The sequence below is a fragment of the Oxalobacter vibrioformis genome (genome assembly GCF_027118995.1).
GTDB lineage: Bacteria > Pseudomonadota > Gammaproteobacteria > Burkholderiales > Burkholderiaceae_D > Oxalobacter > Oxalobacter vibrioformis.
This window is the reverse complement of sequence record NZ_CP098242.1, coordinates 914,394-1,144,138: the sequence shown is the minus strand read 5'-3', so window position 1 is coordinate 1,144,138 and position 229,745 is coordinate 914,394. Positions and strand designations below refer to the sequence as shown.

General features: G+C 51.1%; 221 protein-coding genes, 5 tRNA genes, 2 other RNA genes, 5 pseudogenes and 1 riboswitch (2 of these 234 cut by a window edge). Of the genes and pseudogenes, 120 read left to right on the top strand and 113 right to left on the bottom strand.

Annotation, left to right across the window (positions count from 1 at the left end):
• Both ftsZ and lpxC read left to right on the top strand, forming a co-directional pair.
• On the top strand, nt 1-997 hold the 3' portion of the coding sequence (ftsZ, locus tag NB640_RS05675; RefSeq protein WP_269310231.1) for a cell division protein FtsZ. Its footprint begins 197 nt before the window's first position; 997 of the gene's 1,194 nt are visible here — the last part of the coding sequence; its start codon lies beyond the left edge, outside the window; the stop codon is at nt 995-997.
• Nucleotides 998-1,167: 170 nt separating this feature from the next.
• Nucleotides 1,168-2,103, top strand: coding sequence for a UDP-3-O-acyl-N-acetylglucosamine deacetylase (gene lpxC / locus NB640_RS05670; RefSeq protein WP_269310230.1), 936 nt, complete (start codon nt 1,168-1,170; stop codon nt 2,101-2,103).
• 4 nt (nt 2,104-2,107) lie between these two features.
• On the opposite strand, the gene NB640_RS05665 is transcribed toward lpxC, so the two are convergent.
• On the bottom strand, nt 2,108-2,569 hold the full coding sequence (locus tag NB640_RS05665; protein WP_269310229.1) for a hypothetical protein: 462 nt from the start codon (nt 2,567-2,569) through the stop codon (nt 2,108-2,110).
• Between the two features lie 310 nt (nt 2,570-2,879).
• On the opposite strand from NB640_RS05665, the pseudogene secA reads away from it, so the two are divergent.
• The 4 genes and pseudogenes from secA to NB640_RS05650 form a co-directional block, all read left to right on the top strand.
• Nucleotides 2,880-5,409 (top strand): annotated as a pseudogene (secA, locus tag NB640_RS05660) (preprotein translocase subunit SecA); the annotation flags it as partial.
• Nucleotides 5,410-5,564: 155 nt separating this feature from the next.
• A pseudogene (locus tag NB640_RS13035) lies at nt 5,565-5,645 on the top strand (SEC-C metal-binding domain-containing protein); the annotation flags it as partial.
• Nucleotides 5,646-5,681: 36 nt separating this feature from the next.
• A complete protein-coding gene (gene argJ, locus NB640_RS05655; RefSeq protein WP_269310227.1) occupies nt 5,682-6,920 on the top strand; it encodes a bifunctional glutamate N-acetyltransferase/amino-acid acetyltransferase ArgJ in 1,239 nt (412 codons plus the stop codon).
• A complete protein-coding gene (locus tag NB640_RS05650) occupies nt 6,920-7,786 on the top strand; it encodes an ATP-binding protein (RefSeq protein WP_269310226.1) in 867 nt (288 codons plus the stop codon). The genes argJ and NB640_RS05650 overlap by 1 nt, the downstream gene beginning before the upstream one ends.
• Before the next feature lie 130 nt (nt 7,787-7,916).
• Here NB640_RS05650 and NB640_RS05645 read toward each other — a convergent pair whose 3' ends face one another.
• The 3 genes from NB640_RS05645 to NB640_RS05635 all read right to left on the bottom strand — a co-directional run bounded on the left by NB640_RS05645 (nt 7,917) and on the right by NB640_RS05635 (nt 12,342).
• A complete protein-coding gene (locus NB640_RS05645; protein WP_269310225.1) occupies nt 7,917-8,288 on the bottom strand; it encodes an ASCH domain-containing protein in 372 nt (123 codons plus the stop codon).
• The gene (locus NB640_RS05640) at nt 8,260-9,315 is read right to left on the bottom strand and encodes a GNAT family N-acetyltransferase (RefSeq protein ID WP_269310224.1); all 1,056 of its coding nucleotides are present in this window, start codon (nt 9,313-9,315) and stop codon (nt 8,260-8,262) included. Before NB640_RS05640 ends, NB640_RS05645 begins: the two co-directional genes overlap by 29 nt.
• A 219-nt stretch (nt 9,316-9,534) precedes the next feature.
• Nucleotides 9,535-12,342, bottom strand: coding sequence for a valine--tRNA ligase (locus NB640_RS05635; protein WP_269310223.1), 2,808 nt, complete (start codon nt 12,340-12,342; stop codon nt 9,535-9,537).
• Between the two features lie 91 nt (nt 12,343-12,433).
• Nucleotides 12,434-12,530, top strand: a riboswitch (TPP riboswitch).
• A gap of 70 nt (nt 12,531-12,600) precedes the next feature.
• On the opposite strand from NB640_RS05635, the gene thiC reads away from it, so the two are divergent.
• The 5 genes from thiC to thiE all read left to right on the top strand — a co-directional run bounded on the left by thiC (nt 12,601) and on the right by thiE (nt 17,062).
• Nucleotides 12,601-14,514: a phosphomethylpyrimidine synthase ThiC gene (gene thiC / locus NB640_RS05630; RefSeq protein WP_269310222.1), complete on the top strand. Its 1,914-nt coding sequence runs from the start codon at nt 12,601-12,603 to the stop codon at nt 14,512-14,514.
• A gap of 3 nt (nt 14,515-14,517) precedes the next feature.
• Nucleotides 14,518-14,724, top strand: a complete 207-nt coding sequence (gene thiS, locus NB640_RS05625; RefSeq protein WP_269310221.1) for a sulfur carrier protein ThiS — start codon at nt 14,518-14,520, stop codon at nt 14,722-14,724.
• Nucleotides 14,725-14,801: 77 nt separating this feature from the next.
• Nucleotides 14,802-15,587, top strand: a complete 786-nt coding sequence (locus NB640_RS05620) for a thiazole synthase (RefSeq protein ID WP_269310220.1) — start codon at nt 14,802-14,804, stop codon at nt 15,585-15,587.
• Nucleotides 15,587-16,420, top strand: coding sequence for a bifunctional hydroxymethylpyrimidine kinase/phosphomethylpyrimidine kinase (gene thiD / locus NB640_RS05615; RefSeq protein WP_269310219.1), 834 nt, complete (start codon nt 15,587-15,589; stop codon nt 16,418-16,420). The genes NB640_RS05620 and thiD overlap by 1 nt, the downstream gene beginning before the upstream one ends.
• Nucleotides 16,421-16,441: 21 nt before the next feature.
• On the top strand, nt 16,442-17,062 hold the full coding sequence (thiE, locus tag NB640_RS05610; RefSeq protein WP_269310218.1) for a thiamine phosphate synthase: 621 nt from the start codon (nt 16,442-16,444) through the stop codon (nt 17,060-17,062).
• A 220-nt stretch (nt 17,063-17,282) separates the two neighbouring features.
• Here the strand turns inward: thiE and cls are convergent, their stop codons facing one another.
• Nucleotides 17,283-18,752: a cardiolipin synthase gene (gene cls / locus NB640_RS05605; protein ID WP_269310217.1), complete on the bottom strand. Its 1,470-nt coding sequence runs from the start codon at nt 18,750-18,752 to the stop codon at nt 17,283-17,285.
• Between the two features lie 224 nt (nt 18,753-18,976).
• On the opposite strand from cls, the gene NB640_RS05600 reads away from it, so the two are divergent.
• Entirely contained in the window at nt 18,977-21,247 is a 2,271-nt protein-coding gene (locus NB640_RS05600; protein WP_269310216.1) for a UvrD-helicase domain-containing protein, read from the top strand.
• 10 nt (nt 21,248-21,257) lie between these two features.
• Here the strand turns inward: NB640_RS05600 and rfaE1 are convergent, their stop codons facing one another.
• From rfaE1 to cmk, 6 genes and pseudogenes are all read right to left on the bottom strand, one after another.
• Nucleotides 21,258-22,178 carry a D-glycero-beta-D-manno-heptose-7-phosphate kinase gene (gene rfaE1 / locus NB640_RS05595; protein ID WP_269310215.1) on the bottom strand — a complete coding sequence of 307 codons (921 nt, stop codon included), beginning with the start codon at nt 22,176-22,178 and terminating at the stop codon, nt 21,258-21,260.
• Between the two features lie 7 nt (nt 22,179-22,185).
• Nucleotides 22,186-23,361 (bottom strand): lipopolysaccharide assembly protein LapB, encoded by a 1,176-nt coding sequence (gene lapB / locus NB640_RS05590; protein ID WP_269310214.1) that lies wholly within the window; start codon nt 23,359-23,361, stop codon nt 22,186-22,188.
• Nucleotides 23,362-23,394: 33 nt separating this feature from the next.
• The gene (locus NB640_RS05585; protein WP_269310213.1) at nt 23,395-23,721 is read right to left on the bottom strand and encodes a LapA family protein; all 327 of its coding nucleotides are present in this window, start codon (nt 23,719-23,721) and stop codon (nt 23,395-23,397) included.
• Between the two features lie 219 nt (nt 23,722-23,940).
• A pseudogene (locus NB640_RS05580) lies at nt 23,941-24,213 on the bottom strand (integration host factor subunit beta); the annotation flags it as partial.
• A gap of 18 nt (nt 24,214-24,231) precedes the next feature.
• Nucleotides 24,232-25,938, bottom strand: coding sequence for a 30S ribosomal protein S1 (gene rpsA, locus NB640_RS05575; protein WP_269310212.1), 1,707 nt, complete (start codon nt 25,936-25,938; stop codon nt 24,232-24,234).
• A gap of 116 nt (nt 25,939-26,054) precedes the next feature.
• The gene (gene cmk / locus NB640_RS05570) at nt 26,055-26,738 is read right to left on the bottom strand and encodes a (d)CMP kinase (RefSeq protein ID WP_269310211.1); all 684 of its coding nucleotides are present in this window, start codon (nt 26,736-26,738) and stop codon (nt 26,055-26,057) included.
• Nucleotides 26,739-26,947: 209 nt separating this feature from the next.
• Here cmk and NB640_RS05565 point away from each other — a divergent pair, with 209 nt between their 5' ends.
• The 3 genes from NB640_RS05565 (at nt 26,948) to ssrS (ending at nt 28,039) form a co-directional block, all read left to right on the top strand.
• A complete protein-coding gene (locus NB640_RS05565; protein ID WP_269310210.1) occupies nt 26,948-27,169 on the top strand; it encodes a DUF904 domain-containing protein in 222 nt (73 codons plus the stop codon).
• Nucleotides 27,166-27,477 (top strand): cell division protein ZapA, encoded by a 312-nt coding sequence (locus NB640_RS05560; protein ID WP_269310209.1) that lies wholly within the window; start codon nt 27,166-27,168, stop codon nt 27,475-27,477. Before NB640_RS05565 ends, NB640_RS05560 begins: the two co-directional genes overlap by 4 nt.
• Nucleotides 27,478-27,863: 386 nt before the next feature.
• Nucleotides 27,864-28,039, top strand: a non-coding RNA gene (ssrS, locus tag NB640_RS05555) — 6S RNA.
• A gap of 54 nt (nt 28,040-28,093) precedes the next feature.
• On the opposite strand, the gene NB640_RS05550 is transcribed toward ssrS, so the two are convergent.
• The 10 genes from NB640_RS05550 to NB640_RS05505 form a co-directional block, all read right to left on the bottom strand.
• Nucleotides 28,094-29,023, bottom strand: coding sequence for a 2-hydroxyacid dehydrogenase (locus NB640_RS05550; RefSeq protein ID WP_269310400.1), 930 nt, complete (start codon nt 29,021-29,023; stop codon nt 28,094-28,096).
• Nucleotides 29,004-30,074 carry a biotin synthase BioB gene (bioB, locus tag NB640_RS05545; protein WP_269310208.1) on the bottom strand — a complete coding sequence of 357 codons (1,071 nt, stop codon included), beginning with the start codon at nt 30,072-30,074 and terminating at the stop codon, nt 29,004-29,006. The genes NB640_RS05550 and bioB overlap by 20 nt, the downstream gene beginning before the upstream one ends.
• A gap of 38 nt (nt 30,075-30,112) precedes the next feature.
• Nucleotides 30,113-30,799 carry a dethiobiotin synthase gene (gene bioD, locus NB640_RS05540; protein WP_269310207.1) on the bottom strand — a complete coding sequence of 229 codons (687 nt, stop codon included), beginning with the start codon at nt 30,797-30,799 and terminating at the stop codon, nt 30,113-30,115.
• Nucleotides 30,796-32,145: an adenosylmethionine--8-amino-7-oxononanoate transaminase gene (locus NB640_RS05535; RefSeq protein ID WP_269310206.1), complete on the bottom strand. Its 1,350-nt coding sequence runs from the start codon at nt 32,143-32,145 to the stop codon at nt 30,796-30,798. The genes bioD and NB640_RS05535 overlap by 4 nt, the downstream gene beginning before the upstream one ends.
• Before the next feature lie 7 nt (nt 32,146-32,152).
• Nucleotides 32,153-32,545 carry a YchJ family protein gene (locus NB640_RS05530; RefSeq protein ID WP_269310205.1) on the bottom strand — a complete coding sequence of 131 codons (393 nt, stop codon included), beginning with the start codon at nt 32,543-32,545 and terminating at the stop codon, nt 32,153-32,155.
• 30 nt (nt 32,546-32,575) lie between these two features.
• Nucleotides 32,576-33,844, bottom strand: a complete 1,269-nt coding sequence (locus NB640_RS05525; RefSeq protein WP_269310204.1) for a D-amino acid dehydrogenase — start codon at nt 33,842-33,844, stop codon at nt 32,576-32,578.
• A 61-nt stretch (nt 33,845-33,905) separates the two neighbouring features.
• Nucleotides 33,906-34,388 (bottom strand): hypothetical protein, encoded by a 483-nt coding sequence (locus NB640_RS05520; RefSeq protein WP_269310203.1) that lies wholly within the window; start codon nt 34,386-34,388, stop codon nt 33,906-33,908.
• Nucleotides 34,385-34,810, bottom strand: a complete 426-nt coding sequence (locus tag NB640_RS05515) for a DNA polymerase III subunit chi (protein WP_269310202.1) — start codon at nt 34,808-34,810, stop codon at nt 34,385-34,387. Before NB640_RS05515 ends, NB640_RS05520 begins: the two co-directional genes overlap by 4 nt.
• Before the next feature lie 150 nt (nt 34,811-34,960).
• Nucleotides 34,961-37,027 (bottom strand): M3 family metallopeptidase, encoded by a 2,067-nt coding sequence (locus NB640_RS05510; protein ID WP_269310201.1) that lies wholly within the window; start codon nt 37,025-37,027, stop codon nt 34,961-34,963.
• Nucleotides 37,028-37,115: 88 nt separating this feature from the next.
• On the bottom strand, nt 37,116-37,988 hold the full coding sequence (locus tag NB640_RS05505; protein WP_269310200.1) for a bifunctional methylenetetrahydrofolate dehydrogenase/methenyltetrahydrofolate cyclohydrolase: 873 nt from the start codon (nt 37,986-37,988) through the stop codon (nt 37,116-37,118).
• A 351-nt stretch (nt 37,989-38,339) separates the two neighbouring features.
• Between NB640_RS05505 and aceE the strand changes: the two genes are divergently transcribed.
• The 3 genes from aceE (at nt 38,340) to lpdA (ending at nt 43,899) form a co-directional block, all read left to right on the top strand.
• Nucleotides 38,340-41,036, top strand: a complete 2,697-nt coding sequence (gene aceE, locus NB640_RS05500; protein WP_269310199.1) for a pyruvate dehydrogenase (acetyl-transferring), homodimeric type — start codon at nt 38,340-38,342, stop codon at nt 41,034-41,036.
• 66 nt (nt 41,037-41,102) lie between these two features.
• Entirely contained in the window at nt 41,103-42,395 is a 1,293-nt protein-coding gene (locus NB640_RS05495; RefSeq protein WP_269310198.1) for a dihydrolipoyllysine-residue acetyltransferase, read from the top strand.
• Between the two features lie 58 nt (nt 42,396-42,453).
• Entirely contained in the window at nt 42,454-43,899 is a 1,446-nt protein-coding gene (gene lpdA, locus NB640_RS05490; RefSeq protein WP_269310197.1) for a dihydrolipoyl dehydrogenase, read from the top strand.
• A gap of 16 nt (nt 43,900-43,915) precedes the next feature.
• On the opposite strand, the gene NB640_RS05485 is transcribed toward lpdA, so the two are convergent.
• Nucleotides 43,916-44,626, bottom strand: a complete 711-nt coding sequence (locus NB640_RS05485) for a pseudouridine synthase (RefSeq protein ID WP_269310196.1) — start codon at nt 44,624-44,626, stop codon at nt 43,916-43,918.
• A 120-nt stretch (nt 44,627-44,746) separates the two neighbouring features.
• Nucleotides 44,747-44,950, bottom strand: a complete 204-nt coding sequence (gene cspE, locus NB640_RS05480; protein WP_269310195.1) for a transcription antiterminator/RNA stability regulator CspE — start codon at nt 44,948-44,950, stop codon at nt 44,747-44,749.
• Between the two features lie 346 nt (nt 44,951-45,296).
• Here cspE and clpS point away from each other — a divergent pair, with 346 nt between their 5' ends.
• Together clpS and clpA are read left to right on the top strand one after the other, a co-directional pair.
• On the top strand, nt 45,297-45,605 hold the full coding sequence (gene clpS, locus NB640_RS05475; RefSeq protein ID WP_269310194.1) for an ATP-dependent Clp protease adapter ClpS: 309 nt from the start codon (nt 45,297-45,299) through the stop codon (nt 45,603-45,605).
• Nucleotides 45,602-47,911, top strand: coding sequence for an ATP-dependent Clp protease ATP-binding subunit ClpA (gene clpA / locus NB640_RS05470; RefSeq protein ID WP_269310193.1), 2,310 nt, complete (start codon nt 45,602-45,604; stop codon nt 47,909-47,911). Before clpS ends, clpA begins: the two co-directional genes overlap by 4 nt.
• A 41-nt stretch (nt 47,912-47,952) precedes the next feature.
• Here the strand turns inward: clpA and NB640_RS05465 are convergent, their stop codons facing one another.
• Complete coding sequence (locus NB640_RS05465) at nt 47,953-49,158, bottom strand: 4Fe-4S binding protein (protein WP_269310192.1); 1,206 nt, start codon at nt 49,156-49,158, stop codon at nt 47,953-47,955.
• Here NB640_RS05465 and NB640_RS05460 point away from each other — a divergent pair.
• Together NB640_RS05460 and NB640_RS05455 are read left to right on the top strand one after the other, a co-directional pair.
• On the top strand, nt 49,157-49,387 hold the full coding sequence (locus NB640_RS05460; protein WP_269310191.1) for a hypothetical protein: 231 nt from the start codon (nt 49,157-49,159) through the stop codon (nt 49,385-49,387). The genes NB640_RS05465 and NB640_RS05460 overlap by 2 nt on opposite strands.
• 24 nt (nt 49,388-49,411) lie before the next feature.
• Nucleotides 49,412-50,245 (top strand): aldo/keto reductase, encoded by an 834-nt coding sequence (locus tag NB640_RS05455; RefSeq protein ID WP_269310190.1) that lies wholly within the window; start codon nt 49,412-49,414, stop codon nt 50,243-50,245.
• A 28-nt stretch (nt 50,246-50,273) separates the two neighbouring features.
• Here the strand turns inward: NB640_RS05455 and NB640_RS05450 are convergent, their stop codons facing one another.
• From NB640_RS05450 to def, 3 genes are all read right to left on the bottom strand, one after another.
• The gene (locus tag NB640_RS05450; RefSeq protein ID WP_269310189.1) at nt 50,274-50,768 is read right to left on the bottom strand and encodes an SRPBCC family protein; all 495 of its coding nucleotides are present in this window, start codon (nt 50,766-50,768) and stop codon (nt 50,274-50,276) included.
• Between the two features lie 96 nt (nt 50,769-50,864).
• The gene (fmt, locus tag NB640_RS05445) at nt 50,865-51,821 is read right to left on the bottom strand and encodes a methionyl-tRNA formyltransferase (protein ID WP_269310188.1); all 957 of its coding nucleotides are present in this window, start codon (nt 51,819-51,821) and stop codon (nt 50,865-50,867) included.
• Nucleotides 51,818-52,357, bottom strand: a complete 540-nt coding sequence (gene def, locus NB640_RS05440) for a peptide deformylase (RefSeq protein WP_269310187.1) — start codon at nt 52,355-52,357, stop codon at nt 51,818-51,820. Before def ends, fmt begins: the two co-directional genes overlap by 4 nt.
• Before the next feature lie 212 nt (nt 52,358-52,569).
• Here def and dprA point away from each other — a divergent pair, with 212 nt between their 5' ends.
• The 3 genes from dprA (at nt 52,570) to NB640_RS05425 (ending at nt 57,030) form a co-directional block, all read left to right on the top strand.
• Nucleotides 52,570-53,697, top strand: a complete 1,128-nt coding sequence (dprA, locus tag NB640_RS05435; protein WP_269310186.1) for a DNA-processing protein DprA — start codon at nt 52,570-52,572, stop codon at nt 53,695-53,697.
• A gap of 86 nt (nt 53,698-53,783) precedes the next feature.
• Nucleotides 53,784-54,257, top strand: coding sequence for a DUF494 family protein (locus tag NB640_RS05430; protein WP_269310185.1), 474 nt, complete (start codon nt 53,784-53,786; stop codon nt 54,255-54,257).
• 67 nt (nt 54,258-54,324) lie between these two features.
• On the top strand, nt 54,325-57,030 hold the full coding sequence (locus tag NB640_RS05425) for a DNA topoisomerase III (protein ID WP_269310184.1): 2,706 nt from the start codon (nt 54,325-54,327) through the stop codon (nt 57,028-57,030).
• A 66-nt stretch (nt 57,031-57,096) separates the two neighbouring features.
• Here NB640_RS05425 and NB640_RS05420 read toward each other — a convergent pair whose 3' ends face one another.
• The 8 genes from NB640_RS05420 to rpe form a co-directional block, all read right to left on the bottom strand.
• Nucleotides 57,097-58,137 (bottom strand): aldo/keto reductase, encoded by a 1,041-nt coding sequence (locus NB640_RS05420; protein ID WP_269310399.1) that lies wholly within the window; start codon nt 58,135-58,137, stop codon nt 57,097-57,099.
• A 72-nt stretch (nt 58,138-58,209) separates the two neighbouring features.
• Nucleotides 58,210-58,914: a response regulator gene (locus NB640_RS05415; RefSeq protein ID WP_269310183.1), complete on the bottom strand. Its 705-nt coding sequence runs from the start codon at nt 58,912-58,914 to the stop codon at nt 58,210-58,212.
• 47 nt (nt 58,915-58,961) lie between these two features.
• Complete coding sequence (locus NB640_RS05410; RefSeq protein ID WP_269310182.1) at nt 58,962-61,235, bottom strand: sensor histidine kinase; 2,274 nt, start codon at nt 61,233-61,235, stop codon at nt 58,962-58,964.
• A gap of 12 nt (nt 61,236-61,247) precedes the next feature.
• Nucleotides 61,248-61,814, bottom strand: coding sequence for a DUF4390 domain-containing protein (locus tag NB640_RS05405; protein WP_269310181.1), 567 nt, complete (start codon nt 61,812-61,814; stop codon nt 61,248-61,250).
• 37 nt (nt 61,815-61,851) lie between these two features.
• Nucleotides 61,852-63,189, bottom strand: coding sequence for a 16S rRNA (cytosine(967)-C(5))-methyltransferase RsmB (rsmB, locus tag NB640_RS05400; RefSeq protein WP_269310180.1), 1,338 nt, complete (start codon nt 63,187-63,189; stop codon nt 61,852-61,854).
• A gap of 37 nt (nt 63,190-63,226) precedes the next feature.
• Complete coding sequence (gene trpE / locus NB640_RS05395; protein WP_269310179.1) at nt 63,227-64,717, bottom strand: anthranilate synthase component I; 1,491 nt, start codon at nt 64,715-64,717, stop codon at nt 63,227-63,229.
• Nucleotides 64,718-64,901: 184 nt separating this feature from the next.
• Nucleotides 64,902-65,588, bottom strand: coding sequence for a phosphoglycolate phosphatase (locus NB640_RS05390; protein WP_269310178.1), 687 nt, complete (start codon nt 65,586-65,588; stop codon nt 64,902-64,904).
• A 25-nt stretch (nt 65,589-65,613) separates the two neighbouring features.
• Nucleotides 65,614-66,279 carry a ribulose-phosphate 3-epimerase gene (gene rpe, locus NB640_RS05385; protein ID WP_269310177.1) on the bottom strand — a complete coding sequence of 222 codons (666 nt, stop codon included), beginning with the start codon at nt 66,277-66,279 and terminating at the stop codon, nt 65,614-65,616.
• Between the two features lie 128 nt (nt 66,280-66,407).
• On the opposite strand from rpe, the gene apaG reads away from it, so the two are divergent.
• Nucleotides 66,408-66,782 carry a Co2+/Mg2+ efflux protein ApaG gene (gene apaG / locus NB640_RS05380; RefSeq protein ID WP_269310176.1) on the top strand — a complete coding sequence of 125 codons (375 nt, stop codon included), beginning with the start codon at nt 66,408-66,410 and terminating at the stop codon, nt 66,780-66,782.
• Nucleotides 66,783-66,872: 90 nt separating this feature from the next.
• On the top strand, nt 66,873-68,057 hold the full coding sequence (gene mltA / locus NB640_RS05375) for a murein transglycosylase A (protein WP_269310175.1): 1,185 nt from the start codon (nt 66,873-66,875) through the stop codon (nt 68,055-68,057).
• Between the two features lie 30 nt (nt 68,058-68,087).
• Here mltA and NB640_RS05370 read toward each other — a convergent pair whose 3' ends face one another.
• Nucleotides 68,088-68,525, bottom strand: coding sequence for a universal stress protein (locus NB640_RS05370; RefSeq protein ID WP_269310174.1), 438 nt, complete (start codon nt 68,523-68,525; stop codon nt 68,088-68,090).
• A gap of 161 nt (nt 68,526-68,686) precedes the next feature.
• Here NB640_RS05370 and NB640_RS05365 point away from each other — a divergent pair, with 161 nt between their 5' ends.
• Nucleotides 68,687-68,950 (top strand): DUF4404 family protein, encoded by a 264-nt coding sequence (locus tag NB640_RS05365; protein ID WP_269310173.1) that lies wholly within the window; start codon nt 68,687-68,689, stop codon nt 68,948-68,950.
• A gap of 354 nt (nt 68,951-69,304) precedes the next feature.
• Nucleotides 69,305-71,338, top strand: a complete 2,034-nt coding sequence (locus tag NB640_RS05360) for a primosomal protein N' (RefSeq protein WP_269310171.1) — start codon at nt 69,305-69,307, stop codon at nt 71,336-71,338.
• A gap of 115 nt (nt 71,339-71,453) precedes the next feature.
• Here the strand turns inward: NB640_RS05360 and NB640_RS05355 are convergent, their stop codons facing one another.
• The gene (locus NB640_RS05355) at nt 71,454-72,284 is read right to left on the bottom strand and encodes a lytic transglycosylase domain-containing protein (RefSeq protein ID WP_269310169.1); all 831 of its coding nucleotides are present in this window, start codon (nt 72,282-72,284) and stop codon (nt 71,454-71,456) included.
• 615 nt (nt 72,285-72,899) lie between these two features.
• Between NB640_RS05355 and ffs the strand changes: the two genes are divergently transcribed.
• From ffs to rpsT, 6 genes are all read left to right on the top strand, one after another.
• Nucleotides 72,900-72,998, top strand: an RNA gene (gene ffs / locus NB640_RS05350) — signal recognition particle sRNA small type.
• Nucleotides 72,999-73,101: 103 nt separating this feature from the next.
• Nucleotides 73,102-74,922 (top strand): DNA polymerase III subunit gamma/tau, encoded by a 1,821-nt coding sequence (dnaX, locus tag NB640_RS05345; protein WP_269310167.1) that lies wholly within the window; start codon nt 73,102-73,104, stop codon nt 74,920-74,922.
• A gap of 15 nt (nt 74,923-74,937) precedes the next feature.
• Nucleotides 74,938-75,261, top strand: coding sequence for a YbaB/EbfC family nucleoid-associated protein (locus NB640_RS05340; protein WP_269310166.1), 324 nt, complete (start codon nt 74,938-74,940; stop codon nt 75,259-75,261).
• Nucleotides 75,262-75,274: 13 nt separating this feature from the next.
• The gene (gene recR / locus NB640_RS05335; protein ID WP_269310165.1) at nt 75,275-75,871 is read left to right on the top strand and encodes a recombination mediator RecR; all 597 of its coding nucleotides are present in this window, start codon (nt 75,275-75,277) and stop codon (nt 75,869-75,871) included.
• Nucleotides 75,871-76,785, top strand: coding sequence for a cysteine synthase CysM (gene cysM, locus NB640_RS05330; protein ID WP_269310398.1), 915 nt, complete (start codon nt 75,871-75,873; stop codon nt 76,783-76,785). Before recR ends, cysM begins: the two co-directional genes overlap by 1 nt.
• 144 nt (nt 76,786-76,929) lie before the next feature.
• Nucleotides 76,930-77,208 carry a 30S ribosomal protein S20 gene (gene rpsT, locus NB640_RS05325; RefSeq protein ID WP_269310163.1) on the top strand — a complete coding sequence of 93 codons (279 nt, stop codon included), beginning with the start codon at nt 76,930-76,932 and terminating at the stop codon, nt 77,206-77,208.
• A gap of 79 nt (nt 77,209-77,287) precedes the next feature.
• On the opposite strand, the gene NB640_RS05320 is transcribed toward rpsT, so the two are convergent.
• The 7 genes from NB640_RS05320 to NB640_RS05290 form a co-directional block, all read right to left on the bottom strand.
• Nucleotides 77,288-78,223 carry a carbohydrate kinase family protein gene (locus NB640_RS05320; protein ID WP_269310161.1) on the bottom strand — a complete coding sequence of 312 codons (936 nt, stop codon included), beginning with the start codon at nt 78,221-78,223 and terminating at the stop codon, nt 77,288-77,290.
• 12 nt (nt 78,224-78,235) lie between these two features.
• Nucleotides 78,236-79,621: a zinc-ribbon and DUF3426 domain-containing protein gene (locus NB640_RS05315; protein ID WP_269310160.1), complete on the bottom strand. Its 1,386-nt coding sequence runs from the start codon at nt 79,619-79,621 to the stop codon at nt 78,236-78,238.
• Nucleotides 79,618-80,541 (bottom strand): 50S ribosomal protein L11 methyltransferase, encoded by a 924-nt coding sequence (prmA, locus tag NB640_RS05310; RefSeq protein ID WP_269310159.1) that lies wholly within the window; start codon nt 80,539-80,541, stop codon nt 79,618-79,620. Before prmA ends, NB640_RS05315 begins: the two co-directional genes overlap by 4 nt.
• A gap of 37 nt (nt 80,542-80,578) precedes the next feature.
• The gene (gene accC / locus NB640_RS05305; protein ID WP_269310157.1) at nt 80,579-81,940 is read right to left on the bottom strand and encodes an acetyl-CoA carboxylase biotin carboxylase subunit; all 1,362 of its coding nucleotides are present in this window, start codon (nt 81,938-81,940) and stop codon (nt 80,579-80,581) included.
• A gap of 63 nt (nt 81,941-82,003) precedes the next feature.
• Nucleotides 82,004-82,474, bottom strand: coding sequence for an acetyl-CoA carboxylase biotin carboxyl carrier protein (gene accB / locus NB640_RS05300; RefSeq protein ID WP_269310155.1), 471 nt, complete (start codon nt 82,472-82,474; stop codon nt 82,004-82,006).
• Nucleotides 82,475-82,505: 31 nt separating this feature from the next.
• The gene (aroQ, locus tag NB640_RS05295; protein WP_269310153.1) at nt 82,506-82,940 is read right to left on the bottom strand and encodes a type II 3-dehydroquinate dehydratase; all 435 of its coding nucleotides are present in this window, start codon (nt 82,938-82,940) and stop codon (nt 82,506-82,508) included.
• 116 nt (nt 82,941-83,056) lie between these two features.
• Nucleotides 83,057-83,665, bottom strand: a complete 609-nt coding sequence (locus tag NB640_RS05290) for a hypothetical protein (RefSeq protein WP_269310152.1) — start codon at nt 83,663-83,665, stop codon at nt 83,057-83,059.
• A 79-nt stretch (nt 83,666-83,744) separates the two neighbouring features.
• Between NB640_RS05290 and mpl the strand changes: the two genes are divergently transcribed.
• The 7 genes from mpl (at nt 83,745) to corA (ending at nt 91,473) form a co-directional block, all read left to right on the top strand.
• Entirely contained in the window at nt 83,745-85,148 is a 1,404-nt protein-coding gene (gene mpl / locus NB640_RS05285) for a UDP-N-acetylmuramate:L-alanyl-gamma-D-glutamyl-meso-diaminopimelate ligase (RefSeq protein WP_269310150.1), read from the top strand.
• Nucleotides 85,145-85,720, top strand: a complete 576-nt coding sequence (locus NB640_RS05280; protein WP_269310148.1) for a YqiA/YcfP family alpha/beta fold hydrolase — start codon at nt 85,145-85,147, stop codon at nt 85,718-85,720. The genes mpl and NB640_RS05280 overlap by 4 nt, the downstream gene beginning before the upstream one ends.
• A gap of 74 nt (nt 85,721-85,794) precedes the next feature.
• Nucleotides 85,795-87,744 carry a ribonuclease catalytic domain-containing protein gene (locus NB640_RS05275; RefSeq protein WP_269310146.1) on the top strand — a complete coding sequence of 650 codons (1,950 nt, stop codon included), beginning with the start codon at nt 85,795-85,797 and terminating at the stop codon, nt 87,742-87,744.
• A 174-nt stretch (nt 87,745-87,918) separates the two neighbouring features.
• On the top strand, nt 87,919-88,725 hold the full coding sequence (locus NB640_RS05270) for a TonB family protein (protein WP_269310144.1): 807 nt from the start codon (nt 87,919-87,921) through the stop codon (nt 88,723-88,725).
• 41 nt (nt 88,726-88,766) lie between these two features.
• The gene (gene aroE, locus NB640_RS05265; RefSeq protein WP_269310142.1) at nt 88,767-89,588 is read left to right on the top strand and encodes a shikimate dehydrogenase; all 822 of its coding nucleotides are present in this window, start codon (nt 88,767-88,769) and stop codon (nt 89,586-89,588) included.
• Entirely contained in the window at nt 89,585-90,340 is a 756-nt protein-coding gene (gene mtgA / locus NB640_RS05260; protein ID WP_269310141.1) for a monofunctional biosynthetic peptidoglycan transglycosylase, read from the top strand. Before aroE ends, mtgA begins: the two co-directional genes overlap by 4 nt.
• A 170-nt stretch (nt 90,341-90,510) precedes the next feature.
• Nucleotides 90,511-91,473 carry a magnesium/cobalt transporter CorA gene (gene corA, locus NB640_RS05255; RefSeq protein ID WP_269310140.1) on the top strand — a complete coding sequence of 321 codons (963 nt, stop codon included), beginning with the start codon at nt 90,511-90,513 and terminating at the stop codon, nt 91,471-91,473.
• 54 nt (nt 91,474-91,527) lie between these two features.
• Here the strand turns inward: corA and NB640_RS05250 are convergent, their stop codons facing one another.
• On the bottom strand, nt 91,528-93,030 hold the full coding sequence (locus NB640_RS05250; protein WP_269310139.1) for a B12-binding domain-containing radical SAM protein: 1,503 nt from the start codon (nt 93,028-93,030) through the stop codon (nt 91,528-91,530).
• Nucleotides 93,031-93,611: 581 nt separating this feature from the next.
• On the opposite strand from NB640_RS05250, the gene frc reads away from it, so the two are divergent.
• The 3 genes from frc to sucD all read left to right on the top strand — a co-directional run bounded on the left by frc (nt 93,612) and on the right by sucD (nt 97,032).
• Complete coding sequence (frc, locus tag NB640_RS05245; protein ID WP_269310138.1) at nt 93,612-94,883, top strand: formyl-CoA transferase; 1,272 nt, start codon at nt 93,612-93,614, stop codon at nt 94,881-94,883.
• 99 nt (nt 94,884-94,982) lie between these two features.
• On the top strand, nt 94,983-96,146 hold the full coding sequence (gene sucC, locus NB640_RS05240; protein ID WP_269310137.1) for an ADP-forming succinate--CoA ligase subunit beta: 1,164 nt from the start codon (nt 94,983-94,985) through the stop codon (nt 96,144-96,146).
• Between the two features lie 7 nt (nt 96,147-96,153).
• Nucleotides 96,154-97,032 (top strand): succinate--CoA ligase subunit alpha, encoded by an 879-nt coding sequence (gene sucD / locus NB640_RS05235; RefSeq protein ID WP_269310136.1) that lies wholly within the window; start codon nt 96,154-96,156, stop codon nt 97,030-97,032.
• Between the two features lie 92 nt (nt 97,033-97,124).
• Here sucD and NB640_RS05230 read toward each other — a convergent pair whose 3' ends face one another.
• The 3 genes from NB640_RS05230 to thiL are packed head-to-tail and all read right to left on the bottom strand — an operon-like array spanning nt 97,125 to nt 99,153.
• The gene (locus tag NB640_RS05230) at nt 97,125-97,640 is read right to left on the bottom strand and encodes a CinA family protein (RefSeq protein WP_269310135.1); all 516 of its coding nucleotides are present in this window, start codon (nt 97,638-97,640) and stop codon (nt 97,125-97,127) included.
• 20 nt (nt 97,641-97,660) lie between these two features.
• Nucleotides 97,661-98,197, bottom strand: coding sequence for a phosphatidylglycerophosphatase A family protein (locus NB640_RS05225; protein WP_269310134.1), 537 nt, complete (start codon nt 98,195-98,197; stop codon nt 97,661-97,663).
• Nucleotides 98,194-99,153, bottom strand: coding sequence for a thiamine-phosphate kinase (gene thiL, locus NB640_RS05220; protein ID WP_269310133.1), 960 nt, complete (start codon nt 99,151-99,153; stop codon nt 98,194-98,196). Before thiL ends, NB640_RS05225 begins: the two co-directional genes overlap by 4 nt.
• Before the next feature lie 251 nt (nt 99,154-99,404).
• Here thiL and NB640_RS05215 point away from each other — a divergent pair, with 251 nt between their 5' ends.
• The 4 genes from NB640_RS05215 (at nt 99,405) to NB640_RS05200 (ending at nt 103,978) form a co-directional block, all read left to right on the top strand.
• A complete protein-coding gene (locus NB640_RS05215; protein WP_269310132.1) occupies nt 99,405-100,667 on the top strand; it encodes a putative Na+/H+ antiporter in 1,263 nt (420 codons plus the stop codon).
• 159 nt (nt 100,668-100,826) lie between these two features.
• The gene (locus NB640_RS05210) at nt 100,827-102,209 is read left to right on the top strand and encodes a replicative DNA helicase (protein ID WP_269310131.1); all 1,383 of its coding nucleotides are present in this window, start codon (nt 100,827-100,829) and stop codon (nt 102,207-102,209) included.
• A 54-nt stretch (nt 102,210-102,263) separates the two neighbouring features.
• Nucleotides 102,264-102,890, top strand: coding sequence for a DUF47 domain-containing protein (locus NB640_RS05205; protein ID WP_269310130.1), 627 nt, complete (start codon nt 102,264-102,266; stop codon nt 102,888-102,890).
• 80 nt (nt 102,891-102,970) lie between these two features.
• A complete protein-coding gene (locus NB640_RS05200; protein ID WP_269310129.1) occupies nt 102,971-103,978 on the top strand; it encodes an inorganic phosphate transporter in 1,008 nt (335 codons plus the stop codon).
• Here the strand turns inward: NB640_RS05200 and NB640_RS05195 are convergent.
• Together NB640_RS05195 and NB640_RS05190 are read right to left on the bottom strand one after the other, a co-directional pair.
• Nucleotides 103,967-104,995, bottom strand: a complete 1,029-nt coding sequence (locus NB640_RS05195) for a DUF475 domain-containing protein (protein WP_269310128.1) — start codon at nt 104,993-104,995, stop codon at nt 103,967-103,969. The two genes, NB640_RS05200 and NB640_RS05195, sit on opposite strands and share 12 nt — an antisense overlap.
• A gap of 111 nt (nt 104,996-105,106) precedes the next feature.
• Nucleotides 105,107-105,463, bottom strand: a complete 357-nt coding sequence (locus NB640_RS05190; protein WP_269310127.1) for an HPF/RaiA family ribosome-associated protein — start codon at nt 105,461-105,463, stop codon at nt 105,107-105,109.
• 96 nt (nt 105,464-105,559) lie between these two features.
• Here NB640_RS05190 and nhaR point away from each other — a divergent pair, with 96 nt between their 5' ends.
• On the top strand, nt 105,560-106,489 hold the full coding sequence (gene nhaR, locus NB640_RS05185) for a transcriptional activator NhaR (protein WP_269310125.1): 930 nt from the start codon (nt 105,560-105,562) through the stop codon (nt 106,487-106,489).
• Here nhaR and rsmA read toward each other — a convergent pair.
• The 4 genes from rsmA to NB640_RS05165 are packed head-to-tail and all read right to left on the bottom strand — an operon-like array spanning nt 106,484 to nt 112,417.
• Nucleotides 106,484-107,254, bottom strand: a complete 771-nt coding sequence (gene rsmA, locus NB640_RS05180; RefSeq protein ID WP_269310124.1) for a 16S rRNA (adenine(1518)-N(6)/adenine(1519)-N(6))-dimethyltransferase RsmA — start codon at nt 107,252-107,254, stop codon at nt 106,484-106,486. The genes nhaR and rsmA overlap by 6 nt on opposite strands.
• A gap of 20 nt (nt 107,255-107,274) precedes the next feature.
• Nucleotides 107,275-108,324 carry a 4-hydroxythreonine-4-phosphate dehydrogenase PdxA gene (pdxA, locus tag NB640_RS05175; protein WP_269310123.1) on the bottom strand — a complete coding sequence of 350 codons (1,050 nt, stop codon included), beginning with the start codon at nt 108,322-108,324 and terminating at the stop codon, nt 107,275-107,277.
• The gene (locus tag NB640_RS05170) at nt 108,321-109,730 is read right to left on the bottom strand and encodes a peptidylprolyl isomerase (protein ID WP_269310122.1); all 1,410 of its coding nucleotides are present in this window, start codon (nt 109,728-109,730) and stop codon (nt 108,321-108,323) included. Before NB640_RS05170 ends, pdxA begins: the two co-directional genes overlap by 4 nt.
• A gap of 38 nt (nt 109,731-109,768) precedes the next feature.
• A complete protein-coding gene (locus NB640_RS05165; RefSeq protein WP_269310121.1) occupies nt 109,769-112,417 on the bottom strand; it encodes an LPS-assembly protein LptD in 2,649 nt (882 codons plus the stop codon).
• Between the two features lie 92 nt (nt 112,418-112,509).
• Between NB640_RS05165 and NB640_RS05160 the strand changes: the two genes are divergently transcribed.
• A complete protein-coding gene (locus tag NB640_RS05160) occupies nt 112,510-113,544 on the top strand; it encodes an aminoglycoside phosphotransferase family protein (RefSeq protein ID WP_269310120.1) in 1,035 nt (344 codons plus the stop codon).
• 31 nt (nt 113,545-113,575) lie between these two features.
• A complete protein-coding gene (murU, locus tag NB640_RS05155; RefSeq protein WP_269310119.1) occupies nt 113,576-114,289 on the top strand; it encodes an N-acetylmuramate alpha-1-phosphate uridylyltransferase MurU in 714 nt (237 codons plus the stop codon).
• 60 nt (nt 114,290-114,349) lie between these two features.
• Here murU and NB640_RS05150 read toward each other — a convergent pair whose 3' ends face one another.
• From NB640_RS05150 to NB640_RS05135, 4 genes are read right to left on the bottom strand one after another with little or no spacing between them, the layout of a single operon-like run.
• Complete coding sequence (locus NB640_RS05150) at nt 114,350-115,798, bottom strand: NAD(P)(+) transhydrogenase (Re/Si-specific) subunit beta (protein ID WP_269310118.1); 1,449 nt, start codon at nt 115,796-115,798, stop codon at nt 114,350-114,352.
• A complete protein-coding gene (locus tag NB640_RS05145; RefSeq protein WP_269310116.1) occupies nt 115,798-116,112 on the bottom strand; it encodes an NAD(P) transhydrogenase subunit alpha in 315 nt (104 codons plus the stop codon). The genes NB640_RS05150 and NB640_RS05145 overlap by 1 nt, the downstream gene beginning before the upstream one ends.
• Before the next feature lie 12 nt (nt 116,113-116,124).
• Complete coding sequence (gene panD, locus NB640_RS05140) at nt 116,125-116,484, bottom strand: aspartate 1-decarboxylase (protein ID WP_269310115.1); 360 nt, start codon at nt 116,482-116,484, stop codon at nt 116,125-116,127.
• An 11-nt stretch (nt 116,485-116,495) separates the two neighbouring features.
• Nucleotides 116,496-117,611 carry a Re/Si-specific NAD(P)(+) transhydrogenase subunit alpha gene (locus tag NB640_RS05135; protein ID WP_269310114.1) on the bottom strand — a complete coding sequence of 372 codons (1,116 nt, stop codon included), beginning with the start codon at nt 117,609-117,611 and terminating at the stop codon, nt 116,496-116,498.
• 237 nt (nt 117,612-117,848) lie between these two features.
• On the opposite strand from NB640_RS05135, the gene NB640_RS05130 reads away from it, so the two are divergent.
• Nucleotides 117,849-118,331, top strand: coding sequence for an NUDIX hydrolase (locus NB640_RS05130; protein WP_269310113.1), 483 nt, complete (start codon nt 117,849-117,851; stop codon nt 118,329-118,331).
• Nucleotides 118,328-119,437: a tRNA 2-thiouridine(34) synthase MnmA gene (gene mnmA / locus NB640_RS05125; protein WP_269310112.1), complete on the top strand. Its 1,110-nt coding sequence runs from the start codon at nt 118,328-118,330 to the stop codon at nt 119,435-119,437. Before NB640_RS05130 ends, mnmA begins: the two co-directional genes overlap by 4 nt.
• Nucleotides 119,438-119,450: 13 nt before the next feature.
• Here the strand turns inward: mnmA and NB640_RS05120 are convergent, their stop codons facing one another.
• Nucleotides 119,451-120,059: a glutathione S-transferase N-terminal domain-containing protein gene (locus NB640_RS05120; protein ID WP_269310111.1), complete on the bottom strand. Its 609-nt coding sequence runs from the start codon at nt 120,057-120,059 to the stop codon at nt 119,451-119,453.
• Nucleotides 120,060-120,224: 165 nt separating this feature from the next.
• Here NB640_RS05120 and purB point away from each other — a divergent pair, with 165 nt between their 5' ends.
• Genes purB through NB640_RS05105 form a run of 3 tightly spaced genes read left to right on the top strand, consistent with a single transcriptional unit; the run spans nt 120,225 to nt 123,215 of the window.
• Complete coding sequence (gene purB, locus NB640_RS05115; RefSeq protein ID WP_269310110.1) at nt 120,225-121,670, top strand: adenylosuccinate lyase; 1,446 nt, start codon at nt 120,225-120,227, stop codon at nt 121,668-121,670.
• A 28-nt stretch (nt 121,671-121,698) separates the two neighbouring features.
• Complete coding sequence (locus NB640_RS05110) at nt 121,699-122,259, top strand: acyloxyacyl hydrolase (protein WP_269310109.1); 561 nt, start codon at nt 121,699-121,701, stop codon at nt 122,257-122,259.
• A gap of 53 nt (nt 122,260-122,312) precedes the next feature.
• On the top strand, nt 122,313-123,215 hold the full coding sequence (locus tag NB640_RS05105) for an NAD(P)-dependent oxidoreductase (RefSeq protein ID WP_408637946.1): 903 nt from the start codon (nt 122,313-122,315) through the stop codon (nt 123,213-123,215).
• A 72-nt stretch (nt 123,216-123,287) separates the two neighbouring features.
• Here NB640_RS05105 and NB640_RS05100 read toward each other — a convergent pair whose 3' ends face one another.
• From NB640_RS05100 to NB640_RS05090, 3 genes are all read right to left on the bottom strand, one after another.
• Nucleotides 123,288-124,490: a pyridoxal-phosphate-dependent aminotransferase family protein gene (locus NB640_RS05100; RefSeq protein WP_269310108.1), complete on the bottom strand. Its 1,203-nt coding sequence runs from the start codon at nt 124,488-124,490 to the stop codon at nt 123,288-123,290.
• A gap of 165 nt (nt 124,491-124,655) precedes the next feature.
• Nucleotides 124,656-125,681: a 2-dehydropantoate 2-reductase gene (locus NB640_RS05095; protein ID WP_269310106.1), complete on the bottom strand. Its 1,026-nt coding sequence runs from the start codon at nt 125,679-125,681 to the stop codon at nt 124,656-124,658.
• Between the two features lie 382 nt (nt 125,682-126,063).
• Nucleotides 126,064-127,740: a formate--tetrahydrofolate ligase gene (locus NB640_RS05090; protein ID WP_269310105.1), complete on the bottom strand. Its 1,677-nt coding sequence runs from the start codon at nt 127,738-127,740 to the stop codon at nt 126,064-126,066.
• 291 nt (nt 127,741-128,031) lie between these two features.
• On the opposite strand from NB640_RS05090, the gene ffh reads away from it, so the two are divergent.
• The 3 genes and pseudogenes from ffh (at nt 128,032) to tenA (ending at nt 131,152) form a co-directional block, all read left to right on the top strand.
• Nucleotides 128,032-129,396, top strand: a complete 1,365-nt coding sequence (ffh, locus tag NB640_RS05085) for a signal recognition particle protein (protein WP_269310104.1) — start codon at nt 128,032-128,034, stop codon at nt 129,394-129,396.
• 467 nt (nt 129,397-129,863) lie between these two features.
• Nucleotides 129,864-130,343 (top strand): annotated as a pseudogene (locus NB640_RS05080) (SWIB/MDM2 domain-containing protein); the annotation flags it as partial.
• Between the two features lie 158 nt (nt 130,344-130,501).
• Nucleotides 130,502-131,152 (top strand): thiaminase II, encoded by a 651-nt coding sequence (tenA, locus tag NB640_RS05075; RefSeq protein ID WP_269310103.1) that lies wholly within the window; start codon nt 130,502-130,504, stop codon nt 131,150-131,152.
• A gap of 85 nt (nt 131,153-131,237) precedes the next feature.
• On the opposite strand, the gene NB640_RS05070 is transcribed toward tenA, so the two are convergent.
• The gene (locus NB640_RS05070) at nt 131,238-132,971 is read right to left on the bottom strand and encodes a proline--tRNA ligase (RefSeq protein WP_269310101.1); all 1,734 of its coding nucleotides are present in this window, start codon (nt 132,969-132,971) and stop codon (nt 131,238-131,240) included.
• Nucleotides 132,972-133,153: 182 nt separating this feature from the next.
• Here NB640_RS05070 and NB640_RS05065 point away from each other — a divergent pair, with 182 nt between their 5' ends.
• Nucleotides 133,154-133,759 carry an RNA pyrophosphohydrolase gene (locus NB640_RS05065; protein WP_269310100.1) on the top strand — a complete coding sequence of 202 codons (606 nt, stop codon included), beginning with the start codon at nt 133,154-133,156 and terminating at the stop codon, nt 133,757-133,759.
• Nucleotides 133,760-133,762: 3 nt separating this feature from the next.
• The gene (locus NB640_RS05060) at nt 133,763-134,335 is read left to right on the top strand and encodes a CNP1-like family protein (protein WP_269310099.1); all 573 of its coding nucleotides are present in this window, start codon (nt 133,763-133,765) and stop codon (nt 134,333-134,335) included.
• Here the strand turns inward: NB640_RS05060 and proB are convergent, their stop codons facing one another.
• From proB to rplU, 4 genes are all read right to left on the bottom strand, one after another.
• On the bottom strand, nt 134,336-135,454 hold the full coding sequence (gene proB / locus NB640_RS05055) for a glutamate 5-kinase (protein WP_269310098.1): 1,119 nt from the start codon (nt 135,452-135,454) through the stop codon (nt 134,336-134,338). It lies immediately after the preceding gene.
• A gap of 18 nt (nt 135,455-135,472) precedes the next feature.
• Nucleotides 135,473-136,582 (bottom strand): Obg family GTPase CgtA, encoded by a 1,110-nt coding sequence (cgtA, locus tag NB640_RS05050; RefSeq protein ID WP_269310097.1) that lies wholly within the window; start codon nt 136,580-136,582, stop codon nt 135,473-135,475.
• Nucleotides 136,583-136,674: 92 nt separating this feature from the next.
• Nucleotides 136,675-136,932: a 50S ribosomal protein L27 gene (rpmA, locus tag NB640_RS05045; RefSeq protein ID WP_269310096.1), complete on the bottom strand. Its 258-nt coding sequence runs from the start codon at nt 136,930-136,932 to the stop codon at nt 136,675-136,677.
• Nucleotides 136,933-136,976: 44 nt separating this feature from the next.
• The gene (gene rplU, locus NB640_RS05040; protein ID WP_269310094.1) at nt 136,977-137,288 is read right to left on the bottom strand and encodes a 50S ribosomal protein L21; all 312 of its coding nucleotides are present in this window, start codon (nt 137,286-137,288) and stop codon (nt 136,977-136,979) included.
• Nucleotides 137,289-137,489: 201 nt separating this feature from the next.
• Between rplU and murJ the strand changes: the two genes are divergently transcribed.
• The gene (gene murJ / locus NB640_RS05035) at nt 137,490-139,040 is read left to right on the top strand and encodes a murein biosynthesis integral membrane protein MurJ (protein WP_269310092.1); all 1,551 of its coding nucleotides are present in this window, start codon (nt 137,490-137,492) and stop codon (nt 139,038-139,040) included.
• Between the two features lie 8 nt (nt 139,041-139,048).
• Here murJ and NB640_RS05030 read toward each other — a convergent pair whose 3' ends face one another.
• Nucleotides 139,049-140,956 carry an ATP-binding cassette domain-containing protein gene (locus NB640_RS05030; RefSeq protein WP_269310090.1) on the bottom strand — a complete coding sequence of 636 codons (1,908 nt, stop codon included), beginning with the start codon at nt 140,954-140,956 and terminating at the stop codon, nt 139,049-139,051.
• Nucleotides 140,957-141,095: 139 nt separating this feature from the next.
• Here NB640_RS05030 and NB640_RS05025 point away from each other — a divergent pair.
• From NB640_RS05025 to NB640_RS04970, 11 genes and pseudogenes are all read left to right on the top strand, one after another.
• A tRNA-Arg gene (locus NB640_RS05025) sits at nt 141,096-141,170 on the top strand.
• Nucleotides 141,171-141,344: 174 nt separating this feature from the next.
• Nucleotides 141,345-142,265 (top strand): tyrosine-type recombinase/integrase, encoded by a 921-nt coding sequence (locus NB640_RS05020; RefSeq protein ID WP_269310089.1) that lies wholly within the window; start codon nt 141,345-141,347, stop codon nt 142,263-142,265.
• Between the two features lie 104 nt (nt 142,266-142,369).
• A protein-coding gene (locus NB640_RS13030) for an IS5 family transposase (protein ID WP_408637931.1) occupies nt 142,370-143,145 on the top strand; the annotation gives its coding sequence in 2 pieces (ribosomal slippage) (nt 142,370-142,742 and nt 142,742-143,145; 777 coding nt in all).
• A 9-nt stretch (nt 143,146-143,154) separates the two neighbouring features.
• Nucleotides 143,155-143,463, top strand: a pseudogene (locus NB640_RS05005) (tyrosine-type recombinase/integrase); the annotation flags it as partial.
• The gene (locus NB640_RS05000) at nt 143,444-144,094 is read left to right on the top strand and encodes a hypothetical protein (protein WP_269310088.1); all 651 of its coding nucleotides are present in this window, start codon (nt 143,444-143,446) and stop codon (nt 144,092-144,094) included. The pseudogene NB640_RS05005 and the gene NB640_RS05000, both read left to right, overlap by 20 nt.
• 110 nt (nt 144,095-144,204) lie before the next feature.
• Nucleotides 144,205-144,426 (top strand): helix-turn-helix transcriptional regulator, encoded by a 222-nt coding sequence (locus NB640_RS04995; RefSeq protein WP_269310087.1) that lies wholly within the window; start codon nt 144,205-144,207, stop codon nt 144,424-144,426.
• An 11-nt stretch (nt 144,427-144,437) separates the two neighbouring features.
• Complete coding sequence (locus NB640_RS04990) at nt 144,438-146,672, top strand: phage NrS-1 polymerase family protein (protein WP_269310086.1); 2,235 nt, start codon at nt 144,438-144,440, stop codon at nt 146,670-146,672.
• A 170-nt stretch (nt 146,673-146,842) separates the two neighbouring features.
• Entirely contained in the window at nt 146,843-147,208 is a 366-nt protein-coding gene (locus tag NB640_RS04985) for a DUF5681 domain-containing protein (RefSeq protein ID WP_269310084.1), read from the top strand.
• A 153-nt stretch (nt 147,209-147,361) separates the two neighbouring features.
• Nucleotides 147,362-148,618, top strand: a complete 1,257-nt coding sequence (locus tag NB640_RS04980) for an N-6 DNA methylase (protein WP_269310083.1) — start codon at nt 147,362-147,364, stop codon at nt 148,616-148,618.
• Complete coding sequence (locus NB640_RS04975) at nt 148,605-150,326, top strand: ORC-CDC6 family AAA ATPase (protein ID WP_269310082.1); 1,722 nt, start codon at nt 148,605-148,607, stop codon at nt 150,324-150,326. The genes NB640_RS04980 and NB640_RS04975 overlap by 14 nt, the downstream gene beginning before the upstream one ends.
• Nucleotides 150,310-151,206 (top strand): hypothetical protein, encoded by an 897-nt coding sequence (locus NB640_RS04970; protein WP_269310080.1) that lies wholly within the window; start codon nt 150,310-150,312, stop codon nt 151,204-151,206. The genes NB640_RS04975 and NB640_RS04970 overlap by 17 nt, the downstream gene beginning before the upstream one ends.
• Before the next feature lie 151 nt (nt 151,207-151,357).
• On the opposite strand, the gene NB640_RS04965 is transcribed toward NB640_RS04970, so the two are convergent.
• From NB640_RS04965 to NB640_RS04955, 3 genes are all read right to left on the bottom strand, one after another.
• Nucleotides 151,358-151,600, bottom strand: coding sequence for a hypothetical protein (locus NB640_RS04965; protein ID WP_269310079.1), 243 nt, complete (start codon nt 151,598-151,600; stop codon nt 151,358-151,360).
• Nucleotides 151,601-151,682: 82 nt separating this feature from the next.
• On the bottom strand, nt 151,683-152,459 hold the full coding sequence (locus NB640_RS04960) for an OB-fold protein (protein WP_269310077.1): 777 nt from the start codon (nt 152,457-152,459) through the stop codon (nt 151,683-151,685).
• 45 nt (nt 152,460-152,504) lie between these two features.
• Complete coding sequence (locus NB640_RS04955; RefSeq protein ID WP_269310075.1) at nt 152,505-152,849, bottom strand: hypothetical protein; 345 nt, start codon at nt 152,847-152,849, stop codon at nt 152,505-152,507.
• Nucleotides 152,850-152,929: 80 nt separating this feature from the next.
• Between NB640_RS04955 and NB640_RS04950 the strand changes: the two genes are divergently transcribed.
• Nucleotides 152,930-153,175, top strand: coding sequence for a helix-turn-helix domain-containing protein (locus NB640_RS04950; RefSeq protein WP_269310073.1), 246 nt, complete (start codon nt 152,930-152,932; stop codon nt 153,173-153,175).
• A 136-nt stretch (nt 153,176-153,311) separates the two neighbouring features.
• On the opposite strand, the gene NB640_RS04945 is transcribed toward NB640_RS04950, so the two are convergent.
• Nucleotides 153,312-156,479 carry a calcium-translocating P-type ATPase, PMCA-type gene (locus NB640_RS04945; RefSeq protein ID WP_269310072.1) on the bottom strand — a complete coding sequence of 1,056 codons (3,168 nt, stop codon included), beginning with the start codon at nt 156,477-156,479 and terminating at the stop codon, nt 153,312-153,314.
• Between the two features lie 388 nt (nt 156,480-156,867).
• Here NB640_RS04945 and NB640_RS04940 point away from each other — a divergent pair, with 388 nt between their 5' ends.
• Nucleotides 156,868-158,295 carry an amidase family protein gene (locus tag NB640_RS04940; protein WP_269310071.1) on the top strand — a complete coding sequence of 476 codons (1,428 nt, stop codon included), beginning with the start codon at nt 156,868-156,870 and terminating at the stop codon, nt 158,293-158,295.
• Here the strand turns inward: NB640_RS04940 and NB640_RS04935 are convergent.
• Complete coding sequence (locus tag NB640_RS04935) at nt 158,266-159,723, bottom strand: methyl-accepting chemotaxis protein (RefSeq protein ID WP_332880232.1); 1,458 nt, start codon at nt 159,721-159,723, stop codon at nt 158,266-158,268. The genes NB640_RS04940 and NB640_RS04935 overlap by 30 nt on opposite strands.
• 18 nt (nt 159,724-159,741) lie before the next feature.
• Complete coding sequence (locus NB640_RS12945) at nt 159,742-159,903, bottom strand: hypothetical protein (protein WP_332880231.1); 162 nt, start codon at nt 159,901-159,903, stop codon at nt 159,742-159,744.
• Between the two features lie 283 nt (nt 159,904-160,186).
• On the opposite strand from NB640_RS12945, the gene NB640_RS04930 reads away from it, so the two are divergent.
• Complete coding sequence (locus tag NB640_RS04930; protein WP_269310069.1) at nt 160,187-160,984, top strand: spermine/spermidine synthase domain-containing protein; 798 nt, start codon at nt 160,187-160,189, stop codon at nt 160,982-160,984.
• 27 nt (nt 160,985-161,011) lie between these two features.
• Complete coding sequence (gene can, locus NB640_RS04925; protein ID WP_269310068.1) at nt 161,012-161,734, top strand: carbonate dehydratase; 723 nt, start codon at nt 161,012-161,014, stop codon at nt 161,732-161,734.
• 9 nt (nt 161,735-161,743) lie between these two features.
• On the opposite strand, the gene NB640_RS04920 is transcribed toward can, so the two are convergent.
• From NB640_RS04920 to NB640_RS04885, 8 genes are all read right to left on the bottom strand, one after another.
• Nucleotides 161,744-161,956: a TOBE domain-containing protein gene (locus tag NB640_RS04920; protein ID WP_269310066.1), complete on the bottom strand. Its 213-nt coding sequence runs from the start codon at nt 161,954-161,956 to the stop codon at nt 161,744-161,746.
• Nucleotides 161,957-161,971: 15 nt separating this feature from the next.
• Entirely contained in the window at nt 161,972-162,784 is an 813-nt protein-coding gene (gene panB / locus NB640_RS04915; protein ID WP_269310065.1) for a 3-methyl-2-oxobutanoate hydroxymethyltransferase, read from the bottom strand.
• A gap of 74 nt (nt 162,785-162,858) precedes the next feature.
• Entirely contained in the window at nt 162,859-163,206 is a 348-nt protein-coding gene (locus tag NB640_RS04910) for a DMT family protein (protein WP_269310064.1), read from the bottom strand.
• Between the two features lie 26 nt (nt 163,207-163,232).
• Nucleotides 163,233-163,718 (bottom strand): 2-amino-4-hydroxy-6-hydroxymethyldihydropteridine diphosphokinase, encoded by a 486-nt coding sequence (gene folK / locus NB640_RS04905; RefSeq protein WP_269310063.1) that lies wholly within the window; start codon nt 163,716-163,718, stop codon nt 163,233-163,235.
• 5 nt (nt 163,719-163,723) lie between these two features.
• On the bottom strand, nt 163,724-165,100 hold the full coding sequence (gene pcnB, locus NB640_RS04900; RefSeq protein ID WP_269310061.1) for a polynucleotide adenylyltransferase PcnB: 1,377 nt from the start codon (nt 165,098-165,100) through the stop codon (nt 163,724-163,726).
• Nucleotides 165,093-165,770 (bottom strand): histidinol-phosphatase, encoded by a 678-nt coding sequence (locus NB640_RS04895; protein ID WP_269310059.1) that lies wholly within the window; start codon nt 165,768-165,770, stop codon nt 165,093-165,095. Before NB640_RS04895 ends, pcnB begins: the two co-directional genes overlap by 8 nt.
• Entirely contained in the window at nt 165,763-166,437 is a 675-nt protein-coding gene (hda, locus tag NB640_RS04890) for a DnaA regulatory inactivator Hda (RefSeq protein WP_269310057.1), read from the bottom strand. The genes NB640_RS04895 and hda overlap by 8 nt, the downstream gene beginning before the upstream one ends.
• Nucleotides 166,438-166,443: 6 nt before the next feature.
• Nucleotides 166,444-167,526 (bottom strand): AI-2E family transporter, encoded by a 1,083-nt coding sequence (locus tag NB640_RS04885; protein WP_269310056.1) that lies wholly within the window; start codon nt 167,524-167,526, stop codon nt 166,444-166,446.
• Between the two features lie 92 nt (nt 167,527-167,618).
• On the opposite strand from NB640_RS04885, the gene purM reads away from it, so the two are divergent.
• Nucleotides 167,619-168,662, top strand: coding sequence for a phosphoribosylformylglycinamidine cyclo-ligase (purM, locus tag NB640_RS04880; protein WP_269310054.1), 1,044 nt, complete (start codon nt 167,619-167,621; stop codon nt 168,660-168,662).
• 3 nt (nt 168,663-168,665) lie between these two features.
• Here the strand turns inward: purM and NB640_RS04875 are convergent, their stop codons facing one another.
• From NB640_RS04875 to NB640_RS04865, 3 genes are all read right to left on the bottom strand, one after another.
• Entirely contained in the window at nt 168,666-169,580 is a 915-nt protein-coding gene (locus NB640_RS04875) for an endonuclease/exonuclease/phosphatase family protein (protein WP_269310053.1), read from the bottom strand.
• Nucleotides 169,564-169,911, bottom strand: coding sequence for a DUF2695 domain-containing protein (locus NB640_RS04870; protein WP_269310052.1), 348 nt, complete (start codon nt 169,909-169,911; stop codon nt 169,564-169,566). The genes NB640_RS04875 and NB640_RS04870 overlap by 17 nt, the downstream gene beginning before the upstream one ends.
• Before the next feature lie 179 nt (nt 169,912-170,090).
• Nucleotides 170,091-170,375, bottom strand: coding sequence for a hypothetical protein (locus NB640_RS04865; protein WP_269310051.1), 285 nt, complete (start codon nt 170,373-170,375; stop codon nt 170,091-170,093).
• A 1,294-nt stretch (nt 170,376-171,669) separates the two neighbouring features.
• Between NB640_RS04865 and oxlT the strand changes: the two genes are divergently transcribed.
• The 5 genes from oxlT to NB640_RS04840 all read left to right on the top strand — a co-directional run bounded on the left by oxlT (nt 171,670) and on the right by NB640_RS04840 (nt 176,391).
• Nucleotides 171,670-172,950: an oxalate/formate MFS antiporter gene (gene oxlT / locus NB640_RS04860; protein WP_269310050.1), complete on the top strand. Its 1,281-nt coding sequence runs from the start codon at nt 171,670-171,672 to the stop codon at nt 172,948-172,950.
• Between the two features lie 239 nt (nt 172,951-173,189).
• Nucleotides 173,190-173,690, top strand: a complete 501-nt coding sequence (locus NB640_RS04855; RefSeq protein ID WP_269310048.1) for a universal stress protein — start codon at nt 173,190-173,192, stop codon at nt 173,688-173,690.
• A 256-nt stretch (nt 173,691-173,946) separates the two neighbouring features.
• Entirely contained in the window at nt 173,947-174,474 is a 528-nt protein-coding gene (locus tag NB640_RS04850; protein ID WP_269310047.1) for a hypothetical protein, read from the top strand.
• A 259-nt stretch (nt 174,475-174,733) separates the two neighbouring features.
• Complete coding sequence (locus NB640_RS04845) at nt 174,734-174,979, top strand: hypothetical protein (RefSeq protein ID WP_269310046.1); 246 nt, start codon at nt 174,734-174,736, stop codon at nt 174,977-174,979.
• A gap of 518 nt (nt 174,980-175,497) precedes the next feature.
• Nucleotides 175,498-176,391: a LysR family transcriptional regulator gene (locus NB640_RS04840; RefSeq protein WP_269310044.1), complete on the top strand. Its 894-nt coding sequence runs from the start codon at nt 175,498-175,500 to the stop codon at nt 176,389-176,391.
• Nucleotides 176,392-176,516: 125 nt separating this feature from the next.
• On the opposite strand, the gene NB640_RS04835 is transcribed toward NB640_RS04840, so the two are convergent.
• The 3 genes from NB640_RS04835 to tsaE all read right to left on the bottom strand — a co-directional run bounded on the left by NB640_RS04835 (nt 176,517) and on the right by tsaE (nt 178,484).
• Nucleotides 176,517-176,592 (bottom strand) — tRNA-Arg (locus tag NB640_RS04835).
• Nucleotides 176,593-176,689: 97 nt separating this feature from the next.
• Nucleotides 176,690-177,982 (bottom strand): N-acetylmuramoyl-L-alanine amidase, encoded by a 1,293-nt coding sequence (locus NB640_RS04830; RefSeq protein ID WP_269310042.1) that lies wholly within the window; start codon nt 177,980-177,982, stop codon nt 176,690-176,692.
• 16 nt (nt 177,983-177,998) lie between these two features.
• Complete coding sequence (gene tsaE / locus NB640_RS04825) at nt 177,999-178,484, bottom strand: tRNA (adenosine(37)-N6)-threonylcarbamoyltransferase complex ATPase subunit type 1 TsaE (protein ID WP_269310040.1); 486 nt, start codon at nt 178,482-178,484, stop codon at nt 177,999-178,001.
• Nucleotides 178,485-178,786: 302 nt separating this feature from the next.
• Here tsaE and NB640_RS04820 point away from each other — a divergent pair, with 302 nt between their 5' ends.
• Both NB640_RS04820 and xerD read left to right on the top strand, forming a co-directional pair.
• Nucleotides 178,787-179,296 carry a methylated-DNA--[protein]-cysteine S-methyltransferase gene (locus NB640_RS04820; protein WP_269310038.1) on the top strand — a complete coding sequence of 170 codons (510 nt, stop codon included), beginning with the start codon at nt 178,787-178,789 and terminating at the stop codon, nt 179,294-179,296.
• A 2-nt stretch (nt 179,297-179,298) separates the two neighbouring features.
• Nucleotides 179,299-180,222 (top strand): site-specific tyrosine recombinase XerD, encoded by a 924-nt coding sequence (xerD, locus tag NB640_RS04815; RefSeq protein ID WP_269310037.1) that lies wholly within the window; start codon nt 179,299-179,301, stop codon nt 180,220-180,222.
• A 55-nt stretch (nt 180,223-180,277) separates the two neighbouring features.
• Here the strand turns inward: xerD and NB640_RS04810 are convergent, their stop codons facing one another.
• Entirely contained in the window at nt 180,278-181,234 is a 957-nt protein-coding gene (locus NB640_RS04810) for an endonuclease/exonuclease/phosphatase family protein (RefSeq protein WP_269310036.1), read from the bottom strand.
• A 100-nt stretch (nt 181,235-181,334) separates the two neighbouring features.
• On the opposite strand from NB640_RS04810, the gene plsY reads away from it, so the two are divergent.
• Nucleotides 181,335-181,940 (top strand): glycerol-3-phosphate 1-O-acyltransferase PlsY, encoded by a 606-nt coding sequence (gene plsY, locus NB640_RS04805; protein ID WP_269310035.1) that lies wholly within the window; start codon nt 181,335-181,337, stop codon nt 181,938-181,940.
• Nucleotides 181,941-181,947: 7 nt separating this feature from the next.
• Here the strand turns inward: plsY and NB640_RS04800 are convergent, their stop codons facing one another.
• Nucleotides 181,948-182,592, bottom strand: coding sequence for a response regulator (locus NB640_RS04800; RefSeq protein ID WP_269310033.1), 645 nt, complete (start codon nt 182,590-182,592; stop codon nt 181,948-181,950).
• A 156-nt stretch (nt 182,593-182,748) separates the two neighbouring features.
• Here NB640_RS04800 and NB640_RS04795 point away from each other — a divergent pair, with 156 nt between their 5' ends.
• Nucleotides 182,749-184,506 carry a glutamine--tRNA ligase/YqeY domain fusion protein gene (locus NB640_RS04795; RefSeq protein ID WP_269310032.1) on the top strand — a complete coding sequence of 586 codons (1,758 nt, stop codon included), beginning with the start codon at nt 182,749-182,751 and terminating at the stop codon, nt 184,504-184,506.
• Nucleotides 184,507-184,615: 109 nt separating this feature from the next.
• Here the strand turns inward: NB640_RS04795 and NB640_RS04790 are convergent, their stop codons facing one another.
• A complete protein-coding gene (locus tag NB640_RS04790) occupies nt 184,616-185,467 on the bottom strand; it encodes a M48 family metallopeptidase (protein WP_269310031.1) in 852 nt (283 codons plus the stop codon).
• 272 nt (nt 185,468-185,739) lie between these two features.
• Between NB640_RS04790 and gstA the strand changes: the two genes are divergently transcribed.
• Nucleotides 185,740-186,342 carry a glutathione transferase GstA gene (gene gstA, locus NB640_RS04785; RefSeq protein WP_269310030.1) on the top strand — a complete coding sequence of 201 codons (603 nt, stop codon included), beginning with the start codon at nt 185,740-185,742 and terminating at the stop codon, nt 186,340-186,342.
• A 78-nt stretch (nt 186,343-186,420) separates the two neighbouring features.
• Nucleotides 186,421-186,966 (top strand): hypothetical protein, encoded by a 546-nt coding sequence (locus NB640_RS04780; protein WP_269310029.1) that lies wholly within the window; start codon nt 186,421-186,423, stop codon nt 186,964-186,966.
• A gap of 50 nt (nt 186,967-187,016) precedes the next feature.
• On the opposite strand, the gene NB640_RS04775 is transcribed toward NB640_RS04780, so the two are convergent.
• From NB640_RS04775 to NB640_RS04760, 4 genes are all read right to left on the bottom strand, one after another.
• A complete protein-coding gene (locus tag NB640_RS04775; protein WP_408637945.1) occupies nt 187,017-188,051 on the bottom strand; it encodes a quinone-dependent dihydroorotate dehydrogenase in 1,035 nt (344 codons plus the stop codon).
• 136 nt (nt 188,052-188,187) lie between these two features.
• Nucleotides 188,188-188,916, bottom strand: a complete 729-nt coding sequence (gene aat / locus NB640_RS04770; protein WP_269310395.1) for a leucyl/phenylalanyl-tRNA--protein transferase — start codon at nt 188,914-188,916, stop codon at nt 188,188-188,190.
• Nucleotides 188,917-189,003: 87 nt separating this feature from the next.
• Entirely contained in the window at nt 189,004-189,429 is a 426-nt protein-coding gene (locus NB640_RS04765) for a TIR domain-containing protein (protein ID WP_269310027.1), read from the bottom strand.
• Between the two features lie 78 nt (nt 189,430-189,507).
• Complete coding sequence (locus NB640_RS04760) at nt 189,508-190,074, bottom strand: NUDIX hydrolase (RefSeq protein ID WP_269310026.1); 567 nt, start codon at nt 190,072-190,074, stop codon at nt 189,508-189,510.
• Between the two features lie 144 nt (nt 190,075-190,218).
• Between NB640_RS04760 and NB640_RS04755 the strand changes: the two genes are divergently transcribed.
• Nucleotides 190,219-190,295, top strand: a tRNA-Met gene (locus tag NB640_RS04755).
• Between the two features lie 94 nt (nt 190,296-190,389).
• Here the strand turns inward: NB640_RS04755 and NB640_RS04750 are convergent.
• From NB640_RS04750 to NB640_RS04735, 4 genes are read right to left on the bottom strand one after another with little or no spacing between them, the layout of a single operon-like run.
• The gene (locus NB640_RS04750) at nt 190,390-190,704 is read right to left on the bottom strand and encodes a DUF1634 domain-containing protein (RefSeq protein WP_269310025.1); all 315 of its coding nucleotides are present in this window, start codon (nt 190,702-190,704) and stop codon (nt 190,390-190,392) included.
• A gap of 1 nt (nt 190,705) precedes the next feature.
• On the bottom strand, nt 190,706-191,593 hold the full coding sequence (locus tag NB640_RS04745) for a sulfite exporter TauE/SafE family protein (RefSeq protein WP_408637944.1): 888 nt from the start codon (nt 191,591-191,593) through the stop codon (nt 190,706-190,708).
• A complete protein-coding gene (locus NB640_RS04740) occupies nt 191,559-192,566 on the bottom strand; it encodes an NAD-dependent epimerase (protein WP_269310024.1) in 1,008 nt (335 codons plus the stop codon). Before NB640_RS04740 ends, NB640_RS04745 begins: the two co-directional genes overlap by 35 nt.
• The gene (locus tag NB640_RS04735; protein WP_269310022.1) at nt 192,563-193,573 is read right to left on the bottom strand and encodes a glycosyltransferase family 92 protein; all 1,011 of its coding nucleotides are present in this window, start codon (nt 193,571-193,573) and stop codon (nt 192,563-192,565) included. The genes NB640_RS04740 and NB640_RS04735 overlap by 4 nt, the downstream gene beginning before the upstream one ends.
• Before the next feature lie 688 nt (nt 193,574-194,261).
• Here NB640_RS04735 and NB640_RS04730 point away from each other — a divergent pair.
• The 3 genes from NB640_RS04730 to NB640_RS04720 all read left to right on the top strand — a co-directional run bounded on the left by NB640_RS04730 (nt 194,262) and on the right by NB640_RS04720 (nt 197,700).
• Complete coding sequence (locus tag NB640_RS04730) at nt 194,262-194,585, top strand: DUF485 domain-containing protein (RefSeq protein ID WP_269310021.1); 324 nt, start codon at nt 194,262-194,264, stop codon at nt 194,583-194,585.
• Nucleotides 194,578-196,251, top strand: a complete 1,674-nt coding sequence (locus tag NB640_RS04725; RefSeq protein ID WP_269310020.1) for a cation acetate symporter — start codon at nt 194,578-194,580, stop codon at nt 196,249-196,251. Before NB640_RS04730 ends, NB640_RS04725 begins: the two co-directional genes overlap by 8 nt.
• A gap of 88 nt (nt 196,252-196,339) precedes the next feature.
• A protein-coding gene (locus tag NB640_RS04720) for an IS3 family transposase (protein ID WP_408637943.1) occupies nt 196,340-197,700 on the top strand; the annotation gives its coding sequence in 2 pieces (ribosomal slippage) (nt 196,340-196,817 and nt 196,817-197,700; 1,362 coding nt in all).
• A gap of 27 nt (nt 197,701-197,727) precedes the next feature.
• On the opposite strand, the gene NB640_RS04715 is transcribed toward NB640_RS04720, so the two are convergent.
• The 3 genes from NB640_RS04715 to NB640_RS04705 are packed head-to-tail and all read right to left on the bottom strand — an operon-like array spanning nt 197,728 to nt 199,017.
• Nucleotides 197,728-197,961, bottom strand: a complete 234-nt coding sequence (locus NB640_RS04715; protein ID WP_269310018.1) for a hypothetical protein — start codon at nt 197,959-197,961, stop codon at nt 197,728-197,730.
• A gap of 1 nt (nt 197,962) precedes the next feature.
• Nucleotides 197,963-198,106, bottom strand: coding sequence for a hypothetical protein (locus tag NB640_RS04710; RefSeq protein ID WP_269310017.1), 144 nt, complete (start codon nt 198,104-198,106; stop codon nt 197,963-197,965).
• 5 nt (nt 198,107-198,111) lie between these two features.
• Nucleotides 198,112-199,017: a LysR family transcriptional regulator gene (locus NB640_RS04705; protein ID WP_269310016.1), complete on the bottom strand. Its 906-nt coding sequence runs from the start codon at nt 199,015-199,017 to the stop codon at nt 198,112-198,114.
• A 126-nt stretch (nt 199,018-199,143) separates the two neighbouring features.
• Here NB640_RS04705 and NB640_RS04700 point away from each other — a divergent pair, with 126 nt between their 5' ends.
• The gene (locus NB640_RS04700; RefSeq protein ID WP_269310015.1) at nt 199,144-199,425 is read left to right on the top strand and encodes a hypothetical protein; all 282 of its coding nucleotides are present in this window, start codon (nt 199,144-199,146) and stop codon (nt 199,423-199,425) included.
• 138 nt (nt 199,426-199,563) lie between these two features.
• On the opposite strand, the gene NB640_RS04695 is transcribed toward NB640_RS04700, so the two are convergent.
• From NB640_RS04695 to NB640_RS04685, 3 genes are all read right to left on the bottom strand, one after another.
• Nucleotides 199,564-200,100: a hypothetical protein gene (locus NB640_RS04695; RefSeq protein WP_269310014.1), complete on the bottom strand. Its 537-nt coding sequence runs from the start codon at nt 200,098-200,100 to the stop codon at nt 199,564-199,566.
• A 290-nt stretch (nt 200,101-200,390) separates the two neighbouring features.
• The gene (locus NB640_RS04690; protein ID WP_269310013.1) at nt 200,391-201,554 is read right to left on the bottom strand and encodes a serine hydrolase domain-containing protein; all 1,164 of its coding nucleotides are present in this window, start codon (nt 201,552-201,554) and stop codon (nt 200,391-200,393) included.
• Nucleotides 201,555-201,596: 42 nt separating this feature from the next.
• On the bottom strand, nt 201,597-202,850 hold the full coding sequence (locus NB640_RS04685) for a serine hydrolase domain-containing protein (protein WP_269310012.1): 1,254 nt from the start codon (nt 202,848-202,850) through the stop codon (nt 201,597-201,599).
• Between the two features lie 355 nt (nt 202,851-203,205).
• Here NB640_RS04685 and NB640_RS04680 point away from each other — a divergent pair, with 355 nt between their 5' ends.
• The 9 genes from NB640_RS04680 to NB640_RS04640 all read left to right on the top strand — a co-directional run bounded on the left by NB640_RS04680 (nt 203,206) and on the right by NB640_RS04640 (nt 213,380).
• Nucleotides 203,206-203,568 (top strand): hypothetical protein, encoded by a 363-nt coding sequence (locus NB640_RS04680; protein WP_269310011.1) that lies wholly within the window; start codon nt 203,206-203,208, stop codon nt 203,566-203,568.
• A gap of 107 nt (nt 203,569-203,675) precedes the next feature.
• A complete protein-coding gene (locus tag NB640_RS04675; RefSeq protein ID WP_269310010.1) occupies nt 203,676-204,029 on the top strand; it encodes a hypothetical protein in 354 nt (117 codons plus the stop codon).
• Nucleotides 204,030-204,157: 128 nt separating this feature from the next.
• Nucleotides 204,158-205,066 (top strand): LysR family transcriptional regulator, encoded by a 909-nt coding sequence (locus NB640_RS04670; protein WP_269310009.1) that lies wholly within the window; start codon nt 204,158-204,160, stop codon nt 205,064-205,066.
• Nucleotides 205,067-205,394: 328 nt separating this feature from the next.
• Entirely contained in the window at nt 205,395-206,663 is a 1,269-nt protein-coding gene (locus NB640_RS04665) for an efflux RND transporter periplasmic adaptor subunit (protein WP_269310008.1), read from the top strand.
• Between the two features lie 12 nt (nt 206,664-206,675).
• On the top strand, nt 206,676-209,837 hold the full coding sequence (locus NB640_RS04660; RefSeq protein WP_269310007.1) for an efflux RND transporter permease subunit: 3,162 nt from the start codon (nt 206,676-206,678) through the stop codon (nt 209,835-209,837).
• Nucleotides 209,830-211,251: an efflux transporter outer membrane subunit gene (locus NB640_RS04655; RefSeq protein WP_269310006.1), complete on the top strand. Its 1,422-nt coding sequence runs from the start codon at nt 209,830-209,832 to the stop codon at nt 211,249-211,251. Before NB640_RS04660 ends, NB640_RS04655 begins: the two co-directional genes overlap by 8 nt.
• Nucleotides 211,252-211,336: 85 nt before the next feature.
• The gene (locus NB640_RS04650) at nt 211,337-212,572 is read left to right on the top strand and encodes a hypothetical protein (RefSeq protein WP_269310005.1); all 1,236 of its coding nucleotides are present in this window, start codon (nt 211,337-211,339) and stop codon (nt 212,570-212,572) included.
• Between the two features lie 32 nt (nt 212,573-212,604).
• Nucleotides 212,605-212,907 carry a hypothetical protein gene (locus NB640_RS04645; RefSeq protein WP_269310004.1) on the top strand — a complete coding sequence of 101 codons (303 nt, stop codon included), beginning with the start codon at nt 212,605-212,607 and terminating at the stop codon, nt 212,905-212,907.
• 11 nt (nt 212,908-212,918) lie between these two features.
• Entirely contained in the window at nt 212,919-213,380 is a 462-nt protein-coding gene (locus NB640_RS04640) for a MarR family winged helix-turn-helix transcriptional regulator (protein WP_269310003.1), read from the top strand.
• Nucleotides 213,381-213,515: 135 nt separating this feature from the next.
• Here the strand turns inward: NB640_RS04640 and NB640_RS04635 are convergent.
• Nucleotides 213,516-213,591: transfer RNA gene (locus NB640_RS04635), tRNA-Lys, on the bottom strand.
• Nucleotides 213,592-213,701: 110 nt separating this feature from the next.
• Here NB640_RS04635 and tsaD point away from each other — a divergent pair.
• Complete coding sequence (gene tsaD, locus NB640_RS04630; protein WP_269310002.1) at nt 213,702-214,733, top strand: tRNA (adenosine(37)-N6)-threonylcarbamoyltransferase complex transferase subunit TsaD; 1,032 nt, start codon at nt 213,702-213,704, stop codon at nt 214,731-214,733.
• Nucleotides 214,734-214,745: 12 nt separating this feature from the next.
• Here the strand turns inward: tsaD and NB640_RS04625 are convergent, their stop codons facing one another.
• A complete protein-coding gene (locus NB640_RS04625) occupies nt 214,746-215,966 on the bottom strand; it encodes an acetate/propionate family kinase (RefSeq protein ID WP_269310001.1) in 1,221 nt (406 codons plus the stop codon).
• Nucleotides 215,967-216,009: 43 nt separating this feature from the next.
• Nucleotides 216,010-216,687: an HAD family hydrolase gene (locus NB640_RS04620; protein ID WP_269309999.1), complete on the bottom strand. Its 678-nt coding sequence runs from the start codon at nt 216,685-216,687 to the stop codon at nt 216,010-216,012.
• A gap of 249 nt (nt 216,688-216,936) precedes the next feature.
• Between NB640_RS04620 and rquA the strand changes: the two genes are divergently transcribed.
• The 11 genes from rquA to NB640_RS04565 all read left to right on the top strand — a co-directional run bounded on the left by rquA (nt 216,937) and on the right by NB640_RS04565 (nt 225,618).
• Nucleotides 216,937-217,689 (top strand): rhodoquinone biosynthesis methyltransferase RquA, encoded by a 753-nt coding sequence (gene rquA, locus NB640_RS04615; protein ID WP_269309998.1) that lies wholly within the window; start codon nt 216,937-216,939, stop codon nt 217,687-217,689.
• 136 nt (nt 217,690-217,825) lie between these two features.
• Entirely contained in the window at nt 217,826-218,077 is a 252-nt protein-coding gene (rpsP, locus tag NB640_RS04610; protein ID WP_269309997.1) for a 30S ribosomal protein S16, read from the top strand.
• 3 nt (nt 218,078-218,080) lie between these two features.
• Nucleotides 218,081-218,629: a ribosome maturation factor RimM gene (gene rimM / locus NB640_RS04605; RefSeq protein WP_269309996.1), complete on the top strand. Its 549-nt coding sequence runs from the start codon at nt 218,081-218,083 to the stop codon at nt 218,627-218,629.
• A 41-nt stretch (nt 218,630-218,670) separates the two neighbouring features.
• Nucleotides 218,671-219,417, top strand: coding sequence for a tRNA (guanosine(37)-N1)-methyltransferase TrmD (gene trmD / locus NB640_RS04600; protein WP_269310393.1), 747 nt, complete (start codon nt 218,671-218,673; stop codon nt 219,415-219,417).
• A 131-nt stretch (nt 219,418-219,548) separates the two neighbouring features.
• Nucleotides 219,549-219,929 carry a 50S ribosomal protein L19 gene (gene rplS / locus NB640_RS04595; protein WP_269309995.1) on the top strand — a complete coding sequence of 127 codons (381 nt, stop codon included), beginning with the start codon at nt 219,549-219,551 and terminating at the stop codon, nt 219,927-219,929.
• Nucleotides 219,930-219,998: 69 nt separating this feature from the next.
• Entirely contained in the window at nt 219,999-220,670 is a 672-nt protein-coding gene (locus tag NB640_RS04590) for a CoA pyrophosphatase (RefSeq protein WP_269309994.1), read from the top strand.
• Nucleotides 220,671-220,773: 103 nt separating this feature from the next.
• Nucleotides 220,774-221,733, top strand: a complete 960-nt coding sequence (locus tag NB640_RS04585; RefSeq protein WP_269309993.1) for a CobD/CbiB family protein — start codon at nt 220,774-220,776, stop codon at nt 221,731-221,733.
• Nucleotides 221,734-221,802: 69 nt separating this feature from the next.
• Nucleotides 221,803-224,049, top strand: coding sequence for a RelA/SpoT family protein (locus NB640_RS04580; RefSeq protein WP_269309992.1), 2,247 nt, complete (start codon nt 221,803-221,805; stop codon nt 224,047-224,049).
• Between the two features lie 134 nt (nt 224,050-224,183).
• Nucleotides 224,184-224,378 (top strand): hypothetical protein, encoded by a 195-nt coding sequence (locus NB640_RS04575; RefSeq protein WP_269309990.1) that lies wholly within the window; start codon nt 224,184-224,186, stop codon nt 224,376-224,378.
• 96 nt (nt 224,379-224,474) lie between these two features.
• Nucleotides 224,475-224,843 carry a Lar family restriction alleviation protein gene (locus NB640_RS04570; protein ID WP_269309989.1) on the top strand — a complete coding sequence of 123 codons (369 nt, stop codon included), beginning with the start codon at nt 224,475-224,477 and terminating at the stop codon, nt 224,841-224,843.
• Between the two features lie 55 nt (nt 224,844-224,898).
• Nucleotides 224,899-225,618 (top strand): N-acetylmuramoyl-L-alanine amidase family protein, encoded by a 720-nt coding sequence (locus NB640_RS04565; protein WP_269309988.1) that lies wholly within the window; start codon nt 224,899-224,901, stop codon nt 225,616-225,618.
• Nucleotides 225,619-225,695: 77 nt separating this feature from the next.
• Here NB640_RS04565 and NB640_RS04560 read toward each other — a convergent pair whose 3' ends face one another.
• The 3 genes from NB640_RS04560 to NB640_RS04550 all read right to left on the bottom strand — a co-directional run bounded on the left by NB640_RS04560 (nt 225,696) and on the right by NB640_RS04550 (nt 227,216).
• Complete coding sequence (locus NB640_RS04560) at nt 225,696-226,508, bottom strand: hypothetical protein (RefSeq protein ID WP_269309987.1); 813 nt, start codon at nt 226,506-226,508, stop codon at nt 225,696-225,698.
• Nucleotides 226,509-226,746: 238 nt separating this feature from the next.
• Nucleotides 226,747-226,833, bottom strand: a tRNA-Leu gene (locus NB640_RS04555).
• A 53-nt stretch (nt 226,834-226,886) separates the two neighbouring features.
• On the bottom strand, nt 226,887-227,216 hold the full coding sequence (locus NB640_RS04550; protein ID WP_269309986.1) for a helix-turn-helix domain-containing protein: 330 nt from the start codon (nt 227,214-227,216) through the stop codon (nt 226,887-226,889).
• Nucleotides 227,217-227,385: 169 nt separating this feature from the next.
• On the opposite strand from NB640_RS04550, the gene NB640_RS04545 reads away from it, so the two are divergent.
• The 4 genes from NB640_RS04545 to NB640_RS04525 all read left to right on the top strand — a co-directional run bounded on the left by NB640_RS04545 (nt 227,386) and on the right by NB640_RS04525 (nt 229,203).
• Complete coding sequence (locus NB640_RS04545) at nt 227,386-227,670, top strand: hypothetical protein (RefSeq protein ID WP_269309985.1); 285 nt, start codon at nt 227,386-227,388, stop codon at nt 227,668-227,670.
• Nucleotides 227,649-227,960, top strand: a complete 312-nt coding sequence (locus NB640_RS04540; protein ID WP_269309984.1) for a hypothetical protein — start codon at nt 227,649-227,651, stop codon at nt 227,958-227,960. The genes NB640_RS04545 and NB640_RS04540 overlap by 22 nt, the downstream gene beginning before the upstream one ends.
• A 104-nt stretch (nt 227,961-228,064) precedes the next feature.
• A protein-coding gene (locus NB640_RS13025; RefSeq protein WP_408637931.1) for an IS5 family transposase occupies nt 228,065-228,840 on the top strand; the annotation gives its coding sequence in 2 pieces (ribosomal slippage) (nt 228,065-228,437 and nt 228,437-228,840; 777 coding nt in all).
• Between the two features lie 45 nt (nt 228,841-228,885).
• Nucleotides 228,886-229,203: a hypothetical protein gene (locus tag NB640_RS04525; protein ID WP_269309983.1), complete on the top strand. Its 318-nt coding sequence runs from the start codon at nt 228,886-228,888 to the stop codon at nt 229,201-229,203.
• A gap of 16 nt (nt 229,204-229,219) precedes the next feature.
• On the opposite strand, the gene NB640_RS04520 is transcribed toward NB640_RS04525, so the two are convergent.
• Both NB640_RS04520 and ruvB read right to left on the bottom strand, forming a co-directional pair.
• Nucleotides 229,220-229,633 (bottom strand): NUDIX domain-containing protein, encoded by a 414-nt coding sequence (locus NB640_RS04520; RefSeq protein WP_269309982.1) that lies wholly within the window; start codon nt 229,631-229,633, stop codon nt 229,220-229,222.
• Nucleotides 229,630-229,745: the final stretch of a Holliday junction branch migration DNA helicase RuvB gene (gene ruvB, locus NB640_RS04515; RefSeq protein WP_269309981.1), read on the bottom strand. The gene runs 958 nt beyond the window's last position; the window shows 116 of its 1,074 coding nt (coding positions 959-1,074); its start codon lies beyond the right edge, outside the window; it ends in the stop codon at nt 229,630-229,632. Before ruvB ends, NB640_RS04520 begins: the two co-directional genes overlap by 4 nt.

The following is a 229,745-nucleotide window of genomic DNA, read 5'->3' as shown; positions in this document are numbered from 1 at the left end:
TCTGGGTGCCGGCATGAAGCCGGAGGTGGGGCGTCAGCTGGCAGAAGATTCACGCGAGCGGATTGAAGATGCGTTGCGGGGAGCGCATATGGTCTTTATCGCTGCCGGCATGGGTGGCGGGACGGGTACCGGGGCATCCCCCATCGTTGCGGAAGTAGCCAAGTCACTGGGGGCGCTCACGGTTGCGGTTGTCTCCAAGCCTTTCTCCTACGAAGGACAGCGCTGTATGGATATGGCCGATGAAGGGCTTGAAGCGCTGGAATCCCATGTTGACTCGCTGATCGTGATTTTAAACGAGAAGTTGGAAGAAATCTATGAAGAGGCGAGCATGATGGAGTGGCTCCAGCATGCGGATGATGTGCTGAATAATGCGGTTGCCGGTATCGCTGAAATCATCAATGTGCGCGGCCATATCAATGTGGACTTCAATGACGTGAAAACGATCATGGGTGAGCAGGGCAAGGCCATGATGGGAACCGCTGCGGCTTCAGGTATTGACCGTGCGCGGATTGCTGCCGAGCAGGCCGTTGCCTCGCCGCTTCTGGATGGGGTTGACCTGTCCGGCGCACGAGGTGTGCTGGTCAATGTGACCGCCAGCCGCAATCTCAAGGGCAAGGAAATCAAGGATGTCATGGCGACCGTCCGCGCTTTTGCCTCGCCGGATGCCACGATTGTGCAGGGAATTGCCTACGATGACCAGATGGAAGACGACATCCGTGTTACCGTCGTGGCAACGGGGCTGGGCCGTAACAAGAAGCCGATGCACCTGATTCAGACACCGCAGTTGCGTACCGGAACCAACGATGCGCTGGTACGTATGGATGGCGCTGACCAGGTCCAGGGGACTATGACTTCCACCATGCAGTTTGATGCGCTGGACAAGCCGGCCGTATGGCGCCATGGACGTGATTCTGCGACTGACACGGTGCGGGCACTGGAAAAGAACGGCATGGAAACCTATGATATCCCGGCTTTCCTGCGCAGGCAGGCGGACTGATCCTGTCAAAGTCCCTGTCTGAAACGGCAGGAAATGGCGTCTGCCGGTTAATTCCGGGATAGTCGCTGTTTCCTGCAGATGCTGAAAAAATATGCGATCATGTTGTCAAGCATGTAAAATAGCAGACCATAAAAACGAAACCCAACACAGACGTCCCTGCCAAAAACATTATGTTGAAACAACGTACGATTAAATATCTGACACGCACAGTGGGTATCGGCCTGCATTCGGGTTATAAGGTTGAGCTGGTGCTCAGGCCTGCTGCGCCCAATACCGGTATTGTTTTTCATCGCACCGATCTGAATCCTCCTGTCTCGATTCCGGTCAGTGCCGAGGCGATCGGGGATACCCGTATGGCTTCAACGCTTGTCAAGGATGGCGTACGGGTTTCAACGATTGAGCACATCATGTCGGCCTGTGCCGGTCTTGGCATCGATAATCTTCATGTTGATGTCAGTGCGGAAGAAATTCCGATCATGGATGGGTCGGCATCGTCTTTTGTCTTTCTTTTGCAGCAGGCGGGGCTTGAAGAGCAGGATGTGGCCAAAAAGTATATCCGTGTCAAAAAGCCGGTCGAAGTCCGGGAAGGCGAGGGCAAGGAGGAAAAATGGGCCAGGCTGGAGCCATACAATGGTTTTCGCTTGGATTTTTTTATTGAATTCAATCATCCGGCCATTGATTCCACGCATCAGCGTGCGCTGGTGGATATGGCAGAAGTTTCCTATGTCAGGGATGTGTCACGTGCCAGGACTTTCGGTTTTGTCAGGGATGTGGAGACCCTGCGTGGTATGGGGCTGGCAAGGGGTGGTTCGCTGGAAAACGCCATCGTGATGGATGAATACCGTATCCTCAATCCGCATGAACTCCGTTACGATGACGAATTTGTCCGCCACAAGATCCTGGATGCAATCGGCGACCTTTATATCGTCGGCTATCCTATCCTGGCGTCCTATACGGCTCATAAGTCTGGTCACGCGCTGAACAACCAGCTGTTAAGGGAGTTGCTTTTGCAGCCCGATGCCTATGAAGTGGTGAGTTTTGAAACATCGGATGCGGCGCCCAATTCCTGGTTTTCCCAGAGCGCCCGCGAATGGGTTCCGGCATAAGCCGCTATTTCGGTTGCTTCTGGTGCCGTCTTATCATGGTGTGAATGGCTGTCGCCAGCGCAGGATCCGTACCTGACTGTGTCAGGTAATTTTCCAGTTTTTCCAGTTCGGCTACCGCTTCAGCAGAAAGTGGTTTTTTTTGCGGTGTGTATTGTGGCGGCGCCTGTCTTTTCAGCCTGACCTTGACCCGAATGGTTTCAACAGGCCACCCGGCATTTTCCAATTCTCTCTGAAGCTGCGGCAGTTTCTGGCGAAGCCTGGCGGCGCCAGCCTGGCTTGGCACCCCGATGATCAGTTGCGTTTTTTCCAGTTGCAGTACCTCGCTGGCGCCAAAATGCCCCATGAGAATGTCTTCGCAGGCTTTTTGCAGGGACATCAGGCGTGAGGCGTTGGGCAGCATACCGGCTATCCTGTCGTGCATTTGCAGGAAGTCAGTAACGGGGGCACAGGTGTTTTTCTTGCTCATGCTGCTGGTGGCCGGATGTTGAAAAATGAGGGATGCAACCGATTTTTCCGGATGTTACTCCGGTTCTTTTGTCATGATAACGGATAAACCGCTTTCGGATTGCCGGAAATCTGCTGTTTGCACTGCTTGAAATAATACCCGCCAGCCCCATCTGTTGTTTTTATGCTTAAAGAAGAAGGAGAAGTTGGTCAATAGTCTTAAGGCTCTTGACCGCGCGTGATAAAATTCCTTCTTTAAACGGCAGGTTTTGATGCAGCATCAAAACTTTGAGCATGGCAGTCAATAACTGCCTTACTTTCAAGAATGTAACATGTCCATACTGACCCGTATTTTTGGCAGCCGCAACCAGCGCCTGTTAAAGCAATACAACAAAACCGTTTCGCAGATCAATGTGCTTGAGCCATCGATGGAAAAACTGTCCGACGATGAGCTGAAAGCAAAAACCCCCGAATTCAAGGAAAGACTGGCCAAGGGCGCCACGCTGGATGACCTCTTGGTTGAGGCATTTGCCGTTTGCCGGGAGGCCAGCAAACGGGTGCTGAGGATGCGCCCTTTTGATGTGCAACTGGTTGGCGGCATTGCGCTGCACCAGGGGAAAATTGCTGAAATGGGGACCGGTGAAGGCAAAACCCTGGTGGCGACGCTTCCCGCCTACCTCAATGCACTGGCGGGAAAAGGCGTGCATGTGGTGACGGTGAATGATTACCTGGCACAGCGCGATGCGGAATGGATGGGACGCCTGTACTCCTGGCTGGGACTGACAACCGGGATCAATCTTTCGCAGATGGAACATGAAGACAAGCAGGCCGCGTATGCCTCGGATATCACCTATGGCACGAATAATGAATACGGCTTTGATTACCTGCGTGACAACATGGTGTACGAAGTGGCTGACCGGGTTCAGCGACCGCTGAACTTTGCGATTGTTGACGAGGTGGACTCCATCCTGATCGATGAGGCGAGAACACCGCTTATCATTTCCGGCCAGGCTGAAAACAGTACGGATCTGTATTACAAGATGAATCAAGTGCCGTCTTTGTTGACGGAGCAGATCGGGGAAGATTCCCCGGATGGCAAGAGCAAGATCGAGGTGCACGGTGATTACACCAAGGATGAGAAATCGCATCAGGTGCTGCTGACCGAGGCCGGCTTTGAAAAGGCGGAAAAAATCCTGGCCCAGATGGGGCTGCTGCCGGAAGGCGCATCACTGTATGATGCCGCCAACATCATGCTGATTCACCATCTGAATGCCGCGCTTCGCGCCAATACACTCTATCACCGTGACCAGCACTATGTCGTGCAGGACGGTGAAGTCATCATCGTTGATGAATTTACCGGTCGTCTCATGACAGGGCGCCGATGGTCTGATGGCCTGCATCAGGCCGTTGAAGCCAAGGAAGGGGTCCAGATCCAGAATGAAAACCAGACACTGGCATCCATCACCTTCCAGAACTATTTCAGGATGTATGACAAGCTGGCCGGGATGACAGGTACTGCCGATACGGAAGCGTATGAATTCCAGGAGATTTATGGCCTGGAAACGGTGGTCATTCCTCACAATCGCCCCAACCAGCGCCAGGATCGCCATGACCAGGTATTCAGGACCGAGCAGGAAAAATACGGGATCATGATCAAAGACATCAAGGACTGCTACGAGCGGGGGCAACCAGTGCTGGTCGGGACGACTTCCATTGAAAGTTCCGAGCTGCTGTCAAAGGTCCTGACCAAGGCCGGGCTGCCGCATAATGTGCTGAATGCGAAGCAGCATGCGCGCGAAGCCGAAATTATTGCCCAGGCCGGCCGGCCGAAGATGATCACGATCGCCACCAACATGGCGGGGCGCGGTACCGATATTGTCCTTGGCGGCAATGTGGAAAAACAGATTGAATTCATTGAGGCGGATGAATCGCTGCCAGAAGAACAGAAGCAGGAAAAAATCCGGACATTGCGTGACGAATGGCAATCGCTGCATGACCATGTCGTCAATACGGGCGGCCTGCATATTGTCGGCACCGAGCGGCATGAGTCCCGGCGTGTTGACAACCAGTTGCGCGGACGTTCCGGGCGTCAGGGTGATCCGGGGTCTTCCCGGTTCTACCTGTCGATGGATGATCCCCTTTTGCGGATTTTTGCCGGTGAACGCATGCGTGCCATCATGGACAGGCTCAAGCTGCCCGAGGGTGAAGCCATTGAGGCCGGTATCGTGAACCGCTCAATCGAATCCGCGCAGAGAAAGGTGGAAGGACGAAACTTTGATATCCGCAAGCAGTTGCTCGAATATGATGATGTGGCCAATGACCAGCGCAAGGTCATGTACCAGCAGCGAAACGAACTGCTGGAAGCAGAAGATACAACAGAGCTGGTGACATCACTGCGCCATGGTGTCTTTATCGACCTGTTTAGGATGTACGTGCCGGAAGAGTCTGTTGAGGAGCAATGGGATATTGCCGGACTGGAACGCGATCTGGCTGCGGAGTGGCGGCTGAATATCCCGCTGGTCGATATGGTTGGAAAACACAAGGACATGTCTGATGCCGATCTGCTGGAGCACCTTCTGCAGGTAACCGATGATGCCTATAAAGCCAAAGTGGATATGGTCGGCCAGGAACTCTTTTCCGGTTATGAGCGCAGTGTCGTCCTGCAGAGCATGGACACGCACTGGCGTGAACATCTGGCGGCTTTGGATCATCTCCGGCAGGGCATTCATCTTCGGGGCTATGCCCAGAAGAATCCCAAACAGGAATACAAGCGTGAGGCATTTGACCTGTTTTCCATGATGTTGGAACTTATCAAGAATGATGTGACAAGCAAACTCATGCTGGTTCGCATCCAGTCAAGAGATGAGGTGGAAATGGCCGAGCAGCAGTTGATGCAGCCGTCCGTTTCCAATCTCAATTACATGCACCAGGAGTTCCGGGAGGCATCACCCGAAGAGGAAGCGCTGGAAGCCGCAGCAGACCAGACAGAAAAGAAACAGCAGCCGATGGTCAATGCGGTGCCAAAGGTCGGACGCAATGATATGTGTCCCTGCCAGAGCGGCAAGAAGTACAAGCATTGTCACGGCAAGCTGAAGTAACAAACATCATGCTGTTTTTACCGTCAGGAGAATCCTATGGCCGTTAATCTTTTTCCGCCTTTAGCGGCTGATCTCAAGCCTGTCTCCGGTGTGAGGCTTGGTGTGGCCCGGGCCAATATCCGAAAGCCGGATCGCAAGGACTTGCTGGTCGTTGTCCTGGGGCACGAGGCCACCGTATCCGGTGTTTTTACGAAAAACCGCTTTTGCGCAGCGCCTGTCCAGATATGCAAGGCGCATATGGCGCAGGCCAGAAAAGACAATCTTCCCATCCGTGCTCTTTTAGTCAATACCGGCAATGCCAATGCCGGAACCGGTGAGCGTGGCTATGATGATGCCATGTCCACTTGTACCATGCTTGCCGCGCTGCTGAGCTGCAAGGCAGAGCAGGTGATGCCTTTTTCCACCGGCGTCATTTTGGAGCCGCTGCCGGTAGACCGGATCATTGCCGGTATGCCCTTTGCCATTGATCATTTGGGTGAAGACAACTGGCTGGATGCGGCAGAAGCCATCATGACGACAGATACCGTACCCAAGGCGGCGTCGCGTACGGTGCAGATTGAAGGTAAAACGATCACCGTTACCGGCATGAGCAAGGGGGCCGGCATGATCAAGCCCAATATGGCCACGATGCTGGGATTCATGGCAACGGACGCCAATGTGCCGCAGGACCTGCTGGATGACATGCTCACAAAGGCAACGGACGCCTCGTTTAACTGCATTACCGTAGATGGTGATACTTCCACGAATGATTCGTTGATCCTGATCGCGTCAGGCGTTGTGGATGTTGGCATTGAAAATGCGCAATCCCCTTCCTGTGCCCTGTTGCAGGAAGCGATAACCAGCCTGGCGCAGGAACTGGCGCAAAAGGTGGTGCGCGATGGGGAAGGCGCAACCAAATTCATGACGATCACGGTAGAAGATGGTGCCAGTATCGATGAGTGCAGGACGATTGCCTATTCTGTCGCCCACTCGCCACTGGTCAAAACCGCCTTTTATGCCTCTGATCCCAACCTGGGACGTATTCTGGCAGCTATCGGTTATGCCGATGTCGACGACCTGGATGTGAGCCAGTTGAACCTTTATCTGGATGATGTCTGGGTTGTCCGAAACGGCGGGCGCAATCCCGATTACAAGGAAGAAGACGGTCAGCGGGTGATGCAGCAGAGCGAAATTACTGTCCGGATCAATCTGGCACGCGGTGATGCCACCGCCACCATCTGGACATGCGATCTGTCGCATGATTATGTTTCCATTAATGCCGATTACCGTTCGTAATGTCGCCACTTGAACAATTTCTGACGCGTGCCGAGGCTGTTTTATCACGGCTGGAAAGTCTGATGCCGCCTGCTGTTGAAGCCATCGACTGGGAAACGCCGTCTGTCGCCTACCGCTGGCGCAGCAGAAACGGGCGGGGTACCCTCCGGCCGCTTGTGCATTCCACACGGATATCCCTGCCGGATCTGTATTTTATTGAACGCCAGAAAGGATTGCTGGAGCAGAATACCCGCCAGTTTATTGAAGGCAAGCCGGCAAACAATGTGTTGCTGACAGGCGCCCGGGGAACCGGAAAGTCCTCACTGATCCGCGCGTGCCTGAACCAGTTTGCCGACAAGGGGTTGCGGCTGATCGAGGTGGACAGGAATGACCTGGTTGACCTGGTCGATATTGGCGAGCTGATTGCCTCCCGTCCGGAACGATTTATCCTCTACTGTGATGATCTTTCCTTTGATGAAGGCGAAAGCAGTTACAAGGCACTCAAATCTGCGCTGGATGGCAGTGTGGCGGCCCAGCCGGACAATATGCTGATTTATGCCACGTCCAACCGGCGGCATCTGCTACCGGAGCGCATGTCAGACAATCTGGGCTATGCCCAGGGCAAGGACGGCGATATCCATCCGGGTGAAACGGTTGAGGAAAAAATTTCCTTTTCCGACCGTTTCGGGCTGTGGCTGTCGTTTTATCCTTTCAGCCAGGATGAGTACCTGACGATTGTCGCGCACTGGCTGCGATCATTCGGCTGTCCGGATGCGCAGGTGGAAGACGCCCGTGCCGAGGCACTGCAGTGGGCGCTTCACCGGGGGTCGCGTTCCGGGCGAACCGCGTGGCAGTTTGCACGGGATTTCTCCGGTCGGCATCTGTAATGCTCAATGAGGCATTTCTCGATATTTCCTCGAACAGCTATACGGTTAGGCCGGTCATAAAAAGAGCCTGCGTTGTTGTCAAGCTTGTTCTCTGAAGCTACTTTGAAACGGTTTTGAAAAGAGGCCGTGATTATAAATAACAGAAGGACTGAGGCGGCATTTCCCGTCCCAATATTGTTTTAATGTCCAGTGGTTTTTTATAGCGGCGTGCGACACCTATTTTAATAGCATAGGCTGTTTTTCGTCCTCGGAAATACTCATTGAAGAATTTCTTCGTGATTCCAGAAAATTCTGATGTCGCAGACCATAGATCATTAGGGGTATCTGACATAAACTCGTCTATATCAAACTCTCCAATAACTTTACCGACAGGCATAGTCGCATAAATAACGGCTGTTTTGACACCAGTCGCTTTGGGAATCGCTTTTCTAAACTCGAATAATTTTTGACCATCCAGAATTTTTTCTGCATATTCAGGCTTTATTGATAATAAGACCTTCATCGACCTGCCCCCTTCGTATGATATTTAAAAATTGTTCATTCGACAGCGGCATAAAGCCCCAGTAAGCATCTTCATCCAAACCGACATCATCGAGCATTTCTGAGCGGGTCACCCGTCTTTTTAAAGCAATGTTATAGGTGAAACGAATAATGTAAGGGTATCGTTTCCGATTCCAGAATGTAGATAATTCATCCTCACTAAAAACGCTGTAGGGCCGACAGTAATTCAAGAAATCATCACGAGAGACAAATGAATTGATGTGTCGATATTCTTCAACAACACAGATTGATGTCGCGACTGAACGATAGCGGGCAGGGCCTTGACCATCTGAAGTTCTATAAATTAAGAGAGCATCTCCCTCTCGTAGATTTTCCACACCAGACATCGCTGTGAGATAAACCTTATGGATGCTATTTGTGTGAGAGACGTCCTGCACGACATCAGAGCCTTCTGTTTTTAGAATGGAATCGGGGAGAAGGCGAGTATGCCACTTAGGTTTTATCGATAGAAGAAAATTGCGGTTTCCATCCAATTGCACGAGAGGATAGCTGGATAGCATGTCAATATATTCACGCCGCATATCACGGACTAAAACGAGTTCTGTGCCATTTTGGCTTGGTTTCTCCGCCTGCTGACGAAAGCCATATCTTTCATATAGGGCGACCAGAGCTTTATGGTGGGAGAAGACAGTTACATAAATTTCTTTCACGTTTGTGTGCAGTGCGTGATCAAAAATTTTCTTGACAAATCTTTCACCGAGGCGAGTGCCGTGGGGGTTGATTTTCATGGTCCCCACCTTGATTCTCAGCGCGTCTGTTAATATAGGTGTCACATCTGTAACGGGGCCATCTTCTATTTTTAAGTATAAAAACCCATCAAGATCGCCCGAGTTGCCGCGAAAAGTATATGCCGACTCATCTGCTTTTCTGGCGAACCAATCTGAAAATTCCTTATAGTCGTTTTTTAAAGAATCAAAAAATGGATCACCTAAATCGATGTCCTTAAATTTTTTTGTTTCTAGATTCATTCTTTCTCCGGCGTTTGGCTGACGATATTTTATGAAATCCGGCCATATTATTTGCGACAATGTGACGAATCGCTATATTTTAGCTACAAAAATCCACCTTTAATGGGTGATTAAAGGTGGATTAAGGGCCTAATCGTTATTAGATACGGATAAATCAGTAATTGCCGTCCGAATTTTCGCCACTATTTCCGTATTTTTTACGATTTTTCCCGGAACCAATCAGGCCGCTTTCAGTTTTTCATACTGTTCCACTACCTTTTCACGGGTTGCCGTGAAGCTCTCAAGCCGTTCACGCTCCTGGGCCACCACCTTTTCCGGTGCACGGGAAACGAAATTTTCATTGCCGAGCTTGGCGTTGATTTTTTCGATTTCACCTTTCAGGCGGGTCATTTCTTTTTCCAGGCGTTCACGTTCTGCGGCGACATCGATTTCCACTTTCAGCATCAGCTTGCACTGCCCGACAACGGAAACCGGTGCCGGTGATGCCGGCAGCGCATCCACGAGGTCGATCTCGGACAGACGGCACAATGCCTGCATATGCGGGATGAAGGATTCCACCATGGATTTTTCTGATGGCGACGCGGGCTCGATAATGGCCGGCACTTTTTTGGCGGGAGACAGCTGCATTTCACCCCGCAGGTTGCGTGAGGCATCAACAAGCGCCTTTAACTGTGTCATCCAGCTTTCTGCCTGCTCATCGACTTTGTCCATTTGCGGCAATGGGTAATCCTGCAGCATGATGGTATCGCCATCCGCTTTGAGCGTAATGCCGGCCAGTGGCGCGACTTTCTGCCAGAGCTCCTCCGTGATGAAAGGAATGACCGGGTGTGCCAGGCGCAAAGTCGCTTCAAGCACACCGAGCAACGTCCGGCGCGTGGCGCGCTGCTGGGCCGCATTCCCTTCTGCGATCAGGACCTTGGCGATTTCGACATACCAGTCGCAATACTCATCCCAGACAAAACGGTAGATGGCAGAGGCGATATTGTCAAAACGGTATTCGGCAAACCCGCGCTCCACTTCTACTGCCGTGCGCTGGAATTGTGAAATGATCCAGCGGTCTGCCGGTGAGAATGACAGTTCGGCATCCGGATCAAGACCATTATCCTGGCCTTCCGTGTTCATCAGCACAAAGCGGGTGGCATTCCAGAATTTGTTGCAGAAATTACGGTAACCCTCACAGCGGTTCAGGTCAAAGTTGATATTGCGTCCCAGGGAGGCATAGCTTGCCATGGTAAAACGCAGGGCATCCGTGCCAAAGGCCGGAACGCCTTTGGGATAGTTTTTGCGCGTTGCCTTGGCAATCGAGTCGGCCTGTTTCGGATTCATCAGGCCGGTGGTGCGCTGTTTGACGAGCGATTCCAGGTCGATACCATCAATCAGGTCAATCGGATCAAGGGTGTTGCCCTTGGATTTGGACATTTTCTCGCCACTCGCATCGCGTACCAGGCCATGGATATATACCTTGTGGAAAGGCACCTTGCCGGTGAAGTGCGTTGTCATCATCACCATCCGGGCAACCCAGAAGAAAATGATGTCAAAGCCGGTCACTAAAACGGAGGATGGCAGAAACATGCGATATTCCGGGGAGTTTTCATCCGGCCAGCCCAGCGTGGAAAAAGGCACCATGGCAGATGAAAACCAGGTATCCAGCACATCCTCATCGCGGCGGATATTTTTGCCGCCAGCCTGCGCCCTGGCTTCATCTTCCGTACGGGCAACATAGATCTTGCCGTCTTCGTCATACCAGGCGGGAATCTGGTGTCCCCACCACAGCTGACGGGAAATACACCAGTCCTGGATATTGTTCAGCCACTGGTTATAGGTTGTGGTCCAGTTTTCCGGGATGAAGCGCACTTCACCATTGGCCACTTTTTCCAGCGCAACTTCGGCGATGGATTTTCCCGGAAACCAGGCATTATTTTCGTGGGGTTTGCTCATGGCGACAAACCACTGGTCTGTCAGCATGGGTTCTAAAATCACGTTGGTCCGGTCGCCCCGGGGCACCATCAGCTTGTGCGGCTTGACCGATTCCAGCAAACCCTGTGCCTCCAGATCGGCCACGATCTGTTTTCTGGCGTCAAAACGGTCCATGCCCTGATAGGCGGCCGGTGCATTTTCATTGATTTTCGCATCCAGCGTGAAGATGTTGATGATGTCCAGATGATGGCGCTGCCCGACAGCGTAGTCATTGAAATCGTGCGCGGGCGTGATCTTGACGCAGCCCGTGCCGAAATCCTTGTCAACATATTCATCTGCAATAACGGGAATTTTCCGTCCGGTCAGCGGCAGGGTCAGCTCCTTGCCGACAAGATGGATATAGCGCTCATCTGTCGGGTCAACGGCAACGGCAGTATCACCCAGCATGGTTTCCGGGCGGGTGGTTGCGACAGTCAGATGGCCGGAGCCATCTGCCAGCAGATAGCGGATGTGCCACATGAAGCCATCTTCTTCCTCGGAGACGACTTCCAGATCGGAAAGGGCGGTACCCAGGACCGGGTCCCAGTTCACCAGGCGTTTTCCCCGGTAGATCAGGCCTTCCTCATACAACCGGACAAAGACCTCTGTCACGATATTTGAGCGCGGTTCATCCATCGTGAAGTATTCACGGTCCCAGTCCGGTGAGGTGCCCAGATGACGCATCTGGTTTGTGATGGTAGCGCCCGAGTGTTCTTTCCATTCCCAGACTTTTTCAATGAATTTTTCCCGGCCAAGGTCGTGGCGGGAAATTTTCTGCATGTCGAGCTGGCGCTCCACCACAATCTGTGTGGCGATGCCGGCATGATCCGTACCGGGAATCCAGGAAGTGTTATAGCCGCGCATGCGATGATAGCGCGTCAGTCCATCCATGATGGTCTGGTTAAAGGCGTGCCCCATATGCAGGGTGCCTGTCACATTGGGCGGGGGAAGCTGGATGGAAAAGGCGGGTTTGCCTTCATCCATTGATGCGCGAAAGTAACCGCGGGTTTCCCATGTTTGACGCCAGTGTTTTTCAATGTCTGCCGGTTCGAACGATTTGGCTAATTCCATGATGCAAAAACTCTTTTACTAAAAAAACATGATTATACGGGAGCTTTTCTAGGATTAGGCGTTATAATATCAGGGTATGCATTGTTAAAAATGTCATAGCTAGGGGTTCTGGCTGAAAAGCCGGGCGAGATACACCCTCTGAACCTGATCTGGATAATGCCAGCGTAGGGAAGCTTGAAAGACATCGTGGCGGATAACACTCCCCACACATTCTGACCAGATTCCTTTGCCGGCTTTGAATTGACAAAGGAGTTTTAGATGAATGCCAATCCAAAGTTTCTATCAGCTACCGCAACAGTTGATGAAGCAGCTGTACAGCCTTTTCCCAACTCCCGCAAAATATATGTAGAAGGGTCGCGCCCTGATATCCGTGTGCCCATGCGTGAAATCACGCTTTCCGACACACCGGTGATGTTTGGCGAGGAAAAAAATCCGCCGATCACTGTGTACGATACATCGGGCCCTTATACCGATCCGGACGCAAAAATCGACATCCGCTCCGGCCTGGCGCCTTTCCGTAATCCATGGATTATCGAAAGGGATGATACGGAAGAACTGGATGGCCCGACGTCTGAATATGGGCGGCAGCGCCTGGCAGATGCGTCACTGGATCACCTGCGCTTTAACCTCACGAGAAAACCCCGTCGTGCGAAAAAAGGCCAGCAGATCACGCAGATGTACTATGCCCGCCAGGGTATCATCACGCCGGAGATGGAATATGTCGCCATCCGCGAAAACCTGCGCCGCAAAGAATACCTGGAAAGTCTGAAAGCATCCGGTCCCAAGGGGGAAAAAATGGCAAAACTGATGATGCGCCAGCATCCGGGGCATTCTTTTGGGGCGAATATCCCTGAGGAAATCACACCGGAATTTGTGCGTGATGAAATCGCACGGGGGCGTGCCATCATTCCGGCCAACATCAACCATCCCGAAGTGGAGCCGATGATCATTGGCCGTAATTTCCTCGTCAAAATCAATGCCAACATCGGCAATTCCGCACTTTCATCCAGTATCGCTGAAGAAGTGGAAAAAATGACCTGGGCGATCCGGTGGGGCGGTGACAACGTCATGGATCTTTCGACCGGCAAGCATATTCATGAAACCCGTGAATGGATTGTCCGCAATGCGCCGGTTCCGATCGGTACGGTGCCGATTTACCAGGCGCTGGAAAAGGTCAACGGTATTGCCGAGGATCTGACCTGGGAGATTTTCAAGGATACCCTCATTGAGCAGGCAGAGCAGGGCGTTGATTATTTCACTATCCACGCGGGCCTCCTGCTGCGTCACGTGCCAATGACCGCCGAGCGGATGACCGGTGTGGTTTCCCGCGGCGGCTCCATCATGGCGAAATGGTGCCTGGCGCATCATACGGAAAGCTTCCTGTATACCCATTTTGAGGAAATCTGTGAAATCCTGGCCGCGTATGATGTGGCGATTTCCCTGGGTGACGGTTTGCGTCCGGGCTCTATTTATGATGCCAATGACGATGCGCAGTTCGGTGAACTGGCTGTGCTGGGTGAACTGACAACCATTGCATGGAAGCACAATGTCCAGGTGCTGATTGAAGGGCCGGGCCATGTGCCGATGCACATGATCAAGGAAAACATGGATATCCAGCTGGAGCAGTGCCATGAAGCCCCGTTTTATACCCTAGGCCCATTGGTTACTGATATTGCCCCGGGCTATGACCACATCACGTCGGCCATGGGAGCGGCGATGATCGGCTGGTATGGCACGGCCATGCTGTGCTATGTCACCCCGAAGGAGCATCTTGGCCTGCCGAACAAGGATGATGTCAAGGAAGGTATCATCGTATACAAGCTGGCAGCGCATGCCGCCGATCTGGCCAAGGGGCACCCGGGGGCGCAGATACGCGACAACGCCATGTCGAAAGCCCGTTTTGAGTTCCGCTGGGAAGACCAGTTCAATATCGGGCTCGACCCTGACCGTGCCAAGTCGTTCCATGACGAGACCCTGCCGAAAGATTCCGCCAAGGTGGCGCATTTCTGCTCCATGTGCGGCCCCAAATTCTGTTCCATGAAGATCACGCAGGAAGTGCGGGATTATGCCGCGAAGAAAGGACTTTCCGACGTTCAGGCACTGAAAGAGGGGATGCAGGAAAGATCGGTGGAATTCATCAATTCCGGTTCGGAAATTTATCACAGGCAATAAGTTATGACGATACAGATAGAACTGAACGGACAAGCCCAAACAGTCACCAACGGGCATACCCTGCAGGACCTGATCGACACCCTGCAACTGACCGGCCAGGCGCTGGCAGTTGCAGTCAACCGCCAGGTGATATCACGGCAGAAATGGGGCGAGCGCACGCTGGAGGCAAATGATCGCGTTGATGTGGTGAGAGCGATCGGCGGCGGTTAGGCAGGTCTGCAACAGGAATACAGGCTGAGGCCTTTTGCCTCAGTCACGAAAAAGTAACAAAGGTGAGAGAGGAAATCATGAACAAGGACCACATTCTGACAATCGCAGGAAAAGATTACCGTTCCCGTCTGCTGGTCGGCAGCGGAAAATACCGTGATCTGCAAGAGACCAAGGCGGCAACCGAGGCCAGCGGCTCGGAAATCATCACCGTTGCGATTCGCCGGGTCAATATCGGCCAGAATCCCAACGAGCCCAGTCTGCTCGATGTGGTGCCGCCCACCGAGTACACCATCCTGCCTAATACGGCGGGGTGCTATAACGCGGAAGATGCGGTTTACACCCTGCAACTGGCACGGGAGCTCTTAAACGGCCACAAGCTTGTCAAGCTGGAAGTCCTGGGGGATGAAAAAACCCTTTTCCCGAATATGCCGGAGACACTGAAGGCGGCTGAAACCCTGGTCAAGGATGGATTTGATGTCATGGTGTACTGCAGTGATGATCCCATCCAGGCGAAAATGCTGGAAGACATCGGCTGTTGTGCCGTCATGCCGCTGGCGTCGCTGATTGGTTCGGGCATGGGTATTCTGAATCCCTGGAACCTGTCACTGATTATCGAACAGGCCAGGGTGCCGATTATTGTCGATGCCGGTGTGGGTACCGCATCGGATGCTGCGATTGCCATGGAGCTTGGCTGTGACGGTGTGCTCATGAACACGGCTATTGCCGGTGCGCAGGATCCGATCCGAATGGCCCGTGCCATGAAACTGGCAATCGAAGCCGGACGTGATGCGTATCTGGCCGGACGCATTCCAAAGCGTTTTGAGGCATCGCCTTCCTCACCCATGGCCGGCCGGGTTGTGTGATGAGTACCCCCGCCAAAGCCAATGACATGCTGGTGCCGCCGGTCCGTCCCTGTGTGATGATCTTTGCCGGCCTGGACTCCAGCGGTGGCGCAGGCATCCAGGCGGATGTGGAAGCGGTTGGCGCAGTCGGTTCGCATCCGCTGCCGATTGCCACCGCACTGACCGTGCAGGACAATGACCGGGTATCCGCCGTTAATCCGGTGGACGCCGCCATATGGCGTCACCAGGTTGATGTGCTGATTGAGAAAATACCCATTGCCGCCATCAAGGTGGGAGCGATTGGTAATCGGGCCAATGCGGAAGCGCTGGCGGCCCTGATTGTCCAGCTCAGAAAAAAACAGCCGGAATTACCGTTTATACTGGATACTGTATTGGGTAGTGGGCATGGTGATCTGCTGACAGAAGGGCGTGCCGAGCATGTGCTGGCGCCCCTGATCCCCCTGGCGACGCTGGTGACACCCAATCTGCCGGAGGCCGCCCGGTTAAGCCCGGATGCTGCTTCGATTGACGCACAGGCAAAACATCTCCTGGCAATGGGATGCGAGCATGTGCTGATCAAGGGCGGACACAGTGACGATCCCAAACAGGTGGTCAATCACTGGTTTACCAACGGAACAACCAGAAGCTGGACGTGGGAACGGCTGGATGGCGCCTTTCACGGCAGTGGATGTACCCTGGCGTCCCTTTTTGCCGGTTTTCTGGCACAGGGGATGGCAATGGGTGAGGTGCTGGAAAAAGGCCAGAAGATCTGCCAGAAAATGCTGGCAGCATCCTATGCCATTGCAGAAGGCCAGCGTATCCCGAATCGCCATGTGAGTCTGGATACTATTTAAAGCAAGGAAACAGAGGAAAGCATGAAAGCATTAAAGGGACTTTATATTGTTACTCCCGACTGGGATGAAACCGACAGGTTGCTGGACATTACGGAAAAGGCACTCAAAGGCGGTGCCGCGCTGGTGCAGTACCGGCACAAGACAGCCGGGCCGGAACAACGGCGCGAACAGGCAAAAGCCCTGCAGGCGCTTTGCAAACGTTATGATGTGCCATTCATCATCAATGACTATGTGGATTTGTGCCTGGCGCTGGATGCCGACGGGATTCATGTTGGCGGGACAGATGAATCTGTTGCCGAAGTACGCGCCAAAGTGGGACCGGGCAAAATTGTCGGGGCGTCCTGTTACGGGGACATGGATCTCGTTCGCCAGGCCACCAAAGAAGGTGCCAGCTATGTGGCATTCGGCGGCTTTTATCCCTCCCGTATCAAGAAATATGAAGTGACAACGCCCGTCAGCATTGTGGGCGATGCCAAAAAAGAGCTGCCTGACATGCCAAGCTGCGCAATTGGCGGTATTACACTGGAAAATGCGGTACCCCTTGTCAAGCAGGGCGTGGATATGATTTCTGTCATCAGCAGTGTTTACATGGTTGATGCCCCCCAGGCGGCTGCGCGGGCCTTTGCGGATATGTACAACTAAGCAGGTGCAGTGTGCAAAAAAAGCCGGTACCCGCGGGGGTGCCGGCTTTTTTCTTTGGAAACGCTGATTAAAAGGCTTTGTGAGCGAATTGCTGCGTTACACGGTGCTCGCCACCTTCGCCTGTCTTAAGATATGTCCTGGTTGCTGCGCACCGTGCGCCTTGCACTTCATCTCCCAAAATCATTTAATCAACGTTTCCCTTCGCACTGTGCCGGGTGATTCAGAGCAGGGGGGACATCAGCCTGGCTGAGGCTTCAAAAAGCCGGGCGCCAAAATTGAGCTGGCGATTCCGGGGGACCATTTCCGAAACTTCCAGATCGATCTCAAACTGATCGGCCATTTCCCTGTTCATGGGCTGGCCATAGATGGCAGCACAGACTTCAAAATTAAGCCGGAAACTCCGGGCATCAAAATTGGCTGTGCCGATCATGCAGAAATTCTCGTCAGCCACAATGGTTTTGGAGTGCAGCATTCTGCCGGCGTATTCCCATACCTTCACACCGGCGTGCATGAGTTCATCAAAATAAGAGCGTGCAGCTGCCGTTACGAGTCGCGAATCACTCAGGCGCGGCACAAGCAGGCGCACATCTACACCGCGCAGGGCAGCGGAGGTCAGGGCGAAAAGGGTGGCTTCTGTCGGTACAAAATACGGTGTCGTCAGCCAGACTCTTTCTCTGGCGGAGTGAATAACGCCCAGGTTCAGCCGGTGAATGACTTCCCATTCGTTGTCCGGCCCGGAAGCCAGAATCTGTACCGCGTAATCACCCGAAGGCTGGGCGGGGAAGTAGGTGCTGGTATCAAAAAATTCAGCCTGGCGGGTGGCATACAGCCAGTCTTCAAGAAATACCAGTTGGAGGGAATGCACGGCATTGCCCGTCAGTCTGATGTGCGTATCATGATAGGCATAATCGAGGGTGCGTTCATCTTCCTCATCCGTGATATTCAATCCACCGGTAAAGCCCGTGTGCCCGTCGCAAATGACAATTTTTCTATGGGTCCGTAGGTTGACAAGGGGTTTAACAATTTGCGAAAAATGGAATTTGTGGAAAAACGCGAATTCACCGCCAGCAGCTAAAAGCGGTTCAATAAAATTTTTCTTCAGACGGGAAGAACCCATGCCATCGACCAGCAGGCGGACACTGATACCTTCCAGTGCTTTCTCGATCAGCAGATCCCGCAGTGCGGTGCCGATGTTGTCCGGCTCAAAGATATAGTATTCCAGATGAATGTGGTGGGTAGCATTTCTGATGGCGTCGAAGATGGCGGTATAGGTGGCTTCCCCATCCACGAGAAAGTGCATGGAAGTGGCGGTTGTAACCGGAAACCCGGAAGCATTGTTAACCAGCCTGGTTAACTGTATCAGCGAGGGAGAGGGCGTGACGCCGATCAGCAGGGCCTGCTCGCGCAGGCGAAGAAGGTGGTTTTGTTCCTGCAGCGCTGTTTTGACGAGCAGGCGGCGATAGTGCTGGCGCTTGAGCTTCTGCGGCCCGATAAAATGGTAAATGACAAATCCGATATAGGGGATGAATGCCAGCGAGATAATCCAGCTGATGGTGGAGATGGGCGGTCGCTTTTGCAGGATGATCCAGCCGGAGAGGATGATGATGTGAATAGCCCAGGCGATACCGAGGATTTTGCCCCAGGGCAGGGTTGACCAGGTAATGCCTGAAAGCGCTGCAGATGAAAACATACTGTGGTACCGAATAATCTCCGTTGGCTAAAAAAGCGGGGCAGAGCCCAAAGAGCATATGATACTGTCAATTGGCAGGTACTGCGGCGGATTTATGTTTCAGCGAGTACAGGTGGCGCCTCCCGTGCCGAAAATTTCTCCTTGTGTTTAGGGGCAGCAAATTAATGTGTGCTGACCCTAATGACAATACCCCCGTTTTGCCGGGTTTGCGGGATAATGACGGCATGCAGAAACTTCTTGAAAATCTCAATCCGGAGCAACTGGCTGCTGTTACGCTTCCGGCGCAACCCGCACTGATTCTCGCCGGAGCCGGCTCCGGAAAAACCAGGGTGCTGACCACCCGCATTGCCTGGCTGTTAAAAACCGGCCAGGTTTCCACACAGGGTATTTTGGCGGTTACTTTCACCAACAAGGCAGCCCGCGAAATGACAGCGCGCCTGTCAGCCATGATTCCCGTCAACACACGGGGCATGTGGATCGGTACCTTTCACGGGTTGTGCAACCGGCTTTTAAGGGCACATTACCGTGATGCCGCCCTGCCACAGTCATTCCAGATTCTGGATATGCAGGATCAGCTCTCATCGGTCAGGCGGCTGCTCAAGGCAAACCAGGTTGATGACGACAAGTATCCGCCACGGGCGCTGGTTCATTATATAAACAATGCGAAAGAGCAGGGGTTGCGGGCCGTCAATGTTGAAGCCTATGACGATTACGACCAGCGCATGCTTGAGCTCTATGCGTTGTATGAGACCCAATGCCAGCGGGAAGGGGTGGTGGATTTTGCCGAACTCCTGTTGCGCAGCTATGAACTGCTTTCCCGCAACCAGTTGTTGCGGGAACACTATCAGGCACGTTTTAAGCATATCCTGGTCGATGAATTCCAGGATACCAATGACCTGCAGTATCAATGGCTCAAGCTGATGTCCGGCGGTGGCGCTGCGGTTTTTGCTGTCGGGGATGACGACCAGAGCATCTATGCCTTTCGTGGGGCCAATGTCGGAAACATGGCGGCTTTCCAGGTCGATTTCCAGGTGCAGAACCTGATTCGACTGGAGCAGAACTATCGTTCTCACGGCAATATCCTGGAGGCGGCCAATGCCCTGATTGCCAATAACAGCCGCCGCCTGGGGAAAAACCTGCACACCGATGCCGGATACGGTGAACCCGTGCGGGTTTTTGAAGCGACATCCGATATCAATGAAGCGCAGTACCTGGTCGAAGAAGCGAAAAGCCTGGTTGCCGAGGGGTGGATGCGCAGTGAAATGGCTATTTTATACCGTTCCAATGCCCAGTCACGGGTGATTGAACATGCCCTTTTCGGTGCCGGTATTCCTTACCGGGTTTATGGGGGATTGCGCTTTTTCGAGCGGGCAGAGATCAAGCATGCGATGGCCTATCTCCAGTTGATGGATAATCCGCATAATGACTCCGCCTTTCTCCGGGTTGTCAATTTCCCGACAAGAGGCATCGGTGCGCGTTCGATCGAACAATTACAGGATATGGCCAAACAGCATGATGTCTCCCTGTATGCGGCTATCCCCTACCTGAGCGGGAAGGCGGGCACATCGTTAAGCGCATTTGTCCGGCTAATTGAAGGTGCGCGGTTTGAGACCCAGCAGATGCCTTTGCCGTCAATGGTGCAGACGGTCATCGAACGCAGCGGCCTGATTACCCATTACCAGAAGGAAAAAGAAGGCGCAGATCGCATCGAGAATCTGGAACAACTGGCCAATGCGGCAGTTCTCTTTCTCAGTGAGGAAGGTATCCCGCAGGATATGCCGGCGCTCTTTGCGTCACAGGGTTTTCAGGAAATGGTATCGCTTCCGGCAGTGCCCGGTGTGGAAGTGCTCGAGGCGGAGCAGGTAATGGAAATGACACCGCTGGCGGCTTTTCTGACGCATGCGTCACTTGAAGCCGGGGATAATCAGGCGCAGGATGGTCAGGATGCGTTGCAGTTGATGACCGTGCATTCTGCCAAAGGGCTGGAGTTTGATGCGGTTTTCATCACTGGGCTCGAAGAAGGGCTTTTCCCACATGAAAACAGTGTGCAGGCAACGGACGGGCTGGAAGAAGAGCGGCGCCTTATGTATGTCGCCATCACCCGGGCAAGAAAACGCCTTTACCTGAGCTATGCCCAGACGCGCATGCTGCACGGGCAGACACGATACAACATCCAGTCCCGTTTCATGGATGAGTTGCCGGAAGGTGTCCTGAAGTGGATCACCCCCAAAAAACAGGCTTACTGGTTTGGCCATACGGCATCAGGATCAGGGTATGCATCAACCGGGTCTGCGCCTGAACCCCTGGCAATGGCTGTCAGTGGCAGAGACACCTCATGGCGCATTGGTGAAACCGTTTTTCATAAAAAATTCGGTGAAGGCGTTATCGTTGGCCTGGAGGGAAGCGGTGCCCATGTGCGCGCCAATATCAATTTCGGCCGTGAAGGCATGAAACTGCTGGACCTGAGTGTGGCCAAACTGGAAAGACTGCGCTGATCCGGGCGGCTTATCCGAAAAGCTCTTCCTGGGTAACTGTTGCGGCGCCCAGCTTGCCGACAACAATCCCTGCGGCCCGGTTTGCCGTCGCCACGGCATCAGCGATAGTCATCCCTGCTCCCATCATGGCTGCCAGGGTGGCAATGACGGTATCTCCTGCACCGGAAACATCAAACACTTCACGGGCAATTGCCGGAACATGCACGATCTGGTCTTTTCCATACAGTGACATGCCCTCTTCCGAGCGGGTCAAGAGCAGGTAATCCAGTCTCAGTTCCTGACGAAGCTGCTGAGCTTTTTCTGTCAGTTGCGCTTCGCTTGTCCACGAGCCGACAATCTGGCGGAGTTCCCCCTTGTTGGGCGTTAACACGGATGCACCGGCATACCGGGTGAAATCTTCCCCTTTGGGGTCAACCAGAACGGTTTTTCCGGCATCCCGGGCTTCCTTAATCATGTCGGCCACATTGATCATGGCCCCTTTTGCGTAGTCAGACAGGATAACAATGTCATGCCTGGATAAGAGTGCGCGGTACTGGGAAATTTTGCTGTTGATGACATCGGTTGCCGGCGGCTTTTCAAAGTCCACGCGAAGCAGTTGCTGCTGGCGGCCGATGATGCGAAGTTTGATGATGGTAGAAACGGTTTTGTCACGATGCAGGCAGGGATCGATCCCGGTTTCTTCCAGCAGTTTGCTGATAAGACTGCTGGCTTCATCCTCACCGGTTATGCCCAAAAGGGTGGATTGCACCCCGAGTGTTGCGGTGTTCCTGGCGACATTGGCAGCGCCTCCCAGGCGCACTTCCTCGCGCTCAACCCGTACCACAGGTACCGGCGCCTCCGGGGAAATGCGATTGACGTCACCAAACCAGTAACGGTCAAGCATGACATCACCGGCGACGAGTATACGGATTTTGCTGAGATCGGGTTTCATGTGTGGATCAGGCAGACAGGTTAAGTTCTTCGGTTCTTCTTGGGGGATAGGTTTCCCAGAGGTGACAGCCCGGGCATTGCCAGTAAAACTGCCTTGCCTGGAATCCGCAGTGATCACACTGGTAACGGGCGAGTTTTGAGGCATAGCCATGCACCAGGTTTTTCACCATGGAGAGATCCTGCCGCGCTTCCGGCGAGGCAATCATCATGCGGGCTTCCAGGAGCTTATCCAGGCCGAGCAGTGTCGGGGTACGCTTCAGTTCATCCAGCACCAGGGTATTGGCTGCTTCAACATTTTCGTACTTGATCAATGCCTGGAATACGACTTCCAGCAGATCAATGGAAGAGGCTTCGGCAAGATAGGATTTCAACAGTGAGATCCCTTCTTTTGAGCGCTCCGTTTTCAGGTAGGCGTCCATCAGCCGTTGTGCAACCAGTACAATATGCGGCATGCTCTGTTTTTCGATCCGGCGCCAGGTGGCAATGGCATCATCAACCCGTCCCTGCGCTATCAGCGCATCGCCCAGCAAAATGGTGGCCCGGACATTCAGGCGATCCACTTTCAGGGCACGCTCCAAAAGCGGCATGGCTTTTTCAGGATGGGTGTTGATCAACTGGTCCTGTGCCATTTCGCAATAAAACTGGGCAATTTCCTTTTGCCTGCTACCGGCACCGGAATCCTGCAATGCTTCAGCAGCATGGATGGCCTGTTCCCATTCTTTCTCACGCTGGAAAATCTCGAGAAGGGCACGACGCGCAGTAGTGTTGTACTGGGTTTCGGTCAGGTTTTTGAAGACATCTTCCGCGCGATCCAGAAGACCGGCTTTGAGGAAATCCTGCCCCAGCTCATACCGAGCCTGTATCTGCTGCTCTTGGGGCAGATCAGGGCGTAAAAGCAGGTTCTGGTGCATGCGGATGGCTCTTTCTGTTTCGCCGCGGCGGCGAAACAGATTACCCAGTGCAAAGTGCAGGTCTGCTGTTTCCGGATCAAGCTTGACGATCTCAATAAAGGCATCAATGGCCTTGTCCGGCTGTTCATTGAGCAGAAAATTGAGGCCCTTGAAATAGCCTCGCGGCAGGCTCCGGGATTCAGACAACAGCTGCTTGATATCGACACGTGCCGCAATCCATCCCAGTCCGAAAAAAACCGGAATACAGAGAAGCCACCAGATTTCAAATTCCATGCTGTCCTGACAGGTAAAGGTAAAAAATACAGTTCAGACTGTATTCGGGTTATTGTTAACCGTATCTGCTGAAGGCGGGTTTGCCACGTCCTGTTTCTGAGAGGCACTTTCCTTTTCCAGCGCCTCAATGAGCTTTCTCTTGCGGGACAGCTCACGCTTGCTGCGGAATATCATGGGCGTCATGCCCAGGATACTCAGGATACTGCCCGCAGCAAAGAAACCCAGCAGCATCAGAACAAACGGTCCGCGTATTTCATATCCGAAGAAAAAATACAGGGAAGTTTCCTGGGTGTTCTTGACGGCCAGGCCGAAAAAAAGAATGAACAGAATGATGGCAACGATTCGGGATACCAGTTTCATGATGGTTTTTCCATGGTTATTATTGTTTTTAACTGATTTTTTCGTGCCGGTATTGGATGCATTTCAAATAATCCGATAAAACATTAACGAAAGTATCCCGCCTGCTTCAGGGTGAAATCGGCGTCGTAAGAGAGATTGTACTAAAAAAGGGCATCTTCCGATGCCCTTTGTTTTTCTGCTTGCAGGTCAGTCTGCTTTCGTTGTCTTGAGTGCAATGATATCGACCCGTTCACGCAACTCTTTTCCGGCCTTGAAGTGGGGGACCCGTTTTTCCTGGACCATCACTTTTTCTCCGGAACGCGGATTGCGTCCGACGCGCGGGGGGCGAACATTGACGCCAAAACTGCCAAAGCCACGAATTTCAATACGTTGACCGTCTGCCAGTGCGGTTGTCAGTGCGTCAAGTATGGTTTTTACAGTGAGTTCGGCATCCTTGACCAACAGCTGTGGAAAGCTGTTGGCCAGAGATGAAATCAGTTCAGACTTGGTCATATTGCATTTCCGATCAGATTATTCTTTGTTGTCGAATTTTGCCTTGAGCAGTGCGCCCAGGCTGGTCATGCCGGAGGCCGCGCTGGAATCACTCTGCATTTTCTGCATGGCTTCCTGTGTATCCTGCTGGTCTTTTGCCTTGATGGACAGCTGGATTGCACGTGACTTGCGATCAACATTGATAATCATGACTTCAACCGTATCGCCGACTTTCAGATGGGTAGAGGCATCTTCCACGCGGTCACGTGAAATTTCAGATGCACGCAGATAGCCTTCCACATCGTCTGTCAGTTGAATGACGGCGCCTTTCGGCTCAACAGACTTGACGGTACCGGTAACGATGGAACCTTTGTCATTCATGGCAATGTAGTTGTTGACCGGGTCGCCTTCCAGTTGCTTGACGCCTAAAGAGACACGCTCACGATCGACATCGATGGCGAGAACGACGGTTTCGAGTTCGTCACCTTTCTTGTACTGGTGAACAGCGGTTTCGCCCGGTTCTGACCAGGAAAGATCGGACAGATGAACCAGGCCGTCGATGTTGCCCGGCAGGCCAATGAACACACCAAAATCGGTAATGGATTTGATGGCACCGCTGACCTTGTCGCCTTTTTTGTGGGTCAGCGCAAAGTCTTCCCATGGGTTTGCCTTGGTCTGCTTCATGCCGAGGCTGATACGGCGACGTTCTTCGTCGATTTCCAGCACCATGACTTCCACTTCGTCGCCCAGTTTGACCACTTTGTTTGGTGCAACGTTTTTGTTCGTCCAGTCCATTTCGGAAACGTGTACGAGGCCTTCAATACCCTGCTCGACTTCAACGAAAGCACCGTAGTCAGTCAGGTTGGTCACCTTGCCGAAGAGACGGGTGCCTTGCGGATAACGGCGGGAAAGGCCGGCCCAGGGATCGTCACCCAATTGCTTGACGCCCAGGGAGACGCGATTTTTTTCCTGATCGTATTTCAGGACCTTGGCGGTGATTTCCTGGCCAACCGTCAGCATTTCGGACGGATGGCGGACGCGGCGCCATGCCAGATCGGTGATGTGCAGCAGCCCATCAATACCACCCAGATCGATAAATGCGCCGTAATCGGTAATGTTCTTGACCACACCATTGACAACGGTACCCTCTTTCAGGGTTTCCATCAGTTTCTGGCGTTCTTCACCCATGGAGGCCTCAACAACGGCACGACGGGAAAGGACCACGTTGTTGCGTTTGCGATCAAGTTTGATAACCTTGAATTCCAGTGTCTTGCCTTCGTACGGTGACGTATCTTTTACCGGACGGGTATCAACCAGTGAACCGGGCAGGAAGGCGCGGATGCCATTGGTCAGGACGGTCAGACCGCCTTTGACTTTGCCGTTTACCGTGCCGGTGACGATTTCACCGGATTCCATGGCTTTTTCAAGCGCGAGCCATGAGGCCAGGCGTTTGGCCTTGTCGCGCGACAGGATGGTGTCGCCGTAGCCGTTTTCCAGTGATTCAATGGCGACAGAAACATAGTCGCCTACCTTGACTTCCAGTTCGCCGATATCGTTTTTGAATTCCTCAATGGGGATAAAGGATTCGGATTTCAGGCCCGCATTGACGACAACAAAATTGTGGTCAAAACGCATGACTTCGGCAGAGATAACTTCGCCGGAACGCATGTCATGACGTGCAAGGGATTCTTCAAAAAGAGCTGCAAAACTTTCCTGTCCAGGAGCTTGGGTTGATACAGTTGACATAGATTAGAATTTAAAAAGGAATAAGCCGGTGTTTTCCATTCATTGTGAAAAATCAACCGGGTCAGGTTAATAAAACCGGTGCCTGTGATGCACCGGTACAACATAAATACTGCTGATTAATGCTTTTTCGCCGCGTACCATTCCAGTATCTGACTGACAGCCTCTTCAATCCCGAGATGGGTGGTATCAAGGGGCTTTGCGTCAGCAGCAGGCGCCAGTGGCGCGATGCTTCTGAAAGTGTCGCGCTGGTCCCTCTCGTGAAGGTCCTGGCGAAGATCGGAAATTTTAGCAGGAAATCCTTTTTCTATCAACTGCTTATAACGTCTTTGCGCGCGAGCCTCCACACTGGCCGTCAAAAAGACCTTGAGTTCGGCGTCAGGAAAGATCACGGTTCCCATGTCACGGCCATCTGCAACGAGGCCTGGCGGGCGTTTGAAGCCTGTCTGTAATGAAAAAAGGGTGGCTCTGGCAGCAGGCAGGGCGCCAACGCGGGAAGCCATATTGCCGACATTTTCAGCGCGAATGGTGTCGGTTACATCGTCATCGGCAAGAAATATCCGGCCATTCTCAAAATGGCAGGGCAGGGTTTTGGCCAGTTTCGCGACAGCCGCTTCGTCTTCAATGGATGTGCCGGAGCGCAGCACAGAAAGGGCGACCAGACGGTACAGTGCGCCGGAATCCAGGTAATGAAATCCCAGCCTCTCTGCCACAATCTGGGCAACCGTGCCTTTGCCGGAAGCCGTAGGACCGTCTATGGTAATGACAAAAGCAGTGGTTGATTGTGAAGGAAGTATACTCATCAGCAGGTCGGGTGCGTACGGGTCAGAATTTGCCCTTGCCGGTTAATAATTTATTGGCAATGAACAAAAATCACCAAAAGGATGTAAAATCAGTACGCTAAATCAGTTTATTAATTTCAAGTCACAGGATGGTACACAACACAGGTTATCTGTGCAATAGTGTTACATGGTTTTTATCCTGTTACTGAATTTCCATAGTACCGCCAGACATGACTTCCGATTTTGAATCGCTTGCTGAAAAAATAAACCAGTTGGCCGAGCTGACAGTGGCTTTGCGCCGCGAAAATGCGGAATTACGCATCCGCAATGCCGAGCTGACAGGCGAGCAAAGCATCGTGAATCAGCGTCTTGCCCAGGCCAGAGAGCGGATTGCTGGATTGATCAGCACCCTGCCAATGGCCGTGATGGAAGAAGAGGAGGCTGGTGAATGATCCACGTTGACGTCACCATTATGGGCCAGTCATACCGGCTGGCATGCCAGGAAGGCGAAGAGCGTCCCTTGCGCGAAGCGGTTGCCTATCTGGACGACAAGATGTGTGCGATCCGTGATGCCGGAAAGGTTCGCGGCAATGACCGGATTGCCATGATGGCTTCTATTTCGATTGCAGCCGAACTGCTGTCGGTAAAGGCGCCAAGAGGGCCCCTCTCAGATTTCACGCTGTCTGAAGTCAGACAGAAAATTGCGCTTATGCATGAGGCGCTGGACAAGGCGCTGGCGCCCCAGGAAGATCTCTTCTGAGGAACCGCTGATATTAGGGTCAGGCTTCATTAAATTGCCTGCTGCAAAGCCGTTGTGTCCCAAATGGCGGCGTTGCATCGAAAAATGGGAACTTGACGTAGGGTTGCTACGCCTGTGTCCCCATTTCCCGCTGCGCCTTGCCCTTTGAAACAAAACGGCTTTTCGCAAACGGAAAATTAATGAGGCCTGACCCTGAGACTTTGTGAGCGAATTGCTGCGTTACGCGGTGCTCGCCACCTTCGCCTGTCTTAAGATATGTCCTGGTTGCCGCGCTCCGTTTGCCTTGCCCTTCATCTCCCAAAATCAGTTAATCAGCGTTTCCTTAAAACAGCGCAATATTCCATCAAAAAACAGGTTGACACACACAGAGAATCAGGTAGACTGAAGATTCCCTGCGGTGTTTGCGATTGTCATTAGTCTTTGAACCATTCATCAGCATCGGTTGCGGAACTTGTTCGATGGGCGTGCGCGTCGCTAGTTCGATGAACCCGAAATCGGCTTACCGTGACCACCTTGAACCTCAGGTTCAAGATGCGGACATAGCGGCACAGGCGGGGAAAAGTTTGAAACGGCTGGATGTTATCATGCAGCCGTTTTTTTGTTTGCCTGATGCAGCTCAGTAGCCGCGCTTTCTGTCCACTATCCCGCTTGTTATTCCGTTTTGTTCCAATGCCCTCAGCTTTTGCGTCACCTGGGCAATGGTTTCATCACGAAGCGTCTTTGCGGCAATATGGGGTGTGATGGTGATTCGCCCGTCCTGCCAGAAAGGATGGGATGGCGGCAGCGGTTCGGTAACCGTAACGTCCAGTGTGGCCGCACGGATTTGCCCGGAATCCAACGCATCCATCAGGTCGGATTCAATGAGATGGGCGCCGCGCCCGGCGTTGATGAGAAATGCGCCCGGTTTCAGGCGCGAAAAGCAGCGTCTGTTCAATATGCCGGTGGTCTCTGGTGTCAGGGGCAAAAGGCAGACCAGTACACTGGTCCTATTCAGAAAAGCATCCAGTTCACCATTGCCAGAAAAACTGGCGACACCATCAATCTGTCTGGGGGTTCTGCTCCAGCCCCTGACCGGGAAGCCGAAGTGCAAAAGCGCTTTGGCAACCCGTTTGCCCATCACCCCAAGTCCCAGGATACCGATGGTAAAGCCAGCCTTGTCAGCCGATTCAAGCGGATGCCATTCGTGCCTGCTGGCGAAAGTGTCATATTCGTCAAAATGGCGGAAGTAGCGCAAAACAGCATGAGTGACATATTCGGCCATCTGGACAGCCATGCCGGCATCTTCCAGCCGTATGATCGGCACGTTTTCAGGCAGAACATGTTGCCTGTCCAAAATCGCATCCACGCCTGCGGCAAGATTAAAAACGGCCTTGAGCCCGGTACGGCCTGATAGCATGTCCCGGGGCGGCTTCCAGACCAGTGCATAATCTGCCGGTGCGTTGTCACCAGCTTTCCATTCGCGGATATCCGCTTCAGGCAGAGCTGCTTCCAGACGAGGCAGCCAGAGATCAGGATTTTCTCCTGCGTTATAGTATAGAATGCGCATGATGGTGGTCATGCTCGTGGTCATGGTCTTTGAGACCCGGCATGCGTGCCTTGACCTCGGTAACCTGCTTGGTTTTCAGACCCAGCTTGTCAAGGAGCACCCGGTCATCTTCTGCCTCGGAATTTTCCGTTGTCAGCAGTTTATCGCCATAAAAGATCGAATTGGCCCCCGCTAAAAAGCACAGCGCCTGGACCGTATCCCCCAGTTCGCGCCTGCCGGCCGACATGCGCACACGCGCCTGCGGCATGACGATGCGTGCAACGGCAATGGTGCGGACAAATTCGAGGGGATCCAGTGCTTCCACGCCATAAAGGGGTGTGCCTTCAATCGCAACCAGATGATTGATGGGAACCGATTCAGGATAAGGGTTCAGATTGGCGAGCTGGGAAATCAGCTCTGCCCGCTGACGGCGCGATTCTCCCATGCCGATGATGCCGCCGCAGCAGACTTTCAGGCCGGCTTTTCTCACTCGTCCGAGCGTGTCGAGGCGGTCCTGGTAGTTATGCGTGGAAATGATAGTGCCGTAATGAGTTGGCGAAGTGTCCAGATTATGGTTGTAATAGTCCAGCCCGGCTTCTTTCAGGCGTTTTGCCTGGTCATCCTGGAGCATACCCAGGGTGGCGCAGGTCTCCAGACCGAGTCCCTTGACTGCGCGCACCATTTCTTCATATTTTTCCATGTCACGGTCGTTCGGCGAACGGCCCGAAGCCCCCATGCAGAAACGGGTGGCGCCATTGGCCCTGGCTTCTCTTGCGGCATCAAGAACCGTATCCAAAGACAGCATTTTGCTCGCTTTGACATCGGTGTCGTGGTGGGATGACTGTGAGCAGTATCCGCAATCTTCCGTGCATCCCCCGGTTTTCAGCGAGATCAGTGTTGCCAGTTCAATGTCTTTTTCTGGAAAGCTGGTCCGGTGGATTTCCTGTGCGCGAAAGAGCAATTCATTGAACGGCAGTTCAAAAAGGGCAAGCACTTCTTCTGTCGGCCAGGTTGCGGTTGCGGCAAGCGTGGCCGGTGCCGGTTTCTTGTGAAAAATAACAGGTTGTGACATGTGTTGATGTCCTTAAATGTCAGATAATGATTGTGTGGTTACTGACTTTTCAGCGTTGAAAAGTCAAAATACTTCGCTGCTTCAACAATGGAAGCATTTTTGATATAGGGAATCGCAGCCAGCCGCGGTGCCGGAATATGCTGTTCCAGTGATGCGATGTTTTCCGCATCATACAGCATCATCGGGTCAATGTGGTTGGCGACCCAGCCTGTCAGGGGAAGTCCCCGTGACAGAATGGCTTCTGCCGACAGGAGTGCGTGGTTCAGGCACCCCAGCCGCAGCCCGACAACCAGTATCACGGGCAGCCCGAATTGTACCGCAAGATCGGCCGCTGTGTAGCTTTCCGAAAGCGGGACCTTGAATCCGCCAATACCTTCGATAATGACGGAAGGGGCCATTTCCCGGATCTGGTCGTAACTGTCACTGATTCGCGGCCATTGAATAACCGTATTTTCCAGGGAGGCCGCAATGTTCGGTGATATGGCGGTTTTCAGCAGGTAAGGGGTCACAAGCGCGGGAGGCAGCATGATGCTGGATGCACTGATGATGGCATCGGTATCCTCGTTATGCCACTGGCGGTTTTGCAGGGTGACGCCGGCGGCCACCGGTTTCATGCCGGCAACCGTCATTCCCTGCTGAGAGAGGCCATGAATGATGGCACAGGTCACCAGTGTTTTGCCGACACCGGTATCTGTCCCGGTAACAAAGCAGGAAAACTGTTTCATGGGGGTAAAACCTTTTCAAGCGTGGCCAGCGTTCCTGCTGACAGGTATGCCATTTCTTCTTCATCCAGAATGTAAGGTGGCATCAGGTAAATAGTATTGCCGATCGGGCGCAGCAGTATTTCATGGTCAAGCGCTGCCGTGAAAATTTTTCCGGGGAACGTCATGAGTTGTTCCGGTTGGGGCAGGGTGACATCAAATGCCCATATCATGCCGCAGTGCCGGAAATGACGGATTCGCTCATGATTGGCCAAGGGGGCGAGTTTTTCCGTCAGTGTTTGCGCGCGTGCCTGATTTTTTTCCAACACCGCATCATCCCTGAAAATATCCAGCGTGGCAAGTGCCGCGCGGCAGGCCAGCGGGTTGCCGGTGTAGGAGTGGGAGTGCAGAAATCCCCTGGCAAATTCCTCGCTGTAAAAAAGCCGGTAAATGGCATTCGTTGTCATCACAAGGGACAGCGGCAGGTATCCGCCGCTGATGCCTTTTGACAGGGTAAGGAAATCCGGCCATATGCCGGCCTGTTCACAGGCAAAGAAGGTCCCGGTACGCCCGCAGCCCACCGCTATTTCATCGGCGATCAGGTGAACCTGGTAGCGGTCGCACAATTCCCGTGCCTTTTTGAGGTAAAGCGGGTCATACATGGCAAATCCCGCGGCACACTGAATCAGTGGTTCGACAATCAGCGCGGCAATTTTTCCTGCTCTTTCTTCAAATAGTTTTTCCAGTGCACTGGCTGCTGAAACAGCCACATCTTCAGCGCTCTCTCCCTGTTGTGCCTTTCTGGCATCGGGCGAGGGCACGATATGCACATTGCGCAAAAGCGGGGCGTAAGCATCCCGAAAAAGCGTCACATCGGTAACGGATAATGCGCCGAGCGTTTCGCCGTGATAACTTTTTTCCAGGCAGACAAATTCCTGTTTTTCCGGCAAGCCCAGGTTGCGCCAGGCATGAAAACTCATTTTCAGCGCAATTTCCACAGCGGATGCACCATCTGAGGCATAAAAGCAATGGCCGAGTTTTCCGCCTGTCATGGCCGACAGGCGCTCCGACAGCTCGACAACCGGTTCGTGGGTAAAACCGGCGAGCATGGCGTGCTCCAGCTTTTCCATCTGGTCTCTCAGTGCGGCATTGATGCGCGGATTAGCGTGACCGAAAAGGTTGGTCCACCATGAACTGATGGCATCCAGAAAGCGGCGGCCATCCTGATCAAAGAGCCAGGCGCCTTTGCCACTGGCGAGTGCAACCAGCGGAAACTGCTCATGATGCTGCATCTGTGTACAGGGGTGCCATACACTTTGCAGGCTGCGTGAAACGATTTGGGATGAAAGGGAGTTTTCTGATACGGTCATAAAGGTGTTACTCGTTGAATGTTCCATCCAGATAATACCATTTCCCCCCTTCCCGTAAAAACCGGCTGGTTTCGTGCAGTTTCCGGGCGCGCCCGTTCACCTTGTAATGGGCGATGAATTCAACCAGCCCGTCGTCACCCTCTTCCTCGTGGCGGATGATGTGCAGGCGAATCCACTTTATGGAGGGGTCAGCCGCTAAAGCGCCTTCAGGCATGGCGTTTGGATACCAGGTATGCCGGAGATACCGGCTATCCTGCCGGGTATAGGCGGTGTACCGGGAGCACATCAGTTCCAGCGGGGTCCGGGGCGCTTCCTGGCCGGAAAGGAAGCGGTTGCAACACCGGTCAAAGACCTGTCCGCTTCCGCAAGGGCAATCATTTTTTTTACCGGTTTTTGTCATTCCTGTTTGCCGATGTTACCAGGGGGCACATTACATACCGGTGAATTTGAAGTTAACTTCCGGCTGCCGCCCGGAAATAATATCCGCAATCACGCGGCCCGAGCCACACCCCATTGTCCATCCGAGTGTGCCGTGGCCGGTATTTAAGAAAAGGTTGCCGTATTTGGTTTTGCCGATATACGGGATATTGGAAGGGGTCATGGGTCTTAAGCCGCTCCAGTAATGCGGCTGGCTGTAGTCGCACCCTTCCGGGAACAGTTCCCGGGTACGCTTGGTCAGCGCTTCGCATCTGGCCATATTGAGCTCGCGCCCGTAACCATTCATTTCGGCGGTGCCTCCCACACGGAAGCGGTCGCCCAGCCTGGCAAAAACCAGCTTGTATTCCGCATCAATCAGGGAAACAGACGGTACTGCATCGGAGTTGATAATGGGATAGGTCGCCGAATAGCCTTTGGCAGGATAAATCATCAGATCGATGCCAAGTGGTTTGAGAAAGGGCGCTGAGAAACTGCCCATGGAAACCACAAAAGCATCGGCTTTCAGGACTTCGTATTCGCCGTTGCTGTTGATGGTTTCGATACCAACGATGCGGGCGGTTGCGCCAGCGCCTTCAGTCAACAGGCGAATGGCGGTGGTATTGAAGCGGAATTCCACGCCCCTTTCAGCCGCTTTTTCGGCCAGGCCAATGGTAAATGCGCGGGCATCACCATGTTCGTCACCCGGCGTGTAATCGCCGCCAACCAGTTTGTCCTTGATGGATGCCAGTGCCGGTTCAATGCGGACAACCTCTTCGGGGTCAATCGAATTACGCGGGCATCCCAGTGAGGTCATCAGTTCCGCTCCCGGTTTGGATGCGTCGAATTCATCCTTGTCAGTGTAAAAGTGCATGATGCCGCGGGACAGGTGATCATACTCAATGTTCACTTCCGCCCGGAGAGCCCGTAGCGTGCGCAGGCTGAAGTCTGCCAGTGACACGCACTGGCGGATGTTATAGGCTGTTTTGCCGCGCGTGCATTGCCTCAAGAAACGCAGGCCCCACTGCCATTGCAGTTTTTCAGCCCGAAAACGGTAAAGCAGGGGTGCGTCGGCTTTACCCAGCCATTTCAGGATTTTTTTCGGAGCCGAAGGATTGGCCCAGGGTTCAGAATGGGAAACCGATATCTGGCAGCCGTTGGCAAAGGTGGTTTCCTGGGCGGGGCCGGGTTGCCGGTCAATCACGGTAACCTCATGACCTTCCTGCCGGATAAACCAGGCTGACGCGGTGCCGACAATTCCTGAACCCAATACAATGACTTTCACTGGTCCCCCGTTGATGTAATAAATCCGTTATCCGGCATGTTAACTATTTCAGGCCGCATGGTCACGTTTCAGACGAAGTCGCGTTGTTTTCCAGCTGTTCCCGCTTGTTTTTCATCTGCTGCAGTTCTGCCGAGATGGCATGGGTCACAATAACTTCCAGTGTCTTTTGCATGTCATGCTTGATTTCATCGGCAAGCAGGGTGACTACCTGTCCCAGTACCGATGAAACATGTTGTGAAAGATTGTCATCCAGCACAAAGTCCAGCCGTTCGATCACCTGCTTGCGAATGCGCCCTGTCAACCGTTCTTCAAGTTCATTCCATGGCAGCTTGTCTAGCGATGCCTCCGCCGGCACAGACGGTTTAACGGGAGCCGGTGACTTGACCGGAACCGGGGTGCGCTTTTTTTCCGGCGAATGCAGGATGTCGGTCAGAACAGGAATGCCGGGATTTTTAGCGAGTTCATTCATCTTCGCCGCCTTGAACTTGTCCGTCAGGACAGGTGGTGAGTTGGTGGCGAAGGCGACCCGTTTGTTCCCTCTCATCGGGTAGCCTCATGATGCAGGATATAGCCACGCTGGCGGTAGTGGGCGTAACGCTCGCGGCCGGCAGCCGTATCTGCCTCGTCTGTCGAGACGAGTTCAAGCAGCCGTTCAAAGCGGGCAAAGCAGGAAGGAATGGTGTCTGACAGATTGACAAGGACCTGATGGTGCGGCAACTCAATGGAGTCGTTGTCAGTCAGGATAACCGGTGCGCGAAATGCCCTGGGATCATTGGCCAAAGCATGCGGCAGGAAGTCCTGGTCTGAAAAGGTCCACAGGGCTTCATCCAGCCGGGCCAGTTGTGTGCGATCGCGGACAAACAGTACGATACCTGGCGTTGACGACACGGAAAGCGCCTTTCGTACCCAGCGGCAGGTATAGCTGATTTTGTCTGCGATGTCAGTACGAAACTCGATTTTTGTCATTTCGGCTACCGGCTAAAAACGGATGATATCCAGGGAAACACTGCTTAAATGGCTTTGTGAGCGAATTGCTGCGCTCCGTGCACTTCATCTCCCAAAATCATTTAATCAGCGTTTCACCAGTTTAGCGGAAAAATCCGGATGGTTACAGATTTATCGTGCGGAATTTATCAGTCCATTGTGCCTTAACAGTGCATCAATCGAGGGTTTTCTTCCGCGAAAAGCCTCAAAGGATTCCATTGCGCCACGAGAGCCGCCAACCGACAGAATTTCTTCCAGCAGCCGGCTGCCCATCGCAGGAGAAATCATGTTGGTGCCATCAGACTGGGCTTCTTCAAAGGCGCTGTATACGTCTGCCGAGAGAACCTCTGCCCATTTATAGCTGTAGTAGCCGGCAGCATATCCCCCCGCAAAGATGTGGTTGAAGGAGTGCAGGAAGCGATTGAATTCCGGCGGGAGAACCACCGCAAAGCGCGCCCTGATTTCATCCAGCACCTCCTGGACGGTTTTTTTGCCATCGGGATCAAAATCATAATGGAGGTGCATGTCAGCCAGGGAAAATTCAATTTGCCTCAGCATCTGCAGGCCGGACTGGAAGTTTTTGGCCGCGGTCATTTTGTCAAAGAGATCCCGCGGCAGGGGTTGGCCGGTTGTTTCGTGGGCCGTCATGTGGGACAGCACATCCCACTCCCAGCAGAAATTTTCCATGAACTGGGAGGGGAGTTCCACCGCATCCCATTCCACGCCGGCAATACCCGAAACGCTCAGTTCTTCCATTTTTGTCAGCAGGTGATGCAGCCCGTGGCCGAATTCGTGGAAAAGCGTGATGACTTCGCTGTGTGTAAAGCAGGCGGGCTGGATTTTGCCATCCTTTTCCGCCGGTTCGGTAAAGTTGCAGGTGAGGTAGGTCACCGGGGTCTGGATGCCGGCTTTTGTCCTGCGCCGGCTGATGGCGTCATCCATCCAGGCGCCGCCGCGTTTGCCTGGGCGGGCATAAAGGTCCAGGTAAAACTGGCCGATCAGCCGGCCATCTTTCTCCACCCGGAAAAATTTGACATCCTTGTGCCAGACGGGGGCGGTATCGGGCAGAACGGTTACGCCGAAAAGCGTCTGTATCAGCTTGAATAATCCTTCAGTCACACGCGGCTCAGGAAAGTATTGCTTGACCTCCTGCTCGGAAAAGGCATAGCGTTTTTCCCGCAGTTTTTCCGATACATAAGCCATGTCCCATGCCGATACATCGTCGATGCCAAGCGTTTCCTGTGCAAAGGTGCGCAATGCTTCCATATCCTGCGTTGCAAAGGGTTTTGCCTGTACGGCGAGATCTTCCAGGAAAGCGATGACTTCATGCGGGCTTTGTGCCATTTTGGGCACCAGGGAGACTTCGGCGTAATTGCCATAGCCCAGCAGCGTGGCTTCTTCACGGCGCAATCGCAAAAGTTCCAGAATATTGTCCGAATTGTTCCATTCCGGGTTGACGCCCAGTTCGGAAGCACGCGTCACGTACGCACGGTAAAGCGTTTCCCGCAGTTCCCGGTTGTTCGCAAACTGCATGATCGGGTAATAGGAAGGGAAGTGCAGGGTGAACTTGTAGCCGGTTTTTCCCTCCCGCTGTGCTGCGGAAGCCGCCGCGTGCATGGCGTCCTCAGGCAGGCCGGACAGCGTCTTCTCATCTTCAATATAAAGGGAAAAATCATTGGTGGCATCGAGCACGTTTTCTGAAAAACGGGTGGAAATAGCCGCCATTTTTTCCTGGATTTCAGCAAAACGCGGTTTTTTGTCTTCCGGCAGTTCTGCGCCGCCCAGGCGGAAATCGCGCAGGGCATTCTCAATGATTTTTTTACGTGCCGGCGAGAGTTTTTCAAAACCGGCGCTCTCACGGAGCTGGCGGTATTTATCAAAAATGGCCAGATTCTGGGAAAGCGATGTCCAGAATTCCGTAATTTTCGGGAGGTTTTCATTGTAAGCGGCACGCAGTGCGGGCGTATCCACAACCGCATTCATGTGGCGGACGATTCCCCACGAGCGGCTGAGCGCTTCTGTGGCATCTTCGAGTGGAACGATAAAATGATCCCAGTCAATGCCGGTTTCCGGTTTTTCCTGCTCAACAACGACAGCACGGCATCTGGCCAGCAGTTCATCCATCGCGGGTGTGATGTGTTCCGGTGTGATGGCATCAAACTGCGGAAGGCCGTCAAAAACAAGTAATGGATTGGGCATAAGACGCTTTCGGAAAAACAATTCGGTTGAAAAGCAAAGGTGCGCAAACAGCGCACCTTTATTGTAGCGGTATGTCCGGACATTGGACTTATTTTTCCGCCTGAAGTTTTTCCTGCAGTTTTTTTTCTGCTGCTTCAATGGTATTGACCAGCAACATGGTGATGGTCATGGGACCGACACCGCCAGGAACCGGGGAGATGTAACCGGCGACTTCTTTGACATTAGGAAAATCCACATCGCTCCAGAGTTTGCCGTTTTCGTCACGTTCAACCCCTACGTCAATCACAACTGCGCCCGGTTTGATCATGTCGGCCTTGATGATATTACGCTGCCCGGTTGCAGCAATGAGAATATCCGCCAGGCGGGTGTGGTAGGCAAGGTCACGGGTTTTGGAGTTGCAGATCGTGATAGTTGCGCCAGCTTGCAGGAGCATCATGGCCATCGGCTTGCCGACGATATTGGATGCGCCGACGATAACGGCGTGGGCGCCTGTAATCGGATAGTCGATGGATTCGAGCATCTTCATCACACCATAAGGTGTGCAGGGCCTGATTTGCGGGCGGCCGGTCATCAGAAGGCCTGCGTTGATGACATTGAAGCAGTCCACGTCTTTTTCCGGTTTGATTGCCGCAATCACCTTGTGCGTATCGATATGTGGCGGAAGCGGCAACTGGACCAGGATGCCGTGGATGGCCGGATCTTCATTCAAGGCCTGAATGCGCTCCAGAAGTGCCGTTTCACTGAAATCGGCATCATATCTTTCCAGTACGGAATGAATACCCATTGCCTTTGAGGCTTTTTCCTTGTTCATCACGTAAACCATTGATGCCGCGCTGTCACCCACGAGGATGACGGCAAGCCCTGGTGTTACGCCCTGTTCAGTCAGTTTTGCCGCACGCGCAGCGATATCGACACGAAGATCCTGCGCCAGCAGGTTTCCATTAATTATTTCGGCAGTCATGTTGTTTGGTAAAAAAAGCTGTTAAAAACGAAATACAGGATTATATTTCCTGTTGAGATTAATCTGCTGATCCTGATTGAATAACCAGGATCAGCATAAATAAAAACCGCTATTTTCTCACAGATTGGGAATTGGGAAAAAAGTTGTTTGCCAGAAATAAAAATAAGGCAGAGCCAGAAACGCTATAATCATTTTTAATAGTTGTTTGCCAGAAATAAAAATAAAGCAGAGCCAGAAACGCTATAATCATCTTTAATGACAGGGTGTTAGGGTGACTGAAAAAAGATACGGTCATTTTCATGGAATGACTCTGGGATGTTTCCGTTCCAGAATACGTTTTGAGAGGTTACTATGCCGAATCCATTGAACCCCATTTCCGCCGGAACCGTTGAGGATACGGATGAACAGGAAACAGCCGAATGGCTTGATTCACTTGTTTCCGTCATCAGAAATGAAGGTCCCGAACGTGCCCGTTTTCTTATGGAGCGACTTGCCGATCTGGGGCGCAGCGAAGGTATAGCATTGCCCTTTTCCACTACGACGGCTTATATCAATACTATACCACCCCATCTGGAAGCACCTTCCCCCGGCAATATGGAGCTGGAGTCACGCTTGAGGGCATTGATGCGATGGAATGCCATGGCAATGGTCGTCAGGGCAAACAAGGGCAATGACGGGCTGGGCGGTCATATCGCTTCGTATACTTCTGTTGCCACCATGTTTGAGACGGGATTCCATCATTTCTGGCATGCGCCCACTGCCGATCATGAAGGGGATCTGGTTTATTTTCAGGGGCACTCATCACCGGGCGTGTACGCGCGGGCTTTTCTGGAAGGACGCTTGAGCGAGGAACAACTGGCCAATTTCCGCCGGGAAGTAGGGGGGAACGGCCTTTCATCCTATCCACATCCCAAGCTGATGCATGATTTCTGGCAGTTCCCGACGGTTTCGATGGGGCTTGGGCCCATGACGGCGCTGTACCAGGCGCGTTTCATGAAATATCTGCAGGCGCGGGGTATTACCGATACAACCGATCGCAAGGTTTGGGTGTTTTGCGGTGACGGCGAGATGGATGAGCCGGAATCCATGGGGGCCATCGGCATGGCATCACGGGAAAATCTGGATAACCTGATCATGGTGGTCAATTGCAACCTGCAGCGCCTGGATGGCCCTGTCAGGGGAAATGGCAAGATTATCCAGGAGCTTGAGTCGGATTTTCGCGGTGCGGGGTGGAATGTGATCAAGGTGATCTGGGGTTCGGACTGGGATGCGCTTTTGGAGCAGGACCATGACAACGCGCTCAAAGCGATCATGATGAGTACAGTAGACGGGGAATACCAGAATTACACGGTACAGGACGGGGTATATGCCCGGGAGCATTTCTTTGGCAAGGACCCGCGCACGCTTGATATGGTAGCCAATTTGTCCAATGACGAGATCTATCGTCTTTCCCGTGGCGGCCATGATCCGAGAAAGGTGTATGCAGCGTTCAAGGCGGCTTCTGACCACAAGGGGCAGCCAACCGTTATTCTCTGCAAAACCGTCAAAGGGTATGGCATGGGGGATGCTGCGGAAGGACTTAACATCGCCCACCAGGTCAAGAAACTGGATGACTATATTGTCCGTATGCTGCGTGATCGTGCCGGGGTGCCCATTCCGGATGAAGCGCTTTACGAGGTGCCATTTTACAAGCCGGCTGATGATGCGCCCGAAATGGTTTACCTGAAAGAAAAGCGTAAGGCGCTGGGCGGTTTTTTACCGCAGCGGCGGAGAAAAGCGGATGAATTGTTGCCTGTTCCACCCCTTTCGGCTTTCCAGCCGGTGCTGGAACCTTCTGCGGCTGGCAGGGAAACTTCCAGTACCCAGGCATATGTCCGCATGATCAACCTGCTGTTGCGGGACACGGCGCTGGGCAACCGTATTGTGCCGATCATGGTGGATGAGTCCCGCACCTTTGGCATGGAAGGGCTTTTCCGGCAGATTGGCATTTTCAGCCAGCAGGGGCAGCTGTATGAGCCGGTGGATATCGACCAGGTCATGTACTACCGTGAGGACAAGAGCGGACAGATTCTTCAGGAAGGCATCAGTGAGGCAGGGGGAACGAGTTCATGGATTGCGGCAGCAACCGCCTATTCCACACACAATCGCATCATGATCCCGTTTTATACCTTTTATTCCATGTTCGGTTTCCAGCGCACCGGTGATCTGATCTGGGCCGCAGCCGATTCGATGGCGCGCGGATTTTTGATGGGCGGCACTGCCGGCAGGACGACATTAAACGGGGAAGGGTTGCAGCATGAAGATGGACAAAGCCATGTCATGGCCGCCACCATTCCTTCCTGCCGACCATATGATCCCACCTTTGCCCATGAAGTGGCAGTGATTATCCATGATGGTTTAAAACGCATGGTTCAGCAGCAGGAAGACGTGTTTTATTACATCACGATCATGAATGAGTCCTATCCGCAGCCGGGCTTGAAGCCTGGGCAGGAGGAAGGCATTCTCAAAGGGATGTATCTCTTTGAGGCAGGGGAAAAGGAGACCAGGCACCGGGTGCAGCTTCTGGGTTCAGGTGCGATCCTGCGTGAGGCGCTGGCGGCAGCCGAACTCCTGAAAAATGACTGGAATATCGCAGCGGATGTCTGGTCTGTCCCGTCGTTTACGATGGCCGCGCGGGACGGGCAGGAGGCTGAGCACTGGAACCTGGCGCATCCGGATGAGGAACAGCGTATCCCTTATGTCACACAGTGCCTTGGCGAGACAGCAGGGCCGATCATCGCATCGACAGATTATGTGCGGGCCTTTGCCGAGCAGATTCGTGCCTATATTCCCCCGGATCGCCGTTATACCGTATTGGGAACAGACGGGTTCGGACGCTCCGACACCCGGGCCAATTTGCGTCATTTCTTTGAGGTGGATCGTTATTACATCACGTTGTCGGCATTACAATCCCTTGCGAGAGAGGGGGCGATTTCCGGCTCGACCGTTGCGGCGGCTATCCGGAAATATGCGATTAATGTGAACAAGCCCAATCCGGTATACGAGTAAGTGCACCACAATGGGATATCGGGAAAATTACAACACCAGGCGATGCCTGACTGAAGGGACTGTGTTATGAGTCTGGAAGAAATCAGGGTGCCGGATATCGGCGACTTCAAGGCGGTGGATGTTATTGAAGTCATGGTCAGCGTGGGTGACCGGATCAGGCGTGACCAGTCACTCGTTACGGTCGAATCAGACAAGGCCAGTATGGAAATTCCTTCTCCCCGTGATGGGGTTGTCAGGGAACTGAAGGTCAGTTTGGGAGACAAGGTATCAGAAGGGGCACTGCTCCTGATAATGGAAGTGGATGAGGCATTGGTGCCGGAAAAAGAAGAAAGCCCTGCTGCCCCTTCTGCTGAAAAAATTGAACCGCCGGCAGAAGCGTCACCTCCGCCTGCCTCATTACCTGATCTCTCGACAGAACCTGTGCCAGAACCGGTGAGCGCCTCAGGCGGCGTCGCACATGCCTCTCCTTCTGTCAGGAAGTTTGCGCGTGAATTGGGGGTGGATCTTTCCCGTGTGCGGGGAAGCGGTCCGAAGGCACGCATTCTGCGGGAAGATGTACTGGCTTTTGTCAAATCTTCCCTTGCCGGGGGTGCTTCGCCCGGCGGCGGTTTGGCGGGTTATGCTGATTTTCCGGTATGGCCATCGCTCGATTTCAGTGCATTCGGCCCGACAGAAAAACTCCCCCTGTCGCGGATCAAGCAGATCAGCGGCCCCAATTTGCATCGCAATCTGCTGATGATCCCGCATGTGACACAGTACGAAGATGCGGATGTGACGGAACTGGAAAGCTTCAGGCAATCAGAGAATAAACGGCTTGAGGCAGAGGGTGTCAGGTTGACCATGCTGTCGTTTGTGATAAAGGCTTGTGTGACGGCGCTGAAAAAATATCCCCAGTTCAATGCCGCACTGGATGAAAGGAAAGAAAGCCTGATCCTGAAACGGTACTACAACGTAGGGTTTGCTGCGGATACCCCCCAGGGTCTGATGGTGCCCGTTGTTAAAAATGTGGATCAGAAAGGTATTGCGGAAATCGCCAGGGAGGTGGCGTCACTGGCGGAAAAGGCCAGGCAGGGCCGGCTTGGCCCATCCGGGATGCAGGGCGCCAGTTTTACGATTACTTCCCTGGGCGGGATCGGCGGCACGTATTTTACGCCCTTCATCAATGCGCCGGAGGTGGCCATTATCGGATTGTCACGCATGAGCATGAAGCCCGTATGGGACGGGAGTGAATTTGTTCCGCGTTTGATCCTGCCACTGTCTCTTGCCTACGACCATCGGGCAATCGATGGGGCGGATGGGGCGCGCTTTGCTTCTTATCTGGCAGCGTTGCTTGCCGACATGAAAAAAACCTTGCTCTGACGCCTGTGCGGAATTAGCAGATACTTTTTTCCTATCAGGCAGAATCGAAAGGACGCAGATGAGCCAAAATGAAATCAGTCGGATAGACGGAGAGTGTGACACCCTGGTGCTGGGTGCGGGACCGGGAGGATATACTGCGGCATTCAGGGCCGCGGATCTGGGGCAGAAGGTCATACTGGTTGAGCGCTACGCCGCTTTGGGCGGTGTTTGCCTGAATGTCGGCTGTATTCCCTCAAAAGCGTTTCTTCATGCCGCCAGGGTGATTACCGAAGCCGATGAAATGGCCGGTTTTGGCATCCGGATGGGAAAACCGGTCATTGAAGCGGAAAACCTGCGGACCTGGAAAAACCATGTCGTCAAAAAACTGACTGATGGCCTTGCCTCGCTGGCACGGGCTCGGCAGGTACAGGTGGTGCAGGGCACGGGTTCATTTACCTCACCCCATACGATGACCATACAGACAGCAGAAGGGGAAAAGCGCATCCGCTTCGTTCATGCCATTATTGCTGCCGGCTCTTCTGCGACCCGGATTCCCGGGTTCCCCTACGATCATCCGGCACTGATGGATTCAACCGGTGCGCTGGACCTGCAAAATATTCCGGAAAAGATGCTGGTGATTGGCGGCGGGATCATCGGGCTGGAAATGGCATGTGCCTATGATGCTTTCGGTACCCGGATAACGGTTGTTGAAGCCGCGCCACAGCTGGTCGCATCGGCTGATGCTGATGTGGTTCGTATCCTCCATAACCGCATCAGCCAGCGGTATGAAGCCATTTACCTTAACACCCGCGTAACAGCGCTTGAGCCCAAAGGCGATTTACTGCAGGCAAGGCTGGAAGGTGAGGGGGCGCCAGCAGAACCGCAGAAATTTGACAAGGTACTGGTCGCGGTTGGCAGGCGGCCAAACGGCAGGGCCATAGGCGCGGAAAATGCCGGTGTCCGTATTGATGAGGCAGGCTTTATTCCGGTCGACAGCGAGCAGCGAACCAATATTCCCCATATTTTTGCGATTGGTGACATATGCGGGGAGCCAATGCTTGCGCATAAGGCCAGTGCACAGGGTAAGGTGGCTGCGGAAGTCATTGCCGGAGAAAAAACGGCTTTTGATGTGCAGACGATTCCTTCCGTTGCCTATACAGACCCTGAAATTGCCTGGATGGGCCTGACAGAGATCGAGGCGCAATCAAGGGGGATTCCTTATGAAAAATCCGTTTTCCCCTGGTCAGCTTCCGGGCGGGCGCTGACCATGGCGCGGGATGATGGCCTGACCAAGCTGATCTGGGACCCGGATACCAAAAAGATCATGGGAGGGGCCATTGCCGGCATGAATGCAGGAGAATTGCTGGCTGAATTGGTGCTTGCGCTGGAGATGGGGGCTGACCTGGAAGATATGGCGTTGACCGTTCATGCGCATCCGACGCTTTCCGAGACCGTCATGCTGGCGGCTGAAGCGGGGCTGGGCAGCATTACGGACCTGTATCTGCCCAGGAAACGAAGCCATTAGGGCGTATTAATACGCCTTAGGCTGGCACATAGCCCAAAAGGGAAAGCTCATCGGCTTCAATCCAGCGCCAGTTGCCCTGTGGCAGGCTTTCGTCCAGCACCAAACTGCCAATGGCGCTACGGTGGAGTTTTTCAACGCGATTTCCTGCTGCTGCCACCATTCTCTTGACCTGATGGTACTTCCCCTCCGCAATTGACAGGCTTAGCCGATGCGAGTCAAGTGGCGTACAGGAGAGTGCGGCAACAGGTGATTTTTCACCATGCAGCAAAACACCGGCACAAAGCGCTTCGAACAGTTCCGGTTGCAGGGCATGCCGTACCCGGGCTTCATAGATTTTTGATACCATTTTTTTTGGCGAAATCATCGCATGGATGAATGCGCCATCATCAGAGAAAAAAAGCAGTCCTGTTGTATCCTGGTCCAGCCGTCCGGCACATTGCACCCCCCGCTGTATCAATTGTTCGGGAAGCAGGGAAAAAACACTGGGATGATGCTGTGGTTGGTGTGAGCATTCAAATCCTGGCGGTTTGTGCATGGCGATATAAACGCGTTCACGGTAACGCCAGCGTTGCTTATCCACTTCAAAAAACAGGTTGTCCGTATCGATGTTTGCCTGCGGATCAGTGCAGCGTTTGCCCGCTACGGATACCCGTCCCTCGCTGATCAGTGTACGGCAGGTTTTCCGGCTGCCAAAGCCCTGGCTTTGAAGGAGTTTTTCGAGTGTCATGGTAAAAAGCGCAAAACGGGATAACGGATTAAAATAAAAGTATATCTGCTTCGGATGTTACGTATTTTGCAGGCGAAAAAAAACCCCACAGCTGTGAGGTTTTTATAGAGCCTGAAATAATCAGGCAGCCTGAATGTTTGAGGCTTGCTTGCCTTTCGGGCCCTGGGTTACCTCAAACTGAACCCGCTGTCCTTCTTTAAGAGTTTTGAATCCGTTCATGTTAATTGCGGAAAAGTGTGCAAACAAATCTTCTCCCCCATCTTCCGGTGTAATAAAGCCAAAACCTTTAGCATCGTTAAACCACTTGACTGTTCCTGTTGCCATAATAAAAGGGTCATCCTATAAAAATACTTTTGTACTCGCCAGACTAATTGAAAAACGTGATACATTTTTCCCAAGTCAGCCCTTTTGATATCATACAATTTACTACGAACCGGGCAATTGCAGTTACCAATAGGGCATTTTTGACAGAAAGAAACACAAAGTCAAGTATTTTCCCCAAAAAATCCGCGATTATTGACAAATGTTAAGCCCGTCATGAGTGTGCTGATGTGTAAATAAGACTGTTTCCGACGGGAAACAAGCAAAAAAAAGAAAAATCGCGTAATATCAATAGTGCGCTTTGCGTTCGCGCACAGGCTGAAAAGCGGTAAAGTTTACACTTAATAAAATGGGAACACAGCAGGAAAACGGCGTATTACTGGAGCAGGAGACGTTGCTTGCCAAACCGCCACCGTTATACCAGGTGGTGCTCCTGAATGATGATTTTACCCCTATGGAGTTTGTCGTGATCATACTCCAGGAGTACTTTCATAAAGACCGTACCGCAGCAACCGAAATCATGCTGCAGGTACACCATGAAGGAAAAGGGACGTGTGGCGTCTTTCCCAAGGATATTGCCAGTACAAAAGTTGAGCTTGTATTGAGTCATGCCCGGAGTCACGGGCACCCACTGCAATGCGTAATGGAGGAAGTATGATTGCGCAAGAACTGGAAGTCAGCCTGCATATGGCCTTTGTCGAGGCCCGGCAGGCACGTTATGAATTTATTACGGTCGAGCATTTGCTTCTGGCGCTCCTGGATAATCCATCAGCGTCTGAAGTTCTGAAGGCATGCAATGCCAATCTGGATGATCTGCGCAAGATGCTGACCAACTTTATCGGAGACAACACACCGGTGGTGCCGGGTGTTGCCGAGGTTGATACACAGCCGACACTGGGTTTCCAGCGCGTGATCCAGCGCGCGATCATGCATGTACAATCTGCCTCCAATGGCAAAAAAGAGGTGAATGGCGCCAATGTGCTGGTGGCTATTTTCGGCGAAAAGGATTCGCATGCCGTTTACTACCTCCACCAGCAGGGGGTTACCCGCCTGGATGTGGTGAATTTTATTTCCCATGGTGTGAGAAAAGTGCCGCAGCCGGAATTGCCGAAAACATCTGAAAGCACAGAAGAGGCGGCAAGCGCTGAAACGCCGCAAAAAGAAACGGCACTTGATCAATATACGCAAAACCTGAACAAACAGGCAGTTTCCGGCAGAATCGATCCGCTTATCGGGCGTGAGGATGAGGTTGACCGGGTTATCCAGGTGCTCTGCCGCCGCAGAAAAAACAATCCGCTGCTTGTCGGTGAAGCCGGTGTCGGTAAAACCGCCATTGCGGAAGGCCTGGCATGGCGCATTACCCAGGGGGATGTGCCTGAAGTCCTGCAGGAAGCCGTGGTTTATGAACTGGATATGGGCGCCCTTTTAGCCGGTACTAAATACCGGGGGGACTTTGAGCAGCGACTCAAGGCGGTTCTCCAGCAGTTGAAGGATAATCCCAACTCGATTCTCTTTATTGACGAGATCCACACGATCATCGGCGCCGGGTCGGCATCCGGCGGTACGCTGGATGCGTCCAATCTGTTAAAGCCGGCATTGTCCAATGGGCAGATGAAATGTATCGGTGCGACGACCTTCAGTGAATTCCGCGGTGTCTTTGAAAAAGACCATGCACTGGCAAGGCGCTTCCAGAAAATCGATGTTAACGAACCGACCATTGAACAGACCGTGCAGATTCTTCGTGGCTTAAAGTCCCGCTTTGAGGACCATCACAATGTGCGTTATTCCGCTTCGGCACTGACAACAGCGGCTGAACTTGCCGCCCGTTTCATCAATGACCGGCATCTGCCGGACAAGGCGATTGATGTGATTGACGAAGCCGGTGCCGCCCAGCGTATTTTGCCGAAATCGAAGCAGAAGAAAACCATCGGCAAAGCCGAGATTGAGGAAATTATTTCCAAGATTGCACGCATTCCGCCGCAGACCGTCAATCAGGATGATCGAAGCAAGCTTCAGAACCTGGATCGTGACCTGAAAAATGTGGTATTCGGTCAGGATGATGCCATTGACGCCTTGGCCGCCAGTATCAAGATGGCGCGTGCCGGCCTGGGCAAGACGGATAAACCGATCGGCGCCTTCCTCTTTTCCGGCCCGACCGGCGTCGGTAAAACAGAGGTGGCAAAGCAGCTTGCGTTTGTCCTGGGCATCGACCTTGTTCGTTTTGATATGTCTGAATATATGGAGCGCCATGCCGTCAGCCGCATGATTGGCGCACCTCCCGGCTATGTGGGATTTGACCAGGGCGGGCTTCTGACAGAAGCCATCACCAAAAAGCTGCATGCGGTTTTGCTGCTGGATGAAATTGAAAAAGCCCATCCGGATATTTTCAGTGTGCTGCTCCAGGTGATGGATCATGGTAGTCTGACCGACAATAACGGTCGCAGGGCAGACTTCCGCAATACCATCATTATCATGACAACGAATGCCGGTGCGGAAAGCCTGCAGAAATCCAGCATGGGGTTCACCAACCAGAAACAGGCTGGTGATGAAATGGTGGATATCAAGCGGATGTTTACCCCGGAATTCCGTAACCGGCTTGATGCCATGATCAGCTTCAAGGCGCTGGATGAGGAAATCATCCTGCGGGTTGTCGACAAATTTCTCATCCAACTGGAAGAGCAACTGCATGAGAAAAAAGTCGAGGCTGTCTTCACGGACAAACTGAGGAAATATCTGGCGAAGAAAGGGTTCGATCCAATGATGGGCGCACGCCCCATGCTGCGCCTGATCCAGGACCTGATCCGTCGCGCGCTTGCGGATGAACTGCTGTTCGGACGGCTGGTTTCCGGTGGCACCGTGATTGTTGATCTGGACGATGATGAGCAGATCAAACTGGATTTCACCAGTGAGCCGAAATCTTCCGAGTCGCAACAGAACATAACCGATGTTGCGGAAATAGAATAGGCATTCCTGCATAAAAAAACCCGGCTTCGCGCCGGGTTTTTTTATGTCAGAAGTATCCCTGTCCAGGTGGCACCCAGCATACTGAGGGCAAGTGCGTAAGTTGTCAGGGCAATAAGATGACGGAACGTCTTCTTTTGAACAATCAGGCGGTACCCCAGCCAGAAGGAAAACAGAAAGGCACTGGCAAGCAACAGCAGTTGCAGCAGGAAAAAAACCTGCCCTGCCCAGTGGGCAGGTTCTATAAAGTCCGGAAACAGCCTGGAAAATCCCGTAAAGAGCCCGATGCCTGCCAGCGGCGTCAGCCCCAGCGAGAGTTGTTGCCATGAAACGGAAAAAGGGCGGGTTATTCGGTATGCCAGCCACATCAATCCCCATAAAACACCACCCAGCAAGATGCCACTGCCCGAAATGAGGCCTAGCGTGAGCAGCATGCTCGTGTCCGTCAGATTTCCAAACGCCTGCCTGGAAAAGGCCAGCGTTGCCGTACTGATGCCGATCATGCCGAAAAGCAGCGTTAACGCCTGCACGGTAGAGGTCTTGCTCGAGACCGCAGAAAGGATTTCATGATCCATTTTCCTTATTACCAGTTCTACGGCACCACGGTAACCGCTGCAACGTCCACAGGCATGACATGCGGACGCGCTCTGCATCTGTTTGATGTTGATAAGCGGAGCGCAGTTGATCCGTTCGACAGGACCCTGCCAGGCATCCCATTTTTCAGGATCAACACGAAAATAAAAAGGGGAAAGCCTGGCTAAAAAGGCAAGTATGGCATTGGATGGACACAGATACATGCACCACACCCGCCTGCCGTTTCCGAATAAAAATCCGGTCAGGAGGGCGAAAAAGGTAAGGGAACCCAGCACAATGACGATTGATCCATGATGACGGGTTGCGCCTGAAAGAAAAAGGACAAGGATATAAAAGATGAGCGTGATACCCGGCCATCCCGGCCAGCGTATCCATCGCGGGATTGAGCGTTTTTTCCCATGACGGCTGATGGCTTCTGTCAGTGCCCCTTCCGGACAGAAAATACCACACCAGATACGGCCGAAGAGCATGGTGGAAAGCATGATCAGCGGCCAGCCGAACCCCCAGAAAACAAAAACGGAAAAGCGCTGAAGATCCGCCCAGAAAAAGGGGTTATCACCCGGCACGGGAAAAACAAGGGGAGCGAACAGTAAAAACAGATAGAGGCCAACCATGCCCCACTGGATGAGAGCAATTCGTCCGGGGTGCCGTTTCATGGCCAGTCCGAAACGTGTGATGAAAGGCACACGGCCGGTTATTGGCGGAACAGATGACGGTGCTTTTTGGTTCGCTGTGACGGATAAATCGGGTGATCCCATGCTTTTTTCGGAAAAATCCGCAACAGGTGATGGCTTTCGACACTGCTGCTTGTTGAAGTCTGATACCGGTGTAATAATAAATAAAAATCGGCCAGGCGGTTGTGAAAATAACCGTGGCAAACTTTAAACAGCGCTTTTCGGAAAGCATATTATGCATCAACATGAAATAACCCTGCCCAATGGTGTTGTCATGCCGACCCTTGGCCTGGGCACCTGGTTTATGGGCGAATCATCGATGGCGAGAAAAGAAGAGATCGAAGCCCTGTCCCATGGCATTGCGCTTGGCATGACACTGATTGATACGGCAGAAATGTATGCCAATGGCGGCGCCGAGGAGGTGGTTGCGGAAGCGATTGCCGGCAAACGCAGCGAAGTTTTCCTTGCCAGTAAGGTATTGCCGAGCAATGCCAGCCGGCAGGGCACCATTGCGGCATGCGAGCGCAGCCTGAAACGGCTGAAAACGGATCATCTTGATCTGTACCTGTTGCATTGGCGCGGAAGTTATCCCCTTGAAGAGACATTTGAGGCATTTCGCGAACTGGAAAAAGCCGGCAAGATCCGTGCTTTTGGCGTATCCAATTTTGATCTGGCAGATATGGAAGAGGCGGCCAGGGTGGATGAGGGACAAAACAGCGCCAACCAGGTGCTCTATAATCTGGCATCACGCGGAATCGAATGGGACTTGTTGCCATGGCAGCGGGAGAAAAATATTCCGGTCATGGCCTATTCGCCCCTGTACCAGACCCGCCTTTTGCGTAATCAGGAACTGCAGCGTTTGGCAACGGCGTTATCCATTACGCCGGCACAGCTGGCGCTTTCATGGCTTTTGCATCAGGGTGTGGTACCGATTCCCAAATCCTCCAATATTGCACGGATCGAAGGTAACCGGAAAGCATGGGATATTACTCTCAGTCCGGAAACCCTGGCGAAACTGGATGTCATCTTTCCGCCCCCGACACGCAAGATGCCGCTTGATATTCTTTAGGCCCAACTGACGGTGGACGGCGCTTTCATTATTCCGGCACATCATTTTCTTTTTCAGGGTCGCCAAGGCGCCCCTGTGATGCCATCTGGCGGATGATGCGGATCGTATCAATATCCGCCTCACGATAGGCTGAGCGCCTGAAATCGTTATAAAACGCTTCAGGCCCTTCTTCCGGGGACGTGTCCTCATAAGTGAAACGGACGAAAAGCCGGCCCGGTTGTGGTTCTTCAATGGCCATTTCAAGCGTGGAAGCCAGTATCTCGCCCTGCTCGGGGATAAAAAAATGGACATGGCTTTCGATCGTGTAATGCACATGATCATTGACAATCAGGTTGCCAAAATCCAGGCAGCGGGAAACGACATTTTCCGTACGTTCGACAATCGTGCAGGAATCCAGATGGGGGATGAAAAGCGTTGGTTCTTCTGCGCGCAGGACCAGTCCGCGCCACAACTGGGGACGGGTCAGCGGCTCAATTCGCGGGTCTTGGGGATCGTTTATTTCGACAAGATGTTCAAATTTCATAGCGTGAGCCAATAAAAATAAATCAGCTGGAAAATGGTCATACCGGTATGGGCAGGATTATGACGGGAGGCAGCCGTCTCTGTAAATGGCCGGCACTCAGGAGAAACGCCCGTTATCCAGCGAAAATCCCTTGATGAATTCGGATGCCGGCAGTCGTTTGCTTCCCGGTTTCTGTATTTCCGTGATGCGCAGGACCCCGCTGCCACAGGCCACCATGATGCCGTTCCCGATATCTGCGGCAATGATGCTGCCGGCGTGTTGCGGCGAGGTTTCCGGCAGTGCGTCGGCTTTCCATATTTTCAGGGACGTCTCCCCGAAAGTTGCCTGGGTGCCGGGAAAGGGATTGAAAGCGCGGATTTTATTGGCAATCGTTTCTGCGGGCAATGAAAAATCCAGTATTGCCTCATCCTTCATGAGCTTTGGCGCATAGCTTGCGAGGCTTTCTTCCTGGGGACGGCTGCGAAGTGCGCCTTTTCTTTTCAGCATTTTCAAGGCACAGCAGATGGTATTGCCGCCCAGGATAGCCAGTTTGTCATGCATGGAGGACGCGGTATCACCAGGAAGAATAGGCAGTTCTTCCTGCATCAGAATGGGACCGGTATCCAGACCCTCATCCATTTGCATGATCGTAATGCCGGTTTTTTTGTCACCTGCCTCAATGGCACGTTGTATGGGGGCCGCGCCCCGCCATCTTGGTAACAGGGAAGCGTGAATATTCAGGCAGCCAAAGGCCGGGATATGGAGAAATTCCGCCGGCAGGATAAGCCCATAGGCGACCACAACCATCACATCAGGCCTGGCCGCTTCAAGCAGGTGAATCGTTTCTCTGGCCGCTTCGGCGTGCGTGCCGTTCAATCGCAGGGAAAGCGGCTGCAAGACCGGAATGGCATTTTTCAAGGCCAGTTGCTTGACAGCGGATATCTGTAATTGCATCCCGCGGCCTGCCGGACGGTCCGGCTGGGTTAACACGAGAGGGACATCATGCCCGGCCTCAAGCAGCGACTCAAGTGCCATGGCGGCAAATTCAGGTGTGCCGGCAAACGCTACCCTCATCTTTTTTTCCCTGATTGACTGGTTTTTTCACGCTTTTTCTCGCGTTCTTCTTTCAGCATCCTGGTTTTGATGCGATTACGCTTCAGTTGGGAGAGATAATCAACAAACATGAAGCCTTTCAGATGGTCTATTTCGTGCTGAAGGCAGACAGCCATCAGCCCTTCAGCCTGAATATCGAAAAATTTACCGTTAACGTCCTGGGCACGGACGGTCACACGGGCCGGACGCTCCACTTCTTCATAAATGCCGGGAACAGACAGGCAGCCTTCATCATAGGGCGCTTTTTCCGCACTGGCAGTGACAATCTCCGGATTGATGAATACCTGAAGTGTATTACGATCCTCGGAAATATCAATCACGATAACCTGCCTGTGCACATCAACCTGCGGTGCGGCAAGGCCGATACCGGGGGCGTCATACATGGTTTGGGCCATGTCGGCAACGAGTGTTTTGAGTTGCTCGTCAAAAACCGTGACCGGTTCGGCAACCTTGTTCAGACGCGGGTCAGGATAACGCAGAATGGGTAAAAGAGACATACTTCCTGGTAAAGCCGTAGTCAGTAAAGCGCTTGCCCTATCGGGTAATTGTCGGCAGAATTAACGCAATAGTTGATGGGTCAGGCGGATTGCCAATGCGGTTTCTCTGTTTAAACGAGGGATGAGTGTAGCACAGCTGCTCTTTTTCTGCTTTGTTGCGCCTGATTCGGGCGGCTTTCGAAAAGCCGGTAATTCATACAGGACAGGATGGGATGCAGAAGACGAAATTATCAAGGGAAGAACTCGCTTCATGGATCCGCTTGCTGGGGACAGAGGGAATCGGTTCGGGTACCGCAAGAAACCTGTTGTCGGTTTTCGGTATGCCACAGGATGTTTTTTCGGCATCACTCAAGCATCTTGAGAGCGTGGTTCCCGGGAAAACGGCGCATCTGCTGCTGTTGCCGCCAACCGATGACATGCAGGCACAGATTGAAAAAACCGTCCGGTGGATGGGAGAACCGGGCAACCGGATCCTGACACTGGCTGATCCGGATTATCCGCCCGCCCTGCTGGAAATACCTGATCCGCCTGTCATGCTGTATGTGAAAGGCAGGATCGAACTCCTTTTCAAGCCGGCAATTGCCATTGTCGGCAGCCGTAATGCTTCCCGTCAGGGTTGTCGCGATGCGGAAAAGTTTGCCGAGACGCTTGGCCATGCCGGCTGGACCATTATTTCCGGCATGGCACTGGGTATCGATGCCGCAGCCCATGCCGGCGGTCTGGCTTCACCGGCATCAACCATTGCGGTCATTGGTACCGGCGCGGACATCATTTATCCTTCGCGAAACCAGGTGCTGGCGCGCCGGATAGCCCAGGAAGGCTGCATGATCAGTGAATATCCCCTGGGTATGGCGGCGCTGGCATCCAATTTCCCCAGACGGAACCGGATTATCAGCGGCCTGTCACGGGGTGTGCTGGTTGTTGAGGCAGCAGCCCGGTCCGGTTCATTGATTACGGCCCATGTTGCGGCTGAGCAGGGGCGGGATGTTTTTGCCATTCCGGGCTCCATTCATTCCCCGCTTTCGCGGGGGTGTCACCAGCTTATCCGGCAGGGCGCAAAGCTGGTTGAGACCGCACAGGATATCATGGAAGAATTGCCGCCACTGGATGCGCTGGTGGCTGATCTGGTCGAAAAAGCCGACAGGATGGATGAGGCGGAAATGGATGAGGACGCCGAACGTATCCTGTCAGCGCTGGGTTTTGATCCGGTGGATCCGGACCGCCTGTGCGAACGTCTGGAGATGGATATTGCAGTACTCAATGCCATTTTGCTTGAAATGGAAATGGATGGCTTAGTTGAACTGTTGCCGGGAGGGAGGTATCGTCGCCTTGCAAATTAAAAAATTTTGGGTAACAGGTTCCAAAAAGGTGCAGGACTGTGTTTCAATACGGGCATATTGATAAATTTTTTCTCAACTGGATAAACATGTTCGATGTCCTGGTCTGGCTTTACCAAACCTACAGCCAGTTTGATGCGTGCCCGGAGCAGCCCGAGCTGGCGCAGATGCTGAGTGCTGCCGGTTTTCGGGAAAACGAGATTTCCGAAGCGCTTGGCTGGCTGGATGCATTGGCCAGAACCGTTGGCGAATTCGACCAGTCAGGGGTGTGCCCGGATACCTTTCCATCCAGTATGCGAATCTATGCGGAACCGGAATTGCTGATCCTGGGGCCGGAAGCGATCGGTTTTATCCAGTATCTTGAACATGCCGGAATTATTGAGCCGCTGCAGCGCGAAATCATTGTGGAAAGCGCCATGACAGCTGAGGAATTGCCACTGCCGTTTGAGAAATTCAAGATACTGGTCCTGATGGTTTTGTGGAGTGAAGGACGAAATCCGACATTTCCTGAATCTGATATGATTTTTTTCAATAATGAAAAGCTGTTCCATTTGTCTCATTGAGACAGAGAAAATACATTGGCCTGTAACAGGCTGACATCCGATCAATCACAACCCACTGAAACGACTTATGGGAAAAACGCTCATCATTGCTGAAAAACCCTCTGTTGCAAACGATATTGCAAAGAGTCTGGGTGGTTTTACCAAGCACAACGACTATTTTGAGTCAGATGACTACGTGATCACATCGGCCGTTGGCCATCTGGTGGAGATCGCTGCGCCGGAACAATATGAGGTCAAGCGCGGAAAATGGAGCTTTGCCAACCTGCCGGTGATCCCGCCCGAATTTGACCTGCACCCTATTGCGCGCACAGAACCCCGCTTGAAGCTGCTGAACCGTTTAATCAAGCGCAAGGACATTACCGGCATCATCAATGCCTGTGACGCGGGGCGGGAAGGTGAACTGATTTTCCGTCTCATTACCCAGTACACAAAAGCCAAGCAGCCGGTCAAGCGCTTGTGGCTTCAGTCCATGACGCCCAAAGCCATCCGGGATGGTTTCAAGCATCTGCGCAGTGATGCCGAGATGCAGCCGCTTGCCAACGCGGCCCGCAGCCGTTCGGAAGCGGACTGGCTGATCGGCATTAACGGCACCCGCGCCATGACAGCCTTTAATTCGCAGGAAGGCGGTTTTTTCCTGACAACGGTTGGCCGGGTTCAGACACCGACATTGTCCATCGTTGCCAAGCGCGAAGAAAAGATCAAGAATTTTGTCTCACGCGATTATTGGGAAGTCCACGCCGAATTCATCAGTGCCAAGGGCATTTATGAAGGCCGCTGGTTTGATCCCAAATTCAAGAAAAAAGAAGAGGATACTGAGTTAAGGCCTGAGCGTCTGTGGAGCAAGGCAGCTGCGGACTCGATCGTGATTGCCTGCCAGGGAAAACCCGGCAAGGTAACGGAGGAGTCACGGCCAACCACTTCCATTTCTCCGGCACTTTTTGATCTGACCAGCCTGCAGCGGGAAGCGAATGCGCGTTTTGGTTTTTCTGCCAAAAATACCCTGGCTATTGCGCAGGCGCTTTATGAACGTCACAAAGTACTCACTTATCCGAGAACGGATTCAAGACATCTGCCGGAAGACTATCTGCCGATGACGCAGGAGATTTTGGGCGCACTGTCGGAAAGTCCGCAGTTCAAGCCTTATGCTGCCCAGATTCTGAAAAGCAAATGGGTCAAGCCAAACAAGCGGATTTTTGACAACAAGAAGATATCGGATCACTTTGCCATTATTCCGACGACACAGGCCCCCAAAAACCTGTCTGAGGCAGAGCAGCGGCTGTATGAGCTGGTTACCCGGCGGTTTATGGCGGTCTTTTTTCCGGCGGCCGAGTTTATGGTCACCACCCGTTTTACCGAAGTGTCCGGCCACAAGTTCCGAAGTGAAGGCAGGGTGATGACCAATCCCGGCTGGCTGGCCATTTATGGCAAGGATGTCCCGACCGACAAGGAAGGGGAAAAAAGCAGGATTCTGGTTCCTGTCTCACAGGGCGAAAAAGTACGGACCGAAAAAGTCCTGGCAGAGGCGCTGGCTACCCGCCCGCCTGCACGCTATACCGAGGCAACGCTGCTTTCAGCCATGGAGGGCGCCGGCAAATTGCTTGATGATGAATTGCGCGAGGCAATGGTTGGAAAAGGGCTGGGCACACCGGCAACCCGTGCCGCCATTATCGAAGGTCTGCTGACAGAAAAATACCTGTTGAGGGAGGGGCGTGAACTGATCCCGACGCCTAAGGCTTTCCAACTGATGACGCTTTTGCAGGGGCTGGGTATTAAGGAACTGACCAAGCCGGAATTGACCGGTGAATGGGAATACAAGCTTTCACAGATGGAAAAGGGTGATATCAGCCGCGAGGAATTCATGCAGGAAATCGCGCAGATGACCCAGGCCATCGTCAAGCGTGCCAAGGAGTACGATGAAGAAACGATTCCCGGTGACTATGCCACGCTGAAGACGCCTTGTCCGCAATGCAGTGGCGTTATCAAGGAAAACTATCGCCGCTTTGCCTGCACAAGCTGTGATTTTTCCATTACCAAGACGCCAGGCAGCCGCCAGTTTGCCGTAGATGAAGTGGAAGAATTGCTGCAGAAAGGCCAGATCGGGCCATTGCAGGGATTCCGTTCCAAAATGGGCCGTCCTTTCAATGCCATCCTCAAGATCACGCATGATGATGAAGGGCATTACAAGCTGGAATTTGATTTCGGGCAACCGAAGGATGACGATGAAGGTGCCACCGTGGATTTCAGTGACCAAACCCCGTTGGGGCCTTGTCCGAAATGCGCGCACGGTGTGTTTGAGATGCCACTGTCGTATGTCTGTGAACAAACGGTTGCCAGACCGAAGGCCTGTGATTTCCGTAGCGGACGGATTGTGCTGCAACAGGAAATTTCACCGGAGCAGATGAAAAAACTCCTGAAAGATGGATCAACCGATCTCCTGACAGGTTTTGTCTCACAGCGGACGCGCCGTCCATTCAAGGCCTATCTGGCATTGGGCAAGGCCGGCAAGGTTGAATTCAAATTTGAGGAAAAGAAAGCCGCAGCCGCACCGAAAAAGACATCGGCAGCCGCTTCGGAAAAAGCGGCGGCTAAACCGGCGGCCAAAAAAGCTGCAGTGAAAAAGGCGCCACCCCAAAAGGCGGTTGCCGAAAAAACCGTAACGAAAAAAGCCGCACCGGCCAAAAAGGCGGTGGCAGGCAAGACGGCAGCGAAAAAAACCGCTGCCACGAAAGCACCGGCAAAAGCGGCAGCCAAAAAGACAAAGGCAAAGTCTTAGGAAAAAAGGAGAAAACCAAAAAGGGCAGAGAATTTCTCTGCCCTTTTTGGTTCGGTGTGTTATTTTTCAGACATGCCCCAGAATCGGACCGGGAACATAAGGTTTTTCCAGTTCCTCAATTTCTTCTGCAGTGAGGGAAACCGTGGTAGAGGCAATGGCTTCTTCCAGCTGCGCCATTTTCGAGGTGCCGACAATCGGAGCCGTTACCCCTTTGTGCCGCAGCCAGGCATAGGCAACCTGTGCATTGGACAATCCCTTGGCCTGGGCAACCCGTGTCAGGGTATTGACGATCTTGAATGCCGCATCGTTATAAAAATAGCGCAAGGCCATTTCATCCGTTTTTGCGCGCACCGTTGCCGCACCGCTGCCATTTTCCTCCAGGTCTTCAGGCTTGCGGTTGCCTGCCAGAAAACCGCGGGCCAGCGGGCTCCAGGGGATGAGGGCGACCCCCTGATCCTGACACAACGGAATCATTTCGCGTTCTTCCTCGCGATACATCAGGTTGTAGTGGTTCTGCATTGACACAAACCGGGTCCAGTTGTTTTCTCTGGCAACCTGCTGCGCCTTGGCAAATTGCCATGCCCACATGCTGGATGCACCGATATATCGGACTTTGCCTGATTTAACGAGGTCATGGAGTGCTTCCATGGTTTCCTCGATAGGAGTGGCCCGGTCCCAGCGATGAATCTGGTACAGGTCGATATAATCGGTTCCCAGACGTTTCAGTGAAGCGTCCACGGCATCAAAAATATGTTTGCGGGAAAGGCCGCTGGTGTTGGGGGGAATGGCGGAGCGTTTGGCAGAAGCTGCATCGTAGCTGACATCGGTATCCGAAACATGAAAGAAAACTTTCGTGGCGATAACCACTTCTTCCCGTTTCGCATATTCTTTCAGCAGTTTGCCGGTCAATTCTTCCGAAACCCCATTGGAATACATGTTGGCGGTATCAAAGAAATTGATACCCGCTTCGACAGCCTGCCGGATAAAGGGACGTGACGCCTCTTCGTCCAGCACCCAGGGCCGCCACTTTGGCGAACCATAGGTCATCATGCCAAGACAGATCGGGGAAACGCGAAGCCCCGTTTTTCCGAGATTGACATATCGCATCAGATAATCCTTTCCTGTTTTCCAGGCACCGGATTTTCGTCCGGGCAAGAGATTTGGGCGTGTTAACACGCCCTAGTTATTTTTCTTTGGCAGCTTCTGTGGTTCGATATTGAGCTGCTTGAGTTTTCTGTACAGGTGCGTGCGTTCCAGTCCGGCTCTTTCCGCCACACGGGTCATACTGCCGCCCTCCACAATGAGATGATGTTCGAAATAGATACGTTCAAACATATCCCGCGCTTCCCGCAAGGGGAGATTGAAATTCAGCAGGGAGTATGGATTGGATGAGAGTGTCGTCCGATTGGGTTGTGGGGCATTCGTGGATGGCGCAATACTTGCGGGTCTTGCCGATGCCGTTTCTGGTGTCATTTGCGTCAGATCTGCCAGAGAGTGGACAATCGCCTGCGTTTTTTCTGCCAGATTATGCAAGGCATGTTCAACGGCTTTCAGGAGTTTCTGAAGCGCAATCGGTTTTTCCAGAAAACCCAGTGCACCGTGACGTGTTGCTTCTACCGCTGTATCGATGGAGGCATGGCCGGACATCATGATGACCGGCATGCTCAGGAGATTTTCCCGGCGCCATTCCTTCAGAAGGGATATCCCGTCGGTGTCCGGCATCCAGATGTCGAGCAGAACCAGGTCCGGCGCTTTTGTTGCCCGGGATTCACGTGCCTGCTGCGCATTTTCGGCGGTATATACCACATGCCCCTCATCAGAGAGGATTTCCGAGAGTAATTCCCGTATACCTATTTCATCATCAACTACCAGGATTTTTGCCATATTTACCTGCTCTGACGGTTACGTCTCCTCAAACTTGTCTACCTGCATTATGCCAGCTTTGTTTCCGGTGCCAACTGTAACAGTAAAATGGATACCACGGCACCATTGATGTCCTGCCGGTTCTGAACATCGATTCTTCCGTGATGTTCGTCAATAATTTTTTTGACAACGGCCATACCCAGGCCGGTTCCCCGTTCTTTCGTTGTCGCATAGGGCTCAAAAATACGCGAAAGAATTTTTTGCGGAAATCCCGGACCATTATCCCTGACGGAGAGTCGCACTGCAATGCAGATTTCATTCGCGGCATTATGATACGTGACTTTTTCTGTGATGACATCCACCCGTGGCGGTTCTTTTTGCTCATGACTGTCTTCGGCAATGGCATCAAGGGCATTCTGAAGCAGGTTGTGTATGACCTGCCGCAATTGGGTCTCATCTCCCATGATCCATGGCAGGTCTGGAGAAAGGCTGGTATGAACGATATCGCGTGCATCGTCACCGGTATACAGGTGCGTAATGTCTTCAACGAGATTATTCAAATTCAGTGGAGCCAGTTGCGCAGGGGGTGTGCGGGCGTAGTTACGGAAGTCATCCACCATCCGTTTCATGGCGGTTACCTGGTTGACAATAGTCTGGGTGCTTTTATCAAGGAACTGTGCCTCCGGCGCTTCCAGTTTTTTCTCCAATTTCATTTGCAGGCGTTCTGCAGATAGCTGGATGGGAGTCAGCGGGTTTTTGATTTCATGGGCAAGCCGCCGGGCGACCTCACCCCATGCTAAAGAGCGCTGGGCAGAGATGATGTCCGTCATGTCGTCAAAAACGACGATGTAACCCCTTTCCCCTTCAACCGGCAGACGAGAACCGCGGGCAAGTAACATGATGTCATGCGCTTCCTCATCATCGGCATTGAGGTTCGGGATTTCAATCTGTCTCTGCCAGTGCTGTCCTTCCGGTTCACTGCCGCTTGCGGCGGTTTTGGCACTCAGCTCGGAAAAGGCCTGGGTAACAGCGGCTGAAAAAGTGCCCAGTCCGGCAATGCCGGAAAGCGGCTCACCAATATGTGTCTGGAGATTCTGACGCAAAATCCGTGTAACCGGTTCATTGCCGCTGACCAGACGGAATGCGTTGTCTAAAACGATAACGCCGGCAGACATATTGGCAAGCACCGACTCCAGGTAGGCTTTTGCTGTTTCGAGGTCTATGCGGCTCTTCTCAGTTTGTTCCCGGGCTTCTGCCAGTTGGAATGTCATATCGTTGAATGACTGTATCAGTGTGCCCAGCTCATCCGAAGTGGTTGCTGCCCGCCGGGGTGACAGATTGCCTTCTGCAACGGCTTTTGTTCCCTGCGCCAACAGCAGAAGCGGGCGTGTCAGATTGGCGGCAATCTGGAATGCTGCGGCAATGGCGGCAAATACGGCGAGAAGCAGTGTGAGCGTCAGCGTGACGATATAAATCTTGCGCAATCCCGAACGTGAAAGTGAGCGTACCTGATATTCGCTGTAGGCCGCCCGCAATGCTTCTGCATCCATGGCCAGCGACGTGGAAATCGGCTGGATCACCTGCAGGAAATACTGTTCTTTCTGGTAGGTGATTCCCACGGTTTTGGGAATCGGAACGATCACTCTCAATTGCAGTGCCGTTTCATCCATATTGGAGGTTTGGGGATCGTCATATTCTCCCTCAATGGCCAGATAACGTGATGTTGTTGCGGCCTGTTGCAGCATGGCTGGCGTTGGCAGATCCGGCATCAGGTTCTGGTAGTCAGCACTGGAGGTGGCAACAATCTGGCCACCGGAGGTGACGATCGTTGCTTCCACGCGGTTCTTGTCATCGCGCACACGGGATAAGGCGAGCATCTGTTCGGACAGGGAAAGTGAGGAAAGCTCTGTCGACAACTGTTCCGCCCGTGCATTCAGATCGGACAGGAATGATTCGAGAATATTCTGTCCCAGCTTGACGCCGGAATCCAGCGCGGCTTCGACACGCACATCAAACCAGGATTCAATCGAGCGGGAAACGAACTGGACGGATACCGCATAAATGACAGCGCCGGGAATAATGCCCATCAATGCAAACAAAAGCACCAGGCGCATCATCAGGCGGGTGCCGAAGCGGCCACGGCGGTATCGCCTGAAAAGGCGTACCAGCATCAGCACAATCAGAACCAGAAGGGCAATGCCCACCAGAATATTCAGCCCCAAAAGCCAGGGATAGTGCTGTTCAAAAAAGCTGGTGTTTTCTGCCGCTGAAGCGAGCAGAAAAAGGAGGATGCCCATGATGGCCCCGCCGATGATCAGAATAGTGCGGAACGTGCGCGTCACGGCAAAAGTCTCTTAAGCCTTGAAGGAAAAGCGTTTCCACTCAGAGGAAAGCCGCCAGCTGCTGTTGTTGATCACGTTGATCTGGAAGGGTTTGGGAAGGTAGGACATATCCAGCTGGATACGGACAGCGGCAAAATAGGTCTCACCGGCTTTCAGTTGTCCGCTTTCCGCAAAAATCCAGTGCTGTGGGTGCCTGACCAGATTCAGGGCTTCTTCCAGAGAATTGACATTCTGCTGCAGGCTGCCGACAAGCGTGGCGCTGTACTGGCGCGTCAGGACATTGTAGGAAATCCGGACAGTACGGGTGCTTTCTATGGGTTTTTCATCAAACCAGTACCAGCGTGGACGTGAGACTTCAAGTTCTGTTGTGAAATACAGAGGGATGCCCCGCTGCAGAACTTCCTCCAGTCCTCGGGGCAGTTCCAGGGAAAAACTGGCTGAGAGCCGATAGCCGTTATCCGAATTGTCTATCTCGACCGCGTCGATCGCAATCGGTCCGTCTGCCAGCGAGGTTATCGGGTACATAACCAGAAAAGCCAGAAAAAGAGAGGCCAGCAGATGAAAGAGTCGTCGTATCACGCAAAAAAACCAGGGTCAATCACAAACAAAGCGCGTATCATGCCGTGCTCTTCTGGAAAAGCGCATAGAAAAGCCCGTCATGATTGTTTTCGTGATCTGTTACCGGCAATAATTGCCCGGGAGCTGCCAGTCTTTTTGCCTGGTGCCTCAGGGCAAATGATGCCGCCTGCATTTCGGATTCTTCAGGCCAGAGCGAACAGGTCACAAAAAGCAATTTACCATCTGGGCGCAACATCTGCCACAAATTATCGAGAATTTGTGCAGAAAGTGTTGTAAGTTGGTCCTTATCGGCCTTACGGCGCAGCCAGCGGATATCAGGGTGCCGACGGACAATACCCGATGCGGTACAGGGAACATCCGCCAAAATACGGTCAAAAGGCCTGCCATCCCACCAGCTGGTTGCGGCGGCATCTCCCTGCCTGATGTCCGCCTGCAGTTCCAGCCGCAGCATGTTTTCCCTGATGCGTTCAAGCCGCCTGGCATCCTTGTCCAGCGCCAGTACCCTGACATCTGCTGTTTCCAGTATGTGCCCGGTTTTCCCGCCGGGCGCGGCGCAGGCATCCAGTACCTGCATGCCGTTTTGCAGATCAAGAAGAGAGGCAGCATACTGGGCGGCGGCATCCTGAACAGAGACCCGCCCTTCAGCAAAACCCGGAATACGGGAAACCGGAACAGGCGTTTTCAGCATAACGGCAGCTGGTCCGACCTGTACGGCATCCATCCCCGCCCGGGAAAGCTGATCCAGATAAGCGGCGGTTGTCCCTTTTTTATGGTTGACTCTCAGTGTCAGCGGCGGTGTGGTATTTCCGGTGTTGAGAATGGATTTCCAGTTTTCGGGATAGGCCGTGGCCATATCACGAACCCACCACTCAGGATAATTCCATGCGGCTTCGGTATCTTTTCCGGCTTGTGCCAGCAATGCATCCTTTTCCCTGAGAAACCGGCGCAATACGGCATTTACCATCCCTTTGCTGTGGGACAGGGAGCGTGCGGATGCGGCAGCGGCAACACTTTGATTAACGGCGGTAAACGGTTCATAGGGTAAATTGCCGTTCTCATCCGGCTCAACCAGCAGGGAAAGCGTACAGTAGAGCAGGGCCCGTAAAACGGAAGGCTCCGGCTGTTTTTGTGTCATCAGGCGCAAAAGCGTACGGGAAAGTCCCAGGCACCGCATACACCGGTAGGCAATATACTGGATGGCGCCGGCCGCCTGTGGCGGTATGGCGGTTTGTCCGAAAACCGATGACAGGGCGGCAGGCAGCGCGGTTCCGTTTTCAACCCCGGCAACGGCATGTGCCGCACCCAGCAGGGCAAACCCCAGAGAGTCTGCCGGCAGGCTGGAACGAAACCGGTTTGTTCTGCTTTTCTTTGACACGCCTTTTCTTCTGAGTCAGTCTCTTGAGGGGTGAAAGTCAGTGGAGTGAATTATCCAGTCCGTCCTGAACCTGTTCGGCCGCGCGTATGACGGCACGGGCCTTGTTTTCTGTTTCCTGCCATTCGGCCTCTGGCCGGGAGTCGGTCACCACACCGGCGCCCGCCTGCACATACAGCATTTCCTTGTGTATGATCCCGGTACGAATCGCAATGGCCAGGTCCATTTCGCCGCCAAACGAGAGGTAGCCGCAGGCGCCGCCATAAACGCCCCGCTTGACCGGCTCAAGCTCATCAATGATTTCCATGGCGCGCACTTTGGGCGCACCGGAAAGGGTACCGGCCGGAAAGGTGGCTTTCAGCACATCCAGACTGGACAGTCCCGGTTTCAGAATGCCTTCCACATGCGACATGATGTGCTGGACATGAGAGTATTTTTCAATCGCCATCTTTTCCGTCACACGCACACTGCCGATTTCGGCGATACGGCCGATATCGTTTCTGGCCAGGTCAATCAGCATGACGTGCTCGGCGATTTCTTTTTCATCAGCCAGGAGGTCCGCCGCCAGTTCTTCGTCTTTTTCCGGTGTCGTGCCGCGAGGACGGGTGCCAGCAAGGGGGCGAACAATGATCTTCGTTTCCTCTCCCGTTTTTTCCTGTCTGACCAGGATTTCCGGAGAGGAGCCGACGATGTGCATGTTACCCAGGTCGTAATAATAAAGGTAAGGCGACGGATTCAGTGAACGCAGGGAACGATACAGCGAGAGCGGGGAATCCGTGTAGGGCTTTTTGAGGCGCTGCCCCAACACCACCTGCATGCATTCGCCATCATTGATGTATTCACGCGCCTTTTCTATCATCGCAAAGAAATCAGGCTGGGCAAATTCCCGGATGACATCGGTTCGTTCGCTCGGGCCGGTATCCGGCACAATAACCGGTGCATCCAGCATGGATCGCAGTTCGCGCAGACGCCGCCTGGCGGAAATATACGCTTCCGGGCGTCCCGGGTCAGCGTAAACGATCAGATAAAGCTTGCCGGAAAGATTGTCTATGACAGCAAGCTCTTCTGTCAGCAGCAACTGGATATCCGGCAGCCCCAGATCATCAGGCGGTACGGAATGCTGCAGCTTTGGCTCGATATAACGAACGGTGTCATAACTGAAATAACCGGCAAGACCGCCACAGAAACGGGGCAGTCCAGGACGTATCGCCACCTTGAAACGGGACTGGTACTCAGCGATAAAATCCAGGGGATTACCCTCATGGGTTTCGATGACCTGGCCGTTGTGCACGACTTCAGTTTTCATGCCGGAAGCGCGAAGCAGTGTGGTGGCGGGAAGGCCAATAAAAGAGTAACGGCCAAAGCGCTCACCGCCAACAACAGATTCCAGCAAAAAGGAACAGGTCGCATTGTCGCGCGTCAGCTTGAGATAAAGCGAAAGGGGCGTCTCCAGGTCGGCGATCGCCTCAATGATAAGGGGAATACGATTGTAGCCTTGCGTTGCAAGTGCCTTGAATTCAAGTTCTGTCATGATTTTCTCCAGATCACATTGATGTGACAGGTTTCAAAAAAGCGGCTGTTTGTATAAGCAGACAGCGGCAAACCGGTTATTGATGCCAGGTTCGCCAGCGTCGCCACAATCCGCCTGAGATCAGGTCAGATGGAGTTGAAAGCCGTTTTTTGCAGAAAAACATGATGGTAAGTGGTTCCGGTAATCAGAGAATCAGGTTTGCCGCTGCCAGAAAGTCGGGAATAATGCCATCCGAATCAATTTCGGTAACGGGCTTGCCGTGATTATAACCATAAGGCACGATAAAAAGCGAGCAGCCCGCAGCCCGGGCAGCCTGCCCGTCGTTGATAGAGTCACCAATGACGACTGCCTGTGAGGGCGGGATGCCGAATTTCTCACAGGCCATCAGCATGGGAAGCGGATCGGGTTTTTTGCGGGGAAATGAATCCGCGCTGTAAATGATGTCAAAAAAAGCATACAGCCCTTTTTTTGCCAGCAGCGGTTCGGTAAAGACGGCCGGCTTGTTGGTGACGCAGGCCAGCCTCAGCCCGTTTTCGCGCATACGGGTCAGACCTTCCGTCACACCGGGATATACCGTGCTGTAACATCCGTTTGTCATGCGATAGTGCCGGTAAAACGATGTCAGGGCGGCTGGCAGCATGTGTTCAACGCGCTTAAGACCCATGTCAATGGAAAGCGTGTCACGCACCAGTTTTTCCGTGCCGCGGCCGACCAGTCGCCGTACGGTATCCCTACTGATTTCCGTCAGGGAAAAGTCGGCTTTCATCATATTGAGAGCAAGGTGGATATCCGGTACGGAGTCAACCATGGTGCCGTCCAGATCAAAAATGGCGGCACGGATATTGTTCAGTTTTGCAGGTGAATCAGGCATGGTCATGATGAAACAGGTAAAAAAACTAGACAGAGGCAAGTTGCCTGCGCATATCAGAAATAATCGTGCGGTAATCCGCATGGCCGAAAATGGCAGAGCCGGAGACAAACGTATCAGCGCCGGCGCGGGCGATATCGGCAATATTGTCAATATGAACCCCACCATCGACTTCCAGCATGATATCCCTGCCGGATTGGTCAATGAGTTGTCTGGCGGCCTCGATTTTTTTCAGGGCATGGGGAATAAAGGATTGTCCGCCAAACCCTGGATTGACTGACATGATCAGGACAAGATCGATTTTGTCCATGACATGCAGCAGATAATCCAGCGGGGTGGCCGGGTTGAAAACCAGTCCGGCCTTACAGCCATTGTCATGAATCAACTGCAGGGAGCGATCAATATGTTCTGATGCTTCAGGATGAAAGGAAATGATGTTGGCGCCGGCTTTGGCAAAATCAGGAATAATCCGGTCCACCGGCTTGACCATCAGATGGACATCAATGGGAACCTGCACCAGCGGACGGATCGCCTGGCAGACCATCGGACCGATCGTCAGATTGGGAACATAATGGTTATCCATTACGTCAAAATGAATCATGTCTGCGCCAGCATCAACAACACGCTGAACTTCTTCACCCAGCCTGGCGAAATCCGCAGACAGGATACTGGGGGCGATGCGATAGGTCGTCATAAGAATAGAAGGGTTGGTTTCCCGGAAAAGCCTTATTTTACTGCTAAACCCGTTCAGGTATCTGGCATGCCGCAAATTTGTGATGGATTGATGTGTGCCGATGACATAACAGAAGTGAGGACAAATACATGAGCACCTATGATATGGATATCTCCACAACATCCCGTTACCTGGATGAGCCCTCCGAGCCGGATCGCTCGAATTATGTTTTCAGCTATTCTGTCAGCATCAAAAATACCGGGCAGGTTGCTGCCCAGTTGATTGCCCGTCACTGGGTGATTACCGACGCCAATAACCATATTGAGGAAGTCAGGGGGCTGGGTGTTGTCGGGCGCCAGCCGCTGATCAAGCCGGGGGAGGTATTTGAATATACCAGCGGCACCGCGCTGCCGACGCCGCAGGGATCCATGCGTGGTGCTTTCTTGTGCATTACCGAAAATGCGGAACAGTTTGAGGTATCCATCCCTGAGTTTACCCTGAGCCTGCCGCGCACCCTGCATTAAAGAGGGGTATATACCGGAAGGTTGGCTTTTTGGCCCGGGAGACGCACAATAGAGCTTTTGATCACAGACGGGTTTTCCCGAACCAGACGTATGCGCCATTATTCCTTTTGTTTTTCCGGACTGCTTGTCAGTCTTGTCCTTTTGCTTTCTGCCTGTACCACAACCACAGACGCGCCTTCCACAACACCCGTGGAACCATCGGAACAGCCTGTCAGAGAACTCCGCCGCATGGATTTTTCCGCCTTGCCCGGCTGGGATAAAGACAAGGTGACACAAGCCTGGCCTGCTTTTGTGAATTCGTGCCGGGTATTGAAAAAACGTGCAGAGTGGAAGGAAACCTGCGGGATGGCAGAAACGGTTAATGCCGAAGAAGAAGGGCTGATCCGTGCATTTTTTGAAGCCTCGCTCGAACCCTGGCAGATCGTTTTGAGTAACGGCAATGATACCGGGATGACTACGGGGTATTACGAACCACTTTTGTACGGCTCACGGACAAAAACCGCGCAGTATCAGACCCCGCTTTATGGGGTGCCCGCCGATCTGGTGGTCGTGGATCTGGCTGCCAGCTATCCCCAGCTCAAAGGACTCCGCCTTCGTGGCAGGCTGGATGGACGCCGTCTTGTGCCTTACCCCACACGCGGAGAAATCCGCGAAAGCGGGCACCTTTCCGGAAAGGAAATTGTCTGGATAAACGATCCGGTTGATGCCTTTTTCCTGCAGGTACAAGGGTCAGGACGTGTATACATTGCAGAGACCGGCGAAACCATCCGTGTCGCGTATGCCGACCAGAATGGCCATCCTTATCGATCCATCGGCCGTTATCTGGTCGACAGGGGGGAAATGAAGCTTGAGGAGGCTTCTGCCCAGCGCATCAAAAAGTGGTTAAGCGAGAATCCGGCGCGATTCAATGAGGTACTGGATGCCAATCCCAGTTATGTTTTTTTCAGGGAAGAAAAACTGGAAAACCCCGGAACCGGTCCCAAGGGCGCGCTGGGCGTTCCGTTAACCGGCGGGCGTTCTGTTGCGGTCGATCCGCGGCATATCCCTTTGGGCATACCGCTTTTTGTTGATACCACAGAGCCAAACAGTGATATCCCGCTCCAGCGGATGGTGATGGCGCAGGATACCGGTGGTGCGATCAAGGGCGTTCTTCGTCTGGATTATTTCTGGGGATTCGGAAGCGAAGCAGGTGAAATGGCAGGAAAAATGAAACAGCCTGTCAGAATATGGATGCTGCTGCCAAAAGACGCCCAGGAAAAAAGCCCGTCTTTTTAAAGACGGGCTTTTGATCTGAACGATTTCGACTCAACGGTAAACCAGCACAGGAATAGAGGTCGTTGCCAGTACCTTTTGTGTTTCACTGCCGATAAAAAGCTTGTTTAACCCCTTACGTCCGTTTGATGCCATGAAAATACAATCACAATCATATTTGGCTGCAGCGTGCACGATTTCTTCGTGTGGTTTGCTGGACTGAAGGATAACGGTGTCAAAGGGAACCCCTGCGGCCTTTGCCTGTTCGGCAATCCGGTTCACACGCTCTTCGGCAATTTTATGCTCACGACTCAGGTAATCGGATTCCTGGGATTTGGTAAAAGTTTCCAGTTGGGTCAGGGGAAGCGGTTCGGCGACGGTCATCCCGATAATCTTGCACCCTTTGTGAATGCTGGCATACTGGATGGCTGCCGAAATGGCCTTGTCGGACAGGGCAGTGCCGTCTGTCGGAACCAGAATTGTTTTATACATATGGCCTCCCTTCTCGTCGAGTTAATCAGCTTGTCATAATAATCCGTTAATTGAGTGATATCAGTCAAGCGGTTTTGTTAAGACAATTGTTTTACAATCTTTTCAGGACATTTTTCTTTTCTGCATTATCCTTGCAGGCACAATAACAACAGGAGCCGCTAATGAACGATATGAAAAACATGCTCAGCCAGATACAGGCCAGCCTGTCCCGGACAGAGGATCTTGATCCGGAATTGAGGGAAAAACTGGCTGTGCTTGATCAGGATATCCAGAAGCTGCTGGAAAAAGAGGCGCATGCGCCGTTTGCCTATGCTGGCCTTGAGGAGGCGGCAAGGGGTCTTGCCGTCAGATTTACCAACAATCATCCCAATGTCGCCTTGCTCATCGGGCAGCTTGCCGATATTCTCGGCAAGATGGGGATCTGAAATTGGCAAACCAATTACCACGTTTTTCGTGTTTTTTAACAGGTTGTTGCAAGAATCAAACAGGAAAAAACGGGAAGCCCTGATTTACATGGGCTGAGTTGTGCACAAATATTTTTTTGAAAAAAAAAGTTAAAAAAAATTCTTTCATTTGCGCAATTTTTGTAATGAATTGTTTTTTAATGAGTTTTTTTTTGCATTTCGGATGGGCATTTTATTGAAAGCCGCATCATGGCTGGCCTGATTCCCTGTCAAGGGGATATTGTCCACAAAGTTTTCCACAGACTTTGTGGATAGTGAAAAAAAGGCTTACGAAATCTATGCTTATAAAAAATTGGTAGGGTTTACATTAAGTTCATGCGGCAGTTTATCCTCAGGGTAGCGATTGATACCCCCCTTGACTTTTATTTCGATTATCGCTGGGTTGCCGAATCAGACGAGACGGCGATACCGCAAATCGGACAACTGGCACTGGTACCTTTCGGCCAGCGCAAGGTCATGGGGTTGATCATGGCGATCCTGGATGAGACGGATGTGCCGGATGAGAAGCTAAGAGATGTGATTGCTGTCAGGGATGAAGTGTTTCCTGTTTCATCCGAGTGGGCGGCGTTATGCCATTTTGCGGCAGACTATTATCAACGGCCGCTTGGGGAAGTGGCGCTTCCCAGCCTGCCCAAAAAATTGCGGGCGGAAAAAACCGTTGCATTGAATCGGGCGCTGAAAGCCACAGAAAAACGCGGGAAAAAAGACGCAGGCGAAAAAGAAATACCGGATGTTGCCCCGGATTTGAATGCCGGGCAAAAGGAAGCCGTGTCCGATATCGTGGCAGCAGAAGGTTTTTCCCCTATTTTACTGCATGGGGTGACAGGCAGCGGAAAAACCGAAGTGTATCTGCATGTGTTTGAAACCGTTCTTAAACGGCAGCCGGATACTGTCGTCATGATACTGGTGCCGGAAATCAACCTGACACCCCAGCTCGAAAGCAATATCCGGTCGCGCTTCCCGGATACGGATATTGCCGTGCTTCACAGTCAGCTAAGCGAGGGCGAGCGGCTGCGAAACTGGTTGGCTGCCCATACCGGCAAGGCGCGCATTCTGCTCGGGACACGGATGGCCATTTTAGCTTCCGCCCCCCGGCTGGATCTCATTATTGTGGATGAAGAACACGACCCTTCCTACAAACAGCAGGAGGGCTTGCGCTATTCGGCACGTGATCTCGCCGTATGGCGGGCATGGCAACTGGATATTCCGGTTGTACTGGGTTCGGCAACCCCGTCACTTGAAACCTGGCAGCATGCCGAATCAGGACGTTACCGTAAACTGGTGCTGCCTGAAAGGGCCATGGCCGATGCCGAATTGCCGAAGGTCAGGCTGATTGATACCGGCAGGAATAAATTGCAGGACGGGTTCAGCCCGGCGTTGCTTGAGGCGCTCAAGGTACGGCTGGAACGCGGGGAACAGTCACTGCTTTTTCTCAACCGCCGAGGGTATGCGCCCGTCCTGACGTGTGAAGCCTGCGGCTGGGTCAGCGCCTGCAAGCGGTGTACCGCCTATATGGTGCTGCACAAGCCACAGCGTCGCCTGCGTTGTCATCATTGCAGCATGGAGCTTTATATTCCGCGTTCATGCCCAACCTGTGGTTATGTTGATTTAAAGCCTTTTGGACGGGGAACCCAGCGAATCGAGGAGAGTCTGCAAACGCATTTTCCCGATGCCCGGATTCTCCGGATCGATGCGGATTCAACCCGAAAAAAAGGCAGCATGCAAGAGGCGCTGGAGACAGTGCATCGCGGTGACGCCGATATCCTGGTGGGTACCCAGATGATTGCCAAAGGGCATGATTTCCGGAACCTGACCCTGGTCGGGGTGATGAATCCGGATAACGCGCTTTTTTCTCATGATTACCGGGCAAGTGAGCGGCTCTTTGCCCAGCTGATGCAGGTAGGCGGCCGTGCAGGGCGTCGTGCCATGGATGAGGCAACCGACAGTGAAGTGATTATCCAGACCCGTTATCCGCATCATCCGCTTTACCAGGCGGTGCTGCAGCACAATTATGACGGCTTTGCTTCAGAGTTGCTTCAAGAGCGCCAGCTCTCAGGACTGCCCCCTTTTATTTACCAGGCACTCCTCTGTGCAGAAGCCCGGCAGCTGGATACCGCGCTGGCATTTCTCAAAACAGCAGCCGAAGCGGCGGATTACCCGGGAATCATCGTAAATGATCCTGTGCCAATGGCGATGACCCGGATAGGAGATATTGAACGGGCGCAGTTGCTGGTGGAATCCGTATCGCGTGCTGACATGCAGCAATTCCTTAAAGGATGGATGACAACTTTGCGCTCACTGAAAACAAGGGCGAGATGGCATATTGAAGTAGATCCCGCTTCAATATAACCCTTGGAAATCTCTGATTAATCCGCCTTGTGAACGAATTGCTGCGCTCCGTGCGCTTTGCACTTCATTCACAAAACATGTTGATCAGAGATTTATTTGTTTGATGGTGGCGTGGTTATGCGCTGGTGGCTTCAGCCGCCTTTGCCGGGAGCGAGATTTTAAACCGGGACTTATCCGCATCCGAGCGCACCAGTTTTTTCGGCGTGGATTTTGATGCGATAGCGGTAGGCACTTTTTTTCCGCGGGAAACCTGTTTCATGCGATTGTACTCAGCCATGACTTTTGCGCCATAGCCAAAGTCATGGGAATAAGCCGCAGCACCAACATAACTCTTCAAGCCGCGCTTAACAGAACCGCTTCGGGAAACATATTCCTTCAGGATCGCAGAGCCGACCCGGATATTGGTGATGGGGTCCTTGGCTGATTGCACACCGCCATGTGGTTCAAAACGCTTCGAGTGTACCCTGGTCATGACCTGCATGAGGCCCTGGGCGCCTACCGGGCTTTCCGCTTCCGGGTTGAAGCTGGATTCAATTGCCATGACTGCCAGGATCAGGTGCGGGTCCAGGCCGATTTCATGTGCGGCCAGATAGGCTGCCGAAACAAAAAGCTCGGTGGCTTCAGAATCAACGGGATAGCGTTTGGATATCCAGTCAACCAGCAATTGGCGTTCCTGCGGGTTTACCATGAAAGCATCTTCTTCATTTTGTTGCTGCGAGATGGCTGTCGGGCTGACCCAGTAACCTGCCTGCGTCAGGCGAATAACCCGGGCAGTGCTTTTTTGTGATGAAAAAGGAAGCAGATCAAGATAACGGCCACCTTGATAGGACTGGAGAAAAAGATAGGCGCCGGCAATGATGGCGGCGATGCAGGAAAAGGCAATCACCCAGTTCTGTCGCCGGAAAAAATAATCTGAAAAACGTTTGTTTGTGTCTTGGTAATGCATAGATATAAAGTACCTCCTGGGGAATTTCCTTGCGCTGGACAACCTGTGTGTCTGCAGGTTTTTGCCTTTTATTACTCAGCGCTGATTCTCAGTTCTAAAAAATAGTGAGAATTCGTTCTCGCTTTGCCAGCATCCAGAGGGCTTCTGGCAGGAGTGAAGGAGTGGAAACAGCCGGAAACGTTTTTTTGTTTCACGGATTCTGCATGATGCCGGCAGAACTGCCATTCCCCTGTTGTATTGAAAAATAACGGATAACAATATGCGGATTGGAAACGTGTTCCTTGTTAAGTTGAACGAATTGTAGAAGCCCTTTTATACGCGGTCAATTATAATGAATCAGAGCTTCATTCTTTTTAGTTATGATTTTGGGGCTGATCGGTGGCTATCCCGCATCAGGCAAGGGGTTACAAAAATGACATTTTAGAAATGAAGATGTAACGATTTGTGAAAAATCAGAGTTTCCCCCTGATTTTGGTTTTTTGTCATGTAATTGAAAAATAAAAGAAAATAGTGAAAATATCGTACTGATGAGTGCAAAAGCGCGATAAAATGGTAAATGCGGGGGGGGTGATATAAGCTGCTGAAGAATGCCGGCTTTGTTGTACAATGCGTTCTGGCGGGTCCCTGCGCATTGTGGAATGGTGAATCTGGTCAGGTCGGGAACGAAGCAGCCACAGCCAGCCTTCACAAGTGCCGCAGATCAGGCTCGCCATTTTCATTTTTTCCCTATGGCACCAGTGGCGTTTCTATCTGACACGGATAAACGTGCGTGTGCGAGTGTCATCATGAATACGCTGCAATAAGGTAAAATGGCTGCATGTCATATCTGGTACTTGCCCGAAAATATCGTCCGAAAACTTTCGAGAGCCTGGTTGGTCAGGATCATGTCGTTCGTGCGCTGACCCATGCGCTGGAAAGCCAGCGATTGCATCATGCCTATTTGTTTACCGGCACACGGGGTGTCGGCAAGACCACGCTTTCCCGTCTTTTGGCCAAGTCCTTGAATTGCGAAACCGGGATTACGGCACAGCCATGCGGTGCCTGTGAAGCCTGCCTGGCCATTGATGCGGATCGCTTCGTGGACTATATTGAAATGGATGCCGCATCAAACCGGGGTATTGCCGACATGCTGCAATTGCTCGAGCAGGCGGTATATGCGCCAACCAGCGCCCGCTTCAAGGTCTACATGATTGATGAAGTGCATATGCTGACCGCGCAGGCGTTCAATGCCATGCTCAAGACACTGGAAGAGCCGCCGGAATATATTAAATTCATTCTGGCGACAACAGATCCGCAAAAAATACCAGTGACCGTCCTTTCCCGTTGCCTCCAGTTCAATCTCAAGCAGATGCCGCCATTACAGATAGTGGAATATCTGGATCAGGTGCTCCAGCAGGAAAAGATTGCCTTTGAAAAGCCGGCGCTGCGTCTTCTGGCTGAGGGCGCCAATGGTTCCATGCGTGATGCCCTTTCGCTGACAGACCAGGCGATTTCCTACACGGCAGGCAATGTGTCCCTGTCGGCGGTTCAGGATATGCTGGGGTCGCTTGATCAGACTTATCTGATCCGGATTCTGGATGGCCTGGCGGCAAATGATGGGGAGGCACTGATGGCGATTGCCGATGAAATGGCGGCACGCAGTCTTTCATACAGTTCCGCCCTGAAGGATCTGGGGGTACTGATCAATCGCATTTCGCTGGCCCAGGCGGCGCCTTCGGCCTTGCCGGATGATTTGCCGGAGTATGAAGCGATCCTCCGCTTTGCGGATTGTTTTGCCGCTGAAGAGATGCAGCTCTTTTACCAGATCGTGGTTCATGGCAGAAACGAACTGGGCCTGGCGCCTGATGAATATGCCGGCTTTACGATGACCCTGCTGCGCATGCTGGCATTTCAGCCCGGCAAGAATCAGACCGGTTCCGGGGAGAACGGCAAAGCGGCTTCTCCGAACACTCAAAAAACACGACCATCCGGACAGCCATCCCCAATGAAAACGGCCACGCTCGAACCGGCCCCCAAAATCCGGACAGCAGCGCAGAGGGAAGCGCCTCCCAAAGTTGTGGAGAAAGTAGACGATCTGCCGCCCTGGATTGATATTGACGATGCACCTTCAGTCCATCAGAAAGACGATACTTCTGTCCGCCCGCCTGCTGCTGTGGCTTCTTCAGGCGAGAAAATGCCCGCTGACGCATTGTCAGGCATACCGCTTGAAGAAACGGATGAAAAGCCTGATGCACCGCTTTCAACACCGGTTATTGCATGGGATGAAAACTGGCCGGCACTCGCCGAAGCGCTTCCCTTGCGCGGGATGGCGCAACAACTGGCGCAGCAGACAGAGCTTGTCAACTGGAAGCAGGCGGAAAACGGGCTGCAGTTTCATTTGCGTGTGCCAATGGAGACGCTTTCAGTGCCTGCCAATGTTGAAAAGCTGGTGGAAGCCCTGATGAACCGGTTTGAGTGCGCAGTGAAGGTAACGACAGAAGTCGGAAAGGTGGGCCTGACCGCCAGCCAGAACGCGCAGGAAAAACGGGCTGCCCGCCAGCGCGAAGCGGAAGAAACGATAGAAAATGATGCTTATGTACAAAGCCTGATACGTGAATTCGGGGCGAGCATCGTGCCGAATTCCATCAAACCTATTTAAAGACAGGATAATTAAATGAAAAACCAGTTGGCGGGACTGATGAAACAGGCCCAGGCAATGCAGCAGAACATGCAGAAAATGCAGGAAGAGCTGGCGCAGACCATCGTAGAGGGACAGGCCGGCGCCGGCATGGTAACCGTTCTGATGAGCTGCAAGTTTTATGTGTCCCGTGTTTCCATTGATCCGTCACTGATGGGGGATGACAAGGAAATGCTGGAGGATCTGGTCACCGCGGCTTTTAATGATGCGGTCAGGAAGGCCGAAGCGACCGCGCAGGAAAAGATGAACAGTATTTCTGCCGGGTTGCCGCTGCCGCCGGGTTTTAAAATGCCAATGTAGTTTCGTTGTGTCTGTGAAGTCCAACCTTTCTCTTTATGCACTTACCGAAGCATTACGGCGGCTTCCCGGTATCGGCCCGAAATCCGCGCAGCGTATCGCCTATCACATGCTGCAGCACGACCGCGAGGGTGCGCGGCAATTAAGTGTGGCGCTGTCAGATGCCATTGAAAAAGTCAGGCATTGTGAGCGCTGCAACACGTTTACCGAAGAGATGGTCTGCACCATGTGCACGAGCCCGGATCGGGAACAAAGCCTTCTGTGTGTGACGGAAACGCCAGCGGACATGCTGATGATCGAGCAGACGCTGGCTTACAAGGGGTTGTATTTTATTCTGATGGGCAGCCTGTCTCCGCTGGATGGCATTGGCCCAAAGGAAATCAATCTTGGCAAGCTGATTGCCAGGGCAACCGATGGCGTGGTCACGGAAGTCGTGCTGGCAACCAGTTTTAATAATGAGGGGGAAGCCACGGCGCATTACATCAGCGAAATGCTCAAGGCACGGGGTATCAGGGTCAGCCGTCTGGCAAGAGGCGTTCCCGTTGGCGCAGAACTGGAATATGTGGATATTGGTACAATAGCAAGAGCGCTCCTGGACAGGCAGACAACGTGATGACAAAAAGTGCCGCTTTCCCGATCATTGAAAACACCATTGGCAACACACCACTGGTGCGCCTTGTCACGCTTCCCGGTGAAGAAAGTGAAGCGCGTAACAATATCATCCTGGCCAAGCTGGAGGGTAACAATCCTTCCGGGTCAGTCAAGGATCGCACGATGTATGCCATGGTGTCATATGCCGAAGCGCGGGGCGAGCTCAATCCGGGGGATACATTGATTGAGGCAACCAATGGCAATGCCGGCATTGCGCTTGCGATGATTGCCGCAAGAAAGGGATATCGCTGCACCCTGGTGATGCCGGAAGATACCAGTATGGAAAAGCAGCAGTGCATGGCTATTTACGGCGCGGAAATTATTCTCACGCCCAAACAGTCCGGCATGGGGTTTGCCAGAAGCCTGGTCTATAAAATGGTGGCAGAAGGGGAAGGCATTACACTTGACCAGTATGTTAATCCCGACAACCCCCGTGCCCATTATGAAACCACCGGACCCGAGATATGGGAGGCGACAGGTGGTCGTGTGACGCATGTGGTTTGCGGTATGGGCACGACCGGTACGATCATGGGCATTTCACAGTACCTCAAGGAAAAGAACCCGGATATCCAGATGATCGGCATCGAGCCGGAAGTCACCGGCCGCATTCCAGGGCTGCAGAAATGGTCGGCAACCAATATGCCGAAGGTTTATGACCCAAGCAAGGTGGACCGGGTAGAGACGGTCAGCCAGGCTTATGCCGAATATATGGCAAGACGGCTGGCGCGGGAGGAAGGGCTTTTCTGCGGTCTTTCATCAGCCGCTTCCTGCCATATGACGCTACAGCTTTCCCGTGAGGTGGAAGATGCCGTGATGGTCTTTATTGCCAGCGACCAGGGGGATCGCTATCTTTCCATGGGTGCTTTTCCCGCATAAAGCAGAGGTGCTTGAAATAAAACGCGTAAAGGCATTGTCAGAAGCGTGAAACGCGATTACAATATAAAGCTACGAAAAATTTTTTGCGCCGCAATTTGAGTTGGATGCGGGCGCATTTTTAACAGGTTTTTAGGATTTTTTACTATGGCAAATACCGCGCAGGCACGCAAACGTGCTCGTCAGGCAGTGAAAAGGAATGCACACAATTCCAGCCAGCGTTCTTCACTGCGTACGGCAATCAAGTCTGTCAAAAAGGCAATTGAAGCAGGTGACAAGGAAGCTGCAACGGCAGTATTCTCAAAAACCGTTTCAATCATTGATCGTATCGCAGACAAGAAACGGATTCACAAGAACAAGGCTGCCCGTCATAAAAGCCGTCTTGCTGCTGCCTTGAAAGCGCTTTCTCAAAAAGAAGCCGCTTAATCCATCTGGATATCGTCTGAATGCACACCCTGTTTTAAACAAGGTGTGCATTTGTCATTGGTGTTGCCGCAGGCTGGGCCTAGTACCGGTAACCAAACTCTTTTTCAAAGCGATCGGCAATCTCGGCGGCTGTCAGTGAGTGTGCTTGCGGCCCCTGATGCGCGATCTTGATTGCGCCCATCAGGCTGCCCAGCCGACCGCAGGTTGCCAGGTCCTTGTTATTGGTCAGCCCATAGATCAACCCTGCCCTAAAGGCGTCCCCGCAGCCGGTCGGATCAATCGTTTTTCCCGCCTCGACGCAGGGGATGACAATTTTTTCTCCCTCGGCATAGATTTCAGCGCCCCGTTCCCCCAGCGTGACGATGAGTGCTTTTACCCGGGAGGCGATTTCTTTTTCCGTCCAGCCGGTTTCCTGCATCAGCATGGCCGCCTCATAATCATTGACGGCAACATAGGTTGCCTGTTCAATAAAGCGGCGTAACTCGTCTTTGGAAAACATCGGCAGACCCTGGCCCGGGTCGAAGATGAACGCAATGCCTTTTGCCGCGCAATCTTCGGCATTTTGCAGCATGCCATCACGCCCGTCCGGTGCCACAATTGCCAGCTCAATATTTTCTGTAATGTCAGCCACCTTGTTCTGGTGGGAAAAAGACATGGCGCCCGGGTGAAATGCCGTGATCTGGTTGTTGTTCTGGTCTGTGGTGATAAAGGCCTGTGCCGTGAAGGTTTTTTTGACCGTCGTGACATGACGCCGCGAAATATCCAGCTCGGCCAGCCGTTCCAGGTAGGGTTCGCCGTCAGTGCCGATTGTTGCCATGATCAGCGGATTGCCGCCCAGCATTTTCAGGCTGTAGGCAATATTGCCCGCACAGCCGCCAAATTCCCGGCGCATGGATGGCACCAGAAAACAGACATTGATGTTATGCAACTGGTCTGCCAGGATGGATTCGGAAAAACGATCAGGAAAAGCCATGATCGTGTCGTAAGCAAGTGAGCCGCAGATTAAGGAGGACATAGTGGTAAGGTGTTAAGGATAAAAAAGGGCAATACGGTAATCCGCATTGAATTCGGTTTTCATTTCAAGATAGAGCTTGACGGATTCTTCTGAATAAGGCGGAATGCCCCTGATAATGCGGTTGGCATCCGGCAGATAGTTGGCCGGGGAAAAGGCGCGCCGGACAACCGGTTTTTTGCCCTGGTCCATCAGTGTCAGCTCAATATGCGGCCATGACTGGTACGATGAGCCGCTGTTTCTGACAAGGAGTGAAAGCGTATACCGGTCGCCCAGCTCCGGGATCACCTGTAATTCACTGGATTCGATTGACAGGGATGAAATGCGGGTTTCCAGTCGCCTCGGGCAGGCCAGCATGTCGCAGGCCTTTGCCACGGCGGATTCGGCCGGAGGCCACCATACGACGATACGGTCAGAAAACATGTACAGGCACTGCACACCAAGTGCGCCCAACAGCGCAATGGTTGCCAGAGTGACAAAGGTGCCCGAGAAAAGCCCGGTTCGTTTTTTCCTGCGCCCTTTCGTTACGAAGCTGGGTTCATTGTACAGATTATCATCTGTGTCATCTTCTTCTGCCAGTTCAAAAAAAGCGGCATGATGGCTGTCAGCGGTGTCCATCAATGGATCAGGCTCCCGGTTTTGCGAAGAAAGACGCTGGGAACGCTGGTGGCGCAATATGGCAGGATCATCCGGCTCTACCACTTCCGCTTCAATAGACGTGGATGGCGCGACTTCTGCGACATCATCCAGTCGGGGCGCTGTGGAATAAACCGTATTTTTCGCCGGCGCACCCAGATCGGGATATGGGGAGAGATTGCCAAAACGGGTGGTGGCTGCAGGTGCTGGCGGTTTCGTATAGACGGCTTCATCACTGACGATCTCATTGATCGTAACAGGCTGTTCCGGTGTTAACGCGTCAGGTTCCTCTTCTTCGATCTCCGGCATTTCTTCCAGTTCATTGCCGAAAAGCTGTCCCGTTACCTGTCCCAGTTCCAGCGAGATCGTGGAGAGTTCTTCCTCCAGGGCATCAAAAAGCGCTTCGCTTTCAGAAGATGAGGCATTGATATCCTCATCAGCAAGCGAGAGCGTAATATCATCCGCTTCGTGCCTGGGTTGTGGTGGGGCGGGTTTTGATACAGGCTTGTTTGGTACGACAGCTTTTTTAGCCGGGGTATCCTGCGGCGTTGCCGGTGAGCTTTTCGGTGCAGCAGGCGCGGCTTTCTTTTTTTCGACAGCAGCTGGCTTGTCTGTCAGGACAGGAGGCTCTGTCTGAAGATGATCGGTTCCGTTGAAAATCTGCTGGCAAACGCCGCAGCGTACAGCACCTTCATAGAGTTTCAACTGGTCTTCCGTGACCCTGAATGTTGTCTGGCAATGGGGGCATTTGGTAACCAGAATCACGCCTGCTTTTCCTTTTCAGCAAGCGTACCGGACAGCGCCACCCAGCCATCCAGGTAATGATAGGGGGATAAAGCCAGCCAGGGAGAATAGGCGGAGATGACCTCTTTTTCCTGCCAGTCCAGAATGCCGGAGAGCACCAGCTTTCCGCCGGGTTTCAAACGGGAGGCAATCGTTTGTGCCAGTTGCTGCAAGGGGCCTGACAGGATATTGGCAACAACAATATCGTACTGGCGGTTTTCTGCCTCTCCCGGATAGTTTCCTGGAAGGTAAAACGCAATATCGCACTGGTTTTCAGCGGCGTTTTCACCCGCGGTGATAACGGCCTGCTGATCAATATCCACACCGTCTACAGCTGCGGCTCCCAGTTTGAAAGCGGCAATGGCAAGGATACCGGAACCACAGCCATAGTCGAGCACAGATTGCCCCGGGCTGACATTTTCTTCCAGCCACTCCAGGCACAGGCGCGTTGTGGGATGGCTGCCGGTGCCGAATGCCAGGCCGGGATCAAGCTCAAGCACAATGCCATTGCTGGTGGGTGTTTCGTGCCAGCTGGGAACAACCCAGATGTTTTTCCCGATATGAATGGGGTCAAATTGGGCCTGTGTCTCACGCACCCAGTCCTTTTGCGGGACTTCCCGTACCAGGAAAGGTGGCGGAGTCTCCATGCCGCTTTCACCTGCGGCAAGAGAAATAATGGCGTTTGTATCGATATCGGCAGAAATCAGGGCGATAACACGGCTGCGCTGCCATACATGCTCTTCACTGTCAGCGCCGGGCTCGCCAAATATCGGGCGCTCGGCATCGGTTCCTTCATTGGCGTCCTCAACAGTCACCGCCATGGCGCCGGCAGCCAGCAATGCATCCGAAAAAAGGACCGTTTGCGTGTAATCGACTTCCAGTACCACTTCATTCCAGCTCACATACGGCTCCTGATGAGGGGAATACGATTATTCCTGATTATTTCTGTTTATCCTGGAACATGTCGCCCAGTTTTTGCTCCAGATAATGGATATTGGTCCCTCCCTGAATGAAGCAGGCATCGGACATCAGGTTACGATGAAGATCAATATTGGTCTGAATGCCTTCCACCACCATTTCCGAGAGGCCAACCTGCATACGCCGGATCGCCTGTTCCCGTGTCTCACCATAGGAAATGATCTTGCCGATCATGGAATCATAATTGGGGGGAACGGTATAGCCGGCATAGACATGGGAATCCACACGGATACCCGGCCCTCCCGGGACGTGCCATGCGGTGACTTTTCCTGGTGAGGGGGTGAATTTGTATGGGTCTTCCGCATTAATGCGGCACTCGATTGCGTGGCCGGTCAGCTTGATATCCCGCTGACGATAACGCAGTTTTTCGCCCGCGGCAATGCGGATCTGCTCCTGAATGATGTCAATACCCGTAATCATTTCTGTCACAGGATGCTCAACCTGAACGCGGGTGTTCATTTCAATAAAATAAAACTCACCCTTTTCATAAAGGAATTCAAACGTGCCAGCCCCTCTGAAGCCCAGTTTGCGGCAGGCATCCACACAGCGTTCCCCGATCCTTTCTATCAGGCGTCTCGGGATATCCGGTGCAGGCGCTTCCTCAATGACTTTCTGGTGGCGGCGCTGCATGGAGCAGTCGCGTTCACCCAGCCAGATGGCATTTTTGAACTGGTCTGCCAGTACCTGGACTTCAATATGGCGCGGGTTTTCCAGGAATTTTTCCATATAGACTTCCGGATTGCCAAAAGCGGTTCCGGCTTCTGCCTTGGTCATGGTCACGGCGTTCAGCAGCGCAGCCTCGGTATGAACAACCCGCATACCGCGCCCGCCACCACCGCCGGAAGCCTTGATAATGACCGGGTAGCCGATTTTTCGTGCGGTATGAATGATTTCTTTTGAATCATCAGAAAGCGCACCGTCCGAGCCAGGAACGCAGGGTACACCGGTTTTGATCATGGCCTGTTTGGCAGAAACCTTATCACCCATTAGCCGGATGGATTCGGGTGACGGGCCAATGAAAACAAAGCCGGATTGTTCAACCCGCTCGGCAAAATCGGCGTTTTCAGCCAGGAAACCATAACCCGGATGAATCGCTTCTGCATCCGTGACTTCCGCGGCACTGATGATGGCCGGCATATTCAGGTAGCTGGCGGCAGACGGTGCCGGTCCGATGCAGACTGATTCATCGGCCAGTCGGACATATTTTGCTTCCCTGTCGACCTCGGAGTGAACCACCACGGTTTTAATGCCCATCTCACGGCATGCACGCTGGATACGCAATGCAATCTCCCCGCGATTGGCAATCAGAATTTTTTCAAACATAGTGTCAGGACATCCTGAAAATCAAAAAGATAAAGAAGGATAGGTGAGGGCAGGCCCCCTGATTTATCCTATGATAAAAAGCGGCTGGGCATATTCGACGGGATGTCCGTTTTCTACCAGTATTTGCTTGATGACACCGGAAACATCTGCTTCGATTTCATTTAACAGTTTCATCGCTTCGATAATACAGAGGGTATCTCCCTGTCTGACGGTTGCACCCACTTCAACAAAGGGGGGATTACCTGGAGCGGATGCCGCGTAGAAGGTACCCACCATCGGAGATTTGACCACATGACCCTGTGGTTCGGCTGGTGCTGCAGCTTCTGCCGGTGCCGCCGCAGGAGCTGCAGTTGCCGGTGGCAGCGCAACATTGGGCCCATATTGCGGCATGGCTTGCGGCTGCATCAATATGGGTGCCGGCGCGGGGGCATTTTTGACAATACGTACCTGGCTGTCGCCTTCTGTTACCTCAAGTTCGGCAATCTGTGACTCGGCAACAAGGTCAATCAGGGTTTTAAGTTTACGAAGATCCATAAGAAATCCAGAAAATACGAGAAAAGAAAATTCAGTTATTGAGGGCAAATTCAATTGCCATGCGGTAGCCATCCATACCAAACCCGCATATTACACCTTTTGCAATAGCGGAGAGGTAGGAGTGGTGACGAAAAGATTCACGTTGGTGGATATTGGATATGTGTACCTCATAAAATGGGATGGCTACACCTGACAGTGCATCGCGCAGGGCAACGCTGGTATGGGTCAGGCCGCCGGGATTGATGACGATGGCTTCTACGCCTTCGGTGCGGGCCGTCTGAATGCGGTCAATCAGCGCCCCTTCATGATTGCTCTGGAAGCTGGAGAAACGTCCGCCTGCCCGTGTGACGAGATCATGGGCGGCAGCCTCGATATCTTTCAGTGTGGTCTTGCCGTACACTTCCGGCTCTCTTGTGCCAAGAAGATTCAGATTCGGACCATTGAGCATAAGAATATGTTTAGCCATGTGTACCGTTTGTTATTTATTTTGGATCTGATTGCATTTTGCCGCTAAAAAGCAGTAACTGGCAAGAAAAAGAAGCTAGTTTACCAGAGCTGTCCTGATTAATCTGCCGAATGCCGCTATTCCTGCTGTTCGATGAGTTGTTTCAATCGGGCGATATCGGCTCTTTCCGCTTGTGAATCCATGGTTTTGACCATTTTGCGCATGTCGTCCGGATTGTACACAGCGAGATGAAAGATTTCGCCCTCATGGTAAAAATGAATAGTTTCCTCAGCTCGCGCTTTCTGTCGGTAACTTTCGGCTTCTGTAACTGAAATGTCGATATTTTTATTTAAAAGATGAATTTCAACATCTTTGGCGCTTTCGGCAAAAAGCTGCAAATGAATATCGCTGTGCTCGCCTGCTGTGCCATTTAATACCGCACCTGTCAGGTGTGGTTGGAATTGTGCCAGTTCCTGCATCATATGCAAAGCGGTTTTGCGCAGGAACAAAAGCCGTGCCGGTTGGGTGTCTGCCATGAAAATGTTGTGATAAATTCTAACTTCTTCTTCTATCTCGCTGTTATCTGGCAGAAAATTCCCGTTAATTCTGTTATCTCCAAGTATTTGTCTCGCAGCCCTTTTCTTGGCCATTTCATAGGTGGCGCCTTCTTCGGCAATCAGGCGGGCTGCGGCGATCGCGATCTCGCCACGTATGCCGTTCCAGTCTGTTCTGCGATCATTTGTCATGGCGATTATCATACTCTGGAACGCAAAATGGTGCGAGTCGGGTAGAATCTTCAGGTTTAATAAAAATCACAATGACATCATGCATATTCACATACTGGGTATTTGCGGCACATTCATGGGGGGGCTGGCCGTACTGGCCAAGGCGGCCGGACACAAGGTAACGGGGTGTGATGCCAATGTCTATCCGCCAATGAGCACCCAGCTCCAGGAGCAGGGTATTGAGCTGATTCATGGCTATGATGCGGGCCAAACGGATATCAATCCTGATCTGTACATTATCGGCAATGTGGTGTCCCGCGGCAATCCCCTGATGGAAGCGATTCTGAATCGTGGCCTGCCCTATATGTCCGGGCCGGAGTGGATTGGACAGCATATTCTTCAGAACAAATGGGTTCTCGCGGTGGCGGGAACCCACGGGAAGACCACAACGTCAGCCATGCTGGCCTGGCTGTTGGAAGATGCCGGCTATGCGCCGGGCTTTCTGATTGGGGGGGTTCCCTTCAATTTTGGCATTTCTGCCCGGCTTGGCGGCAACGCCGGACCCTCTTCGTTTTTTGTGATTGAAGCAGACGAATACGATACGGCTTTTTTTGACAAGCGCAGCAAATTTGTCCACTACCATGCGAGAACGGCCATCCTGAATAATCTGGAATTTGACCATGCTGATATTTTTCCGGATATTGGTGCCATAGAAACCCAGTTTCATCATTTTGTCCGGACGGTTCCTGGAAACGGGCAACTGATTGTCAATGCGCGCGAGCCGGCTTTAGCGCGGGTTCTTGAGAAGGGATACTGGAGTGAAAAGGTCTGGTTTGGCGGGCCGATGCCGGATGGCTGGACCTTTGAAGAACGTGACGCGCTGACTTTTGATGTGCTGTTTAATGGAGAAATACAGGGAACAGTATCATGGGAATTGACCGGGGAGCATAACCGGTTGAATGCGCTTGCCGCTATTGCCGCAGCCAGGCATGTGGGTATTGTGCCTGAAGTGGCGATTGCCTCGCTTTCGCGCTTCAAAAATGTCAGACGAAGAATGGAGTTGCGCGGGGAGGCTCACGGCATCCGGGTATATGATGATTTCGCGCATCATCCGACGGCCATTACAACCACCGTGGCAGGCTTGCGCAAGAAAGTGGGACCGTCTTCCGATCAGGCCCGGATTATTGCCGTGCTGGAACCGCGTTCCAACACCATGAAGCTGGGTGCCATGAAAGAGGCCCTGCCGGAAAGCCTCAAGGAAGCCGATCTGGTGTTCGGCTATGGCGCATTATCCGGAAAAGATGCGTTGGATTGGGATCTTGGCGAGGCGCTTTTGCCCCTGGCTGAAAAAGCGGCGGCATATCATGATCTGGAGAAAATGGTGGAAAGCATCGTAAAAGCAGTCCGGCCCGGCGATCATATTCTGGTGATGAGTAATGGCGGGTTTGGCAATGTGCACCAGAAAATCCTCGACAGGATTCATTCGAAAGCGGTATCACCATGATCTTGTATCTCCATGGGTTCCGCTCATCCCCCGCTTCTTTCAAGGCACAGGCAGCAGCAGATTATATGAGCAGGCAGGGGTTGTCCGGCCGGTTTTTTTGCCCGCAGCTCCCGGAGTCGCCCTTTTCGTCGGTTTCACTGGCATCCCAGCTGATGGAGGGACATGATCCTGCCAGGATTTTGTTGATCGGATCATCGCTGGGAGGGTACTATGCCACTTTTCTGGCAGAAAGGACCGGATGCAAGGCGGTGTTGTTGAATCCGGTGGTTGATCCCTGGCATGTCAAGGCAGGCACGGACAATCCGCCTGATACGCTTGAGCTGGCAGATTGGGAAATGGACAGGGAAAAATATGCCGATGAGCTTCGTCGGTTTCAGGTGCGCAGGATCACCCGGCCGGAGCGGTATTTTCTGATTGCCGCAACAGGAGATGAGTTACTGGATTACCGGCAAATGTGTGCGCATTACGAAAAGGCACGCCAGATTATCATCGACGGCAGTGATCACAGTCTGTCAGAGTTTCCGGATTATCTGGATGAGATTCTGGCGTTTGGCAGTCTGCAGCCAGTCTGAGCAGGAAGTTGTGATGAAAGCGTATCATTGAAGAATTAACGGAAAGCAGTTTTTTGCTTTCAGAAAAATGTTGCATGAATTTATTTTTTGAAGAATCCGGTGATTTCAGGACCGGCAGTGTGCTGGCCCAGGTCGGGGAAGCCTACCAGGTGGAGCTTCCCGGCGGGAAACGAACCAAGGTCAGGGCAAGGGATGTGCTGTTGCAGTATGAGGCCTATGACCCGGTGCAACTGATGTCAGAGGCACAGGAAATTGCCGGGGAAATTGACCTGGATTTTCTCTGGGAAGTGGCGGGGGAAGCCGAATTCAGCTTTACCGAACTGGGTACAGAGTACTTCGGCCATGAGCCCCGGCCACAGGAAGCCGCAGGTCTTTTACTCCGGTTGCATGCCGCACCGGTATATTTTTACCGGAAAGGCAAGGGACGCTATAAGGCGGCACCGGAAAAATCCCTGAAAGCCGCTTTGGCCAGCATAGAAAAAAAGCGCCAGCTGGCCATCATCCAGGAACAGTATGTCGAGCAGATGAAGACAGGTGTTTTCCCGGAGGCGATGAAGCCGCTTGCCATCCAGTTGTTGTGCAAGCCGGATAAAAACGGAATGGAATACAAGGCGTTGACCCAGGCATGTACCGCGCTTCAGACAACCCCTGAACGGTTTATGCTTAAAACGGGTGCCGTGGCTTCCCCGTTTGATCTGCACCTGTCCTGTTTCCTTTTTGAGCATTTCCCGAAAGGGACCGGTTTTCCTTTTGAGAAAATCACGGTGCCGATTCCGGATTTGCCGGTAGCAGATGTCCAGGCTTTTTCCATTGATGATGTCACGACAACAGAAATTGATGATGCGTTTTCCGTTACCCGCCTGCCCGACGGGAATGTCAAAGTCGGTATCCATATCGCCGCACCGGCACTCGGCATGATGCCGGGAGATGATATTGATGCGGTTGCCCGCCAGCGAATGGCAACCGTGTATATGCCGGGGGACAAGATCACCATGCTGCCGGATGATTATGTGCGTGTTTTTACGCTGGGGGCAGGTGAAAAAAGGCCGGCCGTCAGTCTGTATGCCACCATTAATCAGGAAGACAGTACACTGCTCGCAACGGAAACCTGCCTGGAATTCATCCAGGTTGCTGTCAATTTACGGCTCAATGATCTTGAGCACATTGTGACAGAAGAAAATCTGGCTGAAGACAAAGGGGAATATCCGCACAAAGAGGAGATTGGCATCCTCTGGTGCTGGGCGCAGGCGAGGGAAAAAGTGCGTATGGCAAAGCGGGAAAGTTTTGGCCTGAAACCGCAACAGGCCAATCACCCGGATTACAGTTTTTATCTACACGATGGCCTGGTTACCATCGAGCAGCGGATGCGCACGGCGCCACTGGACCGGATCGTGGCTGAACTGATGATTTTTGTAAACAGTACCTGGGGACGCCTGATGCAGGAGCATGGTGTTCCCGGTATTTACCGCAGTCAGGGAGAGGGTAATGGCTCATGGGCGGCTCGTCGCCTAGTACGTATGCAGACACATGCAGCACCGCATCAGGGGTTGGGGGTCGATCAGTATTCCTGGAGCACATCACCCCTGAGGCGTTATACGGATCTGGTCAACCAATGGCAGATTCTGGCCTGCATTCAACACGGTGTGACCGCCCCCCTTTCTGCGCCATTCAAACCCAGGGATGCCGATCTTTTTGCCATTGTCAGCGCTTTTGATTCCGCCCATACGATTTATACTGAATTCCAGACAAAAATGGAACGATACTGGTGTTTGCGCTGGCTCTCCCAGCATGATGTCCGGCAGGCCAGGGCGGTGGTTATCCGGGATGAAATGGTTCGATTGCTGGATATTCCGCTGACTATCCCCTTACCTGCAGTCCGCACACTGGGACGTGGGACACAGGTGACCCTTGATTTGCTCAGATGGGATGAAGTTGATCTGTCTGTTGAAGCCCGCCTTGTTGAAGTGTCTGCTGTTACTGCGGATGAGAATATGGCAGAATCAGATGATGAAATTGTGGATTAGCCGTTTTTGACTGTCAAATTCACATTAAAATAGCAGCAAGTTGCGAGAGCGCTGCTGTTTTTTTTCCGGCATCCCTGCCGGTTGTGTCGCGGAGCAGGATATTTGAGTTTTTCCCTACAAAACCGTGCATTAGGTTATGCGATCCTTGTATCAGTACTGGTACACGGCATATTGATGTTCGTCCGTTTTGTCCCTCCCCGTGCCTTTCATATCGTGCCGCCCGATCCCACCCTGGAAGTCGTGCTGGTGAATGCCAAGGCCAAAGGCGCGCCTTTACATCCTGACGCCGTTGCCCAGGCCAATCTGGATGGCGGTGGAACAAAAGAGAAGGGACGGCCCAGTTCACCGTTACCTGATTCCAGCCGGGTTGCTGATGGGGATGTGCTGGCTTCATCGCAGCGCCGGATAGAAGAATTGCAAAAAGAACAAAAACAGTTGGCCGCCAAACTGAAGGATGAGCTAAAGACCAGCGTGCCGCAGGTCAGGGAAAATCCATCGGCAAATGAATCCGGTGATGCCGGTGTCACGACACAGACCGACAGCCAGCAAGGGGTTGCGGGGCGGGCCGCTGCAATTGACCGCACGATTTCAGAGCAGGCCAGCCGTCCCAAAAAGGTATTTATTTCTCCGCGGACACGGGAAGTCGGGCACGCCATGTATTACAAATCCATGCAGCGGAAAATTGAAAATATCGGTACACTGAATTTTCCGCAGCGAAATGGCCGGAAACTCTATGGTGAACTGGTGGTCACTATTCCGGTTGCACAGGATGGCACACTCTACGAAAAAGAGGGAGGACCCCGGGTGGAAAGATCGTCCGGCAATGCCGCGCTTGACAATGCCGCATTGCGGATTGTCCGAAGGGCGGCGCCTTTTGGCCCGTTTCCGCCCAAAATGCGTTCTGCGATCGCAAGCGAAGTCTGGGTTATCGAAACGCGCTTCCGCTTTACCCGGGATGAAGCGCTGGAAACCGAGTCCTGAGGCTGGCCCGCTTTAACTATTACCTGTTCAGGAATTGCCATATGTCTGCCCCCGATCGTTATGCTGTTATAGGAAATCCGGTTGCGCACAGCAAGTCACCGGACATTCATGCCCTGTTTGCCATGCAGACGCATCAGAATATGCGGTATCAGCATCTGCTTGCCCCTCTGGATGGTTTTGAGGCAACCGTTATGCAATTCGTTGCTGAAGGCGGCAAAGGCCTGAATGTGACCGTACCATTCAAGCTGGAGGCTTTTAAGCTTGCCACGTCATTGACGCCGCGAGCACAGGCTGCAGGCGCGGTGAATACCCTGAAATTCGAAGAGGGCATCATCATTGGCGACAATACGGATGGCAAGGGATTGATGGTGGATATCGTTGAAAATGCCGGTTATCCGGTTGCGGGTGCCCGTGTCCTGCTTTTGGGAGCCGGCGGCGCGGCGCGTGGCGTGATCCAGCCGCTTTTGGCGCTGCGTCCGGCAAGACTGATGATTGCCAATCGCAGTGTGGATAATGCCAGGGAACTGGCTGACTTTTTTTCGTCTGCCGGCAAAGTGGATGTTTCCGCCTACGCTGCATTGCAGGAGCCATTCGATATCATTATCAATGCGACTTCAGCAGGGCTGAGTAATGAGATGCCGCCTGTGCCGGCTGCCGTTTTCAGGCCATCTGCACTGGCTCTGGATATGGTTTATGGTGACAGACCGACGCCTTTTCTGGATTTTGCGGCAACGCATGGTGCTGTCGTGCGCGATGGTTTTGGCATGCTGGTTGAGCAGGCGGCAGAATCCTTTTTTCTCTGGCGGGGGGTGCGCCCGGCCACGGAGCCGGTATTTTCTGCCTTGAGGCCGCAGGCAGCATGAAGTCATTTTTCGTCTGGGTAAAAAAATACCGTTACTGGATACTTCTTGCGCCGGTTGCCTTTTTTTCCCTGATCCAACTGTATTATTTCTGCCAGATAGCCTGGTGGGTCAAGTTCAATCCTGAGTCGACCAGCTTCATGCGTCAGCAACTGGCGGTTCTCAGAAAAAATAACCCCAAGGCAGAACTCAAACATAAATGGGTACCTTATAACCAGATATCACGAAATCTGAAGCGTGCCATCATTGCCTCGGAAGATGCCAATTTTTCTGCCCATGAAGGGGTGGATTGGGAGGCCCTGATGCGGGCTTATGAAAAAAATCTGAAGAAGGGAAAAGTGGTTGCCGGAGGATCAACCATTACCCAGCAGTTGGCCAAAAATCTGTTTCTTTCCGGGAGCCGGAGTTATTTTCGCAAGGTGCAGGAGCTGATCATCACCTATATGCTGGAGTTCCTGATGGACAAGGAACGGATTTTCGAGATATACCTGAATGTGGTTGAGTTTGGCCGCGGGGTTTTTGGCGCGGAAGCTGCTGCACGGCATTATTACGGGGTATCCGCAGCCGGCCTTGGGCCTGAGCAGGCGGCCAGACTCGCCGTCATGCTGCCCAATCCGCGTTATTACGGTACGCTCAGGGATTCCAGTTACCTGGCTCAGCGCACACAGATTATCCTGCGAAGGATGGGGTCCGCCGCGCTGCCGAAAAAGCCCTTGCCGCCGCCGAAAAAGGCGGTATCGGGCCGTAAAAAATAATGCGCCGGAATCAGTAAAAGCTTGCCTCTGTCGTTTGATGTCAGTAAACTTGCCTTTTTCCATGGGTGTTAGCCGGTTATTTCTTTTGAAAAAGAATGGCCTGCGCTGACAGGGGGCTGGCATGACGGGTTTTTTGTCATGTGGTTCAGGATTACCTGAAAGAATTCCTCATGATCAATGTGTTTATCTTGCAGAATGGCCGTTTAAGCCAGGTTCCGATTGATTCCAAGGCGGACCTGGAAAATGTCGCGCCTGTCTGGGTTGATCTGACCTCACCTACCGAAGATGAGCGCCTGTGGGTCAAAAATATTTTTGGCGTCACCATGCCGGATGAGGATGAGGTCAAGGATATTGAAGCCTCTGCCCGTTATTACGAAGCGGAAAATGGTGATATCCATCTCAGGACAGACTTCCGTATTGATGATGAAGAAGGGCCGCAGACGATAACGGTTGCATTTATCCTGGCCCGCGGGATGCTGTTTTCCGTGCATCCTGAGGATCTCCCGGTATTTCGTCTGGTCCGGATGCGTGCGCGTTCACGGCCTGGTTCCATCACGGATTACAAGGATGTTCTCCTTGATCTGTATGCAACGGACGCCGAATATTCCGCCGATGCGCTGGAAGGCATCTATCGCAATCTGGAAGATGTGAGTATTCGCGTTTTGCAGGAAACTTTCACGGACCAGGATGCGGCAGCAACGCTTTCCGCCATTGCCAAGGAAGAAGACTTGAATGGCCGTATCCGGCGCAGCATGATGGATACCCGGCGGGCGGTCAGCTTTTTGATGCGGGGACGGCTTCTCGATTCGGAACAATTCGAGGAAGCCCGCCAGATTCTCCGGGATATTGAATCACTGGATGGTCATACCTCGTTTCTTTTCGATAAGATCAACTTCCTGATGGATGCCACGGTTGGTTTTATCAACATCAACCAGAACAAGATCATCAAGATTTTCTCGGTTGCCAGCGTGGTCTTTTTGCCGCCAACACTTATCGCCAGCATTTATGGCATGAATTTCCATATTCTGCCGGAACTGACCTGGGATTTTGGTTATCCCTTTGCCTTGCTTTTGATGATAGGCAGCGCCGTTGCGCCTTTCTGGTATTTCCGCCGCCGCGGCTGGCTTAATTAATCTGCCCGGACAGTCCTGTCCCGGTTTTACGTATCAATGGTTTGAGCCGGTTCATCATATATGACGGCTCTGGCGGACATGTGCCTGCCTGGGTTCGTTGGGCAGGGTGGCATTGGCCGTTTCTTTATGCCGTTTCATATGGGTTTTGCCAGCATAGTCCTGGCCGATGGTGATTCTGACCTGGTCAGCGTCCGCCCCTTTTAATACCAGCCATTCCGTGACAAGAGAGGCCAGCCGGTCAAGTGCAATGGCATGGGTTGTTCGTCCCGTCTTGTACAGCCAGTCTGACAGATCCATGAAGCGGGTAAAAGGGCTGTCTGCGAGGATCATCGGCAGTGTTCTGGCGAAACGCCCGGAATTGGCGACAAGATCCCAGAAACGGGCAAAACGGACCAACCGCTGCATGGTGAAGAAATCAATATCCGCTGTTGCCAGGATGGTATAGGGAGGCGCCGGATCAAAAGCCAGTCCGAAAGCTTCTGTATGGCGGAGGATGGGCGTACCGCGCAGCCGCTTTAAAATACCGACCTGTATTTCATGGGGGGCCAGTGCAACCAGCCGGTCAAACCCAGCGGCAAAGCTTTCCAGTGTTTCACCTGGCAGTCCGGCAATCAGGTCGGTATGCAGGTGTGCCTGGCTGTGATTTCTCAGCCACCGGATATTGGCTTCGCTTTTGTTGTTGTCCTGCTTCCGGCTGATTCGGTCCTGTACTTCCGGATTGAACGTTTGCACCCCGACTTCCAGTTGCAATGTCCCGGCGGGAAACGGCTGGATGGCTTCTTTCAGCGCATCTGACAGATGGTCCGGTACGACCTCGAAATGAACAAAAACCGGGTCAGAAGGATCGGCATGAATTTTGTCCAGGAAAAACTGAAGGATCTGCCGGCATTTTTTTGTATTCAGATTGAACGTGCGATCCACGAATTTAAAACTTCGGGCACCGCGCACGTAAAGTTTTTCCATTTCCGCAAGGAAGCGGTCGGTATCAAATGCCCAGGCGGTTTTGTCCAGTGAGGAAAGGCAGAATTCGCAACGAAAGGGACAGCCGCGAGACGCTTCGACATACAGGGTGCGATTGGCAATATCCTCATCGGTATAAAGATCGTAAGGCATCACAATATCGTTTAAGTCCAGCTGTTTTCCCTTATGAAATTTTTCTTCGGGAGGCGTGCCGTTCAGGATGTGATCGCACAGCTCGGGAACCGTTGCTTCACCCCAGCCGCTGATGACATAATCAGCCATTTTCGCCAGTGGTTGCGATCCAGCCTCATGCGAGATTTCAGGTCCGCCAAGCAGGATGGGCGTCGTTGGCGAGATTGCCTTGAGCAGGGAAACGAGCCTGGCGGTTTCTTCCGCATTCCAGATGTATACCCCCATGCAGATGATGGACGGTTGCTCTGCCAGGATTCTTTCAGCGGCAATGGCAGGGTTGATGCCGATAACCAGTTCCATGATACGCGTGCGTTCCCGGTGTTTCCCCATATTGGCGTGCAGGTAACGCAGGCCTAATGAGCAGTGGGCATACCGGGCATTCAGTGTGGTCAGGAGGATGGTCATAGTAACAGCATGGAGAAGTCAGGACAGGCAGCAGCAATACGGAAGGTATGATGACATGGCGCCGAAAAATTTTCCAATCGGCCAAAAAGCGCTGCCAGGACACGGTTTCATTTTATAAAATCTTTGGTTATTGTTTGTTAGGGACTCGTAAAATTGACTTGAGTCAAGAATATATCAAAGTGGAAACAGATATGATAGCGGCTGGCTTTTTGCCTCGTATACAAAGGGACAGATTGCCCTTTATACCGGCAGGTTATCATTGAAGTGAATACTGAATCCAATCATCCATGAGTGCAGCAGCCAACATCAGCCCAGAGGCAGATTCCGGGAACATGATGTTCAAAAGATATCATGTTCATCCTGCTGTCAGTGTTTTTCTTTTTTCCATGCCGCCAAGGTGATGGTTCCTGCAGTCATGCAACTCGCAGATGACAGGGTGTCGCCTGTTCCGTGGCAGGATAAAAGACGAAAAACACATGATGAACGGATCGCAGAGGCAGTGCAATGAAAATCAAAGTGCAGTAATCGCAGTATCGACGCAGTAATAAGCAACAAAAAACAATAACTGGAGAAAACACATCATGGGTACCAGAGCAGCATTATCAGGTGTACGCGTGCTTGATATGACCCACGTACAGGCAGGTCCGACTGCATCACAGCTTCTGGCCTGGCTGGGTGCTGACGTCATCAAACTGGAACCACCAAATGGTGACATCACCCGCCAACAGTTGCGCCACATCCAGGGCGTAGACAGCCTGTACTTCACGATGTTGAACAGCAACAAACGCTCCATTACCGTTAACATGAAGAGCAAAGCGGGCAGCCAGGTATTTGAGGAACTGATCAGAAATTGTGATGTCCTCATGGAAAATTTTGGCCCGGGCGTGCTTGAAAGGCTCGGCTATTCCTACGAAACCATCAACAGTATCAACCCGGCCATTATCGTTGCCTCCATCAAGGGCTTCGGTTCATCCGGCCCATATGCTGACTACAAAGCCTATGAGCCGATTGCACAGGCAATGGGGGGCTCCATGTCCACTACGGGTTTCCCGGAAAACCCGCCGACCATCACTGGTTCCCAGGTTGGTGATACAGGTACCGGTTTGCATCTGGTTATCGGTATTTGCGCGGCCCTGTATCAGCGTACGCATAATGGCAACAAAGGCCAGTATGTTGAAACTGCCATGCAGGAATCCGTCATGAACCTGTGCCGCGTCAAATTCCGTGACCACAGCCGTCTTATGGGGGGGAAGGCCGAACTCACCGAGTACAGCCGTCCCACCATGGGTCTGACTGCCACGCCGCGTGCCGGTAACGACTCCGGGGGCGGTCAGCTTGGTAATTGTATTCCCTGTAAACCACACGGTCTGAATGACTATGTTTACATGGTCGTCCAGGAAGCCATCTGGCCGACACTGGCGCGTATCATGGGGGGTGAAGAGCTCGTCAACGACGAGCGCTTTTCCAAGATTGGTGAGCGCCGCAAGAATCAGGCAGAACTGTGGAAAATCATCTCTGACTTTGCTGCCAGTTATACCAAGTTTGAATTGACTGCCCTCTTCAACGAAAAAGACATCCCGTGCGGCCCTGTTTTGACGACTGAAGAAATTGCCAACGACGCCCACATTGCGCATCGCAATATGTGGGTCAGGGTTGAAGGCCATCCGGGCGGGGATTATTTCACTGTGGGTATGCCGATCAAGATGTCGGAAGGGACTGTTGAGAAGATCCTGCCGGCACCGCTTCTGGGCGAGCATACCGACGAGGTACTGAAAGAGGTTTGCGGTTTTGACGATGCGACAGTAGTAAAACTCAAAGAGCAGGGTGCGTTTACCAATCCACGGAAAAAATAATGGAAGCGGATGGAACGTATGCTTTAATAACGTCTGTTTTATTGGACCAAGCCAGGATGGATGATGAAAATCAGCCATCCATTATTTTGAAGGGCAAGTATGAATATTCATGAATATCAGGGAAAAGAGATTTTACGCAAATATGGTGTAATAACTCCTCGTGGTGTTCCCTGTTTTAGTGTTAATGAAGCCGTTGAGGCTGCAGAAAACCTGGGTGGAAAAGTCTGGGTGGTAAAAGCGCAGATTCACGCAGGTGGTCGCGGAAAAGGCGGTGGTGTCAAAGTGGCCAGGTCAATTGATGAGGTCGAGCAATATGCCAGTGATATTCTGGGCATGACACTGGTTACCCACCAGACCGGTCCTGAAGGCCGCGAAGTCAAGCGTCTGCTGATTGAAGAAGGTGCGGATATTGCCAAGGAATACTATATCGGCATGGTTGTGGATCGCGAAACACAGCGTGTTGCATTGATGGCATCATCCGAAGGCGGTATGGATATTGAAGATGTGGCGCATAATACGCCCGAACTGATCCACAAGGTTTTCATTAATCCGAACACCGGCCTGACCGATGCGGAAGGTGAAGACATCGCCAGAAAAATCGGTGTGCCTGATGTTGCCGTAAAAGAAGCATGCCAATTCATGCAGGGTCTGTACAAGGCATTTGACGAGACAGACGCTTCGCTGGCAGAAATCAATCCGCTGGTTCTGACCGGGGATAACCGCATCATTGCACTGGACGCCAAATTCAATTTCGACTCAAACGGGATGTATCGTCAGCCGGAAGTTTCCGGTATGCGTGACTTTGACGAAGAAGATCCGGATGAAATCGCCGCGTCGAAGTTTGATCTGACCTATATTGCCCTTGATGGTGATATTGCCTGTATGGTTAATGGTGCCGGTCTGGCCATGGCAACCATGGATATCATCAAATTGTTCGGTGGTGAGCCGGCCAACTTCCTTGACGTGGGTGGTGGTGCAACAACAGAAAGGGTGACGGAAGCTTTCAAGATCATGCTCGCCAATCCCAAGGTCAAGTGTATTCTCGTGAATATCTTCGGCGGCATCATGCGTTGTGATGTTATCGCAAACGGTATCGTTGAAGCCGCACGTCAGGTAGAACTGAGAGTCCCCCTGGTTGTCCGTCTTGAAGGAACCAATGTCGAGCTTGGCAAGGAAATTCTGGCCAAGTCCGGTTTACCGATTATTTCTGCCGATGGCATGACGGATGCCGCACAAAAGGCAATCAAAGCAGCTAAGGGGTAATAAAGATATGTCTATTCTGATTAACAAAAATACACGCGTGATTGTTCAGGGCCTGACCGGAAAAACCGGCGCATTCCACACTGAAATGTCACAAAATTATGCCTTTGGCAAGGAATGCTATGTCGGTGGTGTTACCCCGAAAAAGGGGGGGACCACCTTCCTGGACATTCCGGTCTTTGAGACGGTCGCTGAGGCAAAAAAACAGACAGGCGCAACCGTTTCTGTCATCTATGTGCCGCCTCCGTTTGCTGCTGCCGCGATTGATGAAGCGGTTGAAGCGGAAATGGACCTGGTCATCTGCATTACCGAAGGTATCCCGGTTCGTGACATGATTCGCACCCGTGACAGGATGAATGGCAAGAAAACTATTCTTGTCGGCCCGAACTGCCCGGGTATCATCACACCGGATGAGCTCAAGATCGGCATCATGCCTGGTCACATCCACAGAAAAGGCACCATTGGCGTGGTTTCCAAGTCAGGCACCCTGACCTACGAATCTGCCGGTCAGCTTGCCGAGTTTGGCCTGGGACAATCCACGGTTGTTGGCGTGGGTGGTGACCCGGTCAATGGACTCAAGCACATTGATGTGCTGAAGATGTTCAATGACGATCCGGAGACGGAAGCCGTCATCATGGTTGGCGAAATCGGTGGCAATGATGAAGAGACTGCTGCAAGATGGGCAAAGGACAATATGAAAAAGCCGATTATCGGTTTTATCGCAGGTGTCACTGCGCCTCCAGGAAAGCGTATGGGTCATGCCGGTGCCATTATCTCTGGCGGCAAGGGTACGGCTCAGGAGAAACTCGCTGTGATGGAAGAGTGCGGGATTACCGTTACCAGAAATCCAGGCGAAATCGGAAAGACCCTGAAATCCGTTCTGAAGTAAAACGATGGTTTTCATATCCCTGGCCTCTTTGTGAGGTCAGGGATTTTTTTATGGAACCGCTGATTAACGCAGCAATTCGTTCGCAAAACACGTTAATCAGCGGTTCCTGATGTGTTTTTTATTTGCCCTGTTTCGATGAATTCGAGAAGCAGCATCAGTGCATGTTCCACACTTTTTTCCCGTACGGTCTGACGGTCACCCGAAAAGCACTGTCGCTCGGTATGTATCCAGTTATTTGCTGCCAGTCCGAACCAGACGGTTCCCACCGGTTTGGCTGGCGTTGCCCCGTCGGGGCCGGCTATGCCTGTGGTGGCTATCGCGATGGAACCGTTAGCGGCCTGCAGTGCACCTTTTGCCATGGCAGAAACGACTTCGCCGCTGACGGCGCCATATTGCCGGATCAGTGTTTCAGAAACATGGAGCATACCGGTTTTTGACAGATTGGAGTAGGTTACCCATCCGCAGTCAAACCATTGGGAAGAACCGGGAATATCTGTTATCGCTTGGGCAATTCCCCCGCCAGTGCAGGATTCCGCTGTGACGAGCATTTCTTTTTTTCGGAGCAGTTCATTGCCCAGTCGGGTTGCCAGTTGAAAAATGTCTGTCATGGGAAATCCTGTCAGCAGGGTTATGACGTTATGCCAGGCAGGGCAAACGCCATCAGCACATAAGCGATTATGGCATAAATCGCAGCAAGGATATCATCTGCCATGACGCCCAGACCGCCTTTCAATTGGGCATCCACCTGGCGGATAGGCGGAGGCTTGGTCATGTCAAAGAGCCGGAAAAGTAAAAAAAGCCAGCATTGTCCCAGAAGGGTTGTGGGCATGAATATCAGCAAGACAAGCCATATCCCGATGATTTCATCCCAGACCATGCTGCCATCATCGGGGCTGTTTAAGGCATTTCCGCTTTTTGTGCATGTCCAGATGCCCAGTATGAAACCCAGAACAACAATGATGCTCCAGGCCATCTGGGTAAAAACCTCAGGCCAGCTTGTTGTCAGAGCATAAAAAATCAGCCATCCGAAGAGTGTGCCGGCCGTGCCGGGCATGATGGGAGAAAGGCCACTGCCAAAACCCAGTGAAATGAAATGCGCCGGATGCGATAAAAGAAAACGCTTATCGGGCCTGATTCGGGATGATGGCGTTTGTGCTTCGCTCATGTCGTTGAAAAGTGGTCGAAAGATTTATCAGCAAAAGCCTGTGGTTCTCCTTTGGCATTGACCAGTCGCAGGCCTGCGGCTTTTTCTATGGTGCCAATCACTGCGACAGCCGTTCCCGTCTGTCGGGCCGCTTCAAGTATGGCAGTGCGGCTGGATACGGGCGCTGTAAAACACAGCTCATAATCATCGCCCCCGGCCAGCATGCAGCGCAACTGGAAATCATGCGGCTGGTCATGAAGAACCTGCCCGGCTGGCAGGGTATCAATGTTGATGGTTGCCCCTGCTTTGGAGCGGTTCAGGATATGGGATAAATCACCAATCAGGCCATCAGATAAATCAATCGCAGCATGGGCATGCCGGCGGATTGCCATACCCAGTTCGACGCGCGGGGTCGGCATCTGGAGATGGGTTAAGGCGTCTCCCATGACTTCAGCATCCAGAGAGATGGTGCCTTTCAGAAATTCCAGTGCGGCGCGTGCTTCTCCCAGTGTGCCGGAAACCCAGATGTCATCACCCACTCTGGCCTGATCCCTTCGCAGTGCTTCGCCGGATGGCACTTCCCCTAACACGGTAATACAGACACTCAAGGGCCCGCGGGTGGTATCCCCTCCAATCAACTCACAATGATGTTTTTCAGCCAGTGCGAAAAGTCCCTCGGAAAAGGGTTTCAGCCAGGCTTCATCAGAAGCCGGTAATGAGAGCGCAAGGGTAAAGGCAACAGGTCTTGCGCCCATGGCCGCGAGATCAGACAGGTTAACCGCCAGTGATTTATGTCCCAATTGCCTGGGATCGGTATCAGCAAAAAAGTGAATACCCGATACCAGCATATCGCATGAGATGGCAGTTTGCATCCCTGGCTTTGGCGTCAAGAGCGCACAATCATCGCCTATGCCCAGGGTAATATCCGGTGTCGGACGAGTGAAAAAACGGGCGATGAGATCAAATTCAGAGGGCATGTTGAATCCGGGAAAAGAATTTTATGGTGTTTTTTTCAGGTCAGAATCAATACAAAAGGCAGTGTAACGGGGTGCGGCACAGGAATCAATTTTATATGCCGGTGAATGATCCAGTTTATAATACATGCAACGTGATGTTGTGCCGATGATTTTTTATTCTGTGTGCATACTCACCTTCTATCGTTATTAATGAATGAAGTGTTGCCTGGTGTTGATGCGGGCAAACACTTTATCAGGGAATTTTCCGGGTCATGACTCAACCTCAGTGGATCGAATATACAGGCGCCGCGCTTTTTCTTTTTGCGGTACTGCATACTTTTTCGACTAAATTTTTTATCCGGCTTGCAAACAAGGAAACCCGGCATGCCGGATTATGGCATTTGCTGGGTGAAGTGGAGGTGGTTTTCGGTTTCTGGACATTTATTCTCCTGGTATTTCTTGCTGTTGCCAATGGCTCAACGGCTGCCGTTGACTATCTGGATGCCCAGAATTTCACAGAGCCGCTGTTTGTTTTTGTCATTCTTGTGATTGCCGGAACCCGCCCTGTTCTCCAGGCAGCGCGTTTGCTGATCAATATTCTGGATCGCCTGATTCCTTTGCCCAAAAGTGTCAGTTACTACTTTCTGTTGCTGGCCGTTGTTCCGCTGTTGGGCTCTTTCATTACCGAGCCGGCAGCCATGACACTGGCGGCACTCATGTTGCGGGACCGGTATTTATCCCGCCGGATTCCCGAATCCATGAAATACCTGACCTTTGCCATTTTGCTGGTCAATGTGTCCATTGGCGGCGTGCTGACGCCTTATGCTGCTCCTCCCGTATTGATGGTGGCGGAAAAATGGGGATGGGGGATGGATTTCATGCTGAGCATGTTCGGCTGGAAAGCCGCGCTGGCGGTATTTATCAATGCTCTGGCAGCAACCTGGATATTCAGGCGTGTCCTGCTTCGCCTGGACGATCTTGAAGATGATTTTGAGATTGGTGCTGTTCCACCGCTTGTGATGGGGATCCATCTGGCTTTCCTGGCGGGAACTGTTATCTTCAGCCACCATCCCGCCGTGTTTTTAGGACTTTTTCTTTTCTTCCTCGGGTTTACCGAGGCTTATAAACAGTACCAGAGTCCACTGATGCTGCGGGAAGGGTTGCTGGTTGCCTTTTTCCTGGCGGGCCTGGTTGTGCTGGGAAGCATGCAGAAATGGTGGCTGCAGCCTGTTTTGGCAGGGATGGATTCCCTGATGCTTTTTATTGGTTCCACGCTGTTGACGGCAATTACGGATAATGCAGCATTAACCTATCTGGGTTCTTTGGTGGAAGGGCTGTCTGATGCCAATAAATACGCACTGGTTGCCGGTGCCGTAACGGGCGGGGGGTTGACCGTGATTGCCAATGCGCCCAACCCGGCCGGTTTTTCTATCCTTAAAGGTTCTTTCGAGGAAGAATCCATCAATCCGATGATGATGTTTCTCTTCGCTTTGCCGCCCACGGTTATTGCCGCCTGCTGTTTCTTTTTTCTGTGATTTCAAAAGCTTGCGCTCTCCTCTTGAGCCCGTGGCTTATGCCGGAAACCGGCATGACCTAGTGCATTGATTTCTCTGCGGAAAGATGAAGATGTCCTGTTGTCGTTTCATGAAAATTGGCTCTTCTTCATGCGGCCTCAAAAGGGTATAATGCCAGCCATGAATGTATCAGTCGATCCTCAGTTGGAATCCCTGCGCACCCCTCCCCACTCCATTGAAGCAGAGCAATCTGTACTCGGAGGCCTTCTTCTTGATAATGCCGCATGGGACCGGATAGGTGATCTGCTTGGCCAGGATGATTTTTATCGATTCGATCATCGTCTTATTTTCCAGCACATTTCCCGGTTGATTGCCGCATCACGGCCTGCTGATGTAATTACGGTTTACGAGTCGCTCTCTAGTATTGGCAAGGCTGATGAGGTGGGGGGATTGTCCTATCTGAATGCGTTGGCGGTAAATACTCCCTCTGCGGCCAATATCCGGCATTATGCACAGATCGTGCGTGATCGCAGCATATTGCGCAAGCTGATTACCACGTCAGACGAGATTGCGGGGACGGCTTTCAATCCGAAGGGAAAAGAGGTCAAGAAAATACTGGATGAGGCGGAAGCCAAGATTTTTTCGATTGCCGAAGATGGCTCACGCGGTACACAGGGATTTCAGGAAATCCGGCCTTTGCTGACGCAGGTCGTCGAACGGGTGGATGAGCTTTACAATCGGGAAAATAAAAATGAAGTGACAGGTATTCCCACCGGTTTTCTTGACCTGGATAAAATGACGTCAGGGTTGCAAGCCGGTGATCTTGTTATCGTGGCGGGACGTCCGTCCATGGGAAAGACCGCGTTTTCTGTCAACATCGGGGAGTTTGTTGCTATTGAACACGGGTTGCCTGTCGCCATATTTTCCATGGAAATGAGTGGCGCCCAGTTGGCCCAGCGTATGATTGGTTCTGTTGGCAGGCTGGATCAGCAGCGATTAAGAACCGGTCAACTGACAGAAGATGACTGGCCGCGCCTGACATATGCGATTCAGAAAATGAACGAAGCCCAGATTTTCATTGATGAAACCCCGGCATTATCCAGTGACGCGCTGCGCTCCAATGCGCGTCGCCTTGCCAGGCAGTGTGGCAAGCTGGGACTGATTATTGTGGATTATCTGCAGTTGATGTCACCCAATTCGGCAGGGGAAAACCGCTCAACAGAGATTGGTGAAATCTCGCGCGGATTAAAAGCCCTGGCCAAGGAACTGGCTTGCCCGGTTATTGCACTTTCCCAGCTCAACCGTTCGGTTGAGCAAAGAACAAACCGGCGCCCCCTGATGTCCGATTTACGTGAATCCGGTTCCATTGAGCAGGACGCGGATCTGATTCTGTTTATTTACCGGGATGAAGTATATAACCCTGATTCACCGGATAAAGGATCTGCTGAAATCATTATTGCCAAGCAGCGTAATGGTCCAATCGGGGATGTCAGGTTAACGTTTATTGGACAACATACCAAATTTGAAAACCATTCCGGCTCGCAGGGCATGTATGATCATTAGTTTTGCTGCCGGCCTGGACCAGATTAACTGAATAACTGAAAGCGAAAGAGACTTATGTTTGGACGTTTTATGCCTACGGACGGGAAATTTTTTGACCTGTTCAACCAGCATGCAGAACTGTGTGTAAAAGGGGCGCGGGAACTGGTTGCGCTGATGACGCAATTTGACAATCTGGAAAGACGCCTGCATGCCATTGAGGCGATTGAAAAGCAGGCCGACAAGGTGACCTACATGACGGTAGGCAACCTGCACAAGACGTTTATTACGCCGCTTGACCGGGACGATATCCACCGGCTGATTACCAAGATGGATGATGTCCTGGACATGATGGAAGATGCGGCCCAAACCGTTTCGCTTTACGATGTTCAGGTCATTACACCTGAAGCCCAGCGCCTTGCCGAGCTTTGCTTAGGCTGCACAGAAAAGATCCAGGAAGCAGTATCGCTCCTGCACAACATGAACAATTCACGGCAGATACTGGAAATATGTGAAGAGGTGGATCGTCTGGAGTCGGATGCGGATCATGTGATGCATGCCGCGTTATCCAAACTCTTCAGGGATGAACCGGATGTCCGCAACCTGATCAAGTTAAAAGCCATGTATGAATTTCTCGAGCAGGTGACGGATCTTTGTGAAGATGTCGCCAATATTATCGAGGGCATCGTTGTGGAAAACGCATGAGTGTGAAAACAGGATGCCGGGCCAATCGGACATCTCATAAACTGCCTCATTTATCTTATTTCTTTGACTGACTGAAGCTCATGCCAACTTATCAATTCAGCATCTATATTCTGGTTTTCCTTGTTGGACTGGCACTTGTTTTTGACTTCATGAATGGTTTTCATGATGCGGCCAATGCGATTGCAACAGTCGTCTCCACCGGCGTTCTCAAGCCGCATACTGCTGTTGCGATGGCAGCCATGTCCAACTGCGTCGCGATTTTTGTCTTTGATCTGCATGTGGCGGCAACGGTCGGGAAGGGAACGGTTGATCCTGCCATTATTGATCATTATGTCGTTTTCGGCGCCCTTGTCGGCGCCATCGCCTGGAACGTTATCACCTGGTACTACGGTATCCCGTCCTCTTCTTCTCATGCATTGATTGGTGGGCTTGTCGGGGCCGCAATCGCCAAAGCCGGGTCCGGTTCGCTGATTGCCTCCGGGCTGTTTAAAACCATCGCGTTTATCGTGATCTCTCCTTTTCTCGGGTTCATGCTCGGCTCGCTCATGATGCTTCTGGTGTCGTGGATTTTTGTCAATTCCCAGTCCGGAAAGGTCGACAAGTGGTTCAGGCGATTGCAACTGGTGTCGGCTTCTTTATACAGTCTCGGCCATGGCGGCAATGATGCCCAGAAAACCATGGGTATCATCTGGATGCTTCTGATTGCGGCAGGTGCAACGGGAACCGAGGAGCGATTGCCGTTATGGGTCGTGATCAGCTGTTATGCCGCCATTGGCGGGGGCACGCTTTTTGGCGGATGGCGTATCGTCAAGACCATGGGGCAGAAAATAACGAAGCTCAAACCTGTGGGCGGATTCTGTGCCGAGACAGGGGGGGCAATTACACTCTTTGTTGCGACAGCGCTTGGTATTCCGGTGTCCACAACCCATACCATTACCGGCGCTATTGTTGGTGTCGGGTCATCCAGAAAAATGTCGGCGGTACGGTGGGGGGTTGCCGGTAATATTGTCTGGGCGTGGATCCTGACGATTCCTGCCTCTGCTTTTATTGCGGCTGTTGCGTGGTGGGTGGGGACATTAATTTTTTGATGCCCTGTTGTTTTCCCGCCGGTTGGCAATAATGGAACTGACCAGGGAGGCGATGATAAGCAAGGCGCCCAACAGGCCGGTGACCGCTTCCGGAATATGGGCATTCACACCAAACATCATCAGCATGGCAAGCGCACCAATTGCCCAGAATGCACCGTGTTCCAGGTAACGATACTGGTTTAATGTGCCTCGCTCAACCAGAAGAATGGTGAAGCTTCGGACAAACATCGCACCGGCTCCCAGTCCGAGCGCAATAATGAAAAGATTATTGGTCAGCGCAAAAGCACCCAGTACCCCATCAAATGAAAAACTGGCATCGATCAGTTCAAGGTATAAAAATCCGCCAACCCCCTGTTTGACAACGTGCTGGGCTGTTTCTTCATCCCCCGGACTGAGCAGTGATGCCAGCCCTTTGGTGAGGATAAAGGTAATAACGCCCCACATACCGGCAATAATGAACTCATTGCGTTTTTCCGGCGGCAGGATATAGGAAACGATAATGATAATGATCAGGGCAATTGCTGCTTCTATGGCTTCCATCTGTCCGAGTTTGGTCAGCGGTTTTTCGATGTAATGCAGCCAGTGCTCTGTTTTGTGCCGCGCAACAAAAAAGCTGAAGCACACCATGAGTAAAAATGCGCCGCCAAAGGCCGCCACCTGATGGTGTGCGGAAGTCATGATCCGGGAATATTCGGCGGACTGGTAAATGGCCAGTTCAATGGCATGAATCGGTCCCATATCGCCCACAATACCCACGATGAGAAGCGGGAAGACCAGGCGCATGAGGAAAACGGCAACAATAATGCCCCATAACAGAAAGCGCCTGCGCCAGATGTCATTCCAGTGATTGAGAATACCGGCATTGACAACGGCATTGTCAAATGAGAGGGCAACTTCCAGTGCGGTAAGAAAGACAACCGTCAGTACCGCCCCGACACCGCCCAGGAAGAAAGCGCCGATAACGGCCAAAATACATGCAGCAAACGACCAGGTGAAATAAGAAAGGGTCGATTTCATGCAATGGTTCCTTGTCGTAAAAAGAAGGGGAAGCCGTTATTATTCCAGTAAAACCGCATCGGTCAGAATGGATTATTCGCTTGCACAAGGAGCATGAAAGCGTTGTTTTTTTCAGGTGCCCAGAAAAGATTTTTTGATATACAACGGCATGGTGACATGCGGGATGGCTTTTGTCCTTGATAGAACCCGGCTGACGACTTTTGAGACCCGTTGCGTGGCCATATCGATGGCGCTGGTAATATCCGCAGCAAAGCCGGTGACGATAATCGGCGATATGCCTGGTAATTTCACATGAATCAGGCAGCGTTTGTCGACACCGCCACGCGAACCATTCAGGTCGGTCAGACGGATGGTGATATCCTGAATACTGTGCTGTGTACGGGTCATCACGCTATTCAAGCGCTTTGTAATATATTCTCTGAGTGATTCACTGGCTTTTATGCCTTTGGCGATGATAGTGGGTGTCATACTTTCTCCTGCGATAACCTATGCTGATATTTTAAAGAATAGCTGCGCATAAAAAAAGAGAAGATAATAGTACGATTACTTCAAAAAAACTGAACAATGAGCAATCCTAATCTTAATTTTCGTCATCTCTATTATTTCTGGGTTGTTGCCAAGGAAGGCGGGATAACCCGGGCAGCACGGCGGCTGGGTGTTGCTGTGCAAACGATCAGCATGCAGTTGTCTCTCCTGGAAAAGGCCGTGGGGAAAACGCTGTTTGCGCCACAGGGACGGCGTATTGTCCTGACAGAGGCGGGGCGTCTGGCACTGGGTTATGCTGACCAGATTTTTATGCTGGGTGAGCAATTGCAGGAAGTGCTTTCCGAAGATGATGTCGGTCAGAACATGCGCCTTACGGTAGGCATTTCAGATTCGCTGCCCAAACTGATTGCCTATCGCCTGCTGGAAGTCGCGCTTCTGATGCCACAGCGTATCCGGATAGCGTGTTATGACGGTGAGTTTGAAGCGTTGCTGGCTGATCTGGCGCTGCACAGGCTGGATGTTGTCCTGACTGACCGTCCTGTAAATCCAGGCACCAGTTTACGGGTATTCAGCCATGCGCTTGGGGATTGCCAGATCAGTTTTTTTGGAACAGAGCCACTTGCACAGGCTTACCGGGAACATTTTCCGGCCAGCCTTAACGGCGCACCGGTCCTGTTGCCAACGCGGAACAATACGTTGCGCGTACGTCTCGACCAGTGGTTCGAGATGAATGGATTACGTCCCAATATCGTGGGTGAGTTTGAGGACAGCGCACTGTTGACAACATTCGGTCGAAGCGGCCTGGGCATGTTTCCTGCGCCAATGGCGCTTGCCGCTGATATCAGGGAGCAATTTAATGCGGTTCCCGTTGGGGAACTGGCGGATGTACGGGAATATTACTATGCAGTTTCTGCAGAATTGAAAATCCGGCATCCGGTTGTCGAAGCCATTTTGTCAGCGCCGCACACGGGTGTGTTTGGTAAGGAGCCTGGAAAAAACGTGTCATGACAGGCGATTTGCCAGGGAAATAAATTGTTCAACCGGTATTTCCTCCGGCCGTTTCCCGGGATCAATGCCAACGTCAACCAGATCGGCTTCAGTAAACAGCGGCGCCAGGGTATTACGCAGGATTTTTCTGCGCTGCGAAAAGGCCTGGGTGACGGTTTTCTCCAGTTTCCGGCTGTCACATGCTGCTGGCTCTACGCGTGGAATCATGCGCACAATCGCCGAATCCACTTTGGGAGGCGGATGAAAGGCTGAAGGAGGAACAATAAAGAGCAACTCCATGTGGTATTGCCATTGCAGCATGACTGATAAGCGGCCGTAGGTTTTGCTTCCCGGTTCCGCTACCATGCGTTCGACCACTTCTTTTTGCAGCATGAAATGCTGGTCTTCAACCCGGGAGGCAAAAGGCACAAGGTGAAAAAGCAGGGGAGTCGAAATGTTGTAAGGGAGATTGCCGACAATGCGCATTTTTTTGTCTGATCCTGATGCGATTTTTTCAAAATCGAACTGCAGGACATCGCCCTGGTGAATGACCAGGGTATCGGGCGATCCCGTTTTTTTCAGCCGTTCAACAAGGTCGCGGTCCAGTTCAATCACATGCAGTAGCGGGAGAAAGCGCGACAATAGGTGGGTCAATGCGCCCAGGCCAGGGCCGATTTCAACCATCAGATCTGTCTTTTTTGGTGCAATGGCTGTGATGATGGCCTCCAGGATGGAGACATCCTGGAGAAAATTCTGACCAAACCGTTTTCTCGGGGTGTGTTTCATTTTTTTCCTATTAAAATCCCTTATCGCGATACCATGTCTGCCGCCAGCCGGATAGCCTCTATCATGCTGCCATCGTCGGCACGTCCCGTTCCCTGCACCGCAATATCCAGCGCGGTGCCATGATCAACCGAGGTGCGGATGACCGGTAGTCCCAGTGTCACATTGACCCCATGGCCAAACGTGGCGTATTTCAGGACAGGAAGTCCCTGGTCGTGGTACATCACAAAAAAACAGTCTGCCTGGTCAAGATAATGGGGTAAAAACAGGGTGTCAGCCGGGAAGGGGCCTTCTATTTTCATGCCCTGTTGCTGGAGAGACTGAATAACGGGGGTGATAATTTCAATTTCCTCCATGCCCAGATAGCCGTTTTCACCAGCATGCGGGTTCAGGCCGCTCACCAGGATGCGAGGCTGGAGAATCCTGAATTTTTCCTGCAATTCCTGATGCAGGATACGAAGTGTCCGCATGAGTGAAGCTTGTGTAATGGCATCAGGGATGTCTTTCAGGGGCAGGTGCGTTGTCGCCAGTGCCACTCGTAATGACCCGGACTTCAGACCGGTCGGGGAGTCAATGTGGCCTGCCAGAAGCATCACAACCTGGTCTGCCTGCAGTTTTTCAGCGAGATATTCTGTATGTCCGGTAAAGGCAATCCCGGCTGCATTGATGGTGCTTTTCTGTACTGGCGCAGTAGCAATGGCATCGAAGTGTTTTTTGATTGTTCCTTCAATGGCAATATCCAGCCAGGAAAGTATTGCCGTGGCGCTTGCCGGGTCAGGATAACCCGGTTTGACAGGCTGTGCGAGAGGGCGGTCTATGATGACAAGCGTCCCTGGGTGGCAAAGCGAGCGGATGTGAGGAATGTCTTCCCTGGTTGCATGATGCAATTTGATTTCCGGATCAATATCCGGCGCAAGCTTTTCCAGCAAAAGCGAGTCACCGATCAGAACCGGATAAACATCATGCCTCAGTTTCCATGCGGCCTTAAGCGCGATTTCAGGCCCGATTCCGGCCGGTTCACCCAGTGTGATGGCAATAACAGGAAGCGGTGACATCAGGAAGTCCTCCGTCATTGTTCTTCAAACCGGTATTCCACATAGGCGCGATCACGAAGCTGGCGCAGCCATTCTTCAGTGGCTTCCTCAATTTTCCGTTCCCGCAGAGCCTGTTTGGCTGCAATGCGTTTTCTTTCCACGGAAGCATCTTCCGTTTTGCGTTCGATCACTTCAATCAGGTGAAAACCAAACTGGGTTTCAATCGGTTCACTGATCTCTCCGGGCTGGAGCGACATGAGTGCTTTTTCAAATTCCGGTACGGTGTCACCTGCGTATATCCAGCCCAGGTCGCCACCCCGGCTGGCTGAGGTGTCATTGGAGTACATGCGTGCCAGTTCCTCAAATGTGGCGGCTTTATTGACCAGGCGTTCCTTGAGCTCAACGAGCTTGCGGCGGGCTTCATCGGCAGATACCAACTGGTTGACCTTGATCAGGATGTGGCGGGCATGAATCTGCTGAACAGCCCCTCCCATGGGCAGTGCTGTGGGGGTGCGGACAGGAGCTGCTGATGCCTGTTGTGCCTGGCGCCTGTCGAGTACTTTCAGGATGTGAAAACCATTGGCGCTTTTCAGAATACCTGTCATTTCGTCTTTTTTCAGATTGGCAACCGCTTCAATAAAGAGGGTGGGCAGACGATCCAGTGCGCGCCATCCCATATCGCCGCCATTCAACCCTTCATCACCATCAGAATAGGTGGCCGCATTTTGCTGGAAGCTGCCACCAGCCTGCAGGCTTTGAAGCACATGCTCAGCCCGGTCACGGCGTCCGGAAATCTGCTCGGGGGACGCGTTTTCGGGAATACGGATCAGGATATGTCCCAGGCGGATTTCCTGTCCTGATTCTGCTGCTTCTGCCGTGATGGGATTGGTTTGCTGAATCCCCAGGAGATGGTCGACTTCCGAGTCGCTGATTTCGATCTTACTGACAACTTCCAGGTCTCTCAAGCGTTGGCGCGCCACGTCATTGCGGATATGTTCACGGAAACCCGCCAGGGATGATCCATCGGCTTGGAGCTGTTTTTCAAACTGTTCCATGCTCATGTGGTTTTGTTCTGCAATCATGGCAACCATAGCGTCAAGTTGCCGGTCATCCACACGAAGTCCGCGCTCTTTTGCCATCTGCAACTGGACGCTTTCCACAATCATGCGTTCCAGCACCTGGCGTTCCAGTTCCGCGCGTGGCGGGTGAATTCCCTGCTGATTCAGGCGTTTTTCAATCACGGTGACACGTTCATCCAGCTCTTTTCTGGTAATGACATCACTGTTAACGACGACAACAATGGAGTCGACTTTCACTTGGGGTGCTGTCTGTGGTGTTGAAATCGGCTGTGCAAGGCAAACAGAAACGGTTGCCAGCAGTGTCATGATGGTCGTCAGAAATGCACGAAGAAAAACCATTCTGGTTGGCAGGACGAAAGCGCGCATAATACTAATACCCTTCACTGAAAATTACTGATAACTCTTTATTCGTCATACGCTGTCAGCGGGCGATAACCCGGAATGCCTTTCCTCAGCACTTCCATGGGGTTTGAGCCAATCTTGGACATGCCCCTCAATTCTAGCTGGAAGAAGAGTGCCGTGTTCGATTCGGAAGACGAGGTTGCATACCGCTGTGCCACAACGCGGCCAATCCAGCAGTCTGCGTTGTATTCGACACCAAATAAACTTTCGATGGTTTTGTTGTCGGGCAGAGAATAACTGACCTGACCGACAGCATACCAGCGTTTGCCCAGTGGCCATTGGCCGGAAATATTGATCTGATCAATGGCGTTACCATATTCATCCGTGGAATTGCGCAGATAGCGGTACTCGGCATTCAATGCCATTTTATCAGCAGGCCGCCACTGTAGACTGTAGTTGGCGCTGTAGGTGCGGCGTGTGCTCTGGTTATACTGCACAGACGTGTCGACAGCCAGTTTTGGCGTCAGCAGGCCGCTGGCCATCAGCAGCAGGTCGGAACGGTTTTCGTTACGCTTCTCGATCGGCGAGTAAAGCGCAACGCGCTGGTCAGAAAAATAATAGCGCTGGCCGATAGTAAAACGCATTCTCTCTGCGCCGGATTGCTCAATATAACGTGAGGTTACGGCCGCGGTCAGATTGTTTGCATCCGCTATCCTGTCTTCACCGACAAACCGGTTTTCTTCAAAGAGCTGGGCATATCCAAAGCTGGGTTCACCTGAGTCGAACACCGGATATTTATTCTGGTTACGGTAAGGTGTGTAGACATAAAACAGCCTGGGCTCCAGTGTCTGCGTCATGTCTGTGCCAAAAAAAGAGGTATCGCGCTCAAAGATCAGGCCGCCATCCAGAGAGAATGTGGGAATGGCTCGCGACATGGTACGGTCCTGGTCAGGGCGGATATATTTATCATCCAGATCGTAGCTGGCATAGTGAACAGACGCTTTTGGGGTCAGGAAAGAGCCACTTGAAACAAGCGGGAAAGCAATTTCCGGTTTGACGACATAGCGCTCACCACGCTGACGGTTCCACAGCTTGTCATCAGAAAGCCAGAAGCGTGTGTATTGAAAGTTGGCAGTAAGATCAAACCCTTTAACATCATAGCCCTGCGCGTTGATATTGACGTAGGGCAGTCTGTCATAGCTGGGAATAATTGGTAGTTCCTTGTCCTGCAGAACCTGGTAGCGACTGGCTCCGGCAGTGATATTCCAGTAAGTATCCGAGTATTGCAGATAGCCATCCTGCAGCAAGAGGCGGTTTCCCCTGACGATCTGGCTGGAAAAGTCATCCGGGTAGTTATCGTCAGAAGCCTTGTTGAAATCCCAGGCATACCGCCAGCCAGGTGCGAAATCATGTTCGTGCTGGGACGAGATGGCATAACGGTCCCGGTGTGCCTCATTGTCACTCGGCAGGTATTCGACGTAGGTTTCCCCCTTGTAGTTCTGCCCCAGGTAACGTCCATTCGCCCCCATCTGGAAGCCGCGTTTCGCGATGTATTTGGGGAAAATGGTCAGATCATAATTAGGCGCCAGATTAAAATAGTATGGGACCATCAGTTCCATGCCACCTTTTGACGTGGCGCCCATGGTCGGCGGTAAAAAGCCGGACTTTCTTTCGCTGCTTAGCGGAAAAGTCAGGGATGTACCGGCCAGAATAGGCACATTCTTGAAATAAAGAACAGGATATCGGGAGGTGCCAATATTTTTTGCGGTATCCAGGTCCAGCGTTTCGGTTGCCAGATACCAGTCAGGATTTTCCCCTTCGCAGGTTGTGTATGTGCCATTGACGATGGTTGTGTTGTATTCATCTTCCAGGTCAATACGTTCCGCTTTGCCCTGACCACCGGCCATATCCATCCGGTATTTTGCCTGAGTGAGTACCCCTTCTCCGGTATCCATGTTGAACTGCATGGATTCAGACCGGTAGCGGTTGCCATATTGGGTGATATCCACATTGCCAATGACTTCAATTTCATTTTCTTCCTGGCGGAAGATGCCGTGGTTGCCGGTGATGCGGGTCTGTCCTTTCTCTATTTCAATCAGATAATCAAGATTCATTTCCCGGTCCGGGCGCCCGGTGATCTGTTCTGCCCACATGATGACTGGCGCATTTTCATCATCTTCCAGAATGGTTTTCTGTTTGCGGGGCGTCTTTTGCGTATCGGCATAAAAATCAAAGGACCGGGTTTTCTGCTGACCATACCTGCGTGGGCCTTTCGCCAGTGTGAGGCTCATTGTGCGCTCATGCTCAAAGAGCGCGTAAGTTTCAGGCACTCTTGACAGTCTTTTTTGCGCATCGCGCTGGTATGTGAGGCTCAAGCCACGATCAGACCTGGGTGCCGTTGCCGATTGATAACCGGCTGGTGTTTTTTCCGGCTCTTTGGCGATAATGGTTTCCCTGCGGTATATGATCGGCTTATCGTCCCTTTCTGGAGGCGTGTCACCACCGCCGGTCTGGTATTGCAGATTGAGTCCGCGATCCAGACGACCAGAAAGGGGGCCTTGCTTTCGCATGGACTGTGCTGGTGAATGATCTTCCTCAGGGTCACGCGATGTCTGGTTGATCTGTGCCCCTGCGGTTATCGGCAAGGTTGAGACAACCAATATCACGGGCAATAACTGATACCAGCGAAAAATGGCAGGGCGAAAGATCATTTAAAGATTGGATATGGATTTACGGCAAATTTCTGGCGAATCAATTATTATATGAGAACTTTATGCTTTAAAACGTAACAGCCCCTTATTTCATGTCATTATCTTCAGGCCCCATGATATCTTCAGATCCCCGTCTGGCCTCACTGCAACAATGGCTGGGTTCGCTTTCCCGGCATGGTGTTGATTCCAGAACCATTCGTCCCGCATCATCTGATGCCAGTTTCAGGCGTTACTTCCGGATTGATTCTCCCACCGGCAGTTACATCATCATGGATGCACCGCCTGAAAAAGAAAATGTTCAGCCATTTATTCATGTCGCGGAAGTTTTCAGGCAATGTGCGGTTTGTGTGCCGGAAATTGTTGAAAAAAATATTGATGAGGGTTTTTTACTGCTTTCTGATCTGGGTAATACAACTTACCTGCAAAAACTCAATGAGAAAAATGCGCATGACATGTACCTGGATGCGATTGATGCATTGGTGCGCATCCAGGCGACAAGCCGCTCGGGTGTCTTGCCTGAGTATGACAGGACATTGCTTTTAAATGAACTGACACTTTTTCCCGAATGGTATGTGAAAAAGCATCTGGGTATTCAGTTGTCAGAAAAACAGGCGGCATCCCTGCAAAAAATATTTGACCTGATTTTAGGCAATAATCTGGCACAGCCGCAGGTCTATGTGCATCGGGATTATCATTCCCGCAATCTGATGGCGCTTGAAACCGGGAATCCGGGGATACTGGATTTTCAGGATGCGGTATTTGGCCCGATTACCTACGATCTGGCATCACTTTTGCGGGATGCTTATATCGTCTGGGATGAAGAGCGCGTGCTGGACTGGGCGATACGGTATTGGGAAAGGGCACGCAAGGCAGGGTTGCCGGTCAATCCGGATATCGACATGTTTTACCGGGATTTTGAATTCATGGGCCTGCAGCGCCATCTGAAGGTGCTCGGGATTTTTGCACGGCTGTATCACCGGGATGGCAAGGCCGCTTACCTGGATGATCTGCCGGTTGTGATGGAATATACTTACAGAGCGGCTTCCCGATATCCCGAACTGGCACCACTTGCGCAGCTTTTGGATCAGCTTTTGCAAAAAGAGACGCAGGTCGGATACACCTTTTAGTTAAACCATGATTCATGCGGCAGGAACCAAAATGAAAGCCATGATATTTGCAGCCGGTCGGGGTGAGCGACTGCGCCCCCTTACTGACACTATCCCGAAACCTTTGCTTGAAGTTCGTGGCAGGCCATTGATCGTCTGGCATATTTTGAATCTGGTCCGTGCCGGTATTACAGATATGGTCATTAATCATGCCTGGCTGAGTAACCGGATTGAAGAAGCGCTGGGTGATGGATCGCGTTTCGGTGCAAACATTATTTACTCGGCAGAAGGGGAGGCGCTTGAGACGGCGGGAGGTGTTGTCAACGCGCGGCATTTGCTGGGAGAGGATCGTTTTGTGGGTATTGCCGCTGATGCCTACTGCCCGCATTTTGACTTTTCCCAAGTCAAAATCGCGCTTGAAGACAATGACGTCTGGGGAAAACCGCATGCTGATGACAAGAAAGATATGGCCTGGCTGTATCTGGTCAAAAAGCCGCCTTATTATGAAAAAGGGGATTTCTCACTGAATCTCTTTTCAGTCAGTAATGAAGGGGAACGGCCTTATACCTTTTCCGGTATTGGTGTTTATCGTATGGCCATGTTTGATGCCATACAGCCGGGTGAGAAAGCACAATTGGGGATGCTGTTAAGAGCGTATGCCGATAAAGGTCTTGTTGGCGGTGAAGTTTACCGGGGTGACTGGACAGATGTGGGCACGGTTGACCGATATGAAATGCTGAATGCGCCACTGTCTTTTGAACGATAAACCGGAAACAACATCATAAAAAAACGCGCCGAAAGGGCGCGTTTTTTTATGATGAGACCTTTAGTCTACCGCCTTGACCATGTCTTCAATCACTTTTTTCGCATCGCCAAAGACCATCATGGTTTTATCCATATAGAAGAGTTCGTTGTCCAGCCCGGCATAACCGACAGCCATGGAGCGTTTGTTGACAATGACTGTTTTGGCGCGCTGTGCTTCGAGAATCGGCATGCCGGCAATGGGTGATTTCGGATCCTTTGCTGCCGGGTTGACCACATCATTGGCGCCAAGAACCAGTGCCACATCAGCCTGCGCGAATTCGCTGTTGATATCTTCCATTTCAAAGACCTGGTCATAGGAGACTTCCGCTTCTGCAAGCAGCACGTTCATATGTCCAGGCATGCGCCCGGCTACCGGATGGATAGCGTATTTGACTGTGACACCGTGCTCGGTCAGCTTATCGGTCAGTTCTTTTAAGGCGTGCTGTGCCCGTGCGACTGCCAGACCATATCCCGGAACAATCAGTACCGTATCGGCATTCATCATCAGAAAAGCCGCATCCTCTGCCGAGCCGGATTTGACATTCCGGGGCGCCTGATCTCCTGCTGCCGCCGCACCCGCATCACCGCCAAATCCGCCCATGATCACATTGATAAAGGAGCGGTTCATGGCTTTACACATGATGTACGAAAGAATCGCGCCGGATGAGCCGACCAGTGAGCCGGCAATAATCAGCATGGCGTTATTCAGGGAAAATCCGATGCCAGCCGCCGCCCAGCCGGAGTAGCTGTTTAACATGGAAACCACAACCGGCATGTCAGCACCACCAATGGGAATGATGATCAGCACCCCCAATATAAAGGCAATGGCGGCCATGATCAGAAAAGGCGTCCAGGCTGGTTCGGCGCCAGGCGCAAAGCAGAACACCAGCCCGAGAGCGATCATGACCAGCGCCAGGATCAGGTTGACGATATGCTGTCCCCTGAAAACAACAGGGGCACCCTGAAACAGGCGGAATTTGTATCCACCTGATAGTTTGCCAAAAGCGATGACAGAACCGGAAAAGGTGATGGCGCCCACAAAAGTGCCGATAAAAAGCTCAAGGCGATTTCCGAAAGGGATGGGTTCCCCCCGTGCCACGATCTGGAAGGCAAACGGTTCGGCAACAGCAGCAATGGCAATAAAAACCGCTGACAGACCAATCAGCGAATGCATGGCTGCAACCAGTTCCGGCATTTTGGTCATTTCCACCCGTTTTGCCATGACGGCACCGATCAGCCCGCCGACAAGAATACCACCGGCAAGCAGGCCATAACCCAGTCCACCGGATCCGGTGTATTCGGATTTGAGCTTGATAATCAGCGCAATCGTGGTGAAGGTGGCAATGGCCATGCCGATCATGCCAAAGACATTACCACGCCGGGCAGTGGAGGGATGGGAAAGGCCTTTTAACGCCTGGATAAAGCAGACAGATGCAACGAGGTAAAGCAAGGTAACGAGATTCATGCTCATTATTTGCTCTCCCCGCTTTTTGCTTTCGGTTCTTTTTTCCTGAACATTTCCAGCATGCGCTGGGTGACCAGAAACCCGCCAAAGACATTAATGGCGGCCAGCACCACAGCCAGTGTCCCCATTACCTGAGCGACAATGCCTTCTGTCAGGGCGGTTGCCAGCATGGCGCCAACAATGACAATGGCAGAAATGGCATTGGTTACGGCCATCAGGGGCGTATGCAGTGCTGGCGTTACTGTCCAGACGACATGGTAGCCAACATAAATGGCCAGAACAAAGATAATGAGATTGATGATGGTGATGCTTACTTCCATAGCGGTAACCCGTTATTCTTTCATACCGGCGATTTTGTTCTTTTCATCAACAAAAACAATTTTCGGCTTGAAGGTTTTGATTTCCTCATCGGTCATGGGACCGTAGGTGCAGATGATGAGTAAATCACCCAGCTCTGCACGACGTGCGGCAGCGCCATTTAAGGAAATTTCACCGGATCCGCGTTCGCCGGGGATCGTGTAGGTTGAAAAACGTTCGCCATTATTGACGTTGTAAAGTTCGATGCGTTCATATTCGAGGATGCCGGCAGCTTCCATCAGATCCTGGTCAATGCCGCACGAACCCTCATAATTGAGGTCGCACTGTGTGACCGAGACGCGATGAATTTTTGAACGGAGCATGATTCGTTGCATTGTTGTTTCTCCTATTTGCGAAATACCTCACCGTTGGCACACATGCGTGTGGCGGCAACGATTTCGTCTTCTAGATTAATAGCAAGGTTATTATCCTCATCCAGGATAAGGTTCAGAAAATCGAGCAGATTCCGGGCATAAAGCGCCGAGGCGTCTGCAGCGACAAAGGTGGCAAGGTTGGGAATGCCAATAATATGGACACCGTATCTGGTGACGGTTTTCCCCGGTTCGGAAAGGGTGCAGTTCCCTCCCTGTTCGACAGCCATATCGACAATGACAGAGCCGGGTTTCATGGATTTGACCATGTCGTCTGAAATCAGGATGGGCGCCTTTCTCCCGGGAATAAGCGCAGTAGTAATAATAATGTCAGCCTGTTTGGCCCGTTCATGAACCAGCGCTGCCTGTCGTTTCATCCAGGCTTCTGGCATTGGGCGAGCGTAGCCGCCAGCGCCCTGGGCGATTTCTCTTTCTTCATCGGTTTCATAAGGGACATCGATGAATTTGGCGCCGAGCGATTCCACCTGCTCTTTGACAGGAGGCCGCACATCCGATGCTTCAATGACGGCGCCCAGGCGCTTGGCTGTGGCAATCGCCTGTAATCCGGCCACACCGACGCCCATGATCAAAACGCGTGCCGCTTTCACTGTGCCAGCGGCTGTCATCAGCATCGGCATGAAGCGCTGATAGGTATCTGCCGCCATCACGACGGCTTTATAACCGGCGATGTTGGCCTGGGAGGAGAGGACATCAAGCGATTGGGCGCGCGATATCCTGGGTGCGGCTTCAAGCGAGAAGGCTGTCAGTCCCTGGGCAGCCATTTTCGTGATATTTTCTGCGTCAAAGGGATTGAGCATGCCAATCAGAACCGTGCCGGATTGCATGAGCGGCCGTTCTGTTTCGGTCGGCGCACGGACTTTCAGCACAATATCACTGGCAAAAGCCTCTGCCGCACTGCCCATTCGGGCGCCCGCTTCCTGATAAGCCGTATCAGGTATGCTTGAATTGATGCCTGCGCCCGTTTCGACAATGACCTGATGGTTTTTTGCCAGTAGTTTCCGAATGGTTTCCGGCGTGGCTGCCACACGGGTTTCACCTGCTATTGTCTCGGCGGGGATGCCGATTCTCATATACTTCTCCAAATAACTGAAAGGCTCTTTTTTAAAAAGCCTTTTATAATACACAATTTTTTGGCTGAAAAATCAAATGAATGCGAAAATAACATGCTGTTGAGACCGGAATTTACGCGCAAGGTTGCAGGGCAATCCGCATTTATTCCTCACAGGGATGCCGGCAGGATAAAAAATCCAGTCATATAAAAAAGTTAATAAATCAATACGTTAAAGTAGAGGCGGGACAGGAGCGCCATGTCTGAGATCTGGAGACCCTATATTGTTGTTGCTGCGGTTGTTGAGCGGGATGGCCGTTTTTTGCTCGTGGAAGAACAGGAAGCAAACGGGGTGCTGACGCTTAATCAGCCTGGCGGGCTGCTTGAGGCCGGGGAGTCACTGCAGCAGGCTGTTGTGCGTGAAGCGCTTGAGGAAAGCGCCTATGATTTTCACCCGGACGGTTTTCTGGGGACCTATCATCTGAATTACCGTATGCCGGATGGATCAGACGCCAGTTATATCCGTTTCGCTTTTACCGGAAGTCTGGGGATGTTGCACAACCGCCCGCTTGACCCGGACATCATACGGACAGTGTGGATGACAAGAGATGAGATGGCCGCCTGTCCCCAGCGTCATCGCAGTACGGTAGTGATGCAGTGTATTGACGACTATGTCACAGGACAAAAAGCGCCTTTATCCTATGTGTCACGGTACCAGTTTATTAACAGGGCAGTATCATGAGTCGAAAAAAAATCGTTATTGGCATGTCAGGTGGTGTGGATTCATCGGTTGCCGCCTGGCTGCTCAAGGAACAGGGTTATGACGTTGTCGGTCTTTTCATGAAAAACTGGGAAGATGATGACGATAATGCATTCTGTTCGGCCAGGCAGGATTGGTTGGATGCGGTGACAGTGGCCGATGTCATCGGGATTGATATTGAGGCAGTGAATTTTGCCGCCGAGTACAAGGAACGGGTATTTGCCGAATTTTTGCGGGAATACGAGGCGGGGCGTACGCCTAATCCTGATGTGCTGTGCAATGCTGAAATCAAGTTCAAGGCTTTTCTGGATCACGCCGTCTCACTGGGTGCCGAGCAGATTGCTACCGGGCATTATGCGCGGGTGCGTGAAAATAATGGCTTGTATGAACTGTTGAAAGCAAAAGATGCCAGCAAGGACCAGAGTTATTTTCTGCATCGCCTGAACCAGCAGCAGCTTTCGAAAACACTATTCCCGCTGGGTGAAATTCCGAAAACCGAGGTGCGCCGGATTGCAGAAAAGCTGGGCCTGCACAATGCGAAAAAGAAAGACTCGACCGGCATCTGTTTTATTGGTGAACGCCCTTTTCGTGCTTTCCTGAATCGTTATCTGTCATATGAACCCGGGCCAATCAAAACGCCGGATGGCGAGATCATCGGCGAACATGTCGGCCTGAGTTTTTATACAATCGGGCAGCGTAAAGGCATTGGAATCGGCGGCCTGAAGGCGCACAAGAAGGCCGATGGCACAAGCGATGCCTGGTATGTGGCAAAAAAGGATATTGCGGAAAACGTACTCTATGCCGTGCAGGGGCATGACCATCCCTGGCTGTTGTCTTCCGAGTTGCACGCAGGCCAGTCCAGTTGGATAGCCGGCATGTCACCCGATGAAGGGATGGTGGCAGTCAAGACGCGTTATCGACAACATGATGTGTCCTGTCAGCTCAGCCTGTCGGGCGACACGCAGTTTTCTGCCGGGTTTGAAGCGCCGCAATGGGCAGTGACCCCGGGGCAATCCGCCGTGTTTTACCAGGGCGAGGTTTGTCTGGGGGGTGGAATTATTGAAGGCAGCGTACCGGCATCAATCTGACGGGTTGCTGCTGTTATACCGGTATGGTTTCCTGAAAAGACGCGCGTTCTGACAGGCGTTCAAAAAGTCTGACCAAGTTTTCATAGTCGCTTTGCCAGTCAATTTGATCAAAACGGAAAGACAGCCAGCCCAGCGCACATCCAACAGCGATGTCGGCAAGAGAATAGGTGTTGTCGTGGCACCAGTTTTTTTCACCCAACTGCTGCGACATGGCTTTCAGCCCAGAGTGAACCTTGCCCAGTTGATGCTGGACCCATGCCGCACTTTGCTGTTCCTTCGGCCGTTTGGTTTCTTCCAGTCTTGCCAGCACAGCAGCATCCATGACGCCATCAGCCAGCGCTTCCCAGCATTTGACGTCAGCCCGTGCTCTTCCGCCGGGAGGGAAAAGTTTGCCAACCGGCGTGATGGTATCCAGGTATTCCACAATGACACTGGAGTCGTACAGTATTTTGCCGTCCTCCATAACCAGGCAGGGAACCTTGCCCAGCGGATTGAATTCACTTAATGTGCTGTCGGATGCACTCAGATCCTCAAGCAGGAAGACATAATCGATTTTTTTCTCGTTCAGAACAACGCGTACTTTTCGAACATAAGGACTGGTTGTTGTGCCAATCAGTTTCATGATAATTTGCGCTTACTCAGGATAAAAACAGGCTGCGATTATAGCATTGTGTTTGCCAAAAGATTTTCTGCCATGACGGGGAGTGCGGTTTTCTTCTAGCGTAATGATAAAATTACCAATTGTTTTCTGCTTACAGATGATTCTTTATTACTTGTGTTTTTTATAATGGAACTTTCCCCCTCTCCCGTTCTTTCTTCGCTTTCCGCACTTTCTCCGCTTGACGGGCGTTATGTCAGCAAAACGGACAACCTGCGTCCCATCCTGTCAGAAGCCGGCTTTATGCACTACCGGGTCAGGGTTGAGGTAATGTGGTTGCAGGCATTGTCACAGGCCGGTTTTGCCGAGATAACGCCTTTTTCCGATAAGGCAAAAGCATTTCTGGATGAACTGGTCAATCGTTTTTCCGTGAATGATGCTGCCCGCATCAAGGAAATTGAGGCGATTACCAACCATGATGTCAAGGCAGTCGAATACTGGCTGAAAGAGTCGCTTGGTCTAGGTCTGCCGCCAGAGTTGGCACAGCTGAACCCACGCGAGGTAAATGTTGATGCGGCGATAACAGCAGAATTGCAGGGAGCGGCGGAATTCATTCATTTTGCCTGCACGTCCGAAGATATCAACAATACCTCCCATGGCATGATGATCAAGGCGGCGAGAGACCAGGTGGTTTTGCCTGCCCTGGACGGGATCATTGACCGGTTGCGCGATCTGGCGCATCGTTATGCGGCGTTGTCGATGCTCTCGCGTACTCACGGGCAAACGGCCAGCCCGACGACACTGGGCAAGGAAATAGCGAATGTTGTTGCAAGATTACAACGCTCCAGAAAAAAAATTACAGTCGTTGAAATCCTGGGGAAAATGAATGGGGCGGTAGGCAATTACAATGCCCACCTGTCGGCATACCCTGATTTTAACTGGGAAAGCTTCGCAAGGGAGGTAGTGGAAAAGCGGCTTGGCCTGACTTTCAGCCAGTACACCATCCAGATAGAGCCGCATGATTACATAGCGGAATTGTTTGATGCTATTGCGCGAACCAATACAATTCTTATAGACTTGAATAGGGATATCTGGAGTTACATTTCTCTGGGCTATTTCAAACAGATAACCAGACCCGGAGAAATCGGTTCCAGCACCATGCCGCACAAGGTGAATCCGATTGATTTTGAAAATTCGGAAGGCAACCTTGGGCTGGCTAATGCGCTGTTGCGGCATATGGCTGAGAAGCTGCCGATTTCACGATGGCAACGTGATCTGACGGACTCAACTGTATTGCGCAATATTGGCATGGCGCTTGGTTATACGGTGCTGGCTTATGACAGTTGTCTGCGCGGGCTGAACAAGCTGGAGGTCAATGCGGAAAAAATTGCCGCAGATCTTCAGGACGCGTGGGAAGTTCTCGCTGAACCGGTGCAGACAGTCATGCGCCGGTATGGCATAGAAAACCCGTATGAGCGTTTGAAAGAACTGACGCGCGGCAGGGGAATTACCAGGCAGGAACTGCATGAATTCATTGCAGGGCTTGAATTGCCTGAAGCGGTAAAAAAAGAACTGATGGCAATGACGCCTGCATCATATACAGGACTTGCCTCAACACTGGCAGAGCAGATTTAGAGTCAACTTGGTTAAGGAAAGGTGGGTTATGAACTTTTTGAAACGCGGCGCCATCGCACTGGTAGCCGGACTGGCATTTTTTGCCGTTCAGGGTACGAGTCATGCGGTTGACCTGACACCGGACAGCGTGTCGCTTGAAGTGGGTATGGGTGAAGATGATCTGGTTGTCACCCGTGTCGGTCTGCAATGGGACTGGAACCAGCACTGGTTCAATTCCAACGGCACAAGCCTTGATGGGTATTTTGACCTGAATGCCGCCTGGTGGCATGCGTCAGACTGGAAAGACAAGGATGAAGACAAGGAAATTGCCGTTGTCGGTCTGACACCGGTTTTCCGCTTCATGAAAACCGACAAAAAAGGTCCATATATTGAAGGTGGTGTTGGTGTCGCTTTCTTCTCAAAGGTATACAACAATGCCGGTAACAACATGGGTATTTCCTTCCAGTTTACCGAACATCTGGGTGTGGGCTATGTCTTTGACAACAATATTGACCTTGGTCTGAGAGTGCAGCACTATTCCAATGCCGGTATTGGTTCTCACAACAGTGGTGAAAACCTGCTGATGTTGAGGGCGGCGTATCGCTGGTAATCCGGTTTTACCGTATTATCCAATAACCTACCTACCATTGTGACGGGCCAGGCTTGACGAAAGAAAATCTGCCGCAGATTTCTTTTTTCGGAACCGGTTTAATGGGATTGCCCATGGCATCCCTGATCAGCCTGGCCGGTTATCCTCTTACTGCCTGGAACCGTACACGCGCAAAAGCCGAACCCCTGCTAGGGGTTGGTGCGCGGATTGCCGATATGCCGGATGCGGCGCGTTCTGCGGATATTGTGATTACCATGCTCGAAGACGGGCCTGTTGTCCTTCAGGTAATCACTTCCATACTTCCCTTGTTGCGGCCTGGCACACTTGTGATTGACATGAGTTCCACCAGGCAGTCCGAAGCCTTGCAAATTCACGATTTGCTTAAAAAACACCATGTTTCCTTTCTGGATGCACCGGTTTCCGGTGGTGTGCTGGGAGCCGAAGCCGGAACGCTGGCTATCATGGCGGGTGGTGCCCTGTCCGATTTTGAGCGAGCCGAGCCGGTATTGAAAATAATGGGGCATCCGACACGGGTCGGGCCTGCCGGGTGCGGGCAGCTCGCCAAGCTGTGCAATCAGTTGATTGTCGGAGGCACCATCAGTATTGTTGCAGAGGCGTTACTCCTGGCGCAGGCCGGGGGGGCTGACCCGGCAGCTGTAAGAGCGGCGATCAGAGGAGGCTTCGCCGAAAGCCGCATCCTTGAGGTTCATGGCCAGCGCATGCTGGATCGTAACTTTGTTCCTGGTGGGCAGGTCAAAAGCCAGGTAAAAGATATGGACAATATCCTCGCCGCAGCAAGGGATGCCGGACTGCGATTACCGGTTACCTCACTGGTTACCGATCTGTATCACCATATTCAGGAGACGTTTGCCAATGCGGATCAGGCGGCAGCGCTGTTGGCACTGGAGGCATTGAACCCGGGCAAGCGTCTGGGTGCATCAGACGATCAGTTCTAGTTCTGAGAAAACAGTGCGTAAAAAAGCCCGGAAAGCAGTCGCTTCCGGGCTTTTCTATTTGATTGCAGCCGCTTATTTTTGAGCAGCGTAAACCTTGAGTGCAGCGGCCTCCGCAGCACCAGCGTTGACAGCATAGCCTTTTCTGGCAAGCACTGAACCTAACGCGGACAGGCACAATATGACACTTTCCTTCTGGGCAGTATAACCCATCAGGCCAACGCGCCAGACTTTACCAGCCAGGGGACCCAGGCCTGCGCCGATTTCCAGATTGAATTCATTTAAGAGTTCCTGCCTGACAGCGGCTTCATCAATACCTTCAGGTATCGTAACCAGATTCATCTGTGGCAGACGGCTTTCTTCCTTGACCACAAATTGCAATCCCAATACATCGAACCCTGCTTTCAGTGCCTGGTGATGCAAGGTATGGCGTGCCCAGGCATTTTCAAGCCCTTCTTCCTTGACCATAACCATTGCTTCATGCAGACCATAAAGCGCATTGACCGGCGCAGTGTGATGGTAAGTGCGGGCCGTATTACCCCAGTAGTTCAGGATCAGATTCAAATCCATGAACCAGCTTTGCACTTTGTCTTTCCGCTTGGTAACGTAGTCAACAGCCCTTTCGGAAAACGTTACCGGGGAAAGGCCTGGCGCGCAGGAAAGACATTTTTGCGTCCCGGAATAAACCGCATCCAGTTCCCATTCATCCACCAGCACCGGACATCCGCCCAGCGAAGTAACCGTATCCACAATGACCATGGCATCATGCTTGTGCGCAATTTGTGCCAGCAGTTTGGCATCTGATTCACAGCCGGTCGAGGTTTCAGCATGAACAAAAGCGACGATCCTGGCATCAGGATTTTTCTTCAGCGCATCTTCCACCTTGTTCGGGTCGACCGGCTCACCCCAGGTGTCATCAATGATGACAGGGATGCCGCGAGAACGCTCAACGTTTTCGATCATACGGCCACCAAAGACGCCGTTGCGGCAGACGATGACTTTGTCACCAGGAGAAACCATATTCACAAAACAGTTTTCCATGCCGACAGAACCCGGGCCGGAAATAGGATAAGTCAGCGGGTTTTTGGTTTGAAATCCGTAACGTAACAGGACTTTCAGCTCCTCCATCATGCCGGCAAAAGCCGGATCAAGGTGACCGATGACCGGCAGGCTCATGGCTGACAGTACGCGGGGATTGATGTTAGAAGGGCCTGGTCCCATCAGGGTACGTTGAGGCGGAGTAAATGATGTAATTTTGTCGAGGGATGGCGCTACCATGATTTTTGTCTCTATAAGGGTTGAATTGATTGATCATGCTGTTCAAAGAACAACAGACGGAAATGTCCCAAGGAGTTATTTTCCCTCATTTTTGAGGCTTTGGGTAAATTATTAACCCCTGTTGTGCCTTATTCACAACAGGGGCAAAAATCCTTTTTGTCAGCGTTAGTGTGCTGAAGAAGGGTTTTCACCCTCAAGGCGAACGCGTCCTTTTTCTTCATCCATGGTTTTGGCCAGCAACTTGACCAGTGCATAAACGGTATTGATGTGAGGAGTGGCGGTATGGGTGATTCTCCCCAGCTCCACAACCGAGCCCACCAATGCATCAATTTCCGGCTCACGTCCGGCCTCCACGTCCTGCAGCATGGAGGTTTTGTGCTTGCCGACTTTTTCAGCACCCTGAATGCGTTTTTCAAGCGGCACACGGAATTCAATGCCGAGTTTATTGGCAATACGCTGTGCTTCGATCATCATGTCGCCAGCGAGTTCCCGTGTCAGCGGGTACTGGCAGATGTCCACGAGCGTGGAATGAGCCAGTGAACTGATGGGATTGAAAGTCAGGTTGCCCCACAGCTTGAGCCAGATTTCAGAACGGATGTTTTCCAGGATCGGCGCCTTGAAACCGGCCTTGATAAAGGAGTCAGCAACTTTTTGAACCCGCTCCGTAACAGTACCATCCAATTCGCCAACGGGGAAACGATCACCTTCAATATGCCGGATGACACCAGGCGCAATCAGTTCAGAAGCAGGGTAGACAACACAGCCCAGCACCCGGTCAGCCGGAATCTTGGCCGAGATCTGGCCTGTCGGGTCAACACTTTGAATACGGGCGCCTTCATAGGGGCCGCCGTGCTTGTGAAAATACCAGTAAGGGATACCGTTTTGCATGGTGACAACGACGGTGTCAGGCCCAAAAAGTTTGGGCACATCGTTCACAACAGACTCAACCTGATGGGCTTTCATGGCCAGGATGACAACATCCACCGGCCCTACCTCATCATAGTCGTTTGTGGCTTTTACGTCTTTTGCGACAAGCTCGGTGCCATCATTCATGATGAGCTTTACGCCATTTTTCCTGATGGTATCGAGGTTGGCCCCCCGTACGATGAAGGTGACATCCTCTCCAGCCAAAGCCAGCTTGACGCCTACATAGCCTCCAATCGCACCAGCACCAATAATCGCATATTTCATTTTTTATCCTCTTGAGTGTATTTCCGGCGACTTAAATGAGGGTTTGATCATTTCCTTTCCGGTACCTTTTGAGTCCGGCTTGCCGCTCTTTTTATTGCGTTTTTCGTTTTTTATTTCCTTTTTGGTGTATTTCCTATCCTTTTCAGGATAAACCATTTTCTCCCATGCTTACGGCCCTGCAGGCAATAAAACTTCAACTCGTTGCCTAAAAACGACACATTAGAGGAATGGCCTGCTGAAAACAGTTTTCTGGTTCCAGCCTTCGCTTTCTTAATTCTTAAAAACAGCCGAGAACAACTCATCAGCATGTGCTTTGAGCATGCTGATGAGTTATCTTAAACTTTGATTAAAATGCATGAAAACTATAGTTTACACAATTTCTCTAGAACAAGCCGACAATTCTTCCTTCGGAATCCACATCAATCATGTTGGATGATGGTACTCTCGGCAGCCCGGGCATTGTCATGATGGCATCGCCGCATACCATCACGATAAATTCCGCACCGGCGGCAAGCTGGACGTCACGAATGGCAACAGAGTGGCCTGTTGGGGCACCACGCAGGGCTGGATCAGTTGAGAAAGAGTATTGGGTTTTTGCAACACAGATCGGGTAGGAGCCATATCCATCATCTTCCAGCTTTCTGATCTGGGCGCGAACCCTGCTGTCGGCCATAATGTCCCGTGCGCCATACAGCTTGGTGGCAATGGCCGTCATCTTGTTCCACAGCGAGTCATTTTCTTCGTAGACAAATTTGAAGTTCGATGGCGTGGTTTCAACCATGTTGATAACCGCATGGGCCAGTTCTTCGCCGCCTTTTCCGCCTTCTGCCCAGTGCCGGGAGACGACAACCGGCGCGCCCTGGGTTGCCATTTTGTCCTGGAGAAGCTTGATTTCCGCATCCGTATCCAGCGTAAAGTGGTTGATTGCCACAATACAGGGCAGGCCATAATGATTGCGGATGTTGTTAACGTGGCGTTCCAGATTGGCAATGCCTTTTTCAAGGGCTGACAGATTTTCCTGGTTAAGGTCGGGCAATTCCACACCACCATGATATTTCAGTGCGCGGACGGTCGCTACGACAACGGCGCAATCCGGTTTGAAGCCGGATTTGCGGCAAACAATGTCAACAAATTTTTCTGCGCCCAGATCAGCGCCGAAACCGGCTTCGGTGACGACATAATCAGAAAGTTTGAGGGCCGCTGAGGTGGCGATAACCGAATTGGTACCTGTTGCGATATTGGCAAACGGGCCGCCATGAATAAAGGCGGGATTGTTTTCCAGGGTTTGTACCATGTTGGGCTTGATGGCATCTTTCAGAAGGGCAGCCATGGCACCATGTGCTTTCAGATCGCTCGCCAGGACAGGGCGAAGGTCGCGGGTATAGCCAATGACAATACGGCCCAGGCGGTCTTTCAGGTCTTCCAGTCCGGTTGCCAGGCAGAAAATAGCCATGACTTCAGAAGCAACAGCAATATCAAATCCGTCAGAACGGGGGAAACCATTGCCGGGTCCACCGAGACCAACCGTGACATCACGCAGTGCACGGTCATTCATGTCAACCACACGCTTCCACACGATACGGCGGGCGTCAATGCCGAGTTCGTTGCCATGGTGAATGTGGTTGTCGATCAGTGCGGCGAGCAGATTGTTGGCCAGGCTGACCGCACTGATGTCGCCAGTGAAATGCAGGTTGATGTCTTCCATCGGGACAACCTGTGCGTATCCACCGCCGGCCGCTCCCCCTTTCATGCCAAAGACAGGGCCCATTGAAGGCTCGCGCAGGCAGATCATGGATTTTTTGCCGATACGGTTTAATGCGTCGCCAAGGCCGATGGTTGTTGTTGTCTTGCCTTCGCCGGCAGGGGTGGGGTTGATTGCGGTTACCAGGATCAGCTTGCCATTGGGCCTGTCTTTCAGGGTTTCCAGAAACTCCAGAGAAATTTTTGCCTTGTAGTAGCCATACGGCTCCATGTACTCTTCATCAATATCGAAACGCTGTGCAACCTGGCCGATGCGCAGCATCTTCGCTCTTTGAGCAATTGCAATATCTGTTGTCATTCTGGGATCTCTCTTTCACTGGAAGTTGCATTAATTTCAGGTTTATCTTCCATTGTAGATGATCCAAACAGTGCTTCGCAACAAAAACTGCCCGCAGTTTTTTTCTGTTTTCGGTGCAAGAAAAAATTGTTTTTCCGTTCAAGGCGGTATGGCGCTTTTATCAAATAAAGTATCAGCTTGGCATGAGGGCGCCATTTTTATGCCGCGCTGAATATCGGGATACGATTACAATACGATATGCGGGAAAATGCCCTGAATCTGTTTTTTTGACCTTTTATTGATTGAAACAATATGCTGGATAATCTGACACAACGGCTGGCCAAAGTGGTTAAAACGATGCGCGGAGAGGCGCGTCTGACAGAGGCCAATACAACAGAGATGTTGCGGGAAATACGTCTTGCCCTGCTGGAGGCCGATGTGGCTTTGCCCGTCGTGCGCGATTTCATCAGCCGCGTGCGGGAAAAGGCGATGGGTGAAGACGTGATTGGTTCGCTCACACCGGGGCAGGCACTGGTTGGTGTGGTTCAGCAGGAACTGGCCGATATCATGGGAGCTGACCTGGGCAAGGAGGCAACCCGGCTGAATTTTGCCACCCAGCCTCCGGCGGTCATTCTGATGGCCGGTTTGCAGGGGGTGGGTAAAACAACAACGGTTGGCAAACTGGCGCGATACCTCACAGGGGAAACCAGGAAAAAGGTGCTGACCGTTTCTACCGACGTCTACCGGCCGGCGGCAATCAAGCAGCTTGAAACCGTGTCGCAGCAGGCCGGGGTGGATTTTTATGCGTCGGAATCATCGGCAAAGCCGGTTGAGATAGCAAAAGCGGCGCTTGACCATGCCCGGCGCCATTACCATGATGTGCTGATCATTGATACGGCCGGCCGACTGGGTATTGACGAAGAAATGATGCAGGAAATTGCCGCCCTGCATGAAGCGGTAACTCCTATAGAAACGCTCTTTGTTGTGGATGCGATGCTGGGACAGGATGCGGTCAATGTTGCCCGTACCTTTAATGAGGCGCTGCCGCTGACAGGTATTGTGCTGACTAAGCTCGATGGTGATGCGCGGGGTGGTGCGGCATTGTCGGTGCGTCACATTACAGGCAAACCGATCAAGTTTGCCGGTGTTTCGGAAAAGCTCGATGGCCTGGAGGTGTTTGATCCTGCCCGAATGGCCAACCGGATTTTGGGTATGGGAGATATTCTTGCGCTTGTTGAAGAGGCCAGGAAAACGGTTGATATTCAGGCCGCACAGGATCTTGAGAAAAAACTCAGAAGCGGGGGGCGTTTTGACCTGAATGATTTCAAGGTGCAGTTGACACAGATGCAGAGTATGGGGGGACTTTCGGGATTTCTCGGAAAAATGCCGGCACAGTTTCAACAGGCAGCGCAACATGCCAATATGGATCAGGCCAACCGGCACGTCCGCCGCATGGAAGGTATTATCAATTCCATGACACCAGCAGAGCGGAGAAGACCCGACATCATCAAGGCGGCAAGAAAAAGGCGTATTGCTGCGGGAGCTGGTGTGCAGGTGCAGGAGGTAAACCGGATGCTTTCCCAGTATGAACAGATGCAGTCCATGATGAAAAAAATGAAAAGTGGCGGCATGATGAAAATGATGAGAAGTATGAAGGGCATGATGCCGGGTATGTAGTGACCATTTCCCAGAGGGATTGATGGTTTTTTTCGTGTAAAAAATAAAAAAATCTTCTATTTTTAAATTTTTTTATCTATGAGAGTGTTGTATAAAAACAGCGTTTTCTCCTCTGAAAACAACGTTTTTTACTGAATATTGACAAATAAACGACAATTTTCCAGGAAAAACGTAAAAAAACTTGCCATACGCCTGATTTACCACCTATATTTCCTCATGCAAGTTCCCTATATGTTTTTGTTTTTATGAGGCGAGAAATGGCTACAACAAAAAAACCTGCAGCAAAAGCACCAGCCAAAAAAGCTGCTCCCGCAAAAAAAGCCGCTCCTGCTAAAAAGGCAGCCGCTCCAGCCAAAAAAGCAGCAGCAAAACCTGCAGCCAAGAAAGCAGCTCCGGCGAAGAAAGCTGCACCAGCTAAAAAGGCAGCTCCAGAAAAGAAAGCAGCGCCTGCTAAGAAAGCAGTTGCAGCCAAGAAGCCGGCAGCAAAACCTGCAGCCAAGAAAGCAGCTCCGGCGAAGAAAGCTGCACCAGCTACGAAAGCTGCACCAGCTAAGAAAGCTGCACCAGCTAAGAAAGCAACTGCAGCCAAGAAGCCAGCAGCAAAACCTGCTGCAAAAGTTGCTGCGAAAAAGCCTGCTGTCAAGAAAGCGGCTGTTAAAAAGCCTGCTGCTAAAAAGAAAGCCCCGGCAAAAAAGCGCACACCTAATGCTGCTTTCATGAAGCCGATGACACCATCCGCTGCACTGGGTGCCGTGATTGGTTCCAATCCACTGCCACGCACAGAAGTGACGAAGAACGTGTGGGACTATATCAAGAAAAACAATCTGCAAGACAAGAACAATCGTCGCATGATCAATGCAGATGACAAACTGAAACCTGTTTTTGGCGGTAAAAAACAGGTTTCCATGTTTGAAATGACCAAGCTGGTTTCAGGCCATCTGAAATAATCAGCGGAGCAGATAGTGGGGCATCCTGCTGATGCCCGCTTTCTCGCCAACAATCTGTTCTCACCTTAGCCTGTAACTTTACAGACTAAGGGTGTTTTTTTTCCTCATTTTCTGCGCCTGGTATTATCAGGCCTGTCTATTCATTTTCAGGTGACATTATGTCGTTGACACAAAAACTTTTCAGTGATGTTCAGCCGTTACTGCGTACGATTTGCGATCATCCCTTCAATACTGCTTTATGCAATGGCACCCTGGCCAGGGATAAATTTATTTATTACATGCAGCAGGACAGTCTTTACCTGATTGATTATGCGCGTGCGCTTGCGATGGTTGGCGCACGTTTTACGACGGAAAAGGATGTCGCCCTGCTGCTGGATTTTTCCCAGGGAGCATTGATTGCAGAAAGGGGATTGCATGAGCATTATTTCCAGTTTTTTGAGGTCACGCCGACAATGAAGAAAGGGCCGGCGTGCATGATGTATACCTCTTATCTGGTTGAGCGTGCCGCTACGGCCAATCTGGGAGAGGCTTTTGCGGCAATTTTGCCATGTTTCTGGATTTATAACGAGGTCGGCAAGGATATCGTCAAGCGGAGTCAGTCTCCCAATCCTTATGAAAAGTGGATTGAGGTTTATTCCGGTGATGAGTTTACCGAGGCAGTGAATCAGGCGGTTGCACTGACAGACAGGCTGGCTGAAGAGTCTGGTCGCGCAGAGCGTGAAAAAATGACAGAAGCCTTCATGATTTCCAGCAAGATGGAGTATTGCTTCTGGGATGACGCTGAACATCGTCGCCAATGGCCGGTATAAACTGATCGGCTTTCCCGGATGGAAAAAAGGCATTTCATCTCTGAAATGCCTTTTTTATTTTGCACGGCTGATATGTGCGTATGGATTACATTGCCAGTTTCTTCTGTATGAAATCCATGATTTCAGCCTGGGGAACTGTGGTGGCCGCGTCATCACGCCTTCCCTGATATTCCAGCATGTTTTCTTTAAGCCCGCGCTCGCCAATCACAACACGATGCGGAACGCCAATCAGTTCCCAGTCGGCAAACATGACACCCGGGCGTTCTCCCCGATCATCCAGAATGGCGTCAATTCCGGCCTCAAGCAATCCGGCCAGCAGGTCATCAGTGGTTTTTCTGACCAGTTCGCTCCGCTCGTAACCCATCGGGCAAAGCACAATATCGAACGGCGCGATGGGCAAAGGCCAGATGATGCCGCGCTCATCGTTGTTCTGTTCGATTGCGGCTCCCATGATCCGGGTGACACCAATGCCATAACATCCCATCTGCATGAATTGGGATTTGCCGTTTTCATCCAGGAAGGTGGCATTCATGTCAGATGAATAATGGGTGCCGAGCTGGAATACATGGCCGACTTCAATGCCGCGTAAAATGGCCAGTGTGCCTTTCCCGTCCGGTGACAGATCACCTTCCACGACATTGCGGAAATCCATGATGACTGGAGGAAGCGGGACATCCCGATCCCAGTTGACACCAGTCAGATGGTGGTCAACTTCATTGGCGCCGCAGATAAAGTCTCCCATGACCGTAACGGTATGATCGGCATAGACCGCAATTCCCGGTTTCTTGTCGAGGCCGACAGGACCCAGATACCCGGATGGGGTGCCAGTGTACTGAACAATTTCATCTTCTGCTGCAAAACGGAACGGGCCAATGATTTTCTGTGTCTTGATTTCATTGAGATCATGATCTCCCCGCAGGAGAATGACCGCAAAGCGATCCGGTGCATCCTCTGCTGCATCCAGACGAATGGCGGCAATGACCTTGACGGATTTTTCGAGCGGCATATTCAGGAAAGCGGTGACATCCTCACAGGATTTTTTTCCTGGGGTGAGCACTTTTTGCATGGCCTCAGCCGGGGCTGGGCGCACGTCTGAAGGCGGCAGTGATTCAGCTGCCTCCATGTTGGCGGCATAATCCGATGTCGGACAATAGACCAGCGCATCTTCGCCTGTTTCGGCAATGACATGAAATTCATGCGAACCGGTTCCCCCGATGGTGCCGTTATCAGCCGCCACCGAACGGAAATGCAATCCGATGCGGGTAAATATCCGGGTGTAGGTGTCAAACATGATCTGGTAGGATTTTTCCATGCCTTCGACATGCCGGTCAAAAGAATAGGCATCTTTCATGGTGAATTCCCGGCCGCGCATCAGGCCGAAGCGGGGACGTCTTTCATCCCGGAATTTTGTCTGGATATGGTAGAAATTGACGGGCATCTGGCGATAGGAATTGATCACGCTTCGGGCAATATCTGTCACCACCTCTTCAGATGTCGGCTGAATGATAAAGTCCCGTCCGTGGCGATCCTTGATGCGCAGCAGTTCGGGGCCATATTTTTCCCAGCGTCCGGTTTCCTGCCAGAGTTCGGCTGGCTGCACGAGTGGCATGAGGAGTTCAACCGCGCCGGAACGGTTCATTTCCTCACGGATGATCTTTTCGATTTTCCTGATAATACGCAAGCCTAACGGCATGTAGGTATAGATGCCGGATCCCAGACGACGTATCATGCCGGTGCGCATCATGAGCTTGTGGCTGATGATTTCTGCATCGGCAGGCGCTTCTTTTAAAGTGCTGATAAAAAATTGTGATGCACGCATGACAGTGAATTCTTTATTCAAGGAGGTTATAATTTGTAAGATTCTAAAGGATTCGCTGGCCGATGCGTTCAGACTTTCCGGAATCAGCAGAAAAATGATGTGTTTTTGCATCAAAAAAGAGCCAAACCGGCTGATCACTGCTGACGGAAGTGGATGCCGGCGGCAAAAAATAAGAGGTCAATATGCTGGACCGTGAAGGTTTTCGTCCTAACGTCGGCATTATTCTGCTTAATGCAAATGACGAAGTCTGGTGGGGGAAGCGCACACGAGAACATTCGTGGCAATTCCCGCAGGGTGGTATCAAGTATGGTGAAACACCCGAGCAGGCCATGTATCGCGAGCTGACCGAAGAAACCGGCTTGAAGCGCGAACATGTCAGGGTTGTTGGTCGCACTCGCGACTGGCTTCGTTATGAGGTGCCGCAAAACTACATCAAGCGGGAGATTCGCGGACATTATCGTGGTCAGAAACAGATCTGGTTTTTGCTGCGGATGGTCGGGCGCGACAGTGATTTCAATCTCCGATCCACCAATACCCCCGAATTTGACGCCTGGCGCTGGCATGAATACTGGATTCCGCTTGATGTGGTGATTGAATTCAAGCGGGATGTGTATTTCAAGGCGTTAAGCGAATTATCCCGTTTCCTGAGTCCATCTCCCTCTCGCGGGGCGCTGGCTTTTCCGACTAAGAAACGGCGCCGCCGCAGGAAAAAATCTGTTGCCTCAGAAAAAATCGGCGATATTCGGTCAAATGATGCTAACGAACGGCAAGTTGAAGCAAAAGAGTGATGCATGAAGAAAAATAATATCCGCGGGCTTAAATTTGGCGTCATTCTGCTTTTTTCCTGTTTTTGCCTGAATGTGCTGGCCCAGCCTGTGCCCATGTCCGGAACGAGATATCACGGTATGGCAGATGACGACGAGGATAAGCCGAAAAAAGAATGGAAGGTTGAGTTTCCTGATTTCCCGAAAGAAGAGAATTTATTGCCGTTTTATGTCAGCCCGATCCAGACGCAGAAGTTTTTCATTGATGAAAAATCGCTGGTGGTTGGCGAAGATGAGGTCCGTTACACCCTTGTTGGCGTCAGTTCTGGAGGTGCAAAAAACATTACGTATGAGGGGTTGAAATGCGATGGCGGCTTTTTCAAACGGTACGCCATGGGAACCTACGATGGCAAGTGGTCGCCTTCCCGCCGGAGTGAATGGACGGATATCCAGTTTCAGTCAGCGAATCGGCCTCAGGCGTCACTGGCACTGGATTATTTCTGCCAGGGCAAGGGAATTGCGGGCACGGTGGATCAGATGATTTTCCGCATTCGCTACAACCGTTCCCTGCAGGGGTCTAAATACGATAATCGTTTCTGATTACAATAAAACCAGATTGTCCCGGTGAATGAGTTCCGGTGCGCCATGATAGCCGAGAATATCGGCGATTTCAGAGGAGTTGTGACGAAGGATGCGTTGTGCATCCGAGCTGGAGTAGTTGCTGAGTCCTCGTGCGATCTCTCGTCCTGATTCATCAAAGCATGCGATGACTTCACCTCGTCTGAAGTCGCCGCGAATTTCCGTTACCCCGATCGGGAGCAGGGATTTGCCATCTTTCAGCACTTTCTGTACCGCGCCGGTATCCAGGAAAACCTTTCCTGCCGTCTGCAGGTGATCGATCATCCATTGCTTTTTTGCCTGCAGATGCCCGGAAGGGGCTTCTAACTGGCTGCCAATCATTTCTCCTGCTGCCAGCCTGACCAGCACATTTTCCAGCTTGCCCCAGGCAATTACGGTGTGCGCACCAGAGCGGGCAGCCCGTTTGGCCGCCAGCACCTTTGTCAGCATGCCGCCACGCCCAATTTCGCTGCCCGCCCCTCCGGCCATTTTTTCCAGTTCGGGATCTCCTGCCCGCGCATAGCGGATCAGTTCAGCTTCCGGATTTTTTCGCGGGTCGGCATTAAAGAGGCCTTCCTGGTCAGTCAGGATAATCAGGGCATGCGCTTCAACCAGATTGGCAACCAGTGCACCCAGCGTGTCGTTGTCGCCAAACTGGATTTCATCTGTTACGACCGTGTCATTTTCATTTATGATGGGGATAACACCCATGTGAAGCAGTTCCAGCAAAGTGGAGCGTGCATTCAGATATCGCTCACGATCAGACAGATCTGCGTGCGTTAAAAGAACCTGGGCTGTGTGGATGTGATACGCCCTGAAGCTGCTTTCATAGATCTGGATCAGTCCCATTTGTCCGACAGCGGCACAGGCCTGCAGTTTGTGAATATCTGCTGGCCGCTTGTCAAAGCCGAGCCTGAGCATACCTTCTGCAATGGCGCCGGAGCTCACCAGAATGATTTCCTTGCCCAATGAACGAAGTTGTGCAATCTGGGCGGCCCAGCGGGCAATGGCAGCATGATCCAGCCCCTTTCCATTATCTGTCAGCAAGGATGAGCCGATCTTGACGATCAGGCGTTTTGCATGGGGGATGACAGATTTCATAGGAGTGCCGGAAAAGGGTTATTCAATAATCTTGAAGCGGGGATCGTCAGAATCGATAGAGTCTATATCACGAATTTCTTCGGGTACAGAAGTTTTTTGTGTACGTTCCAGGGATTGGCGTTCGGCCTCAATATGACGGTAGATCGCTTCCATCAATTCCATGCAGCCAGCCTGTGTTACGGCGGAGATCTGAAAGACAGGGCCTTTCCATTTGAAACGGCGGGTAAAGTCGCGTACGGTTTTGTCACGGCTTTCTTCCGGAATGATATCCAGTTTGTTCAATACCAGCCAGCGTGGCTTTTCAGCGAGTTCCGGGTCATATTTTTCCAGCTCTTTTACCAGTGAGCGGGCATTTTTAACCGGGTCTGCTGTTTCATCAAAAGGAACGATATCAACAATATGCAGCAGCAGGTTGGTTCGTTGCAAATGACGCAAGAACTGGTGACCAAGGCCTGCGCCTTCCGCTGCACCTTCAATTAGCCCGGGGATGTCGGCAATCACAAAGCTTTTTTCTGTGCCGATACGTACCACCCCCAGGTTGGGATGCAGGGTGGTAAAAGGGTAATCGGCGACTTTGGGACGCGCATTGGACACAGCGGAAATCAGCGTGGATTTACCGGCATTGGGCATCCCTAAAAGCCCGACATCAGCCAAAACACTGAGTTCAAGCTGCAAGTCACGTCGCTCGCCGGATTTACCTTCGGTCTTTTGGCGGGGGGCGCGGTTGGTGGAACTTTTGAAATGAATATTGCCCCAGCCGCCTTCTCCGCCCTGAGCAAGCAACTGGCGCTGGCCATTTTCAGTCAGATCAGCCAGGATCTCCCCGGTATTGACGTCCTTGATCATCGTACCAACCGGCATATGCAGAATAATATCGTCGGCACCCTTGCCGTACTGGTCAGAGCCGCGGCCGTTTTCGCCGTTTTTGGCGCGGAAAAGCTTGGTGTAACGAAAATCAATCAGGGTATTGACGTTATTGTCGGCAAGCGCCCATACGCTGCCGCCTTTGCCGCCATCGCCACCGTCAGGACCGCCAAAGGGGCGGTATTTTTCCCGGTTGAACGAAGCAACGCCATTGCCTCCGTTGCCGGCAATCACTTCAATTTTTGCTTCGTCAATAAATTTCATGGCTGTTTTCCTTGAATACGAAAAAAGGCTCCGCTGCGGGCAGAGCCTTCTCCTGTCAAAGCATCGCTATCCGATGCTTTTATCTTGCTGGCTTACGCAGGAACAACCGTTGCGTATTGCCTGTTTTTTTCGCCTTTGACAACAAATTTGACTTTGCCGTCTACCAGTGCGAACAGGGTGTGGTCTTTGCCCATGCCGACATTGTCACCCGGATGTACGGATGTGCCGCGCTGACGGATAATAATGCCGCCTGCGTTGATGGATTGTCCACCATAAACTTTAACGCCCAGGCGTTTTGAGTGTGAATCGCGGCCATTTCTGGTTGTGCCGCCACCTTTTTTGTGTGCCATTTCAAGCTCCTGAATAAATTCGTTTCTAAGTGAACAACCGCTGGTTAGGCGTTGATGGAAACGATTTGCAGTTCGGTGTAGTTTTGACGATGGCCCTGGCGCTTCTGGTAATGCTTGCGACGACGCATCTTGAAAATTGTGACTTTAGGATGACGCCCTTGCGTCACTACCGTAGCTTGAACCGTCGCACCGTCGACCAATGGTGTGCCAAAGCGGATACTTTCGCCTTCACCAACTGCAAGAACCTGATCGATAGTGATTTCGGATCCAATGTCTGCCGGTATCTGTTCTACTTTATATTTTTTGCCGGCAACAACCTTGTATTGTTTGCCGCCGGTTTTTATGACCGCGTACATGGAAACTCCATCTGAATTGTTAAATTGTAAAAAGCCTGAAAAATATCAGGGTGAATCTGGAAAACTGCTGATTATACAGCGAGTTGGAATTCCAGTCAAAGCCTGGTGACAAATTTATTTTCGCGGCGCAAAGGCAATTTTTTGGCCGGCAAAGCGGCTTTGACGATGAATCGGACACGTGTGGGTCTATAATGCCTGTCCATGAACCTGTTGAAAACCCTTTTTACCATCTCTGGCATGACCATGCTTTCGCGTATCACCGGCCTGATACGCGAATTGCTGATTGCGCGTGCTTTTGGTGCATCGGGTTTTACAGATGCATTTTTTGTGGCATTCCGCATTCCCAATCTGTTAAGAAGGCTTTTTGCCGAAGGCGCTTTTTCCCAGGCTTTTGTCCCTATTCTTGCTGAATATACCAACCAGAAGGGAGCCGATGCTACCCGTGAACTGGTAAACAAAGTTGCTTCGGCACTTTTTTGGGCATTGATGATAGTAACGGTGATAGGCGTCATCACTGCCCCGACGGTTGTGTTCCTGATTGCGACAGGATTTGATGATAATCCGGCCGTTTTCCAATCATCGGTTGTCATGACGCGCATCATGTTTCCGTACATCCTGTTCATGTCACTGGTTGCGCTGGCAGGCGGCATTTTGAATACCTGGCGTGAATTCCGGATACCGGCTTTTACCCCGGTTCTTTTGAATGTGTCTTTTATTGTTGCGTCGCTTTTTGTTGCGCCGCATATGGACCAGCCGGTTTATGCACTGGCTTTTGCGGTTTTTGTCGGCGGGTTGCTCCAGTTGCTTATCCAGATTCCGGCGCTGAAGAAAATCAATATGCTTCCCCGGATTTCTTTCCGGGTTTTTGCCGTCTTTCGCAATGAAGGCGTCAGAAGAGTCATCAGCCAGATGATTCCGGCCACATTTGCGGTATCGGTGGCGCAGATCAGCCTGATGATCAATACCAATATCGCCTCCCATCTGCCCAATGGCAGCGTTTCCTGGCTTTCCTATGCGGACAGGCTGATGGAATTTCCCAACGCACTGTTGGGTGTCGCACTGGGGACGATCCTCTTGCCGAGCCTTTCGCGGGCCCACGCAAAACAGGATACGGAAGAGTATTCCGCCCTGCTGGATTGGGGGTTAAGGCTGACATTTCTTCTTGCCATGCCGGCCGCTGTTTTTCTGATGACCCTGCCGGAGCCTTTTACGACCACGCTTTTTCATTACGGCAAATTCAATGTGCAGGATGTCTCCATGACATCCAACGCGCTTGTGGCCTATGGGGTGGGACTCATCGGGCTGATTCTGGTCAGAATTCTGGCTCCCGGATTTTATGCCAAGCAGGATATCAGGACGCCGGTCAAAATTGCCGTTGTGGTCCTGATTATTACGCAGCTCATGAACCTGGTCTTTGTGCCCTGGATTGCGCATGCCGGCCTGGCACTGGCCATCGGGTTGGGCGCCTGTGTCAATGCCGTTTGCCTGTACATCGGGTTAAGGCGGCGCGGCATTTATACCCCGGTGGCCGGCTGGCTGATGTTTCTGACCAAGCTGGCAGGCGCGTTATTTTTGCTGGCGGGTGTCGCACTCTGGGCCGCTTCTTACTTTGACTGGACCGGCATGCAGTCGACACCGTTATATCGGGCAGGAGTGCTTGCCGGTGTGATGACGCTGTGCGGGGTGGTTTATTTCGGCGCGCTTTTGGCCATGGGTTTCAGGCCGCGTGACTTTAAACGCATTGCGTCGTAATCCCCGCACTATTCCTTGAGGCTTGCCTCAATGGCTTCCCAACGCGTCATGCAGGCCATCAGCTCATCCTCAATTTCCGTAAAACGCTGATTGAGCTGTACACTTTCCTCCCTGTCGTTTTTATACAGATCCGGATCTGAGAGTCTGACAGCAATTGCCTGCTGTTCTTCTTCCAGCGCCGCGATCCGGTCGGGGAGTTCATCCAGTTCCCGCTGATCCTTGTAACTCAGTTTTTTACGTCGTGCAGGAGCCGATGGGTCTTTTTTGGGAGAAGATGGCTGGCTTTTTGTGGATGTCCTGTTGTCAACAGACGTATCGGGTTTGGGGCGCATCCGTTCCCAATCGCTGTATCCGCCCGGGTATTCCCGCCAGATGCCATTGCCTTCAGCTGCAATCACCTGAGTGACCACATTATCAATGAAGGTGCGGTCATGGCTGACCAGAAAAACCGTGCCATTGTAATCCTGCAGGAGTTCTTCCAGCAGCTCCAGCGTATCAATATCCAGATCATTGGTCGGCTCGTCCAGTACCAGCACATTGGCCGGGCGGGCAAAGAGCCGGGCCAAGAGCAGGCGGTTTCGCTCTCCGCCGGAAAGCGACTTGACCGGTGAACGGGCACGTTCCGGTGTGAAAAGGAAATCACCCAGATAGCTCATGACATGCTTTTTCTGGCCCCCGATTTCAATCCATTCACTGCCGGGCGATATGGTATCGACGAGACTGGCTTCATCGTTTAACTGCGCCCGCATCTGGTCAAAATACGCGATCTGCAGATTGGCCCCTTGCCGGATACTGCCCTCATCAGGGGCTTCTTCCCCTAAGATCATGCGTAACAGTGTCGTTTTTCCCACGCCATTGGGCCCGATCAGTCCGACCTTGTCGCCACGAAGGATTGTGTCTGAAAAATCACGAACAATCACTTTGTCACCGTAGCTTTTGGCAATATGCTCCAGTTCGGCAACCATTCTTCCGGAACGCTCACCGGCTGACACATCCATGCGTACCTGTCCCTGCTGGTCGCGCCGTGCGACACGCGTTGCGCGCAGATCCTGCAATCGCCTGACACGCCCTTCATTCCGGGTTCGTCTGGCCTGAATACCTTTCCTGATCCAGACTTCTTCCTGTGCCAGGAATTTGTCGAATTTGGCATTTTCCACTTCCTCCACGGCCAGTTGTTCGGCTTTTCGGGTTTTGTAAGCGGAAAAGTTGCCCGGATAGGAAAGGAGCCTTCCCCTGTCGAGCTCAATAATACGGGTTGCCACGTTATCGAGAAACTGGCGATCGTGGGTGATAAAAACAATACTTCCCCTGAAGTCATTCAGGAGAGATTCAAGCCACAGGATGGATTCAAAATCGAGATGGTTGGTCGGTTCGTCCAGTAATAAAACATCCGGTGCAGTGACCAGGCCATGTGCCAGCGCGACTCTTTTCTGCATGCCGCCGGAAAGCGTTCCCATGACGTCATTTTTTTCCAGCCCGAGTTGCTGGAGTATGGTTTCAACCTGGTTTTCCAGGTTCCAGGCATTGCTGGCATCCAGCTTTCCCTGGAGCTCATGCATCTTGTCCAGAATGGCGTCGTCATGGCGTTCTCCCAGTTGGGCCGTCAGTGTTTCATATTCGGCCAGCATGGACTGGATATCAGACAGCCCCGAGGCAACCGCTTCAAAAACGGACAGGTCGGGAGAAAACAGGGGCTCCTGTTCAACATAGGCAATTCTCAAACCCTGCTGTACGGAAAAAAGCCCATCATCCAGAAGGCTTTTTCCGGCCAAGACCTGGAGCAGGGAGGACTTGCCCGTGCCATTACGGCCGATCAGGCCCACGCGCTCACCAGGCTCAAGCGTGAAATCAGCATGGTCCAGCATGGGAAAGTGGCCGAAAGCCAGTTGGGCATTGGTAAACGAGATGAGCGCCATAAGAGAACAAATAATTCAGGTGGTGGAAATTTCAGGCTATTTTAACAAGTGATCCTGTTTGACACAGTAATCACTTATTCTCCCTCGTCTGAAGCGTTCCGTTGCGGTACAATGACGCCGCAGAGTACAGTCTTAAGGACTCGCCGTAGCACAATGGATAGTGCACACGCCTCCTAAGCGTGGGATGCAGGTTCGATTCCTGCCGGCGAGGCCAGCAGTTTCTTCAATAAAGACCGGCGCTGTTCGTTAACCCGTATAAAACATTGTATTTTAGCGGGTTTTCTGTTTTTATTTGTCCGGTGGCGTTCGTTTACATCCTTTGAGTATAAGGGTAATATTTTGAATAAATTACCCTTATAAAAAATCATTACCCCCAAAAGGATGTGTTGTGGCGAAAATCATCAAGCCCTTATCCCCTATGCAGGTAAAGAATGCAAAGCCTAAGGAGAGGCTGTATAGGATGTTCGATGGAGGCGGTTTGTACCTATCGGTTTATCCTCATGGCAGCAAGCTATGGCATATGAAAATCAGGGGCGCCAACGGTAAAGAGAATGTGCTTTCGTTTGGAAAGTATCCTGATATTTCGCTTGAGCAGGCGAGGCAGCATCGTGAGGAGGTTCGTAAACTGAGAGCAAAGGGCGGTGATCCTGTTGCTGCGAAAAAGGCACAGAAGGCACTCCAAAAGGAACAAGCCGCAAACAGCTTCGAAGTGATTGCTCGTGAGTGGTATGAAAAGCAAAGCAGTGCTTTGGAAGAGAGAACTTTAAAAAACATCTTGAGCCGCCTTGAAAAAGATGTTTTTCCTTGGATTGGAACAAAGCCTATTATTGATATGACTGCGCCTGATTACCTTGCTGTTTTCCGGAAACTGGAAGATAGAGGTATTCTTGAAACTGCCCATCGAGTAAGAGGTATATGTGGTCAAATTCAGCGTTATGCTATAGCGACAGGTAGAGCAACGTATGATCCGATAACAGCTTTACGTGGCGCACTGAAACCGTTCAAAACCAAACATCTTGCGGCTATTACAGAGCCTGAAAAAGTAGGACAGTTATTGCGGATGATTGATGGTTATACAGGCTCATATATTGTTGCTTGTGCTATGAGGATAGCGCCCTATGTTTTTGTCCGTCCTGGCGAATTAAGAAAAGCACTTTGGTCAGACATTGATCTGGGAAGGGCAGAATGGCGCTATATAGCAACAAAAACCAATACGCCTCATATCGTTCCATTATCAAAACAGGCTGTTACGATCTTGCAGGAACTCCATCCTCTGACTGGACATGGCAAATATGTTTTCCCTAGATAGTGTCTACATGAGATATAAGAGATAAAACTCCCTCTGTTTGCCAGATGGCAGATGTTATGAAGCGATGATCATTATAGGAAGACCACCCTTTAACAGGAGATTCCATGAGACCAGCGTACAGACGCCACGACATATCCGACCAGGCCTGGGCTTTACTTGAGCCCCACCTTCCAGGACAGCCTGGTCAATGGGGCAGGATAGCCAAAGATAACCGCACCTTCATTAATGCTGTATTCTGGATATTACGCACAGGCGCCCCCTGGCGTGATCTTTTGCCGGAGTACGGAAAATGGGGGAGCGTTCACCAGCGCTTCATCCGCTGGCGCGACAAGGGCATATGGGAGCGCCTGCTGGAAATCCTGATAGATGAGCCTGATTTTGAATGGCTTCTGATAGATGCAAGTCACATCAAGATTCACCCGCACGCGGCGGGGGCAAGAGGAGGCAACCAGGGCATGGGGCGCACAAAAGGGGGCTCAACTCAAAAATACATCTGGCCGTGGATGCGAATGGTATGCCGGTCAGATGTCTTGTCACATCGGGTACCGTTGCAGATTGTACGCAGGCTTCACGGTTAATGGATGGGATATCCCCTCGCCATCTGGTGGCGGATCGGGGTTATGATTCAAACGCCATTCTTGACCATGCAAAATCCCGCAACATCATACCGGTCATACCCCCGAAAAGAAATCGCAAGGAGAAAAGAAGCTACGATCGGCAGATTTATCAGAAGCGTCACCTGGTGGAAAATGTCTTTCTTTATCTCAAACGCTGGCGGGGTATTGCCACAAGATACGCAAAAAATCTCGCGACATTTGCTGCCGCTGTGCAGGTGCGCTGTATCGCCCTTTGGTTGAATGCGTTAACCATACTCAAGTAGACGCTATCTAGCGAAAGAACGGGAGAGCGCTCAATGAGTGATAACACAATCAATGCCGCTTTTCGGCGTATGGGGATTAGCAAAGATGAAATGACAGCGCATGGCTTTCGAGCTATGGCAAGGACCATTTTAGATGAAATTTTAGGCGAACGGCCAGACTTGATTGAGCATCAGTTGGCACATGTTGTCAAGGACCCTAATGGCCGTGCATATAACCGTACAGCACATTTGCCAGAGCGTAAGAGGATGATGCAACGATGGGCAGATTATCTGGATGAGTTGAAGGTGGAGGGAGGACATGAGCGAAAGAAAACCTAAATTTGATATGCCTGTTGTGCTTTCTGTTGCCGCAGTTGAGCACAAACGTTTACGAAACAAGGAGGAGTATCGAGATACCTCGCTTTCATTTTTTGTAGACTGGGCGGCAGAGAAAAATACTGTTGCAGAAAAAACAGCAAAAAAGATCGTTGACGCTTTAACCATGCTGGATCAGCAGGTACAAAAAGAAGTTGAAGAGGGGTTAATGCATCCCGAGGAAGTTGCGTATAGTTTACGTGAAAGAAAGGCTAAGTTCTTTTATGAGCTAGAGGAGATAAATGGGCTGACGTTGCTGTCTGTTCTCACAAAAGTTACCCCTTTGCTTGCTAGGGAGGCGAGAGCGTTAGCGCTCGAACTTGGTATTGGTCGGCACCAAAAAGATTACGAGAAGGCCAAACGCTATGCTTTTCAGCGGGCTGCTGAAATATGGGGTGCAGACAAATCTAAACGAATTGGTTTTGTGGTTGATGAAATTGAAAATATCTTTCGTATGGACGATGCTACTTGGCCAGCCCATGTGGCCGATTTAAAAAAGGAAACAATAAAGGGGTGGTTGAGAAAGGCTGATAAAGACGGCATGCTAATTATTCCAGAGGCGGCAAGAAGAGGTGGTAGGCCAAAGCGAAGATAAAAACATACATACGCAGCTTATAAATATTTATACGCAGCTTAAGCTAATTTTAAGATTTAGCGCGATACGACAAAGTGTCATTGAATTACTAATTTTTCAGGGGTACTTCTATGACATCTATAAATCAATTGCCAGCGGAAGGCTATGTGCGTCTTTCGCAAATTATTGGTAATCCAAAAGCTAATCCACCAATTCCTGCAATTATTCCCGTCAGTAGTACCTCATGGTGGGAAGGAATTAAAAGTGGAAAATATCCTAAGCCAGTTAAACTTGGCCCTCGCACAACGGCTTGGCGTGTTGAAGATATTCGTGCCCTTATTCAATCAATATAAAGGGTACGGATATGAATACCAAGAAAACACATAATCTCACCCTTTTCTCCAATTTGCCTCAGGAAATTCGCCGCTTACAGCAGTGGTGTCTTGCTGGCCCGGACAAGGCCCCTTATGCGCATAAAAACATTTATGCATCCGTCACAGACCCATCAAACTGGATGGGATTTGAAACAGCTCACGACAAAGCTTTATCAACAGGCTATGGACTCGGCTTTGTCCTTACAGCAAGTGATCCCTACACGTGCATTGACTTGGACGTAAAAGATGCTGAAAACGCACCCGATACTCCTGATGCATGGACAACACCTGAAGAGCTGGAGCGTTATCAAAGAATCATTGATGCCTTTGACAGCTATACAGAAAGATCATTATCAGGAAAAGGATTCCACATTTGGGTTCGCGGCAACATTGGTGCCGGTCGTCGCCGGGATGGTGTTGAGGTTTACTCACAGGAGAGATTCATCATATGTACCGGAAACGTGTATCTCGACAAACCCATCGAAAATCGGCAAGACCTCATAGACATGTTGGTGAGCGAGATTGGACAAAACAAATTTTCACTTTTGGAACTGAAAGAGTTTCCAGAAGAGGAATCGGATGACGCCATTCTGCAAAAATTGCATAAAGCTTCCAATAGTGAAAAATTTGTCCTGCTCTGGGAGGGGGGCTTGCAAAACTTGGACTATCCATCGCAGTCTGAAGCCGACATGGCGCTTATGTCGATGCTTGCTCTTTATTCACCCTCTAATGCACAGTGCCGACGGCTATTTCGTCAGTCTGCCCTCGGTAAAAGAGAAAAAGCGATCAAAGATGATAAATACCTGAACAGGACGCTGCAAGCAATCCGCAGTAGGCGGGAAGAAACAATCAGGCTGGGGAAGGAGTTTGCGAATTCGCCGCGAAACAATACGGGCAATGATTCATGGCCACCCCTGAAGCCAATTGTTTCAAAAACAAAAGGGCTCCCGTATCCTATACATGCATTGCCAAAAAAGATACGTGCTGCCGTTGAAGAGGTTCAGCACTTCACTCAAGCGCCTTTGGCAATGGTTGCATCATCAGCTCTTTCGAGTATTTCTCTTGTCGTTCAGGGGCTTGTTGATGTGCAAAGAGGCAATAAACTTGAAAGCCCCTCAAGCTGCTTTTTCCTGACAATAGCTGAGACAGGAGAAAGAAAGACAACCTGTGATCGTTTTTTCATGAAGGCCATTCGTGAATATGAAAAAGCGCATCATGGAAAAAATGCTACTACTTTAAAGATTCCCCGTTTTATTTATGCAGATATTACGCCCGAGGCATTGGCTCATGAATTGGCCAAGGGCTGGCCGTCAGGAGGAATCATATCATCAGAGGCTGGGGCAATATTTGGCTCTCATGGAATGAACAAGGACAGCATCACTCGCTTCTTGTCTTTGCTGAACCAGCTATGGGATGGCATTCCTTTTTCTATTGATCGTAAAACATCCGATTCCATCATGATTAAAAGCGCCCGATTCAGTATGGGTTTGCAGTGTCAATCTGTTGTTATTCAAAAATTTTTGACGGATTCAGGAATATTAGCGCGTGGCATTGGTTTTCTCGCAAGATTCTTGGTTGCGAAACCTGAATCAACACAGGGTAGCAGACGCTATATCGAACTTCCTGATGAATTTCCTGCGATGGATGTTTTTACTGTTCGCATGACAGAAATACTGAATATGTCGCTTCCGTTTGATGAAAATGGTCTTCTCTTCCCCAAGGCCATTTCACTTTCCACAGAGGCAAAACCTGAATGGATCAAGCTATACAACAAAATAGAGGTGGGGTTGAAAGAGGGGGGTAAATATTCAGAAATTCGCGATGTGGCAAACCGTGTTGCAGAAAATGTGGCGAGAGTCGCAGCGATACTTCATGTTTTCGAATATGGCTTTGATGGAGAGATTAAATTGGTGACCGTTAAACAAGCTGGAATACTTGTTGAGTGGCATCTGTCTGAAGCAAGGCGGCTTTTCTCAGAAGATATGCCCTCGGAAAAACAATCCCAAGCGCTTGTTCTTGAGGAGTGGATTTTGGGGCGTTGTCGGGAAAACGGTACGAATTGCATTCCAATAAAAGATTTGCAGCAGAAAGGCCCTCCTAGTTTAAGGAGGACCGCTGAATACACCGCAGTTATGCAAGAGCTGGAGGCACTTGGGCGAATTCGGCGCATCTCTGATAGTGGAAGGAGCTTTATCGAGCTAAACCCTGAATTGCTGGGCGTATAGGGCCGTTTAACGCAAAAAAATTACAGGTTGCTACCTTTGCTACTGCTAATACGGCTAACGCAGCACAAGTGGTATTAGCAGCATTAGCGCAATAGCCAGTAGCAACTGGCCTGTGCCAGTACGGGCATCCTCACAAATTCAAATATATTTTTCAAATACAGAGCATAAAAATGAGTGAAAACAAGAATAACGAAATCACTGCTGCGAACAGCAATGAAACAGGCGGAAAACTCGTTGTAGGACGTCCTTTTCAGCCAGGTCAAAGTGGCAATCCAAGTGGTCGCCCCAAAAAAACAGGAGAGGAACTTGAACTAATTACGGCGTGTAAGACAAAAGCACCAGTGGCGTTGCAAGTGATGGAAACTCTCATGCTGAATGCCAAAAGTGAACAAGTTCGCTTACAAGCCGCACTGGCTATTCTTGATCGTGGGTATGGGAAACCTGTGCAGTCACATAAATTAACTGAAGTAAGTAAACAGGGCATGGCCCCAGCGCACGTTGTACATATTTATATCCCTGATAATGGGCGAGACTAAGTTTTTTTCATCTACACTTTTGGAATATATATACGTCAGATGCAATATAATTATCAGTCATGGTTTCCATCATATTGGATAACCAAAAAATGCGCCTCATTTATCTAACTTGTTTTATACAAAGTTTATTTCCTTAGAAATTCATCTCCATCAATGAGCCAGCACAGCGGAATGATATCGAATGCCAAGCAACGTACCTCAGGAAGCGATCCTTTAGGGCGTTATTATACAAATAATTTGGCAAGTGAAATTCTAGTTGAACAATTATCTCTCGCTAATCCTACTCGAATTCTAGATTTAGGCTCAGGTGGAGGTGCTTTATCTGTTGCAGCTAGTCAGTTATGGGGTAGTGTTGAAATTGTAACTGTAGACATAGAAGACACAGTAATACCATTTTCGACTTCTAAACAGATGACTCATAGACTTCATTTAAAACATGATGCGTTAGACCCTGAGTTGCCACATCTAATAAAAAAAATGGGGTTGGTTGACGTCGGAGTATGCAATCCTCCTTTTACAAAACCGGACTGGCGAGAAGGATTCGGAAATTTACTTGAGGATGCTGGGTTAAATGATTGTGTTGCTACGCATAAGGATGTTACGTCGGACCTATTATTTTTAGCTCAAAATTTGCGGGTAGTTCGCAACGCTGGTCATATTGGAATTATTGTTCCAGATGGATTAATTACCGGGAAAAGATACAAGAAGCTGAGAAAAAAACTTGTAGAAAGTCATTGCATCAATTCTGTAGTTAAACTTCCAAGGAATGCCTTTGCGAAAACAGATGCGCAAGCTTTTATTCTCACCCTTGTAAAGAATGGAGCTAGTAACGGAAATATAGAGTTAAAGGAGATGTTTTATAACGGGATTGTAAGTGCCCCGATTTATGTTAATCCTGAGGATGCGGTAGAAAGGCTGGACTTTTCTTTTAATCTAATAAAACGAAGCGCTGAACTAGCAGGCCAAACACTAAGCAGCCTTAATCCAAAAATTTACCGTGGAAAAATTTCATCAGCAGAACGACGATTGATGCCCACACCAGCTTTCCATATTAGTGATTTCCCTGAATTTAAATCCGAATCATTCAATATTCCAACAAAATTCAATATTAAAAATTCTCTACTTAACCCCCCATCGTATCTGACTACGGTACCGGGCGATATCTTATTGGCAAGAGTCGGAAGGAATTTGGATAAAAAAATATGTTATGTTCGACAGGGAGAGGCTTTGATTACTGACTGTATTTTTCTTATCCGAGTACAAAAAGAATTTTCTCAAAAGGTTTATCAAGCCTTATCCTCTATTAAGGGGCGACACTGGATACGGTCAGCCGCTCGAGGCGTGAGTGCACTACATATTGCAAAAAGTGACTTGTTAAATTTTCCTCTAGATCTCAATGAATACAAATGACATCGACATAAGGGAGGTCCTTGAACAACGTGCGGATAATCTCTCAATTGACGAGATATTGACTGGCACCTTTCCAGAAGGTGAGTATTTTCAAAATGCTCTTAAGGAGTTGACCAATAATAGTTTGCGATCACTTGTTGGGCCACGGGGGTGTGGTAAAACTCACCTAATGCGATATGCATGGGCAACATGTAAAACAGAAAAAGGGAGGCCATTTGCGATATACGTGTCTTTTAATCGTTATTTCTGGTTAGAGCCCCTACGAGTCAAGCATACAAATGCTGCAGATTTATTTCATACGTGGGTTATCTCTCTCATATTGGCTGGAGCTTACGAATCAGCGCTTGCGTGGGGTATTTCTAGCGAGCAATTAGACTCTTTATATGCAAGATGGGATATATCCAAGGATGCGTTAGTTGATTTATTTGGGAAATTAGAGAGAAATCAAACGCTTACAAAAAAACTCGAAGCGATATCACTAAGCCTTCATATTTCAGTTGCTCAAGCAATAATTGACGAAATTTGTTCATATACAGGTACTCGATTTTCAGTCTTACTGCTGGATGACGCAGCAATGACGCTTACACCTGATAATTTGTTAATCTTTTTAGATATCGTCAGAGCAATTAGGAGTAAGACCATTGCTCCTAAAGTCTCAGTATATCCGGGTACAACAGAATATAGTCCCCGTTTTCATGTGGGGCAAGATTCCCTTGCTATTAACGTTTGGCATCCTGTTGATTCAGATAATTACAGTGAGGTTATGGAGGGCATCGCCTATAAAAGAATTTCAGGATTAGAAAGTATTTCGTCCGATGTCGTTGATCTTTTGAAATATGCTGCTTTTGGCATTCCGCGCGCCTTTTTATCGATGCTATGGGAATATAAAAGAGGAGATTTTCGAACGGTAGGTCAAGCAGTTAACAGCGTTATTCAAAACCATATTTCACAACGCAAAGCAGAGTACTTATCATTATCAAAGAAAGTTCCCAAGTTTGATACGATTATTCGTAAAGGAGAAGCTGTTCTATCAGAGATGATATTACTTGTTCGACGGTCAAATGAAAAAACTCTACCCAGAAGAGAAAAACAGTTAGTCGTTGGTGTTGATATAGAAAAAATGACCCCTCTCGTAGAACGAATGTTTGATTTACTTATTGAGGCAGGTTTGGTTTATCAACAAATACAAACCAGTCATGGTGAACAGCGAGTTTATGCTCGATACATACCGCATATTGCAGCTCTAATTGACGCAAGAGCATTTTCACAAAAACAAAAAGGGAATTCGCCTCGACAAATCGTTGAAGCCCTTCAATTTAAAAATACTAAACATCCCATAAGGACTCGCCTCAAAGAGCTATCAAAAGAAAAAATTAAGGCTCTTCATCTAGATTTGCCAGCATGTGACAAATGCAAAACATCACGGATATCGGATGATCAAAAATTTTGCCACTTTTGTGGTGCGCAGTTGATCACGCCATCTACTTTTGAGTCTTGTTTGCAAACACCAATAAATGAAGTTCCTGATTTAACTAAGTGGCAAAAAAAACAAATTACTGAAACTCTAAGCAGATTTAATACAATAGGAGACTATTTGGCAAAGCAAAACCCTAGCGCAGAACTCTTAACCATTTTTGGAATAGGACCTAAAAGAACAAATAGAATTATAGATGTTTTAAATGATTTTATTGATGAGTTTTTATCCTGAAAAGGTTAATTTCATGTTTAGCTATTCATCTATAACGCAGGCAAAATTATTGCCGACAAAGCTAGAAACACAAAATTTATTTGATTCTGACTATACAGATGAAGGTATTTCACCAATTGACTTGTTTATTAAAAACACAAGGGAAATAAACAAAATATGGATTAACACAGCTGAATTGAGCTCGGAATTCGCATCAATGATTTTGCTGAGTTATGTCTCAGCATTTGAAAGCTATATGAGGGCGATCATTAGAGGCGCAGTAAATATTGATAGAACCTGTCAGAAAATCGTTGCCTCACATCAAGTTTCATTTGCCGCAGCAATTTATCATAAAAACAGTATTCTTCCAGAAGCTCTTTTAGAAGAAATAGCTTTTTCAAATGCTGATAGGGTCAAGTCAAGTTTAAGTACATTTCTAGGAATTCACGTTAAACAAAATGAAATGGTCGAATTCTTTAAAGAATTCGAAAAAATCTGTCAATTAAGGCATTGCTGCACACATCGCTTTGGGAAATTAGGTGCTAAAAATGCTATTAATTTGGGGATTGACATACACAGTGCTGTTTTGGAAAAGCCGTTAAGGCTTACCAAACAAGACTTGGAAAATGCCTTAGACACCATTACGGACTTAGCTAAAGCAATAAATAGTTTGATTTTTGCCAACTTATTAGAAAGAACTGTTTGTCGAAAAAAAACTTCAAAAGCAGATATTGAGTCGGAGATAATTGATTGGAAATGGAATCAAAATATAGATAGGAAGCATTTTAGGCCTTACTATGATTTATTTTCATCGAAATTAGACGCCCAACCAACTCCAAAATTAGGAAAAATTTATGACAGTTTTCGAGGAGGAAATAAAGTAAAAACAACTCTACGCTAGTTTTTATTAGAAAGATGCATTGCTATTGTTGTGAGGCCATACCACTTGGTTGCACGCTTAAAATCAGCGGCTGAAAGCGGAGCATTCGCAACATCGGCTGCCAAAATCTCCAATCCGATGCCCTGCCTTTTCATTTTTGTATACTTGTTATTCACGTGCGGTTAGTTGAAATAAACCTAAACAGCGCTGCCGTGTAATCCATTGCTGCCTGAATTTGCTCTGCAAAACATGACATTGTTACACTGAGGCTAGCTGGCTTGATTGTCAGGGGGAAGCCATCTACCTGTTCCCGAGCAGTCAGATCAGACAAAAGACAAAGCTGCTGCTGAATGGTATAAAGTTCGTTGTGAAGATGGTCTATCGCCTTGTACAGTTCTGCATTTTTGTCCGTCATAGCTTCCCTCGGAATTTAAAGGTATACCTATCTGCTTGCTTCGGTTTTTTAGTGACGTTTCGCACTGCACTTGCCGCTGGTTTTATTCATTTATACCGAACGCAGCTTTTTCATCCGCAACTATTTTAGCTATCATGTCTTTTGGTAGTTTATCAAGCTCATCTTCACAATCACTTAGACTAAGTTGAGTTTTGCATGAGCTATTTTCAGGGATGTGTTTCGTTATTCTATAAAACACCCTAACAGCCATATCAAAATTTTCGTCAGCAGATTTCCCACCTCGAAGAATGCTGACAATGGCTGATTTGATATAGCCCTTCTTATCATTTACATAGGAGTCAATACTCTTGCAGTTATCGAGAGTTACATTACCCATTATGTAGCTCCTAACATCACAGATGAAATGGCAGTTTTGCCCTTTTTTAAATTTTGATAATTCGCCAATGCTCTCTTTTCCAAAATGCGCATGGACATACTGAAACATATTGCTTCCATTTAAGCGAATAACTGGAGTTCCGGTAAAGTCTTTTTCTATGGACTGAATCTTTCCATCGATGATGAAGGTCTTATTTTTATACAATTCATCTGCAGCAACTTCATTGGCATCATATTCTTTGGCAAGTTGTCGGGACGGAATGTTTCCTAGTATTGCAAATATTTTCTGAGCAGATTCTTTTGAAACAGCGGATTTAATACCGCGAAGTGCTCCTTTAAGGTCATCCATGAAAAGCTCTTCTAGTACTCGCATACTAAGCTCATCCAGCTTATTTACTGCGGCAGCTTTTTTTTCGACATTATCACTGCTACATGACAGAAGAACAAAAAGCATTCCTGTCAGTAATATTGTTTTTTTTATCATGTTGATTCCTTTTAGTGATCTTTGACTTTGAGATTGACTTCCCGCCTATCGGGAAAAACAGACAAAATTCGCCAAATCACTTTTGCTTGATCCTGGTACCAGATCAAACCATTCCGTAGGCTGTCGCTTGATAGAGTCAGGGGATCGTTCGCTATAGCCAATTACCCGCATTTTCATTGTTTGGCAATTGATCTCCGAACGAGTATAGCCAACAGAATCTACACCTACCCGCTTGTGCAGGGTATTAATGACATTTCCCTTCTTTTTTTGTGCGAGCAGATAGTACGTCCCCTTATCGCTAGCCTCACTACGAGGAATCAGGGTTTGTGCATGAGAGAGTGAGATTGAAGAAAAAAAAGCGATCAGGAAGATTTTCAAAAGAGATTTCATGGGCAATTCGCTTCGAGTGTGGTTAACGGCACGTGACCATAGGCCGTGGACTATAGTCACAATTATAGCAATATTGCCTCATGGATATAACTGATGCTCCGAACATTCCTTCTATTTTTGGGGAAGTATTGCGTGATAAGCGGCTTGCCCTGAATATTTCTCAGGAAGAGTTGGCTTTTCGTGCTGGAGTAGACAGGACTTTTGTGTCTCGTATTGAAAGAGGTTTGCGTCAACCAACAATTACCTCTCTAATAGCGTTATCCTCTGCTCTTGGTATATCGGCTACAGAATTGATAAAAACCACCGAGTTGCGTATCAAAAGCTGAATAATGAATTTATTTCTATAGAATTGGAAATGGGGGTAATTTTTGGGGTAATCTTGATCCTCAAATTTTTAAAACAGCTAAATGGTGGGGTTTATATCGATATATTCGACACCTGCCGGCCCATAGGCATCCTGCCTCACGCTTTTGCTGTCGGCCTCATGCGTTGATGCCAGCGGAAGACTTCACCTATCCACAGTACCGGGGATGTTCCCGCAATAATCCATAACCACTCCCTGATCGACAGCGGGGTGGTCCGGAAGATTTCACCACCGTACTGGGTAATCAGGATTTGTCCGACACAAATGGTAAGGGCTATCAGCAGGAACATTTTGCTGTCAGAAAGTTGTGCCAGTGCAGATCGGGTTTGTCCGAGCATGCGGGCGTTAAACAGGTTCCAGAGCTGGAGAAAAACAAAAACACTGAAGAAAATCGACAGGTTGTGCCTTCCCTCTGCGGTATTTGCATCCATCGGGAATCCGTTGCCAAATCCCAGGATGAGGATCAGGAACAGGACGAGGAAAATACCCCCTACGGTAAAGATGAATTTAGCCATACCCGGTGTGACAATAAAGGCGTCGGGATTCCGGGGGGGCTTTTTCATGACGCGCCAGTCAGGCGGTTCTGACGCCAGTGCGAGGGCGGCAAAGGTGTCCATGATCAGGTTAACCCACAGCATCTGGGTGACAGTCAGTGGCAGTTGTACGCCAAGAAAGGGACCAAGCAGGGCAACGCCCAATGCCGTGACATTGATTGTCAACTGGAAAAGGATGAATTTCTGGATATTGGCATAAAGCGAACGTCCCCACATGACGGCTCTTACAATGCTGGTGAAAGAATCGTCGAGCAGGATGATGTCTGCCGCTTCCTTGGCCACGGCGGTTCCTGTCACCCCCATTGCCAGTCCGACATCGGCATGGTTCAGGGCCGGCGCGTCATTGGAACCATCCCCGGTTACAGCCACGACTTCCCCTTTTTTCTGAAGCAGGGTGACCAGCCGCTGCTTGGCCAGGGGTTTTGCCCGGGATATGATTTTTATGGATGCCGCAGTTCGTTCCGCTGTTGCCTCATCCATTGCCATGAATTCGTCACCGGTGACAACAAGACCGGGTGACATATCCCCTCGTCTCAGCATGCCTGCCTGGGCAGCGATTTCACAGGCGGTAGCCTCATTGTCACCGGTCACCATCTTGACACTCACCCCGGCATCCCGGCAGGCCATGATGGCGTCAGGAACATCTGCGCGTACCGGGTCGGCAATTGAGAAGAAACCCATCCATATCAACGCGCCTTTTTCCACGAGTTCCTGGATGTCCTCTGAGCAGATTTCCTGATTTGCATCGGCATTTTCCAGTGTACGGTATGCAAACCCCAGTGTTCGCATGCCACGGGCCTGCTCGTTTTTGAGTGCTGCCAGCAGATTTTCCCGGTCAGTGCCGTTGAGCGGCACTGTTTTTCCATCGGAAAACCGCCTCGATACACAGTGATCCAGAATGATTTCCGGCGCGCCCTTGGTATAAAGTGTCGTTTTGCCATCAAGTGCACTGATACCGATGGTGGCCATGTATTTCCGTTCGGTGGAAAAGGTGAGCTGGCCGTGCATCTCAAAGGCGTTGCGAATGGGCTGGTAATCAACGCCGTAACCTTCAAGCCATAGTAAAAGCGCAGCTTCTGTGGGATTGCCCAGGGGAATGCGAAGCCTGCTGTTGCGGTCTTCTCCCAGGTTGGCGGTGGCGTTGACGGCTGCTGCTTCGGCAAGACGGGGCCATTCGGTTTCCTGGGGAATGATATCGGATGGCGGCAGGCCAAAAAAATCCAGTGACGATACCCGCATTTCATTCATGGTCAGTGTGCCGGTTTTATCCGAGCAGATCACGGTAGCGGCACCAATGGTTTCGCAGGCATGCATGCGGCGTACCAGATTGTTTTCCGCTGTCATTTTTCGCATGGAGTAAGCCAGCGAAAGCGTGACGCTCATGGGTAAACCCTCGGGAATCGCCACGACAATGATGGTGACAGCCACCATAAAGTAGCCAAGCAGTGTCATGCTTGTGGAAAGCGGTAGCCATGCAGAAGGCGAAGCGGGTACCCAGCCCGCAGCCATGCCGGTACCAATACCTGCGCCAAATACCAGAGCGCCGGCAATCAGGGTTTGCACCCAGGACCATATATCATCACGTTCAAGCCAGGCATTTCCCGGCCTTTTCCGCCCTGTCAGCTCCACGGCGTCATAACAGACCGGCAGCCAGATACGAAGCATGGCAATGAGTACAGCCAGGATAGCCACTGCCAGAAAGTAAATCTGCCCATAGGTGAGGGGGGACCACAAATAATATTCTTTTGTGTTATCCATTTCCCGGGATTGCAGGGAGAACGCATTATTGGCAACGCCATATTTGTTGTGGTAGATCTCGTGGGCTCGGGTCAGGGCTTTTCCAGACGGTTGTCCTGTATCAGAAGTGAGGGTTACCTGCTCAACCGTGATATGTTCGCCCAGCTCACCCAGCCATGCGGCTTTGACGGTCAATGCCGAAAAAATAAGCAGGGCGATGCCGAAGCCGCAAACGCCGATGACCTGGCTCAGACGGGCAAGCTGGCGATTAAGCGGGGTCTCTGTTGCCGTTTCCTCCGCTGCTGCCCGCGCAGTCTGTCCTATTTCCGAGTGGTCTCCCACCGCTGTGATTCGCGCAAGCGCATGTCCGTCGGAGACAAAGGTTCCCCTGAAGATCCGGTAGCGTGGATAGGCAAGGTCGTTTTTTTCTTCCTGAATCGCTTCCTGTGGGCACTTGGTTACCGGGGCTGATTCGCCGGTCAGCGATGCTTCATTGATCTGAAAGGAAACGGAAGATAATACCTCAGCGTCAGCAGGGATTTCCTCACCTTGCTCAAGGACAAGGATGTCGTCAACCACCAGGTCACGCTTGGGGACAGAAGTATAGTGTCCGTCCCGGATTACCCTGATGGGTTCGTCATCCGAAACCTGATTTAAAACGTCAAACTCACGCCCGGCTTTATATTCGTTGATAAACCCCAGGGTGCTGGCCAAAAGGACGGCAATGATGATACCGATGCCCTCGGCATAATGCCCTTCCATCATGCCGGCAAAAAGCGCAATAACAGCCGCTACCAGCAGGATGCGTATGATGGGATCTTCAAATTTTTCCAGATACTGCTTCCACCACGGTGTTTTCGGTGGCGGTGTCAGGATATTGGTGCCATGAAGCCGGCGGCTCTCGGCGACCCCGGCGCTTGTCAGGCCATGAATGGCGGGCTGGCAGGAAGCGTTGACTGAAGTTGTCTGCGTCATGCACTATCCCTGTTTTTCTGCTTCTCTGGCGTTTTTCATGGCGGAAAACATGCTTTGCATTGATTCAGGGGCGCGAGGCATTAATATCCTGCCGATAACCCGATAAAGACAGGGAATGCTGATCATTATCCCAGAAAATTATTGAGGCTGGTGACTACAATAAACAAATGTTTATGCCAGAGCAAAAGACGGGGCGGACAGCAGCGTCATTGCAAGAACGAAATCCTGAAAGCCGATCAGGTGTGCTAGACTGATGACCACAGGCCAGAGTCGGCAATGTCAATGCAAACACTGGTTCTTTCTTTTCTATACCTGCACCTTCCCGGCAATGATACGGATGGCAGCGTCACAGCACCATTATCCACAGATTTTTTAAAGGGACTTTGCCATGTCATCCCGAAGCATACCTGATAAAAAACGTATTCCTAAAACCTGCTTGTCAGACGCTGTTTACGGGTTTCCTGATGCCTGTGCACTGGGCATGGCTTTTCATTCCGGAGAGGCAGACCCTGTTGATATTGCCAGGCGTTGCCTGGCTGAGGCCGAAAAAGCCGGAACGGTGTATCTGTGCGTCACTGCCGCTCGGGCGCTTGCTGAAGCTGAGGACTCACGCAGACGCTATCAGGATAAAACACCATACAGTCTTTTTGACGGGGTTCCGGTTAACTGGAAAGATACCTTTGATGTGGCAGGCACGGTAACCACATCGGGATCAGCTGTTTTTGAAAATGATCCGCCAGTCAAAACGGATGGCCCGTTATCTGACGCAGCCACACAGGCGGGCATGGTTTGCCTCGGCAAAGTCAACACCTGTGAATTTGCTTATTCGAGTGTGGGTGTCAACCGGCATTTTGGCAGCCCCATCAATCCCTGGAGTACCGCTGATGCGCCCAGGACTTGCGGGGGATCTTCTTCCGGGTCAGCCGCATCGGTTGCGGCAGGCCTGATTCCGGTATCCATTGGCTCGGATGCCGGTGGTTCTATCCGGGTTCCGGCTTCTTTTACGGGAATATGCGGATTCAAGCCGACTTCCGGACGTTATGCACCTGGCGGAATGAAAGCGCTGGCCCGAACACTGGATTCTCCTGGCCCCATGACAAGGAGTGTGCGTGATCTGATCGTGATGGATGCGATTCTTCGAGGTGAAATGCCAGGCACGGTGCCAGTGGCACCGGCCTTGCCGGGGCTGCGCTTTGTGGTTGATGCCTCCCTGCTTGAAGATGCACTGATTACCGATGGCGTGCGCCGGGTGTTTGAAGAGGCGGTGAGACGGCTGATAGAAAGCGGAGCGGATGTCGACTATCGTACGGTGCAGTCATTTCATGATGCGCGCAAAAGCATGGCTAATGGCTGGATCATTGGTGCGGAGGTTTTTACGGAGTTAAAGCCACTGCTCGATAACCCTGAAACGGCTGCAAGCATGGATCAACGTATCCGCAGGCGGGCAGAACAGTCGCGCAACATGCCGCCCAATGTTGTGGTTCAGTCCTATTGGGACAGGAGGAGGTTAACCGAGGCGATGCGGGATGATTTGCAGGGGGCGGTACTGATCCTTCCCAGCGTCGCCTATTCTGCGCCGTTATTGCATCCACTCAAGGTAGATGATGAGGCATTTGCGGCATCCGTACAGAACAATCCCCGGCTGACCGCTGCCGGCAATTTCATGAATATGCCGGCAGTCGCGCTGCCTGTGGGACTGGATGAAAACGGCATGCCTATCGGCGCCAGCCTTTATCACGCAGCAGGTGAAGACCAGGCGCTTCTGGCAGCAGCACTCGCTGCCGAGTCATCCCTGTCCGGGCACACCAGCAGGTAATGCCCGAACGGTGGTTATGTTGCAGTGCGCCAGTTGCAGCGGAGCCGATGATGGTAGTGTTGCCTGCCCCTGTTCCAGCTGGAAAATGCTGACGACCTCGACCAGATGCTGAACCTGGTTTTCCATTCGTGCTGATGTGGACGCGGCCTGCTGGACCAGGGCTGCATTTTGCTGGGTATTGACATCCATTTGCGTGACCGCTTCGTTAACCTGGCCTATTCCCTGGTTTTGCTCCTGGCTGGCAATGGTGATTTCTCCTATGATGTCATTGACCCGTTTGACACTGGAGACCACTTCTTCAATCGTCACGCCGGCATCATGAACCAGTTTGCTGCCGCTTGATACCTTTTCAACAGAATCATTGATCAGTCCCTGGATTTCCCGGGCGGCTGTTGCGCTTCGCTGGGCAAGGCTGCGGACTTCCGTTGCGACCACAGCAAAGCCTCTGCCCTGTTCACCGGCCCTGGCGGCTTCAACGGCAGCGTTTAGCGCCAGGATGTTGGTCTGGAAGGCGATACTGTCAATGACGCTGATAATATCGACAATCCTGTTGGAAGATTCGTTGATGGCATCCATGGTGTCAACAACCTGTGCAACAACCTCTCCGCCTTTTGTTGCGACATCGGTTGCTGTCATGGCGAGCTGACTGGCTTGCCGGGCATTATCCGCATTCTGGCGCACGGTCGCTGTGAGTTGTTCTATGGATGCTGCCGTTTCTTCCAGTGCCGCGGCCTGTTGCTCTGTGCGGGATGAGAGGTCGCGGATGCCCGATGCAATTTCGCCCGATGCATCGGCAATGGTATGAGTGCCTGCACGCACTTCCGACACGATAATGGACAGGCTGTCACGCATGCTTTTGATCGAATACATCAGGCTGGTGGTGTCATTCGGGTTTAACGCAATATCGAGCGCCAGATTGCCGCCGGCGATTTCGTTGGCAATTGCTGCTGCATAATCCGGCTCACCGCCCAGTTGTCTCAGGAGATTTCTTATCATCAGTGTCATATAGATGACGCCAATCAATCCGGCGGCGATCAGGATGGCGATAAGGATAACCCGGCTTTGCTGATAGACCTTTTCAATTTGCTTTGCGGATTCATTGACGGTTTGTCGCTGATTGTCCAGAAGCAGATGGATATTACTCTGGTATCCGGTCGCCGCAGGGATGAATTTGTCGTTAAGGAGCTGATTGGCTTCATCTGCTCTCCCCTCGTTTTTTGCCTTGACGATTGCATCACGATAAGCCGCGTAGTTTTTCCGGTTTTCAGCGATTTTCTGGTAAATGGCGGCTTCTTTTTCTGTTGTCAGCAAAGGCGCGATGGCCTTTTGCATTTCAGAGGTACCTTTGGCGGTAAAGGCGATATCATTCTTGAAAAATTCAGCAAGCGAGGGGTCTGTGCTCTTTGCAATGGCAGAGGTACGCCGCACGGCAATCTGGATGTAGCGTTACCAGTCACTGATCATGCGTTCTTTTGCGATAGGCTGTTCCATCATAATGCGGGTTTCTTCTGCTACGATGTGAAGCCGCCAGATCGCGGCAATGGCGGTAAGAAAAGAGAGAATAAAAATAATGGCAAAGCCTATGCCCATTTTTGTGCCGATTTTCATGACGTCCTCCAGGTTGTCCGGCTGAAAATAATGCGAGTTTTTAGGGGCTGATAGTTATCCGGTTAACGAAAAAAAGCCCTCTGTTCAAGAAGGCGGGCAACAACATGTCCATCCGAAAATACGGTATCCTCGTCCGATATATGTAATATCCGGCAAGTTTCAGGGGGTGATAACATACGGTGCGACATGCAAGTAACAGATAATCCTGGTTATTATCTCCCAAGAAAGATAAGTTGTCCGGGGATTTTATCCATAAGTGTTTTGTGTGATCTGTGAGCCAGATATGCTGATTAAAAGAAAATCTGTTGAGAAAGAGGAATCATCGCGCAAGCCGGCTGGCGGGCGCAAACCGCGTTATTCTCCGCTGATCATTTCAGAAAGCGGCGGGGTGCGTTATCTGCATTTCGGTACAGAATGGATTCAGGGGGCGATGCGCATCCGCGATCCCTACAAGATAGAGCTGGCTTATGGACGGCAGATGATGGCCTGGATGCTCTTTGTCCACAATCCGGCGCATATTGTCCAGTTGGGATTGGGGACCGGCGCACTGACCAAATTCAGTTACCGGCATTTTGCTCAGGCAAAAGTGACGGCTGTTGAATTGAATCCGGAAGTGATTTCTGCCTGCCATTCGATGTTTGCGCTGCCAGCACCCGATAAACGCCTGTCCGTTCTTGAAATGGATGCGATGGATTTTGTCCTGGATAAATCAAACAGGGGCACTGCGGATATCATTCATGTGGATTTGTACGATGCGACGGAAAAAGGCCCGGTTCTGGATACTCCGGCGTTTTATGAGGCCTGCAGCCAGTGCCTGACGGATGCCGGTATGATGACGGTGAATCTTTTCGGTGAACATAAAAGTTATAAAAAAAACCGGAATGCCATTCAAAAATCTTTTCCATATGTCCTGTCCATGCCAAAATGCGAAGAAGGAAATGTGGTGGTTCTGGCATTCAAGAAAATACCGGAACCTGATTTCAAAAAAATGACCGAGACAGCACGGCAAATCAAAAGTGATACGGGGATTGCCGCGTTGAAATGGGTAACAGAATTAAAACAGGCCATAAAAAACCAATAGGCCCGTTTTTTGTTTATGGATAGGAATATGGCTGGAAAGACGTTTGAATATGATCCCAATGATGTTGAGCTCAGAACGCTTTTTGAGAGTAACCGGGAATGGGCGGCCCAAATGGTCAGCGATGATCCCGGTTATTTTTCGCGTCTGGTTACCCAGCAGTTACCGAATTATTTCTGGATTGGCTGTTCTGACAGCCGGGTTCCCTCCACCCAGATTACCAACCTGCTGCCTGGGGATATTTTTACGCACCGCAATGTGGCCAACGTGGTTTCCTACACGGATTTGAGTTGTCTTGCGGTAATGCAGTTTGCGGTGGATGTCTTGCGTGTCAGGCATGTGATTGTCACAGGCCATTATGACTGTTCGGGTGTGCATGTCGCCCTGAAGCATCAGCGGGTGGGCCTGGCGGACAACTGGCTGCGCCATGTGCAGGATGTCAGCCAGAAACACGAGCGTTATCTGGGCGAGGCATTATCCGAGCAGACCCGTTATGACCGCCTGTGTGAACTGAACGTGATTGAATCAGTGGCCAATGTCTGCCATACCACGATTATTCAGGATGCCTGGAACCGGGGGCAGAAGCTTACGATCCATGGCTGGGTATATGGGGTCCATGACGGCCTGCTTCGTGATCTGGGCATGACGATCAATTCCATGAGTGAACTGGCCCCCAAAATGCAGGCATCCCTCAAACGATATGAAGAGGAAGCCGGAGAAACGCTCTCCGGCAGAAACTGGCTCGGGCAGTAATCGACAGCGTCAGTCGTCCACTCCCACCATCACGGAATCGGTTTTGATCACAGCATAGGCTTCCTTGCCGACCGCCAGTTCCAGGCGGTGCACGGAAGCCGTGCTGATCTGGGCGCAGACCCAGACGCCAGGTGCGATTTCAATATTGACTTCCGAATTGATCTCGCCTTCCTTGATTTCGCGAATGATGCCTTTTAACTGGTTTCGTGCACTGAGTTTCATACTTGCCTCCTGTGATCAGAAATTATGTTCGGCGGCAGGAAAGGATTTATCTTTTACCGCTGCTACATAGGCGCGAACAGCGCCTTCTATGCTGGCTTGCCCTTCCATGAAATTGCGGACAAAACGGGCTTTTTTTCCGGGGTATACGTCCAGCATATCATGCATGACCAGAACCTGTCCGGAGCAATCCACCCCTGCGCCTATGCCGATGGTGGGGATGGTAATGGCATCTGTCACATCCTTGCCGAGTGCTGCCGGAATTGCTTCCAGAACGACGATGCTTGCCCCGGCCTTTTGCAGCGCCATGGCATCGGCAATCAGTCGTTGCGCATCTTCGACCGTTTTACCCTGTACGCGGTAGCCGCCAAGCTGATGGACGGACTGGGGTGTCAAACCAATGTGGGCGCAAACCGGAATAGCGCGCTCCACGAGAAAACGCACGGTATCAGCCAGCCAGGCGCCGCCTTCGATTTTGACCATATGTGCGCCGGCCCGTATCAGTTCTGCCGCATTTTCAAATGCCGCCTCCGGTGTGGGATAGGTACCGAAAGGCAGGTCACACACCACCATGGCGGTTTGATTTCCCCTTGCCACGCAGGCGGTATGATAAGCCATCTCCTCAATGGAGACGGGCAGCGTTGAATTATGCCCCTGGCAGACCATACCCAATGAATCGCCGACCAGGAGCATTTCCACCCCGCAGCTATCCATCAATGCCGCAAAACTGGCGTCATAACAGGTGAGCATGGTTATTTTTTCCCCGTTACTATGCAGACTCAACAGGGTGGATACGGTAACGGCTTTACGGTCTTGCAAATAAGTGGCCATGGCAATCCTCAATGGTTAAAACAGTTGTCCTGCCAGAAGTGATCCCGGACAGGGCTTCATCATACCGCGTCGGCTCAGGATCGGAAAATAAAATAAACGGCGCCGATCAGGCATAGAGCAGCCCAGACATAGTCCAGCTTGAATGGCTCTTTCATGTAAAACATGGCAAAAGGAACAAATACGGCAAGCGTAATGGTCTCCTGAAGAATTTTCAGCTGTGCCAGGCTGTACTGTGAAAAGCCGATCCGGTTGGCCGGGACCTGCAGCAGGTATTCAAAAAGGGCAATTCCCCAGCTGATCATGGCTGCGATGTACCAGGGAGAGGCTGACAGGTTTCTCAAGTGACCATACCATGCGAATGTCATGAATATGTTCGAGAGAATCAATAAACCGGTTGCCTGAAGAATAACGGGGATCTGCATGATGAACACCTCGCAGTAGGTAAGAATCAGATTGTCAAAAGGGTAATGGGTTGATTGCGGACATGTTCCAGGTACTGGTGCGCGGCGCCTTTTCCGGGAATTGTAATGGTGGGGGCAATCTGCAGCAGCGGGACCAGTACAAAGGCGCGTTCCGTCATTCTGGGATGCGGGAGCGTCAGTGTGGCCGTGTCCATTTCTTTATCATCGTACAGCAGGATATCCAGGTCCAGTGTTCGTGGGGCGTTACGGTACATTCTTTTCCGGCCTGAAGCATTTTCTATAGCATGCAGCTCACTCATCAGTTTTTCAGGAGAGAGTGTCGTAACAAGGCAGACAACTGCATTAACATAATCATCACCGTCAGCGTCAACCGGAGCGGTCTGGTAAAGCCCGGATTGGGCGGCAAGTCTGGTTTGGGGCAGTTGCATCATCCGGCTGATGGCGGCAAGGACATGCTTGGCCGGGTTGCCGAGGTTGGAGCCGATGCCAATATAAGCCGTATGTTTTGTCATATTTCCTATGCGGCTGGTTCGATGCTGCCAGGTGTATTGGATGATGCGGGTTTTTGCCGTCGTCTGGTGCCGCCGCGTTTTCTCTTGCGCTTTGCCGGCTCGGATGCGCTATTGAATTTGATTTTCAGCAGTTCTTCCCGCGTCGGACCATCCGCATTGATAAAGCGGGTCCACCATTCGCCAATTTCAGGATCGATTTCTCCCGCTTCACATCGCAGCAGCAGAAAATCATAGGCCGCCCTGAACCGATCATGCTCGATCAGTTTATAGGCGGTCCGGCCTGTCCGGCGTTCCAGACGAGGCTGAAGCGCCCAGATATCCCGCATGTCAGAAATAATGCGGCGCTGCAGCGCCAGCTTTTCCGTCTGTGTTTCAAAAATGTCATTAGCGGCTGAATGGAGGGCAGGGATAGGGTATTCCCCGCGTGAACGGTACTGTTCCCATTTTTCCGATACCTGTGTCCAAAGCAGTGCGGCAAAAATGAATCCGGGAGAGACCGGTTTTTCTTCACGAATGCGCTGATCGGTTCTTCCCAGCGCAAGTTCGACAAAACGGGCACCTTTGGGTTGTTCCAGCACGACATCCAGAAGCGGAAGCAATCCGTGATGCAGTCCCTGATGCCGTAATTCCTGCAGGCAGGCCATGGCATGGCCGCTCATCAAAAGCTTGAGCATTTCATCAAACAGCCGGGCCGAAGGGACATTGTTGATTAGTGGGGCAAGCAGGGGGATGGGTTTTCTGGTATCCGGATCAATGGTGAAATCGAGTTTGGCGGCAAAGCGGACGATGCGAAGCATCCGGACAGGATCTTCACGAAAGCGTTCGGCTGGATCGCCAATGATTCGCAGTACCCGTTTTTTCAGATCGCCTGTTCCCCCGTGAAAATCATGCAGGGTCTGGTGTGTCGGGTTGTAATACATGGCATTGACCGTGAAATCCCGGCGCAGTGCGTCTTCCTGCTGTGTGCCGAATGTGTTGTCTCTCAGCAGTCGGCCTGCTTCGTCCTTGATGGCTGAGGCAGAAGTTGTACCGCGAAAGGTTGTCACTTCAATCAGATCATGGCCGAACATCACGTGGACAATCTGGAAGCGACGGCCAATGAGGAATGCGCGCCGGAAAAGCCGCCTGACCTGTTCGGGTGTCGCGTTGGTTGCGACGTCGAAATCCTTGGGCTGGATACCAAGCAAAAGGTCGCGCACAGCACCGCCGACAATATAGGCCTCATAACCGGCCTTTTCCAGAATATGGATAACGCGCGCAGCATTGGATGAAAGCAGGCGTGGATCAATACCATGCTCCTTGCGCTGCAGGACAGCGGGATGAGAAAGGGGAGGAGCCTTTTTTTCTCTTCCCAGAATCTTCCGGATTATTTTCTTAATCATCGAAGAGGCGTAATAGCGTCCAGTTATTGGCTTTCGCGTGTGATTCAAGCCGGGTATCAGGATTGGTCGCAACAGGATGGGTTACCTTCAACAGTAATGGCAGATCATTGTACGAGTCACTGTAGAAATAGCTTTTTTCGTAACTGCCAAGACTTTTTCCTTGTAATGCCAGCCAGTTTTCCGTGTGGGTGATTTTACCTTTTCCTGATGTGGGTATGCCAACCAGTTTTCCGGTAAATGAGCCATCCGGTTTTTCTTCTGGCAGGGCGGCAATCAGGTTTTTTACGCCGAAAGCCCGGGCGATGGGCTCGGTAATAAAGCGGTTGGTTGCGGTCACAATGACTATCAGGTCGCCCTGTTCCCGATGTTTTTCGAGAAGCTGAAAAGCGGGGGGCAGCATGACAGGCCGTATGACTTCTGCCATAAACTGCTCATGCCATCCATCCAACTGCTGGCGTGAAAAGCCGGACAGAGTACCCAGTACAAATTCAAGGAAATCTTTCGGATCAAGTGTACCGGCTTTATATTGTTCATAAAATTCGGCATTGCGTTTTTCATATTCAACCGGATCAACAGCACCGATTCGCGTCAGGAAGCTGCCCCATTCATAATCGGAATCAATCGGCAAAAGGGTATGGTCCAGGTCAAACAGGGCGAGATGGTTACGCATTTTTATTCTCGGTTTGTTGCATCATTTCCCGCAAAAGCGGCAGGGTTATGGCGCGTTTGGTCTGCAGGGAGTACCGGTCCAGTGCATCCAGAATCACAACGAGTGAATGCATATCGCGCGGGTAATGTGTAATCAGGTAGGGTAGCACATCCTGGGAGAGAGAAAATCCCCTCTCCTGTGCGACTTTTTTCAGGGCATCCATTTTTTCTTCATCTGTCAGGCCATGGATACGATAAGCCAGCCCCCAGCTCATCCTGCTCTTCAAGTCATCACGTACCGGCAGGTGGGAAGGTGAGGTTGCTCCTGTTGTGACCAGGAAAGCCTGATTTGCCCTGACGTCATTGAAAAGATTAAAGGCCGCTATCTGTTTTTCTGCAGAAAGGCTGTCGCAGTCATCCAGCAGATACAGCGTGATGTGAGGGTCATACAGGAAGCTCTCATTATCTGACTGGGCACTGATATAGCGCGCAGGCAGATACTGCGCGAGTGCTTTTAGCAGGTGGGTTTTCCCAACGGCGCTCTCGCCCCACAGGTAAATAAAATGTTCGGGGGATTGGCGCAGGGCCAGATGCCTGAGCAGCTCAAGCAGCTCTTCATTTTTTCCCGTCACGAATTTTTCAAGGGACGGTGTTTTTTGCGTGCTGATATCCAGCAGCAGCTGTTGCATGATTCGTTAGGCGTTATAAAAATTACTGTTAATGTAATGACGACGCAGGTGCTTGAAGGCGACCGAGAGGATGGCTGACGATGGCAGTGCGATCAGGACACCGACAAAACCGAACAGCTGGCCAAAAGCAAGCAGGGCGAAAATCACAATCAAAGGGTGCAGTTGAATCCGCCGACCCACGAGTGTCGGGGTCATCAGGAAGGCATCAAACGAGTGGCCGAATCCGTAAATGACCGCAAGCGTTATCCAGGCTTCAACACCGGTAAACTGCAGCATGGTGGCGATGATCGCCAAAGACAGCCCGATGGTGATACCGATGTAAGGGACAAAGGCCAGCATGCCGCTGATAATCCCGACCGGGATGGCCACGTTATATCCGACAAGCCCGAGTGCCGTTGAATAATAAATGGCAAGGATCAGCATGACAGAAAGCTGTCCCCGCAGATACTGGGCGAGCATGATGTTGACTTCGTTGGCCAGGCTGATGGTTTTGTGAACCCAGCGGCGTGGAATGGAGTCCCTCAGCTTTCTGACAACGAGGTGCCAGTCTTTCAGCAGATAAAACAGGACAACCGGGATCAGAATCAGATTCCAGGCCCAGGTCAAAACGGTTGTGCCCCCCAATTTGGCTGAAGCGAGCAGTGATTTCCAGACACCGCCTTCTCCAGGCGGCATCAGCTGTTCTGTCAACAGGCGTTTGAAGCTGACGGTATCGACCGGCAGGTCGATACCCAGATCCCGGAAGAACGGACGGATGGATTCGCTCAGCTTGACGGCCAGGCCGGGTATTTGTTCATAAAGCAGTGGCCATTCATTAAGCAGCATCGGAACGATAATCAGGCCAAGGGTGGTGACTACCGCTGCCAGAATCGCCATGACGATAATGACAGACAGGGTTCGGGATAGTCTGAAACGGCCCATTCTGATGGAGCGCAGCCAGTCAACTCCGGGGTTTAATGCATAGGCTAAAATGGCACCGGCAATAAAAGGGGTAAGAATCGGCCCCAAAAGGAGCAGCAGGATGACCAGCATGGCGCCGACACTTAGCCACAAAGCCGTTTGTTTTTGTTGCTGTGTAAAAATGACCATGCAGCCCTACCCGGGGTAACAGTTTGTTAAAATGCGATTCGCAACCAATTTTTATAATTCCGTTATTTTACGCTGTATAACCGTTTTTCATCATGAATTCACCATCCAATTCTTCACTTTCCTACCGCGACGCCGGTGTTGATATCGATGCCGGCGAAGCGCTCGTTGATGCCATCAAGCCTTTTGCCAAACGCACCATGCGAGAGGGCGTTCTTGCTGGCATAGGCGGTTTCGGGGCGCTTTTTGAAATCAGTAAAAAATATCGCGAGCCGGTTCTGGTTGCCGGTACGGATGGCGTGGGCACCAAGCTCAGGCTGGCGTTTAATCTCAACCGACATGATACGGTTGGCACCGATCTTGTGGCAATGAGTGTCAATGATATTCTTGTTCAGGGCGCAGAACCGCTCTTTTTCCTGGATTATTTTGCATGCGGCAAGCTGGACGTAAAAACGGCAACGGATGTGATCAAGGGCGTTGCTGCCGGCTGTGAGCAGGCCGGCTGTGCATTGATCGGCGGTGAAACCGCTGAAATGCCGGGGATGTATCCGGATGGGGAATATGACCTTGCCGGATTTGCTGTTGGGGCTGTCGAAAAATCAAAAATCATTAATGGCAGCACGATTATGCCGGGCGATGTTGTCCTGGGGCTGGCCTCATCAGGCGCTCATTCAAACGGTTATTCGCTGATCCGTAAAATCATTGACGTGGCAAACCCTGATCTGGCCGCGGATTTTCACGGGAAGCCTCTTGCGGATGTCCTGATGATGCCGACCCGTATTTATGTCAAGCCGCTTCTGGCACTGATGAACAGCATGGAAGTCAAAGGGATGGCGCATATTACCGGAGGCGGTTTACTGGATAATGTGCCACGTATTTTGCAGAAAAACCTGACGGCGGTCCTTCACAAGGATGCGTGGGCAATTCCACCACTTTTTACCTGGCTTCAGCAGCATGGCAATGTTACGGACAGTGAAATGTATCGCGTGTTTAATTGTGGTATTGGCATGGCAGTGATTGTTTCCAGGGATAATGCCGATGCCGCCCTGGCGCAATTGCAGGCGGCGGGAGAAACAGTCTATCGCCTAGGCGAGATACGGGAAAGACAGGGTGATGAAGCCCAGACGCTGGTTCTGTAGCGGTTATCGCGCCAATTCCAGCAGTAAAGCCTGGTGATCCGACGCCAGGCTTTTTTCTTCGACACTTACCTTTCGAACATGGCCCGCAAGATTTTCGCTGACAAAAATGTAATCTGAAACGAAAGGGCCATCCGGCCATCGTTTCCGGTCAAAAACGCCCATTGTCGGAGCGTGTTTCGTATTCGGGTTTGCGATATCCCAGGTATCCGTAAAAGCAGGTACAGCCGCATCAAAAGGGGAAAGAAGACGTATTCTTTCCGCAGCGGCTTCAGAAAAGTTGAAGTCACCGGCAAGGATCGTGCCGGCTATTTCCGGATAGGGGGAAAAAGGGCTGGCGGAGTGTATTTTATTTTTCAGGCCAGCATGTCCCCATGTCTCCTGATGAATTTCCCGTAGATAGTCAACCTGCGCCATCCGCTGGAAGGCAGAATAAAATTCCAGATGGGTTGTTATCGTGCTGAGTATGCCAAATGGTGTATCAAGCAGGACTTCCAGCGCCATGCGGGGCATGCTCTTTACGTCCGGTTCGGCAGGCCAGGGCAAGCGATGGCGGTAGACCTGCAAAACCGGAAAACGGGAAAAGATCATATTGCCAAACCGGCACCATCTGCCGTCAGCCATCTGCTCAACTGCATGACCGCTGATTGGTGTATATTCGGGGAGCTTTTCTGCCAGCAGGTCAAACTGGTTGCTTCCATCAGCCTGTTTGAGTTCCGGATCGGTATAGCCTGAGGCGATTTCCTGCAGGCACAGGATATCAAAGTCTGAAAATTGTTTTACGTGGGTAAGGACCCGATCCAGGTCGACAATATTATCCAGGCCTCGTCCCCAGCGGATATTCCAGGTTATCAGTTTGAGTGTATCGGGTGTCATGGGGTGGCGGAAAAGGGCAGACTTGGGGTTAAAAATTCGATACATTAAAAATCACTTCACAATCACAATAGCCACCCGCCTGGCGCAATCCCGCCAGAACGGTTTTATGAGCATCTGGCGCGACATGTTCTTTGAGCCACTTTTCGGTCAGACGAAGTGAATGGTCACAATCATCCGTTTCCAGTGTGTTTCCCAGGTAATCCTTCAGCGCAATGATCTGTTCGGGCCGAAGTGACAGACTTTCCAGCAAGGCAAGTAATTCGCGCAGTGTTGCGAGATTGATCCGGTCTTTTCTGTCTTTTGACAGGGCACAGCTTTTTTCCATGAATGACAGCGCTTTTTCATAGTGGAGAAGGTAGCACTGAATATAGCTCATATATTTTAGTACGACGGGATCATCAGAATGTGTGTTGAGATAGGTCTGAAGCCGGTTTTCCATCATAACAGCAAGGGAAGAGCGTTTTTTTCCGGTGCAGCAAGGTCAAACACACCTCGTCGGCATGCTTTTTGCGCCCGTTGCATTTCAGCCCGGATTTCTGAAAGAGATAACCTGAGTCAGGCAAGCAGTTTTATGTCCTGCCATTTTTCTTCAGGTGATTTCCTGAAAAATTCCCGGCCATCCGGCAGACGACACCAGCTCAACTGGTGCTCATAAAGAAAAACACTGCGGTTATGTTCCCTGCCAAAATGGGTTCCCACCATATGGCATCGAAACTGGCCATCTGACTTGACTTCAAGTACATCAAATACTTCCGCAACGCTCCTGTTTCTGGATTTGTCCGAAATATAACCAGCTATCCGGCAGCCAGCCTGGATATGAATAGTGAATTCCTTGCTCATATTGCCCCTCCCATGAGTAAGTTAACAGCATGGCTGCGTTGCCGGAACAAACGGGTATGACAGCTGGATACTGCCACTATTGTAATAAATGACGGGGGGTGAGAAAAGGTTCAGGAAGCAATTTCGGGGGGAGAGGATGTGCCGGGGTCCCGGTGTGGTCAGGGAAAGCCTGAAGTCACACGAGGGACACCAGTCACACTACTAAGGAAACCAGTATCCGCAATCGCTGGCGAGGAGAGTAGGAGAGAATGCCAGCGTTTTACTGGAAAACCATTATGCTCAGAAACTATGGCTGTAATGACTGAGTGTCCGGCGTTCCGGTTACTGCAAAAAAACCAGTATCAACAACATGAAAAAACAAGACGTTTTGTATGGCTGGAGAGAAACGACTCATTAACATATTGCATAGTTGGAAGATTAATCGTTTTTTTTTAATGCGTAAAATTCTTTTTATTTATTGTTTAATTAAATTTTCTAATTAAATAAAGAGTAATGGATGTGAGTGGTTCCTTAAATAGGCAGGGTTATTGCTTGATTAATTTTTTTAATCAACTATTAGCGCACATTATAGATTTTGTTTGAATGTTTTTATGCGATTCTCAACGTGAGTTACAGTAGTAAAACGGAACAGCCTGCTTTCACAATAATAACTTTTAATCAATACGCTGCCATATTGGATTTAAAAACCGGATTCGGCTGGTTTTATATGTTGTTTTTAACATATATCGGCGCGCGTATTATCGGGCTCAACATGGCATTTCTCTCTCATCCCCTCATGAAAAATAACAGTTTCCCGTGTGAAGCTGCCGCCTTTCCCCTCGCCAAATCGCTTTGCAGCCCTTGTTTTTAAAGGGACAGGCCCAAATGTTCCCCAGCCGATAAGCCAGGGTTGTCGTTGCTGTTTTTTTGATTAAAAATTTTAATGATGCAATAAATAAAAAGAATTTTACTCTTGAAAAGGGGAGGGCTAAGCTGTGGATAGGCAGTATGTTTGCATGTGTGATTGATATAAACAATGGGATATTCAGGCATATTGTTTCAGGTTTTTCGCTTGTGACAAAAGCAACTTTTATCAGCATGAATGGTGATGTCTGTTGCGCTTAAAACACCTGGCTTTTTGTGATTTTATGTTTTTTGATTTTTTCATTGAATTGTAAAAGGCTGAATGTTTTTTGTAATAAGCGGCTGAACATTGATCTTTTGTTTTATGAAAAGCGTTATCTGAGTTGATATAAATGTTTTATTCAGATTTACCCCTTTCACTTTTTTTCAACTTACTTAAGAGAGTAATGCGATGAGTACTTCAGTGCCAACTCAGCCAGCAAAACCGGCAATTCCAGAAGGAAACCGCTGGTTTTACCTCATACTGGCTGTTTTATTAATGTGTATGATCTCTGGCGTCCAGTATGCGTGGACGTTATTTGCGCGACCGCTGACCGAAAACCTCGCGGTATCGCTGGCGGCTGTTCAGACCGCTTTCACCCTTTCACAGGTTATTCAGGCAGCTTCACAACCTGGCGGCGGGTTTTTTGTCGATAAATTCGGCCCGAAATGGACGTTGATGGTAGGTGGCCTGATGGTTCTTATCGGCTGGTCCAGCATGGGCCAGGCTGAGAGTATTCCGGTACTTTATGGCCTGTACATTCTTGCTGGTGCAGGTGTGGGTATTATTTACGGTATTGCCATCAATACAGCCAACCGCTGGTTCCCGGATAAACGGGGCCTGGCTTCAGGTTTCACCGCTGCTGGTTACGGCCTCGGTGTATTGCCATTCCTGCCGCTGATCAGCTCAATGCTGAAAACAGATGGTGTCGGCCCGGCTTTCATGTATACCGGTATTGTGATGGGCATCGTCATTATCCTGATTGCCTTCATTATCAAATTCCCGGGGCAGCAAAAAGGTGGTGTCAAGAAAGCGATTGTCGCAACGGAAAGAGACTTCAATTCAGGTGAAATGCTCCGTACTCCGCAATTCTGGGTACTGTGGACAGCCTTCTTCTCCGTTAACTTCGGTTTCCTTTTCCTGGTTGCCAACAGCGCGCCTTTTGGCCGAACCCTCGGCATTGCTGCAGGTACGATGGCTATTGCGATTACGATCCAGAACCTCTTTAATGGCGGCTGCCGTCCTTTCTGGGGCTTCCTTTCCGATAAAATCGGCCGCTATAAAGCAATGTCTATCATGTTCGGTGTCAATGCGATTGCGATGTTCTCCTTCGCGCATGTGTCGTCGATGGGCACGGCCTTCTTTATCGTGATGCTGGGTATTGCCTTCTTTACCTCAGGCGGCAGCTATGCGCTCTTCCCATCCACAAACAGTGATGTATTCGGTACCGCTTACTCGGCAAGGAACTACGGTTTCTTCTGGGCAGCAAAAGCAACCGCGTCCATCTTTGGTGGTGGCCTGGGCGCTGCAGTTGCAACGCAGTTTGGCTGGTCAACTGCCTTCGCGATTTCCGGTGCGACGGCAACACTTTCTTTCATCCTCGCGACTTTCGTGATGCCAAGAATGGGCCCACCGAAAAAACGTGGCATGAAAACGCTTGAAACCAAGCCCGCTGTGGCTCCGGCAAACTGATATATCCCTTACATATCAGGAAAGCAGCGCTGACTCTCCCTTAAAAACGAGAGTCAGCGTTTTCAAAAAGGCCATCTTGGCAACAGGCCTGCAAAATATAAGATGTCGTGCTGCTGATATCGTGGTTGTCCATAAAATCTTCCGAATTTTTGAGACAACGTGATGTCGTGCTGTTGCTGATGATGAAATGCAAATAATCAAATCGATCGTTTGACGATTCTGAACTGGAGGCGAACACCATGTTTACCAAAATTATGATTCCCACGGATGGTTCTGTTCTTGGCGATATTGCCGCAGCGGAAGGCATCAGGACCGCAGCAAAGTTGGGTGCTGAAGTTTTCTTTATCCACGTCGCACGTGAGTATGAAAAGTCCGGCCTGGGCAAGTCCATTTCAAAAGCAGATTATGAGGCCGCTGTGAAGGTCGCCGGTGAAAAAATCCTCCACCCGCTCGAGTTGTTTGCCTCGGAAATGGGGGTAAAGCACAAGAGCATTCTGGGGATTGCCAACCATATTGCCCTGGCTATTGTTCGAGAAGCCAGGGAATATGGATGCGACATGATTTTTATCGGGTCAAATGGCTGTGCGGGCTGGGATCATGTCTTGATGGGCAGTGTATCCAACAAGGTTCTTGCCAGTGCGGAGATCCCTGTTCTGGTCTATCGCTTAAGGGAGGATGAGCTTCCCGATGACTCACCGAATTATCACGAGTCAGCCGTATTTGTATTCCCGCCTGCCTGAGTTTTCAAAGCGAATTCCGGCTGATGGGCACTTTACAGCAGAAGGGGCCGTGCAGCATTAGCGCCCTCATTTCCGGTAAGAGTGAGGGCGTTCTCATATCAGTTTTTTTATTGTGGTTCCTGCACGGTGATGCCGTACCAGTTGGTCTTTTAAAGTGAGGTTTACAGTGGATACAGAACTGATCAGAACGACAGCAGTTTTTCTGGGTGGCGTATGTGGATTCGTTTTCCTCGGATTATGGATCCGGAAAAACGGCTTGTTTTATCGAAAATTGCGTGTAAGGATCGACAAGGCTTCTGTCAGAGCAGTTGATGCCATAACGTTTGATTTTCAGATTGACCTGGACATTGAAACCAAAGGGGAAGATATCTGCTTCAAGGAAGTGGTCATTGCGCATCGTGTCTGGCCGATATATTCAGACAGGGACATCACTACCTGTCCCATCAGCCGATTCATCCATCATCCGGGCTATTGCATTCTGGATGAGAAAGCAGAGACATTTCCAGAAAAGACAAACACGTTGTCAGCACATGCGTTTGATACCGCTGGCATGAAACTCTCGGCCGGAAAATACCGATGTGTTTCCATGATTGAGCGAATTATGCTTGTGCGTCCGGATGATGGCAATGACTGTGTATGGCCCACAGATGGATGGACGCTTACGGTTCGGACCGCTGTCAGAAAGATTGAGATTCCTTTTTGCTTTATGGTGCATGGATCAAACCGTATCCCGGTGTTTTGCAGGGACTATGTTGCGCCCCCAGTGCCGTTTGTCTGCGGATAGTTCATGGCGTGAAGTACGCGGTATGTGTTCTGGCCGGGTGGATATACTGATTGAAAATAAAAATTTCGGGCTTGATATAAACTGTTTTTTAAAAATTTTTATGAGGTTGGCATTAGAAACTTTAATGAATCAATAAATAAAAAGAATTTTATTATTTTTATTTAAAGGCATATTATTTCAAATAGAAGTGTTATTGGTGGAATGTGGTATTGATTATCCTGAAAAGACTGTCGTACCATTTAATTATTTGGAGAAATATATGAAAACCTTTGATTCATTTCTTGAACATGCACATCTTGTTATCTCTGTGCTTACGCTGGCCGTTTTCTGTGCCGGGCTGGCGATGCCCCATCAGCAGATTGCACGGCATGATTCCTATGCCTGGCTTGATTATGCGCCTGGAGGCGAACAGTATATGATGATGGGTAACAATGCCATTGCAAAAACCGCCAATGACGTCAGCATGGTTACTGCCAGTGCGGAAATAGCGGCCCCGGGTGTTTGATGAAAATCAGAAAGTCAATTGAGTTTTAATTAAAAATTTTAATTGAATCATAAACAAAAATAGTTAATAAATGATTTGTTTTTATTAATCTGTTTTTAATCAAATGATTTTATTGGTTAATAAATGGAAATATATCAATTTAAAAATAATGGTGAATGTTTTACATGTGAAACATGCTGACGAGACAACTGCATGGTTATTAACGTGTCTCTTTCTGCATAAAGCTGGTACGGTTTCCTGATAGTGCGACTGGCATTCCTCGTGTGATTTCAGGATTTTCCTGCCCACACAGGAATTCTGGCGCATCTTTTCTCCTTGCCTTGTTTTGCTGATGTTTTTCCAAACCGGCCGATCCCATGTTGACCGGTTTTGACGGTTCCTGATGTTGCAGGTTGTTCTTTTTCCGTTACATCCGTTTTTGGGATGGTGCTTTACATTCACCGTCTCTGTGAAGATAAGGATTCTGTCGTATTATGGGGGCAGTTTATTCTTGTGAAATACCAAAAAGTTTCAAATTTATGTTTATTCGTCAGCTTGAATATCTTGTTACCCTTGCCAAGGAAAAGCATTTTGCCCATGCGGCAGAAATATGCTGTGTTACTCAGCCCGCCTTGTCGACGGCAATCCGGAACCTCGAAGAGGAGCTTGGCATCCCCATTGTCAAGCGGGGCCGGCGCTACGAAGGCTTAACCCCTGAAGGTGAGCATATTCTCAAGTATGCCCATCAGACCCTGGCCGCATGGAAAGGCATGCAGCAGGCTGCTGCCATAAGCAAGATTTCCGGAGAAATCCGGATTGGTGTCATCCCGACGGCATTGCATGTTGTTGCCTTGCTGACAGGCGCTTTTATTTCTTCCAATATCGATATCCATGAGCATGTACAAACGATGAGCATGGAAAAAATTATTTCAGCACTCGCACGGTACGAAATTGATTTGGGAATCGGCTACATCAGCGGACCGCCTGAGCCGGGGACGCGGTATCTTTCGCTTTTCAAGGAAACGTTTGTACTCGTGGCCCAGAAAACGTCCGAAATAGCCCAGCGTGATTCGCTAAGCTGGAGTGAGGCAGCCGAACTCCCGCTGTGCCTGCTTGCAGATGAACTGCAAAACCGGATGCAGATTAATGCGGCTTTTAAGCGGGCCAATGTCAAGCCGCGTATCGTGCTTGAAACCAATTCTCCGATGACGCTTTATACGCACGTCCGTTCTGCCGGGCTGTACAGTATCCTGCCGCAAAGCCAGGGAATTTTCAGTATGCCTCCCGGTCTTGATGATGTTGTTCGGATCAGCCTGACCCCAACTGTTGATAATGCCGTTGGTCTGATATCCCTGGATAAGGAGCCGCGTTCACCCATGGTTGAAGCCGCCTGGAAACAGGCGAAATCTTTTGGTGACTCCTTTGTGCTTTAAATCGTCATCCCTTATGGATGAGGTTTTTTTCCATGACAGAGTGGATTCACATGATTTGGAAAGAAAAACCCTCAGGACAACACACGGAATACCCTGTCCTGAGGGTTTTTTGTTTTTCAGTGATTTGGCGCGCTCGGCTGGGATCGAACCAGCAACCCCTGCCTTCGGAGGGCAGTACTCTATCCATTGAGCTACGAGCGCTTCGGGTATAAACGGGACGTTGAGTCCGTTATGATGCGCTATTCTACCTTAATTGAAGTCCTCGCGGCGATCTGATCAAAAGATCGATGATGGAGGGTTACATCATCTTGTTCCGGGTTTTGGGCGGATTTTTTGCGAAGTATTTTCTGACGCCATTCATGATGGCATCAGCAATTTTTTCCTGGTGTCCGCCATCGTTAAGCTTCGCTTCTTCTTCCGGATTGGAAATAAAAGCGGTTTCCACCAGGATGCTGGGTATATCCGGCGCCTTGAGTACGGCAAACCCGGCCTGTTCAACGTGGGACTTGTGCAGGCGATTGATACCGCCGATTTCATTCAGTACCGCGCTGCCAAGTTTTAAGCTGTCCTTGATCTGGGCTGTCGTGGACAGATCCAGTAGGACGCTGGCGAGTTGGCGATTGTGATTTTTGATATTGACGCCGCCGATCAGGTCAGCATCGTTTTCCTTTTTCGCCAGCCATTTGGCTGTTGTGGAGGAGGCCCCTTTTTCAGAGAGAACAAAAACAGAAGAGCCGTTGGCACGTGGCTCGATAAACGCATCAGCATGAATGGAAATAAAAAGGTCTGCCTGTGCCTGGCGCGCCTTTTCCACGCGGACGTGTAATGGCACAAAATAATCGCCATTTCGGGTCATGACAACCCGCATGTTTGGCTCCTGTTCTATGCGTGTCTTGAGACGGCGGGCAATGGAAAGCACCACATCTTTTTCGCGGCTGCCACGATGGCCGATAGCGCCCGGGTCTTCCCCCCCGTGTCCGGGGTCTAAAACCACAGTAACCATCCGGTTAAGCTGTATTTTATCCGTATTTTTTTCCGGTTTTGATGCGACGGCTTTTGGCGCGGATTCCGTTTTTTCTTCTACGACAGGAGCGGGTTGTTTTCGGGTCTTGTTATTGGCTTCGCTACTCCGGATCAAGGCGGCAATCGGATCGACAGGCGCTGTCGGGTATAAATCCAGAACCAGACGGTGCTGATATTTATCGACAGGCTTGAGGGTGAACACCTGCGGTTTGACTGCTTCTCTCAAATCAAAAACAATTCGGACGACGTTTGGTTTGGTCTGACCAACCCGTGCCTGTTTGACATAAGGATCATCCGTCTGGATTTTGGCCACGAGCTCTTTAAGTGCCGGGTTGAGATCAATCCCCTCAATTTCGACCACCAGCCGGTCAGGATTATTCAACGTGAAGTGTGAGGTCTTGATCTCGCCATCGTGTTCAAGCGTAATACGGGTGTAATCCTGCGCCGGCCAGACACGCACCGCCAGGACCTTTGCCCCCCAGGCGGGCAGTACCACGGCAAATGAGAGAACAAGGGAGAAAAAAACGCCCGTTATCTTCTTTAGCAGGTTGTGATGGTCACGAATCATTTACGCGTTTATTCCATTACTCATGCATTTCAACACAGATTTTGCCAATCGCTTCGGCACCGATATCGGTTTTACCGTACAGCTTCAGTTTTCTGCCCATGCCGATAATCAGGAAAATACCTTCAATATCCGCTGGTGGCAGAACGCCGGCGGCTTTTTCCGGCCATTCGACAATACAGATCGTATCGCTGTCAAAGTGTTCGGCAAAGCCCGCTTCTATGAATTCTTCCGGGTTTTCCAGCCTGAAAAGATCAAAATGCATCAATTCCACCGGATTGCCGTCAAGAGGGATCGTATAGTGTTCTGCCAGGGCATACGTCGGGCTTTTGACACTGTCCTCATGGCCTGCCGTTTTCAGTATCGCACGGACCAGGGTGGTTTTTCCGGACCCCAGATCGCCGTACAGGTAAATCTTCATTCCCGGTTTGAGCGCACGGGAAAGCGAAGCGCCCAGTGCCAGGGTTTCTGCTTCACTATTTAGGTAAACTGTTTTCTGCCGCATTGCATCACTCGCTTCGGTTGTGGGGTTAAAGCTCTTCCTTCTTTTACGGCTTGCTTCCCGGCAACATTAGCATTTTAGGTGAATTTTGCCATAACTTTTATCATTTTTGTTTTAAATTGTAATCCAAGCAATTGATTTTTTGTGGTTTTATTAAAAAAAATGTTGTTTTTTGTGAAGAAAGGTTTTTTTTGCAGAATGCAATGCCTGTTCTCCAAGCTGTTATGATTCAGAAAAGGGGATGACATGTTATTTGATTGCGAGTGCGCCTGGTTCCGGGCAAGCGTACTCCTGGGAATTTGAGGATGAAAAAAGAGAGTGACCACATAGTGAACCCCGACAGTTTTTCTGCCATTGTTTCAGCGCCATTTGGCGCAGTGGGTTTTGTTTCAGATGGTGAGAAAGTCAGCCGACTATCATTTTTGCCGGGATATATTGGTGAAAAAACCGCTATGGACAAGTTTGCCGGAGAGGTCAGTCGCCAGCTGGCGGCTTATCTGGCTGATTCAGCTTTTACCCTGGATTTTCCGGTGGCGAGAACAGGAACAGATTTTCAGTGGCGGGTGTGGCAGGAGATGAGAAATATCCCGGTGGGGCAGACCCGTACCTACGGCGAGGTGGCCAAGCGCATACAGTCCGCTGCCAGGGCGGTTGGCGGTGCCTGTGCGATTAATCCGCTGATTTTATACTACCCTTGTCATCGTATTGTGGCGGCCAACGGGATCGGCGGTTTTTCAGGAGAGACGGCTTCAGATAGCGCTTTTCTTAATATCAAGCGCTGGCTGCTCAGGCATGAAGGTGTTTTGACGAATTGAATATGCCGGAAAAAAAAGGGATCAGCTCTCTGAATCAGTCTCAGATTGATGAGTTCTGTGACACGCTGTGGCTTGAGGATGGGCTGGCCAAAAACACGATGGAGGCTTACCGGCGGGATTTGCAGCAGTTTGCGCGTTGGCTTGAGGGGACGCATCCCGGTATGGATATGCTCCATGCCACCCCGGAAAATATGAGCGCCTATTTTGCGGCGCGGCATACCGAGACGAAAGCGACTTCGGCCAACCGGCGTCTGACGGTCTTGAAACGTTTTTATCAGCTCTTGTTAAGGCAGAACCGGATAACAAGTGACCCCTGCCTGAAGCTCAAATCCGCCAAACAGCCCGAACGTTTTCCCAAAACGCTTTCGGAATCCCAGGTCGAGGCGCTTTTGGCTGCGCCGGATGTGAATACGCCGCTCGGCCTGCGTGACCGCACCATGATTGAGCTGATGTATGCCAGCGGGTTGCGCGTCTCCGAACTGGTTTTGCTTAAATCGGTTGAATTGGGCATGAATGAGGGGGTTTTGCGGATTATCGGCAAAGGGGGGAAAACGAGGCTGATTCCATTTGGCCAGGAAGCGCGCGTCTGGATCAATCGCTACCTGAAAGAAGCGCGTCCACAGATACTGAACGGACAGATGTCCGATGCGCTTTTTGTGACAGCCCGTGGCGGCGCCATGACACGGCAGATGTTCTGGATCCTGATCAGGAAATATGCCATGCAGGCAGATATTCATACCCCTTTGTCACCGCATACCCTGCGGCATGCTTTTGCCACGCATCTCCTGAATCATGGTGCGGATTTACGGGTGGTACAGCTTCTTTTGGGGCATGCGGATATTTCAACTACACAGATTTATACGCATGTCGCCCGCGAACGCTTAAAGCAATTGCATGCGGACCATCATCCCCGCGGCACAAAATGACAGGGTGATGTAAGTACTCGCTATCACATGTCATGCTTCAATATGGGGCAGGAGATTATCTCAGTTCGAGAGTGACCATCAGGAGCCCGTGGTCGGAAATTTCGGGACGGTCTTTGCCAAAATGGCTGCTGAAATATCTGGCGTTCTTGACTCTACCCAGCCTGAAGCGGGATTGGGCGGTAAATTCTTCTGTCACCAGAATGTGATCAATCCGGGGCATATCGCTTCCCCGGATAAACGGGCTGTTTTTTTCCTCAAATGAAAGGCCGCGCTGGATTTCAAAACAGTTATGAAGCTGATTGGGCAGGGATACCGCCATGTTTTGCGGCTCACCCATGATAATTTGCGTGGAGGTGGCTAACGCAAAATCATTGAAGTCGCCCATGACAATCACCGGGGCGTTGCTTAAGGTGCGCAGATGGATGAGCAGATGCCGAATGCCAAGTGCATCGGTTCCTCGCCGGATCAGGGAACGCAATGAGCCGAGTTCAGGCATCAGGCACGCATCGGGATTGGCATTTTCGGGGTAATCCGGTATTTTGGATTTCAGGTGCGCAAGCAGAATATGGGCATCGATATTTGCCGGGAGACGGAGGGTGACATGCAGAACCGGACGTGAAAAATGCTTTATCTCTGTCATGTCACCAGGCAGAGCCACTTTCAACTGATCCGGCAGGATATGGTGAAAGACGGGAGAGCCGACAATCGGGAAACGGGAAACCAGGGCAACATTCGGGCTTTGCGGCAGGCTTTCTGATCCGGTTTCTACCGTGATGTAATGCGCATTTTTATAATGCTGGGTTTTTGCCAGAATAGTTGCGACAGCTTCTGGCGAAAAGATTTCCTGCAGCCCGATGACATCAGCATTGCTCTGGTCCAGTTGGCCGGCAATCCATGTTGTTTTCATGTCATATTCCGCCGGGGAATAGGGCGGCATGTTTTCATAGTAGAGCAGCCCCGGCAGGGCAAGATTGCGAACATTAAAGCTCGCCAGTCGGATTTCATGCTGCATAATATTCGTTTCGCAAATAAAATGATGTTCCGGGAATGTTTTGCATGGCCTCATCATACAGGCGAACTCGGGACACGATGACAAATTTCTGACTGGAATAATGAATACAGCCATCTATCTTATTGCCGCTTATCTGATTGGATCCATCTCATTTGCCCTGGTTTCCAGCAAGCTCTTCGGGCTGGCTGATCCCCGCACATATGGCTCCGGCAATCCGGGCGCGACCAATGTGCTTCGCAGCGGCAATAAAAAAGCAGCCCTTTTTACCCTGATTGGCGATGCCGCAAAGGGCTGGATTGTCGTGTGGCTGGGCATGCAGTATGGCGCACAGTGGGGGCTGGGCAGCATGGCGATAGCCGGTGGCAGTATTGCGGTGTTTGTCGGACACCTCTGGCCGGTTTTTTCCCGTTTCCAGGGAGGGAAAGGTGTTGCCACCGCATTGGGGGTACTTCTGGGAATCAGCCCGCTACTTGGGTTGATGGTGCTTCTGACATGGCTGCTGGTTGCCTTTATCTGGCGCTATTCATCCCTGTCAGCTATCGTCGCTGCCATTCTGGCACCACTGTACTATGGCCTGATGACCGGATTTGATGTCCAGTTTATTGCGATTGTTGTCATGAGCTTTCTGCTGCTTAGCAGGCATGTACAGAATATTGGTAACCTGGCCAGGGGAAAAGAAAGCAAGATCGGCAGCAAAAAGACCTGATACCGTTTTATGCCTCTATGGGCGTGAGCAGATTATGCATAATGGCATATTGCACGATTGCAGAGAGTGTGCTCATCTGCATTTTATGAAGAATGCGCGTTTTATGGGTGCTGATGGTCTTGACGCTCAGATGGAGCTGGCCTGCAATCTCGGTAATGGTCCTGCCTGCCGCCAGCATGGTGAAAACCTCGAATTCCCGGTTTGACAGCAGCGTGTGGGGCTGTTCGTTTTCCGGCGCAATCATATTGAGCGCCAGCTGTTCCGCAACTTCCATGCTGATATAGGGCCGCCACGAGGCAACGCGGCGGATGGCATTCACAAGCTGTGTACCGGCACTTTCTTTTGTGAGGTATCCCAAAGCGCCGGCACGGATCGCGCGAACGGCATACTGCTCTTCCTCATACATGGTGAGAACCAGAATGGGCAGCTTTGGCGCCTCCGTTCTGATCTGGCGGATGAGCTCGATTCCATTGCGGCCCGGCATGGAAAGATCAAGCAGCAGTACCTCAAATCCGCCTTCTTTTACTTTGGCAAGTGTACTGGAGCCATCAACGGCTTCTCCTGCCACCCGGATATCATCCACCCCTTCAAAAATGCGTTTCAGGCCTTCACGCATGATAGTGTGGTCATCTGCAATAACAATACGGATCATTGTCTGGCCATGAAAAATGAATGGATACGAGCGGGACACATGTTGTCTATTTTATATCAAATGCAGGGAATCCGGATAAAGGAAAATAGGATTCGCCTGTGCGGCAGGGCGTACGCTACGGTACAATGATGCCGATAATTTTTTTATAGGCAGGACATGAGCAACGACAATAAAAACAGCCCTTCGGAACCCTCGAATTCGAATTTTCTGCGGGCGATTATTGAGCAGGACAATAAAAAGGGAACCTACAGGCGGCAGGGCATGCCTGATGTGATTACCCGCTTTCCGCCAGAGCCCAATGGATATCTTCATATCGGACATGCCAAGTCCATCTGCCTGAATTTCGGACTGGCCCGGGATTATAGTGGCCGCTGTCACCTGCGTTTTGATGATACCAACCCGACACGGGAAAACCAGGAATTTGTCGATACCATTATTGACAGTGTGAAATGGCTGGGGTTTTCGTGGGAACACAATGACACGGATTACCTGAATTATGCGAGTGATTATTTTGATACGCTCTACCTGATGGCAGAGTATCTCATTGAGGCAGGGCATGCCTATGTGGATAGTCAGACAGCGGAGGAAATTGCCGCAACACGAGGCAGTTTCTCCGAGCCCGGCAAAAAATCGCCTTACCGGGATCGTCCGGCAGCAGAGTCGCTGGATCTTTTCCGTCGCATGAAAAACGGGGAGTTCCCGGATGGTGCGCTGGTGTTAAGAGCCAAAATCGATATGGCGTCTCCCAACATGAATATGCGGGACCCGGTGATTTACCGGATACGGCATGCGCACCATCATCGCACGGGAGAGCGCTGGTGCATTTATCCCATGTACGATTACACGCATCCGATTTCCGATGCACTGGAAAATATCACCCATTCGATCTGTACACTGGAATTCCAGGATCACCGCCCGTTTTATGACTGGGTTTTAGCGCGTCTGACAGAAACGGTCACCTTGCCGGATGGACGGATAATCGGCGGTTTTCTTGCCAGGCCATTGCCGCACCAGTATGAATTTGCCCGCCTGAACATGACTTACTCCATCATGAGCAAACGTCGGCTGATCCAGCTTGTGGAAGAGGGCGTGGTTGAGGGATGGGATGATCCGCGTATGCCGACGATTGTCGGTTTGCGCAGGCGCGGATATACACCGGAGTCCATCCAGCTTTTCTGCGAACGGATTGGTGTGGCCAAATCCGATGGCTGGATCGACATGGCAACGCTGGAAGCCAGCTTGAGAGATGATCTTGACCCCAAGGCCCCCCGCGCCGTGGCGGTACTCAATCCACTGAAGCTGGTTATCGATAACTTTCCGGAAAATCTGAAAGACATGTGCTCGGCACCGCTTCATCCCCATTATCCGGAGCGTGGCGAACGCCAGTTCCCTATCAGCAAGGAGCTGTGGATAGAACGGGAAGATTTTATGGAAGACCCCGTGAAAGGTTACTTCCGTCTTTTCCCGGGCAATCGGGTGCGATTGCGTTATGGCTATGTGGTGGAATGCACACATGCCGATACTGATGAAAATGGTAATGTGACGGCGGTGCATTGCACCTATTTTCCGGACAGCAAGAGCGGAACACCAGGCAGTGCCAATTACAAGGTGAAAGGCAATATTCACTGGGTCAGCGCCCATCATGCCTTTCAGGCGGAAGTGCGTCTTTTTGACCGGCTCTTTTCTGATCCGCATCCGGATGCCGGTGGCCGGGATTTCAGGGAAGCGTTAAATCCCAATGCCAAAGCGGTCATTACGGCATATCTCGAACCCGGTCTGGTAACCGCCTTGCCTGAAGATCGTTTCCAGTTCGAGCGGCATGGTTATTTTATTGCTGATCGCGAGGATTCCACACCAGGCAAGCCGGTTTTCAACCGGATTGTGACCCTGCGGGATTCATGGGGTGGTAAATAACATTGCCGATTGGCTTTTGAATTCTTTCGTCATAAAAAAACCCTGCAATCGCCTTGAGCGAATACTGCAGGGTTTTTCATTTCAGGCTGTGGCCCAGCCTGGATACGGATTACTTGCGGCTTTTCTTTGCTGCCGTTTTGGATGCGCCCTTGCCTTTGGCTGCTTCGTAAAGCGGCATTACCTTGGGCAGTTCTTTTTCCAGGTTGGCAATACGGGTCTTGTCTGACGGATGGGTTGAGGTGAACTCAGATGGCTCATTACCGCCGGAGAGGGCACTCATTTTGCGCCAGATGCTGATTGCGCCTTCCGGATTGTAGCCGGCACGTGCCATCAGTTCCATGCCGATCACGTCTGATTCGGCTTCCATGGTGCGGGAAAACGGCAGAGTGAGTACGTACTGACTGGCGACATTGGCCAGATCCTGTGTGGTTGAGCCTGCGCCAAGCAGGGCGCCGCCAATGGAGAGGGCCTGCTGTTTTGCAATTTCCTGCGAAATCTGCTCACGGCTGTGCTCGCGAAGGGCGTGGGCCATTTCGTGGCCGATAACCGCTGCCAGTTCGTCATCCGTCAGGTTCAGCTCGGAAATAATGCCGGTATAAACAGCAATTTTACCGCCGGGCATACAATAGGCATTGACCGTTTTGCTGTTGACAACATTGACTTCCCACTTCCAGTTTTTTGCTTCCGGGCGGAATACGCCAACCTGTGCGATCAGACGCTTGGCAATGGCATTGACACGCCTGGTATAGGTGGCATTGGTGTTCAGCGCATTGGCCGCACGTGCCTTGTCCATTTCCTGCTTGTATGCCTTGGCAGAGCCGGCATTGACGTCTTCGGAAGAAATCAGCAGAAGCTGACTGCGCGAAGAGCCTGTTACCCCACCAGATGTTGTGCTTTCACAACCGGATAAAACCAGTGCGCCGGATATGATCACGGCAAAAAGATACATGATTCGTTTCATAAAAGGTCTCCCAACCTGATTAAACAAGAAATGCTGATGAAAATAAAAACGGCCTGACGGGATATCAGTAACAGGGGGTATCCCGGAATTGCTTGGTCGTCCATTTGTACTTTTAGGCAAACTAAATGGACGAATCCGCATTGTATCAATAACTGTTGTGTTCGGATAGATTGGACAAAACAACGGGAAAGATACGGCATTTCGGCGGATAGCCCCTATAATCAGTTAAAGCAGACGGTGGCATTTCATCAACCATAAGAAAGGAAGAGGCAATGAAACTGTACTACACACCAGGCGCAAGTTCACTGGCTACTCATATTGCATTGCGTGAGGCCGGGCTGGCTTTTGACATGGAAAAGGTGGACCTGCGTGAAAAAAAGACCGAATCCGGCAAGGATTTTTATCAGGTCAGTGCCAAGGGGGCTGTTCCAGTATTACAGCTTGATAACGGACAGGTGCTCACAGAAGGTGCCGCCGTTCTTCAGTATGTGGCTGATCAGGCACCGGGCAGGAAGCTTGCGCCTGAGCCGGGAAACATGCAGCGTTATCGCCTGATGGAATGGCTGAACCTGATTGCAACCGAGCTGCATAAAAATTACACCCCGTTTTTTAATCCGGCCATGCCGGACCCATGCAAGGAGATTTTCCGGGGCAATCTTAACCGCTACTATGATGTCGTGGAGTCCCAGCTTTCCCAAACCGCTTTTTTGCTGGGCGACACTTTTTCTGTGGCGGATGCCTATCTTTTTACCGTGACAAGATATGCTGATTTTGTCGGGCTCGATCTGGCGAAATGGCCGTCATTACAGGCTTTCCAGGCGCGCGTGAACTTGCGCCCGGCTGTTTTGGAGGCATTAAAAGCCGAAAGGCTGTAAAGTCTGATAGTTTCCTGCCGTAAACAAGTAACTGGTACAGTTTTTTGGGGTTCGTGTTAGCGGACGAAGAGGTTGGAAATGAAAAAATACTCTTATTATTCCTATCTTCTGCTTGACGATGACGTCAAGCAGAAGCTCACAAATATCTGCCTGTATGGCAATAACCGCGAACAGGCGGTAGGTTTTTTCAGGCTGGCAACCGGTCTTTATTATCTTTCCCGCATCATGGTTGAGGATGAGCTGGATTTCAAGGCGATCGACAAGAATTTCAACCGGTTTGTTTTTCAGGTGATTGGTCGCGGGCACAGTATTACCAGTGTGCTGCAGTACATGAGCAGCAAGAAGGTGTTGTGGGTGCTTGAATCGCGTTCCTTCCTGAATCTTTTCATGGATATCTTCCCGGATATTCCTTTTTCCAAGATCCTGATTCTCCTGACGGTGAACCTGTCGGTATCCAAAAAAATATCCGGTTTGCCTGTCACTGGCCCGGTGCGTGACTGGCTGTTCAAGCAAAATGAAATGCTTGGAATCGTAGATGACAGTGAGCTTGCTGATACGGTTGTGCAATTGCCGCCACCAGCACAGATTGAACGGTTTTCAGCCGCTTTGTCTGCTGCAGCCTGATTCGACAAGACAGTCAATAAGAAAGCCGACATCTGCCGGCTTTTATTTTGTCAGTCGAGTGCCTTGACACATTCCCTGACCAGTGCCGGGCCTCTGTAGACCATGCCTGTTAAAAGCTGTACCAGTGATGCACCCGCATCCATTTTTTCCCTGGCATCCATACTGTTCATGATGCCGCCAACGCCAATGATGGGAATCGTATCACCCAGCTCACTTTTGAGCAGCCGGATGACATGGGTGGACAAATCACGCACCGGCGCGCCCGAGAGGCCGCCAGCTTCTTCCGCATGCGGAAGATTTTTGATGAGTTCACGCTGGAGGGTTGTATTGGTGGCAATCACGCCGTCGATTTCATAGCGCAGCAAGGTTGCCGCAATGTTTTTGATCTGTTCATTGTCGAGATCCGGCGCAATTTTCAGTGCCAGGGGAACATAGCATGAATGCGTATCTGCAAGACGTTTTTGCGCATCTTTTATCTGTGAAAGCAGGTTGTCCAGCTCGGATTCTCCCTGGAGCTGTCGCAGATCCTTGGTATTGGGAGATGAGATATTGATGGCGATATAATCCGCGACAGGATAAACCTTTTCCAGGCAGATCAGGTAGTCATCCACCGCCCTGTCGATCGGCGTATCCGCATTCTTTCCGATGTTTAATCCCAGTACCCCTTCTTTTTTTCGGAAGTAGCGGGAGGCTTTCACATTTTTGACCAGTTCATCCACCCCGGCATTATTGAAGCCCATGCGATTGATGATGGCTTCAGCTTCAGGAATCCGCCACATGCGGGGTTTGGGATTGCCTGGCTGGGGACGGGGTGTAACGGTTCCCAGTTCAATGAAGCCAAAACCAAGTGAAGCAATACCATCAATGGCACTGCCATTCTTGTCCAGACCGGCTGCCAGGCCAACCGGATTCGGAAAAGTGATGCCCATGACCCGCCTTGGCGAATCCGGTACTTTCGGATTCAGGCGGGAAAGACCGGTAGCGCCCGCTACTTTGAGGGATTTCATGGTGAATTCATGGGCATTTTCCGGATCCATTGAAAAAAGGACCGGACGAACAAGCGCATACATTAGTTTTTCCATCATCGGTATGGTCCGCCAGTTGAAATCAGGGAAGAATCTGTTTGAGAAACAAAAAGATACTGCTCCCCGGTAAATTGGACAAAATTTGTTTATTGTAGCTTAAAGGAGAGCCAATATTGCCCCGGCTTAAGGATATGGATCAAAACGATTCAATAACCGGCGGTATCCACTTTGCGACAGGCGCCAGGTCAATAACGCCAGCCAGATGCGCTGAAAATGCTTCTCTTGAAATAGCTGTAGCGCCTAACGATGCCAGATGCGCCGTTTCCTGCTGGCAGTCGATGAGCCGGACACCGTTTTGATGAAGAAACTGTACCAGCCAGGCCAGTGCTATTTTGGATGCATCGCTGACACGGGAAAACATGGACTCTCCATAGAACATCTTTCCAATGGACACCCCGTATGCCCCGCCAACCAGTTTGCCTTCCTGCCAGAGTTCAACTGAATGCGCGTAGCCGGTGTCATGCAGCCGGACATAGTTTTCAATCATTTCTTCTGAAATCCAGGTTCCCGGATCACCTTTCCTGGGAGCAGCGCAGGCGCGCATGACCTTTTCAAAGGCAGAGTCAAAACGGATTTGCCATTGCCCGCCAGACAGCATGCTTTTTCTGACCTGGTTCAATTTCTTTTTGAGGCTTCGGGAGACAGAAAGGCTGTCCGTCCGAAGCACCATGCGCGGATTGGGGCTCCACCAGAGTACCGGCTGGCCTGCTGAAAACCAGGGAAAGATGCCATTTCTGTAGGCTTCAATGAGGCGTTCCGGCCAGATCGTGGCACTGGCCGCCAAAAGGCCGTTTGCACCACTGGATTCCGGCAGTGCAAGAGAGGCATCAGGGAAAGGGTCGTTCGGTTCCAGCCAGGGAATCACATGTCCATCCGTTTCTGACAGAAGCATTGGCAGGCAAAAATAATTTTCCCTGCCGGTGTGGGTTCACAGGTTGTGCGGGGTGGTTTGTCAGGATTTGCCAACGGCCGCTTCAATGGCTTCACCGAGTTCCTGCACATCCCATTTTACGATCTTTACGGCGGCCCGCTTTTCTTTTGATGAGGTATGTTTCGGATCAGCCGCCTCAACCAGAATAACCGGCTTTTTCAGCTTTTTTGCCGTGTCCAGTTCAAGATCAATCCACCGTTTGTATTCCTCGAATACACCGGCCAGGATGAGCAGGCAGGAGCAGGGGCGCATTTTTTCTTCAATGGCCATGGCGAGGGCTTTTTTGGATGGCAGGTGCTGCACCGGATCATCCTTGGAAACACTGAAGAGTTCATAAGCGAAGTCCGGTACATGGCGAATCCGGTAATTTTCGAGCAGGCCATAAAGACGCTGTGTGCCGTCATCCGGCAGCCAGCTGTAACTGACAAAAAGTGGATAAGTCGCCATAGATGAATCTCCTTTACAGTCGCATTGCAGCGAGCATCATAATCGTAACCGGACGTCCCTGACAAATATTTTCCGTCTTTACGTGGGATAAACCAGCCGCTTGAGGTCAACCGAATGCAAGCGGCTCTGGCCATTGAGCGCTTTTTGCTGGTCAGAGAAAAACAGCTCAAGCGCCTGACGCGTACTGGTAAAGGCAATCTCATCCCACGGAATTTCAGTTTCGGTAAACATCTGTGTTTCCAGTGTTTCCAGGCCGGGCGCAAAAGAAAGGCTTTTCAGCTCGGCGAGGTAAAACAGGTGCACCTGCTGAACCGTTGGCAGATTCATCAGCGCAAAAAGGTCTCCCATGACAATATCGGCTCCTGCCTCTTCTTCTGTTTCGCGCAGGGCGCCTTCTTTGGTTGTTTCATTGTTTTCCATGAATCCACCCGGAAGCGTCCAGAATCCCAGGCGCGGCTCAATGGCCCGGAGGCAGAGCAAAACCGAGAGTTCCTTTTCTTCTTTCCAGAAAGGGATGGTGTTGACGACGATTTTCGGGTTCTGGTAATGGATTGTCTTGCAGTTTTTGCAGATATACCGCGGCAGCGTGTCGTCTAGCGGGATATCAAACACAACCGGGTGTGCGCACTGTGAACAGAATTTCATGAAAAAACCGGAATCCAGAAAAATTGGAGGTGCCGGAATGACTGCCCCCCAAAAGGGAAAACATGAATTTTATCATTGTTGCCATGAAATTCAGCTTCCCGGTTGCTGTGCGTCATAAGTCATGCTATAATTTATCTCTTCAGACGCGGGGTGGAGCAGTCTGGCAGCTCGTCGGGCTCATAACCCGAAGGTCGTAGGTTCAAATCCTGCCCCCGCAACCAGATATTAAAAAGCTGCTAACTTTTTGAAGTTAGCAGCTTTTTTATGATAAAACGTCCGCAATAAGTTCCGGCACAGGCACATTTCCATCTTGTGTTAACGCATGAAAACGCTGACGAGGATTGTCAGCAACACGGTGGCTGAAATAGCGGTATAGACAGGATCTCGTTGGCGTAAAAAGGTCCAGAGCATGAGTAATACCCGGATGATGGGCATCAGAATAAAAACGGCAATGCCGAGCTTTGTCACATTGCTGCTGGTCAGTAATGGAAGATTAGCCGGATAAACCGGCGCTATGATGGTAAGCAGGATACCTGTAGCAATCAGGATTGACCCCAGCCATGTGCCATACAGAAACAGGCGTGTGATGCGATGATAGAGGTGTCCAGTGCCTTTTGCCGGGAGCTCCACATTACCTCCAGTTAAAGAGATCAATGCCTAATGCGGTGAAAAACATCTGGCTGGCTAATGCCACAAGGATTATCATGAAGACAACCCGCAGTTTGTCTGATGGAAACCAGATCAAGAGACGGGCACCCGCAAGTGCGCCTATCACAGAACCGAGTGCGACAGGGCCTGCCGCCTGGATATCGATATCTCCCCGCATGAAATAAGCGCTTGCGCTTGCTGTTGCTGTAACGCCAATCATGAAATTGGATGTGGCAGACGATACCTTGATGGGAAGGCGCAAAGCGGTATCCATTGCCGGGATTTTCAGCACACCTGAGCCAATGCCCAGCAGCGCGGAAATGAGGCCGGCGCCATACATCAGAACCAGGCCGAAAGGGACATTTCCTACCTGGTACGCGATTTCTTTTCCCGATGCCTGATCCGGGTAACTTGAATGCAGGGTGAGAGTGGTTGCCCAGCTTTTTGCCGGGATGTTTTCTCCTGTTTTTATTTCCTGCCGGGGTGTCAGCATTTGTTTTGCAGAAAGCAGCAGGATGAAAGCAAACAACCCATACAGAAATGCGGTCGAAACAAGACCGATTAAAAACACACCAGTCAGGGCGCCAAGTGTTGATGCGGTTTCAAGCACGATGGCCAGGCGGATGTTGGTCAGGTGATTTTTCAGAAAGGTGACGGCACTGCTGCACGAGCAGGCAATCACGGAAACAAGGCTTATTCCAATTGCCGTATGGATATTGATACCGAAAAGGAGGGTAAGAATCGGTACGATGAAGATACCGCCAGCCATGCCCAGCATGCCGCCAAGCAGGCTGGCGCAAAAAGCAGCAAAAAACAGCAGGGCGTTTTCCACCGTGTCAGCGGTTGTAATACTGGCGATACCACTCCACAAAGCAGCGAACGCCTTCGTTTACCGGGGTATCGGGTTTGTAGTCAAATTCCTGTTTCAGGTCCGATACATCGGCGTAGGTATCCGGCATGTCGCCGGGCTGCAGGGGCAGCATTTCTTTTTCCGCCGTTTTTCCCAGTGCTTTCTCAAAGGCGGCGATGTAATCCATGAGCTGGACCGGCTGGCTGTTGCCGATGTTATAGACACGCCAGGGCGCGGTGCTGGAGGCCGGGTCCGGATGATCGCCTTTCCATGCCGGATTGATTTCTGCAGGACGATCAAGAACACGGATCACCCCTTCAACGATGTCGTCAATATACGTGAAATCCCGGCGGTGATTTCCATAGTTGAAAACCTTGAGCGGCTTGTTTTCGAGGATGGCGCTGACAAACTGGAAGGGTGCCATATCCGGCCGACCCCAGGGACCGTACACAGTGAAAAATCGCAGGCCCGTTGTCGGCAATTGATACAAATGACTGTATGAATGGGCCATCAGTTCATTGGCTTTTTTGGTGGCGGCGTAAAAGCTGAGTGGATGGTCCACGTTGTCGTGTACGGAAAACGGCATGGTGGTGTTTGCGCCATACACGCTTGAACTACTGGCATATACCAGGTGATTGACGCCATGGTGACGGCAGCCTTCGAGAATATGGGCAAAGCCGACAATATTGCTGTCAATATAAGCCAGCGGGTTTTCAATGGAGTAGCGTACCCCCGCCTGGGCAGCCAGATGGGCAACCCGCTCAGGCTTGTGACGGGCAAATACACTCTCCATGCCGGCGCGATCTGCCAGATCCATACGGATGTGCGTATAGCCGGGGTGTGCAGCAAATTGCGCAAGCCGTGCTTCTTTTAATGCCGGGTCATAGTAATCGTTGTGGTTGTCCAGACCGATGACAGTATCGCCGCGCGCCAGGAGGCGAAGGGTTAATGCCGCGCCGATAAAACCGGCTGAGCCTGTTACCAGAATTTTCATGGGGATATCCTGCCAGGTGATGACACAGGCGTGTCCGGTTTTTCCCGTGCGAGATAGTCTTCACGGGTTTTGATGATATTGGCCTTGACGAGCGGGACATATTTTTCCAGGACAGTATCCTGCACTTCATTACGGTTGCGCCTGGAGAACATGGAGTCGTCAGCCGGCAGCATGGCGCCACGGCTGCCGGTACGTCCCTTGATCCGCTTCATTTCATATTCTTCCCACGATTTGCCCCAGTAATGGTTGACCCGGATAACCGATGCTGCCAGCTCATTTGAGCGGGTTCTTACCTTGTTTCCTTTTTCATTGACTGCCGCGTGACGGCCGATAAAACAGCCGTGATGGGTTTCCATGGAAAAGGCGGCACGCGGATTGATGATGGTTTTCATGAATTCATCCGGCTTAAGGGCATGAGCGGTGAAACGCTCAATAACCAGGCCTTCTTCGTAATTTTTGTGCCCGTTGTCACCATACATGAGCCAGTGCATGGAAAGTCCCACCTCATTTTTATAGTTCTCGAGAATGTCGGGGATCGTGTCTTTCTGAAGCGGTACGATGAATTCATCGGCATCAATATAAGCCAGCCACCGGGTTTCCATGCGGAAGCGTTTGAGCGCATCGTTATAGGCATTGAACTGCTGGCGTATGCCAGGCCAGGGAATATGGACGACATCGCCACGGGCAATGTATGGTGCGAGAATGTCGGCTGTATTGTCTGACGATTCGTTGTCGTAGATGAAGAAAACATCGACGCCGACCAGTTTGTGGTATTCGATCCATTCGGCAAGATAGATGCCTTCATCTTTCATGATGGCGACTACAGCCAGGAAATGCTTGAAAGGCCCGGCATCGTCATGCCTGAATTGCGTGTTGAAGTATTTTTTGTGGGCGTAATAATCGCTGATGCAGTTGTGCGAGATGGCATCCCGCAGTCCGGGCGAGGTGACAAAACAGCGGGCCAGTTGCCGCCATTGTTCTCCCCAGGTTTTTTTTCGCCTTTGCATGTGCGCAATATATCAGTCAAGTTTTTTCACGCCAACCTAATATATTACCATGCGATTTGCCAAATTGGAAGACTTGTGTATAATTAACCCAACGGATTATAAAAAAATCCGAAAAGGCTTATGACGGGCACAGCCCTACCAACCGGCTGTGAATGTCCTTGTATCTGAGATCATTTGGTGCAGACGTCCGTTTTTTTAAACCTGACATAGGCTATGTATCGTTATGCATAAGCAAGTAAAACTTATCGTGTCCGCCAGAAAAAAGGCAGCGGGCGCAACTTGCGTTTGTTTTGGCATTAACCCTGCCGTTTCTTATCATGGTGAATCAGTGCGCAACCCTGTGCTGGTTTCCACTCTCGACTGCCGACGACTATCCCTATCGTAACGGCACGTTCAGAAGAGCGTTCTGTCCAGGGATCCTAATGGATCGCTAAAACAGGGCCTGAAAACGGGGCAGATATTTTGCTCCACTTAATCTGAAGATTTGATCAAACAACTGGCGCAGTACTTTCAAACAGGCTCAGCCATGTAGCCGGGCTGTTTTTGTTGGCGTGCTCTCCTTCCCATCCTGAAGGGGTGCCGGTTTGTTGTTGATTTCTTCTGATCGAAAAAATTATTGGAACTGGGAATTGCTTATCCGATCTGGTTCGGAGTCAACAGCATTTTTTAAATAGAAGGAAAAAGGGATATGAAGAAATCCGCAATGGCACGGGTACTGGATCACCCGGAATTCAGAAAAATGGAGCAGGAAAAGAAACGCTTAAGCTGGTTTTTCTCGTTCCTGGTCTTTACGGTTTATGTCGCGTACATCCTGTATATCGGCATTAATCCGGCATTTTTTGGCCGTCCGCTTTTCACAGGCTCACCCATCACCATCGGTATTTATGCCGGGGTGTTTATCATTCTGTTTTCCATTGCCCTCACAGGGGTTTATGTCAGAAAGGTTAACACGAAATTTGATGAAATCACCCGGCAGGTGATTCATGAAATCGAGGAGAGTGAACATGCATAAATATGTTATTTCCCTCCTGATAGCGGTTTTCACTCCGGCTGTTTATGCCGATGCTCTGACAGGCCCGGTAGAAAAGCAGCCGCTGAACATCACCGCTATCCTGATGTTCCTGGTTTTTGTCATGGGCACCATGTTCATTACGTACTGGGCATCAAAGAAAAACAAATCCACCACGGACTTTTATACCGCAGGGGGCGGTATTGGTGGCTTTAAGAATGGCCTTGCGATTGCGGGTGATTTTATGTCAGCAGCCTCTTTCCTGGGTATTTCAGCCATGGTGTTTACCACCGGTTATGATGGCCTGATTTATGCCGTCGGTTTTATTGTTGGCTGGCCGATCGTGCTCTTTCTGATTGCCGAGCGGCTGCGCAATCTCGGGAAATTTACATTTTCCGATGTGATTGCCTACCGCCTGAAGCAAAAGCCGGTCCGCATATTTTCAGCTGTTTCCTCTTTGCTGGTGATTCTGATTTACCTGATTGCCCAGATGGTCGGCGCCGGCAAGCTTATTGAGCTGCTTTTCGGGCTCAGCTACACCTATGCCATCCTGATTGTCGGTGTGCTGATGGTCGTTTATGTGCTGTTTGGTGGCATGCTTGCGACAACCTGGGTGCAGATCATCAAGGCAGTGCTGCTCCTGGCTGGTACGACTTTCATGGCTTTCATGGTGATGAAAACAGTGAATTTCAGCTTTGACGGCTTGTTTGCCTCGGCCGTTGCCATTCATGAAAAGGGTGCCGCCATCCTGAGTCCGGGCGTGCTGATCAGTAACCCGATTGATTCACTGTCACTCGGCCTTGCCCTGATGTTTGGTACAGCCGGTTTGCCGCATATTCTGATGCGCTTTTTCACGGTGCCCGATGCCAAGGAAGCAAGAAAGTCTGTCTTTGTTGCCACCAGCTTCATCGGTTATTTTTATCTCCTGACTTTCATTATCGGTTTTGGCGCGATTATTCTGCTGACGAACAATCCTCAATATTTCCAGACCCTGCTGGTTGAGGGAAGCGAAACGATTCGCATGATTGGCGGCACCAATATGGCAGCGGTTCATCTGGCTGAGGCTGTTGGCGGCAACGTATTCCTCGGCTTTATTTCTGCCGTGACATTTGCCACTATCCTTGCTGTGGTTTCCGGGCTGGTTCTCTCCGGGGCTTCGGCGGTCAGCCACGATCTTTATGCGTCTGTGGTCAAGAAAGGCAAGGCCCAGCCTCATGAAGAAATACGGGTATCGCGTATTACAACGGTTGTCCTGGGATTGATTGCGGTTGTGCTGGGTATTGCCTTTGAAAACCAGAACGTGGCGTTCATGGTTGGCCTGGCATTTGCAGTTGCCGCTTCGGCGAACTTCCCGATTCTTACCCTGGCCATGTTCTGGAAAAAACTGACAACCAAAGGCGCGGTGTATGGTGGTTTCCTGAGCCTGTTTTTGGCCATTGTTCTGATTACCCTTGGTCCCACGATCTGGGTATCGGTGCTGGGTTATCCATCCGCGATATTCCCGTACAGTAATCCGGCGATCTTTACGATTCCGACGGCATTTATTTCAGCTGTGCTGATATCACTGGCTGACAGGTCGGTGCAGGCCAGAAGGGATCAGGTCGGCTTCAAGCTGCAATATATTCGTTCGGTAACCGGTATCGGTGCTGCCGGAGCGAGCGATCATTAATTTCTTCTCTTTGGGATAAAAAACCGCCAGAATGTGAACTGCACCCCAAAAGTTGGACAAAGTCTGACGAATTGGAGGTGCAGTTTTCATGTCAAAATATCCCGAGGCATTCAAATTAGAAGTTATTAACTACCATCTATCCGGACAAGGCGGTACCATCAGGACGGCCCAGCAATTTGGCATACCCAGAATAAACGTTCGCACCTGGATATGTGCCTACGAGCGAAATGGCGTTGAAGGCCTGAGCCATCGAGGCCGCCGTTATGATGGCCAATTCAGGCGCCAGGTTGTAGAACACATGCATGAACACGATCTTTCATTAAATGCGACTGCCAAGCATTTCAATGTCTTGTTTAGCACAGTCGCCTTATGGGATAAAATCTACCGTGAAAGAGGCACAGATGCCTTGTTAAACACCAAACGAGGGCGCCCATCCCCCATGTCCCAGCCCCATAAAAAGCCATCCGCGTTAAAGCCGGACAAAGAAAAAACCCAGGAAGAACTGCTGGCCGAAGTCAGATACCTTCGTGCTGAGGTTGATTACCTAAAAAAGCTCAAAGCCTTAACCAGGCAAGGGAAACTGTCTGTGCCAAAACCAGGGCGCAAATAGTTAATGAGTTAAGGCAGAAACATGCACTTTATGATTTGCTGAGGATAGCGGCACTTTCCCGCAGCACCTTTTACTACCACTGCCAAAAGCAGAAGCTGCCGGACAGGTATGCCTTGGAAAAGCAAGCCATCCAGAGTACCTTTCATCAGCACAAAGGGCGTTATGGCTATCGCCGGATCACTTGTGTCATGAGACAACAAGGCTACATGATTAACCACAAGACAGTTCAAAAGCTGATGAAGCAGCTAAACCTGGCATCCTTCATTCGCATCAAAAAATACCGTTCTTACAAGGGGCATGTCGGGCAGGTTGTGCCCAACCTGCTGCAAAGGCAATTTGCAGCAGGGCAGCCGAACCGGAAATGGGTAACGGATGTGACTGAATTCAATGTTTCTGGAGAAAAGCTTTATCTGTCACCCGTTATGGATTTGTATAACAACGAGATCATTTCCTGTGAGCTCGCCAGACGTCCTCACTTTGATATGGTACAAAAGATGCTCTCAGAAGCAATCTCCCGTCTAAAACCGGGCGATATGCCACTACTCCACTCGGATCAGGGATGGCAGTATCAAATGAAGCCCTATCAGAAAACCCTGCGACAGCATAAACTCACCCAGAGCATGTCTCGCAAGGGAAACTGTCTGGATAATGCGGCGATGGAAAGTTTCTTTGGCACGCTGAAGTCAGAATGCTTTTATATCAAAAAGTTTGATTCTGTCGAACAACTGGAATCAGAAATAAGGGAGTATATCCACTACTATAATCACGATAGAATCCGATTAAAACTAAATGGATTGAGTCCTGTGCAATTCAGAACTCAATCCAATTTGTCCCCTTAAATAAATGTCCAACTTTACGGGGTCAGTTCATGAGGTACTGGCGGTTTTTTTAGACCTTATGTTTTTTTCGTTATTGTTGCTATCGTTGTCGGAGATCTGCTCGATTTTTTCATACAGTTGGCTGATCGCTTTTTCCAGGTGATCGTGTTGCTGGTGAATACGTCGCACCCCTTGATGGACTGCAACACCGGTTCCGGCGGCAAGAGATGCCCCCAGTGCACTCAGAACATTGGTATAGTTGCACAGGATCAACTGGATCATATCACTTGGCATCATTTCCTTGAACCAGGGAATGATCGCGCAGATGACAGGAAAAATAACCAGATAGAAAAAGATAGATAAATATGGATGTTCTTGAGCTGAGCAGGGCAGGGATATTCTGCAGCCACTGATTGATTTTTTCCATGCGGTTTACTCCTCTTTGGCCTGATGTGCGGTCTGCTGCAAATGTTGGACAAATCCTTGCAAATGCTGGGGCAGAGAATGCGGCTTGGGCCATACGGCTTCAAATGCGATGGTGATATTTTTTCCGGATTTTGAGGCAATCGGAAAGACCTTTTTGTACCCTGACGAAAGACGGGATTGCGGCAGGATGGCAGCACCCAGCCCGAGAGAGGCCCACTCTTCTAGAACCTGGTAGCTGAGCGCTTCACCGGAATATTCATTCAGCTTTCGCCGGTGGGTCCTGAATAGGTTGCGCGTAGAGCGCGCCAGGCCGCAGGCGTCAGGGACCATGACAAATGTTTCTGTTGCAATATCATCAAAAAGAACCGATTTTTTTTCTGTCAGGGATGGGAGTTTCTTGCCACGGGGAATGAAAAAAAGCGGTTCTTCATAGAGAAAGACGGCATGCCACGAATTTCTGCGGTTTTGCCTGACGCCAAAAACAAAATCCAGCAACCCGTCATCCAGCATTCTGTATAGATCCGCCATATTCTGTTCGTGGAGGATAATTTCCATCTCAGGATTTTTCTGCTGATACCGACTGATGGTTGATCCCAGCCAGGCAGGGTTGACGAGTGGCGAGGTGCCGATACGAATGACCGGTTTTGCCGGACGGACATAATGCCGGACTTCATGAATCAGGTTTGCCTGTGTGTTCATGACCTGTTCAATATAGGGAAGGATGTGCTCACCAAAGGGTGTGAGAGAGACGCTGCGCGTTGTCCGGGTAAAGAGGCGCTCTTCAAATTCTTCTTCTAACTGGGCAATACCATTGGAAAGGGTTGGCTGGGTAACATAGCACCGCTCTGCCGCAGCCGTGAACGACCCGGTTTCAGCTACTGCCATCACATAACGGAGCTGTGTCAGATTCATATTTATAGTATATGTGAATGAATGGTGGGTAAAAAGACAATTTCTCTTTTGTTTTCCGGCTAAGTATAGTGAATTCATCAGCAAACGGCTGACAAATGAAACGAACAATCTTTCAGGGAGAACGACATGACTTACCTGGAAATCAATCTGAATATCGCCCCTGACAACCGTCCGGCCGCTGCAGATGTTTATAACAAGTACAAGGCGCCTTTTCTTAAAGGGATAAAGGGCGCCCGTTCCAAAGATCTGCTGGTGCGTGATGAAGATGTACAGGTTCTGCACGGTTTTGATTCTGTTGACGATGCGAAGGCTTATCTTTCCAGCGAACGCTTCAATCAGGATGTCGTTGTGGAACTGAAGCCTTATATGCAGAGTGCGTCGGATGTCCGGATTTATGATGTGATTTGACCGGATCGGAAAAACGAATCACTCAGTCACTGTGATCCGATGGCCATATGGAATGGTTTCCATATGGACTTTTTTGTTTGCCAGCGTACATTGTATGAGGAAAACAGCAGGCAATGGGGGTGCCGCTGTCTGCCGGATTTAACCGCCGTCCTTAGCCTGCTTTTGCTGTTCCTGCAGGATCTTGTTGATCTGGCCATGAATTTGCAGAACTTCTCCCTGCGCTGAAATGACCAGCGTTTGCGCTGCCTGGACTTTCAGCATGGCGGCCATTTTTTGCGATTCAGTCCCGGCGTTTTTCATTTCAGCCATGGCCTGGGCCATTTGCTGCTGTGCGACACGAAGGCGCTGTTGCGCTTCTTTCAGCAATTCTTTCAGACGCTCCAGTGTTTCGGCGACAGTATCCGAACTGCCAGTGCTTTCACTGTCGGCGGCTTTTTCTGCGGCTTCTTGCCCGGCCTGCTGGAGAGGGCTTTCTGATTTCTCATTTTTTACCGGCTCATTCTGGTCTGACACGTATCGATCCTTTGCGGCCTCAGAGAGCATCACGGTGGCGCTTTCCGGAGACGAAGTCTTCGGTTCCTTGACGGCGGTTACTGCTGCGGTTGGCATGATTTCGGGAACGGAGCCAGTAATCGAACGCAGGACAGTTGGTGTAGTTGCACTTACGGTTTGCATTTTTTACTCCTTTCTCATTCCCGGGGCCATCTGTCTGTAAGGAAAGAGGAAAATCTTTTTTTATGTTGTTGACAGACTGTATCTCCTGATAACTATATCATCGGCATGTTTGACGAATTCTTTATGGTTCTGATATGACTCTTTTCTTTTTGTTAACAAATATCAGTAAACCACAAGGCGAAATACATGAAAAAGCCTCCCTGTTTTGAACTGCACCCCAAAAGTTGGACAAAGTCTGACGAATTGGAGGTGCAGTTCAAAACAGGGAGGCTTTTTCTGTGGTTTTTGTTTTATGCGGGCAGATTGGCGTAGATTGCGTTACGGATAGTTGTCGAGACAGGCTCGTTATGCACGGTAACAGCAGTCGTTGTCATAATGACCACAGAAAGTTTTCTGGCCGGATCAGCAAACCAGCGGTGACCATAAACACCACCCCATAAAAGGGTGCCGGGTGACTGTGGTGTCGCGGCCAGTGCCGGGTCCAGAAGTACCCCCCATCCCAGGCAAAAACCCATGCTCGGGTCTTCGGGTACCCCGTTCGGGAAAAGGTTGGTGGACATTTCTTTCATCAGGCTTTCGCTGATCGTGGGGCAGGTATTGGTCCTGATGGCTTCAACCAGGCGAAGCAGATCAATACCTGTGCCGATCAGGCCAACACCGCCGGACGGGTATTCATTCGGATCAAATGCTCTTTCCGGCGAAAACAGAAAACGCCAGCCATCTTCATTAAGGACAAGCTGGTCGGCTTCCATGCGTTTTAAGGTGCCATTATCCATGAAATAAGGCACTGTCATCCGGCCACGGTCTTTTTCTTCGGCGTTAAACATGGTATCCGTCATGCCCAGTGGATCGGTAAGCAGTTCTTTCATCGCTTTCTGGAACGTGGAGCCATGTGCTTTCGCAATCACAGCGCCCATCACTTCCGGTGAAAGAGAATACAGCCATGAGGTACCCGGCTCATAATTCAGCGTGACGGTGCCCAGGCGCCTGATATTTTCTTCCAGGGTGATGCCGGAAATATCCAGTCCGTCAGAAATATCCGCCTGTTCGTAGGGACCATTTTCAGGCTGTGCCCAGCGATAATCCAGTCCGGCAGTATGCGACAGGAGCTGGCGAATGGTAATGACAGGCGTTTTGCCATCAGCGGTTTTTGGCTTGAAATCAGGCAGCCATTTTGTCACCGGGTCATCCATTTGCATTTTGCCCTGCTCAATAAGTGCAGCAGCAGCCAGGCTCGTGAAGGCCTTGGTGATGGAAGCCAGTCGGAACAGGGAATTTTCCTGCATGGGAATGCCTTTGCCGGGATTGGACAGACCTTCCGCACGGTGATAGACGATCTGCCCTTCATGGGCGATCACAACGACCGTTCCCGGTGTCAGTTCGTCAGTCAGGCAGATTTCAATTGCCTCATCCACAGCGTCTTTCAGCGGTGCATATTTTGCGGTTGCTTGCATTTTTTCCTTTCTCCAGCAAACCAGCTGGTTGTTATTTATCTATTATTTTGGCAGGCTGGTATAGATGGCATCACGCACATCAGTGGCCAGGCCGTGGGATTCGAGGCTGTCAAGCGTCGTTGTGGTCAGGATGACCACAGACAGTTTTTTCGCCGGGTCAGTAAACCAGTTGTGGCCATATACACCTGACCAGAAGAGGGTGCCGGCAGATTGTGGGCTTTTTGCCGCATCCGGATCAGTCAGAACGGCCCAGCCCAGACCGTAAGCCGTACCCGGCATGACGGTCAGTTTGCCGGTCTGGTTGGCGCACATCTGTTTCATGAGACCATCACTGATGATCGGTGCTCCGCCTTTGCGGATGGTTTCCAGAAGGATTATCAGGTCAGGTGCGGTCCCGGTCAGGCCGGCGCCACCGGAAGGCCATGATTTGGTGTCATAGGGGCGGTCGGGTGAAAAATGAATGGAGCCTTCTCCCATAGGAACATCAGCATCACGGTCATTCATGCGGGCAAGTTTGCCTTCTCTGTCCAGATAGTACGGTGCGGTCATTCTGGCCCTGTCTTTTTCCTGAACATAAAATACCGTGTCTTTCATACCGAGCGGTATGGTAACGAGATCAGCCATCGCCTGAGGGAATGAAGTGCCATTTGCTTTGGCGACTACACCGCCCAGCACATCGATCGCCAGTGAATAGTGCCATGCGGAGCCCGGTTCAAACAGCAGAGGGGCGGACGCAATGCGACGGATATTTTCATCCAGTGCAATATCCGAGCGCTCAAGGCCGTCAGATACACCCGCTTTGCGATAAGGCCCGTCTTTCGGCTGGAAGAAGCCATAATCAAGCCCCGCTGTATGGGTCATCAGGTGCCTGACCGTTACTACCGGCTGTTTGCCGTCAGCGGTTTTGGGTTTGAAGTCCGGCAGCCATTTTGAGACAGGATCATCCAGCTTCAGTTTGCCCTTTTCCAGCAGTGCGCCGGCAGCCATGCTGGTAAAGGCCTTGCTGACAGATGCCAGCCTGAAAAGGGAATCCTCTTTCATGGGCATTTTCTTTTCCGGATCGGCCAAACCGGCAGCACGATGGTAGACCAGTTGGCCATCATACGAAACCAGGACAACGGTTCCGGCAATCCGGCCTTCCTTGATGTTTTTATCGATAGTCTGGTCGACGGCTTTTGTCAGGGTAGCAAAGCCGGGCTGGGATTTTATCGCGGGAACCGGAGCCTTTGCGCTGGCTGGCAGCGTAAAGGGAACAACCAAAAGTGTGCAGAGAAGCAGACTCAGAATACGTCGCATAACGATTCCTTTCCTGTGGTGGGTTTTCGCGAATACGAAAAGTGGATTGAAAAACAGGTCGGGCCGTAATAAAAATGCAATTTTTTCCGGCAAAAGAAAATTGTACTTTTTATTGGCGGATTGCGATACCGGTAGAGGCCGGATTGGACGTTATGGAGGTGACGAAAAAGCGTAAGGAATTTTTCTTCCAGTCGCCACTTCCGGGATGACGGCAATATGAAGTAATAATGGAGAGCGATGCCGCCTCAACATTGAATGGTCAAATCTCTCATCAATGGGATGATACTTCCTGCTCCCGTCATTGTTACCGTTAATTCACTCCCTTAATCTGTAATCACAGCGCATATGTTGCGTTATGGAAATAAACATTAAAGAGGGGGACAACATAAAATCATACCAGACAAGATATGAAAATGTGTCCATTTTCCGTGAAGCGGTCAGTTTGTGCATCAGCCCATTGATTGAAAGAGTCATCCTGGCCGGTCCACTGACAGATATGTCGCGAAAAGATTCGCCGGTTGTGCATGAAACCGATCGTTGCGTTAGGCTTTTTGCCCCCGGAGAGGAAAGACTTTCTTTCCTTTTGCAGAAAGAAAGCGCATTTACGGACAATGAAAAGAACCTGCTGGAACAGGTGGTAAGGCGGTTGCATGGCAAGCGTGTTTCTCGTCCTTATACATCACGGCTCGATGATATGGCATTCATGATCTCAGAGTAAATGAGCGCGGCCAATTAGTGCGGAAATGGGGTTCAGAAGGGCTTTTCAGCCGTATCTGAGCTGGTTGGTCCTGTAAAACCCGCAACATATCTTCCCGGGAGGATGCCATGATTCTGTATGTCAACAATATGTATGAAGTCGAAACCGTTTTGGATACATACCAGGATGATAACGATCGTTTGCACAACAATCTTTTGAAACTGGATCATATCCTGTGTTATCTGGGAGATGAGGTAACGCCTCCCCCAGGAACATTTTTTATCCTTTTGCCGGATTCAGACATCTTTATTTTCAAATACCGGCTGGATGATTACCCTGTTGAATGGGTGAGCAGGCAGTATACACAGCTCAATACTTGCGATTTCAGGAAATTGAGGCAACACAAACCGATATTTCTCACAGGTGCGGGCAGCAGGGAGAACAGGGATGAAGTGAAAAAATTCCTGTATCAGCACCTTTGATCTGGCGACAATTTTGTTTTGTCCGGGGCATGTATGGTGGCGGATCAATGCGGATATGGCGAGCCGTATTGTTTCGTCGCTGGATTTCCCGTTAATATAACCAAGCGAAACGACTTGTAGGCAGGCTTATGATAGAGATACTGAACGATATGCCGTTATTTGTTGAAGTGGCACGGCAGAAAAGTTTTACTGCAGCAGCAGACATTCTGGATATTCCCCTTTCAACGGTATCCAGAAGAGTCGGTGCCATGGAAAAAAAACTGGGTGTGCCGCTTCTTTTGCGTAATTCCCGTAATGTTGAACTGACGGAACATGGTCGCGTTTTTTTCGAGCATTGCGAATACATTGTCAGCAATGCGCTGAATGCCTGTGATTCGCTGGTTCAGGATATGCATGAACCGGCAGGTCTGGTGCGCTTTTCAGCACATCTTGACAGCTATTACCTGCTGTTTCCCTGCCTGGATACGTTTGCTGCCTCATGGCCAAAGATCCAGTTGCAGATCCGGCTTGTTGACCGGTGGTCTGATCTGATCAGTGAACCTTTTGACCTGGAGTTCAGGCTGGGGAAGCTGCCGGACTCATCTCTCAGGGTACGGAAAATTGGTAATCTGGAACATGCTCTGTATGTCTCTCCCAAACTGCTGGAGATTCATGCGCATCCTGAAACACCCGAGGATTTGTTCCGGTTTCCCTGCATTGTGTCTTCCCCTCCTGGAAATGAATGGACTTTTGAACAGGGTAATGCAAAAAGAATATTAAATATCAAGCCAAAGCTCATTCTGAACAGCATTTCAATTGCCCTGGATTTTGCGATTGCCGGACATGGAGTTATCAATATGCCTCAATCCCTGGCCTATCGGTATGAAAGGGCAGGCAGTCTGGTCAGGCTGCTTCCTGACTGGAAAATGACAGAAACCGAAGTCAATATTGTGATGCCCAATCATGAAACACCCCGACGCGTTCGCCTGTTCATTGATCATCTGGTGGCGTTTATGAACCAGATTGAGTTGGACATTAAGGCTGATATGGAAAAGTAATATATCAAAATTTCAATATGCCATTTTTGGGATGGGTTTTCTCAATTTTGGAGTGAAACATAACAGGCAGGCGGGATGCTTTCCCTGTTATTCAAAAATCAGAAGATATAAGTATGCTGAATTGCTGAGTCGCCATTGTCTATATGCGCTGCGCAGTTTATGCCAATGTTTCATACAATATTCTTTCTCTCCCTTATACCGCTTTTTGATCATTTTTTTTCTCCCATATTTGGGATGATGGTTCCTGTCTTCATCATTGTTGGCGTTTCGGTGCAATGATTCAATGTGCCTGTATGACTTCAAGTCGCAAGTACAGGAGAAAATAAAAATGAAAATCTTGCTGAAAAAAACCGGTGTTATTCTGGGATGCCTGGTTGTCTGTATGGCTTCTCTGAGCGGCTGTTCAGAGGACGCGCCACAGAAGGAAAACCCTGCTGTCAGGTATATGATCGCCAGGCCGGAAAGCGTATTGTTGACGACAGAGTTGCCGGGACGGGTTTCCGCACTCATGGTTTCAGAAGTCCGCCCCCAGGTAGGCGGCATTATCCAGACGCGTCTTTTCGAAGAAGGAAGTGATGTCAAAGCAGGACAGGTTTTGTACCAGATTGATCCGGCCTTGTTCCAGGCAACCTACAACAATGCCAAAGCCGAACTCTCCAAAGCTCAAGCCAATGTAGTCGCTGCCCGACTGCTTGCTGAACGATATGCAAAGATTGTTGATATCAACGCTGTCAGCAAACAGGAATACGATGATGCTGTAGCAGCATACGGGCAGGCGAAAGGCAGTGTTGAGGCCGCACGACAGGCACTGGAAACGGCCCGGATCAATCTTGGTTACACCAGAATCACAGCTCCCGTATCCGGAAGGATCGGGCGTTCGTTCGTCACACCGGGAGCGCTGGTGACACAAAATCAGCCTGATCCGCTGTCCACCATCCAGCAGTTAAAGCATGTCTATGTTGATGTGACACAGTCCAGCAGTGAACTCCTGAAGTTACGCCGTGCCTTTGCCCATGGCCAGCTCCAGTCAAGCGGACAGACGGCGGCCAAAGTCAGGCTGGTGCTGGAAGACGGAAGTCCTTATGCGAAAAGCGCGTCGGTTGCAGAAGGTGGCAGTGAGCCGGAATGGATTGAAGGGAATCTCGAATTTTCTGATGTAACCATTGAACAAAGTACCGGTGTTGTGAATGTACGCGCCACTTTTGAAAACCCGGAAAAAATTCTTTTACCTGGCATGTACGTCAGGGCAGTTATTGAAGAAGGTGTACGGGAAAATGCCATCCTTGTTCCGCAAAAGACGGTTACACGTGACACCAAGGGGCGCACCCTGGTCCATGTTCTGAACAAATCCCAACCGGCGGCATTTGTCGCTGAAGCTGCAAAAACAGCGCTGGGAGAAAGCGAGTTTTATGTCGATACCCGGTATGTGACGGTTGACCGTGATTTCAGGGGACAGTGGCTCTTGATGGATGGCCTGCAGGACGGGGACAGGGTATTGGTGGATGGTCTGCAGAAAGCCCGTCCGGGGCAGGTGGTTTCAGGTGTCGTCCTGGATGCAGGAAAAGCCTCCTCAGCAAGCGAAGAACAGAACGGGTAAGGGGAGATCATCATGGCAAAATTCTTTATTGATCGCCCTATCTTTGCCTGGGTGATTGCCATCATCATTATGCTGGCAGGAGCACTTTCCATCTCTACACTGCCCGTAGCCCAATACCCCGCGATTGCCGCGCCGGAAATTGCGGTGACAGCAACTTATCCGGGTGCATCGGCAAAAACGATTGAGGATACGGTAACCCAGGTGATCGAGCAGCAGATGAAGGGAATCGACAACCTGATCTATATGTACTCCAACAGTGATTCATCGGGGCAGGCGACGGTCAATTTTGCCTTCAAGGCCGGAACGGATATCGATATTGCACAGGTACAGGTTCAGAACAAGCTGCAGCTTGCACAGCCGCTTCTTCCCGAAGAAGTGCAACGCCAGGGTATTTCCGTCACCAAATCCGTCAAGAACTACATGCATGCAATTGCCTTCATTTCTGAAGACGGAAGCATGGATGAGTCGGATATTGCCGACTATATCGCATCCAACATTCAGGATATCGTTGGCCGCCTTCCCGGGGTAGGTGATACCACGCTTTTTGGCGCGCAGTATGCGATGCGTATATGGCTGGATCCGATAAAGATGGATCAGTACAGACTGAATCCCTCTGATGTCATCTCAATCGTTAAGCAACAGAACATGCAGGTAACCGGAGGGCAGATCGGAATGGGGCCTGCTCCGGAAGGGCAGCAACTGAATGTGACGATCAATGCGGCATCCCGGCTCAAGAGTGTGAAGGAATTTGAGGATATCTTTGTCAGGACCAATCCGGACGGATCCAACCTGTACCTCAGGGATATCGCCCGGATGGAACTGAATAATGAAATATTCAAGGCGCGCTCCCGGTTCAACGGAAAGCCGTCTGCAGGGCTGGCAATCAAACTGGCATCCGGCGCCAATGCACTGGAAACAGCTGCTGGTATCAAAAAGGAACTGGATTCACTTTCGCGTTTTTACCCGACCGGATTCAAACATGTTTATGCCTATGACACAACACCGTTTGTAAAGCTTTCCATCTCCTCTGTTTTTCACACGCTGGCGGAAGCGATTGTCCTGGTGTTTCTTGTGATGTTCCTGTTCATGCAGAATTTCAGGGCAACTCTTATCCCGACGATTGCGATTCCGGTGGTGCTCCTGGGCACATTCGGCGTACTGGCTGCGGCAGGGTTTTCCATCAATTCGCTCACCATGTTTGGCATGGTGCTGGCGATCGGCCTTCTGGTTGATGATGCCATTGTCGTGGTGGAAAACGTCGAGCGGATCATGCATGAAGAAGGAGTCGGTCCCAAAGAGGCAGCCAAAAAGTCCATGGAACAGATTACCGGTGCGCTGGTCGGTGTTGCCATGGTAATTGCTGCTGTTTTTGTTCCCATGGCTTTCCTGGGGGGCTCAACCGGCGTGATTTTCCGGCAGTTTTCCATCACGATTGTCACCGCCATGACCCTCTCTGTCATTGTGGCCATGATCCTGACACCGGCGCTTTGCGCCACCATGTTGCCCGAAAAAATGCCTCACAGAACAACCGGGTTTTTCGGGTGGTTCAATCGCTGGTTTGACAAGGTGAGTATCAGGTATCAGAGCCAGGTGGGGCGCATCGTCAAGCGCCCGGCAAAATGTCTGTTCGGGTTTGCCGTCGGATTAGTGCTCATTGCTTTCATGTTCATACGCCTGCCATCAGGTTTTATTCCGGAAGAAGACCAGGGACTGGTTTTCGTGGAGGTTCAATTACCTGCCGGCGGGACGTTTGAGCGAACCCTGGATGTCCTTGAGCAGGTAGAGCAGCATTTCCAGACAGAAGAAAAAGGTCTTGTCAAAAGCGTGCTTGCGGTTTCCGGTGTCAGCTTTAGCGGAAACAGCCAAAATGCCGGTTTGGCCTTTGTGATGCTGGAAGACTGGTCAAAACGCAAGGACAAGAGCCAGAGAGCCGCTGCCATAGCCGAGCGTGCTTCGGAAAAATTTTCCCGGATACCAGAGGCGGCTGTTTATGTTTACACACCCCCGGCCGTTATCGAGCTGGGCAGCGCTTCCGGTTTTGACTTCGAGATCATTGACAGGGCGGGGCAGGGGCATGCCGCCCTGATGAATGCCAGAAACGAACTGCTGGAAAAGGCGGCGAAACACCCGGACCTGGCGGCAGTCCGCCCTAACGGGTTGGATGATGTGGATGAGTATGTCCTGGATATTGATATAGCCAAGGCGGGCGCCCAGAGTCTTTCCAAAGAGGAAATCAACAATGCCCTTGCGGTTTATTGGGGAAGTTACTATGTCAATGATTTCATGGACAAGGGGCGGACCAAAAAAGTCTTCATGCAGGCAGAAGCGCCTTACCGCACACAGGCAAGTGATATCGGCAGATACCGTATCCGCAATGAGCTGGGCGAGATGGTACCGTTTTCTTCCTTTATTTCCATGCATATGGAACCGGCGTCCCCCCGCCTGGAAAGATACGGCGGTCTGCCTTCCATCGAAATTCTGGGCCAGCCAGCTCCGGGCAAGAGTACTGGCGCTGCCATGCGTGCCATGGAAGAGCTGGGAAGGGAGCTGCCGCCGGGATTTGATTTTGACTGGACGGGGATTTCCTACCAGGAAAAAATGTCCGGTTCCCAGGCCCCTATGCTGTATGCCATTTCCCTCCTGGTTGTCTTTCTGTGTCTTGCTGCCTTGTACGAAAGCTGGTCTATTCCCCTTTCCGTACTGCTGGTTGTTCCGACAGGGATAATCGGGTCGCTTTTAGGGGTATGGGCCCGCGGGATGAACAACGATGTGTACTTCCAGATCGGGTTGCTGACGATTATCGGTCTTTCTGCCAAAAATTCCATCCTGATAGTGGAGTTTGCCAAAGATCTGCATGAAAAGGGCGCATCTCTTTACGATGCGACAGTCCAGGCTGTCAGGATGCGCCTGCGTCCCATCATCATGACGTCACTGGCTTTCATTTTAGGTGTGGTGCCGCTCATGATCAGCAATTCGGCGGGTTCGGGTGGTCAGAATGCGCTGGGTACGGCGGTTGTCTGTGGGATGACGGCGGCAACCAGCCTGGGCATTTACTTCACGCCGATCTTTTACATGATTGTGACCAATTTCTTCGTCTCACGCAAAAAAGCGGCTGAAAAAGCAAAAACCGAGCAGGAGGCATTGCCAATTGAAGAAGGAGACGAAGATGAATGATAAAAGTAAACTCCCGCACTTTATCAGATGTGTGATACCGGTTCTTGTTGCGTCGGCACTGGCAGGGTGTTCTCTGGCACCCGAATATATCCGGCCAGAGGCACCGGTTGCACCAACCTATACCGCAGCAGAAAAACCGGCAGACCAGGCTGTTGAGGTCGCATTACCTGAGTGGAAAGCTTTTTTCAGGGATGAAACCATGCAGCGCGTTATTGAAATCGCCATCGAAAACAACCGTGACCTGAAGGTGGCGATACTCAATATCGAAAAGACGAGGGCGCAATACCGCATACAGCGTGCAGATCTGTTGCCAACCATTAATGCCAGCACAGGAGGAACATCCCAGCGCCTCCCCGCAGAATTCAACAGCCGGGGAGTAGAGGGGGTCTCGCGCCAATATACCGCTTCATTGGGATTCAGTGCTTTCGAACTCGATTTGTTCGGGCGGGTGCGCAACCTGACGGAACAGGCGCTGGAAACCTTTCATTCCGTTGAGGCGGATGCGAAATCAGCCCGCCTCAGCCTGGTGGCAGAAACAGCAGGCATGTACCTGCAACTGGTTGCTGACAGGGAAATCCATGATTTGACAGCGGCCACGCTGAAAAATCGCGAGGAAAACCTCGAACTGGTTGAGAAAAAATTTGCCGCTGGCGTGGCATCCGACCTGGATGTCAGCCAGGCGCAAACGCTGGTGGAAGAAGCGCGCACCAGTCTGGCCGTGCTGGCAACCAAGGTGGGGCAGGATGAAAATTATCTCGTGCTTCTGATGGGTTCACCCCTGCCGAAAGACCTGCCCGAAGTGAGGAAACTGTCAGAGATTGTCGCCTTGCAGGATATCCCGGAAGGGCTCCCTTCCTCGCTGCTAGAAAACCGCCCGGATATACAGGCGGCTGAGCATTTGCTCAAAGGGACCAATGCCAATATCGGAGCAGCCCGCGCCAACTTTTTCCCCACGATCAGCCTGACAGCAGGGCTGGGACGGATGAGTTCTGACTATAGCAATCTGTTTGACGCCGGCGGCAGGCACTGGGTATTCAGTCCGCAACTGGTTGTGCCCATTTTTGATACAGGAAGAAATATTGCACGACTGGAAATGTCCGAAGCCGAGCGTGACATGGCGGTTGCCCGTTATGAGAAAACCATACAGGTGGCTTTCAGAGAAGTGGCCGATGCGCTTGTCCAGCGGGAAAACATGCAGATACAGCTCAAATCGCAGGAGTCACTGGTGGCATCCACAGGCAGAAGTTACCAGCATGCTTCCGTACGGTATGAGGCAGGTGTTGCGAGTTATATCAATGTGCTTGATGCGCAGCGAACCCTTTATGCCGCACAAAGCAGCCTGATTGGAACGCGGCTTTTGCGGGAGTCCAATGCGCTTGCCCTGTACAAGGCGCTGGGCGGGGGGTGGAGCTGAACAGGAAGGAACGATCGGGAACGGGATGCAAAGCATCAGGAAATAATTCATTTTTGCAGGAACCCTGCCATGAAAGGAGTGGGACATGAACACACATTATGAAAACCGGGAAAGGGAAATCGTGGTTTTTCGGGAAATGCTGGACAGATATATTCAGCCGCTGACCAGCCAGTCAAAACTGAGTGGGCCATATACAGATGCCGTAACCCCCCTGCAGCGGGTGACATATGACACGCAGCACAGGCTCAAAATATTTCTCAGTAAAAAATCACGTATCTGTTTTGTGATGCAGCGGAGAATGCCTTTTTCTGTGGAGGAAAAATCACTGATTGAAGAGATTGTCGGCATGTTGCACGAAGCAGGGGACGGTATGGCGCTTCCTGATGCAAGGTTTGTGCAGGAATCCATCGAACGGGTTGCCGCACGATTCATGAATGCCCGGAGCGCCGATATGATTTTTCAACTCATACAGGTATACAAGAAATGGGCAGTGAAATCGCTTGAGAGGGAAAAGTGGACGCATACCATCGGGATATATCTCAACAAAAGTGCAAGAAGTGCGTGCAATTTTTTTACCCTGTCAGATGAAGATAATGTGCATACCATGGGCTCCAGTAAAGGCACGCTGCTTGCCATGAATACCTGGGGAGATATCCTGGGGATTGAATCCATCATCCCGTTTTCTGAAAACCACAGAAAGGTACAGGAGGTTTATGCCCCCATTGATGTGGCAGACGTGGCTTTCTGGACCGGAACGCGCAACAGGATGGCGATCATGCTGACGGAAAAGGGAGAAATACTGCTTTTTAAAAACCGCAAACTGATTTTTGTTTATGCCTTTTCCCAATGGCAGTATTTTCCTCATACCCTTTTGGTCGATGAAATATTTGACAAGCGTCATTCAAAAGATGAGCTGGATGTCAGGAAAGCCGCCTACCTGACCTCTCTGGATATGGCCTTTCATGGCAGAAAAGCCAGTATCGGCATATTGAGCCAGCCGCATCGCAAAAATAATCAGTTGCGGCGTGTTCATAGCGATACCGGAAGCACGAGCCGGAAAAGCCAGGACGCGCTGATCAAAAGCATTACTCACGATAAAAAGTTCCAGAATCTGTCGCGAAAGATCAGGGCCGAATTGTGCGCCATGACAGGGACCCTGATCCTGGATACAGGCGGAGCGTTTTATATTGGCTCAAAGGACAGAGCCATAAGTAGCAGTGGTTCCGGCCCGGACAATGAAAAGGATGTCGGTATCAAAGTAAACGGTCTGGGTATACTGGAAATTTACAAAAACAGGGATATTCCGCTTGCATTTGCCTGAGGTTGTTGTCCTGACTATACGAGGTGACGAAAATGACATATCTGAAAGATTTATACAACCAGACAGAAAAGGCTTACGAAAACGCGCAGGAGACACAGCAACAGGCTAACCGGCAGATACAGGCGTTATTGCCTGCCGGGGAATCCAAAGTGGCATATGGCCGCTGGGTCCGTTGTCCGAATACAAGAACCTGGAGGCGAAGAAAAAATGAATCTGCTGAAGAAGGGCAAAAAGCCATAACGGATATCTATGGAGACAGGGGATCTGTCGAAAGCGATGATGCTAGCGTACTCACAGAACAGGATGAGTTCCTGAAAATAAAAAATATCTACTGAAAGCCAGCAAAATGAAAAAAACAGATACCACGAATCGTCAAGTCAGCATGCCTTTTTTGTTTTCTTTATTCCAGGTCGCGCATTTATACAGAACGCTGCTCGGCAAGTTTATGTCTTCTTATGGAAAACCGGGTGCTACCGCCTTGCCTGTCCTCGTGATGGCCTATCGGCATCATGATGTTCGTCCGGGTGAGTTGGCGGATGCATTGGGTCGGGATCCATCCTCCGTTGTGAGGATTACCGATTTGCTCGTGAAAAATGGACTGGCCGAAAGAGAAGAGGATCAACAGGACAGAAGAGCCAAGAAATTGCGTCTCACCAGTCTGGGCAGAAGGATGGTGGAACAGATGGAAATCATGCTGAATGAGTCCGTATCACCTGGGTTGGGCGAAATCACCGATCAGCAGCTACTTCATTGCATGCAGGTTTTGAATTCGTTGAAACAGGGTGGGAAAGCTTCCGGCTTACTGTAAAGTGGTAATAGTAGAGTTCACAATATAACTGACTCACGGTATATGAGAAGAGGGCTTCTATAATCTGTCAGGCAGAATTTGCAGCAGAAAGGAAAACAAAAGGGATTACGCCTAAACGTAACCCCTTGATGTTTCTGGTAGGCCGTGCAGGGCTCGAACCTGCGACCAACGGATTAAAAGTCCGCTGCTCTACCAACTGAGCTAACGACCCGAAAGATCGCCATTATAATCAGCAAAAAATATGCCTGTCAATAAATTGAGGTACACTTGCTGCTTAATTTTGCTGTTTTTTTCATTTTACCTTGTGTTGGCGCGTATTTCATGATTGTTCTGGGTATCGAAACTTCCTGCGATGAAACCGGTGTCGCCCTGTATGACACCGAAAAGGGATTGTTGTCGCATACACTTTATTCCCAGATTGCGCTGCATGCGGAATATGGCGGTGTGGTCCCCGAGCTGGCCTCGCGTGATCATATCCGCCGCATTATCCCCCTTCTTGAGCAGGCGCTGGATAATGCAGGTATTACCCGTTCAGCTATTGATGCTATTGCCTATACCAAGGGGCCGGGGCTTGCCGGGGCGTTACTGGTCGGGGCTTCGGTCGCCTGCAGTTTGGGTATGGCGCTGGGTGTGCCGGTGATGGGTATTCATCACCTGGAAGGGCACCTGTTATCCCCGCTGCTTTCATCTGATCCGCCGGAATTTCCTTTTATCGCGCTTCTGGTATCCGGTGGGCATACTCAACTGATGCGAATTGATGGTGTAGGGCGGTACACCCTTCTGGGGGAAACGCTGGATGATGCTGCGGGCGAGGCGTTTGACAAATCAGCCAAGCTGCTTGGGCTGTCTTATCCGGGCGGCCCGGAAGTATCGCTTCTTGCTGAAACAGGTAATGCGGAAAAATACCGGTTGCCACGCCCGATGCTGCATTCGAAAGACCTGAATTTCAGCTTTTCCGGATTGAAGACGGCCGTACTGACGGCGGTTAAAGATTGTGGTGAATCGCTCGATATGCGGGAAAAACAGGATATTGCCCGCGGCCTGGTGGATGCCATCGTGGATGTTCTGGTAGCCAAGTGCCTGTCTGCGCTCAAGGAGACAGGATTTAACCGGCTGGTGATCGCAGGGGGCGTGGGGGCTAACAGGCAGTTGCGTACCGCATTAAATGACATGGCCAGGAAAAAACGGTTTCGTGTTTATTATCCGGAAATGGAATTCTGCACAGATAATGGCGCCATGATTGCTTTTGCCGGTGCGATGCGTCTTTTAAATGAGCCTGGTGCGGCTGAAAAGGCGTATGGCTTTACCGTCCGTCCCCGGTGGCCCTTGCAGGAGCTGACCGGCAAAGCCTGAGTGGATGTCAGCCTATGGCTGTATGGCGTACATGGCCGAGATGCGGGCACTGTGGCGGGCAATCATCAATTCCTCAAACGTCGGAATAATCCAGACGGACACGCGGCTTTCCGGTTTGCTGATGCAGATAAGCCCTGCCTGATTGGCTTCCTCATCAATTTCAACCCCCATCCACTCTATCTGTTTACAGATGGCATGCCGGATTTCGGGGGAACGTTCGCCAATGCCGGCTGTGAAAACGAAGGTGTCCAGCCCTTTGCATGCCGCTGCCAGCGAGCCGGCTTCACGTGCTACGCGATAGACAAACAGATCCAGTGCGGTTTTTGCGGCTGGATTACCCGTTGTCAGCAGGTCCCGCATATCCGGACTGATACCTGAGACCCCCAGGAGACCGGATTCCTTGTATAACAGGGTTTCCAGTTCATCAACCGTCATTTTTTCATGCTGGAGCAGATACAGGATAACGCCCGGGTCCAGTGCGCCGGTACGGGTACCCATCACAAGTCCGTCAAGGGTGGAAAATCCCATTGTGCTGGCGACACTTCTGCGATTAACCAGTCCGCACATGCTTGCGCCGCTGCCCAGGTGGGCAATGATCGTTTTTCCGCGGGCTTCTTTGGGAGCAATTTCGCTTAATTCGTTAATGACGTATTCAAAAGAAAGACCGTGAAAGCCGTAACGGACGATACCCTTTTCCGTCAGGTGGCCCGGAATGCCATACAGGCGGGAAATATAGGGATTGGACTGATGAAAAGAGGTGTCAAAGCAGACAACCTGACAGAGATCGGGATAACGCTCGGTAAGGGTATCGATGACATTTAAGACCCGTGGCTGATGAAGCGGCGCCAGCGGGATCAGTCGTCTGAGCCTTGTCAGCACATCAGGCGTGATCAGTGTCGGTTCGAGAAAGTCCGGCCCGCCGTGCACCATCCTGTGCCCGACCGCATGGAGTTTGTTTGGCGACAGGTGTACCTCAATCCAGTCAACCAGGAATTCAAGAAGGGTATTGCTTGAAAGATTGGAGCCCCAGCTGTGCTGGCTGATAATCTTGCGGTTACTGTCTCTGGCAATAAAGTAAGGGTCATGGCTGCCGACGCCCTCGATTTCACCAAAGGTGTGCCTTTCCAGCCTGCCATCACGCATTTCCTCAAACAGGGAAAATTTGTAGCTGGAAGAGCCGGCATTGATGACAGCAAAATAACGCAGGGCAGGGGCAGGCGTGGTGTGCGTCATCAGTTATCTCCCATGCGGTTATTGTTGTCACAAAAGTCAGACATCATTTTTTCCCCAGATAGGCATTCAGATCATGGTGCAGCATGGCGCCTATTCTTTCTACCGTAATGTCAGCTGGCGGGCAGGCGGCGATATTGTTCGGGTCCAGCGCATAATGTCCCTGGCGGGGAAAGACGGTTGTCAGGCGCTTGCCGAGCTGCGCTTTCATAGCATGCAGGATTCTGAGCTTGTCGTCCACCATGACATAATGCTGCGCCGGGTATCGTTTCTGGACTTCATCGAGCATCTCTTCCTTATGAATAGTGATGAGAACGCGTCCTTCAACCGCATTCCACAGGCCCGAACGCAAGACTTTATGTGGCTGGAAAACGACATCGCCATCAGAAAGAATAACCGTTTTTCCCCATTGCCGGACAAATTCAAGCGCTGCCAGGGCGCCGGAATATAATCGTTCCATGAAGGGATAATCCAGGAGAAAAGATGACATGAGCAAAAGGCGCGGTTCATTGAAGTGGTGTTTTCGGTATCGCTGCAGGGCGCCCAGGTAGTCGGCATAGCCCCGTTCGGCCCGCAGTTCCTCAAAAATCTCCCAGTAGCGGCTTTCGTTTTCCGGCCCGAATTCGCCAAGCAGGTGCTGCTTTAAATCAGCGGTCACCCGATCATTGTCGAGCAGGGTGTTGTCGACATCAAACAAAAATACGACGTCTTCCTGATGGTGCATGGCCGGATCCTGTTCTGGTGATATAAACCGAAGTCATCCGTTTCAATTATGTCCTGTGGAAACAATATCTGCAAACCGGACACTTGCCGACGGGCAGGCCCTGCCATAAAGCGCCTTACCGGTTCATCAATAAAAGGGTAGAATCCTCTATCTAAGTTTGAGGGTTTACGCACGATATGCCTCAAAAGAAATCAAGGAAACCGCAGTTCACCATATTTTTATCTGGTGAAAGTCAGAAATCAGTCGCACATGAATTCAGATAAACAGAATCAGCCTGCTGCAACAAAAACCGCGCTGCCGGATTTTCAGGCTCCGCCTGTGCCGCTTGATACGCCGGATTATCTGCGAAAAATTTACTGGTGGGCCTATGAGCATCCGCTTGCCGTGAAATTCTGGGACCGGGGTTTTCTCATTAATTTGATCCTGCTGGGCAATTACACCCGCCTGGTCGATGCCGTGCTGGACGTGTTTCCCAAGCCGATTACAGGGGCCATGCTCCAGATTTCCAATGCCTACGGCCAACTGGTGCCGCGCATTCAGCAGCAATTGGGCGACGATGCCCATTTTGACCTGATTGATATCCTGCCGGTGCAACTGGAAAAATCACGGGGCAAGCTGAAGCTGCCGGATGAGCGCATCCGGATGTTCCAGTGTGATGCCACGGCGCTGCAGTGTCCGGACAACAGTTATGACAATGTGCTGATGTTTTTCCTGCCGCATGAATTGCCGGAGGACAAGCGCCGGCAGGCGCTGTCAGAAGCCCTGCGGGTGCTCAAACCCGGTGGGAAGCTGGTGCTGGTAGAATTTCACCGGCCGGATGCCCTGCATCCGCTGCGTTTGTGGCAACGCCTCGTTTTTCTTTTATTTGAACCCTTTGCCACGGATATGTGGCGCCATGAGCTGACACATTATTTTCCTGGCGATGTGAAGTATCGTGTCATCAGCAAAACCACCTACTTTGGGCGCCTGTACCAGCGGTTGGTTGTCACCAAGGAATCATGAGGGTTTCAGCGGTATCATGCCCCGGATTTCAACGGAAAGTAATAATTACGGTTCCGCTTTGAATTTTCTATGGTTTTTATCCGGATTTAAGATATAATTTCAAGATTTTCCGTATCGAACTTTTTTTGGAAACATTATGGTCGTTATTCGTTTAGCTCGTGGAGGCGCAAAAAAGCGCCCTTTTTACAGAATTGTTGCTGCTGATTCCCGCAGCCGCCGCGATGGTCGCTTTATTGAGCGCATCGGCACCTACAACCCTTTCGCTGCTGAAAGTGAAAAGGGTCTCTCTATTGCAACTGACAGACTGGCTTACTGGCAGGGTGTTGGCGCCAAGCTTTCGCCAGCTGTTGAGCGTCTGGTTCGCGAGAACAGCAAGCAGGCAGCATAAGACTTGTCGAAAAAGACAGCAGAAAGTCAGGCGCCTGATGATCTGATTACGGTCGGTCATATAACAGGGGCGCACGGGGTTCAGGGCTGGGTGCGTATCCGGCCTTATTCTGAAGATGCAGAAACCCTGCTGACAGTAAAAGAGTGGTGGCTCAACCAGCCCTCACTCCATAACGTGAAGGTTTTGCGAGTCCGTGCACATGTTGATGAAGTGCTGGCGCACCTTTCAACCATAGCATCCCGTGAAGAGGCCGAGGCTGCCAGAGGATCTCAGGTACAGATTTCACGCAGCCTTTTTCCGGCGCTGGATGAAAACGAGTTTTACTGGGTTGATCTGATTGGCCTGAAGGTGATCAACCTGAACGGTGAATTGCTGGGCGTGGTTCATGATCTGATGGATAACGGTGTGCATCAGGTATTGCGGGTCGAGGCTGAAAAAGCAGAAGATTCTGGCAAGCGCCGTGAAATTCTGATTCCGTTTGTTGATAAATTCCTTGGGGAAATCGACATAAAGGGTGGAAAAATCACGGTGGACTGGGCGTCTGATTATTAAGTGGCTGGCAGGGTGTCCTGCTGATTTTTGGAGGTGGGGTGATGCAGTTTGATGTGATCACACTTTTTCCGGAAATGTTTTCAGCTTTGACAGAATCAGGTATTACCCGGCGCGCATTTGAAGAAAAACGGTGTTCGCTGAAGTTGTGGAATCCGAGGGATTTCACCACAGATAAGCATCGTACAGTGGATGACAGGCCTTATGGTGGTGGTCCTGGTATGGTCATGCTTGCTGAGCCGCTGGAAAAAACAGTGAAAGCAGCCAGGGCGTATCAGCAGGCAGCAGGTATGAAAACCCATGTGGTTTACCTGTCGCCACAGGGAAGCCCGTTAACCCATAACCGGGTGATGGCATTAAAGGAAATGCCTGGTCTGATATTGCTGTGTGGCCGGTATGAAGCCATTGACCAGCGGTTGCTTGATCGCTGTGTTGATGAGGAAATCAGTCTGGGGGATTTTGTCCTGTCAGGTGGCGAGATCCCCGCAATGGCACTGATGGATGCGGTAATCAGGCAATTGCCCGGGGTACTGCATGATGATCTTTCAGCCGTGCAGGACAGCTTTGTTTCAGGCATACTCGACTGCCCGCATTACACGAGGCCGCCGGTATATGAAGAAATGGTGGTGCCGCCGGTACTGATGGGCGGCAACCATGCCGAAATAGATAAATGGCGGCGGGAGCAGGCATTGCTTGCTACCAGCAAAAAGCGCCCGGATTTGCTTGAGAAGGCACGTTTGGATGGTTTGCTTTCAGAAGCGGACGAAAAATTTTTAAGCAGTAACCCGTAGTTTTAATTTGCAGTAAAGTATGGGCGCAAGCCCATTTGTATAATGCGTCATCCTCTGTCAGGTATTTTCCCGGACAAAAAAAGACATAGCCGGGAAAGGTCATACGCTGATATGATGGCATAGGAGATAAAATGAATCTGATTCAACAACTTGAAAAAGAAGAAATAGAGCGTTTGGGAAAAAATATTCCCGAGTTTGCCCCAGGTGATACCGTTGTCGTTAACGTGAATGTGGTTGAAGGCAACCGCAGGCGTGTGCAGGCTTATGAAGGTGTGGTTATTTCACGCCGCAATCGCGGTCTGAATTCCAACTTCATCGTGCGCAAGATTTCATCCGGTGAGGGTGTGGAAAGAACTTTCCAGCTGTATTCACCGCTGATTGCTTCAATTGAGGTCAAGCGCCGTGGTGACGTTCGTCGCGCCAAGCTGTACTATCTGCGTGAGCGTTCAGGCAAATCCGCACGAATCAAGGAAAAGCTGCCCAGCCGGGCTGCCAAGAAGGCTGCAGAATAAACCGGTCTTATCGTCGGATAAAAGGGGCATCGCAGAAGGTGCCCCTTTTGCATTTTGAGGAGGTAAAACGTGGCTGAACCAGGTCTGGACCCCGAAACTTTTGCCATTGATTCAGTGGCTGATGAACCGCAGGTTCCCGAAGACAGGATGAATGTCAAATGGCTGCGTTACCGCTTTGCCAATCCCCGCCCATGGACACCCGAACGCCTGGTTGAAAGCCCTCTGTGGCGAGGGAGGAACAAATGGGTGCCTGCCGCAGTGCTGGTTCCGCTTATCGCCAAGGCAGATGACGATCTGTGGGTGATGCTCACGCGCCGTGCCGCGCACCTGCATGACCATGCCGGACAGGTCAGTTTTCCTGGAGGGCGTGTGGATTTGACTGACTCATCCCGCATTGAAACCGCATTGCGGGAAATGGAGGAAGAAGTCGGTGTTGAGCGCGAACAGATCGAAATTCTTGGCACGCTGCCGGAATACCGGACCGGTAGCGGTTACAGCGTAACGCCGGTTGTTGCGATCGTTCGCCCCCCTTTCACTATCCGCATAGACCCGATGGAAGTCGCAGAAGTGTTTGAGGTTCCCTTTTCCTTTCTGATGACCGGCACCAATTACCAGCGCCGTTCAGCAGAGCTCCCGAATATCGGTTTGAGGACCATTTACACGGTTCCTTATGGCGACCATATGATCTGGGGGGCCACAGCAGGCATGCTGCGTAATCTTTTTCACTTTATGCGGGCATGAGAGTGCCTTCAGGCCGCTGTCCACACGCGCTGTTTCCTGATGTGTTTGATTCCGGCCCGGGGGTGAGGTATCGTAGCGGCTTGGGGTGTTGTCCGGAATTCGCATGATTTTCTTCTCGATTTTTTTTGCGCTCGTCATTGATCATTTCAGGCCAATGCGATTGAGCAATCCTGTGCTGGCAGGGGTTCGCGCGCTGGCAGATAAAATCGAGACATGGTTTAATGCCGGGCATCTGCAACACGGGAAGATTGGCTGGTTTGTCCTCGTTTTGGGCATGACGGTACCGATACTGGCGATTTACTGGGTCTGCCTTTCCCTGAATGCCTTTCTTGCGATGATTTTCAATGTGGTAATTCTTTACTTCTGCATGGGGTTTAAGGATTACAGCCAGTACTTTTCCTCTATCCAGATTGCGCTGATAGTGGGAGACGAGCCAAAGGCACGCCAACTGCTTGCCGAGTGGAGTGGAAGGGACACCAGTACGTTTGAGGTATCTGAAATCATTCGCTTGTCCATTGAAAGAGCGCTTTTAACTTCTCACCAGCATGTTTTCGGGGTGTTTTTCTGGTTCATGATCCCTTATATCGGGCCTGCAGGCGCTGTGTTTTACCGGCTCGCAGCCTATCTTGTCAGAGCATGGGCAGAAAACGGGGATGTCCACCATGAAGCCTTTGGACGGTTTGCCTCACGCATTTTCTTCTGGATTGACTGGCTGCCTGTCAGACTCACCGCCATATGTTTTGCCGTTGTGGGCAATTTTGAAGATGCGGTTTATGCCTGGCGCAATTTTGCTGATCGCTGGGAAAACGCCAATACCGGGGTTTTGCTTTCAGCCAGCGGCGGCGCGCTGGGTGTGCGCCTGGGTACGCCAGAAGAAAAGGCGGCCAGGCTGTTACCCGTAGATGTCAGCACCATGGATTCAGATGGACTGGAAACGGAAAGCCAGCCTGGCGAAGAACCAAGCGTCCGTTTTTTCCAGAATACAACCGGTTTGATATGGCGGGCCCTGCTGTTGTGGCTTTTACTGTTTTTATTCTTTACCATAGTGGTCTGGTTGTTATAAAACCTCACAGTTATTGATATCATCTGGGCTTAATTGTCTGCAGAAACAGGAAATACGGATATCCGGAATATGGTTTCACCAATCACCTTTGTCAACGTCGCTGAAAAAATCACAACAGGGCTCCTGCCGGAGCACAGCAAGCAGGTTATTGATGCCTATGAGTTTGCTGTCGATGTTTATGATGACAAACAGCTTGACTCCGGACAGCCTGTTATTGATTTTGCGCGTACGGTTGGTGTGATTCTGTCAACGCTGAATACTGATGCTGAAACACGTATTGCAGGCCTTTTGATCCCCCTGCCGGAAATCAGTCCCGGGGAATGGGAAAAAATAGAAAACCGCTATGGTTCGGAAGTCGTCAGCCTGGTTGACAATGTCCGGCGGCTCCTGAAACTCAAGGATATCAGCGGTGGTCTGCTTCAGCCGCAAGTCAGCGGGAAAAACGCTGCCCAGTTTCGCAAGGATCAGGCGGAAACATTGCGGAAAATGCTGCTGGCGATGGCGTCAGACATGCGCGTGGTACTGCTCAGGCTGGCGGCCAGGGTTGCCGGATTGCGCTATATCGCGGAAACCAAAAAACTCAATGAGGTCAGCGAGCACTATGCCCGTGAAACGCTGGAGCTGTATGCCCCCCTGGCAAACCGGCTGGGCATCTGGCAGATGAAGTGGGAGCTGGAAGATCTTTCCTTCCGTTTTCTCGAGCCCGATGCCTATAAATCCATTGCGAAAAAGCTGGAAGAAAAGCGCGTCGAACGGGAAGAGTTTATTGAAGACGCCATCAGGCGCGTCAAGGAAGAATTGAAAGCGGCAGGGATCAAGGCAGAAATTTCCGGCCGCCCCAAACATATTTACAGTATCTGGAACAAGATGCATGGGAAATCGCTGGATTTCGAGCAGATGCATGATGTCCGGGCGCTTCGCATTATCGTTTTCGATATCAAAACCTGCTTTGCCGTGCTTGACCTCATTCACCGGATGTGGACGCCGATCCTGGAGGAGTTTGACGACTATATTTCCCGCCCGAAACCCAATGGCTACCAGTCGCTGCATACCATTGTGGTTGCCGAAGACGGGCAGACGCTGGAAGTCCAGATCCGCACGGAAGAAATGCACAACTTTGCGGAATATGGCGTGGCCTCTCACTGGCGTTACAAAGAGACCGGCGGCTCGGATTTTGCTGCCCAGCAGCAGTATGACGAAAAAATTTCATGGCTGCGCCAGTTGCTGTCCTGGAAAGCGGAAGTGGCCGATACGGTTGCCGAACAGGATGATATCCATAGTGACTGGGTCAGGAAAATCAAGGCAACCACGCTGGATGACCGTATTTATGTCCTGACACCTCAGGCTCGTGTAATTGATCTGCCAAAAGGGGCAACGCCCATTGATTTTGCCTACCAGGTCCATACGGATGTGGGCCACCGCTGCCGGGGGGTACGGGTCGATGGGGCCATGGTACCGTTAAATACGCCATTAAAAAGCGGGCAGACCGTTGAAATCATCACGGCAAAAGGGATCGATGCCGGTCCATCGCGTGACTGGCTCACGCCGGGATTTGCCATCAATTCCCGGACCCACAACAAAATCCGGGCCTGGTTCAATGCGGTTGAGCATGAGGAAGCCATCGCCAATGGTCGTACCATCGTTGACAAGATCCTGCAGCGGGAGGGCAAAACATCGGTCAACCTGGAAGAACTCGCCCACAAGCTGGGTTATGCCAAGCTGGAAGAGTTTTTGCTGGCAGCAGGAAAAGACAAAATCAATACCCGCACGGTAGAACAGGTTTTGCATGGTGAAGAGCCGCTCAAGGAAACAAAAACTGAAGATATCGTGCTTCCCCGGAAAAGCCGGGCCTCCAGTATCATGCGCGGGGCAAAATCGGGTGTACTGGTTGTCGGTGCCGAAGGGTTGCTCACGCAGATGGCCAGATGCTGCAAACCGGCGCCGCCTGATCCGATTATCGGTTTTGTCACGCGCGGCAAGGGGGTTTCCATCCATCGTCCCGAGTGCAAGAATTTCCTGGAAATGCAGAAAAAATCTCCCGAACGGGTTATCGAGACGGATTGGGGAACATCCGATCCCGAAACCGTTTATCCGGTGGATGTTTTTATACTGGCAGGCGATCGCCAGGGGTTGCTGCGTGACATTTCCGATATTTTCATGCGGGAAAAACTCAATGTCATCGGAGTGAACACCCAAAGCAACAAGGGACAGGCCCGCATGTCTTTCACGGCTGAAGTCGGTTCGACGGACAGCCTGAACAAGGCGATCCAGATGATCCGGGAAGTCCCCGGCGTTCTGGATGTCAAACGCCTCTGAACGGCGCATTTGCCTGCTTCTCCGCCGTTTTTTGCTCAATCATGCCGTTTTAGCTGTTACACTGTCAAAATCCGGGAACTGCTGCTGATCAGGCAGCAAGGCCTGCCGTTATATCAAGCATGAGAGGTACCGTAGTGAAAAAAATAAAGAAACTTCATTTGTTCATTCTGTCGCTGATTTTTGGTCTGACGGTGACCATCAAGCCGGCCCTTACCTCGAATTTCAGCCAGGAGAGTCTTCATGAGTGGATTCTCAATGGATTGCTGGTTGCCGCTATTGTAGGTTTTGTTGCCGTGAAGTATCTGAAAAGCAAGGGCAGGCTTGATTAATTCATTGCGCTCTTGTTCTATTGCAATGGAGTGAAATGATTTTTTGCAGCCCGCTGAATTTCGCGGGCTGTTTGTTTTTGCAGCCAACCATCTTATATGCCTCCCATTATTCATATCCAGTCCGTATTGATCAGACGCCTGCTGATGGTTTTGCTGGCACCGTTTTTGCTGATCCTGATTCTCTGCATGCGGATTGGCAGAGGCATCATGTCCGGCCTTTCCGAGTTTTCAGAATTATTTACCGCGGTATGGCGGGGGTCCGAGAAAGATCCTCCCCTTTTACCCTGTCCGTTTTGCGGCGGAAAAGGCATACCACATGGATGGCGGACGCAAGGGGGGGCAACTGGCCCAGCCTGCGATAACTGCGGAGCGACAACCTGGTCGGCGGATACCTGGAATACCCGTATCACCCTGACTCAAGAGCAGCTGAAATCGGTACAACGCCATGATGACGATGCAGAATAATCCATGCGAACGCGGATCGTTTTGCCGGATTGATTAACTGATGCGGGGCGCCTGGATGATGCGTTTTTTTGTCATCGCGACTCTGGCATGTGCATGCCTGTCCGCGTATGCCAGGGATTGCCTCATTGCCGTTGATGCCGGGCACACCCGGGAAGAGCAGGGCGCAACAAGTGCGCGCGGCACAGGCGAGTGGCACTTTAATATTGCACTGGCAAAAAGGCTGGCGGTATTATTGGACAAGGCCGGGATACCCTATGTACTGATTAATCCGGACGGGGATGCCATCCCTTTAACAAGCCGACCGGAAGCCGCGCTGAAAGCCGGCGCCACCCTGCTCATTTCCCTGCATCATGATTCTGTGCAGTCTCATTACCTGTCGGAATGGACGTTGGAAGGGGAAACGCATTTTTACAGTGACAACTTTAGCGGATACAGCCTCTTTGTTTCAGCGCAGAATCCCTGTTATCAGGAAAGCCTTGATGTGGCCCGTGAGACGGCAGACAGCCTCCTAGGAAAAAACCTGACACCCGCGTTGTACCATGCCGAAGCGGTAGCTGGTGAAAACCGCCTTTTACTGGACAGCCTGCGGGGCATTTACCAGTTCGATGAACTCGTGGTATTAAGAGAATCTCCCCTGGCTGCGGTTCTGGTTGAGGCGGGTGTGATTGTGAATCGTGAAGAAGAGCTTCTGGTCAGCACACCGGCATACCAGGATAAAGTCACCGGCGCATTGGTAACGGCCATTGAAGCGCATTGCCGGCGGATGCGTAATTGATCCGGGACAGGACCCACCAGCCAGAGAAAAAGCAGTATCCGTAAATGCTGCTTTTTATTCTTAAGATCAGTTATCGCTTATTTTTCACTTTGCCGCTGGATCTGCTTTTCGATAGAGCAGTCTGATGTCGAGATTTCCTTTTTGGGCTGCACCGTGACTTCGACGGGCGTGCTTTGCACAGAAACCGGCTGGGTTTGCGTGGTTACTTCAAGCGGAACGATTTCACCCGCTGCTGGCTGCGAATAGGTGCTGGTTTCCAGGGGAGATATTTCTGTGGCCTGCAATTGCACATTCGGCTGTTTTCCAGATGATTGTGTACCGGTTGTTTCCGGTTTCGGCTGAGGATAACTGGAAGGCTCTAAAAGCCGCGGGAAATTGGGTGAGGAGACCAGCTTGCGAAGGAGATTCTGAACGGCATAAAAATACGTATCGCCTGCAACCTGGCATGCGCTTTGTCCAACGATATTGGTTTTGAAGTGTAGCTGCTCTCTGGCCGAAATGGAGCGTCCGTTATTGGATATGAGCGTCATCTTGATGATCCACTCTCCTCCGGTTAACGTGCTCAAGGATATCTGGGTGACATTTCCTTTCAGGACAATGGGTGAGTCCGGCGAATACGCGTTGGCCAGTTCCAGTTCAGAAACAAAGGCATCCTGGATGTAACGGACAAGCCCCCCTTCACCGGGATTGGTGATAATGCTGTACCCCCGGCACTGGTTGACGCCGCCTTCACCGATTGAGGATTCAAATTCAGCAATACTGATTTTCTGTCCGCTATAGGTACTCAGGGTGGAAACGATATAAGGATCGGAATTATAGCTGTCAACATTTCGCATACAGGCAGACAGGGCCAATGCCGCCAATACAATAAAAATCCCTCTTTTCATCATGTCTGCCATCCTGTTTTTGTTCCGCACCCGGTTAATTTTAGCGGACTTCCGCTCATTTGAAATGATAAGAAACCGGAGAAAACCGGGTCTATTATGATGACAGGAAAGCGGCTGACGTTTGGTTTGTGGTCGTGATGTCGCAATGATCATGCACGATATCCGCCTGCACAGCAGCCGGGAGGTATCCAGGGAAAGGGGAAAAAACTGTTTCGGCAGAGAAGCCGGGTCGCTATGATAATGGTACCGGAGGCCGGAATCGAACCGGCACGGGGTCACCCCCGCGAGATTTTGAGTCTCGTGCGTCTACCAATTTCGCCACTCCGGCAACGCCTGAGCATTATCGCTGATTTACCCTCTGGCGGCAACAGCCGGTAGTGGCTACGCTTCTTCATCAGAGTTTTCCATTTTTTCCAAATACTCCAGGGCTTCTTTTTGCTTGCTTCGTGAGAGGCGGTTCCAGAATAAGAGCAGTTTTGCTGATTTGTCATCTGCTGCGTACAGATATTCAACGGGGATTTTCAGAACAGCGGCCAATCTTTGGGCAATCTCATACTTGGGGAAATGCTTTCCGCTTTCATACTGACTCATTCTGGCGCTGGCCGAAAATTCGTCAATGCCTGCATTAATGGCTAGCTGTTCCTGGGTCATGCCAGAGTGAAGTCGGGCTTCACGAAGGCGTTTGGCAAATATGGAAGCAGGTTTTTTCAAGAGATTCTTAATGTTAGGTTAACAGTTAAAAGAATCTTAGATTTCGCTTGTCTTTTCCCTAAAATATCCTTAGAATTTCCTCTGGGCAATTCTAAGGATATTTTAGATTTGTGCGGAATAAAGTTTATGAACAGAAAGCTGTACGTGAAGAGAAAAAGGAGAATAAAAAATGATGGTTTCAATGAAAAATGAAGCAGGTTTGGTCAGGCAGGTAAAAGTTGGTTTTTCATGGACAGCTTTTTTCTTCGGTGGATTCCCTTTCTTTTTCAGGGGGATGCCTGTTCATGGAATTATCTGGATTGTGCTTTCTATGCTGACATTCGGCATAAGTAATCTGTTTCTGATGTTCATCATTAACAGGCAGACTGCACATTATTATCTTGAGCATGGTTATCGCCCCGTTGGAGACGGGTGGAATATAGCGGGTACAAAATGGGGGATTCTGGCTGGGTAGAAGATGTTGGAACGCTGTTTTTTCAGGAAAAGAAGATGAAAAAATTTATTGGAGTGGTATGTTTGATTGCTGTGCTGACGGGTTGTGGAAAACAGATTCCATGTGATGATCCGGAGGTCATGAAAACGATTAATTCGAGAATAACGACAACACTGGATAATAGAGCGATATTTCTTGCGAGTTATTTGGCCGGAAATGATTATCGGGATAGGAAATTACTAGGAACAGAGGATTTCGATAAATATATAGCGCGCCTATCAAAAGCGTACCGTCCAGAGCGTTTTAGATAGTGTCTACATGAGATATAAGAGATAAAACTCCCTCTGTTTGCCAGATGGCAGATGTTATGAAGCGATGATCATTATAGGAAGACCACCCTTTAACAGGAGATTCCATGAGACCAGCGTACAGACGCCACGACATATCCGACCAGGCCTGGGCTTTACTTGAGCCCCACCTTCCAGGACAGCCTGGTCAATGGGGCAGGATAGCCAAAGATAACCGCACCTTCATTAATGCTGTATTCTGGATATTACGCACAGGCGCCCCCTGGCGTGATCTTTTGCCGGAGTACGGAAAATGGGGGAGCGTTCACCAGCGCTTCATCCGCTGGCGCGACAAGGGCATATGGGAGCGCCTGCTGGAAATCCTGATAGATGAGCCTGATTTTGAATGGCTTCTGATAGATGCAAGTCACATCAAGATTCACCCGCACGCGGCGGGGGCAAGAGGAGGCAACCAGGGCATGGGGCGCACAAAAGGGGGCTCAACTCAAAAATACATCTGGCCGTGGATGCGAATGGTATGCCGGTCAGATGTCTTGTCACATCGGGTACCGTTGCAGATTGTACGCAGGCTTCACGGTTAATGGATGGGATATCCCCTCGCCATCTGGTGGCGGATCGGGGTTATGATTCAAACGCCATTCTTGACCATGCAAAATCCCGCAACATCATACCGGTCATACCCCCGAAAAGAAATCGCAAGGAGAAAAGAAGCTACGATCGGCAGATTTATCAGAAGCGTCACCTGGTGGAAAATGTCTTTCTTTATCTCAAACGCTGGCGGGGTATTGCCACAAGATACGCAAAAAATCTCGCGACATTTGCTGCCGCTGTGCAGGTGCGCTGTATCGCCCTTTGGTTGAATGCGTTAACCATACTCAAGTAGACGCTATCTAGGGAACTTTATCAGGAGAGGCTCACGGACGTGGACATGTTTTCCCAACATGCAAGTACGGGGCAGGAAGCCAGATACTATGAAAATGCTTTCAAGATAATGAATGATTACAAAGCGATAATGATTTCCACCATCGGAAAACCGGAAACGCTTTTGAAAGCCAATGAAGGGTGCAATTGCCGGATTGTCACAAACTTTTCCGCAGTGACATTCGATCACGATACGCTGGATTACAAGGTAAACCCAAACAAGCGTCAGTTGGTGATCGAATATCAAACGGGGCTAAAAGAGAGTCGGGATAATCGTTTAAAAATTACCAAGCAAAATGTCAGTGTTATCAAGGGCAGCAGTTGATGTGGATTTAAGTAAATCAGTTGTTGTTAAAGCGCAGGGCATCCAGCCAGATAATGAGGGGAATGGTAGCAGGAAGCAAAGGCTTAACCCGGATTGGACCTTGCCATTGAAATGCCTGTCCTTCCCGGCTTCTGGGTTCGCCCTGCCAGTTTTTGCTGACAAAAAAGTGCAAACGGACATGGGCATGCGGGTAGACATGTTCAACACAGCACCAAGGCTCCTGGGAAAGGATGGTTACGTCCAGTTCTTCCATAAATTCCCGTTTTAAAGCCGCTTCGATACTTTCGCCGGATTCCACCTTCCCGCCCGGAAATTCCCAGTATCCCGGATAAGGCTTGCCTTCCGGACGCTGGCCCAGGAGCACCTCTCCGTTTTCACGCATCAGGATGCCGACAGCAACGTCAATCGGCTGGCTTTTGCCTCTGCTCACGGCTGGCGATCGGATGAGGTATCCCACAGTTCGGCATTGGGGCCTGATGAGGGTGGTGTGATGCCGAAGTGACGGTAAGTGGAGGCGGTTGCCATCCGTCCGCGCGGTGTGC

Coding starts and splice junctions, on each gene's coding strand:
- NB640_RS05640 (WP_269310224.1), bottom strand. CDS start 9,315: ATGAATCTAGAAACAAAAAAATTTAAGGACATCGATTTAGGTGATCCA.
- rpmA (WP_269310096.1), bottom strand. CDS start 136,932: ATGGCACACAAAAAAGGTGGCGGCACAACCAGAAATGGCCGCGATTCA.
- NB640_RS05415 (WP_269310183.1), bottom strand. CDS start 58,914: ATGGCAAAAATCCTGGTAGTTGATGATGAAATAGGTATACGGGAATTA.
- lapB (WP_269310214.1), bottom strand. CDS start 23,361: ATGGAATTTGAAATCTGGTGGCTTCTCTGTATTCCGGTTTTTTTCGGA.
- proB (WP_269310098.1), bottom strand. CDS start 135,454: ATGAAATCTGTCATCCCCCATGCAAAACGCCTGATCGTCAAGATCGGC.
- NB640_RS04665 (WP_269310008.1), top strand. CDS start 205,395: ATGAAAATCTTGCTGAAAAAAACCGGTGTTATTCTGGGATGCCTGGTT.
- NB640_RS04765 (WP_269310027.1), bottom strand. CDS start 189,429: ATGGCGACTTATCCACTTTTTGTCAGTTACAGCTGGCTGCCGGATGAC.
- NB640_RS05495 (WP_269310198.1), top strand. CDS start 41,103: ATGAGTCTGGAAGAAATCAGGGTGCCGGATATCGGCGACTTCAAGGCG.
- NB640_RS05450 (WP_269310189.1), bottom strand. CDS start 50,768: ATGAAATTTGAACATCTTGTCGAAATAAACGATCCCCAAGACCCGCGA.
- thiE (WP_269310218.1), top strand. CDS start 16,442: ATGAAAGCATTAAAGGGACTTTATATTGTTACTCCCGACTGGGATGAA.
- NB640_RS05070 (WP_269310101.1), bottom strand. CDS start 132,971: ATGCGTGCATCACAATTTTTTATCAGCACTTTAAAAGAAGCGCCTGCC.
- NB640_RS04540 (WP_269309984.1), top strand. CDS start 227,649: ATGGGGGATTCTGGCTGGGTAGAAGATGTTGGAACGCTGTTTTTTCAG.
- accB (WP_269310155.1), bottom strand. CDS start 82,474: ATGGATCTTCGTAAACTTAAAACCCTGATTGACCTTGTTGCCGAGTCA.
- NB640_RS05195 (WP_269310128.1), bottom strand. CDS start 104,995: ATGAAATCGACCCTTTCTTATTTCACCTGGTCGTTTGCTGCATGTATT.
- NB640_RS04895 (WP_269310059.1), bottom strand. CDS start 165,770: ATGCGTAACCATCTCGCCCTGTTTGACCTGGACCATACCCTTTTGCCG.
- NB640_RS05430 (WP_269310185.1), top strand. CDS start 53,784: ATGTTCGATGTCCTGGTCTGGCTTTACCAAACCTACAGCCAGTTTGAT.
- cspE (WP_269310195.1), bottom strand. CDS start 44,950: ATGGCAACAGGAACAGTCAAGTGGTTTAACGATGCTAAAGGTTTTGGC.
- NB640_RS05370 (WP_269310174.1), bottom strand. CDS start 68,525: ATGTATAAAACAATTCTGGTTCCGACAGACGGCACTGCCCTGTCCGAC.
- rplU (WP_269310094.1), bottom strand. CDS start 137,288: ATGTACGCGGTCATAAAAACCGGCGGCAAACAATACAAGGTTGTTGCC.
- NB640_RS04930 (WP_269310069.1), top strand. CDS start 160,187: ATGCTGATTAAAAGAAAATCTGTTGAGAAAGAGGAATCATCGCGCAAG.
- mpl (WP_269310150.1), top strand. CDS start 83,745: ATGCATATTCACATACTGGGTATTTGCGGCACATTCATGGGGGGGCTG.
- NB640_RS04685 (WP_269310012.1), bottom strand. CDS start 202,850: ATGCGACGTATTCTGAGTCTGCTTCTCTGCACACTTTTGGTTGTTCCC.
- NB640_RS04865 (WP_269310051.1), bottom strand. CDS start 170,375: ATGAGCAAGGAATTCACTATTCATATCCAGGCTGGCTGCCGGATAGCT.
- NB640_RS04570 (WP_269309989.1), top strand. CDS start 224,475: ATGCCTCCCATTATTCATATCCAGTCCGTATTGATCAGACGCCTGCTG.
- NB640_RS04675 (WP_269310010.1), top strand. CDS start 203,676: ATGATTCTGTATGTCAACAATATGTATGAAGTCGAAACCGTTTTGGAT.
- NB640_RS04775 (WP_408637945.1), bottom strand. CDS start 188,051: ATGATGGAAAAACTAATGTATGCGCTTGTTCGTCCGGTCCTTTTTTCA.
- purM (WP_269310054.1), top strand. CDS start 167,619: ATGAATTCACCATCCAATTCTTCACTTTCCTACCGCGACGCCGGTGTT.
- NB640_RS04970 (WP_269310080.1), top strand. CDS start 150,310: ATGAGTTTTTATCCTGAAAAGGTTAATTTCATGTTTAGCTATTCATCT.
- gstA (WP_269310030.1), top strand. CDS start 185,740: ATGAAACTGTACTACACACCAGGCGCAAGTTCACTGGCTACTCATATT.
- NB640_RS04980 (WP_269310083.1), top strand. CDS start 147,362: ATGAGCCAGCACAGCGGAATGATATCGAATGCCAAGCAACGTACCTCA.
- NB640_RS04975 (WP_269310082.1), top strand. CDS start 148,605: ATGAATACAAATGACATCGACATAAGGGAGGTCCTTGAACAACGTGCG.
- NB640_RS04855 (WP_269310048.1), top strand. CDS start 173,190: ATGTTTACCAAAATTATGATTCCCACGGATGGTTCTGTTCTTGGCGAT.
- NB640_RS04740 (WP_269310024.1), bottom strand. CDS start 192,566: ATGAAAATTCTGGTAACAGGCTCAGCCGGTTTTATCGGCGCGGCATTA.
- NB640_RS05060 (WP_269310099.1), top strand. CDS start 133,763: ATGAAGAAAAATAATATCCGCGGGCTTAAATTTGGCGTCATTCTGCTT.
- hda (WP_269310057.1), bottom strand. CDS start 166,437: ATGCAACAGCTGCTGCTGGATATCAGCACGCAAAAAACACCGTCCCTT.
- NB640_RS04625 (WP_269310001.1), bottom strand. CDS start 215,966: ATGACGCACACCACGCCTGCCCCTGCCCTGCGTTATTTTGCTGTCATC.
- rpe (WP_269310177.1), bottom strand. CDS start 66,279: ATGACGACCTATCGCATCGCCCCCAGTATCCTGTCTGCGGATTTCGCC.
- NB640_RS05485 (WP_269310196.1), bottom strand. CDS start 44,626: ATGACACTCGAAAAACTCCTTCAAAGCCAGGGCTTTGGCAGCCGGAAA.
- NB640_RS05565 (WP_269310210.1), top strand. CDS start 26,948: ATGACTTCCGATTTTGAATCGCTTGCTGAAAAAATAAACCAGTTGGCC.
- apaG (WP_269310176.1), top strand. CDS start 66,408: ATGAGCACCTATGATATGGATATCTCCACAACATCCCGTTACCTGGAT.
- NB640_RS05505 (WP_269310200.1), bottom strand. CDS start 37,988: ATGACTGCCGAAATAATTAATGGAAACCTGCTGGCGCAGGATCTTCGT.
- NB640_RS05270 (WP_269310144.1), top strand. CDS start 87,919: ATGTTCGTCCGTTTTGTCCCTCCCCGTGCCTTTCATATCGTGCCGCCC.
- tsaD (WP_269310002.1), top strand. CDS start 213,702: ATGATTGTTCTGGGTATCGAAACTTCCTGCGATGAAACCGGTGTCGCC.
- NB640_RS05145 (WP_269310116.1), bottom strand. CDS start 116,112: ATGGAAGTAAGCATCACCATCATCAATCTCATTATCTTTGTTCTGGCC.
- can (WP_269310068.1), top strand. CDS start 161,012: ATGGCTGGAAAGACGTTTGAATATGATCCCAATGATGTTGAGCTCAGA.
- NB640_RS04725 (WP_269310020.1), top strand. CDS start 194,578: ATGCATAAATATGTTATTTCCCTCCTGATAGCGGTTTTCACTCCGGCT.
- NB640_RS05100 (WP_269310108.1), bottom strand. CDS start 124,490: ATGGTAGCGCCATCCCTCGACAAAATTACATCATTTACTCCGCCTCAA.
- NB640_RS04690 (WP_269310013.1), bottom strand. CDS start 201,554: ATGCAAGCAACCGCAAAATATGCACCGCTGAAAGACGCTGTGGATGAG.
- NB640_RS04585 (WP_269309993.1), top strand. CDS start 220,774: ATGATTTTCTTCTCGATTTTTTTTGCGCTCGTCATTGATCATTTCAGG.
- NB640_RS04995 (WP_269310087.1), top strand. CDS start 144,205: ATGACATCTATAAATCAATTGCCAGCGGAAGGCTATGTGCGTCTTTCG.
- clpA (WP_269310193.1), top strand. CDS start 45,602: ATGATTGCGCAAGAACTGGAAGTCAGCCTGCATATGGCCTTTGTCGAG.
- NB640_RS05535 (WP_269310206.1), bottom strand. CDS start 32,145: ATGACCGTATCAGAAAACTCCCTTTCATCCCAAATCGTTTCACGCAGC.
- dprA (WP_269310186.1), top strand. CDS start 52,570: ATGCAGAAGACGAAATTATCAAGGGAAGAACTCGCTTCATGGATCCGC.
- NB640_RS05390 (WP_269310178.1), bottom strand. CDS start 65,588: ATGCCTGATTCACCTGCAAAACTGAACAATATCCGTGCCGCCATTTTT.
- lpdA (WP_269310197.1), top strand. CDS start 42,454: ATGAGCCAAAATGAAATCAGTCGGATAGACGGAGAGTGTGACACCCTG.
- NB640_RS04810 (WP_269310036.1), bottom strand. CDS start 181,234: ATGCAGCATGAAATCCGACTGGCGAGCTTTAATGTTCGCAATCTTGCC.
- NB640_RS04670 (WP_269310009.1), top strand. CDS start 204,158: ATGATAGAGATACTGAACGATATGCCGTTATTTGTTGAAGTGGCACGG.
- NB640_RS04545 (WP_269309985.1), top strand. CDS start 227,386: ATGATGGTTTCAATGAAAAATGAAGCAGGTTTGGTCAGGCAGGTAAAA.
- argJ (WP_269310227.1), top strand. CDS start 5,682: ATGGCCGTTAATCTTTTTCCGCCTTTAGCGGCTGATCTCAAGCCTGTC.
- NB640_RS04760 (WP_269310026.1), bottom strand. CDS start 190,074: ATGAAATTCTGTTCACAGTGCGCACACCCGGTTGTGTTTGATATCCCG.
- NB640_RS05120 (WP_269310111.1), bottom strand. CDS start 120,059: ATGAAACTGATTGGCACAACAACCAGTCCTTATGTTCGAAAAGTACGC.
- NB640_RS04560 (WP_269309987.1), bottom strand. CDS start 226,508: ATGATGAAAAGAGGGATTTTTATTGTATTGGCGGCATTGGCCCTGTCT.
- rplS (WP_269309995.1), top strand. CDS start 219,549: ATGAATCTGATTCAACAACTTGAAAAAGAAGAAATAGAGCGTTTGGGA.
- nhaR (WP_269310125.1), top strand. CDS start 105,560: ATGAGCAATCCTAATCTTAATTTTCGTCATCTCTATTATTTCTGGGTT.
- def (WP_269310187.1), bottom strand. CDS start 52,357: ATGTCTCTTTTACCCATTCTGCGTTATCCTGACCCGCGTCTGAACAAG.
- clpS (WP_269310194.1), top strand. CDS start 45,297: ATGGGAACACAGCAGGAAAACGGCGTATTACTGGAGCAGGAGACGTTG.
- NB640_RS05645 (WP_269310225.1), bottom strand. CDS start 8,288: ATGAAGGTCTTATTATCAATAAAGCCTGAATATGCAGAAAAAATTCTG.
- fmt (WP_269310188.1), bottom strand. CDS start 51,821: ATGAGGGTAGCGTTTGCCGGCACACCTGAATTTGCCGCCATGGCACTT.
- purB (WP_269310110.1), top strand. CDS start 120,225: ATGGAACTTTCCCCCTCTCCCGTTCTTTCTTCGCTTTCCGCACTTTCT.
- NB640_RS04985 (WP_269310084.1), top strand. CDS start 146,843: ATGAGTGAAAACAAGAATAACGAAATCACTGCTGCGAACAGCAATGAA.
- NB640_RS04645 (WP_269310004.1), top strand. CDS start 212,605: ATGACATATCTGAAAGATTTATACAACCAGACAGAAAAGGCTTACGAA.
- NB640_RS04990 (WP_269310086.1), top strand. CDS start 144,438: ATGAATACCAAGAAAACACATAATCTCACCCTTTTCTCCAATTTGCCT.
- aroE (WP_269310142.1), top strand. CDS start 88,767: ATGTCTGCCCCCGATCGTTATGCTGTTATAGGAAATCCGGTTGCGCAC.
- aceE (WP_269310199.1), top strand. CDS start 38,340: ATGCCGAATCCATTGAACCCCATTTCCGCCGGAACCGTTGAGGATACG.
- NB640_RS04580 (WP_269309992.1), top strand. CDS start 221,803: ATGGTTTCACCAATCACCTTTGTCAACGTCGCTGAAAAAATCACAACA.
- rfaE1 (WP_269310215.1), bottom strand. CDS start 22,178: ATGAAACCCGATCTCAGCAAAATCCGTATACTCGTCGCCGGTGATGTC.
- NB640_RS05280 (WP_269310148.1), top strand. CDS start 85,145: ATGATCTTGTATCTCCATGGGTTCCGCTCATCCCCCGCTTCTTTCAAG.
- NB640_RS05190 (WP_269310127.1), bottom strand. CDS start 105,463: ATGACACCCACTATCATCGCCAAAGGCATAAAAGCCAGTGAATCACTC.
- NB640_RS04940 (WP_269310071.1), top strand. CDS start 156,868: ATGTCATCCCGAAGCATACCTGATAAAAAACGTATTCCTAAAACCTGC.
- NB640_RS12945 (WP_332880231.1), bottom strand. CDS start 159,903: ATGAAAATCGGCACAAAAATGGGCATAGGCTTTGCCATTATTTTTATT.
- NB640_RS04875 (WP_269310053.1), bottom strand. CDS start 169,580: ATGTATCGAATTTTTAACCCCAAGTCTGCCCTTTTCCGCCACCCCATG.
- lpxC (WP_269310230.1), top strand. CDS start 1,168: ATGTTGAAACAACGTACGATTAAATATCTGACACGCACAGTGGGTATC.
- NB640_RS05290 (WP_269310152.1), bottom strand. CDS start 83,665: ATGACAAATGATCGCAGAACAGACTGGAACGGCATACGTGGCGAGATC.
- NB640_RS04655 (WP_269310006.1), top strand. CDS start 209,830: ATGAATGATAAAAGTAAACTCCCGCACTTTATCAGATGTGTGATACCG.
- NB640_RS04960 (WP_269310077.1), bottom strand. CDS start 152,459: ATGATAAAAAAAACAATATTACTGACAGGAATGCTTTTTGTTCTTCTG.
- NB640_RS05420 (WP_269310399.1), bottom strand. CDS start 58,137: ATGCGATATGTCAATCTCGGAAAAACGGGGCTTCGCGTTTCCCCGATC.
- NB640_RS05210 (WP_269310131.1), top strand. CDS start 100,827: ATGAATGTATCAGTCGATCCTCAGTTGGAATCCCTGCGCACCCCTCCC.
- sucD (WP_269310136.1), top strand. CDS start 96,154: ATGTCTATTCTGATTAACAAAAATACACGCGTGATTGTTCAGGGCCTG.
- pcnB (WP_269310061.1), bottom strand. CDS start 165,100: ATGATTAAGAAAATAATCCGGAAGATTCTGGGAAGAGAAAAAAAGGCT.
- NB640_RS05165 (WP_269310121.1), bottom strand. CDS start 112,417: ATGATCTTTCGCCCTGCCATTTTTCGCTGGTATCAGTTATTGCCCGTG.
- rpsA (WP_269310212.1), bottom strand. CDS start 25,938: ATGTCAACTGTATCAACCCAAGCTCCTGGACAGGAAAGTTTTGCAGCT.
- NB640_RS04565 (WP_269309988.1), top strand. CDS start 224,899: ATGATGCGTTTTTTTGTCATCGCGACTCTGGCATGTGCATGCCTGTCC.
- folK (WP_269310063.1), bottom strand. CDS start 163,718: ATGACAAAACATACGGCTTATATTGGCATCGGCTCCAACCTCGGCAAC.
- NB640_RS05520 (WP_269310203.1), bottom strand. CDS start 34,388: ATGAGAGGGAACAAACGGGTCGCCTTCGCCACCAACTCACCACCTGTC.
- cmk (WP_269310211.1), bottom strand. CDS start 26,738: ATGAGTATACTTCCTTCACAATCAACCACTGCTTTTGTCATTACCATA.
- NB640_RS05360 (WP_269310171.1), top strand. CDS start 69,305: ATGCGGCAGTTTATCCTCAGGGTAGCGATTGATACCCCCCTTGACTTT.
- NB640_RS05095 (WP_269310106.1), bottom strand. CDS start 125,681: ATGAAATATGCGATTATTGGTGCTGGTGCGATTGGAGGCTATGTAGGC.
- oxlT (WP_269310050.1), top strand. CDS start 171,670: ATGAGTACTTCAGTGCCAACTCAGCCAGCAAAACCGGCAATTCCAGAA.
- NB640_RS05275 (WP_269310146.1), top strand. CDS start 85,795: ATGAATTTATTTTTTGAAGAATCCGGTGATTTCAGGACCGGCAGTGTG.
- rquA (WP_269309998.1), top strand. CDS start 216,937: ATGAATTCAGATAAACAGAATCAGCCTGCTGCAACAAAAACCGCGCTG.
- NB640_RS05425 (WP_269310184.1), top strand. CDS start 54,325: ATGGGAAAAACGCTCATCATTGCTGAAAAACCCTCTGTTGCAAACGAT.
- ffh (WP_269310104.1), top strand. CDS start 128,032: ATGCTGGATAATCTGACACAACGGCTGGCCAAAGTGGTTAAAACGATG.
- NB640_RS04800 (WP_269310033.1), bottom strand. CDS start 182,592: ATGATCCGTATTGTTATTGCAGATGACCACACTATCATGCGTGAAGGC.
- NB640_RS04845 (WP_269310046.1), top strand. CDS start 174,734: ATGAAAACCTTTGATTCATTTCTTGAACATGCACATCTTGTTATCTCT.
- frc (WP_269310138.1), top strand. CDS start 93,612: ATGGGTACCAGAGCAGCATTATCAGGTGTACGCGTGCTTGATATGACC.
- NB640_RS05090 (WP_269310105.1), bottom strand. CDS start 127,740: ATGACAACAGATATTGCAATTGCTCAAAGAGCGAAGATGCTGCGCATC.
- murU (WP_269310119.1), top strand. CDS start 113,576: ATGAAAGCCATGATATTTGCAGCCGGTCGGGGTGAGCGACTGCGCCCC.
- bioB (WP_269310208.1), bottom strand. CDS start 30,074: ATGTCACAACCTGTTATTTTTCACAAGAAACCGGCACCGGCCACGCTT.
- NB640_RS05665 (WP_269310229.1), bottom strand. CDS start 2,569: ATGAGCAAGAAAAACACCTGTGCCCCCGTTACTGACTTCCTGCAAATG.
- NB640_RS04710 (WP_269310017.1), bottom strand. CDS start 198,106: ATGGAAAAAATCAATCAGTGGCTGCAGAATATCCCTGCCCTGCTCAGC.
- murJ (WP_269310092.1), top strand. CDS start 137,490: ATGAACCTGTTGAAAACCCTTTTTACCATCTCTGGCATGACCATGCTT.
- NB640_RS04910 (WP_269310064.1), bottom strand. CDS start 163,206: ATGCAGATCCCCGTTATTCTTCAGGCAACCGGTTTATTGATTCTCTCG.
- mnmA (WP_269310112.1), top strand. CDS start 118,328: ATGAGTCGAAAAAAAATCGTTATTGGCATGTCAGGTGGTGTGGATTCA.
- NB640_RS05225 (WP_269310134.1), bottom strand. CDS start 98,197: ATGAGCGAAGCACAAACGCCATCATCCCGAATCAGGCCCGATAAGCGT.
- NB640_RS04780 (WP_269310029.1), top strand. CDS start 186,421: ATGAAAAAATACTCTTATTATTCCTATCTTCTGCTTGACGATGACGTC.
- panB (WP_269310065.1), bottom strand. CDS start 162,784: ATGGCCACTTATTTGCAAGACCGTAAAGCCGTTACCGTATCCACCCTG.
- NB640_RS04640 (WP_269310003.1), top strand. CDS start 212,919: ATGAAAAAAACAGATACCACGAATCGTCAAGTCAGCATGCCTTTTTTG.
- NB640_RS05355 (WP_269310169.1), bottom strand. CDS start 72,284: ATGCATTACCAAGACACAAACAAACGTTTTTCAGATTATTTTTTCCGG.
- NB640_RS05515 (WP_269310202.1), bottom strand. CDS start 34,810: ATGACAAAAATCGAGTTTCGTACTGACATCGCAGACAAAATCAGCTAT.
- trpE (WP_269310179.1), bottom strand. CDS start 64,717: ATGACAGAACTTGAATTCAAGGCACTTGCAACGCAAGGCTACAATCGT.
- NB640_RS05135 (WP_269310114.1), bottom strand. CDS start 117,611: ATGAGAATCGGCATCCCCGCCGAGACAATAGCAGGTGAAACCCGTGTG.
- NB640_RS05250 (WP_269310139.1), bottom strand. CDS start 93,030: ATGACCATCCTCCTGACCACACTGAATGCCCGGTATGCCCACTGCTCA.
- NB640_RS04950 (WP_269310073.1), top strand. CDS start 152,930: ATGGATATAACTGATGCTCCGAACATTCCTTCTATTTTTGGGGAAGTA.
- accC (WP_269310157.1), bottom strand. CDS start 81,940: ATGTTTGAAAAAATTCTGATTGCCAATCGCGGGGAGATTGCATTGCGT.
- NB640_RS04920 (WP_269310066.1), bottom strand. CDS start 161,956: ATGAAACTCAGTGCACGAAACCAGTTAAAAGGCATCATTCGCGAAATC.
- plsY (WP_269310035.1), top strand. CDS start 181,335: ATGAATACAGCCATCTATCTTATTGCCGCTTATCTGATTGGATCCATC.
- thiS (WP_269310221.1), top strand. CDS start 14,518: ATGACGATACAGATAGAACTGAACGGACAAGCCCAAACAGTCACCAAC.
- NB640_RS05130 (WP_269310113.1), top strand. CDS start 117,849: ATGTCTGAGATCTGGAGACCCTATATTGTTGTTGCTGCGGTTGTTGAG.
- thiL (WP_269310133.1), bottom strand. CDS start 99,153: ATGCCCTCTGAATTTGATCTCATCGCCCGTTTTTTCACTCGTCCGACA.
- NB640_RS05635 (WP_269310223.1), bottom strand. CDS start 12,342: ATGGAATTAGCCAAATCGTTCGAACCGGCAGACATTGAAAAACACTGG.
- NB640_RS05150 (WP_269310118.1), bottom strand. CDS start 115,798: ATGAGCATGAATCTCGTTACCTTGCTTTACCTCGTTGCATCTGTCTGC.
- NB640_RS04795 (WP_269310032.1), top strand. CDS start 182,749: ATGAGCAACGACAATAAAAACAGCCCTTCGGAACCCTCGAATTCGAAT.
- NB640_RS04840 (WP_269310044.1), top strand. CDS start 175,498: ATGTTTATTCGTCAGCTTGAATATCTTGTTACCCTTGCCAAGGAAAAG.
- NB640_RS04945 (WP_269310072.1), bottom strand. CDS start 156,479: ATGACGCAGACAACTTCAGTCAACGCTTCCTGCCAGCCCGCCATTCAT.
- NB640_RS04830 (WP_269310042.1), bottom strand. CDS start 177,982: ATGATTCGTGACCATCACAACCTGCTAAAGAAGATAACGGGCGTTTTT.
- NB640_RS04965 (WP_269310079.1), bottom strand. CDS start 151,600: ATGACGGACAAAAATGCAGAACTGTACAAGGCGATAGACCATCTTCAC.
- NB640_RS05320 (WP_269310161.1), bottom strand. CDS start 78,223: ATGTCCTCCTTAATCTGCGGCTCACTTGCTTACGACACGATCATGGCT.
- NB640_RS04705 (WP_269310016.1), bottom strand. CDS start 199,017: ATGAATCTGACACAGCTCCGTTATGTGATGGCAGTAGCTGAAACCGGG.
- corA (WP_269310140.1), top strand. CDS start 90,511: ATGATCAATGTGTTTATCTTGCAGAATGGCCGTTTAAGCCAGGTTCCG.
- NB640_RS05530 (WP_269310205.1), bottom strand. CDS start 32,545: ATGACAAAAACCGGTAAAAAAAATGATTGCCCTTGCGGAAGCGGACAG.
- NB640_RS04955 (WP_269310075.1), bottom strand. CDS start 152,849: ATGAAATCTCTTTTGAAAATCTTCCTGATCGCTTTTTTTTCTTCAATC.
- NB640_RS04735 (WP_269310022.1), bottom strand. CDS start 193,573: ATGCAAAGGCGAAAAAAAACCTGGGGAGAACAATGGCGGCAACTGGCC.
- NB640_RS05465 (WP_269310192.1), bottom strand. CDS start 49,158: ATGAAACGGCACCCCGGACGAATTGCTCTCATCCAGTGGGGCATGGTT.
- NB640_RS04730 (WP_269310021.1), top strand. CDS start 194,262: ATGAAGAAATCCGCAATGGCACGGGTACTGGATCACCCGGAATTCAGA.
- rpsT (WP_269310163.1), top strand. CDS start 76,930: ATGGCAAATACCGCGCAGGCACGCAAACGTGCTCGTCAGGCAGTGAAA.
- mtgA (WP_269310141.1), top strand. CDS start 89,585: ATGAAGTCATTTTTCGTCTGGGTAAAAAAATACCGTTACTGGATACTT.
- NB640_RS05600 (WP_269310216.1), top strand. CDS start 18,977: ATGCAGAAACTTCTTGAAAATCTCAATCCGGAGCAACTGGCTGCTGTT.
- panD (WP_269310115.1), bottom strand. CDS start 116,484: ATGCAACGAATCATGCTCCGTTCAAAAATTCATCGCGTCTCGGTCACA.
- NB640_RS04700 (WP_269310015.1), top strand. CDS start 199,144: ATGACTTACCTGGAAATCAATCTGAATATCGCCCCTGACAACCGTCCG.
- NB640_RS05065 (WP_269310100.1), top strand. CDS start 133,154: ATGCTGGACCGTGAAGGTTTTCGTCCTAACGTCGGCATTATTCTGCTT.
- NB640_RS05030 (WP_269310090.1), bottom strand. CDS start 140,956: ATGGCGCTCATCTCGTTTACCAATGCCCAACTGGCTTTCGGCCACTTT.
- NB640_RS05560 (WP_269310209.1), top strand. CDS start 27,166: ATGATCCACGTTGACGTCACCATTATGGGCCAGTCATACCGGCTGGCA.
- NB640_RS05510 (WP_269310201.1), bottom strand. CDS start 37,027: ATGCCCAATCCATTACTTGTTTTTGACGGCCTTCCGCAGTTTGATGCC.
- NB640_RS05650 (WP_269310226.1), top strand. CDS start 6,920: ATGTCGCCACTTGAACAATTTCTGACGCGTGCCGAGGCTGTTTTATCA.
- mltA (WP_269310175.1), top strand. CDS start 66,873: ATGCGCCATTATTCCTTTTGTTTTTCCGGACTGCTTGTCAGTCTTGTC.
- NB640_RS04870 (WP_269310052.1), bottom strand. CDS start 169,911: ATGAGCTATATTCAGTGCTACCTTCTCCACTATGAAAAAGCGCTGTCA.
- cls (WP_269310217.1), bottom strand. CDS start 18,752: ATGTTTTCATCTGCAGCGCTTTCAGGCATTACCTGGTCAACCCTGCCC.
- NB640_RS04660 (WP_269310007.1), top strand. CDS start 206,676: ATGGCAAAATTCTTTATTGATCGCCCTATCTTTGCCTGGGTGATTGCC.
- cgtA (WP_269310097.1), bottom strand. CDS start 136,582: ATGAAATTTATTGACGAAGCAAAAATTGAAGTGATTGCCGGCAACGGA.
- NB640_RS04525 (WP_269309983.1), top strand. CDS start 228,886: ATGTTTTCCCAACATGCAAGTACGGGGCAGGAAGCCAGATACTATGAA.
- NB640_RS05205 (WP_269310130.1), top strand. CDS start 102,264: ATGTTTGGACGTTTTATGCCTACGGACGGGAAATTTTTTGACCTGTTC.
- rsmA (WP_269310124.1), bottom strand. CDS start 107,254: ATGAAACACACCCCGAGAAAACGGTTTGGTCAGAATTTTCTCCAGGAT.
- rpsP (WP_269309997.1), top strand. CDS start 217,826: ATGGTCGTTATTCGTTTAGCTCGTGGAGGCGCAAAAAAGCGCCCTTTT.
- tenA (WP_269310103.1), top strand. CDS start 130,502: ATGTCGTTGACACAAAAACTTTTCAGTGATGTTCAGCCGTTACTGCGT.
- NB640_RS05460 (WP_269310191.1), top strand. CDS start 49,157: ATGGCCAGTCCGAAACGTGTGATGAAAGGCACACGGCCGGTTATTGGC.
- thiC (WP_269310222.1), top strand. CDS start 12,601: ATGAATGCCAATCCAAAGTTTCTATCAGCTACCGCAACAGTTGATGAA.
- aroQ (WP_269310153.1), bottom strand. CDS start 82,940: ATGGCTAAACATATTCTTATGCTCAATGGTCCGAATCTGAATCTTCTT.
- bioD (WP_269310207.1), bottom strand. CDS start 30,799: ATGAAACAGTTTTCCTGCTTTGTTACCGGGACAGATACCGGTGTCGGC.
- NB640_RS04680 (WP_269310011.1), top strand. CDS start 203,206: ATGGAAATAAACATTAAAGAGGGGGACAACATAAAATCATACCAGACA.
- trmD (WP_269310393.1), top strand. CDS start 218,671: ATGCAGTTTGATGTGATCACACTTTTTCCGGAAATGTTTTCAGCTTTG.
- NB640_RS05110 (WP_269310109.1), top strand. CDS start 121,699: ATGAACTTTTTGAAACGCGGCGCCATCGCACTGGTAGCCGGACTGGCA.
- NB640_RS05620 (WP_269310220.1), top strand. CDS start 14,802: ATGAACAAGGACCACATTCTGACAATCGCAGGAAAAGATTACCGTTCC.
- NB640_RS05160 (WP_269310120.1), top strand. CDS start 112,510: ATGTCATTATCTTCAGGCCCCATGATATCTTCAGATCCCCGTCTGGCC.
- NB640_RS04695 (WP_269310014.1), bottom strand. CDS start 200,100: ATGCAAACCGTAAGTGCAACTACACCAACTGTCCTGCGTTCGATTACT.
- xerD (WP_269310037.1), top strand. CDS start 179,299: ATGCCGGAAAAAAAAGGGATCAGCTCTCTGAATCAGTCTCAGATTGAT.
- NB640_RS05550 (WP_269310400.1), bottom strand. CDS start 29,023: ATGCGCATTCTATACTATAACGCAGGAGAAAATCCTGATCTCTGGCTG.
- NB640_RS04790 (WP_269310031.1), bottom strand. CDS start 185,467: ATGAAACGAATCATGTATCTTTTTGCCGTGATCATATCCGGCGCACTG.
- NB640_RS05200 (WP_269310129.1), top strand. CDS start 102,971: ATGCCAACTTATCAATTCAGCATCTATATTCTGGTTTTCCTTGTTGGA.
- pdxA (WP_269310123.1), bottom strand. CDS start 108,324: ATGACGGAGGACTTCCTGATGTCACCGCTTCCTGTTATTGCCATCACA.
- thiD (WP_269310219.1), top strand. CDS start 15,587: ATGAGTACCCCCGCCAAAGCCAATGACATGCTGGTGCCGCCGGTCCGT.
- NB640_RS05585 (WP_269310213.1), bottom strand. CDS start 23,721: ATGAAACTGGTATCCCGAATCGTTGCCATCATTCTGTTCATTCTTTTT.
- NB640_RS05455 (WP_269310190.1), top strand. CDS start 49,412: ATGCATCAACATGAAATAACCCTGCCCAATGGTGTTGTCATGCCGACC.
- NB640_RS04820 (WP_269310038.1), top strand. CDS start 178,787: ATGAAAAAAGAGAGTGACCACATAGTGAACCCCGACAGTTTTTCTGCC.
- NB640_RS04885 (WP_269310056.1), bottom strand. CDS start 167,526: ATGGTCATTTTTACACAGCAACAAAAACAAACGGCTTTGTGGCTAAGT.
- NB640_RS04650 (WP_269310005.1), top strand. CDS start 211,337: ATGAACACACATTATGAAAACCGGGAAAGGGAAATCGTGGTTTTTCGG.
- cysM (WP_269310398.1), top strand. CDS start 75,871: ATGACAAAAAGTGCCGCTTTCCCGATCATTGAAAACACCATTGGCAAC.
- NB640_RS05170 (WP_269310122.1), bottom strand. CDS start 109,730: ATGCGCGCTTTCGTCCTGCCAACCAGAATGGTTTTTCTTCGTGCATTT.
- NB640_RS05230 (WP_269310135.1), bottom strand. CDS start 97,640: ATGACAGACATTTTTCAACTGGCAACCCGACTGGGCAATGAACTGCTC.
- NB640_RS05000 (WP_269310088.1), top strand. CDS start 143,444: ATGAGCGAAAGAAAACCTAAATTTGATATGCCTGTTGTGCTTTCTGTT.
- NB640_RS05365 (WP_269310173.1), top strand. CDS start 68,687: ATGAACGATATGAAAAACATGCTCAGCCAGATACAGGCCAGCCTGTCC.
- sucC (WP_269310137.1), top strand. CDS start 94,983: ATGAATATTCATGAATATCAGGGAAAAGAGATTTTACGCAAATATGGT.
- NB640_RS04715 (WP_269310018.1), bottom strand. CDS start 197,961: ATGATCCAGTTGATCCTGTGCAACTATACCAATGTTCTGAGTGCACTG.
- NB640_RS05340 (WP_269310166.1), top strand. CDS start 74,938: ATGAAAAACCAGTTGGCGGGACTGATGAAACAGGCCCAGGCAATGCAG.
- NB640_RS05215 (WP_269310132.1), top strand. CDS start 99,405: ATGACTCAACCTCAGTGGATCGAATATACAGGCGCCGCGCTTTTTCTT.
- tsaE (WP_269310040.1), bottom strand. CDS start 178,484: ATGCGGCAGAAAACAGTTTACCTAAATAGTGAAGCAGAAACCCTGGCA.
- NB640_RS04620 (WP_269309999.1), bottom strand. CDS start 216,687: ATGCACCATCAGGAAGACGTCGTATTTTTGTTTGATGTCGACAACACC.
- dnaX (WP_269310167.1), top strand. CDS start 73,102: ATGTCATATCTGGTACTTGCCCGAAAATATCGTCCGAAAACTTTCGAG.